The sequence below is a fragment of the Acidiphilium acidophilum genome (genome assembly GCF_033842475.1).
In the GTDB taxonomy this organism is placed as follows: Bacteria; Pseudomonadota; Alphaproteobacteria; order Acetobacterales; family Acetobacteraceae; genus Acidiphilium; species Acidiphilium acidophilum.
This window is the reverse complement of the sequence record NZ_JAWXYB010000018.1, coordinates 1,755,482-1,984,266: the sequence shown is the minus strand read 5'-3', so window position 1 is coordinate 1,984,266 and position 228,785 is coordinate 1,755,482. Positions and strand designations below refer to the sequence as shown.

The 228,785-nt window shown below is 64.1% G+C and carries 216 protein-coding genes and 3 tRNA genes (2 of these 219 running past the window's edge); 123 read left to right on the top strand and 96 right to left on the bottom strand.

The window, feature by feature from the left end; genetic code table 11:
- Positions 1-476: the 3' portion of a methyltransferase domain-containing protein gene (locus tag SIL87_RS12090; RefSeq protein ID WP_319614429.1), read on the top strand. It extends 292 nt beyond the left edge of the window; only the last 476 of its 768 coding nucleotides appear in the window; the start codon falls outside the window, past its left edge; the stop codon is at positions 474-476.
- Here the strand turns inward: SIL87_RS12090 and radC are convergent.
- The 8 genes from radC to hemW all read right to left on the bottom strand — a co-directional run bounded on the left by radC (position 471) and on the right by hemW (position 9,615).
- Complete coding sequence (gene radC, locus SIL87_RS12085; protein WP_405055232.1) at positions 471-1,229, bottom strand: RadC family protein; 759 nt, start codon at positions 1,227-1,229, stop codon at positions 471-473. The genes SIL87_RS12090 and radC overlap by 6 nt on opposite strands.
- 39 nt (positions 1,230-1,268) lie before the next feature.
- Positions 1,269-2,063: a type I methionyl aminopeptidase gene (map, locus tag SIL87_RS12080; protein ID WP_319614428.1), complete on the bottom strand. Its 795-nt coding sequence runs from the start codon at positions 2,061-2,063 to the stop codon at positions 1,269-1,271.
- Between the two features lie 37 nt (positions 2,064-2,100).
- The gene (locus SIL87_RS12075) at positions 2,101-3,825 is read right to left on the bottom strand and encodes an MFS transporter (RefSeq protein WP_319614427.1); all 1,725 of its coding nucleotides are present in this window, start codon (positions 3,823-3,825) and stop codon (positions 2,101-2,103) included.
- 291 nt (positions 3,826-4,116) lie between these two features.
- The gene (locus SIL87_RS12070; RefSeq protein WP_319614426.1) at positions 4,117-4,269 is read right to left on the bottom strand and encodes a hypothetical protein; all 153 of its coding nucleotides are present in this window, start codon (positions 4,267-4,269) and stop codon (positions 4,117-4,119) included.
- Between the two features lie 23 nt (positions 4,270-4,292).
- On the bottom strand, positions 4,293-5,363 hold the full coding sequence (locus SIL87_RS12065; RefSeq protein ID WP_319614425.1) for an acyltransferase family protein: 1,071 nt from the start codon (positions 5,361-5,363) through the stop codon (positions 4,293-4,295).
- A 21-nt stretch (positions 5,364-5,384) separates the two neighbouring features.
- Complete coding sequence (locus SIL87_RS12060; RefSeq protein WP_319614424.1) at positions 5,385-6,320, bottom strand: hypothetical protein; 936 nt, start codon at positions 6,318-6,320, stop codon at positions 5,385-5,387.
- Positions 6,321-6,435: 115 nt separating this feature from the next.
- Positions 6,436-8,151: a hypothetical protein gene (locus tag SIL87_RS12055; protein ID WP_319614423.1), complete on the bottom strand. Its 1,716-nt coding sequence runs from the start codon at positions 8,149-8,151 to the stop codon at positions 6,436-6,438.
- 294 nt (positions 8,152-8,445) lie between these two features.
- A complete protein-coding gene (gene hemW / locus SIL87_RS12050; RefSeq protein ID WP_319614422.1) occupies positions 8,446-9,615 on the bottom strand; it encodes a radical SAM family heme chaperone HemW in 1,170 nt (389 codons plus the stop codon).
- A 79-nt stretch (positions 9,616-9,694) separates the two neighbouring features.
- Here hemW and SIL87_RS12045 point away from each other — a divergent pair, with 79 nt between their 5' ends.
- The 6 genes from SIL87_RS12045 (at position 9,695) to ilvD (ending at position 17,887) form a co-directional block, all read left to right on the top strand.
- Positions 9,695-10,843, top strand: coding sequence for a DegT/DnrJ/EryC1/StrS family aminotransferase (locus tag SIL87_RS12045; protein ID WP_319614421.1), 1,149 nt, complete (start codon positions 9,695-9,697; stop codon positions 10,841-10,843).
- 1 nt (position 10,844) lies between these two features.
- The gene (gene pip / locus SIL87_RS12040; protein WP_319615973.1) at positions 10,845-11,795 is read left to right on the top strand and encodes a prolyl aminopeptidase; all 951 of its coding nucleotides are present in this window, start codon (positions 10,845-10,847) and stop codon (positions 11,793-11,795) included.
- A gap of 89 nt (positions 11,796-11,884) precedes the next feature.
- A complete protein-coding gene (locus tag SIL87_RS12035; protein WP_319614420.1) occupies positions 11,885-12,919 on the top strand; it encodes a TAXI family TRAP transporter solute-binding subunit in 1,035 nt (344 codons plus the stop codon).
- 61 nt (positions 12,920-12,980) lie between these two features.
- Positions 12,981-15,557, top strand: a complete 2,577-nt coding sequence (locus tag SIL87_RS12030) for an MMPL family transporter (RefSeq protein WP_319614419.1) — start codon at positions 12,981-12,983, stop codon at positions 15,555-15,557.
- Positions 15,554-15,766 carry a ribbon-helix-helix domain-containing protein gene (locus tag SIL87_RS12025; RefSeq protein ID WP_319614418.1) on the top strand — a complete coding sequence of 71 codons (213 nt, stop codon included), beginning with the start codon at positions 15,554-15,556 and terminating at the stop codon, positions 15,764-15,766. The genes SIL87_RS12030 and SIL87_RS12025 overlap by 4 nt, the downstream gene beginning before the upstream one ends.
- 264 nt (positions 15,767-16,030) lie before the next feature.
- Entirely contained in the window at positions 16,031-17,887 is a 1,857-nt protein-coding gene (gene ilvD, locus SIL87_RS12020; protein WP_319614417.1) for a dihydroxy-acid dehydratase, read from the top strand.
- Between the two features lie 146 nt (positions 17,888-18,033).
- Here the strand turns inward: ilvD and SIL87_RS12015 are convergent, their stop codons facing one another.
- From SIL87_RS12015 to galU, 3 genes are read right to left on the bottom strand one after another with little or no spacing between them, the layout of a single operon-like run.
- Entirely contained in the window at positions 18,034-18,987 is a 954-nt protein-coding gene (locus SIL87_RS12015; protein ID WP_319614416.1) for a glycosyltransferase family 2 protein, read from the bottom strand.
- Positions 18,988-18,990: 3 nt separating this feature from the next.
- Positions 18,991-20,409: a phosphoglucomutase/phosphomannomutase PgmG gene (gene pgmG / locus SIL87_RS12010; protein WP_319614415.1), complete on the bottom strand. Its 1,419-nt coding sequence runs from the start codon at positions 20,407-20,409 to the stop codon at positions 18,991-18,993.
- Entirely contained in the window at positions 20,402-21,280 is an 879-nt protein-coding gene (gene galU, locus SIL87_RS12005) for a UTP--glucose-1-phosphate uridylyltransferase GalU (protein ID WP_319614414.1), read from the bottom strand. Before galU ends, pgmG begins: the two co-directional genes overlap by 8 nt.
- A 170-nt stretch (positions 21,281-21,450) precedes the next feature.
- Between galU and SIL87_RS12000 the strand changes: the two genes are divergently transcribed.
- On the top strand, positions 21,451-21,876 hold the full coding sequence (locus SIL87_RS12000) for a MaoC family dehydratase (RefSeq protein WP_319614413.1): 426 nt from the start codon (positions 21,451-21,453) through the stop codon (positions 21,874-21,876).
- 4 nt (positions 21,877-21,880) lie between these two features.
- Here the strand turns inward: SIL87_RS12000 and SIL87_RS11995 are convergent, their stop codons facing one another.
- From SIL87_RS11995 to SIL87_RS11975, 5 genes are all read right to left on the bottom strand, one after another.
- Positions 21,881-22,777, bottom strand: coding sequence for an alpha/beta fold hydrolase (locus tag SIL87_RS11995; RefSeq protein WP_319614412.1), 897 nt, complete (start codon positions 22,775-22,777; stop codon positions 21,881-21,883).
- A 4-nt stretch (positions 22,778-22,781) separates the two neighbouring features.
- Positions 22,782-23,312 (bottom strand): transcription termination/antitermination protein NusG, encoded by a 531-nt coding sequence (gene nusG / locus SIL87_RS11990; protein ID WP_319614411.1) that lies wholly within the window; start codon positions 23,310-23,312, stop codon positions 22,782-22,784.
- A gap of 5 nt (positions 23,313-23,317) precedes the next feature.
- Positions 23,318-23,521, bottom strand: a complete 204-nt coding sequence (gene secE, locus SIL87_RS11985; protein WP_405055231.1) for a preprotein translocase subunit SecE — start codon at positions 23,519-23,521, stop codon at positions 23,318-23,320.
- 52 nt (positions 23,522-23,573) lie between these two features.
- A tRNA-Trp gene (locus SIL87_RS11980) sits at positions 23,574-23,650 on the bottom strand.
- 120 nt (positions 23,651-23,770) lie between these two features.
- Positions 23,771-23,844: transfer RNA gene (locus tag SIL87_RS11975), tRNA-Gly, on the bottom strand.
- A 184-nt stretch (positions 23,845-24,028) separates the two neighbouring features.
- Between SIL87_RS11975 and SIL87_RS11970 the strand changes: the two genes are divergently transcribed.
- A complete protein-coding gene (locus SIL87_RS11970; RefSeq protein WP_319615971.1) occupies positions 24,029-24,856 on the top strand; it encodes an inositol monophosphatase family protein in 828 nt (275 codons plus the stop codon).
- A gap of 37 nt (positions 24,857-24,893) precedes the next feature.
- On the opposite strand, the gene cobT is transcribed toward SIL87_RS11970, so the two are convergent.
- From cobT to SIL87_RS11950, 4 genes are all read right to left on the bottom strand, one after another.
- Positions 24,894-26,759 carry a cobaltochelatase subunit CobT gene (gene cobT, locus SIL87_RS11965; protein WP_319614410.1) on the bottom strand — a complete coding sequence of 622 codons (1,866 nt, stop codon included), beginning with the start codon at positions 26,757-26,759 and terminating at the stop codon, positions 24,894-24,896.
- Entirely contained in the window at positions 26,759-27,772 is a 1,014-nt protein-coding gene (cobS, locus tag SIL87_RS11960; RefSeq protein WP_319614409.1) for a cobaltochelatase subunit CobS, read from the bottom strand. The genes cobT and cobS overlap by 1 nt, the downstream gene beginning before the upstream one ends.
- Before the next feature lie 313 nt (positions 27,773-28,085).
- Positions 28,086-29,723 (bottom strand): stimulus-sensing domain-containing protein, encoded by a 1,638-nt coding sequence (locus SIL87_RS11955; protein WP_319614408.1) that lies wholly within the window; start codon positions 29,721-29,723, stop codon positions 28,086-28,088.
- Between the two features lie 193 nt (positions 29,724-29,916).
- A complete protein-coding gene (locus SIL87_RS11950) occupies positions 29,917-30,618 on the bottom strand; it encodes a response regulator transcription factor (RefSeq protein WP_319614407.1) in 702 nt (233 codons plus the stop codon).
- Positions 30,619-30,684: 66 nt separating this feature from the next.
- On the opposite strand from SIL87_RS11950, the gene SIL87_RS11945 reads away from it, so the two are divergent.
- The 3 genes from SIL87_RS11945 to SIL87_RS11935 all read left to right on the top strand — a co-directional run bounded on the left by SIL87_RS11945 (position 30,685) and on the right by SIL87_RS11935 (position 33,842).
- Positions 30,685-31,377, top strand: a complete 693-nt coding sequence (locus SIL87_RS11945) for a HugZ family pyridoxamine 5'-phosphate oxidase (RefSeq protein WP_319614406.1) — start codon at positions 30,685-30,687, stop codon at positions 31,375-31,377.
- A gap of 108 nt (positions 31,378-31,485) precedes the next feature.
- Positions 31,486-33,459 (top strand): phospholipase C, encoded by a 1,974-nt coding sequence (locus tag SIL87_RS11940; RefSeq protein WP_319614405.1) that lies wholly within the window; start codon positions 31,486-31,488, stop codon positions 33,457-33,459.
- 80 nt (positions 33,460-33,539) lie between these two features.
- Positions 33,540-33,842: a hypothetical protein gene (locus tag SIL87_RS11935; protein WP_319614404.1), complete on the top strand. Its 303-nt coding sequence runs from the start codon at positions 33,540-33,542 to the stop codon at positions 33,840-33,842.
- A gap of 76 nt (positions 33,843-33,918) precedes the next feature.
- Here SIL87_RS11935 and SIL87_RS11930 read toward each other — a convergent pair whose 3' ends face one another.
- A complete protein-coding gene (locus SIL87_RS11930) occupies positions 33,919-34,104 on the bottom strand; it encodes a hypothetical protein (protein ID WP_319614403.1) in 186 nt (61 codons plus the stop codon).
- Positions 34,105-34,189: 85 nt separating this feature from the next.
- Positions 34,190-34,390, bottom strand: a complete 201-nt coding sequence (locus SIL87_RS11925; protein ID WP_319614402.1) for a hypothetical protein — start codon at positions 34,388-34,390, stop codon at positions 34,190-34,192.
- A 161-nt stretch (positions 34,391-34,551) separates the two neighbouring features.
- On the opposite strand from SIL87_RS11925, the gene SIL87_RS11920 reads away from it, so the two are divergent.
- The 5 genes from SIL87_RS11920 (at position 34,552) to SIL87_RS11900 (ending at position 39,816) form a co-directional block, all read left to right on the top strand.
- A complete protein-coding gene (locus tag SIL87_RS11920; RefSeq protein WP_456304828.1) occupies positions 34,552-35,772 on the top strand; it encodes a M20 aminoacylase family protein in 1,221 nt (406 codons plus the stop codon).
- Positions 35,769-36,458, top strand: coding sequence for a MarC family protein (locus SIL87_RS11915; protein ID WP_405055230.1), 690 nt, complete (start codon positions 35,769-35,771; stop codon positions 36,456-36,458). The genes SIL87_RS11920 and SIL87_RS11915 overlap by 4 nt, the downstream gene beginning before the upstream one ends.
- Before the next feature lie 120 nt (positions 36,459-36,578).
- Positions 36,579-37,094 carry a MarR family winged helix-turn-helix transcriptional regulator gene (locus SIL87_RS11910; protein WP_319614401.1) on the top strand — a complete coding sequence of 172 codons (516 nt, stop codon included), beginning with the start codon at positions 36,579-36,581 and terminating at the stop codon, positions 37,092-37,094.
- Positions 37,094-38,224 (top strand): HlyD family secretion protein, encoded by a 1,131-nt coding sequence (locus tag SIL87_RS11905; RefSeq protein ID WP_319614400.1) that lies wholly within the window; start codon positions 37,094-37,096, stop codon positions 38,222-38,224. The genes SIL87_RS11910 and SIL87_RS11905 overlap by 1 nt, the downstream gene beginning before the upstream one ends.
- Before the next feature lie 14 nt (positions 38,225-38,238).
- Positions 38,239-39,816, top strand: coding sequence for a DHA2 family efflux MFS transporter permease subunit (locus SIL87_RS11900; RefSeq protein WP_319614399.1), 1,578 nt, complete (start codon positions 38,239-38,241; stop codon positions 39,814-39,816).
- A 22-nt stretch (positions 39,817-39,838) separates the two neighbouring features.
- Here the strand turns inward: SIL87_RS11900 and SIL87_RS11895 are convergent, their stop codons facing one another.
- Genes SIL87_RS11895 through SIL87_RS11875 form a run of 5 tightly spaced genes read right to left on the bottom strand, consistent with a single transcriptional unit; the run spans position 39,839 to position 46,561 of the window.
- Positions 39,839-40,534, bottom strand: coding sequence for a glutathione S-transferase N-terminal domain-containing protein (locus tag SIL87_RS11895; protein ID WP_319614398.1), 696 nt, complete (start codon positions 40,532-40,534; stop codon positions 39,839-39,841).
- Positions 40,535-40,548: 14 nt separating this feature from the next.
- Positions 40,549-41,832 carry an MFS transporter gene (locus SIL87_RS11890; protein ID WP_319614397.1) on the bottom strand — a complete coding sequence of 428 codons (1,284 nt, stop codon included), beginning with the start codon at positions 41,830-41,832 and terminating at the stop codon, positions 40,549-40,551.
- Positions 41,829-45,020 (bottom strand): AsmA family protein, encoded by a 3,192-nt coding sequence (locus tag SIL87_RS11885; RefSeq protein ID WP_319614396.1) that lies wholly within the window; start codon positions 45,018-45,020, stop codon positions 41,829-41,831. The genes SIL87_RS11890 and SIL87_RS11885 overlap by 4 nt, the downstream gene beginning before the upstream one ends.
- A gap of 12 nt (positions 45,021-45,032) precedes the next feature.
- Entirely contained in the window at positions 45,033-45,644 is a 612-nt protein-coding gene (gene pncA, locus SIL87_RS11880; RefSeq protein ID WP_319614395.1) for a bifunctional nicotinamidase/pyrazinamidase, read from the bottom strand.
- Positions 45,645-45,646: 2 nt separating this feature from the next.
- The gene (locus SIL87_RS11875) at positions 45,647-46,561 is read right to left on the bottom strand and encodes an SMP-30/gluconolactonase/LRE family protein (RefSeq protein ID WP_319614394.1); all 915 of its coding nucleotides are present in this window, start codon (positions 46,559-46,561) and stop codon (positions 45,647-45,649) included.
- Between the two features lie 118 nt (positions 46,562-46,679).
- Here SIL87_RS11875 and SIL87_RS11870 point away from each other — a divergent pair, with 118 nt between their 5' ends.
- Together SIL87_RS11870 and SIL87_RS11865 are read left to right on the top strand one after the other, a co-directional pair.
- On the top strand, positions 46,680-47,426 hold the full coding sequence (locus SIL87_RS11870) for an SDR family oxidoreductase (protein ID WP_319614393.1): 747 nt from the start codon (positions 46,680-46,682) through the stop codon (positions 47,424-47,426).
- A 10-nt stretch (positions 47,427-47,436) separates the two neighbouring features.
- On the top strand, positions 47,437-49,233 hold the full coding sequence (locus SIL87_RS11865; protein WP_319614392.1) for an IlvD/Edd family dehydratase: 1,797 nt from the start codon (positions 47,437-47,439) through the stop codon (positions 49,231-49,233).
- A 33-nt stretch (positions 49,234-49,266) separates the two neighbouring features.
- On the opposite strand, the gene SIL87_RS11860 is transcribed toward SIL87_RS11865, so the two are convergent.
- Both SIL87_RS11860 and SIL87_RS11855 read right to left on the bottom strand, forming a co-directional pair.
- Positions 49,267-50,685, bottom strand: a complete 1,419-nt coding sequence (locus SIL87_RS11860; protein WP_319614391.1) for a UdgX family uracil-DNA binding protein — start codon at positions 50,683-50,685, stop codon at positions 49,267-49,269.
- Complete coding sequence (locus SIL87_RS11855) at positions 50,682-51,896, bottom strand: putative DNA modification/repair radical SAM protein (protein WP_319614390.1); 1,215 nt, start codon at positions 51,894-51,896, stop codon at positions 50,682-50,684. The genes SIL87_RS11860 and SIL87_RS11855 overlap by 4 nt, the downstream gene beginning before the upstream one ends.
- Before the next feature lie 139 nt (positions 51,897-52,035).
- Between SIL87_RS11855 and SIL87_RS11850 the strand changes: the two genes are divergently transcribed.
- Entirely contained in the window at positions 52,036-54,219 is a 2,184-nt protein-coding gene (locus SIL87_RS11850; protein WP_319614389.1) for a malate synthase G, read from the top strand.
- An 85-nt stretch (positions 54,220-54,304) separates the two neighbouring features.
- Complete coding sequence (locus SIL87_RS11845; protein ID WP_319614388.1) at positions 54,305-55,207, top strand: retroviral-like aspartic protease family protein; 903 nt, start codon at positions 54,305-54,307, stop codon at positions 55,205-55,207.
- Between the two features lie 45 nt (positions 55,208-55,252).
- Here SIL87_RS11845 and SIL87_RS11840 read toward each other — a convergent pair whose 3' ends face one another.
- Positions 55,253-56,047, bottom strand: a complete 795-nt coding sequence (locus SIL87_RS11840) for a sulfite exporter TauE/SafE family protein (RefSeq protein ID WP_319614387.1) — start codon at positions 56,045-56,047, stop codon at positions 55,253-55,255.
- Between the two features lie 668 nt (positions 56,048-56,715).
- Between SIL87_RS11840 and SIL87_RS11835 the strand changes: the two genes are divergently transcribed.
- The 6 genes from SIL87_RS11835 to SIL87_RS11810 all read left to right on the top strand — a co-directional run bounded on the left by SIL87_RS11835 (position 56,716) and on the right by SIL87_RS11810 (position 62,497).
- Entirely contained in the window at positions 56,716-57,996 is a 1,281-nt protein-coding gene (locus tag SIL87_RS11835; protein ID WP_319614386.1) for an NAD(P)/FAD-dependent oxidoreductase, read from the top strand.
- Positions 57,986-58,900 (top strand): MBL fold metallo-hydrolase, encoded by a 915-nt coding sequence (locus SIL87_RS11830; protein ID WP_319614385.1) that lies wholly within the window; start codon positions 57,986-57,988, stop codon positions 58,898-58,900. Before SIL87_RS11835 ends, SIL87_RS11830 begins: the two co-directional genes overlap by 11 nt.
- Positions 58,901-59,036: 136 nt before the next feature.
- Complete coding sequence (locus tag SIL87_RS11825) at positions 59,037-59,702, top strand: c-type cytochrome (RefSeq protein WP_319614384.1); 666 nt, start codon at positions 59,037-59,039, stop codon at positions 59,700-59,702.
- Positions 59,702-60,580 (top strand): c-type cytochrome, encoded by an 879-nt coding sequence (locus SIL87_RS11820; protein ID WP_319615968.1) that lies wholly within the window; start codon positions 59,702-59,704, stop codon positions 60,578-60,580. The genes SIL87_RS11825 and SIL87_RS11820 overlap by 1 nt, the downstream gene beginning before the upstream one ends.
- A gap of 56 nt (positions 60,581-60,636) precedes the next feature.
- Positions 60,637-61,452 (top strand): thiosulfate dehydrogenase, encoded by an 816-nt coding sequence (tetH, locus tag SIL87_RS11815; protein WP_319614383.1) that lies wholly within the window; start codon positions 60,637-60,639, stop codon positions 61,450-61,452.
- A gap of 34 nt (positions 61,453-61,486) precedes the next feature.
- Complete coding sequence (locus tag SIL87_RS11810) at positions 61,487-62,497, top strand: substrate-binding domain-containing protein (protein WP_319614382.1); 1,011 nt, start codon at positions 61,487-61,489, stop codon at positions 62,495-62,497.
- Between the two features lie 94 nt (positions 62,498-62,591).
- Here the strand turns inward: SIL87_RS11810 and SIL87_RS11805 are convergent, their stop codons facing one another.
- Complete coding sequence (locus SIL87_RS11805) at positions 62,592-63,293, bottom strand: hypothetical protein (RefSeq protein ID WP_319614381.1); 702 nt, start codon at positions 63,291-63,293, stop codon at positions 62,592-62,594.
- 190 nt (positions 63,294-63,483) lie between these two features.
- The gene (locus SIL87_RS11800) at positions 63,484-63,894 is read right to left on the bottom strand and encodes a rhodanese-like domain-containing protein (RefSeq protein ID WP_319614380.1); all 411 of its coding nucleotides are present in this window, start codon (positions 63,892-63,894) and stop codon (positions 63,484-63,486) included.
- A 102-nt stretch (positions 63,895-63,996) separates the two neighbouring features.
- Between SIL87_RS11800 and SIL87_RS11795 the strand changes: the two genes are divergently transcribed.
- From SIL87_RS11795 to SIL87_RS11785, 3 genes are read left to right on the top strand one after another with little or no spacing between them, the layout of a single operon-like run.
- Complete coding sequence (locus tag SIL87_RS11795; RefSeq protein ID WP_319614379.1) at positions 63,997-65,019, top strand: cysteine synthase A; 1,023 nt, start codon at positions 63,997-63,999, stop codon at positions 65,017-65,019.
- Positions 65,020-65,075: 56 nt separating this feature from the next.
- Positions 65,076-65,540, top strand: coding sequence for a manganese-binding transcriptional regulator MntR (gene mntR / locus SIL87_RS11790; protein ID WP_319615967.1), 465 nt, complete (start codon positions 65,076-65,078; stop codon positions 65,538-65,540).
- 15 nt (positions 65,541-65,555) lie between these two features.
- A complete protein-coding gene (locus SIL87_RS11785) occupies positions 65,556-65,867 on the top strand; it encodes a hypothetical protein (protein ID WP_319614378.1) in 312 nt (103 codons plus the stop codon).
- 282 nt (positions 65,868-66,149) lie between these two features.
- On the opposite strand, the gene SIL87_RS11780 is transcribed toward SIL87_RS11785, so the two are convergent.
- The 4 genes from SIL87_RS11780 to SIL87_RS11765 are packed head-to-tail and all read right to left on the bottom strand — an operon-like array spanning position 66,150 to position 71,123.
- Complete coding sequence (locus SIL87_RS11780; RefSeq protein WP_405055270.1) at positions 66,150-67,076, bottom strand: CDP-alcohol phosphatidyltransferase family protein; 927 nt, start codon at positions 67,074-67,076, stop codon at positions 66,150-66,152.
- 41 nt (positions 67,077-67,117) lie between these two features.
- The gene (locus tag SIL87_RS11775) at positions 67,118-67,843 is read right to left on the bottom strand and encodes a phosphatidylserine decarboxylase (RefSeq protein WP_319614377.1); all 726 of its coding nucleotides are present in this window, start codon (positions 67,841-67,843) and stop codon (positions 67,118-67,120) included.
- 49 nt (positions 67,844-67,892) lie between these two features.
- Positions 67,893-68,618, bottom strand: a complete 726-nt coding sequence (locus tag SIL87_RS11770; RefSeq protein WP_319614376.1) for a 2OG-Fe dioxygenase family protein — start codon at positions 68,616-68,618, stop codon at positions 67,893-67,895.
- A 54-nt stretch (positions 68,619-68,672) separates the two neighbouring features.
- Complete coding sequence (locus SIL87_RS11765) at positions 68,673-71,123, bottom strand: mechanosensitive ion channel family protein (RefSeq protein ID WP_319614375.1); 2,451 nt, start codon at positions 71,121-71,123, stop codon at positions 68,673-68,675.
- Between the two features lie 84 nt (positions 71,124-71,207).
- Here SIL87_RS11765 and SIL87_RS11760 point away from each other — a divergent pair, with 84 nt between their 5' ends.
- Positions 71,208-71,396 carry a twin transmembrane helix small protein gene (locus SIL87_RS11760; protein WP_319614374.1) on the top strand — a complete coding sequence of 63 codons (189 nt, stop codon included), beginning with the start codon at positions 71,208-71,210 and terminating at the stop codon, positions 71,394-71,396.
- A 2-nt stretch (positions 71,397-71,398) separates the two neighbouring features.
- Positions 71,399-72,118, top strand: coding sequence for a haloacid dehalogenase type II (locus SIL87_RS11755; RefSeq protein WP_319614373.1), 720 nt, complete (start codon positions 71,399-71,401; stop codon positions 72,116-72,118).
- 173 nt (positions 72,119-72,291) lie between these two features.
- On the opposite strand, the gene SIL87_RS11750 is transcribed toward SIL87_RS11755, so the two are convergent.
- From SIL87_RS11750 to SIL87_RS11725, 6 genes are all read right to left on the bottom strand, one after another.
- Positions 72,292-72,855 carry a DUF6969 family protein gene (locus SIL87_RS11750; RefSeq protein WP_319614372.1) on the bottom strand — a complete coding sequence of 188 codons (564 nt, stop codon included), beginning with the start codon at positions 72,853-72,855 and terminating at the stop codon, positions 72,292-72,294.
- A 286-nt stretch (positions 72,856-73,141) separates the two neighbouring features.
- Positions 73,142-73,738: a YeeE/YedE thiosulfate transporter family protein gene (locus SIL87_RS11745; RefSeq protein ID WP_319614371.1), complete on the bottom strand. Its 597-nt coding sequence runs from the start codon at positions 73,736-73,738 to the stop codon at positions 73,142-73,144.
- A complete protein-coding gene (locus SIL87_RS11740) occupies positions 73,735-74,274 on the bottom strand; it encodes a YeeE/YedE thiosulfate transporter family protein (protein WP_319614370.1) in 540 nt (179 codons plus the stop codon). Before SIL87_RS11740 ends, SIL87_RS11745 begins: the two co-directional genes overlap by 4 nt.
- A gap of 40 nt (positions 74,275-74,314) precedes the next feature.
- Complete coding sequence (locus SIL87_RS11735) at positions 74,315-75,235, bottom strand: sulfurtransferase (protein ID WP_319614369.1); 921 nt, start codon at positions 75,233-75,235, stop codon at positions 74,315-74,317.
- Between the two features lie 273 nt (positions 75,236-75,508).
- Positions 75,509-76,486 (bottom strand): NAD(P)H-dependent glycerol-3-phosphate dehydrogenase, encoded by a 978-nt coding sequence (locus SIL87_RS11730; RefSeq protein WP_319614368.1) that lies wholly within the window; start codon positions 76,484-76,486, stop codon positions 75,509-75,511.
- The gene (locus SIL87_RS11725; protein ID WP_319614367.1) at positions 76,483-77,304 is read right to left on the bottom strand and encodes a 23S rRNA (adenine(2030)-N(6))-methyltransferase RlmJ; all 822 of its coding nucleotides are present in this window, start codon (positions 77,302-77,304) and stop codon (positions 76,483-76,485) included. The genes SIL87_RS11730 and SIL87_RS11725 overlap by 4 nt, the downstream gene beginning before the upstream one ends.
- Positions 77,305-77,413: 109 nt before the next feature.
- Here SIL87_RS11725 and SIL87_RS11720 point away from each other — a divergent pair, with 109 nt between their 5' ends.
- Genes SIL87_RS11720 through SIL87_RS11710 form a run of 3 tightly spaced genes read left to right on the top strand, consistent with a single transcriptional unit; the run spans position 77,414 to position 81,318 of the window.
- On the top strand, positions 77,414-79,249 hold the full coding sequence (locus SIL87_RS11720) for a M3 family oligoendopeptidase (RefSeq protein ID WP_319614366.1): 1,836 nt from the start codon (positions 77,414-77,416) through the stop codon (positions 79,247-79,249).
- Between the two features lie 6 nt (positions 79,250-79,255).
- Positions 79,256-80,614: an ABC1 kinase family protein gene (locus tag SIL87_RS11715; protein ID WP_319614365.1), complete on the top strand. Its 1,359-nt coding sequence runs from the start codon at positions 79,256-79,258 to the stop codon at positions 80,612-80,614.
- Between the two features lie 2 nt (positions 80,615-80,616).
- Complete coding sequence (locus SIL87_RS11710; protein WP_319614364.1) at positions 80,617-81,318, top strand: class I SAM-dependent methyltransferase; 702 nt, start codon at positions 80,617-80,619, stop codon at positions 81,316-81,318.
- On the opposite strand, the gene rfaE1 is transcribed toward SIL87_RS11710, so the two are convergent.
- Positions 81,315-82,775, bottom strand: coding sequence for a D-glycero-beta-D-manno-heptose-7-phosphate kinase (gene rfaE1, locus SIL87_RS11705; protein ID WP_319614363.1), 1,461 nt, complete (start codon positions 82,773-82,775; stop codon positions 81,315-81,317). The two genes, SIL87_RS11710 and rfaE1, sit on opposite strands and share 4 nt — an antisense overlap.
- Before the next feature lie 63 nt (positions 82,776-82,838).
- Here rfaE1 and hslO point away from each other — a divergent pair, with 63 nt between their 5' ends.
- Positions 82,839-83,849: an Hsp33 family molecular chaperone HslO gene (gene hslO / locus SIL87_RS11700; RefSeq protein ID WP_319614362.1), complete on the top strand. Its 1,011-nt coding sequence runs from the start codon at positions 82,839-82,841 to the stop codon at positions 83,847-83,849.
- Entirely contained in the window at positions 83,846-84,595 is a 750-nt protein-coding gene (locus tag SIL87_RS11695; protein ID WP_319614361.1) for a hypothetical protein, read from the top strand. The genes hslO and SIL87_RS11695 overlap by 4 nt, the downstream gene beginning before the upstream one ends.
- 3 nt (positions 84,596-84,598) lie before the next feature.
- On the opposite strand, the gene pheT is transcribed toward SIL87_RS11695, so the two are convergent.
- Together pheT and pheS are read right to left on the bottom strand one after the other, a co-directional pair.
- Complete coding sequence (gene pheT / locus SIL87_RS11690; RefSeq protein ID WP_319614360.1) at positions 84,599-87,079, bottom strand: phenylalanine--tRNA ligase subunit beta; 2,481 nt, start codon at positions 87,077-87,079, stop codon at positions 84,599-84,601.
- Entirely contained in the window at positions 87,076-88,149 is a 1,074-nt protein-coding gene (gene pheS, locus SIL87_RS11685; protein WP_319614359.1) for a phenylalanine--tRNA ligase subunit alpha, read from the bottom strand. The genes pheT and pheS overlap by 4 nt, the downstream gene beginning before the upstream one ends.
- Before the next feature lie 465 nt (positions 88,150-88,614).
- Here pheS and SIL87_RS11680 point away from each other — a divergent pair, with 465 nt between their 5' ends.
- The 6 genes from SIL87_RS11680 to SIL87_RS11655 all read left to right on the top strand — a co-directional run bounded on the left by SIL87_RS11680 (position 88,615) and on the right by SIL87_RS11655 (position 97,280).
- Positions 88,615-90,834, top strand: a complete 2,220-nt coding sequence (locus SIL87_RS11680) for a prolyl oligopeptidase family serine peptidase (protein WP_319614358.1) — start codon at positions 88,615-88,617, stop codon at positions 90,832-90,834.
- A gap of 497 nt (positions 90,835-91,331) precedes the next feature.
- On the top strand, positions 91,332-91,835 hold the full coding sequence (locus tag SIL87_RS11675; protein WP_319614357.1) for an OmpA family protein: 504 nt from the start codon (positions 91,332-91,334) through the stop codon (positions 91,833-91,835).
- A gap of 224 nt (positions 91,836-92,059) precedes the next feature.
- Positions 92,060-92,932 (top strand): tetratricopeptide repeat protein, encoded by an 873-nt coding sequence (locus SIL87_RS11670; protein WP_319614356.1) that lies wholly within the window; start codon positions 92,060-92,062, stop codon positions 92,930-92,932.
- On the top strand, positions 92,929-94,182 hold the full coding sequence (gene tilS / locus SIL87_RS11665) for a tRNA lysidine(34) synthetase TilS (protein ID WP_319614355.1): 1,254 nt from the start codon (positions 92,929-92,931) through the stop codon (positions 94,180-94,182). Before SIL87_RS11670 ends, tilS begins: the two co-directional genes overlap by 4 nt.
- A gap of 188 nt (positions 94,183-94,370) precedes the next feature.
- Positions 94,371-96,296, top strand: coding sequence for an ATP-dependent zinc metalloprotease FtsH (gene ftsH / locus SIL87_RS11660; RefSeq protein WP_319614354.1), 1,926 nt, complete (start codon positions 94,371-94,373; stop codon positions 96,294-96,296).
- 105 nt (positions 96,297-96,401) lie between these two features.
- Positions 96,402-97,280, top strand: coding sequence for an NAD(P)-dependent oxidoreductase (locus SIL87_RS11655; protein WP_319614353.1), 879 nt, complete (start codon positions 96,402-96,404; stop codon positions 97,278-97,280).
- A gap of 12 nt (positions 97,281-97,292) precedes the next feature.
- On the opposite strand, the gene SIL87_RS11650 is transcribed toward SIL87_RS11655, so the two are convergent.
- Together SIL87_RS11650 and SIL87_RS11645 are read right to left on the bottom strand one after the other, a co-directional pair.
- Entirely contained in the window at positions 97,293-98,243 is a 951-nt protein-coding gene (locus tag SIL87_RS11650; protein ID WP_319614352.1) for an NAD(P)H-binding protein, read from the bottom strand.
- A 19-nt stretch (positions 98,244-98,262) separates the two neighbouring features.
- A complete protein-coding gene (locus SIL87_RS11645) occupies positions 98,263-99,885 on the bottom strand; it encodes an ABC-F family ATP-binding cassette domain-containing protein (protein WP_319614351.1) in 1,623 nt (540 codons plus the stop codon).
- A 103-nt stretch (positions 99,886-99,988) separates the two neighbouring features.
- Here SIL87_RS11645 and SIL87_RS11640 point away from each other — a divergent pair, with 103 nt between their 5' ends.
- The gene (locus SIL87_RS11640; protein ID WP_319614350.1) at positions 99,989-100,933 is read left to right on the top strand and encodes an inorganic phosphate transporter; all 945 of its coding nucleotides are present in this window, start codon (positions 99,989-99,991) and stop codon (positions 100,931-100,933) included.
- Here the strand turns inward: SIL87_RS11640 and SIL87_RS20250 are convergent.
- The 16 genes from SIL87_RS20250 to SIL87_RS11565 all read right to left on the bottom strand — a co-directional run bounded on the left by SIL87_RS20250 (position 100,917) and on the right by SIL87_RS11565 (position 116,676).
- Positions 100,917-101,030: an MFS transporter small subunit gene (locus SIL87_RS20250; protein WP_456304827.1), complete on the bottom strand. Its 114-nt coding sequence runs from the start codon at positions 101,028-101,030 to the stop codon at positions 100,917-100,919. The two genes, SIL87_RS11640 and SIL87_RS20250, sit on opposite strands and share 17 nt — an antisense overlap.
- A 10-nt stretch (positions 101,031-101,040) precedes the next feature.
- The gene (locus SIL87_RS11635) at positions 101,041-102,399 is read right to left on the bottom strand and encodes an L-lactate MFS transporter (protein ID WP_319614349.1); all 1,359 of its coding nucleotides are present in this window, start codon (positions 102,397-102,399) and stop codon (positions 101,041-101,043) included.
- 94 nt (positions 102,400-102,493) lie between these two features.
- Positions 102,494-102,733 (bottom strand): formate dehydrogenase subunit delta, encoded by a 240-nt coding sequence (locus SIL87_RS11630; RefSeq protein WP_319614348.1) that lies wholly within the window; start codon positions 102,731-102,733, stop codon positions 102,494-102,496.
- A complete protein-coding gene (gene fdhD / locus SIL87_RS11625; protein ID WP_319614347.1) occupies positions 102,723-103,550 on the bottom strand; it encodes a formate dehydrogenase accessory sulfurtransferase FdhD in 828 nt (275 codons plus the stop codon). The genes SIL87_RS11630 and fdhD overlap by 11 nt, the downstream gene beginning before the upstream one ends.
- Entirely contained in the window at positions 103,547-106,387 is a 2,841-nt protein-coding gene (fdhF, locus tag SIL87_RS11620; RefSeq protein WP_319614346.1) for a formate dehydrogenase subunit alpha, read from the bottom strand. The genes fdhD and fdhF overlap by 4 nt, the downstream gene beginning before the upstream one ends.
- Before the next feature lie 12 nt (positions 106,388-106,399).
- Entirely contained in the window at positions 106,400-107,950 is a 1,551-nt protein-coding gene (locus SIL87_RS11615) for a formate dehydrogenase beta subunit (protein ID WP_319614345.1), read from the bottom strand.
- Positions 107,950-108,447 (bottom strand): formate dehydrogenase subunit gamma, encoded by a 498-nt coding sequence (locus tag SIL87_RS11610; RefSeq protein ID WP_319614344.1) that lies wholly within the window; start codon positions 108,445-108,447, stop codon positions 107,950-107,952. Before SIL87_RS11610 ends, SIL87_RS11615 begins: the two co-directional genes overlap by 1 nt.
- Before the next feature lie 120 nt (positions 108,448-108,567).
- The gene (locus SIL87_RS11605; protein WP_319614343.1) at positions 108,568-109,467 is read right to left on the bottom strand and encodes a LysR family transcriptional regulator; all 900 of its coding nucleotides are present in this window, start codon (positions 109,465-109,467) and stop codon (positions 108,568-108,570) included.
- Entirely contained in the window at positions 109,464-110,552 is a 1,089-nt protein-coding gene (locus SIL87_RS11600) for an alcohol dehydrogenase (RefSeq protein WP_319614342.1), read from the bottom strand. Before SIL87_RS11600 ends, SIL87_RS11605 begins: the two co-directional genes overlap by 4 nt.
- Before the next feature lie 51 nt (positions 110,553-110,603).
- Complete coding sequence (locus tag SIL87_RS11595) at positions 110,604-111,899, bottom strand: bifunctional folylpolyglutamate synthase/dihydrofolate synthase (RefSeq protein ID WP_319614341.1); 1,296 nt, start codon at positions 111,897-111,899, stop codon at positions 110,604-110,606.
- A gap of 8 nt (positions 111,900-111,907) precedes the next feature.
- The gene (gene accD, locus SIL87_RS11590; RefSeq protein WP_319614340.1) at positions 111,908-112,777 is read right to left on the bottom strand and encodes an acetyl-CoA carboxylase, carboxyltransferase subunit beta; all 870 of its coding nucleotides are present in this window, start codon (positions 112,775-112,777) and stop codon (positions 111,908-111,910) included.
- 11 nt (positions 112,778-112,788) lie between these two features.
- Positions 112,789-113,232: a hypothetical protein gene (locus tag SIL87_RS11585; protein WP_319614339.1), complete on the bottom strand. Its 444-nt coding sequence runs from the start codon at positions 113,230-113,232 to the stop codon at positions 112,789-112,791.
- Positions 113,233-113,300: 68 nt separating this feature from the next.
- Positions 113,301-114,044 carry a gamma-glutamyl-gamma-aminobutyrate hydrolase family protein gene (locus SIL87_RS11580; protein WP_319614338.1) on the bottom strand — a complete coding sequence of 248 codons (744 nt, stop codon included), beginning with the start codon at positions 114,042-114,044 and terminating at the stop codon, positions 113,301-113,303.
- Positions 114,045-114,068: 24 nt separating this feature from the next.
- Positions 114,069-115,289 (bottom strand): multidrug effflux MFS transporter, encoded by a 1,221-nt coding sequence (locus SIL87_RS11575; protein ID WP_319614337.1) that lies wholly within the window; start codon positions 115,287-115,289, stop codon positions 114,069-114,071.
- A gap of 84 nt (positions 115,290-115,373) precedes the next feature.
- Complete coding sequence (locus SIL87_RS11570; protein ID WP_319614336.1) at positions 115,374-115,769, bottom strand: YidH family protein; 396 nt, start codon at positions 115,767-115,769, stop codon at positions 115,374-115,376.
- Between the two features lie 7 nt (positions 115,770-115,776).
- Entirely contained in the window at positions 115,777-116,676 is a 900-nt protein-coding gene (locus tag SIL87_RS11565; RefSeq protein ID WP_319614335.1) for a branched-chain amino acid aminotransferase, read from the bottom strand.
- A gap of 189 nt (positions 116,677-116,865) precedes the next feature.
- On the opposite strand from SIL87_RS11565, the gene SIL87_RS11560 reads away from it, so the two are divergent.
- The 4 genes from SIL87_RS11560 to SIL87_RS11545 all read left to right on the top strand — a co-directional run bounded on the left by SIL87_RS11560 (position 116,866) and on the right by SIL87_RS11545 (position 120,081).
- Positions 116,866-117,384: a MarR family winged helix-turn-helix transcriptional regulator gene (locus SIL87_RS11560; protein WP_319614334.1), complete on the top strand. Its 519-nt coding sequence runs from the start codon at positions 116,866-116,868 to the stop codon at positions 117,382-117,384.
- Complete coding sequence (locus SIL87_RS11555) at positions 117,381-118,079, top strand: response regulator (protein ID WP_319614333.1); 699 nt, start codon at positions 117,381-117,383, stop codon at positions 118,077-118,079. Before SIL87_RS11560 ends, SIL87_RS11555 begins: the two co-directional genes overlap by 4 nt.
- Positions 118,080-118,252: 173 nt before the next feature.
- Positions 118,253-119,578, top strand: a complete 1,326-nt coding sequence (locus tag SIL87_RS11550; protein WP_319614332.1) for an ATP-binding protein — start codon at positions 118,253-118,255, stop codon at positions 119,576-119,578.
- A complete protein-coding gene (locus tag SIL87_RS11545) occupies positions 119,575-120,081 on the top strand; it encodes a GNAT family N-acetyltransferase (RefSeq protein WP_319614331.1) in 507 nt (168 codons plus the stop codon). The genes SIL87_RS11550 and SIL87_RS11545 overlap by 4 nt, the downstream gene beginning before the upstream one ends.
- A 4-nt stretch (positions 120,082-120,085) precedes the next feature.
- On the opposite strand, the gene lipB is transcribed toward SIL87_RS11545, so the two are convergent.
- Positions 120,086-120,763, bottom strand: a complete 678-nt coding sequence (lipB, locus tag SIL87_RS11540; RefSeq protein WP_319614330.1) for a lipoyl(octanoyl) transferase LipB — start codon at positions 120,761-120,763, stop codon at positions 120,086-120,088.
- 24 nt (positions 120,764-120,787) lie between these two features.
- Here lipB and SIL87_RS11535 point away from each other — a divergent pair.
- The 6 genes from SIL87_RS11535 to SIL87_RS11510 all read left to right on the top strand — a co-directional run bounded on the left by SIL87_RS11535 (position 120,788) and on the right by SIL87_RS11510 (position 127,142).
- Positions 120,788-120,870: transfer RNA gene (locus SIL87_RS11535), tRNA-Leu, on the top strand.
- A gap of 152 nt (positions 120,871-121,022) precedes the next feature.
- Positions 121,023-123,299 carry an NADP-dependent malic enzyme gene (locus SIL87_RS11530; protein ID WP_319614329.1) on the top strand — a complete coding sequence of 759 codons (2,277 nt, stop codon included), beginning with the start codon at positions 121,023-121,025 and terminating at the stop codon, positions 123,297-123,299.
- Positions 123,300-123,413: 114 nt separating this feature from the next.
- Positions 123,414-123,878, top strand: coding sequence for a J domain-containing protein (locus SIL87_RS11525; protein ID WP_319614328.1), 465 nt, complete (start codon positions 123,414-123,416; stop codon positions 123,876-123,878).
- Positions 123,879-123,949: 71 nt separating this feature from the next.
- Entirely contained in the window at positions 123,950-125,884 is a 1,935-nt protein-coding gene (acs, locus tag SIL87_RS11520; protein WP_319614327.1) for an acetate--CoA ligase, read from the top strand.
- Between the two features lie 26 nt (positions 125,885-125,910).
- Positions 125,911-126,279 carry a lysozyme inhibitor LprI family protein gene (locus tag SIL87_RS11515; RefSeq protein WP_319614326.1) on the top strand — a complete coding sequence of 123 codons (369 nt, stop codon included), beginning with the start codon at positions 125,911-125,913 and terminating at the stop codon, positions 126,277-126,279.
- Between the two features lie 8 nt (positions 126,280-126,287).
- Complete coding sequence (locus SIL87_RS11510) at positions 126,288-127,142, top strand: alpha/beta fold hydrolase (RefSeq protein WP_319614325.1); 855 nt, start codon at positions 126,288-126,290, stop codon at positions 127,140-127,142.
- A gap of 150 nt (positions 127,143-127,292) precedes the next feature.
- On the opposite strand, the gene SIL87_RS11505 is transcribed toward SIL87_RS11510, so the two are convergent.
- Positions 127,293-128,270, bottom strand: a complete 978-nt coding sequence (locus tag SIL87_RS11505; protein WP_319614324.1) for a M14 family metallopeptidase — start codon at positions 128,268-128,270, stop codon at positions 127,293-127,295.
- 124 nt (positions 128,271-128,394) lie between these two features.
- Between SIL87_RS11505 and SIL87_RS11500 the strand changes: the two genes are divergently transcribed.
- The 6 genes from SIL87_RS11500 (at position 128,395) to SIL87_RS11475 (ending at position 136,234) form a co-directional block, all read left to right on the top strand.
- Positions 128,395-129,591, top strand: coding sequence for a glycosyltransferase (locus tag SIL87_RS11500; protein ID WP_319614323.1), 1,197 nt, complete (start codon positions 128,395-128,397; stop codon positions 129,589-129,591).
- A gap of 31 nt (positions 129,592-129,622) precedes the next feature.
- Entirely contained in the window at positions 129,623-130,615 is a 993-nt protein-coding gene (locus SIL87_RS11495) for a mitochondrial fission ELM1 family protein (RefSeq protein ID WP_319614322.1), read from the top strand.
- A gap of 4 nt (positions 130,616-130,619) precedes the next feature.
- A complete protein-coding gene (locus tag SIL87_RS11490) occupies positions 130,620-132,509 on the top strand; it encodes a hypothetical protein (protein WP_319614321.1) in 1,890 nt (629 codons plus the stop codon).
- 63 nt (positions 132,510-132,572) lie between these two features.
- A complete protein-coding gene (locus tag SIL87_RS11485) occupies positions 132,573-135,260 on the top strand; it encodes an AsmA family protein (protein ID WP_319614320.1) in 2,688 nt (895 codons plus the stop codon).
- Between the two features lie 6 nt (positions 135,261-135,266).
- Positions 135,267-135,962 (top strand): ATP12 family chaperone protein, encoded by a 696-nt coding sequence (locus tag SIL87_RS11480; protein ID WP_319614319.1) that lies wholly within the window; start codon positions 135,267-135,269, stop codon positions 135,960-135,962.
- Positions 135,959-136,234 (top strand): acylphosphatase, encoded by a 276-nt coding sequence (locus tag SIL87_RS11475; RefSeq protein WP_319614318.1) that lies wholly within the window; start codon positions 135,959-135,961, stop codon positions 136,232-136,234. Before SIL87_RS11480 ends, SIL87_RS11475 begins: the two co-directional genes overlap by 4 nt.
- 25 nt (positions 136,235-136,259) lie before the next feature.
- Here SIL87_RS11475 and SIL87_RS11470 read toward each other — a convergent pair whose 3' ends face one another.
- Positions 136,260-137,609, bottom strand: a complete 1,350-nt coding sequence (locus tag SIL87_RS11470) for an ATP-binding protein (RefSeq protein WP_319614317.1) — start codon at positions 137,607-137,609, stop codon at positions 136,260-136,262.
- Positions 137,606-138,325: a response regulator gene (locus tag SIL87_RS11465; protein WP_319614316.1), complete on the bottom strand. Its 720-nt coding sequence runs from the start codon at positions 138,323-138,325 to the stop codon at positions 137,606-137,608. Before SIL87_RS11465 ends, SIL87_RS11470 begins: the two co-directional genes overlap by 4 nt.
- Between SIL87_RS11465 and SIL87_RS11460 the strand changes: the two genes are divergently transcribed.
- The 4 genes from SIL87_RS11460 (at position 138,315) to SIL87_RS11445 (ending at position 141,981) form a co-directional block, all read left to right on the top strand.
- Positions 138,315-138,494 (top strand): hypothetical protein, encoded by a 180-nt coding sequence (locus tag SIL87_RS11460; protein ID WP_319614315.1) that lies wholly within the window; start codon positions 138,315-138,317, stop codon positions 138,492-138,494. The two genes, SIL87_RS11465 and SIL87_RS11460, sit on opposite strands and share 11 nt — an antisense overlap.
- A 340-nt stretch (positions 138,495-138,834) precedes the next feature.
- A complete protein-coding gene (locus SIL87_RS11455) occupies positions 138,835-139,965 on the top strand; it encodes a type III PLP-dependent enzyme (protein WP_319614314.1) in 1,131 nt (376 codons plus the stop codon).
- A gap of 72 nt (positions 139,966-140,037) precedes the next feature.
- Positions 140,038-140,760: a dienelactone hydrolase family protein gene (locus SIL87_RS11450; RefSeq protein WP_319614313.1), complete on the top strand. Its 723-nt coding sequence runs from the start codon at positions 140,038-140,040 to the stop codon at positions 140,758-140,760.
- Positions 140,761-140,766: 6 nt separating this feature from the next.
- Positions 140,767-141,981 (top strand): hypothetical protein, encoded by a 1,215-nt coding sequence (locus SIL87_RS11445; RefSeq protein ID WP_319614312.1) that lies wholly within the window; start codon positions 140,767-140,769, stop codon positions 141,979-141,981.
- Positions 141,982-142,164: 183 nt separating this feature from the next.
- Here SIL87_RS11445 and SIL87_RS11440 read toward each other — a convergent pair whose 3' ends face one another.
- Positions 142,165-142,323 (bottom strand): hypothetical protein, encoded by a 159-nt coding sequence (locus SIL87_RS11440; RefSeq protein ID WP_319614311.1) that lies wholly within the window; start codon positions 142,321-142,323, stop codon positions 142,165-142,167.
- A gap of 484 nt (positions 142,324-142,807) precedes the next feature.
- Here SIL87_RS11440 and SIL87_RS11435 point away from each other — a divergent pair, with 484 nt between their 5' ends.
- The 9 genes from SIL87_RS11435 to hpf all read left to right on the top strand — a co-directional run bounded on the left by SIL87_RS11435 (position 142,808) and on the right by hpf (position 150,871).
- Positions 142,808-142,993, top strand: a complete 186-nt coding sequence (locus tag SIL87_RS11435; protein WP_319614310.1) for a Flp family type IVb pilin — start codon at positions 142,808-142,810, stop codon at positions 142,991-142,993.
- A 15-nt stretch (positions 142,994-143,008) separates the two neighbouring features.
- Positions 143,009-143,227, top strand: coding sequence for a Flp family type IVb pilin (locus SIL87_RS11430; RefSeq protein ID WP_319614309.1), 219 nt, complete (start codon positions 143,009-143,011; stop codon positions 143,225-143,227).
- Between the two features lie 39 nt (positions 143,228-143,266).
- A complete protein-coding gene (gene cpaB / locus SIL87_RS11425; protein ID WP_319614308.1) occupies positions 143,267-144,112 on the top strand; it encodes a Flp pilus assembly protein CpaB in 846 nt (281 codons plus the stop codon).
- A complete protein-coding gene (locus SIL87_RS11420; RefSeq protein ID WP_319614307.1) occupies positions 144,109-145,344 on the top strand; it encodes an AAA family ATPase in 1,236 nt (411 codons plus the stop codon). The genes cpaB and SIL87_RS11420 overlap by 4 nt, the downstream gene beginning before the upstream one ends.
- Positions 145,344-146,699, top strand: a complete 1,356-nt coding sequence (locus SIL87_RS11415; protein ID WP_319614306.1) for a CpaF family protein — start codon at positions 145,344-145,346, stop codon at positions 146,697-146,699. The genes SIL87_RS11420 and SIL87_RS11415 overlap by 1 nt, the downstream gene beginning before the upstream one ends.
- On the top strand, positions 146,696-147,649 hold the full coding sequence (locus tag SIL87_RS11410) for a type II secretion system F family protein (protein ID WP_319614305.1): 954 nt from the start codon (positions 146,696-146,698) through the stop codon (positions 147,647-147,649). Before SIL87_RS11415 ends, SIL87_RS11410 begins: the two co-directional genes overlap by 4 nt.
- Before the next feature lie 19 nt (positions 147,650-147,668).
- The gene (locus SIL87_RS11405; RefSeq protein ID WP_319614304.1) at positions 147,669-148,586 is read left to right on the top strand and encodes a type II secretion system F family protein; all 918 of its coding nucleotides are present in this window, start codon (positions 147,669-147,671) and stop codon (positions 148,584-148,586) included.
- Between the two features lie 113 nt (positions 148,587-148,699).
- Entirely contained in the window at positions 148,700-150,205 is a 1,506-nt protein-coding gene (gene rpoN, locus SIL87_RS11400; protein WP_319614303.1) for an RNA polymerase factor sigma-54, read from the top strand.
- Positions 150,206-150,256: 51 nt separating this feature from the next.
- Complete coding sequence (hpf, locus tag SIL87_RS11395) at positions 150,257-150,871, top strand: ribosome hibernation-promoting factor, HPF/YfiA family (protein ID WP_319614302.1); 615 nt, start codon at positions 150,257-150,259, stop codon at positions 150,869-150,871.
- A gap of 24 nt (positions 150,872-150,895) precedes the next feature.
- On the opposite strand, the gene SIL87_RS11390 is transcribed toward hpf, so the two are convergent.
- Positions 150,896-153,280, bottom strand: coding sequence for a transketolase (locus SIL87_RS11390; RefSeq protein ID WP_319614301.1), 2,385 nt, complete (start codon positions 153,278-153,280; stop codon positions 150,896-150,898).
- A 194-nt stretch (positions 153,281-153,474) separates the two neighbouring features.
- Positions 153,475-155,589 (bottom strand): glycogen debranching protein GlgX, encoded by a 2,115-nt coding sequence (gene glgX, locus SIL87_RS11385; protein WP_319614300.1) that lies wholly within the window; start codon positions 155,587-155,589, stop codon positions 153,475-153,477.
- Positions 155,590-155,806: 217 nt separating this feature from the next.
- Here glgX and SIL87_RS11380 point away from each other — a divergent pair, with 217 nt between their 5' ends.
- On the top strand, positions 155,807-156,619 hold the full coding sequence (locus SIL87_RS11380; RefSeq protein WP_319614299.1) for a L,D-transpeptidase: 813 nt from the start codon (positions 155,807-155,809) through the stop codon (positions 156,617-156,619).
- On the opposite strand, the gene SIL87_RS11375 is transcribed toward SIL87_RS11380, so the two are convergent.
- Positions 156,587-157,327, bottom strand: a complete 741-nt coding sequence (locus SIL87_RS11375; protein ID WP_319614298.1) for an ABC transporter permease subunit — start codon at positions 157,325-157,327, stop codon at positions 156,587-156,589. The two genes, SIL87_RS11380 and SIL87_RS11375, sit on opposite strands and share 33 nt — an antisense overlap.
- Positions 157,328-157,345: 18 nt before the next feature.
- On the bottom strand, positions 157,346-158,275 hold the full coding sequence (locus tag SIL87_RS11370) for an extracellular solute-binding protein (RefSeq protein ID WP_319614297.1): 930 nt from the start codon (positions 158,273-158,275) through the stop codon (positions 157,346-157,348).
- A 109-nt stretch (positions 158,276-158,384) separates the two neighbouring features.
- Between SIL87_RS11370 and SIL87_RS11365 the strand changes: the two genes are divergently transcribed.
- The 4 genes from SIL87_RS11365 (at position 158,385) to SIL87_RS11350 (ending at position 160,752) form a co-directional block, all read left to right on the top strand.
- Entirely contained in the window at positions 158,385-158,762 is a 378-nt protein-coding gene (locus SIL87_RS11365) for a winged helix-turn-helix domain-containing protein (RefSeq protein ID WP_319614296.1), read from the top strand.
- A gap of 146 nt (positions 158,763-158,908) precedes the next feature.
- Positions 158,909-159,373: a TspO/MBR family protein gene (locus SIL87_RS11360; RefSeq protein WP_319615964.1), complete on the top strand. Its 465-nt coding sequence runs from the start codon at positions 158,909-158,911 to the stop codon at positions 159,371-159,373.
- A gap of 38 nt (positions 159,374-159,411) precedes the next feature.
- On the top strand, positions 159,412-160,041 hold the full coding sequence (locus SIL87_RS11355; protein WP_319614295.1) for an ankyrin repeat domain-containing protein: 630 nt from the start codon (positions 159,412-159,414) through the stop codon (positions 160,039-160,041).
- Positions 160,042-160,206: 165 nt separating this feature from the next.
- Positions 160,207-160,752 (top strand): acetate uptake transporter, encoded by a 546-nt coding sequence (locus SIL87_RS11350; protein WP_319614294.1) that lies wholly within the window; start codon positions 160,207-160,209, stop codon positions 160,750-160,752.
- A 46-nt stretch (positions 160,753-160,798) separates the two neighbouring features.
- Here SIL87_RS11350 and SIL87_RS11345 read toward each other — a convergent pair whose 3' ends face one another.
- The gene (locus SIL87_RS11345) at positions 160,799-160,951 is read right to left on the bottom strand and encodes a DUF3309 domain-containing protein (protein WP_319614293.1); all 153 of its coding nucleotides are present in this window, start codon (positions 160,949-160,951) and stop codon (positions 160,799-160,801) included.
- A 303-nt stretch (positions 160,952-161,254) separates the two neighbouring features.
- Between SIL87_RS11345 and tatA (SIL87_RS11340) the strand changes: the two genes are divergently transcribed.
- From tatA (SIL87_RS11340) to SIL87_RS11270, 15 genes are all read left to right on the top strand, one after another.
- Positions 161,255-161,479 carry a twin-arginine translocase TatA/TatE family subunit gene (gene tatA / locus SIL87_RS11340; protein ID WP_319614292.1) on the top strand — a complete coding sequence of 75 codons (225 nt, stop codon included), beginning with the start codon at positions 161,255-161,257 and terminating at the stop codon, positions 161,477-161,479.
- A gap of 25 nt (positions 161,480-161,504) precedes the next feature.
- Positions 161,505-161,780 carry a twin-arginine translocase TatA/TatE family subunit gene (tatA, locus tag SIL87_RS11335; RefSeq protein ID WP_319614291.1) on the top strand — a complete coding sequence of 92 codons (276 nt, stop codon included), beginning with the start codon at positions 161,505-161,507 and terminating at the stop codon, positions 161,778-161,780.
- A gap of 135 nt (positions 161,781-161,915) precedes the next feature.
- Complete coding sequence (locus SIL87_RS11330; RefSeq protein WP_405055269.1) at positions 161,916-162,470, top strand: methylthioribulose 1-phosphate dehydratase; 555 nt, start codon at positions 161,916-161,918, stop codon at positions 162,468-162,470.
- Positions 162,467-163,006, top strand: coding sequence for a 1,2-dihydroxy-3-keto-5-methylthiopentene dioxygenase (locus SIL87_RS11325; protein ID WP_319614289.1), 540 nt, complete (start codon positions 162,467-162,469; stop codon positions 163,004-163,006). Before SIL87_RS11330 ends, SIL87_RS11325 begins: the two co-directional genes overlap by 4 nt.
- Before the next feature lie 28 nt (positions 163,007-163,034).
- On the top strand, positions 163,035-163,727 hold the full coding sequence (gene mtnC, locus SIL87_RS11320) for an acireductone synthase (RefSeq protein WP_319614288.1): 693 nt from the start codon (positions 163,035-163,037) through the stop codon (positions 163,725-163,727).
- A gap of 12 nt (positions 163,728-163,739) precedes the next feature.
- Positions 163,740-165,272 (top strand): apolipoprotein N-acyltransferase, encoded by a 1,533-nt coding sequence (gene lnt / locus SIL87_RS11315; RefSeq protein WP_319614287.1) that lies wholly within the window; start codon positions 163,740-163,742, stop codon positions 165,270-165,272.
- 320 nt (positions 165,273-165,592) lie between these two features.
- Entirely contained in the window at positions 165,593-166,072 is a 480-nt protein-coding gene (locus tag SIL87_RS11310) for a helix-turn-helix domain-containing protein (protein ID WP_319615963.1), read from the top strand.
- A gap of 182 nt (positions 166,073-166,254) precedes the next feature.
- On the top strand, positions 166,255-167,808 hold the full coding sequence (locus SIL87_RS11305) for a heparinase II/III family protein (protein ID WP_319615962.1): 1,554 nt from the start codon (positions 166,255-166,257) through the stop codon (positions 167,806-167,808).
- Positions 167,809-167,812: 4 nt separating this feature from the next.
- On the top strand, positions 167,813-168,832 hold the full coding sequence (galE, locus tag SIL87_RS11300) for a UDP-glucose 4-epimerase GalE (protein WP_319614286.1): 1,020 nt from the start codon (positions 167,813-167,815) through the stop codon (positions 168,830-168,832).
- On the top strand, positions 168,832-169,959 hold the full coding sequence (locus SIL87_RS11295) for a glycosyltransferase family 4 protein (protein WP_319614285.1): 1,128 nt from the start codon (positions 168,832-168,834) through the stop codon (positions 169,957-169,959). The genes galE and SIL87_RS11295 overlap by 1 nt, the downstream gene beginning before the upstream one ends.
- An 8-nt stretch (positions 169,960-169,967) precedes the next feature.
- The gene (locus SIL87_RS11290) at positions 169,968-170,438 is read left to right on the top strand and encodes a CreA family protein (RefSeq protein WP_319614284.1); all 471 of its coding nucleotides are present in this window, start codon (positions 169,968-169,970) and stop codon (positions 170,436-170,438) included.
- A 33-nt stretch (positions 170,439-170,471) separates the two neighbouring features.
- Entirely contained in the window at positions 170,472-172,064 is a 1,593-nt protein-coding gene (purH, locus tag SIL87_RS11285; protein ID WP_319614283.1) for a bifunctional phosphoribosylaminoimidazolecarboxamide formyltransferase/IMP cyclohydrolase, read from the top strand.
- Complete coding sequence (locus tag SIL87_RS11280) at positions 172,061-172,624, top strand: carboxymuconolactone decarboxylase family protein (RefSeq protein WP_319614282.1); 564 nt, start codon at positions 172,061-172,063, stop codon at positions 172,622-172,624. Before purH ends, SIL87_RS11280 begins: the two co-directional genes overlap by 4 nt.
- A gap of 170 nt (positions 172,625-172,794) precedes the next feature.
- Positions 172,795-173,463: a PEP-CTERM sorting domain-containing protein gene (locus SIL87_RS11275; protein ID WP_319614281.1), complete on the top strand. Its 669-nt coding sequence runs from the start codon at positions 172,795-172,797 to the stop codon at positions 173,461-173,463.
- Positions 173,464-173,681: 218 nt separating this feature from the next.
- Positions 173,682-174,407: a PEP-CTERM sorting domain-containing protein gene (locus tag SIL87_RS11270; RefSeq protein ID WP_319614280.1), complete on the top strand. Its 726-nt coding sequence runs from the start codon at positions 173,682-173,684 to the stop codon at positions 174,405-174,407.
- On the opposite strand, the gene SIL87_RS11265 is transcribed toward SIL87_RS11270, so the two are convergent.
- Positions 174,408-175,499 carry a GNAT family N-acetyltransferase gene (locus SIL87_RS11265; RefSeq protein ID WP_319614279.1) on the bottom strand — a complete coding sequence of 364 codons (1,092 nt, stop codon included), beginning with the start codon at positions 175,497-175,499 and terminating at the stop codon, positions 174,408-174,410. It lies immediately after the preceding gene.
- Positions 175,500-175,577: 78 nt separating this feature from the next.
- On the opposite strand from SIL87_RS11265, the gene SIL87_RS11260 reads away from it, so the two are divergent.
- From SIL87_RS11260 to SIL87_RS11230, 7 genes are all read left to right on the top strand, one after another.
- Positions 175,578-176,594: a polysaccharide deacetylase family protein gene (locus tag SIL87_RS11260; RefSeq protein ID WP_319614278.1), complete on the top strand. Its 1,017-nt coding sequence runs from the start codon at positions 175,578-175,580 to the stop codon at positions 176,592-176,594.
- Positions 176,591-177,850: a glycosyltransferase family 4 protein gene (locus SIL87_RS11255; protein ID WP_319614277.1), complete on the top strand. Its 1,260-nt coding sequence runs from the start codon at positions 176,591-176,593 to the stop codon at positions 177,848-177,850. The genes SIL87_RS11260 and SIL87_RS11255 overlap by 4 nt, the downstream gene beginning before the upstream one ends.
- Positions 177,840-178,880 (top strand): GNAT family N-acetyltransferase, encoded by a 1,041-nt coding sequence (locus SIL87_RS11250; protein WP_319614276.1) that lies wholly within the window; start codon positions 177,840-177,842, stop codon positions 178,878-178,880. Before SIL87_RS11255 ends, SIL87_RS11250 begins: the two co-directional genes overlap by 11 nt.
- A gap of 1 nt (position 178,881) precedes the next feature.
- Positions 178,882-179,994: a glycosyltransferase family 4 protein gene (locus SIL87_RS11245; RefSeq protein WP_319614275.1), complete on the top strand. Its 1,113-nt coding sequence runs from the start codon at positions 178,882-178,884 to the stop codon at positions 179,992-179,994.
- On the top strand, positions 179,991-181,106 hold the full coding sequence (locus SIL87_RS11240; protein WP_319614274.1) for a glycosyltransferase family 4 protein: 1,116 nt from the start codon (positions 179,991-179,993) through the stop codon (positions 181,104-181,106). The genes SIL87_RS11245 and SIL87_RS11240 overlap by 4 nt, the downstream gene beginning before the upstream one ends.
- A 554-nt stretch (positions 181,107-181,660) precedes the next feature.
- Positions 181,661-183,586: an asparagine synthase (glutamine-hydrolyzing) gene (gene asnB / locus SIL87_RS11235; RefSeq protein ID WP_319614273.1), complete on the top strand. Its 1,926-nt coding sequence runs from the start codon at positions 181,661-181,663 to the stop codon at positions 183,584-183,586.
- A gap of 4 nt (positions 183,587-183,590) precedes the next feature.
- Positions 183,591-185,111: an oligosaccharide flippase family protein gene (locus SIL87_RS11230; protein WP_319614272.1), complete on the top strand. Its 1,521-nt coding sequence runs from the start codon at positions 183,591-183,593 to the stop codon at positions 185,109-185,111.
- Positions 185,112-186,207: 1,096 nt separating this feature from the next.
- On the opposite strand, the gene SIL87_RS11225 is transcribed toward SIL87_RS11230, so the two are convergent.
- From SIL87_RS11225 to SIL87_RS11175, 11 genes are all read right to left on the bottom strand, one after another.
- Positions 186,208-186,870 carry a YoaK family protein gene (locus SIL87_RS11225; RefSeq protein ID WP_319614271.1) on the bottom strand — a complete coding sequence of 221 codons (663 nt, stop codon included), beginning with the start codon at positions 186,868-186,870 and terminating at the stop codon, positions 186,208-186,210.
- Between the two features lie 48 nt (positions 186,871-186,918).
- Positions 186,919-188,379 carry a sodium:solute symporter family protein gene (locus SIL87_RS11220; RefSeq protein WP_319614270.1) on the bottom strand — a complete coding sequence of 487 codons (1,461 nt, stop codon included), beginning with the start codon at positions 188,377-188,379 and terminating at the stop codon, positions 186,919-186,921.
- On the bottom strand, positions 188,376-188,573 hold the full coding sequence (locus SIL87_RS11215) for a DUF3311 domain-containing protein (protein WP_319614269.1): 198 nt from the start codon (positions 188,571-188,573) through the stop codon (positions 188,376-188,378). The genes SIL87_RS11220 and SIL87_RS11215 overlap by 4 nt, the downstream gene beginning before the upstream one ends.
- Before the next feature lie 304 nt (positions 188,574-188,877).
- Positions 188,878-189,966: a zinc-binding metallopeptidase family protein gene (locus tag SIL87_RS11210; protein ID WP_319614268.1), complete on the bottom strand. Its 1,089-nt coding sequence runs from the start codon at positions 189,964-189,966 to the stop codon at positions 188,878-188,880.
- 20 nt (positions 189,967-189,986) lie between these two features.
- Positions 189,987-190,154, bottom strand: a complete 168-nt coding sequence (rpmG, locus tag SIL87_RS11205; protein ID WP_235706103.1) for a 50S ribosomal protein L33 — start codon at positions 190,152-190,154, stop codon at positions 189,987-189,989.
- Between the two features lie 45 nt (positions 190,155-190,199).
- Positions 190,200-191,750 carry a S41 family peptidase gene (locus SIL87_RS11200; RefSeq protein ID WP_319614267.1) on the bottom strand — a complete coding sequence of 517 codons (1,551 nt, stop codon included), beginning with the start codon at positions 191,748-191,750 and terminating at the stop codon, positions 190,200-190,202.
- A 50-nt stretch (positions 191,751-191,800) separates the two neighbouring features.
- Positions 191,801-194,101 carry a ribonuclease R gene (rnr, locus tag SIL87_RS11195; RefSeq protein ID WP_319614266.1) on the bottom strand — a complete coding sequence of 767 codons (2,301 nt, stop codon included), beginning with the start codon at positions 194,099-194,101 and terminating at the stop codon, positions 191,801-191,803.
- Positions 194,102-194,316: 215 nt separating this feature from the next.
- On the bottom strand, positions 194,317-195,105 hold the full coding sequence (locus tag SIL87_RS11190) for a YihY/virulence factor BrkB family protein (protein ID WP_319614265.1): 789 nt from the start codon (positions 195,103-195,105) through the stop codon (positions 194,317-194,319).
- A gap of 176 nt (positions 195,106-195,281) precedes the next feature.
- Complete coding sequence (locus SIL87_RS11185; protein WP_319614264.1) at positions 195,282-196,127, bottom strand: alpha/beta fold hydrolase; 846 nt, start codon at positions 196,125-196,127, stop codon at positions 195,282-195,284.
- 9 nt (positions 196,128-196,136) lie between these two features.
- Positions 196,137-197,366 (bottom strand): CaiB/BaiF CoA transferase family protein, encoded by a 1,230-nt coding sequence (locus tag SIL87_RS11180; RefSeq protein WP_319614263.1) that lies wholly within the window; start codon positions 197,364-197,366, stop codon positions 196,137-196,139.
- Positions 197,367-197,759: 393 nt separating this feature from the next.
- On the bottom strand, positions 197,760-198,137 hold the full coding sequence (locus SIL87_RS11175) for an FYDLN acid domain-containing protein (RefSeq protein ID WP_405055229.1): 378 nt from the start codon (positions 198,135-198,137) through the stop codon (positions 197,760-197,762).
- A gap of 53 nt (positions 198,138-198,190) precedes the next feature.
- Between SIL87_RS11175 and aroA the strand changes: the two genes are divergently transcribed.
- From aroA to parE, 3 genes are read left to right on the top strand one after another with little or no spacing between them, the layout of a single operon-like run.
- Complete coding sequence (gene aroA / locus SIL87_RS11170) at positions 198,191-199,552, top strand: 3-phosphoshikimate 1-carboxyvinyltransferase (protein ID WP_319614262.1); 1,362 nt, start codon at positions 198,191-198,193, stop codon at positions 199,550-199,552.
- On the top strand, positions 199,549-200,184 hold the full coding sequence (gene cmk, locus SIL87_RS11165; protein ID WP_319614261.1) for a (d)CMP kinase: 636 nt from the start codon (positions 199,549-199,551) through the stop codon (positions 200,182-200,184). The genes aroA and cmk overlap by 4 nt, the downstream gene beginning before the upstream one ends.
- 60 nt (positions 200,185-200,244) lie before the next feature.
- The gene (gene parE, locus SIL87_RS11160; RefSeq protein ID WP_319614260.1) at positions 200,245-202,206 is read left to right on the top strand and encodes a DNA topoisomerase IV subunit B; all 1,962 of its coding nucleotides are present in this window, start codon (positions 200,245-200,247) and stop codon (positions 202,204-202,206) included.
- A gap of 3 nt (positions 202,207-202,209) precedes the next feature.
- On the opposite strand, the gene SIL87_RS11155 is transcribed toward parE, so the two are convergent.
- The 6 genes from SIL87_RS11155 to queE form a co-directional block, all read right to left on the bottom strand.
- Positions 202,210-202,602, bottom strand: coding sequence for a DUF72 domain-containing protein (locus SIL87_RS11155; RefSeq protein WP_319614259.1), 393 nt, complete (start codon positions 202,600-202,602; stop codon positions 202,210-202,212).
- Between the two features lie 101 nt (positions 202,603-202,703).
- Entirely contained in the window at positions 202,704-202,886 is a 183-nt protein-coding gene (locus tag SIL87_RS11150; RefSeq protein ID WP_319614258.1) for a DUF72 domain-containing protein, read from the bottom strand.
- A gap of 21 nt (positions 202,887-202,907) precedes the next feature.
- The gene (phbB, locus tag SIL87_RS11145; protein ID WP_319614257.1) at positions 202,908-203,630 is read right to left on the bottom strand and encodes an acetoacetyl-CoA reductase; all 723 of its coding nucleotides are present in this window, start codon (positions 203,628-203,630) and stop codon (positions 202,908-202,910) included.
- Positions 203,631-203,696: 66 nt separating this feature from the next.
- On the bottom strand, positions 203,697-204,311 hold the full coding sequence (locus SIL87_RS11140; protein WP_319614256.1) for a GNAT family N-acetyltransferase: 615 nt from the start codon (positions 204,309-204,311) through the stop codon (positions 203,697-203,699).
- Positions 204,312-204,500: 189 nt separating this feature from the next.
- Positions 204,501-204,857, bottom strand: a complete 357-nt coding sequence (locus tag SIL87_RS11135) for a 6-pyruvoyl trahydropterin synthase family protein (protein WP_319614255.1) — start codon at positions 204,855-204,857, stop codon at positions 204,501-204,503.
- Positions 204,857-205,492 carry a 7-carboxy-7-deazaguanine synthase gene (queE, locus tag SIL87_RS11130; RefSeq protein ID WP_319614254.1) on the bottom strand — a complete coding sequence of 212 codons (636 nt, stop codon included), beginning with the start codon at positions 205,490-205,492 and terminating at the stop codon, positions 204,857-204,859. Before queE ends, SIL87_RS11135 begins: the two co-directional genes overlap by 1 nt.
- Before the next feature lie 93 nt (positions 205,493-205,585).
- Between queE and SIL87_RS11125 the strand changes: the two genes are divergently transcribed.
- On the top strand, positions 205,586-206,602 hold the full coding sequence (locus SIL87_RS11125; RefSeq protein WP_319614253.1) for a sulfotransferase family protein: 1,017 nt from the start codon (positions 205,586-205,588) through the stop codon (positions 206,600-206,602).
- 38 nt (positions 206,603-206,640) lie between these two features.
- Here the strand turns inward: SIL87_RS11125 and SIL87_RS11120 are convergent, their stop codons facing one another.
- Positions 206,641-207,333: a glutathione S-transferase gene (locus SIL87_RS11120; protein ID WP_319614252.1), complete on the bottom strand. Its 693-nt coding sequence runs from the start codon at positions 207,331-207,333 to the stop codon at positions 206,641-206,643.
- 213 nt (positions 207,334-207,546) lie between these two features.
- Here SIL87_RS11120 and SIL87_RS11115 point away from each other — a divergent pair, with 213 nt between their 5' ends.
- The 7 genes from SIL87_RS11115 to SIL87_RS11085 all read left to right on the top strand — a co-directional run bounded on the left by SIL87_RS11115 (position 207,547) and on the right by SIL87_RS11085 (position 213,461).
- A complete protein-coding gene (locus SIL87_RS11115) occupies positions 207,547-208,782 on the top strand; it encodes a polyhydroxyalkanoate depolymerase (protein ID WP_319614251.1) in 1,236 nt (411 codons plus the stop codon).
- Between the two features lie 76 nt (positions 208,783-208,858).
- Positions 208,859-209,239: a rhodanese-like domain-containing protein gene (locus tag SIL87_RS11110; protein ID WP_319614250.1), complete on the top strand. Its 381-nt coding sequence runs from the start codon at positions 208,859-208,861 to the stop codon at positions 209,237-209,239.
- A gap of 159 nt (positions 209,240-209,398) precedes the next feature.
- The gene (locus tag SIL87_RS11105) at positions 209,399-210,148 is read left to right on the top strand and encodes a hypothetical protein (protein ID WP_319614249.1); all 750 of its coding nucleotides are present in this window, start codon (positions 209,399-209,401) and stop codon (positions 210,146-210,148) included.
- Between the two features lie 476 nt (positions 210,149-210,624).
- The gene (locus tag SIL87_RS11100) at positions 210,625-211,029 is read left to right on the top strand and encodes a DUF983 domain-containing protein (RefSeq protein WP_319615959.1); all 405 of its coding nucleotides are present in this window, start codon (positions 210,625-210,627) and stop codon (positions 211,027-211,029) included.
- On the top strand, positions 211,022-211,507 hold the full coding sequence (locus tag SIL87_RS11095; protein WP_319614248.1) for a UPF0262 family protein: 486 nt from the start codon (positions 211,022-211,024) through the stop codon (positions 211,505-211,507). The genes SIL87_RS11100 and SIL87_RS11095 overlap by 8 nt, the downstream gene beginning before the upstream one ends.
- Before the next feature lie 28 nt (positions 211,508-211,535).
- Complete coding sequence (gene mtnA / locus SIL87_RS11090; protein WP_319614247.1) at positions 211,536-212,639, top strand: S-methyl-5-thioribose-1-phosphate isomerase; 1,104 nt, start codon at positions 211,536-211,538, stop codon at positions 212,637-212,639.
- A 12-nt stretch (positions 212,640-212,651) separates the two neighbouring features.
- Positions 212,652-213,461: a DUF2272 domain-containing protein gene (locus SIL87_RS11085; RefSeq protein ID WP_319614246.1), complete on the top strand. Its 810-nt coding sequence runs from the start codon at positions 212,652-212,654 to the stop codon at positions 213,459-213,461.
- Positions 213,462-213,482: 21 nt separating this feature from the next.
- Here SIL87_RS11085 and metW read toward each other — a convergent pair whose 3' ends face one another.
- Complete coding sequence (gene metW, locus SIL87_RS11080) at positions 213,483-214,106, bottom strand: methionine biosynthesis protein MetW (protein WP_319615957.1); 624 nt, start codon at positions 214,104-214,106, stop codon at positions 213,483-213,485.
- 35 nt (positions 214,107-214,141) lie between these two features.
- Positions 214,142-215,287 carry a homoserine O-acetyltransferase MetX gene (gene metX, locus SIL87_RS11075; RefSeq protein WP_319614245.1) on the bottom strand — a complete coding sequence of 382 codons (1,146 nt, stop codon included), beginning with the start codon at positions 215,285-215,287 and terminating at the stop codon, positions 214,142-214,144.
- 111 nt (positions 215,288-215,398) lie between these two features.
- On the opposite strand from metX, the gene SIL87_RS11070 reads away from it, so the two are divergent.
- The 6 genes from SIL87_RS11070 (at position 215,399) to SIL87_RS11045 (ending at position 220,488) form a co-directional block, all read left to right on the top strand.
- On the top strand, positions 215,399-216,286 hold the full coding sequence (locus SIL87_RS11070; RefSeq protein ID WP_319614244.1) for a chorismate mutase: 888 nt from the start codon (positions 215,399-215,401) through the stop codon (positions 216,284-216,286).
- Positions 216,283-217,395: a histidinol-phosphate transaminase gene (gene hisC, locus SIL87_RS11065; protein ID WP_319614243.1), complete on the top strand. Its 1,113-nt coding sequence runs from the start codon at positions 216,283-216,285 to the stop codon at positions 217,393-217,395. Before SIL87_RS11070 ends, hisC begins: the two co-directional genes overlap by 4 nt.
- Entirely contained in the window at positions 217,388-218,275 is an 888-nt protein-coding gene (locus SIL87_RS11060) for a prephenate/arogenate dehydrogenase family protein (protein ID WP_319614242.1), read from the top strand. Before hisC ends, SIL87_RS11060 begins: the two co-directional genes overlap by 8 nt.
- A 72-nt stretch (positions 218,276-218,347) precedes the next feature.
- Complete coding sequence (gene truB, locus SIL87_RS11055) at positions 218,348-219,283, top strand: tRNA pseudouridine(55) synthase TruB (protein WP_319614241.1); 936 nt, start codon at positions 218,348-218,350, stop codon at positions 219,281-219,283.
- Positions 219,284-219,304: 21 nt separating this feature from the next.
- The gene (gene rpsO / locus SIL87_RS11050; RefSeq protein ID WP_319614240.1) at positions 219,305-219,574 is read left to right on the top strand and encodes a 30S ribosomal protein S15; all 270 of its coding nucleotides are present in this window, start codon (positions 219,305-219,307) and stop codon (positions 219,572-219,574) included.
- 143 nt (positions 219,575-219,717) lie between these two features.
- A complete protein-coding gene (locus SIL87_RS11045) occupies positions 219,718-220,488 on the top strand; it encodes a Bax inhibitor-1/YccA family protein (protein ID WP_319614239.1) in 771 nt (256 codons plus the stop codon).
- A gap of 63 nt (positions 220,489-220,551) precedes the next feature.
- Here the strand turns inward: SIL87_RS11045 and glmS are convergent, their stop codons facing one another.
- Positions 220,552-222,375 carry a glutamine--fructose-6-phosphate transaminase (isomerizing) gene (glmS, locus tag SIL87_RS11040; protein WP_319614238.1) on the bottom strand — a complete coding sequence of 608 codons (1,824 nt, stop codon included), beginning with the start codon at positions 222,373-222,375 and terminating at the stop codon, positions 220,552-220,554.
- Entirely contained in the window at positions 222,375-223,685 is a 1,311-nt protein-coding gene (gene glmU, locus SIL87_RS11035) for a bifunctional UDP-N-acetylglucosamine diphosphorylase/glucosamine-1-phosphate N-acetyltransferase GlmU (protein ID WP_319614237.1), read from the bottom strand. Before glmU ends, glmS begins: the two co-directional genes overlap by 1 nt.
- Before the next feature lie 83 nt (positions 223,686-223,768).
- Between glmU and SIL87_RS11030 the strand changes: the two genes are divergently transcribed.
- From SIL87_RS11030 to SIL87_RS11005, 6 genes are all read left to right on the top strand, one after another.
- Positions 223,769-224,413 (top strand): HAD family hydrolase, encoded by a 645-nt coding sequence (locus SIL87_RS11030; protein WP_319615956.1) that lies wholly within the window; start codon positions 223,769-223,771, stop codon positions 224,411-224,413.
- A gap of 84 nt (positions 224,414-224,497) precedes the next feature.
- Positions 224,498-224,968 (top strand): SUF system Fe-S cluster assembly regulator, encoded by a 471-nt coding sequence (locus tag SIL87_RS11025; RefSeq protein WP_319614236.1) that lies wholly within the window; start codon positions 224,498-224,500, stop codon positions 224,966-224,968.
- Between the two features lie 9 nt (positions 224,969-224,977).
- The gene (gene sufB / locus SIL87_RS11020; protein ID WP_319614235.1) at positions 224,978-226,429 is read left to right on the top strand and encodes a Fe-S cluster assembly protein SufB; all 1,452 of its coding nucleotides are present in this window, start codon (positions 224,978-224,980) and stop codon (positions 226,427-226,429) included.
- A gap of 10 nt (positions 226,430-226,439) precedes the next feature.
- Positions 226,440-227,183: a Fe-S cluster assembly ATPase SufC gene (gene sufC / locus SIL87_RS11015; RefSeq protein WP_319614234.1), complete on the top strand. Its 744-nt coding sequence runs from the start codon at positions 226,440-226,442 to the stop codon at positions 227,181-227,183.
- Positions 227,180-228,391, top strand: coding sequence for a Fe-S cluster assembly protein SufD (sufD, locus tag SIL87_RS11010; RefSeq protein WP_319614233.1), 1,212 nt, complete (start codon positions 227,180-227,182; stop codon positions 228,389-228,391). Before sufC ends, sufD begins: the two co-directional genes overlap by 4 nt.
- Positions 228,391-228,785: the start of an aminotransferase class V-fold PLP-dependent enzyme gene (locus SIL87_RS11005; protein WP_319614232.1), read on the top strand. The gene runs 853 nt beyond the window's last position; the window shows 395 of its 1,248 coding nt (coding positions 1-395); its start codon is at positions 228,391-228,393; its stop codon lies beyond the right edge, outside the window. The genes sufD and SIL87_RS11005 overlap by 1 nt, the downstream gene beginning before the upstream one ends.

Below are 228,785 nucleotides of genomic sequence, written 5' to 3'. Positions count from 1 at the left end.
CGCGATTCGATCTGATCGTGGCGCATCTGTCGCTGCATTGGGTCAACGATCTGCCGGGGGCGCTGATCCAGTTGCGCCGGGCGCTGACGCCGGAGGGGTTGTTCATCGCCAGCCTGCCGTTGCTGGGGACGCTGGGTAATCTGCGGGCAGCGCTGATCGAGGCGGAGGCGGCGCTGACCGGCGGTGCCGCGCCGCGGGTGTCGCCGTTTCCCGAATTATCCGATTGCGCGGGGCTGCTGCAACGGGCGGGATTCGCGCTGCCGGTCGCGGAACGGGAGATCGTGGAGTTCGAGTATGCCAACCCGATGGCCCTGCTGTGCGATCTGCGCGATGCCGGGGAGACCAATGCGACCATCGCGCGGTCGCGGACGATTCCGCCGCGCGAGATGGTGCCGATGGCGCTGGCTTCGATGATGAGCGGCGGGCGGCTGCTTGTGGCGCTGCATCTCGGTATCCTGACCGGCTGGGGTTCATAGCAGGCCGAGCCTTTTGAGGCTGACCCATTTGCCGTTGCCGATGATCACGTGGTCGTGCAGCACGATCGACAGGGTGCTGGCAGCCTGCTTGATTTCGCGGGTCATTGCGATGTCCTCCTGCGAGGGGGTGGGATCGCCGCTCGGGTGGTTATGGACCAGGATGATCGCGGTGGCGTGATGTTCGAGGGCGCGTTTGACCAGTTCGCGCGGATAGACCGGGGTGTGGTTCACGGTGCCGCTCGACTGGACCTCATCGGCGATCAGGCGGTTGCGATGGTCAAGGAAGAGCACCCGGGTCTGCTCGATCCGCTCGCGGGCGAGGACGGCGGTAAGGTATTCGATCAGCCGGTCCCAGTGATTGAGGACCGGGCGATAGATCACCTCGGCTTTGACCAGGCGGAGGGCGGCGGCCTGGACGATTTTCAGGGCGGCGGCACCGGATTCGCCGAGGCCCTCGACGGTCAGGAGTTCGGCGACCGGTGCGGCGATCGCCTGGGCGTAGGAGCCGAAGCGCGTCACCAGAGCGCGGGCGATCGGCTTGGTGTCGCGCCGGGGAAGGGCGAGGAAGAGCATCATTTCGAGCACTTCGTGATCGGCCAGAGACTCCGGCCCGGCTTTCAGCAGCCGGGTGCGCAGCCGGGCGCGATGTCCCTCCGCGCCGTGAACCTCCGGGGGGTGAGGTTCGATGGCGGGTTCGGGGCCCAGATCGAGCTGGATGTCTCCCGGTTTACGTGTTTTGTCTGCTTTTGCCACACGCCAAGATTGTCATATTCGGTGTGGTTTGGAAAGCGATCAGGTCGTGGGGATACGTTCACCGGCGGCGAGGGTGAAGACTTCGCAGCCGGTTTCGGTGATGCCGATCATGTGCTCGAACTGGGCCGAGAGGCTGCGGTCGCGGGTGACTGCGGTCCAGCCATCGTCGAGGATCTTGACCTCGGGGCGACCGGCGTTGACCATGGGTTCGATGGTGAAGAACATGCCGGGGCGCAGCAAAGGTCCGTCGCCCTTGCGGCCGAAATGCAGCACGTTGGGGGCGGCGTGGAAACGCTGGCCGATGCCGTGGCCGCAGAAATCGCGCACGACCGTGAAGCGCTGGGATTCCACATAGGTCTGGATCGCGTGGCCGATATCGCCGAAGCGGTTGCCCGGTTTGGCCGCCGCGATGCCGCGCAACAGGGATTCGTAGGTCACGTCGATCAGGCGCTTTGCCTTGGTCGAGGCCGTGCCGGCGACGTACATGCGGCTGGAATCGCCGTGCCAGCCGTTCAGGATCACGGTGATGTCGATGTTCAGAACATCGCCGTCCATCAATGCGCGGTCGCCGGGGATGCCGTGGCAGACCACGTGGTTGATCGAAATGCAGGTCGATTTCGGAAAGCCGCGATAATTCAGCGGTGCCGGGATCGCGTTGTGGGCGAGGATATATTCATGGCAGATCGTGTCGAGTTCGCCCGTGGTGATGCCGGGGCGGACGTGCGGGCCGATCATGTCGAGCACCTCGGCGGCAAGTGCGCCGGCTTCGCGCATCGGGGCGAAATCCGCCTTGGTATGAATTGTGATCTGCCGATCTTCGGCCGCGCCGTCCATCACCTGCTCTCCCGTCGTGCCACGTATGCCATGATGCTTAAATGATCCCCGGCGCGGCGGATGGCAAGTTTGCCAGGCGCCGGGCGAGCACCAGACCGATTGCCAGCAGGATCACGATCATGCCGACCACGCCGACCCAGCCGCCTGCGCTCCAGGCGAGGCCGCCGACCGAGCCGGTGACGCTCGACCCCATGTAATAGAGGAACAGATAGAGGGCCGCGGCCTGTGCCCTCGCACCTTTGGCCTGGGCACCGACCCATGAACTGGCGACCGAGTGGCTCGCGAAAAAGCCGAAGGTGACCAATGCTATGCCCAGCACGATGAGCGGGAGCGAGCCCGACAGCGTGACCACCGCGCCGGTCAGTTCGATCGCGATCCCGAGCGGCAGCATACGCGACCGGCCGAAGCGGCTGGCGAGGTGGCCCATCCATGCCGAGCTTGCGACGCCGACGAGATAGACCGCGAAAATCAGCCCCACGAGGGTCTGCGACAGGTTGAACGGCGGGGCGAGCAGGCGGAAGGTGATGTAGTTATAAACGGTGACGAACCCGCCCATGATGAGGAAGGCTTCCGCGAACAGAAGGCGCAGGGCGGGATCGGCCAGATGGGCGCGGTAGGCGCGGGCCAGGGAGCCGAGGGCGAAGCTGCGGCGGGTGAAATGACGCGAGGGCGGCAGGCTGCGCAGGAAGATCAGGCCCGAGACCAGCCCGACCACGCCGATCGTGGCGGTGGCCCGGCGCCAGCCGAAGCCATCCGCGAGAATTCCCGTGAGCAGCCGCCCGGTCATGCCGCCGAAGCCGCTGCCGCCGACATATAATCCCATGGCAAGGCCGATCGATTTCGGGTCGATTTCCTCCGCCAGATATCCCATCGCCACTGCCGGGAGGCCGGAGAGGGCCAGCCCGATCGCGGCGCGCATGACCAGGAACCACCCCCAGTGCGGGATTGCCGCCGAGATCATGGTGAGGACCGCCGCACCGAGGATCGAGGCGACCATCATCGGCTTGCGGCCCCAGACCTCGGAGAGCGCACTGGCGATCAGCAGCGCGCCGGCGAGGGTGAAGGTGGTGAGCGACAGGGCGAAACTTGAGACGAGCGGCGAGACGTGGAAATCGGTGGCGAAGACCGGCAGCAGCGGCTGGACGCAGTACATCAGGGCGAAGGTCGCGAATCCTGCCGCGAACATCGCAAGATTGGTGCGCCGGAACGCGGCGGTGCCGCGCGTGATGTGGGGTTCGCTCTCCATCGGCCACCAATGGCAGGTATGGTGCCATGATTTCCAGATGCTTCGGTGCAGGCCTGTGTCCTGCTGGCGGTCCGGGCGGGACTGGCCGGATATTGTTATGATATCGTAACTATATGGGCGTGCGTGTTCGCTGGCTTGTGTCGGGGAATTTTTCGGCGGAGGGCCGATTGGCGGCTGATGCCAGGGGGCGAATGATGGGGATGTGAGGCAGCGTGGCGGGATCGCGCTTGCGCCGGGCGCGGCGCAGGGACGATTCCGCCGTCGCACGGGTCGGATGGCGCGCGTCGGAGGTGATGCTGCGGTGCAGATCAGCGTCCGCACGGGCGCGATCGGCTCGGACGGGCGCGGGAAGGTGAGGTCGGCGAGTTGGGTGATGAAGGAATCGAGGTGCCGGCAGGCGAAGTTCAGCCCGGGATGCTTGTGCGCGAGGACGGCCAGAAGATCCTGAAGGATCTGGATAAGCTTGCCGATGACAGCGGCGGCATCAATGGGGTGAGGTGGCGCGGTGCTGGACACGCAGGCTAATAATCACATGGGGGGGGGGGTGAGAAAGCGGAGTGAAGGGAAGAAGGGCTACTTTTTTGAAAAAAGGTGCACAAAAACTTTCGCTCCTCTGGGGCACGGGCGTTTTCACCGGCACGGGCCTAGATTCAAGAGAGTTTTTTGGTTCGTTTTTGCAAAAAAGAACCGCTTCCCTGGCCTTCCTCAACCGATCACCCTCCGAATGACGTCACCAGCGCGGGGAATGCCGGTTGATTTCGATGAGGAGTTCATCGAAGGGCATGGTTGTGCCGGTCGTCACGAGGATCACAGGATGGTTCCGAGGGTGCCCCAGTATTCGGTTGCGAGATAGACGAAACGGAAATCCCCGCCGATGGACGCGAGCAGGCATTTGGTCTCAAAGGTGAATCCGCCGCCGGAGAGGATGACGAGGGCGGAGGGTTTCCGGGTGGGGGGCATGCGCACGTATGCCACGGCGCGGCTCACAGGGCGACCGGGCGTTGGAAACGTGCGAACAGGGTCTGGAAGCCATGACGCCAGATGTCTTTTCGACGCTCGGTGAAGTGCGCGATGATGAACACGAGCACCGGGACGCTGAGATAGACCATCGTACGGGTTTGCCATGTGTGGGAGGACCAGGGCGATTCGGCGGCGATGAACTGGGCGAGCGGCAGGTGGAAAAGATAGAGTGTCAGGGTTGCACCGGCGATCCAGCGGATCGGGCCGGCGAGGCGGAGCAGGAGCGGGCCCGGGATGTGGGAAATGGTTCGAAAGCCGATCAGGTGGATCGTGAACAGAGTTCCGATGATGTAATCCTGGATGATCGGCGGGCGACCGATCCAGTTCGGGCCGATCGGACGACCGGAATGCCGGACATAGACTTCATAGGCGATCCAGGCGGCGATGGCGCCGAGGCACAGGGTCGCGCCGAGCCGGACGGAAAATTCGATTCGTTTGCAGAGATGATAGGCTGCGACGCCCATCAGCCAGATCGGGAACATCGCCGCGACTTTGGGGCCCATGATCAGCAGGACCGACAGGACTGCCGGAATACGCCATGATTTCGCGGTGAACATCGCCACGCCGAATATCACGTAATACCAGACCTCGAAGCCGAGCGACCAGAACGGAAAATCCGATCCGGGCGGGAGATTGTTGAGCCAGATCTGGTTGGTGAAGGTGACGGCATGCAGGATCTGGGAAATTCTGCCGTGCCAGACATAGTGCCATGATTCGCTGTAGAGGCCAGGGCTTGTGATGCGTCCGATCGCATCGAGGATGAAGGTAACGATCAGGGCGGGAATCGCGACGGAGTAGATACGTGCGAAGCGGCTGACCGCGTAGTCGGTGAGGCTGTGTTCACGCGTATCGTAGACGTAGGCGATGACGAAGCCCGACAGAACGAAAAAGACGTCGACGGCTTCGGGACCGTAAGGCCCCATCTGCCAGAACAATCCGCCGGTGAGACGACTGCCGGATACGTGACCGAAGAACACGGTGACGGCTGCGGTGAAGCGGACGAGATCGAGATAGATCGAGGTCGGTTTGTTCATGCTGATCGGCTGGGCTGGGGTTCAGAGCTGATTGTAGCGGGAGATCAGGCGGTCGAAGGTGGTGATCATGAGTGGATCGGGGGATTGGCCCGGCAGGGTGCGGGCGACGGTGGTTTGCCAGAGTTTGAGGTCGAGGCGGGAGCTGGCGGCGAGGTGTTGGCCGCCGGGGCCGGCGAGTTGGTCGGCGAGCGGGGTTTGCAGCGGGCGGGCGAGTTTGCGGGCGGTGTTGAGTTTGGGTTCGGCATGGTCGGGGATGGCGGCGCGGAGGCGGGACCAGATCGAGATGCCGTAGGTGCGGCTCAGCCAGGCATCGAGGTTCGCCGCGAGATCGGGGTTTTCGACGACGCCGACATGGGCGAAGCCGGCGAGGGTTTGGTGGGCTGCGGCGAGGAGGGTTTCATCGTGCGCGGGGTCGATGAAACCGGCTTCGGGGATGAGGGGATGGGGCCAGAGGAGCATGCGCAGGATCAGATTGTCGGTCTGGCAGGCAATGGCGGGGGCGCTGAGGAATTCGGCGAGATCGAGGCGGGACAGGGCGATATGCTGACCCCAGGCTCCGAAGGCGCGCAGGCGTTCATCGTCGTAGCCGCGCCAGTAGAGCCAGTGCGAGAGCAGGCGGGCGGTGGGCAGGCGGAGGATGGTGACCGGCAGGGCTCCGGGGGAGCGAGCGCGAAGGGTCGAGGGCGCGATGTGGCCGGCGATGATGTCGGCAGTGGCGGGGGTTGCGGGCGTGCGGTCGATCACGCCGGCGGCCATGCCGGGGTCCATGCTCGAAAAATCGGTGAAGGCGCCGAATTGCGAACGGTCGAGCCAGTAGACGCTGGATTTGGGGCGCAGCGTGGCGTCGAGATGGGCGAGCATGCCGGTGCCGCCGGCTTTGGGGATGTGGATGAAGCCGAGTGGCCGGGCGAGACGGCGGCGGGTGATCTGGTGGCGGATGGCGCCGATCATGCCCATGATGAACGATCCCAACCCCGAGCCTGACAGGATGATGATCTGTCGTGATCGATGGATGACGGGAAGATCATGAAGCTGAATATTTATAAATGGAATTAAAATAAAATTTCATTGATCAATCTAATTTTTGCATCATGTATTCGAGGATCATAACTCTCTGATATTGCGCATGCTCTGTTATTTTGGAGATATCGAACATTGAGGACATGTTTGGACACGAGATGTTCATGACAGATTCAATGAAGGTTTTCGATAGCTCCTTTGGTCTTTCGTTCGATCTCGCGAATTTTTGTTTCAATGCCGCATTGTGTCGCCGGGTGGCGAGTGGTTGGGCGAACAGGCGAAGGTCGCCGAGACGGGCGCGCCACGGAGGATCGCGGTCGAACGGATAGCCGTGTGAGGACATGTGCCGCGCGATCGAGGGAGATAATGCCTTGATAAGACGGCCCTGAAAGATGCCGAATTGCTTCCACCCCAGCGGAATTTGGAGCGCGGCGCGGGCTATGGTGGGTTCGAGGTAGGGGGTTGCGCGGTCACCGAAGCGGAGATCGAGACTGGTATCGCGTCCGAACCAGGACCGGCAGCGCAGGTGGGGGTAGAGGCTTTGGACGTGCGCGCGATCGAGGACAGGCCGGGCGAGATCGAACAGGTCTGTGATTTTGCGGCTCAGATTGGCATCGTACGCCGCGCGAAGACCGGGGTGGCGGAGAATACCGGGATCGTAGCTGCTGAGGAAGGCGTGGATGAAGCGGCGAACGCTCATCGATTGGCCGCGGAACTTGAAGAAATTGCGGAAGACTTCGCCGCCACCGCCATTCATTATCACGCCGTCGCCGGAGCAACGGTCGATCCGGGCGTAGTTTTCGGAATCCGAGCAGAACATCCAGTATTGGGAGAAGGCATCGTTCATTTCGTAACTGGCGTTGAGCATTTCCGGAAAGAGATCGAGAGTGACCGGACGGATCAGCAATTTATCGATATGCTCGAACCGGGCGCCCTCGGAGCGGGCAAGGGCGGCGGCGTGCCGGACATCCGGCGATGCTGCGGAACCGTAGACGAACAGTTCGGGGTCGACACCGCAATCGCGGGCGAGGGCGAATAGCAGTCGGCTGTCGTAGCCGCCGGAGAAACTGATGCGGATCCGTTTGTCGAAGGCGGCAGCGTAAGCGGTCATGGTGGCACGCAGGCTGGCGAGGCTGCGTTCGATCAGTTCCTCGATCGGGGCGGGGCGTTCCGGCTCTACGAGGCGGGGGCGGACGATATGACGGCGGCTGGTATCGGCGAAGTCGATGGTTTCGCCGAGATCGAGACGGTCGATTTCGGCGAGGGGGGTGCCGGTGCCGAGGGTGACGCCGCCGACCACGTATTCGAGGCATTCGGCGGGGCGCAGGGTGCGGCGGGGCAGGCAGGCGGCCAGGGCGAGGAAGGCGGTGCTGAACAGGGTTCGGGTGTGGTCGAGGTAGCATTCGTAGGTGCCGTGGGCATCGGCTTGCAGGGTGATGCGGCGCTGCCGGTTGATCAGCAACAGGTATGCGCCGCGGCAATCGTCGGGCTTGGCGGCGGGGTCGGCGAGGTAGCGGCGCAGCGCTTCCGTGCTGTGATGGCCCTGGAAGAGAAATGTTCCGATCGCGATGGCAAAATCGCCATCTTCGAGATGAACGAGAGCCGGGGAGGGCCGACGATACTTTGGATAGGCTTCGATCAGGAGGGAGCCGGTGTCGAGCGTGACTGGGCCGGTAAGGCCTGCGCGGGCGAAATGGGGGCGGGCGGTTTCGGCGTGGCGTCGGCGCTGGACCGGATCGGGATGGGTGGTGATGAACAGGCCGCCCATGGGTCAGAGATATCCTGCGGATGCGATGTTCGGGCTGTCGATCATAAATGCGCCAATGCCTGCAATCATCAGCATACCTATTCAATCCGTCGCCTGAATGAGTGGATTTATGTTAATTATTAAGTTAATTTCCAGCTACAAATCAAGCAAGCGCGCGGAGGTTGTCCTTCGGCGTTCGATTTCCGATTAAATCGCGCAAAAATCTCAAGCGGCACGAACCTAGATCAAAAAAAGTTTTTTGCTTCTTTTTTACAAAAAAGAAGCGCTTTCTAGACTTGGTTGAGAGTGGTTTCGTTACTTGACCAGGGCGGCGAGGAGGGAGTCGAGGCGTTTGCGGCCTTCGGGTGTGGCGGTCAGGTGGCTGGGGGTGAGGGTGAGGTAGCCCGCCTGTTCGGCGCGGGTGAGGGTTTCGGGGTCGAGGAGGGTTTCGATCGGGGTTTGGGTGCGGGCGGCGAAGCTGGCGCGGTTGATGCCTTCGGTGAGGCGCAGGCCCATCAGGAGGGCTTCGAGGGCACGGTCGGGCGGAGGGATTTCGGTTTGTTCGACGGTGCCGTGGCCGTGGGTTTCGACGCGGCTGGCCCATTCCTCGGGGGCGCGGTGGCGGCGGGTGGCGAGGATTGTCTCGCCGAGGCTGATGCGTCCGTGCGCGCCGGGGCCGATGCCGGCGTAGTCCTGGTAGCGCCAGTAGGCGAGGTTGTGGCGGGATTGCTGGCCGGGTTTGGCGTAGTTCGAGATTTCGTAGGCGGCGAGGCCGAAGGTTGCCGCGATGTCGGCGGTGGTGTCGTAGAGGGCGGCGGCGGACTCGTCGTCGGGGAGGGTGAATTCGGCGCGGGCGTGGCGGGTGGCGAACTGGGTGCCGGGTTCGATGGTGAGCTGGTAGAGCGAGAGGTGGTCGAGGCCGACGGCAAGGGCGCGGCCGAGTTCGGATTGCCAGGCGGCGAGGGATTGGCCGGGGCGGGCGTAGATCAGGTCGAAGCTGGCGCGGGGGAAGATGGCGCGGCCGAGTTCGACCGCTGCGAGGGCTTCGGCGCCGGTGTGGTTGCGGCCGAGGAAGCGGAGGGCGGCGTCGTCGAGGCTTTGCACCCCGATCGAGACGCGGTTGACCCCGGCGGCGCGGTAGGCGCGGAAGCGGGTGGCCTCGATGCTGGTGGGGTTGGCTTCGATGGTGATTTCGAGGTCCGGCGCGGGGATGAAGAGGGTGGTGGCGTCGGCGATCAGGAGGGCGACGGTTTCGGGGTCCATCAGGCTCGGGGTGCCGCCGCCGAAGAAGATCGAGCCGAGGCGGCGGCGGGTGGGGGTGTTGAGGCGGGCGGCTTCGAAGGCGAGTTCGGCGCGGAGCGCGGTGCGGAAGCGGGATTGGGGGATGGTGTCGCGGACGTGGGAGTTGAAGTCGCAATAGGGGCATTTGGCGAGGCAGAACGGCCAGTGGATGTAGAGGGCGAGGGGTGGCGGGGCAGGGATCATGGCGCGGTTGTGTCGGAAAACCGGGGTGGGGGCAAAGGGGCGGCTTGCTTTGTCGGCGCGCGTTTCATAAGCCGGGGTCATGGATATCATGGACCCGCCCATTCCGTTCCTCGACCTGAAGGCGCAGCAGGCGCGGCTGGGGGCGGCGTTGCGGGCGCGGATCGATGCGGTGCTGGCGCATGGGCAGTTCATTCTGGGGCCGGAAGTGACGGAGCTGGAGGGCAGGCTCGCCGCATTTTGCGGTGCGGCGCATTGCGTGAGCGTGAGTTCCGGGACCGATGCGTTGCAGATCGCGATGATGGCGGAGGGGATCGGGCCGGGGGATGCGGTGTTTCTGCCGGCGTTCACCTATACCGCGACCGCCGAGGTGCCGTTGCTGCTGGGGGCGATGCCGGTGTTCGTGGATATCGATCCGGCGACGTTTCAGATCGATCCGGTTCATTTGCGGGTGCGGATCGGCGATGCGGTGACGCGGGGGCTGCGGCCGCGCGCGATTATCGGGGTGGATTTGTTCGGGCAGCCGGCGCCGTGGCCGGAGTTGCGGGCGATTGCGGCGGAAGAGGGGCTGTTCACGCTCGATGATTGCGCCCAGGCGTTCGGGGCGGCGCTGGAGGGGGCGCGGCTGGGACGTGAGGCGGATGCGACGGCGGTGAGTTTTTTTCCGTCCAAGCCGCTCGGGGCTTATGGCGATGGCGGGGCGTTGTTCACCGAGAGTGCCGAGCGGGCGGCCTTGTACCGGAGTTTGCGGACCCATGGCGAGGGGACGACGCGCTACGATGTTCAGCGGATCGGGATGAACGGGCGGCTCGATACCTTGCAGGCGGCGGTGCTGCTGGCGAAGCTGGAGGTGTTCGAGGCGGAGCTGGCGCGGCGCGAGGCGATTGCGTGCGCTTATGATGCCGGGCTGGCGGGGCGCGTGGGTGTGCCGGCGCGGGTGGCGGAGGCGGCGAGTGCCTGGGCGATTTATGCGGTATTGTGTGCGGACGGGGCGGCGCGGGATGCGGCGCAGGCGCGGTTGACGGCGCGGGGGGTGCCGAGTGCGATTTATTATCCCCGGCCCTTGCATCATCAGCCGGCGTATCGGGCGGCGCATGATGGGGTGGCGTTGCCGGTTTCCGAGGATGTCGCGACGCGGATCATGGCGTTGCCGCTGCATCCGGATTTGAGCGATGCGCAGGTGGCGCGGGTGATCGCGGCGTTTGGCGGATCGGATGAGACGGGGGGCTGAGATGCCGCGCGGGGATTTGTACCCGGAGATCGGGCCGTATCAGACCGGGTATCTGCCGGTGAGCGGCGGGCATGTGATTTATTGGGAGCAGGTCGGCAATCCGCGCGGCAAGCCGGTGCTGTTTCTGCATGGCGGGCCGGGCGCGGGGGCGGGTTCGGTGCATCGGCGGTTTTTCGATCCGGCGGTGTGGCGGGTGGTGATTTTCGATCAGCGCGGGGCGGGGCGTTCGACGCCGCTGGGCGGGCTGCATGCCAATACCACTGGCGATCTGGTCGCGGATATCGAGGTGTTGCGGCAGTTTCACGGGATCGAGCGGTTCGTGCTGTTCGGCGGGTCGTGGGGGTCGACGCTGGCGCTGGCCTATGGGCAGGCGCATCCGGAGCGGGTGGCGGCGATGGTGCTGCGGGGGATTTTTCTCGGGCGGCCGGGGGAGGTCGAGTGGTTTCTGCACGGGATAGCGCAGTTTTTTCCCGATGCCCATGCGGCGCTGGTGAATTTTCTGCCGCCGGGCGAGCGGGGCGATCTGCTCGGCAGTTATCTGCGGCGGCTGTGCGATGCGAACCCGGATGTTCACGGGCCGGCGGCGCGGGCGTGGTCGGTTTACGAGGGGTCGTGTTCGACGCTGCTGCCGAGTTTCGAGACGGTGGCGGCTTTCGCGCATGACCGGACCGCGATCGGGCTCGCGCGGATCGAGGCGTATTATTTCGCGCATGGGCTGTTCCTGCCCGAAGGCGGGTTGCTCGCGCATATGGACCGGTTGCGGCATGTGCCCGCCGAGATCGTGCAGGGGCGGTATGACATGATCTGTCCGCCGCAGACCGCGTTCGATCTTGCGGCGGCGTGGCCGGGAGCGCGGTTGACCATGGTGGCGGATGCCGGGCATTCGGCGTTGGAGCCCGGGGTGCGGGCGGCGCTGCTGGCGGCGATGGATCGAGCGCGGCGGCTGATTTAGCGGATCGTCATGGTTCTGCCCGAATTTCGGGTGACTCATTCGGGACGGGACACGGCAAGGTTTCGATCGGCTGAAGAGGAGGAACGGGAATGAATCAAGGGCGGCGGCGCGTGCTCGGTGCGGCGATGGGCGGTGTGATCGGCGCGGGACTCGGGCATGCCGGGATGGCGAGTGCCGAGGCGGCGCGTGTGGGGGCGACGCGAGCGGGGGCGGCGGGGATTTCGTTCGGCGGCGCGCTGACCATGGCGACCGGTGAGCCGGGGGGTGGATTTGCCGAATACGGGCCGGAATGGGGCCAGCGCGTGGCGCAGGCGGCGCATGTGACGCTGTCCTATCGTGTTTCGGGCGGCAGTGCGGCGAATATCCTGCTGGTCGAGCAGGGGGCGGCGCAGCTCGGGCTCACCACCATGGCGGTGGCGGCGCAGGCCTGGCAGGGCGATGCGACCTGGACCGGGCGGGTGAAGCTGCGCGGGTTCCGCGCGCTGTTTCCGATCTATCAGGCAAGCTGGCAGGTGATTGCGCCGCGCGGGGGACGGATCCGCCGGTTGGAGGATCTCGCGGGGGCGGTCGTGGGGGTCGGGCCGGCGGGCGGGGCGAGTGCGGTGCTGACCGGGCCGTTGCTGGGGGCGGTGGGGATTGCGCCGCGGCTGACGATCGCCGGGCTTTATGCCGAACAGATCGAACTGATGCGGCAAAGGCGGATCGGGGCGTGCGCGTTTATCGGGATCACGCCGCTGCCGGCGCTGGTGGCGGCGGCGCATCGCGGGGGGTTCAATCTGCTCGGGATCGATCGGCGCCAGCAGGATGCGATGCGCCGGAGGGTGGTGGGGACGGCGGCGACCGTGATTCCGCAGGCGAGCCTGCCGGGGCAGGGGATCGGGGTGGCGACGATCGGCTCGGGAGCCATTGCGATCGGGCGGGCGGATCTGCCGGATGCGCTGGTCGCGCGGTTGACGGCGGCGGCGCTCGATCACCGGATCGTGCTGCGCGGCGCGTTGCCGGATACCGACTGGATCAGCGACGACGATCCGGTGGCGATCCATCCCGGGGCGGTGGCGGGGCTGCGCCGGCATGGCTTCGCCGCGCCCGCGCGGTTGATCGGGCGGGAGCTGGTGCGCAGCTAGGGGCCGGTTACGCGATCCTCCGATCGGACCTATATAGCGGCGGCAATGTCGGGATGGTTCGATGCGTAAACTGATCATGACGCTCGTGGCACGCAGCCGCGCGCATGCGTTCGCGGTGATCGCGCTGTATCTGGTGGTTATCGGGCTGGGACTGGCCTATGCCCGGGGGCATCTCGGGATCGATACCAATACCGATCATCTGTTTGCCCGCAATCTGCCCTGGCGCAAGGAGCAGATCGTGTTCGACAAGGCGTTTCCCCAGTTCAACGATCTGATCGTGGCGGTGGTGCGCAATGAGACGCCGGAAGGGGCGGATGCGACGGCGAAGGCGCTGGCGGCGGGCGTTGCGGCGGACAAGACCAATTTCAAGGACGTATCGCGGCCGGGAACCGGACGGTTCTATCGCAATGACGGGCTGTTGCTGCTGCCGCAGGCGCAACTCGCGAGCCTGCTTAATTCGATCGTGACGGCGCAGCCGTTTCTCGGCCAGCTTTCGGCCGATCCTTCGGCGGCGGGGTTGTTCAAGGCGCTCGACCTGATGGCGGTGGGCGTGGGCGCGGGGCAGGCCGATCTCAAGCCATACGATGCGCAGTTGAAGAGTTTCAGGACCGCGCTCGATGAGGCGGCGGCGGGGCATCCGAAGCCGATTTCGTGGCAGAAGCTGCTGACGCCGAGCGTTTCGGCCCAGCAGGGCGATGTGCGTTTCGTGCTGATCCACCCCGTGCTCGATCACGGCACGCTCGAACCGGGCGGGGCGGCGACGGCGGCGTTGCGGCGGATTGCGGCGACACTGCCTTCGGTGAAGGCGGGGAGTGCGACGGTGAATTACACCGGGCAGATCCCGCTATCGGACGAGCAGTTCGCGAGCCTGACCCAAGGCATGGTGCTGGGGCTGGTGATCAGCCTGTCGCTGATCACGCTGTGGTTGATCCTGGCGGTGCGGTCATGGCGGATGATCGTGCCGATTTTGATCACGCTGGTGGCAGGGCTGGGGCTTACGCTGAGCTTCGCCGCCGTGGCGATCGGGACGCTCAACCTGATTTCGGTGGCGTTCGCGATCCTGTTCGTCGGGCTGGCGGTGGATTTCGCGATCCAGTTCTGTGTGCGGCTGCGCGATGTGCGGCGGCGGATCGATGATCCGGTGCTGGCGATGGTGGGGGCGGCGGACGAGGCGGGAACGCAGATCGCGCTGGCTTCGGTGGCCACCGCCTGCGGGTTTCTCGCCTTCGCGCCGACCAGCTTCATCGGGGTGGCCGAACTGGGCGAGATTGCCGGGATCGGCATGCTGATCGCGTTTTTTTGTACCATCACGCTGCTGCCCGCCCTGCTGGCATTGACGCGGCCGCGCGGCGAGGTGGAACGGATCGGGTTTCCGCTCGGCGATTGGGGCGATCATGTGCTCAAGCGCCACGGCAGGCCGGTGCTCGCCGTGTTTGGCATCCTCGCGATTGCGGGAATTGTTTCCGTGGCGACGGTGCGGTTCGACGCCAATCCGCTCGATACCCAGAATCCGAATACCGAGGCGATGCGGACGCTGAAGACGCTGCTCGGCAAGTCGGTGACCAATCCGTTCTATGTCGATGCGTTGGCGAAGGATCTGCCGCAGGCGCGGGTGCTGGCCGCGAAATTCGCCAAATTGCCCGAGGTCTCGCAGGTGATCTCGGGCGCGACCTTCATTCCGACCCACCAGACCGCGAAACTCGCGATGATCCAGCAGACCCAGGGGATTCTGGCCCCGTCCCTCGCCGCGGGCACACCCCCGGCGGTGACTCCCGCGCGGTTGCGGACGGCGGCGGCGAAGGCGGCGGCGGAGATTGCCACGGTCGCGGCGAAACTGCCGAAGACCTCGCCGTTGATCGGTATCGGTCAGGCGCTGGACCGGCTGAAGGCGATGCCGGATGCAAGGCTGATGGCGACGAATGCGGCGCTGGTGAAATATCTGCCGGGTGAACTGACGCGATTGAACGATGCGCTCTCGGCGCAGCCGATCACGGCTGCAAATCTGCCGCCGGCGCTCAAGGCCGACTGGTTTCTGCCCGATGGGCGGGTCCGGGTGCAGGTGATTCCGACCAAGGCGGCACAGTCCTCGGCGGGATTGTGGAAATTCGTCGCCGCGACGCAGAAAGTGGTGCCGGTGGTGGCCGGGCCGGCGGCGACCACGGTGGCGACCGCGAAGACCATTCTCGGTGCGTTCCGCGAGGCCGCAGCGCTCGGAGCGGTGGCGATCGCGGTTATTCTGATGATCTTTCTGCGCTCGGCGCGGGATTCGGCGCTGGTGGTGCTCACGCTGGCGCTCTCGGCCTTCCTGACCGCCCTGTTTGCGCGGCTGGCCGGGATGTCGCTCGATTATGCCAATATCATCGCCCTGCCGCTGCTGCTGGGCGTGGGTGTGTCGTTCAATGTGTATTTCGTGATGAACTGGCGGGCGGGAATGAAGAACCTGCTCGGCTCGGCGACCGCGCGGGCGGTGCTGTTCTCGGCGCTGACCACCGGCACCGCCTTCGGCTCGCTCGCGGCCTCGCATGACCGGGGGACCGCGAGCCTCGGCGAGTTGCTGCTGCTGAGCCTGCTCGCCGTGCTGATCGCAACCTTCGTGTTCCTGCCCGCGCTGCTCTATATTCTGACGCGCCGGGAATGAGCCTGATCAAGCGCAGCATCTCGCTTTCGGGACACCGGACCAGCATTGCCCTCGAACCGGCGTTCTGGGCGGCGCTGGAGGCGGCGGCGGCGCGGCGGGAGGTGACGCTGGCCGCGATGGTGCGCACGATCGACGAAGGGCGCGGCGCGGATGAGGCGCTGGCTTCGGCGTTGCGGGTGTTTGCGCTGGGAGAGGCGAAGGATGGATGAAGGGACGGCTTCTTTTTTGTAAAAAAGAAGCAAAAAACTTTTTTGATTTGGTTTTGTACCGGGTTTGGGGTGGACGGGTTGGGATCGACAGACGTGAGGCGGGTTTTTATTGGTCAAATATGGCAATTCTCTATCGCGTATGGGATCGCCGGGGTCGTCGATCGCTTGTGATCGGCTGCGGCGATCAGCCCTGCGTCGACCCCGGTAGCGGCACGACAGCAATCCGCCTATAATTTTCGAAACATTCGACCGGAAACCACGATCATGCCGCATTATCGTTCCCGTACCTCGACTCATGGCCGCAACATGGCCGGTGCCCGCGCGCTCTGGCGCGCGACCGGGATGGGCGATGGGGATTTCGGCAAGCCGATCATCGCGATCGCCAATTCCTTCACCCAGTTCGTCCCCGGCCATGTGCACCTCAAGGATATGGGGCAGCTGGTGGCGCGCGAGATCGAGGCGGCGGGCGGGGTCGCCAAGGAATTCAATACCATCGCGGTCGATGACGGGATCGCGATGGGGCATGGCGGGATGCTGTATTCGCTGCCCTCGCGCGAGTTGATCGCGGATTCGGTGGAGTACATGGTCAATGCCCATTGCGCCGATGCGCTGGTGTGCATTTCCAATTGCGACAAGATCACGCCCGGCATGCTGATGGCGGCGCTGCGGCTGAATATTCCGGCGATCTTCGTCTCGGGCGGGCCGATGGAGGCGGGCAAGTATGTCGCGGAAGGGACGACCAAGGCGGTCGATCTGATCACCGCGATGGTTGCCGCCGCCGATCCGACCCAGACCGACGAGCAGGCGGCGGTGATGGAACGCTCGGCGTGCCCGACCTGCGGTTCGTGCTCGGGGATGTTCACCGCCAATTCGATGAACTGCCTGACCGAGGCGCTCGGGCTGGCGCTGCCGGGCAACGGCTCGCTGCTGGCGACCCATTCCGACCGCAAACGCCTGTTCGTTGAGGCCGGGTGGCAGATCGTGGATCTGGCGCGGCGGTATTACGAGCAGGAGGATGGTTCGGTCCTGCCGCGCGCGATTGCGAATTTCGACGCTTTCGAGAACGCCATGTCGCTCGATATCGCCATGGGCGGATCGACCAATACCGTGCTGCATCTGCTGGCGGCGGCGCGCGAGGCGGAGCTTGAATTCACCATGGCGGACATCGATCGGCTGTCGCGCCGGGTGCCGAATTTGTGCAAGGTTTCGCCCTCGGTGCCGAATGTCCATATGGAGGATGTCCATCGGGCGGGCGGGATCATGGGGTTGCTCGGCGCGCTGGACCGGGCCGGGTTGCTGCACCGGGATTGCTCGACCGTGCATGAGAAGACTTTGGGCGCGGCGGTGGAACTGTGGGATGTGATGAACGGGCGCGAACAGGCGCGGACGCTGTTCAGCGCGGCACCGGGGGGCGTGCGGACGACGCAGGCGTTCAGCCAGTCCCGCCGCTACGAGGGGCTCGATACCGACCGGGTCAAGGGTGTGATCCGCGATGCGCCCCACGCGTTCAGCAAGGATGGCGGGCTGGCCGTGCTGTATGGTAATATCGCGCTCGACGGGGCGATCGTGAAGACCGCCGGGGTCGATGCCGCCAATCTGGTGTTCAAGGGGCCGGCGCGGATTTTTGCCAGCCAGGATGACGCGGTGGCGGCGATTCTCGGTGACAAAATCGTGGCCGGCGATGTGGTCGTGATCCGCTACGAGGGGCCGAAAGGCGGGCCGGGGATGCAGGAGATGCTGTATCCGACATCGTATCTGAAATCGAAAGGGTTGGGCAAAGCCTGCGCGCTGATCACCGACGGGCGGTTCTCCGGGGGTACGTCGGGGCTTTCGATCGGGCATATTTCGCCGGAAGCCGCCGAGGGCGGGGCGATCGGGCTGATCGAGGACGGCGATGTCATCGCGATCGATATTCCGAACCGGCGGATCGATGTCGTACTCGATCAGGCGCGCCTCGATGAGCGGCGGGTTGCGATGGAGGCGCGGGGCGCGGAGGCGTGGCAGCCGGTCGGGCGGGATCGCGTGGTTTCGGCGGCACTTCAGGCCTATGCGGCGTTGACCACCAGCGCCGCGAACGGTGCGGTGCGCGATGTCCGTCAGGTTCAACGCCGTCGGGGGTGAGCCCTTGTAACCTCAAACGAATGGATTCCAAAGGCTCCGCCTTTGGCGGGTCCAGGGCAGAGCCCTGGCCTGTTTCCGTCCTATGCCCAGCGATCACGGTTTCATCAGACTGGCACGGTCGTAGGCGAGGGCGCTGAGGGCAGGCTTCAAAACCGCGGCTCGCCGGGGACGGTGGGGGCGGGTTGGCCGAGATAGGCGAGGGCGCGGAGTTCGCGGCGGCCGCGGGTGACGGTGTCGAGGATGATGCCGGTGGTGAGGCTGAGCAGGCCGGCGAGGCCGATGCCGGTGGCGAGCACGGCGGTGGGCAGGCGCGGGACCAGGCCGGTGTGGAGGTAGGTGATCAGCAGCGGGATGCCGAGCAGGATCGCGACCAGGGCGCAGGCGAGGGCGATGCCGCCGAAGAAGGCGAGCGGGCGTTCGTGGCGGATGAGTTTGAGGATCATCATCAGGATGCGCCATCCGTCCTGCCAGGTGCGGAGCTTGCTTTCCGAGCCGGGGGGGCGGCCGCGATACTCGCCCTCAAGATGGGCGATCGGGACCGCGAGTTCGAGGGCATGGACCGCGAGTTCGGTTTCGATGTCGAACCCGGTGGACAGAGCGGGGAATGATTTGACGAAGCGGCGGGACATGACCTTGTAGCCGGATAGCATGTCCTGCACCCGGTCGCCGAAGATGGTGCGGACCGCGCCGGTGAGCAGGACGTTGCCGAGGCGGTGGCCGCCGCGATAGGCTTCGTCGCCGGTTGCGATGCGGACGCAGTTGACCAGATCGTGCGGGCCGCTGCGGGCGAGGGCGAGCAAAGCGGGGGCGAGGGATGCGTCATACGTGTCGTCGCCATCGGCCATGATGTAGACATCGGCATCGATGTCGCGGAACATGCGGCGGACGACGTGACCCTTGCCCTGCTGGGGTTCGCGGCGGACCACGGCACCGGCTTCGGATGCGACCGCGATGGTGACATCGGTCGAGTTGTTGTCGAACACGTAGATGATCGCGTCCGGCAGGGCGGCGCGGAAGTCGCGCACCACCTTGCCGATTGCGAGGGCTTCGTTGTGGCAGGGCAGCAGGACCGCGACGGTGACTGCCCGATCGATCGTCATCGATCAGTGGCCGGCATTGGCACCGGAGAAATCGGGTGCGAGGCCGGATGCGGCGAGTTGCGAGGCCAGCGTGGCCTTGAGGCGGGCGAGACCGGCGGGGGTTGCGGCTTCGGCGCGGGCGACCAGCACGGCCTGGGTGTTCGAGGCGCGCAGGAGCCACCAGCCATCCTCGGTGTTCACGCGCACGCCATCGGTTTGTGAAACCGTGGCGCCATCGGCGCGGAGGCGTTCGGCGACTTCGGCGACCACGGAGAATTTGCGGCTTTCCTCGCAGTCGAACCGGAGTTCCGGCGTGTTGAGGACCTGGGGCAGGGATTTGCGGAAGGCCGAGACCGATTTGCCGCTGTGGATGACGGCGTTGAGGACGCGGATGGCAGCGTAGAGGGCGTCGTCGAACCCGTACCATTTATCGGCGAAGAAGATGTGGCCCGACATTTCGCCCGCGAGCGGGGCACCGGTTTCGGCCATTTTCGACTTGATCAGGGAGTGGCCGGTTTTCCACATCAGGGGTTTGCCGCCGGCTTTTTCGATCTGGTCGAACAGGACCTGGCTCGCCTTGACGTCGGCGATGATGGTGGCGCCGGGGTGGGTTGCCAGCACGTCGCGCGCGAGGAGGATCAGGAACTGGTCGCCGAAGAGGATTTCGCCGGTATCGTCGACGATGCCGATGCGGTCGGCGTCGCCATCGAAGGCGATGCCGATATCGGCCCCCTGTTTGCGGACGGCGGTGACCAGTTGTTCGAGATTTTTCGGGACGGTGGGATCGGGGTGATGGGCGGGGAACCGGCCGTCGATTTCGGCGTTGAGCACGGTGTGCCTGCCGCGCAGGGCTTTGACGAGGCGTTGCAGCACGTCGCCCGCCGAGCCGTTGCCGGAATCCCAGACCACGTTGAGCGCACGGTCGCCGCCATCCCAATCCTGGAGCAGGCGGGCGAGGTAGGCGGCGCTGATGTCGCGGGTGACCACGCTGCCTTCGGCGGGGGCGACCACATCGCCTGCGGCGGCGAGGCGGCCGAGGGTCTGGATATCGTCGCCGAAGAAGGGCTTGCGGCCCATCATCATTTTGAAACCGTTGTAATTGGCCGGGTTGTGGCTGCCGGTGACCATGATCGCGCCATCGGTCGCTTCGGTGGTGGCGGCGAAATAGAGCATCGGGGTGGGGCCGACGCCGATATCGGTGACGTGCATGCCGCTGGCGATCAGCCCCTCGATCAGGGTTGCCGAAAATTCGGGCGAGGACAGCCGCCCGTCCCGCCCGACCGCGACGCGGCTGCCGCCCTTGCGGGCGACGATCGAGCCGAAGGTGCGGCCGATCGCGAAGGCGTCCGCCGTATGCAGGGTTTCGCCGACGATGCCGCGAATGTCGTATTCGCGCAGGGTGGTGGCGGGGAACAGATGCGCGAACGCGGTTTTGTCATGCATCGGCGTAAGCTTTCAGGAAGTGGCGGATGGCCGGGCTGAGGTCGGGGCGGGCGAGGCCGAAGGCGATCTGGGCTTCGAGATAGCCGACCTTGTCGCCGCAATCGAACCGGCGGCCTTCGAATTTGAGGCCGTGGAACGGAGCGTGGCCGATCATTTTGGCCATGGCGTCGGTCAGCTGGACCTCGTTGCCGGCGCCGCGCTCCATGCGCGCGAGGTGGGCGACGATTTCGGGGAGCAGGACGTAGCGCCCGATGATCGAGAGGTTGGAAGGGGCGAGGTCGCGGCGGGGCTTTTCGACCAGGCCGAGCACCTCGACCATGTTGCCCTCGGTTTCGCCGGTTTTCAGGACGCCGTAGCGGTGGACCTGCTCCATCGGCACTTCCTCGACCGCGACGACGTTGCCGCCGGTGGCGCGGTAGGCATCGGCGAGCTGGCCGAGGCAGGGGGTCTGGCTGAGCACGAGGTCGTCGGGCAGGATGATCGCGAAAGGATCGTCGCCGATGAAGGCGCGGGCGCACCAGATCGCGTGGCCGAGGCCGAGCGGGACCTGCTGGCGGACCGTGACGATCGAGCCCGGTTCCATCGCTTCGGAGCGGAGCATGCCCAGCGCATCGTCCTTGCCGCGCTCGGACAGGGTGGCTTCGAGCTCGAAGGCGATGTCGAAATGGTCGATCAGGGCGGTTTTGCCGCGGCCGGTGACCATGCAGAACTGCTCGATGCCGGCGGCGCGGGCTTCATCGATCGCGTACTGGATCAGCGGTTTGTCGACCACCGGGAGCATTTCCTTGGGGATCGCCTTGGTGGCGGGCAGAAAGCGGGTTCCGAGGCCGGCGACCGGCAGCACCGCTTTGCGTAATGGTTTGATCGACAATGAAGCCCCCGACTTATGATACGATATATTCAACAATACGCACTCGAGCGCACCGGCTTTCCGGCCCGCTGGCATTGGACGCGACATTGCCCGTGTGGCACCTTTTATCAAGGCTCACTGCCACGGCAGGCCGTGGGGGACAAGAACGCGTGACAAGGAAACCGCTGCGCATGAATGAGATGGTCAGGGTCGGCACCGAATTCGAGGCCGAACATGTGTTTGAAACCGAGGCGTCACAGGAATTCGCCCGCATGGTCGGGGACACCAACCCGATGCATCACGATGAGGCGGCGGCGGCGGCCTCGCGGTTCGGCGGGTTGATCGTGAGCGGGACCGAGACGACGGCGCGGATGATGGGGCTGACCGCGCGGCGGTTTTCCGAGCTCGGACCGACACTGGGGCTGGAATTCAGCTTCCGGTTCCGGCGCGGCGTGCCGATGGGGGCGCGGACGATCATTCGCTGGGTGGTCACCCATATCGAATACAAGGAGGGGCTGGGGCATATCGCGACCAGCACCGGGACGCTGACGCTGGCCGAATCCGGGGTGGTGGCGGTCGAAGCGACCAGCAAGGGCGTGCTGCTCGACAAGGCGTGAGGCTTCAGGTTGCGGTGGGGACCGGCCTTCCGGTGAGCCACGCCGCGATCATGGCGTTGACGGTTTCAGGGGCTTCCTGCTGGACCCAGTGCGACACGCCGGGCAGGTAGCGCAGGGTGAAATCATCGACCAGATCAGCGGTGCCGCAGGTGAGTTCGCGGCCTAAGGCGGCGTCCTGTTCGCCCCAGAGCATCAATGTGGGCACGCGCAGCGGTTTGGCGGGGGCGAGGGTGCGGAACGGGTTGCGGAAATTGGCGCGATACCAGTTGATCATCGCGGTCAGCGCGCCGGGGATCAGCGCGTTGGCGCGGTAGACCGCGAGAACCTCGTCGGGGAAGCGGGATTTATCGACCGCCATGCCGCGAAAGGCGCGGGCGATCCAGGCTGCGTTGTCGGCGGCGAGGATGCGTTCGGGCAGCCAGGGCAGCTGGAACCAGAAAATATACCAGGAGCGGCGCAATTGCCGCAGGGTGCGCAGGCCGCGTGCGAAGAGGTCGGGGTGGGGCAGGTTCATCACGATGAAACGGTCGACCGGGCGGATCGCGTTGAGTACAAAGAACCAGCCGAGCGCGCCGCCCCAGTCGTGACCGATCAGGACGATGTCACCGTCGATGCCTTGAGCGCGGGCGGCGTCGATCAGGCCGGCGATGTCGCGGAGGAGTTCGGAAATCCGGTAGGCGGCGATGCCGGTGGGGCGGGACGTTGTGCCGTAGCCGCGCAGGTCCGGTGCCCAGGCGGTGTAGCCGAGCGTGGCGAGCAGGGGCATTTGATGACGCCAGGAGAATTTGCACTCGGGGAAACCATGCAGGCACAGAGCGAGGTTGCGCCCGGTGCCGCAGGTATCGACCGCGAAGTTCAGGTTGTTCGCCGCGATCCGGATGGTCTCGATCGCGGCGGCCACGGGATCAGACTTTTTCGACCTGCGCGTATTCGAGTTCCACCGGGGTCGAGCGTCCGAAGATCGAGACCGATACCTTCACGCGGCCACGTTCCTCGTCGACATCCTCGACGGTGCCGTTGAAGCTGGTGAACGGACCGTCCGCGACGCGGACCTGTTCGCCGATTTCGAACACCACGGCGGGGCGGCGGGTTTCCGCACCTTCCTGAACCTGACGCATCATGCGCTCGGCCTCGGCATCGGAAATCGGGGTCGGGCGGATCTTAGTGCCGAGGAAGCCGGTCACTTTCGGAATGTCGCGCACCAGATGCCAGGCATCGTCGCTCATTTCCATTTTGATCAGGACGTAGCCGGGGAAGAATTTGCGTTCGGCGTTGACCTTCTGGGCGCGGCGGATTTCCACGACCTCCTCGGTCGGGACCAGCACCTGCTCGATCTCGTCGGACAGGCCCTTCTGGGCCGCGGTTTCGGTGATCTGGGTTGCGATCTTTTTCTCGAACCCGGAATAGACATGCAGAACATACCAGCGCTTCGCCACGATGCTTAACCCCCCACGCCGAACAATGTGCGCATTCCCAGGCCGATCACCTGGTCCACCACGAGAAAGAAAACGATCGTCAGCGCGACCATCGCGAGGACCACGCCGGTGGTGACGAGGGTTTCGCGCCGCCCGGGCCATGTGGTCTTGGAGGCTTCGATGCGCACGTCGCGCAAGAACTTCGCCGGGTTGAACGCCAATGCCGTCATGCTCCAGATTGCCTAAAAATATCGTGCTGCGTGCCGGCCCAGAAAGACCGGTTGGCAGGGGTGGAGGGTCTCGAACCCACAGCCTCCGGTTTTGGAGACCGGCGCTCTAGCCAATTGAGCTACACCCCTGCAGTGACAGGTCGCTTGCGGACAGCACGCGTCCGCTGGCTTGCACAACGTGCGGGCTTCGATGTCAAGGGCCGCCCCCTGAAACGCGATTTCGTCAGGAAGCGGATCGAGGCCGGACGCTGGAGCGGGTGACGGGAATCGAACCCGCACAACCAGCTTGGAAGGCTGGGACTCTACCGTTGAGCTACACCCGCGTCGCGACCTTCTATAATCGGGTCGCCGCCGGCCAGCAATGCTTGCCGGCGGGGTGATCCTTGCGGGATTGCCGTGCTCCCGTGCTTGCGGCGGGGTTGAACGGGGCGGGCGATCGGTGGCACACCTCGCCCGCCGACCGGGGCGAGGCTCAGGCGGGGTTCAATTTTTGGAGTGTGGCTGATGATGGCTCCCCGGCGTTCCGCGCATATGACGATCATGGTGGCTGCGGCGCAGAAGGCGGCGAAGCGGCTGATCCGCGATTTCAACGAGGTCGAGCATCTGCAGGTGTCGGTGAAGGGGCCATCGGATTTCGTCAGCCAGGCGGATCTGCGCTCGGAGCAGACGATCATCGAGGAGCTGGAGCGCGCGCGGCCCGGTTATGCGCTGCTCGGCGAGGAAGGTGGCGCACGGGGGTCGGATAACTGGGCGTGGCGCTGGGTGATCGATCCGCTCGATGGGACCACGAATTTTCTCCATGCGATTCCGAACTGGGCCATCTCGATCGCGCTGGAAAAGCGCCTGCCGGATGGCGGGGCGGAGGTGGTGGCGGGGCTGGTGTTCGCACCCGCGCTCGATGAGATGTTCTGGGCGGAAAAGGGCGCGGGCGCGTATCTGAACGACAAGCGGCTGCGGGTTTCGGCAAGGCGGGATTGGTCGGCTTCGCTGTTCGCGACCGGGATTCCGTTTGCCAAGACCGCGCCGCGCAACCGCCTCGCCTTCGCGCGGGTGCTCGGGCAGTTGATGCCGGAGACCGCCGGGGTGCGGCGGATGGGCTCGGCGGCACTCGATCTCGCCTGGACCGCGGCAGGGCGCTACGAGGCGTATTGGGAACTCGGGACGCAGGCGTGGGATGTGCTGGCCGGGGTGTTGCTTGTGCGCGAGGCCGGTGGGTATGCGACCGATCCGGCGGGGCACGATCATGTCACCGGCGATGTGGTGGCGGGCAACCCGCATATCCAGCCGCGGCTGCGGGATATGCTGGTCGAGGCGATGGAGGGGGTGAAAGCCTGACGCCCGACAACGTGAATGGCCGCGTGATGGCGCGCTGTTAGGCCACCAGCGGGGCGCGCAACGCGGCGGCGCGTGCCCATGATTCGGCGACGTCCTCATCGAACAGCTCGGCGAGTTTTTTCATCATGGTGCCGCCGAGTTCTTCGGCATCGACCAGGGTGACGGCGCGGCGGTAGTAGCGGGTGACGTCGTGGCCGATTCCGATGGCGGTGAGTTCGACGAGGTCGCGGCTTTCGATGTCGCGGATCACGTCGCGCAGGTGGCGTTCGAGGTAGTTGCCCTGGTTGACCGAGAGGGTGCTGTCATCGACCGGGGCGCCATCGGAAATCACCATCAGGATGCGGCGGTGTTCCGGGCGGGCGAGCAGGCGGCGATAGGCCCAGGCGAGGGCTTCGCCGTCGATGTTTTCCTTGAGCAGGCCTTCGCGCAGCATCAGGCCGAGATTGCGCCGGGCGCGGCGCCAGGGCTGGTCGGCGGCTTTGTAGATGATGTGGCGGAGGTCGTTGAGGCGACCGGGGTTGCGCGGCTTGCCTTCGCCGACCCATTTTTCGCGGCTTTGGCCGCCCTTCCAGGCGCGGGTGGTGAAGCCGAGGATTTCGACCTTCACGGCGCAGCGTTCGAGGGTGCGGGCCAGGATGTCGCCGCACATGGCGGCGACGGAAATGGGTCTGCCGCGCATCGAGCCGGAATTGTCGATCAGCAGGGTTACGACGGTGTCGCGGAACTCGGTGTCGCGTTCGCGTTTGAACGACAGGGGCAGCAACGGATCGACGACGACGCGGGCGAGACGGCCGACATCGAGCAAGCCATCCTCAAGGTCGAACTCCCACGCGCGTTGTTGTTGCGCGAGCAACCGGCGTTGCAGGCGGTTGGCGAGTTTGGAGACGACGCCGTGCAGATGCTGGAGTTGCTGGTCGAGTTGCTGGCGGAGCCGCGCGAGTTCCTCGATGTCGCATAATTCGTCGGCCGCGATTTCCTCGTCGAAGGCGCGGGTGAAGGCGCGGTAGGCGGTGTGGGGATCTTCGGGGATGGGCTTGCGGCGCTGCTGCGGGCCGGCGGGGGCTTCGTCGCTGGCGGTGGCGCTTTCGTCCTCGTTGTCCTCGTCGGCATCCGATTCGGCGGATTCGGATTCCATCGCCTCGGGGGCTTCGGACATCGGCTGGTCCTGATCCTGCTCGGACCGGGTTTCGCCCTCGCCGGAATTATCCTGCTGGAGGGATTGTTCGCCCTGATCGCCGGCATCCTCGCTGTCGTCGCCCTCCTCGGACGAGGTTTCGGCCTCGGCGAGGTCCATCGCGGCGAGCAGGCGGCGGGCGGCGCGGGCGAAACTGTCCTGATCGGCGCGCTCGGCGGCGAGATCGTCGAGGGCGGATTCGGCCTCCGCAGGCAATGTTCCGCGCCAGAGATCGAGGATGTTGCGGGCGGCACCCGGTACCGAATCGGGGTCCATCCGCTCGCGGACCAGCAGGGCGAGCGCCTGGGCGGTGGGAAGCTGATCGCGCCGGCTCATCCGGTCGAGACCCTCGGCCTCCGAATCGTCCTGCAATTTGCGGTGCAGATTGGCGGCGACCCCGGCCATGTGCGCGGCACCGACAATCTCGACCCGCGCCTGTTCCAGCGCGTCGTACGCATCGCGCGCCTCGCGGGCGACCGGGGCGCGGTTGGCGTGGACGGTATCGTCGTGATGGCGCAGACGCAGGGCCATCGAATCGGCGATGCCGCGCAGCCGCGCGACCTCCGCCGGCGGCAAGGCGCGGGTGGGCGAGGGCAGCCGGGCGCGCTTGCCGGCAAGACCGGCAGCACCCGGCTGATAGGCGACCTGCACCTCGTCGCTGCCGGCGATGGCACGGACCGCGCCGGCGGTGGCGCGCTTGAAATCCTCGCTGCGGGACTGCTCGGTCATCAGGTCTTGCGCGGATGCACGCCGGTTTCGATCTCGCCGTTGAAACAGCGCTGGTAGTATTCGGCGACCGTGCTGCGCTCCGCCTCGTCGCATTTGTTGAGGAAGGTCAGGCGGAAGGCGAACCCGATATCGTTGAAAATCCGCGCATTCTCCGCCCAGGTGATGACCGTGCGCGGCGACATCACGGTCGAGATGTCACCATTGATGAACCCGGCACGCGTGAGGTCGGCAAGGGCGACCATGCTCTCGATCTTTTTGCGCTCCGCCGTGTTCCCCGCAGAAACGCCGAGCTTGGCCATGACTATAGACACCTCCTGCGCGTGCGGCAGATAGTTCAGCGTGGCGACGATGTTCCAGCGGTCCATCTGACCCTGATTGATCTGCTGGGTGCCGTGATAAAGCCCGGTCGTATCGCCCAGCCCGACGGTGTTGGCGGTGGCGAACAGGCGGAACGCCGGATGCGGGCGGATCACGCGGTTCTGGTCGAGCAGGGTGAGCTTGCCCTCGACCTCAAGAACCCGCTGGATCACGAACATCACATCCGGCCGCCCGGCATCGTATTCGTCGAACACCAGAGCGCACGGGTGCTGCAACGCCCATGGCAGCAGACCCTCGCGGAACTCGGTGATCTGCTTGCCTTCCTTCAGCACGATCGCATCCTTGCCGATCAGATCGATCCGGCTGATGTGACTGTCGAGATTGACGCGAATGCACGGCCAGTTCAACCGCGCGGCAACCTGCTCGATATGCGTCGATTTGCCGGTGCCATGATAACCCTGGATCATCACCCGGCGGTTGAGCGCGAAACCGGCGAGAATCGCAATCGTGGTCTCACGGTCGAACTTGTACGTGTCGTCGATCTCGGGGACATGCTCGGTGCGCTCGGAAAACGCCGGCAGGTCGAACCCGCACTCGATGCCGAATACGTCGTGCGAAGATACCACACGATCCGGCAGATTGATCGCCGATGTCGGCACCCCACGAGTCTCCGGCAAAGCAGCTATGTTGGTCATCGATCAGACTTCCTAAAATCCCAGTCCCGTAAACTACTCGCCATCGCGCAGTCTGCAACCCCGCAGATATGATCGGAGCGCGGTACTGGCGGACAGGAAGGCCAAGGGGCTTTGCCCCCTGGACCCCCACTAAGGGCGCGGCCCTTAGAACCCTTTAGTTTTGGTCTTGGGAGGGCGATCCAGGCCACTGCCGTTCAGCGGCACGACGCATCGCCCTCCCAAGACCAAAACCAGTGGATTCCAAAGGCTCCGCCTTTGGCGGGGTCGAGGGGCAGAGCCCCTCGCCTTGCTTTCCGCCAGCGCCACACTCCCATCAGGCCTTCGGGATGCGGATGACGAAGCGGGCGCCGGTGATGGTGCCGGAGGTATTGCGGCGGTTTTCGGCCATGATGCGGCCGAGATGGGCTTCGACGATCTGGCGGGAGATGGAGAGGCCGAGGCCGGAGTGGCTGCCGAAGCTTTCCGACTGGGGGCGTTCGGAGTAGAATCGGTCGAAGACGTGGTTGAGTTTGGCGTCGGGGATACCGGGGCCTTCGTCTTCGACGGCGATTTCGATGGTGCTGCCGGTTTCGCGGCCGCGCAGCCAGATTTTGCCGGCTGGCGGGCTGAAGGAGGCGGCGTTGCCGATGAGGTTGCGCATGACCTGGACCAGCCGGCCTTCGGCGCCGCGGACGGTGAGGCCGGATTTGGGGGCGTCGAGTACGATGACCGGGTCGGTTTCCTTGCGGGTGGCGTCGTGGATTTCGGCGAGGGCCGCGAGGATGGGGGCGAGGTCGACCGGTTCTAGGGCGGTGCGCGACATTTCGGAATCGAGGCGGGAGCTGTCGCTGATATCGGAGATCAGCCGATCGAGGCGTTGGACGTCCTGGGCGATGATATCGAACAGGCGGGCGGCGCGGGCTTTGTCGTCCATGCGGCGGATGGTTTCGATGGCCGAGCGGATCGAGGAGAGCGGGTTTTTGATTTCGTGGGCGACGTCGGCGGCGAAGCGTTCGATGGCGTCCATCCGGGTCCAGAGGGCGTGGGCGGAATCTTCGAGGGCGCGGGCGAGCTGGCCGATTTCGTCCTGCCGGGCGGCGATGGCGGGAGGGACCGGTTCGGACATGGCGGCGCGGCCTTCGCGCAGGCGGCTGGCGGAATCGGCGAGGCGCAGCAGCGGGGTGGCGATGGTGCGGGCGAGGTAGGCCGAGAGCAGGACGGTGAGCGCGAGGGCGAGGGCGAAGAGGGCGAGGATCGAGACCCGGATGGCAAAGACCGCGCGGTCGACTTCGGTGGCTTCGCGGGTGAGCAGGACGACGCCCACGGAGTGTTTGGAGCGGATGATCGGTTCGGCGACGGTGATGAGCAGGCGGCCATCGGGGGCGCGGCGGATGAAGGGGGCGGCCTGATGGTTGGCGGGCGCGCTGGTGAGGCGCAGGGCTTCGCGCACGCTGGGCTGCCAGCCGAGGCCGGCGGCTTCGCCTTCGGTGCCGGTGGGGGTGAGGTCGGGGTTGGGCAGGAAGGCGAGGAACTGGTCGTAGAGCAGGCTGACGGCGCGGGCGAAATTGCCGCGCGGATGCACAGGCGGCAGTTTTTCGGTGATGATGGCGCCGCCCGGCCCCTGGCGGATGCGGGAATTGGCGATGACCTGGCCATCGCTGCCGTAGATGATCGCCTGCGCGTTCGGGGTCGGCTCGATCAGGCGGTAGAGCAGCGGGCGGGCGAGATCGGGGTTGATGACCGGCTGGTTGGCGGCGTTGTTCTGGACGGCGGATTCGGCGAGCGCACCGGCATAGATGCGGGCCTGTTCGCGCAGGGCGGTAACCTCGGCGGTGAGCAGCCCGTGCTGGTACTGATCGAGATAGAGCAGGGCGGCGACGATGAGGGCGAGCGGGAGGGCATTGACCAGCAGGATGCGGCGCAGCAACGGCGAGATGCGCCAGCGCCGGGACGGTGGGGAAGTGGCGGTCATGGGGTTGTGAGGAGTGGGGAAAGGAAGGCAGCACTTCTTTTTTTGGAAAAAAAGAAGCAAAAAAACTTTTTTTCACTGGGTCTGCGGCGCGGAAACCGCCCATGCCCTCGATCGCCGAAAGTTTTTTGCTTCTTTTTTACAAAAAAGAAGTCTTGCACTTCGCTTTTTCTCGCCCCGCGCAGACCCGACGCCATCATGCCTCTTTGTAGCGGTAACCGATGCCGTAGAGGGTTTCGATCTGGTCGAATTCCTCGTCCATCGCGCGGAATTTGCGGCGGAGGCGTTTGATGTGGCTGTCGATCGTGCGGTCGTCCACGTAGACGCTTTCGCCGTAGGCGGCGTCGATCAGCTGGTCGCGCGATTTGACCATTCCGGGGCGCGAGGCGAGGGCTTTGACCAGCAGGAATTCGGTGACGGTGAGCTGGATGTCGAGGCCTTTCCAGAGGCATTGGTGTTTGGTTTCATCGAGGGTGAGGTTGCCGCGCGCCATCAGCCCGGCGGGGGCTGCGCCGGAGCCTTCGGCGCGGCTGGCTTCGTTGCGGCGCAGCAGGGTGCGGATGCGTTCGAGCAGGAGGCGCTGGCTGAAGGGTTTGGTGATGTAGTCATCGGCGCCGAGGCGCAGGCCCATCAGTTCGTCGAGTTCGTCGTCCTTGCTGGTCAGGAAGATCACCGGCATGGCGGAGCGGGCGCGCAGGCGCTGGAGCAGTTCCATTCCGTCCATCCGGGGCATTTTGATGTCGAGCACCGCGAGGTCGACCGGGCGGGCCATCAGCCCCTGGAGGGCGGATTCGCCATCGGTATAGGTGCGAACGAGGAAGCCTTCCTGTTCCAGGGTCATCTGGACCGATTCGAGGATGTTGCGGTCGTCGTCGACCAGCGCGATGGTATGTTTCATGATTTCTGCTTTACCGGAGGGCGGGGCGGATTATTCTCGCTGTGACGTGACGGGAAAGAGGCGATAATGCAAGAGTTGAGGGAGAGCCAGAACGATATCCACCGCGAGGCGCGGCTGTTGCTGCGGGCGGCGCGGGTGGCGAGCCTTGCTGTGTTGGAGGAGGATTATCCCTCGATCGCGCTGGTGACGCCGGCGGTGACGCTGGATGGCGGGGTGGTGCTGCTGCTCTCGCAGCTTTCGGCGCATACCCGCGCGCTCGATCGCGATGGGCGGTGTGCGCTGATGGTGAGCGGGCCGGCGGAGGAGCGCAATCCGCAGACCAGCCCGCGTTTGTCGCTGGTGTGCGACGCGGTGCGGAGCGAGGACGCGGCGGATCGGGCGCGGTATCTGGCGGTGCATCCCTATGCCGGTTTTTATGCGGGGTTCGGTGATTTCGGGGTGTATCGGCTGAGCACGATCGCGGCGCGTTATGTCGGCGGGTTCGCGCGGGCGGCGTCGCTCGATGTGGAGCGGTTGGCGCCGGTGACCGTGGCGCTGCGCGACGAGGCGGCGGCGGCGGCGGCGATGGCGGCGGTGAACGCGGGGCAGGGCGGGCGGCTCGACCGGATCGCGCGGGAACAGGGCGGCGACGGGAGTGGCTGGCAGGTGATTGCGCTCGATCCTGACGGGTATGATCTCGCGCGCGAGGATGTGGTGCTGCGGGTGGCCTTCGCGCACGGGCTGCGGACCTATGCCGATTTCAGCAGCCAAATCGGGTGAGGGGTGGCCCCGTGCGCGGGGCGGAATTCATCGAAGTTTCATCGCGGGGCGCTTTTGCGGCGGGACGGGATCGGCGAGAGAACGGCCAGACATTGCGGGATGATTGCCATGACATTGACGCGCCGCCTGATTGCTTCGCTGCTCGGTTCGACCTTCCTGATGCCGGGGCTTGCCGCTGCCGCACCGCCGGGGGCGTCGCCGGTCGTTACCGCGCCAGTCGTTAGCGCGCCGGTGCCCAAGGCGGCGATGCCGTATGTGATCCGGGCGGGGCGCGGGCCGCAATTGACCACGGCGCAGATGGCGGCGCTGATCCGGCACCGGATCAGATATGTCTTCGTGCTGTATCAGGAAAACCGCTCGTTCGATTCGTATTTCGGCACGTTTCCGGGGGCTGACGGGCTCTATTCGCAGGCCGCCGCGCAGACGCCGGGGTTGACCCAGAAGATCATCGGCGTGTCCGGCAAGGTCGAGACCATTCAGCCTTTCACCATCGGGCCGAAGCAGTTTGCCGCCGATACCGACGATATCGATCATTCCCACCCGATCATGTTCGCGAAAATGCACATCGTGAACGGCCATGCCGAGATGAACCGGTTCGCGCTGGAGGAGGAGAAGAAATACTGGAAATCCGGTCCGCACCCCTCGCTCAAGGCCAAGCAGATGGGCGAACTCGCGATGGCGCACGAGGATTGCAACACCATTCCGATCCTGTGGCGCTATGCCGACCGCTTCGTGCTGATGGATCATATGTTCCAGGACATGGTCGGACCCTCGACGCCGGGGAATCTGTCGATCTTCGCGGCGCAGACCGGGTTGACCCAATGGGCGCTGCACCCGAACGAGGCGTGGAAACAGGTCAATCAGCCGGGCGAACCGGTCGATGCCGATATCGACCCGCTCTGGGGCTCGCGCGAGGACCCGTTCCAGCACAAGCTGGTTCCGTATAATCCGCGCGATTATGCGGAGGATGGGCCGGGGAAGGTGCAGATCAACCAGACCTACGCCACGGTGGCGCTGACCACCGCCGGCAATACGGTGAAACGCAAGACCAGCGCGGATCTCGACCCGAAACCCGACCTCGACGATGTGCGCAAGGATATCTCGTTCATCCAGCGGCTCGACCGGCACAAGGTCGCGTGGCGCTGGTTTCAGGAGGGGTTTTCGACCCGTCCTGTGCCGGATGATCTGGGACCGAAGGACGCCGAGGGGGTGCATGCCTCCTACATCACTCATCACAACGGGCCGCAATATTTCGGCTATATTGCGAACAACCCGAAAATGACGGCGGATATGGGCGGGCTGCGCGATTTTTTCACTGCGGTGAAGCAGGGTTCGCTGCCGGCGGAAGGCGGGGTGTTCTATGTGAAGGGCGGGTATCTCAACGGGTTCGGGATGCACCCGACCGATCCCGATCCGGCGGTGCAGAAGAAATTTCTCGGCGATGACGATCACCCCGGCTATTCCGACAGCCAGATCAGCGAGGCCATGCTGGCGCGGGCGGTGAATGCCATTGCGTCGAGCAAATACTGGGCCCATGCGGCGATCATTATCACCTGGGATGATTCCGAAGGCGATTACGACCATGTGCCGCCGCCGGAGCTTGCCACGGCGCCCAATGGCACCCTGCTGAGCGACGGGCCGCGCGTTCCGTTCATCGTGATTTCACCGTTCGCCCGCGCGCACGAGGTTTCCCACGCCATCGGCAATCAGGCTTCGGTGATCAAATTCGTCGATGCGGTGTTCAATCTGCCGCCGCTCGCGACGCTGCCGGATGAGCAGGAAGGGCGCCAACGCGGCGAGGCGGAGTTTCACCAGAAATATATGGGGCCGTTCGATGCCGAGACGCCGGATGTGACCGATCTGTTTTCCGCCTTCGATCCGCTACGGCTCGAAGGCAAGGCCGAGCCATTGCCGGCATCCTATGCCATGGTGCCGGAGGACTGGACCACGGAACTCCCGGCGCGGACCGGGGCCGATTGCAAAATGATCGGGATCGTGCCGACGAATGTGCAATTGCATCTGCCGAACCGGATTCCGAAGGATTTCAACCCGCGCCCGAAAACCGACCCGACGAAATCGTGAGGCGCTGACAACCTTGACGTGTATGATATTGTCGTTGCACTTTGGCGTGGTGGTTCATGCTCAGGGGTGCGGAGGGAGATATGGGACGCGTTGCGGCTGTGGTGATCGCTCTGGCGCTGGCAATGGCGGGCGCATCGGCGGATGACGGGGGACATCATGCGAAGCATGATTATCACGTCCATCCCGCGAAACTGACCGGCAGGACCTTCAAGAGTCTCGATGCGGCGAAGGCAGCCTGCGGCAAGAGCCCCGTGGTGTGGCTCAACCCGACCGGGGTGGTGTTTCACACTGCATCCTCGCGCTGGTTCGGTCATACCAGCACGGGGGTCTATACCTGTCGCGATGCCGCCGAGGCGGCGGGGTATTGGAAATCGAAATACTGAGGGGCCGTATCGTGGGGCGGCCCTGCCGTGGAACGGCGCTGTCCGTTACCGGACCTCGCCGTTGCGACGGCGGTTTTCAGTTTTGCGCGTTGTTGGCCTGGTTGGTGGCCTGGCCGGGCACTTTGAACTGGGTGCCGTAGGAGTGGTTGATCTCCTGCACGATTTTCGCGTGCGGGGTAAAGAACGGCGCGGCTTGTGCGGCAACCGGCGCAAAGGTGCCGATGGCGGTGAGAAGCGCGAGGCCGAGAGTGAGGTTTTTCATCGGATTTGTCCTGCTGGTCCGTCAGGGCGGCGCGTCTTCGATGGCGCGCCGCCGCTGTCGGGTAACGTGGTGGTCGAACGAACGATCAGTTGTTGCGGATCGCGTTCATCTGCTGGGCATGAACCGCACGACCGGTCGCGCCCGGGATGTTATGGTTGGTCTGGTCGTGAACCACGATCGGGCTCGGCGAATACATCGAGGTGCCGACATTCGCGGCGTTCGCGGCCAGCGGGGCAAAGGCACCGACGGCGGCGAGGACGGTCAGAAGACGAGTGAATTTACGCATGTGAGTCTCTCCTAGAAAAAATGTTCTGCAGGATCGTTCCTGCTTGATGCTGGAGATGGTTCATGCGGTGGCCCGGCATAACCCGGATGATTGGCCTAGGACTTATGCCGCCCGCGTATAGGTGGCTCGGCGGGCGGGAGTGCGGGCGGGATATTTAGCGGTTGGCTGCGGCGGTTCGCCCGCGCTATGCTGGCCGCATGAAAATCGATCCGCAACTGACGGCATGGGCTCCGGAATTCGCAAGTTGGCGTCAGGATTTCCACGCTCACCCCGAAATCGCCTATCAGGAACATCGGACGGCGGCGCTGGTTGCCGAGCGGTTGAAATCCTTCGGGATCGAGGTCACCACCGGGGTCGGCGGGACCGGCGTGGTCGGCACGCTGCGGCAGGGGCGGCTCGACCGGGCGGGCGGCAATCGCGCCATCGCGCTGCGGGCGGATATGGATGCGTTGCCGATGGATGAGGCCAACGAGCTTCCCTATCGCTCGCAAAATCCGGGGCGGATGCATGCGTGCGGGCATGACGGGCACACCACCATGCTACTCGCCGCCGCGCGATATCTGGCGGAGACCCGCAACTTCGCCGGCACGATCCATTTCATTTTCCAGCCCGCCGAGGAAGGTGGCGCGGGTGCGCTGCGGATGATCGAGGACGGGTTGCTGGAGCGGTTTCCCTTCGATGCGGTGTTCGGCGCGCATAACGACCCGACCTTGCCGGTGGGCGCTCTGTCGGCATCGCCGGGGTCGGTGATGGCGGCCACCGATGATGTCACGATCCGCCTGACCGGGCGGGGCGGCCATGCCGCGCGGCCGCATTACGCGATCGATCCGTTGCTGGCCGGGGCGCAGATCGTGCTGGGGCTGCAGACCATCGTTGCGCGCCGGGTCGATCCGCTGTGCTCGACCGTCGTGTCGATCTGTACCTTCCATGCCGGGAGTGCGACCAATGTGATCCCCGAGACCGCGACGTTGAGCGGGACGGTGCGTAATCTCGATCCGGCGACGCAGACGCGGCTTGCGGTCGAAATTCCCGACATGATCCGCCATCTGGCCCAAGCTGCCGGGGTCGAGGCTGAAATCGACTACGAGAGCGGTTATCCGCCGGTGGTCAACGACGCGGCGATGGTGGGTGTGGTGGCGCGGGCCGCGGGCACCGTGCTGGACGCCGATCAGATCCATACCGACCTGCCGCCGAGCCTCGGCGGGGAGGATTTCGCCTATTACGCCCTGCACCGGCCCGCGTGTTTTTACCGGATCGGCCAGAAAGACGGCACGAAGGGCGGCATGCCGCTGCATCATCCGCGCTATGATTTCAACGATGCGATCCTGCCGGTGGGGGCAGCGATCTTTGCGGCGATCGCGGCGGGAGATCTGCCGGGTTGAACCTGTTCGCGTCGGTCAGCGAAGCCTTTCTTCTTGGATTCCCGGCCCTGTTCTCGATCGTCAACCCGCTCGCGGGCGCGATCATTTTCAACGAGGTCACGGCGGGGCGGAACCACCGGGACCGGTTGATCCTGGCGCGTCGCGTCGCGGTGAACAGTGCTGCGGTGATCCTGATCTCGCTCTGGGCGGGCAGCTACATTCTGAGTTTTTTCGGGATTTCGCTCAATGCGCTGCGCCTCGCAGGCGGGCTGGTGGTGGCGGCGCGGGCCTACCAGATGCTGACCGCGCCGGAAGCGCATGAGGAGCGCAAACAGGCCCAGGCGGCGCAGGCGACCGCGGAGGCCGAGGTGATTCCCGAGGATATCTCCTCGATCGCGTTCTTTCCGCTGACCCTGCCCTTCACCACCGGTCCTGGCACCATCGCGGTGGCGGTGGCACTCGGCACCCAGCACCCGGCGTCGGGCGCGCCGCTCGCCGCGTTTTTTTCCGGCCTGTCGCTTGCGGCGCTCGCCATGGCCCTGCTGATCTGGATCGCCTACGCCACCGCCGACCGGCTCGGCGCGCTCCTCGGCGAAACCGGGCGGCGGGTGGTGGCGCGCCTCGCCGCGTTCATTCTGCTCGGCATCGGCGTGCAGATCATGCTTTCGGGGGCGATACCGGTGCTGCATCAGGCGCTCCACGGCTGAGCGCGCGAAGGTGAAACAAGCGCCGTTCTGCAAGGGCGCGATCACGCAGGGCGGGATGCAAAAAACGCAATAGTGGGACAGTAGCGCTTACTCGTAACAGTATCTACTATCACTCGTGCGATGGAACCCGATCTTTCCTGCGCACCGCCCGGTGCCGAGCCTGAACCCGAGCTGCTGTATCTGCTGCACGATGTCGCGCGCCTGTTGCGCCGCGAGATCGATCGGCGTGCCCGCATGCACGACATGAACCGCGCGCAATGGGTCATGCTGATCCGCCTCGCGCGCAATCCCGGCCTGTCGCAGAAGGATCTGGCGGAAATCATCGAGGTCGAGCCCATGACCGTGGCGCGGCTGACCGACCGGCTCGAAGCGCGCGGTCTGGTCGAACGCCGCGCCGACCCGCGCGATCGGCGGATCTGGCGGCTGCACCTCACCGATGAGGCCGATCCGATCCTGCAGGATATCGAGACGCATCGCGGCGCCGTGGCAGATTTCATTGCGGCGGATCTGACGCCCTCGATGATCGACGCCACGACCGAAGGGCTGATACGGATGAAAACGAGTTTACTGAAGGCCGACCGCGCGGCCGACGCCTATATGATCAGTGCCGCGAAGGCCGAACAGGAGATCGCTTGATGTCGCAGACAGGTTCCACCGCCGGCGTGGTCGCGCGTGATGGCGATGATCGCGATGCCAAGTCCCGCGACCATTCGAGCCGGGCGGATGGGCAGGCCAGGCATCGCTCGAAACTGCTGCGCCCGATCCTGATGATCGGCGGCGTGGCACTCATTCTGATCGCGGTTCTACTCTACTGGTTGTTCACCGGCGGGTCGGTGTCGATCACGGATACCTACGTCAAGGCGGCGCGGGTCAATCTCTCGACCGATGTTTCGGGCCTGGTCGATCAGGTCGCGGTGCATGATCATCAGGCCGTCACCAAGGGGCAGGTGCTGTTCCGGCTCGACCCGACACGGTTCGTCGTTGCGGTCGATCAGGCGAAGGCGAAACTCGCCGAGGTGGGTCAGGAGGTCGAGGGGGCGCGGCATGGCTATGAGGCGCAGCTCGCCAAGATCAAGGTGCAGCAGACCGTGGTTGCGAACGACCGGTTGAATTACCAGCGCTATGCCTCGCTTGTGCATGGCGGCGGGGTGACGCAATCGGATTACGACAATGCGAAATACAAATACGAGGGCGCGCAGGCCAATCTCGATGCCATGGAGGCGCAGGCCGGCGTCGATCTCGCGAAATTGTCGGGCAAGGCGGACATCAAGCTGGCCGATACCCCGCAATACAAGGCCGCGGCGGCGGGGCTTGCGGCAGCCGAGCTGAATTACCGCCATTCGATCGTTCGCGCGCCGTTCGCGGGCGTGGTCACCGAGACTGAGAAATTGCAGCCGGGGATGTATCTGCAGGCGGGCACTGCCGCGTTCGGCCTGGTTTCGACCACCAATGTCTGGATCCGCAGCCAGCCGAAGGAAACCAGCCTGACCTGGGTGAAGCCGGGCGACAAGGTGAAAATTCATGTCGATACCTATCCCGGCAAGCTATGGCACGGGGTGGTGGCGAGCATATCGCCGGCGAGCGGTTCGAGCTTCTCGATTTTGCCCGCGCAGAACTCCTCGGGCAACTGGGTGAAGGTGGTGCAGCGGATTCCGTTGCGGGTGAACATCACCAGCGGGCCGAAGCATCTGGTATTGCGCAATGGCATGACCGCCGAGGTGGACATCATCACCGGTCACAAGCGCAAACTCTCCGACCTGTTCTGACCGGCTGATCGATCGTGGCCGGACCGGAGGACTCGAAGGGCGAAGTCATGCAGGTCAGCGGGTTTCCCCGCATGATCGTGACGATCGGCTGCATGATCGGCACATTGATGCAGGCGCTCGATGCCACCATCGCCAATGTGTCGCTGCCGTATATGCAGGGCTCGCTCTCGGCCTCGTATGACGAGATCACCTGGGTTCTGACCTCCTACGTGGTTGCCGCCGCGATCATGACCGCACCGGTCGGGTGGCTGGCCTCGCGTTTCGGCCGCAAGAACGTGTTCATGGTCTCGATCATCGGGTTCACGATTTCCTCGATGATGTGCGGGGTTGCGACCTCGCTGGGTGAAATGGTCGCGGACCGGCTGCTGCAGGGCGTGTTCGGGGCGGCGCTGGTGCCCTTGAGCCAGTCGACCATGCTGGATATCTACCCGGTCGAAAAACGTGGTCAGGCCATGGCGATCTGGGGCATCGGAGTGATGATCGGGCCGATCCTGGGGCCGACGCTGGGCGGCTATCTGACCTATTTCTATGACTGGCGCTACGTGTTCTTCGTCAACCTGCCCTTCGGCATCGCGGCGACGCTGGCGCTCGGCTTTTTCATGCCCAAGCGGGGGGCGGGGGCGCGATCCTCGGGTCATTTCGACTGGATCGGGTTTGCCGTGCTGTCGCTGTTTCTGGCGGCGTTGCAGATCATGCTCGATCGTGGCGAGGAGAAGGACTGGTTCGGATCGACCGAGATCATCACCTATGCGGTGCTGGCGACGATCGGGCTTTATCTGTTCATCGTCCACATGTTCACCGCCGACAAACCCTTCATTCCGCGCGGCGTATTCAAGGACCGCAACCTCAACGCCTCGCTGATCGCGATGTTTGCGGTGGGATCGGTGCTGCTCTCGTCCTCGACGTTGATGCCGCCGTTTCTGGAAAAACTCGGCAACTACCCGGTGGAGCTCGCCGGTCTCGTGATGGCGCCGCGCGGCATCGGCACGATGGGGGCGATGATGATCGCGGGGCGGCTGACCAACCGGATCGACCCGCGCTACCTGATGTTCCTCGGGTTCCTGCTGCTGATCGCCTCGTTCTGGATGATGATGCAATGGCTGCCCTCCTCGCCGCAATCCTATCTGATCCAGAGCATCATCGTGCAGGGAGCCGGGCTCGGCTTCGTGTTCACGCCGCTTCAGGTGGTGGCGTTCTACACGCTCGATCCCGCGCTGCGGACTCAGGGGACCTCGCTGCTCAGCCTGATGCGCAATGTCGGCATGGCGGTGGGGATTTCGATCACCGAGGCGGTTCAGGTCCAGATGTCGCAGGTCGCGCATGCCTCGATCTCGCACGGGATCACCCCGTTCAACCGCGCCTTGCAGGTGGGTGGCGCGATCTCGCGCGATCTCGACCCGATGACCACTCACGGCGCGGCACTGCTCAACTCGCTGGTCGAGCAGCAGGCGCAGATCATTTCCTACCTCGATGCGTTCAAATTCATGCTGATCGTGAGCGTGCCCTCTATCTTTACCCTGTTGCTGATGCGCAAGCCGCCGCAACGCGAGGGGGTCGCCGCCGAGAAGCACGAGATGGCGGTGATGGAATAACCCACCGCCATCGCGCGGTGGATCAGACGACGTGTTTGGCGGTCTGGCCGAACAGGATCTTGCGGGACTCCTCGTTCACCGTGGCGGTCTGCGAAACCGCCTTGGCTTTTTCATAGGCGCGGATCGTCGCGGGGCGTTCCCTGATTTCGAAGAACCAGCGTTTCAGGTGGGGGAAATCATCGAGATTCTGACCCTGGCGTTCATACGGCACGATCCAGGGATAGCTTGCCATGTCGGCAATCGAATACGCGCCGGCCATGAAGGGGCGGTCGGCGAGGCGCTTGTTCAGCACGCCGTAGAGTCGATTGGTCTCGTTCTCATAGCGGGTGATCGCGTACTCCAGCTTTTCGGGCGCGTAGGTGCGGAAATGATGGTTCTGCCCGAGCATCGGGCCGAGGCCGCCCATCTGCCAGAACAGCCACTGCATGGTTTCCGCCCGCCCGCGCAGATCCGTGGGCAGAAACTGCCCGGTCTTTTCCGCGAGATATTGCAGGATCGCGCCGGATTCGAAAATCGCGATTGCCTCGCCGCCATCCGCCGGTGCGGTATCGCGGATCGCGGGGATGCGGTTGTTCGGCGCGATGCGCAGGAATTCGGGCTTGAACTGATCGCCGCTGCCGATGTTGACCGGGTGGATGGTGTAGTCGATCCCGGCCTCCTCCAGGAACATCGTGATCTTGTGGCCGTTCGGCGTGGTCCAGTAGTAAAGTTCGATCATGATTTCACTCCGTTTTATTTCGATAAAGGGCCGGATTGTTTCGATATGGGCGGTGGCGGGGCCGATTGAACCCGGGTCATGCCAGACCCGCGCAGCACCAGCGCGGCCGCGATGAGGCCGAGTGCTGCGATCCCGATCGTGGCGGCGGGCGGCAGGAACGCCATGGCCCCTGTCGCCAGCAAGGCCACGATCACCCAGACGAAGGTGGAGAGTTGCGATTGCAGCGCACTTGCGGCGGCGGTTTCGCCTTCGGCGAATTCGGTTTGCACGCCGTAGAACACCGCCCCGGCCACGACATTGCTCATCACATGAGCGGCGAAGACCAGCAGAAAGATCATGGGTAACGGGCGCGCGAGAAAAGCCAGCCCGTACAGGATGAAAAACCCGCCCATCGGCCAGAGTGCCGCGCCGCGCCGGGCGACCATGGCGCGCAGCAGAATCTCCGGCGCGGCGAGCCGCCCCGCCAGCATGCCGCAGCGCCGCCCGGCGAGCACGATGATCGGTGCCGCGACGACGCCGATCACCGGCACCACCCCCGCGCCGCGCCGCGCTTCATAGGCGGGCAGCCCGACCATCAGGGGCACGATCACCATGTTGAGCGAGGGTTGCAGCATCAGGCTTCGCCATTTGGTCTCGGCACGGCGCATCGCCGCGAGGGCGGCACTCCAGCGCGCCGGGGTTGCGGGCCCGGCATAGTCGCGCAGCACGCCGGGGAAGAACAGCGTGATGACATGCACCGCCCCGGCGAGCGCGAAGCAGGCGGATGCGAGCGGGAAGAACACCGCCAACCCCTCCCGCCCGAACCAGACCGTGCCGAAGCCGACGCCCGCGACCATGCCGACCGCCATGAACACCGCATCGAGCTTCAGCGCCAGCACAGCACCCTTCCCCGCACCGAACACATCGCGGATGAAGCGTGACAGCGCCGGCAGGATCGCGCTGAACACGATCCCCAGCAGCAGGCTCACGATCAGCAGGCAGAGCGGGATCCGGTACAGTCCGGTCGCGAACAGGATGACGAACCCGATCGTGGCGATGGCGTAGCCGAGGCCGATCACGGTCCGCACCCCGAAGCGCCGGTTGAGCTGATGCGCAAGCCAGCCGCCGAGCAGCATCGGCACGCTGACCATGACGAAATCGAGCGCGAAATAATATCCCGGCACGTGCTGGCGGGTGAAGTACCCGTAGGTCGCGACATCGAACAGGCCCATCGCGGTGTCGAAGAAAAAGAAGCCGCCATTGAGCAGCAGGTAGGCGGCGAGCTGCCACCGGCGGATCGCGGCAGGGCTGCGGCTCATGGTGCGGGCGGTGCGGGTTTGTGACTGGAAATCCAGGTGATTGCCGGGGCCATTTTCAGAACGCCGCGCGGATGGGCGGGCGATCCGTCGATGCCGATGGTCAGGACCGGCGGCTCCTTGTGCCCGGCGATCGCAGGGGTTGCCCGTGCGGTCAGGCGGGTCTGGCGATGAGCGAGGTCGATCGTGCCGGAGAGGTCGAGCTTGCCGGTGGTTCCGGCGAGATCGGCCTGGGTCAGGGTGATCACCGATCCCGCGATCCGGGCGGATACCGTGAAGCTGGCGAAAGTGGTCTTTCCGCTGGTCGCGGCCTTGGTCAGCGCCGTCGCGAGTTCGGGGAGGTCAGCGGGGGTGGCATCGAGCGCGCCTTTCGCGCCCGTGGGGCTGGAAATGGCATGGGCGAGAGCGCTGCCGGTGGCGGCGAGGTCGATGCCGGTGACGCCGAGATCCTGTCCGCTGCCGGTCAGGCTGCCGGTGAGGCTCTGCATCCAGAGATGCGGGGTTGTTCCTTTGGCGATGACATGTCCCGCGAGGTCGAGCGTACCCGCCGTGAGGGGCAAAGACACGCCGTTGGCACGGGCGATCGCCGCGAGCGTCGGGGCGTCCGCCCCGGTCAGATGTCCGGTGATGCTCAGCAGGGGGGTGGTGCCGGAAGCCGGGCCGGTCAGGGCCGCCGCGCCCTCGATGGTGCCGCCGAGCGCGCTGGCATGGGCGATCGTGAGGCCGAGGATACGGGCGGGGTCGCCGGCATGGAGATCGAGGGCGACGCGCAGATCACGCGCAACCGTGTGATCCCGCTGCACCAGACGATGCGCGGTAATGACCGGCAGGGCGAGATCGACCTTGCCGCCGAGGGCGGCATCCGCGATCGTGAGCAGCCGGTGATTGTCTGGAACGATGAGCGTGTCGGCGGCGATCGAGCCGACGATCTGCGGTCGCGGTCCCAGAGTCGCGGCCACCTGGCCGGAGGCGGTCGAGCCGGCGAAGGAGAGCATGAAATCGGGCAGGCCCACGGCGTGCCTCGTGGCGAATCCGCTGGCGCGCAGGCTGACCGATCCGGGGCCGGGCCATTCCGCACCGTTCGCCGGTTCCAGCCACGGCGTGGCGCCGATGGCGTGCAGTAGCGCGGTCGCCTGGGGGGCGTGGAGACTGATCGGGCCGGTCGCGGTGCCGCCGATCAGGTCGATCAGGGGCGTCGCCGCAGCCCGGATTGCGCCGAGATGCAGCGCAATTCCGGCATGGAGCCGTGCCGGTGTTCCGGCGGCGGCGATCGCGAGGGCAAAGCGATGATGCCAGATGCCGAGTTCCAACCACGGGGGGGCGAACGCGTGGGAATCGTGCGGCATCATCGCGGCACCGAGGGCCTGCAGCGTCGCCGTCGCGTCCGGCCCGCTCATCATCAGGCGGGCCGCACTGATCGCGCCATCCGCGAAGACCGTGCCATGGCCGATCGCGACCGCGTGGCCGAGCCGGATGCTGACGAGGCGCAGGGCGACCCCGCCGCCGGCGGCAGCCGGACGCAACGCCCCCTCGATCACGAGATGGGTGCCGGCGATCAGCGGTTTCACGGGGTGCGGGGTGGCCGGGCGCGGGGTTGCCGGATCGATGTCGATCTGGCCGGCGCTCAGCGCGAAGGGGCCGTTCAGGCCGGCGGCGGTGCCGCGCGCTGCGATCAGGGCGGTCAAAATCCGCGGCGTGAGGCGCAGGTGCTGAAATGCCAGTGCGGTCGCGACCCGCGCGCTGGTTCCGTTGCGCGCCGGGAACAGGTGGATCGACCCGGTGAAGGCGGAGGCGGGCGTTGCCGCCGGTCCTTTACCTCCGCCGAACTGACCGTGCAGATCGTCGAGCCGGATCGCGCTTCCGAACCGGAAATGCAGGGTGCCACCGAGGGTCAGCGGGCCCAGCGCGCTTGGCCAGCGCGGCAGATAGGGGATGGCCGGGCGGAGGGCCTCGATCGTGGCGGCCGGTGCGGGGGCGGTGAGGGCGAAGCTCGACCCGTGCGATGAGGAGCGCCCGATCAGCAGATGGGCCTTGCCGGGCAGTTCGGTATCCAGCGTCGCGAGCCGGACCCCCGCGCGATCGGCGAGGATGTCCGCATGAAGTGGGCCGAGCATGGTACCCTGCGTTCGGTGATGGAGGGTGAGGCTGGTGAAGTTCAGCGATGCCGCGGTCGGAATCGCCTTGCCCAGCGCGGCGAGCAGCGTCGTGCCGGGGTTCAGCGAGGCGCGGGTTCCCGCAAGGTCGAGCCGGAGCAGTGGTGCCGGGGCCAGAGCGATCACGGCGTGGCCCTGAAGCGTCGCTCCTTTTTGCGTCGCTGACGCCGTGCTGCCGGGGAGCACTGTGGCGGTTATGTCCGACACGTCGATCAACCGGTTTTCGGCGACCAGCCGGGCGCTGGCGGTAAACGGGGGAATCGGCGGTATCGGCGGCAGGGTGGCAGGTTTCTGCGGCGTACCCGTGGCGGTGGTTGTTGGCGGGATCGCGGCGCTGGCGGCGGTCACAGCGCCGCGCAGGATGCTGTCGCGGTCGAGCGTGCCCCTGAAACCGAGTTTGGTGCGATCATCGAGGGTGATGTCGGCGGTCACCGGGGCCGGTGCGCTGCTGCCGGTATCGTCGATATCGAGCGTGACATCCGCCCGCTGTCCCGCGATCTCGACACTGCCGGACGCCGCGAGCACGGCGTTGGGGCCGCCGGTAAAGATCGAGAGGTCGGCATGGGTGAAGGTGATCGAGCCAAGGTGCAACGTGCCGTCCTCGATCGTGGCATGGAGCGATGCCAGCCAGAGCGGCGGGGCCACCGCCTGCGCACCGCCGGGCAGTGGCCAGGGCAGGTCGATCTGCGGTTTGCGCAGGGTCAGGCGGCGCGCCCGCAGCCGGCCGAGCAGCAGCGGCCAGGGGGCGAGATCGAGTTTGAGCGTCTGTGCCGTCACCACTGCCCCGCGCGGCCCGCCGATCGTGACGGTCTCGGCGCGCAATTGCGGATCGGGGACGAGGGCGAGTTCGATCAGGCCGGTGATCCGAACGCGCCGCCCGATCGCGCTGCTGGCGAGGCGTTCGATCGCGGCGCGGTGGTAATTGCCGGAGGCGAGGCGCGGGCCGTAGATCACGCCGAGGGCGATGACGCCGAACAACGCCAGCGTCGCGATGGCGCGCCGCCGGTACATCGCTCGTCGCTGCGCCGTGCCGCTCATCGGGCGCTGGTATCAGACCGCGCCGATCTGCGCGACTCCGGCGGCGGACATGGCCTGCCACGCGGCGGCGAGCGAACCGCCGGAATCGATCGCCCGGCACGCCGGCGCGATGACCCGGGCGGCGAGGCCGAACCGGCGCGCATCCTGCGCCGACCAGGCGACGCAGAAATCGGTGGCCAGCCCGCAAAGATCGACCGCGGTGATCCCGCGCGCCGCGAGGTAGCCGTCGAGGCCGGTCGGGGTGGTCCGATCGGCTTCGAGGAAGGCTGAATAGGAATCAATGCCGATGTTGAGGCCCTTGCGCAGGATCAGATTGGCGTGGGGGATGTCGAGACCGGGGTGGAGCGCGGCACCGGCGCTGCCCATCACGCAATGATCCGGCCATAGCACCTGTTCGCCATAGTCGAGGGCGATGGTCTCGAACGGGGCGCGCCCGTCATGCGTGCTGGCGAAGGAAATGTGGTGGGGCGGATGCCAGTCCTGGGTGAGCACCACCGTGCTGTAATGCCGCGCCAGCGCGTTGATCACCGGCACCACCGCGTCGCCATCCGGCACTGCGAGCGCGCCGCCCGCGCAGAAATCGCGCTGCACGTCGATCACCAGGAGGCAGGTGGTGCGGTTCATTCCTACAGAATAGGGTGCCCGCGCACGCCGAGGAAGAGCGAATAGACCGATGTGGTCGCGGTGATGAACAGGCGGTTGCGTTTGGGCCCGCCGAAACAGAGATTGCTGACCATTTCGGGGATATCGATGCGGCCTAGCGGGGTGCCGTCGGGCGCATAGGCCGCGACCGCATTGCCCGAACCGCAGCTGGTCCAGAGATTGCCATGCTCGTCCAGCCGGAACCCGTCGGCGAAACCGGGTTCGATCACCGCGAACACCCGGCCCGGCCCCAGCCGGACGCCGTCGATCACGTCATGCACCCTGATGTGGTGCGGGCCGCCTTCGCGATGGGTGAAGCCGGTATCGGCAATATACATCACCCGCTCGTCCGGGCTGAAGGCGATGCCGTTCGGGCGTTCGTAATCCTCCGCGACCGCGGTGATCGACCCATCCGCCGGATCGAACCGGTAGACCCGGCAGACTCCCTGTTCGCTTTCGGCCCGGTGGCCCTCGTAGTCGGACATGATGCCGTAATCGGGGTCGGTGAACCAGATCGAGCCGTCGGATTTGACCACGATGTCGTTGGGCGAGTTCAGCCGTCTGCCTTCGAACCGGTCGACCAGAACGGTCACGCTGCCGTCGTATTCGGTCCGGCTGATGCAGCGCCCGCCATGCTCGCAGCTGACCAGCCGGCCCTGCCGGTCGCGGGTATGGCCGTTGGTGAAGCGGGCAGGGCTGCGATAGACATCCATCTCCCCGGTCGGCCACCAGCGCATGATCCGGTCGTTGGGAATGTCGCTCCAGAGCAGGCAATTGGCATCGCCGAACCAGACCGGGCCTTCGGCCCAGCGGAACCCGGTGGCGATGCGCTCGATCGCCGCATTCATCAGCAGCATCGGGCGCATGCGCGGGTCGTATATGTGATAGCCCTCGGTCACGAACGATCTCCCCCTGATACTTGCCGCATCTGTCGGTTATTGGTAATCACCATGTATCAACCGCTCCAGTGTCGGTCCAGTGGCCGGCCCTGACAAGCGATAAATCGAGGGAACCGGAATGTCACAATCAGGACGCGTCGCCGGCAAAACCGCCTTCATCACGGCGGCCGGGCAGGGAATTGGCCGGGCGATTGCCGAGGCATTGATGCGTGAAGGGGCGCGGGTGATCGCGACCGACCGCGATGCTGGGTTGCTCGCCGGGATCGAGGGCGCGATGGCGCTCGACGTGACCGACGATGCCGCCATCGCGGCGATGGCGAAATCGGTCGGCAATGTCGATATCCTGGTCAACGCCGCCGGCTATGTCGCCCATGGATCGGTGCTCGATTGCGCCGAAAAGGACTGGCACTTCTCGTTCGATCTCAACGTGACCGCGATGTTTCACACCATCCGCGCGTTCCTGCCCGGCATGCTGGACGCGGGGGGCGGGTCGATCATCAACATCGCCTCCACCGTCGGGTCGATCAAGGGCACGGTCAACCGCTTCGCCTATGGCGCCTCGAAGGCGGCCGTGGTCGGCCTGACCAAATCGGTCGCGGCCGATTACATCACCAAAGGCGTGCGCTGCAACGCGATCTGCCCCGGCACGGTCGAAAGCCCGTCGCTGCGCGGAAGAATTGCGGCTCTCGCGCAGGCCCGCAACACCGATACCGCGACGATCGAGGCCGAGTTCGTCGGCCGTCAGCCGATGGGACGGCTCGGCACGCCCGACGAGATCGCGATGCTCGCACTGTATCTGGCCTCCGATGAATCCCGCTTCACCACCGGCGTCGCTCACGTGATCGACGGCGGCTGGTCGAACTGAAAGCAGCACCATGAACAACGACCCGACGAAACCCGGCCCCGCCCCCCTGAGAAGCGCTCAATGGTTCGACAACCCCGGCAATCCGGGCATGACCGCGCTGTATCTGGAGCGCTACCTCAATTACGGGCTGACCCGCGAGGAACTGCAATCGGGCAAGCCGATCATCGGCATCGCCCAGACCGGCAGCGACCTCTCGCCGTGCAACCGCCATCACATCGAACTCGCCAAACGCGTGGCTGACGGGATTCGCGCCAATGGCGGCGTGCCGATCGAGTTTCCGGTCCATCCGATCCAGGAAACCGGCAAGCGCCCGACCGCGGCGCTCGACCGCAACCTGAGCTATCTCGGTCTGGTCGAGGTGCTGTTCGGTTACCCGCTCGATGGCGTGGTGCTCACCACCGGCTGCGACAAGACCACCCCGGCCATGATCATGGGGGCGGCCACGGTCGATATCCCGGCCATCGTGCTGTCCGGCGGACCGATGCTCGATGGCTGGTTCGAGGGCGAGCTGGTCGGCTCCGGCACCGTCGTGTGGGAGGCGCGCCGCCGCCTCGCCGCCGGGGAGATCGCCTATGACAAATTCATCGACATGGTGGCCGGATCGGCCCCCAGCGTCGGCCATTGCAACACCATGGGCACCGCCAGCTCGATGAACGCGATGGCCGAGGCGCTGGGCATGTCGCTGCCCGGCTGTGCCGCGATTCCCGGCCCGTATCGCGAACGCGCGCAGATCGCCTATGAAACCGGCAAGCGGATCGTCGACATGGTGCGCGAGGATCTGCGCCCGTCGCACATCCTGACGCGCGAGGCCTTCGAAAACGCCATCGTCTGCGCCTCGGCGATCGGCGCTTCGACCAACTGCCCGCCGCATGTGATCGCGATTGCGCGGCATATCGGCGTCGAGCTCGACATCGCGGATTGGGACACGATCGGCTACGATATTCCGCTGCTGGTCAACATGATGCCGGCGGGCAAATATCTCGGCGAGCGGTTCCACCGTGCGGGCGGCCTGCCCGCCGTGATCGGCGAACTCATGCGCCACGGCAAGATCCGCGAGTCCGCGCTGACGGTTTCCGGCCGCACCATGGGCGAGGAAAACCGCGGCAAGCGCAGCATCGATCCCGAAATGATCACCGATTACGAAACGCCCCTGCATGAACATGCGGGGTTTGCCGTGCTCACCGGCAATCTGTTCCACAGCGCGATCATGAAAACCTCGGTGATCTCCCCCGAATTCCGCGACCGCTTCATGCGCAAGCCCGGCGATCACGATGCGTTCGAGGGCCGCGCCATCGTGTTCGAGGGGCCGGAGGATTACCACCACCGGATCAACGATGCCGACCTGAAGATCGATGCCGACTGCATTCTGGTGATCCGCAATTGCGGGCCGATCGGCTATCCCGGCTCGGCGGAGGTGGTGAACATGCTCCCGCCGGATGCGTTGGTGAAACAAGGGATCAACCAGCTCCCCTGCATCGGCGACGGGCGGCAATCCGGCACCTCCGGCAGCCCTTCGATCCTCAATGCCAGCCCGGAATCCGCGGTCGGCGGCGGGCTGCTGCTGCTGCGGACCGGTGACCGGATCAGGGTCGATCTGAAAACCCGCACCGCGAACATCCTGATCGACGAGGCCGAACTGACCCGCCGCCGCGAGGCGATGGAACTGCCGGAACTGCTGAACCAGACGCCGTGGCAGGAAATCCATCGCCGCTTCACCGGCCAGCTCGAAACCGGCGCGGTGATGGAACACGCGGTGGGCTACCAGAGGATCGCCGAACGGTTCGGCGTGCCTCGGGATAATCACTGATCGGCCAGCCCTCGATGGCGCAGGCCGATCGGCTCAGGGCGGCGGGTTCGAACTGGCCCGGTCTTTGATCTGCCTCAGATCGGCAACGAACGCCTGATAAGCCGCCTGCCGCGACGCCTCGTCGGGCAGGCGCAGCAGATAGGAGGGGTGAACCGTCACGAAGCCAGCCCGGCCATCGAGCTCCAGCGGCCCCCGGTTGCGCAACAGCGGCAGCGCCGTTCCGCTCAGGGCGTGCAGGGCGGTGGCGCCAAGCGCGACCACGAGTTTCGGGTTCACGAACCCGATTTCCTGCATCAGCCACCAGCGATAGTGCTTGACTTCGCCGGCGCTCGGCGTGGCATGCATCCGCCGCTTGCCGCGTTGTTCGTATTTGAAATGCTTGACCGCGTTGGTGACATAGAGGCCCGCACGATCGAGACCGGCCTCGGCCAGAGCGCGGTCGAGCATCTGGCCGGCGGGGCCGACGAAGGGGCGGCCGGAGAGATCTTCGGCGTCGCCCGGCTGTTCGCCGACCAGCGCGATCGCGGCACCGGCCGGGCCTTCGCCGAGCACGGCCCTTATGCCGCCGGTGACCATGGGCTGGGCATCGGCGATGATCCGGTTCAACGCGGCGAGATCGGCGGGGTTCTGCCGCTCCATGGCGGCGACCGCGCGTGCGGGGTCACGATGGCGGGGGGCTTCGGCGGTGTGATCGACCATGGTTCGAACTCGCTCCGGTGCGTCGCGGATCAGATGGGGGATCAATGCCGCTTCGGGGAGGTTGCGCCAGTATTTCATCGCCATTTCGCTGCGCATCATGGTCGGGTTGAGCCGCGCGGGGTTGAAGATGCTGGCATAATAGCTGCACCAGCCGGCTTCGAATTCATCGTCCGCCGGGAGCTCGGCCTTGTCGCCCGGGCCGCCGACCACGAGGCATCCGGTGTCCCAGAACAGCGAGCCGACCGGGGTCAGGATCGCCCAGATCATGCTGCGAAACCGCTCGATGAAAAAGCCGGCAGTGGCTTCGACGATGTAATGATCCGGCTCGAACCAGGCGATGTAGCGGGCGATGCCGTCGGGTGCGACGGTTTCGCGGAACCGCACGAACGCATGCATCTTGTGCAGATCGCGTCCGATCGCCTTGCGCATCGCCTCCAGCCGGTGAACCAGCCGGTCCGCCGGATTGGCGAGCAGCCCGGCCTCGCCGTGGCGGATGCGCCAGATCAAGCGATAGAGCAGGGCGTAGCGTTCGGGATCGCGATGACAGACCACGGTGCCTGCCAGATCGGTGACCGCGCGCGGCAGCATGACCGGCGGGGCATCGCCCGCGGCTTCGGTGCCGAACAGATCGAGGCCGCCGGAAGTATTCCAGATCACGTCGTCCGGCGGGGTCTCCGCAGCGAGCAGGCGGCGGACGGCGCGGCGGAACCCGTCCCGATCCGCCCCTGCGGCGAGGGTGACGCGCGTGGTCAATCGAACAGGCTCAACTGCACCGGGGCCGGGGTCAGGCTGCGCCGCAGGTCGAGCCGGTCGATCAGCCGGGTGGGGCGATGATCGAGCGCGATCAGGAATGGCAGGACGCGCTTCAACCCGCTGGTCAGCCGTGCCAGATCATCGATGCGCAGGCGCATGTGCCGCCGTGCCCGGATGATCTTTTCGACGGCGCGGGTGCCGAGCCCGGGCACACGCAGCAGCATTTCGCGCGGGGCGGTGTTCACATCGACCGGAAACAGGCCGCGATGTTTCAACGCCCACGCCAGTTTCGGGTCGATTTCGAGGTCGAGCATGCCCGCCTCGCCGCCCTCGGTGATTTCGGGCACGGTGAACCCGTAATAGCGCAGCAGCCAATCCGCCTGATACAGCCGGTGCTCCCGCTGCAGCGGCGGCGATTTCGCGGGCAGGAAGCGGCTGGCTTCGGGGATCGGGCTGAACGCGGAATAATAGACCCGCTTCAGCGCGTAATTGCGGTAGAGCGAATCGCTCGCGGTCAATACGTTATCATCGGTCGCGGCATCGGCGCCGATGATCAACTGGGTGCTCTGCCCGGCAGGGGCGAAATGCCGCCGCTCCTCCCTGGCCTCGATGATGCGGGACTGCATCTGGCCCATCGCCTGCTTGATCGTCGCCGTATTCTTCTCCGGCGCGAGATCTTCAAGACTTTTCTGCAACGGCAGTTCGAGATTGATCGACATGCGATCCGCGAACAATCCAGCCTGCTCGATCAGCCAGGGATTGGCCTCGGGGATGGTTTTCAGATGAATGTAGCCGGCAAACCCATGATCGGTGCGCAGCGATTTCGCAACCAGCATCATCTGCTCCATCGTGTAGTCGGGTGAGCGGATGATGCCCGACGACAGGAACAGGCCTTCGATATAATTGCGCTTGTAAAAGCCGATTGTCAGGGCGACCACTTCCGCCACGCTGAACCTTGCGCGCCGGGTGTTCGAGGAGCGGCGGTTGATGCAGTAAGCGCAGTCGAACAGGCAGTAATTGGTCAGCAGGATTTTCAGCAGCGAAATGCAGCGGCCATCCGGCGTGTAGGAATGGCAGATCCCCGCACCCGTGGTCGAGCCGATCCCGGCTTTGCCCGCCGCGCGCTTTTTGCCGCCGGAGGACGCGCAGGACGCGTCATATTTCGCGGCATCGGCCAGAATCCGCAGTTTGGCGTCGATTTTTTCGTCCATCGGAAATCCCGTCAATCACTTGTTCACTATATGTTCGTAAAATGGGATGTGCAACAGGCAGGAGGCAGGGAGACGGATGACCCTCTCGACAACGGGGGAACCAATGCCCAAAACCATCGTCATGGAGAGAGATCGAAACATGACCGAAACCAGAGTCGATGATTCTTATGTCGATATCGGAGGGCTTCGCGTCGCTGCGGTCCTGCACCGGTTCATCGATGGTGAAGCGCTGCCCGGCACTGGCCTCGATCCCACCCGGTTCTGGCAGGGATTTGCGGCACTGGTGGCGAAACATGCGCCGCGCAATGCGGTGCTGATGGCGGAACGCGACCGGTTGCAGGCCGAAATCGACCAATGGTACCGGACCCATAAAGCCCATCCGGTCGATCAGGAGGCCTACCAGCTTTTTCTGCGCGAGATCGGCTATCTGCAGCCCGAGCCAGATGCTGTCGCGGTGACGACCGAAAATGTCGACCCCGAAATCGCGGTGATCGCCGGGCCGCAGCTCGTCGTGCCGGTGATGAATGCGCGCTACGCCCTCAACGCCGCCAATGCGCGCTGGGGCAGCCTGTACGATGCGCTCTACGGCACCGATGCGATCGCCGAAACCGAGGGGCTGGAACGCGGCTCATCGTACAATCCGGCCCGGGGAGCTGCCGTGGTCGCGAAGGTGCGCGCGTTTCTCGACGCCGGCTTCCCCCTCGCGATGGGCAGCCACCGGGAGGTGCGGGGCTACCGGGTCCATAACGGACATCTCGCGGTCATTCTGGATCGCGGCGAAACCGGCATGAAGCACGATGGCCAGTTCGTCGGCTATCGCGGCGATCCGGCGGCACCGGAGGCGATCCTGCTGCGCCGGCACAATCTGCATGTCGAAATCCTGATCGATCCCGCCCACCCCATCGGCCGGACCGATCCGGCGGGTATCGCCGATCTGGTGATCGAATCCGCGATCAGCTCGATCATGGACGCCGAAGACAGCGTCGCGGCGGTCGATGCCGAGGACAAGGTGCTGGTCTATCGCAACTGGCTCGGGCTGATGAAGGGCGATCTGGCGGAAACCGTCGAGAAGGGGGGGCGCAGCTTCACCCGCCGCCTCAACCCCGACCGCAACTATATCGCCCCGGATGGCCACGGCTTCACCCTGCCGGGACGGGTGCTGATGGTGATCCGCAATGTCGGGCACCACATCTATACCGACGCGGTGCTGGATGCCGCCGGCAAGCCGATCCCCGAAACCCTGCTCGACCTGGTGGTGACCAGCCTGTGCGGCATCCATGACATCCGCCGCACCGAAGGGGTGCGCAATTCGCGCGCCGGGTCGATCTATATCGTCAAGCCCAAGCTTCATGGACCAGACGAGGTCGGCTACGCCTGCGCCATGTTCGCCGGGGTCGAGGCGATCCTTCATCTGCCCGACAACACGATCAAAATGGGCATCATGGACGAGGAACGCCGGACCTCTGCCAATCTCGCCGCCTGCATCGAAGCCGCGAAAGACCGGGTCTTTTTCATCAATACCGGCTTCCTCGACCGCACCGGCGATGAGATCCATACCTCGATCGAGGCCGGTCCGATGATCCGCAAAAACGAGATCAAGAGCACACCGTGGATCGCGGCCTATGAAGACCGCAACGTCGAGATCGGGATCGCCTGCGGCCTGCCCGGCCATGCCCAGATCGGCAAGGGCATGTGGGCCGCGCCCGATTCGATGGCAGGGATGCTCGAACAGAAAATCGCCCACCCGAATGCAGGGGCGAATACCGCCTGGGTGCCGTCCCCCACTGCGGCGACGCTCCATGCGCTGCATTACCACAAGGTCGATGTCGCTGCTCGCCAGGCGGAAATCGCGGGCCGGCCGGTCAGTTCCCTGGCCGCGCTGCTCACCATCCCGCTCGCCGACCGGCCGAACTGGCGTCCTGAGGACATCCAGCAGGAACTCGACAACAATGCCCAGGGTATTCTCGGTTATGTCGTCCGCTGGATCGATCAGGGAATCGGGTGTTCCAAGGTGCCGGACATTCACAACGTCGCCCTGATGGAAGATCGGGCCACGCTGCGGATTTCGGCGCAGCACATCGCCAACTGGCTGCATCACGGCATCGTTGACGAGGCGCAGGTGATGGCGACGATGAAGCGCATGGCCGAGGTGGTCGATCGCCAGAACGCGAACGATCCGCTCTATCGGCCGATGGCCCCCGATTTCGAAGGCATCGCCTTCAAGGCGGCGTGCGATCTGGTGTTCAAGGGCCGCGCGCAGCCGAACGGCTATACCGAATTCATCCTGCACGACCGGCGGCGCGAAGCCAAAGCCGCCGCCTGATCCCTTGCGCCCGCCAACACGATGATGTGATTGGACCGAAATCGGTCCTGCCTGCTTCGTTGCGTCAGCACAACAGGGGACGCCGATGAAGCTGGGACTGACCGCCTTCGTCACCGCGACGATGCTTTCCCTGGCCGGATGCGCCGGAGGTTCGTGCAAGCCCCAGCCGGTCGCCCTGCTGAATACCGCTTTCCACCACAGCGAAATGCCGATCGTCCACACCACGATGAACGGGGTCAGGATCGATACCCTGATCGACACCGGAGGCCAGTATTCCACCGTCTCGCCCCGCGTCGCCAGCCGGCTCAACCTGCCGGTCGCTGCCGATAAATCCGTGACGTTCGGCGGTGTCGGCGGCACCATGTTCACGTCGGTCGCCACTGTGCATCGCTACCAGCTCGGCGCGTCGCAAGGCCGCAAGATCCTGCTGCCGGTCCTCGGCCTGTCCACCCAGAAACTGCCCGACGGTCATGAACTCGGCGGCATCATCGGCAACGACATCCTGCGCTATTACGATATCGACATGGATCTCCCGGCGCAGCAGGTGTTCCTGATCAACACCATGGGGTGCCGGTCGGTCGTGCCATGGGGTGGGCCGCTCCATCCGGTCTCGTTCGGCATGGCGGACGATGGCGCGCCGGTCGTGCCGCTGACCCTCGATGGAAAGACGCTGACCGCGATCGTCGATACCGGCGCCGGGCTCAGCACCATGTCGAGCTATCTGTTCCGCGCGTCAGGCTTTGCGGGCGAGGATCTTCCCGTCATCGGCCACGCCCATCTCGTCGGGATCGGCGATGAACCTGTCACCGCCCCAGTGTATCGCTTCAACAGCCTGACGATCGGCGGGGTTATCTGGCACCATCCGGTCATCGCGGTCGGAGGCGCCTACTCCGGCAATATCGCCGCACACATGATTCTCGGCGATAATTTTACATCCCGCCACGAACTCTACATCTCGAACGCGACGCATCAATTGTTCGTGCGGTAGGCAGCCACCCGCAGCGGGAGCGGACACTCGCGCTGCGGGCACCGATCAGAGATGGATGCCGAACGAGGCCGCGTTTTTGTAGAGCATGTAGATCGCGACGACGAAGACCAGACCGGCAAAAATCCGATTGAGCGCCGCCCGCTTCGAGGCGAGGCCGACCGCGAGCAGGGTGCCCAGGACACCGCCCGCAACGCCGCCGAGGATGAATTCAACCGCCACACCCCAATCCACCAGTCCCGACGTGGCATAGTTTACGGCGGTGGTCAGGCCGAACGTGCCGACCGACAGCAGCGAGGAGCCGATCGCGAAGATCATCGGCATCCCGGTCGAGAACAGCAGGCCCGGCACGATCAGGAAGCCGCCGCCGATCCCGAAAAATCCTGACAGCGCGCCGACGATGAGGGCCGCGATGCAGACCTTGATCGCAGTGGCGACATCGAGCGTTTCGGTTTGAGCCCCGCCCGCGACGCCCTGTGGTGGCGGCTTGCGGCGCAGCATCAGGACGCCGACGATGATCATCAGGATCGCGAAGAGGAACAGGAGTTTCTTGCCGTCGAACGCCTTGCCGAGCGTGGAACCGCCGATCGCCCCGAGAATGCCGAGAATCGCGAAGATGATCGCGGACTTCCAGCGGACGTTACCCTTCCGGGCATGGCCGGCGAAATTGACGAAGGCATTGGCCGAGACCGCAAGGGCACCGGTGCCGATCGCCTCGTGCGGCTTGAGGCCGACGACATAGAGCATCAGTGGTGTCGCCAGGATCGAGCCGCCGCCGCCGATCAGGCCGAGGGTGAACCCCACGGCCCCACCGGAAATAACCGCGAGAATAATTTGCAACATGAGTTGGATTCCACTTCGGACGGACAGATTGAATTCAGTAAAAGTAAGCGAATTGTAAGCGCTATCGAAGCCTCGGCATGAGTTTACCGCGCGTTTTAGTGAGGCTCGCCCATATGAGCTTTCACCTCCCTGCGGAAGCCTGCTCAGATCACGATTTTGTCAAAAGATAGTGAAATTCTCACTATCGCTCCAAAGGGGAATGTTGCTCTGTGAGGCATCGTGACGAACTCCCTGACGATGGCGATCAATTCAGAGAAAATCACACCCTGTTGAACGCCGATTTGAAACGGTTTGTGGCGGATCGAAATATATTTATCAAGAGGAATATATCACATATTCGTGACGCTGTCCTGGATTTCAGGCCTCATCCCGGCTGCGGGGCCGTCTGACGAAGGCGTGGTCCGATGGATCGTTTCGCTCCCCTTGCAAGTTTGTAGCCGAGCCGTCGAGCCGCGTGGATGGCTCGCATATCGGTCGGGCGGTGATATTGCACATAAGTTACATATTTAAGCTAGACATAGATATGATTTTTTGCAACGCTGTGGTCCACCTGCTTGTGCAATGCCGGTTGCAATGACCATATCGGTCGCAACCGGGCGTGACAGAGGGTAAATCAGTTCGGCACCCGGTCAGCGGGTACCAGTAATTTTCTATGAGGGAATTCCACCATGCTTGATCACACGCAATCCGTTTCACCCGCGCCCACCCTGACAGTCGGGCGACAACTGGATACCCTGATCATCGGTGGTGGCGCGGCGGGCATCACTGTCGCCGCGATGTTGCGCAGCAAGGTCAAAGGCTCGATCGCGATCGTCGATCCGGCCGATACCCACGCCTACCAGCCCGGCTGGACCCTGGTGGGCGCGGGGGTGTTCTCGCTCGAACAGACAGTCAAGCCCGAAGCCTCGCTCATTCCCAATGGCGTGGAATGGATCAAGAAGGCGGCGTCGGCGTTTCATCCCGAGCAGAATATCGTCGAACTCGCCGACGGCACGACGCTCGGCTACCGCTATCTCATCGTCTGCCCCGGGCTGCAGCTCGATTGGGGCAAGATCGAGGGGCTGAAGGAAACCATCGGCAAGAACGGCGTGTGCAGCAACTATCGCGGTGATCTCGCGGCCTATACCTGGGAGTGCATCCAGTCGTTCCAAGGCGGCAAAATGATCTTCACCCAGCCGCCAATGCCGATCAAATGCCCGGGTGCGCCGCAGAAAATCGCCTATCTCGCCGCCGATCATCTGCGCCGTACCGGCAAGCGCGGCGCGGCGGATATCGCTTTCTGTACGGCGCTGCCGAGCCTGTTCGGGGTGGCACCTTTCGTGCCATCGCTGAAGGCGGCGATGAAGCGGCACAATATCGAGGTGAACCTCAGGACCACGCTGAAATCGATCGACGGGCCGGCGAAGAAAGCCACGTTCATCGTCACCAATGCCGATGACAGCACGACCGAAGTGGTGCGCGATTTCGACATGATCCACGTGACGCCGCCCCAGAGCGCGCCTGATTTCCTCAAAGGCAGCCCGATCTCGAACGCGGCGGGATTCGTCGATGTCGATCAGCACACGATGCAGCATGTCAAATACAGGAATATCTTCTCGCTCGGGGATGCTGCCAGTTCGCCCAACAGCAAGACGGTCGCGGCATTGCGGATGCAGGCGCCGGTGGTGGTGAAAAACCTGGTTGCGGCAATGAATTCGAATACCGGCACCGCCTCCTACGATGGCTACGGGTCCTGCCCGCTCACCACCGATTACGGCAAGATCGTGCTGGCGGAATTCACCTATGGTGGCAAGGTGACGCCGAGCTTCCCGCTCGATCCCCGGGTGCCGCGTTATTCCTCTTGGTTGTTGAAGACCAAGTTCCTACCTTTTCTCTACTGGAGCGTGATGCTCAAGGGGATCGACCTCGATATCGGACATAAGGAAAAGCAGTTCGCTGATGCCGCCTGACACGATGATGACCTCACCATCCGCGACCACGCGCCCCGTGGTTGCGGGTTTTTTCGAGAAACGGACGTTCAGCGTTCAGTATGTCGTCAGCGATCCGGTGACGAAGCGCTGCGCGATCATCGACCCGGTCCATGATTTCGACGAAAAATCGGGCGCGACCTCGACCGAGTCGGCTGATGAGCTTCTGGCCTATATCGAGCACGAAGGCCTGACCCTCGAATGGATTCTCGATACCCATCCCCATGCCGATCATTTCTCGGCGGCAGGATATCTCAACGCGAAAACCGGGGTACCGACCGCGATCGGGGCCGGTGTGGTCAAGGTGCAGCGTCTATGGAAGGCGCTGTACAATCTGCCGGATGATTTCCCGACCGATGGTTCGCAGTGGGATCATCTGTTCGAGGCGGGCGAGACCTTCAAGATCGGGTCGCTTGATGCCTCGGTGATGTTCTCCCCGGGCCACACTTTATGCTCTATCACCTACGTGATCGGCGATGCCGCTTTTGTGCACGACACGCTTTTCCATCCCGATATCGGCACCGCGAGGGCCGATTTTCCGGGTGGCGATGCGCGTGCCTTGTGGCACAGCATCGAGGCGATCATGGCGCTGCCGGACGCGACCCGGATTTTTGTCGGGCATGACTATCCGCCCGAAACCCGTGGTCCGGCCTGGGAAAGCACGGTTGCGGAGCAGCGTGCCGACAATGAGCACCTCCATCCGTTCGAGGAGGCGGCGTTCGTTGCCAAGCGCGAGGAGCGCGATGCGACATTGCCGATGCCGAAGCTGATCCTGCATTCGCTCCAGGTGAACATCCGGGGCGGCCACCTGCCGCCGCCCGAATCGAATGGCAAACGCTATCTCAAGATCCCGCTGGATGCGCTCGATCCTGCGCCGTGGGATTGACGGCGGCGACGGTCACATTCATTCGTTAGAATTGATCCACCCGGCAGATTGGTTTGATCGCTGCATGCTGGATGATCAAATCGGGTAGATCGGTCATAACCGCGCCGTGGTCGCGCGAGGTGGGGGAAATTCTGACATGAGTCGAGCGCTGATCAGAGTAGTCGCGGCGGGTGCCGTTGTTTCGATGACCGCAATTTCGGCGGGATCGGCAGCGGTACCCCCGCAGATCGCTTCGTGTGCCGCATGCCATGGCGCGGCGGGGCTGGGGGATGTGGGGGCGCAATATCCGGCGCTCGCGGGGCTCAGTGCGGCCTATATCGAGCAGCAGCTTTACAGCTTCAAGCACGGGACAAGGGTCAACGCCATCATGAAGAGCATGGCGATTCCGCTGGATGCCGCGCAACGCAAGGCGATCGGGGCGTATTACGCGGGTTTGAAGGTGCCGGCGAAGCCTGAACCGCAGCCGCTGCCGACCGGGTTGGGGGCGGATATCGCGATGAACGGGGATTGGGGCAACAAGACCACCGGCCTGCCCTCGTGCGATTCGTGCCATGGGCCGTATGGGATCGGCGTGGGGGCGGAATTTCCGCGTCTGGCCGGGCAGCCCAAGGCCTACCTCGCGGATCAGTTGATCGCCTGGCAGAAAGGGACCCGCAAGAACGATCCGCTGCATCTGATGTCGAATGTCGCGAGCAAGTTGAGTGCGGCGCAGGTTCAGGCCGTGGCCGGGTACTACGCCAGCCTGTCGGCCAATCCGACGCATCTGCCCAAGCCCGGTGACGCGAAGGGAGGTAAAAAGTGATGCGGACCTCAATGATCGTCACGGCCATCGCCGTGATTGCCGGTGGATCGGCTTCGGCTCTGGCGGCCACACCGGCTGCGAAGCCTCTGGCGTTCAACCCGCCCGCTCTGACATCGATTCCCAAAGGCAAGTTCGGGGCCGAGGTGAAGCTTGGCGAGAATATCTTTCGCCATACCACGGTCTATGCCCACGGGATTATCGGCGATGCGCTCAATTGCAGCAATTGCCACCTCAACGCCGGTGCGCTGGCGGATTCGGCGCCGATGTGGGCGGCTTACACCGCCTATCCGACCTATCGGGCGAAGAACAAGAAGGTGAATAATTTCGGGATGCGGTTGCAGGGCTGCTTCCGGTTCAGCGAGAACGGCAAGGTGCCGAAGCTCGACAGCCAGACCATCGTGGCGCTTGAAGCCTATTCGTATTTCCTGGCGACGGGGGCGCCGACCGGGGCGAAGCTTGCCGGGCGGGGCTATCCGAAGCTGGCGGCACCACCCAAGCCGGCGACCTATGCGGCGGGCGAGGCGGTCTATAAGCAGAATTGCTCGTTGTGCCACGAGGCCGATGGGTCTGGGCAGTATGTCCGGGGACAGACGGTGTTTCCGGCGCTGTGGGGCAGCAAGTCGTTCAACTGGGGCGCGGGGATGGGCAGCATCAAGAATGCCGCCGAGTTCATTCATGCGAATATGCCCTATGGCGTGGCGGGGACGCTGAGCGTGCAGCAGGCATGGGATGTCGCGACGTATATCGACAGCCAGAACCGGCCGCAGGACCCGCGCTTTGTGAAGAGCGTCGCGGAGACGCGGAAGAAGTTCCACGACAATAAATTCTCGATGTACGGCAAGACCGTCAATGGCCACGTGCTCGGGGCACAGAAGTAGATTTTACGACCGCAGGCCGGCATGGGGCTGGCTGCGCCATTACAGGGGGGACCACCATGACTGAACAGAACGACGACCAACGCGGTTTCAGCCGTCGTTCCACGCTGGCGATGCCGGCGGCGGGGCTGGGGATCGCGGCGCTCGGGGCGGCGTTATCGCCGATCGGAGTCGCGGAGGCGGCGACGATGGGGGATGAGTTCATTCCGCCGCATGCGACCAAGCTGAAGGCGCTCACGGCGGCGCTGGCCAAGGCACCGCGCCGGCGGGATTTCAAATCGGTGCCGATGATCCTGACCAGTGCCGATCAGTATGACAGCGAGGCGCTGCATCTGTTGTTCGCCTATTCGGGCGGACCCAAGCAGGTGTGGGACAATACCGCGCTGGACAGCCCCTGGCTCAACCTGATGCGCAACTCGATGAACGCGCAGATCTGGTCGTGGAAGCATCCGGATTTCATCGCAGTTTCGGCGACTCATGGTACTGCTCATCTCGCGCTTTACGACAAGTATATCTGGGACAAGTATCTGACCAAGTTTACCGGCGGCAAGGTCAAGTCCAACACCTGGATGGATGTGCCGGCGGCGTCGAAGGCGAGTGCCGCAGATTATAATAATCCGAAGGGCGTGTTCTCGCCGCTCGATAACTCGATCGTCGTGCTGCAGAAGCGCGGGGCAGTGTTCTGCGCCTGTCATAACGAGGTGTGGGAACTCACGATGGGGATTTTGAAAAAGGGGATCAATCCCGACAAGCTTTCGCATCCGGCGATGGCGGCGGAATTCACCAACCATCTGATCCCCGGCGCGGTGCTGACACCGGGCGTGGTGGGGACGATTCCGCAGTTTCAACTCGCGGGTTATCAATACGCGAAATAATAGTCGCGATCCGGAACTGAACAGGGAGATGACTATGAAGACGCGAATGAAGCTGCGGTTGGCGGCGGTGGTATCGGCGGCATGCCTCGCGGTGGCGGGGCTGGCCATCGCCCATGCGGCGGATACCGGGTGGAACGGCAAGGTCGAGGCACCGAAATACAAGGGCGACATGTTTCCGCCCTGGCAGGGCGGGGCGAACAACGACACGGTGAACAAGGGATTTTTGTTCACCGTGCCGGAAGTGGACGACATGGCCGATTTTCATGGCGATATCGATCACCCGAAACTGATCCTCTATATCGGCGGCAATTACTATTTTGCGGTGGCGCCGCTGGTTAAGACGTTCGAGGCCGAGCATCCCCAATACAAGGGTGGGGTGTTCGTGGTGACGATTCCGCCGGGTCTCGAAATCAAGGCGATGAAGGCGGGCGGGATTTTCACCGTCGGTAATATGAGCTTCACCGCCAAGCCGGATGCGTTTCTGGCCGGGTTGAAAAAGGTGAAGTCGCTGATTTCGGACGGGATGCTGGTGGGGCCGCCGGTCGCTTATGCGACCAACAACCTCACGATCATGATTCCGAAGGGCAATCCGGGGCATATCACCGGGCTCAAGGATTTCGGTAAACCCGGCGTGAAGCTGGTGATGCCGAACCCGGCCTTCGAGGGAATTGCCCGGCAGATCGAGGCCAGCCTCGTGAAGGCGGGGGGCAAGGCGCTGGAGCAGAAGGTCTATGAGACCGGGGTGAAGGATGGTTCGACGATCCTGACCCATATCCATCATCGCCAGACGCCGCTGTTCCTGATGCAGGGGTTGGCGGATGCCGGGGTGACCTGGAAATCGGAGGCGATTTTTCAGGAGCAGATCGGCCATCCGATCAGCAACATCGATCTGCCGGCGAAATACAACACCACCGCGATCTATGGCGGGGCGATGGTGAAGGATGCGGCGCATCCGGCTGCCGCGAAAGCCTGGTTGTCCTTTGTGCAGACGCCTGCGGCGTTGAAGATTTTCGAGCATTACGGGTTCAAACCCTACAAGAAGTGATCCTCGACCCCCGGTCCGTTATGCGGGCCGGGGTTTTTCCACATCTAAGTCGTTATGATATCGTAACGATTTAGATGTGAGAAAGTGTTGGGGGTCAGCGGGATTTTTTCGGTTTTCGGATGGTGTCGTAGCGGAGTGGGGAGCCGGGGGGATAGACCGGGATGAAGTTGCGCGGGTTGGCTGGGTTGGGGATGAAATAGCAGATGCTGCGATCGTCGAGGTCGGGCGGCGCGGGTTCCGGGATGGGTTTGGGCGCGGGTTTGGGGCGCGGTCGGCGCGGGCGTTTCGGCAAAGTGAGGATGGCGGGGGGTTTGATGCCGCAGAGGTGGCAGAGCGGGCGGAGGATGCGGGGGATGGCCGGGTTTCGGGCGATCGCGTCCTGCATGTCCGGCGTGGTGAGGAGGTGTTCGATCTGGGCGATGAAGCCGTTGACCGTGTAATGGGCGAAGGTGCGGCGGAGGATGCCGAAGCGGCGCGGCAAGGGTGGCGGCGGGCCGAGGCTGGTTGTGTGCCAGTTGCGGAGCCATGCCGGGGCGCGGGATTCGCGCGGGGAGTCGGATTGGGACTGCTCGGAATGGGGGCGCGGGGATCGCGGGCGGTGCGGGCCGGGTGTGGCGGCGATGGCGTCGAGCAGGCGGTTGATGAGGCTGCTGAAGCGGGCGTCGAGCAGGCAGAGCAGCGGGAGGGCGATGCCGAGGAGTTTGTGCCGGGTGGCCATGGTCTCGCGCAGTTTGCGCGCGGTGAAGGTGAGTTTTTCCTTCAGGGTGAGAGGGGTGTAGGTGGGGGTCCAGGGCATTGCGATTGTATACGCCCGGGGGTGGGGAGGTGAGAAAGTAGAGATAGGGGAAGGAAGGCTACTTTTTTGAAAAAAAGTAGCAAAAAACTTTCGCTCCTATGGGGCCCGGGCGTTGTCACCGGCACGGACCCAGATTCAAAAAAGTTTTTTGGTTCTTTTTTTCAAAAAAGAACCCTTCTTCCCTACCCCCTTACTTCTGCGCCCAAGGCAGCCCGTCATGCTTCCATCCCGCGACATGGCCGCGATGGCCGCGTTGGTCCTGGGGGCCTTCGAAGCCGTCCTTGATGTTGTAGACGTGTTTGAATCCGGCGGCCTGGGCGGCTTTGGCGGCGGCCATGCTGCGGCCTCCGGTGCGGCAGAGGAAATAGACGTGATGGTCGGGGCCGATTCCGGCTTCCTGCAACTGATCGAGGAATTGCGGGTTGGGCTGCATGGTGGGGAAAACCTGCCATTGGACCGGGACGACGTGTTTGCCTGCCTGCGACAGGTCCGGCATGCCGACGAAATTCCATTCCGCAACGGTCCGCACGTCGCACATCACGGCGTCCGGGTTGCTCATCAGGGTTTCCCAGACCTGCTTGGGGGCGACATCGTCAATCATGGTTTCCTCCATTAGGATAGTGGCTGCTTTGTCCGGTTTGGGCCGGATGCTCGATATATTCAAGATAAACGATCCATATAACCGATCCGTGGGGACAGCGCGATGACGATAGCACCGAAGACCAATTTCGCAGAAGGGGTGAGCGGGGATGGGCTTCCCGGTGCGATCGGGCATACGCCGTTGATCCGGCTGCGGCGGGCCTCCGACGTGACGGGGTGCACGATACTGGGCAAGGCCGAGTTCATGAATCCGGGCGGTTCGGTCAAGGATCGCGCGGCTTTGGCGATGATCGAGGCGGCGGAGGCGGCGGGGACGCTCAAGCCGGGCGGCACGATTGTGGAGGGCACGGCGGGCAATACCGGGATCGGGCTGACGCTGGTGGCCAATGCGCGGGGGTATCGGTGCATCATTGTGATGCCGGAAACACAAAGCCGTGAGAAGATCGATTTTCTGCGGATGATCGGGGCGGATTTGCGGCTGGTGCCGGCGAAACCGTATCGCGATCCCGGCAATTACGTTCACGTATCGCGCCGGATCGCCGAGGAAACCGGGGCGTTCTGGGCCAATCAGTTCGACAATACCGAGAATCGCGAGGGGCACCGGCGGACCACGGGGGCGGAAATCTGGGCGCAGACCGGCGGGCGGATCGATGCGTTCACCTGCGCCTGCGGCACCGGGGGGACGCTCGCGGGCGTTGGCATGGCGCTCAAGGCGCATAATCCCGCGGTGCGGATTATTCTGGCCGACCCGGATGGCAGCGCGCTCTATGATTGGGTGACGACCGGGGAGCTGAAATCGGCCGGATCGTCGATCACCGAAGGGATCGGGCAGGGGCGGGTGACCGGCAACCTCGAAGGAGCACCGATCGATGGGGCGGTGCGGATCGGAGATGCCGCGATGCTGGAACAGGTGTTCGACCTGATGATCCATGAAGGGCTCTCGATCGGCGGCTCGGCGGGGATCAACGTGGCTGCCGCCATCGCGGTCGCGCGGGAAATGGGGCCGGGCCATACCATCGCGACCATTTTGTGCGACGGGGCGGCGCGGTATCAGTCGAAATTGTTCAACCCGGAATTTCTGGCGAGCAAGAACCTGCCGGCACCGCCCTGGATGCTGGCGGGCTGACCCGCCTGGGATAATGCCGGGTGGACCCGGCGGGACCGGGGGGCTATGCACTCGGCATGACCGCGGCCCCGTTGCGCGAACCCCACGACGCCCTGCCCGCCGAGCCGACCCAGGCCGAACGGTTCTGCCGCGCCCGGACCGCGCAATCATCGGCACTGCTCGAAGATTACGTCGAACTGATCGCGGACCTGCTCGCGATCAACGGCGAAGCGCGGCCGATCGATATCGCGCGGCGACTCGGCGTGTCCCACCCGACCGCGGCGAAAAGCATCAACCGGCTCAAACGCGAAGGGCTGGCAACCTCGAAACCCTATCGCGGCGTGTTCCTGACCGACGCAGGCCTCGCACTGGCCGAACGGGTGCGGACACGGCACCGGCTCGTGGTGCAGTTGCTCGAAGCGATCGGCGTGCCGCCGGAAACCGCAGAGGCCGACGCCGAAGGAATCGAACACTACGTGTCCGACGTGTCGCTCCGCGCGTTCAGCCGGTTTTTAAAAGCACGAGGACAGACGGCAACCTGAACCGAAAGATCCAATATGGACCACGCTATCGCCGTCATTACCTCGATCATCTACGCCCTCGCCGGACTCGTGATGCAGCTCATCGCCTTCATCGACGGACTCCTGATCGGATTCATGAACGACCTGCACGTGCCGCCCCATATCCAGACCATCCTGCTCGTGGTGGTGGCCATCGCCCTGATCATCATGGCAATCAGACTGCTCGGCGGGGTGTTCGCCACCCTCATCGTGATCCTGCTGCTCCTGCTGGTGCTGCACCGGGTCGATCCGGGATTGGGTATGACACATGGCGGCAGCACTGCGTCGGGAACGTCTTCCAAGATTTGAATGGTGCGTGGTGTAGGCAAAGCAAAGGCAAGGCAAGGCAAGGCAAGGCAAGATAGGGCTTCTTTTTTGTAAAAAAGAAGCAAAAAACTTTTTTGATCTGGGACTGCGCTGTTTGACGGGGCGGAGGCCCAGATCAAAAATTTAGTTTCAAGCTGTGCTTGCGCGCGAGTTTGTTCGATGAATCGCCTGCAATGGTATTTCGGGAAACAGCAGGAAGTCCATGCTGGTTTCGTGCCATTGAAACGGCACGGACCAGACGAATAAAAGTTTTTTGCTTCTTTTTTACAAAAAAGAAGCGCTTGAGCTTCCTTCGCCTTTATCTTCACCTTTGTCGCCGAGGTCCAGTTCAGGTTCCGGTTGCAGGCGGGATTCGGCTTCGGCCTGGAGGCGTTTGAAGCTGCGGCGGCTGAAGGGGAGCATTGTGAGGTAGGCGGCGGCGATGAGGGCGAGGCCGAGCCAGGGGTCGGCGAGGAGGATGGCGGCGAAGACGACGACGCCGAGGAGGAGGACGAGGGCGTATTGGGGGGGGACTTTGAAGTTTTTGAAGCTCCAGACCGGGAGGGTGGAGACGCAGAGCAGGGCGGTGGCGACGAGGACGGCGGCGCTGAGGGCGGGGGCGCGGGCGAGGTCGGCGAGCCAGACGATGTTGTGTTCGGCGGCTTCGAGGCCGAGGTAGATGGGCAGGAGCGAGAGGGCGGCGCCGGCGGGGGCGGGGACTCCGGTGAAGAAGTTGTTGGCGAAGCGGAAGGCGGGGAGGTGGCCGTCATCGGTGTGGGGGAGTTCATCGATGGCGGCGTTGAAGCGGGCGAGGCGGAGGGCCATGCTGGCGGTGAACATGAGTTCGGGGAGGTAGCCGAACGCGCCCCAATCATCGAGTGCCCAGAGGTAGAGGACGAGGCTGGGGGCGACGCCGAAGCAGAGGAAGTCGGACAGGCTGTCGAATTCCGCGCCGAAGCGGGAGGTGGCTTTGAGGAGGCGGGCGAGGCGGCCGTCGAGACCGTCGATCGCGCCGGAGACGGCGATGGCGATGACGGCGGCGCCGAAGCGGCCATCGAGGGCGAAGCGGATGGCGCTGAAGCCGACGCAGAGGCCGACCAGGGTGAGCAGGTTGGGCAGCATGCGGTTGAAGCTGAGGCCGCGCAGCCGGGGGCGGCGGGCGCGGCGGCGGCGCGGCAGGGCGAAGCGCGCGGGTTTTCCGGCGTCGTTCACCGGCTGGTCGTTCACAGGCCGGTCGTGCACAGGCGGATCGTTCACAGGCCGGGCGGGGGGGTGGTGGGGATGTCGGCGGCGGGCGGGATGCCGAAGGGGGTGGCGGCGATATTGGCGAGGACGGTTTCGCCGCCGATGGCGCGTTGGCCGATGGTAACGAGGGGGAGTGTGCCGGGCGGCAGGTAGACATCGGTGCGGCTGCCGAAGCGGATGATGCCGAAGCGGGCGCCGGTGGCGACGTGGTCGCCTTCGTGGACGTCGCACAGGATGCGGCGCGCGATCAGGCCCGCGATTTGCACGATGGCGATTTCGGCACCGTTGTCGAGGCGCAGGGCGAGGGCGTTGCGTTCGTTGTTGTCGGAGTCTTTGTCGGCCGCGTTGACGAAGGTGCCGTGGCGGTAGGCGATGCGGGTGATGGTGCCGGCCATGGGGATGCGGTTGACGTGGACATCGAGCACCGAGAGGAAGATGGCGATGCGGGGGAGCGGGGTGGCGGGCAGGCCGAGTTCGGGCGGGGGGATGGCGAGGTCGACCCGGGTGATCAGACCATCGGCGGGGGCGACCAGGGCATCGGCGCGGGGGGGTGGGACGCGATCGGGGTCGCGGAAGAAATAGAGGCAGAACAAAGTGAGGATCACGCCGATCCAGGCGAGCCAGCCGGCGAAGATGAGGCCGAGGACGATGAGGACGAGGCCGCCGGCGATGAACGGCAGGCCGGCCCGGTGCGGCGGCGCCAGGACCGAGCGGATCGAGTGAAAAATATCCATGCCCCGATTATGCCTGCAACCGGGGATTTGTGGCAAGCAAGCGGGCGGTTCAGGTTTTGCGGTAGGTGAGGACCAGTACGTCGCGGAAGGCGGGTTCGGTGGGTTGGAGCGGGACGACCGGGGTGACGCCGTGGAAGACGCGGCGGTCGTTGACGAAGGCGGCGTCGCGCGGGTGGGTGAGGGTGAAGCTGCCGAGGAGGTTGCCGTTGAGAGTGTGGATGGTGGTGGTGCCCTGGTGGATGTTGGCGCGGCGGACCATCAGGACCAGGACGTAATCGACTCCGTCTCGGTGCATACCTTCGGGGGTTGGGAGGCCCGTGCCGTCGGGTCCGGTTTCGATGCGGAACTGGTGGGCTTCGATGTGCCAGGGGTGGATGCCGGCCTGTTGTTCGAACAGGGAGCGGGTGAAGCCGAGCAGGGCCTGGAAGGTGAGGCCGTCCGCCACTTCGGGGTCGATCGGGTCGAACCAGCGTTCGATGCCGCCGTTGAGGCTGTTGTAGTCGCGGGCCTGGTAGTGGGGCTGGTGGGCGCTGCGGTGGATGGTTTCGCCGGGGGTGGCTGAGAAGACGGCGAAGCGGCGGCGGCGGTAGCGCCCGCCATCGGCCATGTAGGTATCGACCGGCATGCCTTCCCAACTGGCGGCGAAGCGGTTCCAGCTTGCCGGGGTGAGGGCGTCTTCCGGGAGCATGGAATCGAGGATCGGGCCTTCGAGGAAGGCGTAGCCGTCGGTGGTCAGGCGGTTGGCGAGGGCGCGGCGCTGATCGATCGCGTTCATGCGCGCAGTTCGTATCATCATGGGACGGACCTGAGGAGGTCGGGGTGAGGGGAGTCAGCCATTCGTTTCCGGGGCGGTGGTGGGAGCGGTTGTTTTGGGGGCGTCGGTTTTTGGGGGGCCGAAGGCTTGGCGGAATTCGGCGGGGTCGATGGTGATGCGCTGGTAGTTGTAGGGGAGTTCGATGCCGTCCGCGTCGAAGCGGATCTTGACGCGGCGGTTGAATTCGCGGCGGACGCCGTATTGTTTGCCGGCGGGGGTTTTGATGCGGCCGACGATGTTGACCGAGGAGGCGCCGAACTGGTCGAGCCCCCAGAGTTCGAGGTCGTTGCTGATCTGGGCGGCCCAGGTGGGTTCGGCGCGCATGGTTTCGAAGATTTCATGGATGACGGCTTGGACCTTGTCGATGTCTTCGTTGTAGCCGACACCGATGTTGATCGGGGCATAGCCGAAATCGCGCGAGCTGTTGGTGACCGTGGTCACCGAACTGAACGGAATGATGTTCAGCGAGCCGTCGCCGCCGCGCAGGCGGATGGTGCGGATCGAGAGTTTTTCGACGACGCCGGACATGCCGCCGAGGGTGACGGAATCGCCGACCTGCATCGCGTCTTCCAGCAGCAGGAACAGGCCGGTGATGATGTCCTGCACCAGTTTTTGCGAGCCGAAGCCGACGGCGAGGCCGAAGATGGAGAGGCCGCCGAGCAGGAGGGTGACGTTGACGCCGATGGCGCTCAGCACGACGAGGGCGACGATGACGAGGATGATCACCAGCAGGGTGGAGCGCATCATCGGCAGGAGGGTGCGGTAGCGGGCGGCGCGGCCGGCGCGGCCTTGCGCGATGAGGTGTTCCGCGTGGTTTTCGAGGGCAGCGTTGATGATTTCCCAGACGATCAGGCCGATGATGGTGGCGAGCGCGATGGTGATAACGGCGCCGACAATGCGGCGGCCGATGGCGGTGACCGCGAACCAGCTGAGGATGCCGAGGCCCCAGAGTTGCAGGATTACGAGGACGGCGATGACCGCGATGATCGCGCCGATCGCGAGCTTGAGGATCGGCAGGTACATGCGGCCGCGGGCGTGGAGGATGGGGTATTGCTCGTGCCAGGCGGCGTCCGGGTCGAAGGCGGATTCGAGGCCGTGGTCGATCCAGGTGGTCATGCTGCGGGCGATCGAGATGATCACGGCGAAGATCAGGACGATTTTCAGCATGATGACGAAGGCGTGGGGGACGCCGATCGCCCAGGCGATCCAGAGGGCGACGATGTAGAACAAAGCGAGGACGTACCAGGAGCGGGCGAGGCCGGCGCGCATGGCGGCGACGAGGCCGGTGCGCGGCGGGCGGCCCGGGCGGTCGCCCCGGATGATCGCGGCGACCGGGCGGCGGGCCTGGAGGACCATGATCGCGAGCATGACGTGGACGATCAGCGAGACCAGCTTGACGAGGACCTGACTTGCTGCGTGGTAGAGGCCGAACAGGGTGCCGGTGGCGATGGCGGCGTAGCCGAAGGCGATCACCGCGATGATCCGGCGCAGCCAGGTGACGAGCCAGGTGGCGCGGCGGTCGGTCGTGCGGATCAGGCGGATTTCGCGGTGGCGGGGGGCGAGCAGGAAGCGGGCGATTTCGAGGGTGACGCGGCAGGCGAGGTAGGCGTTGAGAACCGCGATGATGACGAGGCGGGCGACGCGTTCGTTCGCGATGCTGCCGGAGAGCCAGATGAAGCCGACGGCGGCGAAGATCACGATCGGGACGAGGGCGAGCAGGAAATGGCCGATCGCGTAGGGTAGGCGGCGGAACCAGCGGCGGAGGGAGCGGCGGCGCGGGCGGGGCTCGGTCTCGCCAGCTTCGGCGGCGGCGAGGCCGGCGGCTTCGCTTTCGGGGTCTTCGGCGTCAAGGGCGATGAGGGAATCGCGCCAGCGCGCGGCGCGGGCGATGATGGCGGCGCGCGGGCGGCGGAGCAGGAAGATCGCGGCGGCTTCGGCGATCAGGGCGGTGGCGAGGACGGCGGCGAGGCGGATTGCGGCGTGGATGACCGTTTGACGGAGCCATGCGTCGGTCGCGACGAAGACCAGCCAGTGCCAGATCAGGCGGATATCGGTCGCTTCGCGCAGGGCGGTGATGATTTCGCCGAGGACGAGGCGGGTTTTCATCTCGGCGATCTGGACGAAGCCGATGCCCATGGCGGGGGCGGCGGTGGTTATGGTGGTGGTGGTTGGGGTGCCGGGTTTCGCCGGGGTGGCGGCGGGGGCCTTCATGGCCTGGAGGGTTGCGATCAGGGCGTTGCGCTGGGCGGGGTTGTTGAGTGTCGCGATCGCCGCGTTGATCTGGGCGGAGTCGAGCGTGGTGCCGGGCGTGGTGTGGGGCGTGGTGCCGGGCGTGGTTGGGGCGGGTTTGGGGGTCGCGGCGGGTTTGGCCATGAGGGCGGCCAGGGGGTTTTCCGCAGCGTGGCTCGGGGTGATGCCGGCGAGGCAGACGATCAGGGCGATCGCGAGGGAGCGGATCAGGCGCATGGGCTTCTCTGAAAGCGCGCGGCGGCGTGATGTCAACCGCGCGACCCTCTACCCGTCGATACGTTTTGTGACTATATCTCTCCAATGCGTGATTTTCTGATCGTTCTTCTCGGGCTTGACATGATCGCCGTGGTCGCCGTGCTGCTGACCGGGGCGGTCGGCATGACGACCGGTGCCGATCCGCGACGGCAGAACCGGCTGATGCGCTGGCGCGTCGGGTTGCAGGCGGTGGCAGTCGTGCTGGTCGTGGTGCTGCTGCTCTACGGGCGCTAGGCGTGGCACGGCTACGGGACGCACCGAAGGCGGTGCTGTTCGACGTGTTCGGCACGCTGGTGGATTGGCGTGGCAGCGTGATCGCGGGGCTTTCCGCGTTCGGGGCGGCGCGCGGGATTTCCGCCGACTGGGCCGAGATCGCGGATAGCTGGCGGCGTGCCTATCGGCCCTCGATGGACCGGGTGCGGCGCGGGCTGGTGCCGTGGACCATATTGGACGATCTGCATCGCGATGCCCTGATGAACATTGCCCGCCGCCATGAAATCGGGCCGCTCGACGATGCCGATTGCGAACATCTGGTGCGGCTCTGGCACCGGCTCGCGCCGTGGCCCGACGTGGCGGAGGGGCTGGGGCGTCTCAAGAGCGTCGCGATCATCGGGCCGCTTTCCAACGGTCATCTGGCGCTGCAGGTCTCGCTTGCCAAACGCAACCTGTTTCCCTGGGATGTCACGTTCGGCGCGGATCTGTTCCGTCATTACAAGCCGGACGCCGAGGTTTATCTCGGGGCGTGCGATCTGCTCGGCCTCGCGCCCGATCAGGTGATGCTCGCCGCCGCCCATAACGACGATCTCGCCGCCGCCGCGAGTTTCGGCCTTGCCACCGCCTTCATCAGCCGCCCCGCCGAACACGGGCCGGGGACCGGCGACCGGGCGAAACCGGCGGAGGCATGGGATATCGTGACCGACCGGGTGGGCGGGATTGCCGAGGCGTTCGGGGTTTAGGTCAGGTCAGGGACGGGCTTCCTTTTTGTAAAAAAGAAGCGAAAAATTTTCCTGATCGGAGTCGCGGGCGGTTCGGAGGCTCGATCAGAGACGATCCGGCTGCAATGGGTCCACGCCCTGAACGGTCGCATTGCCTGCAGCGACTTGGAGATTCCGGTTCCTTCGAGTTGTCGTTACTCGATTCTGATCCTTCGCTGACTCGGTATCCGCAGGCGGCGGTCCTCAAGAGATTTATGCCGAAGGATGCCGCCGGTACTGAGGCGCTCATCGCGGGCCTTCAGGAGCGCTTCTATGGTTGATCCGAACATGACAATCAGATGATTGAGCCATTCCGCAACATCGCGCGGCTCGGCATGATGCAGTGAAGGTGACTTCAGATGCCGGATCATCGCATCGGCGGTTTGCCAGACCTCGTCCGTCACCCAGCGGTTGGTGGTAAACAGGCGTAATGGCAGCCCTTTGGAATCGACGGAGACGGCGATGAGATGGGAATTCGCGGGAGGAGGCTCGGACCTGACGTTGGCCGACGCAGGGACGAAGATGTGAAAATGTCCGTGCTCGTTGTGCAGGCGCTCCGACCGGGGATGCGCGTGGTAATAGAAGCGCCACAAACTGTCCGGATCGACCGCATCGGGTTGCGGGTAGCGGGCCCACTCGGTGAAGCGCTCCGTGCCCGCGAGCACGCGGGCCGGAGCGCTTTGTCCCAGTGAAGCCCAGGTGATGATTTGCCCGGTCACTGCTTCGCGGGCGCGGACCGCCCGGGACGGGGACGTCAGGGGGCGCAGGGATTTGCCGGCTTCTTTTTTGTTTTTTTCATGGCTTTGGCTGGAGTCTGTGACTGAGCCTTGGCGGTCGATGCTGACGGGGCGCAGGGATTTTGCGGCGTTGCGGCATCGCTGATCCCGATCGGGTTGAAAGTCCCGACGGCAGCCGGCAAGGCCGGTGTCAAGCCGATCGCGACTGCGAGCAGTGAAACTGTACGGCGGGATGATTTCGTTCGGCTATTTGCCATCGCGTGTGATCCTAGTGTTTCGGTTGAGACGTGCCTGCCGGCGCGAACGGGGCGACGGTGGCGGGGATTGAGGTTGATCTGGTTCGATCGACCAGCCAGCTGATCGTGACCAATATAGCCATGAGAGCGCCAAGAACGCCCCAGGGAGACACGTGCAGCAACTGGGGCACGGTGATTGATGCGGGTCCGGTCTGAGCATAAATCCAGGGCTTGATTGAAGGATAGACCTGATTGAACGCGAGCGTACCGCCGCCGATGCCGACCAGGAACAGCAGGCCATCGAGCCGTCCGGAGGCCATCGCCACGGCCGAGGTGCCCGGGCAATAACCGCCGACCGCCATGCCGATGCCGACACCGACCCCGCCAAGCAGCGTTCCCCAGAAATACACCGAGGGAACAAAGATATCCGACAGATGGATCAACCCGAATGCCCGTGACGCATACAGCATAATGCTGCTGACCACGATGGCGGTGAACATGACCTTGAACACCGCCCAGTTGCTGAACCGCAGTTGCGCGGTCAGGCAGCCGGGATCTCCAAAACCTGCGCCTTCAAGGATCAGGCCGAATAAAACGCCGAGGACCAGCCCGGACCAGGGGATCATCATGAGAATGACTTTCTTTGCCAGAGAGGTTTGAACACAGTGCCGAACGCGACACCCGCGGCGAAAAATCCGATCAGGAACAGAAACCCGGCAACGGCGAGAGGTGCGGAGCCCGAGAGGCCCATACCGCTGGTGCACCCCATCGCCATTCGGGCGCCGAAACCCGACACTGCCCCCCCGAGTATGGCCAGACCAAGCCGACCGAACGACCGGAGCCGCGGTGGACCATCGATCTGCGCGTTGAACCTGCGGCCGATCAGGCTGCCGGCAAGCGCGCCGATGACGACGCCGAGGACCTCCCAGACGATCCAGGAGTTCAACCCTGCACGGGCATAGGCAGCCAGATAATCCTGCGGCCCGATGGCATGTGGGGCCACCGCCGCAACGGTGACAGCCGTCATCGAGGTCGTTGCCCCGGTCACGCCGAGGCCGTGCCCTGAGACGAAGAACGTTGCGAACAGGACAACACCGAGGGCTATACCCGATAGATAGGGGTTCCATCGTGGTCTGGGCTGTGGTCTTGGATTTGCTTGGCTCATGCTATTTCACTCGGGGCGAAAGTGACGGGAGGATGATGGTTCAAAATGCGGATTTGCCATCGACGACCGGCAAGGACGCATCGCGGGTCCATTCCGACATCGATCCACTATAGAGTTTCACATCCGGCACATGGGCGATCTCGCGCAGCGCAAACCAATCGAGCGAGGCGAGATGACCTGTATTGCAGAACGTATAGGTCGGCTTGTCGGTTGCGATACCCGCCTTTTTCATGGCGCCCTCAACGCCGGCCCGGTCCATGATCCCTTCATGATCGGCAGTCAGCACCACGGAGAACGGCAGATTGAGCGCGCCCGGAATTGTTCCGGCTTTCTTGTCCACGCCGGGCTTCACCTTGCCGTCATACTGTTTTGCCGGTCGCGCATCGACGAGCTGGAACTTGTGGGTATTCAGATCGGCCTGAACCATGCTGCGGGTTGCGAGGAGGCCAGCATCGTAATGCGGCGTGAACTTCCCGACAGCGGGGGTGAGATCGCCGGTGGCAACCACATCCTTGGGGTTCGCGAGCCAGGCATGATCGCCGCCGTTCATGATCGAAACGTTGTTCATCCCTTCCATTCGCAGCGTCCAGTAGATCCGGGTCGTGGCCGGGAAATCGCCTTTGACCGCGCCGCCGGGCACCAGAATGACACGGCTGTTGTTGCTGATACCGACGCCTTCGATAACCTTGGCTATCGTCGCCTCGGGGGGCAACACAAAGGGCAGGCCGTTCATCGGAATACGCCAATGGTCACTCAGGAAGCCGGTGAAGACCGCGCCGGGGATGTGCTCTTTCGCGTAGGCGGGCTTTTGTTTGTCGAAATCATAGACCTCGACGATCACCATACCCGGTGTATGCAAATGGGCGGCGACCCATGCGGGGGTCACCAGCGGAGGGGCCACCGGTCCGGCAGCCTCCGCGGCACACATGCCCGACAGCGTAAGCGCCAGCACCGCCGACATGGTGGTGGCGAGATTGATCTTGATACCGGATTTGGCGTGGTTAGGCTGCATGATTGTGGTCGCTCCCTGAGAATATGACCGCAAGTTTACGGTCTTTTAATATGGACGTTGCGCTCACGGTTACGTGTTTTCACGAAAACATGCAAGAACTATTATATGGTTTTTCTGCTGGGTGCCGCCACGGCTGGTAGCCGCGTCGGTAAAGGTCAGGTCAGCGCCGCCGGGTGTAAATTCCTCCGGGTCAGGCGAAAAACGAAAGACTTCGTTGCTGCTTCACTGACCCTCGTCCCGCAGCCCCCGTCGCATCAATCGCTCGATCGCGTCGTTCAGGCCGATGGTTCCGGCCAGCAATTCGACGACGGTGGCGGTGACCGGCATGTCGCATCCGGCGGCGTGGGCGCGGGCGAGCAGGGCCGGGGCGGTGTCGAGGCCTTCGATGATGCCGGTGGCGGGGTCGGGGCGTTGGCCGTGGCCGAGGGCGAGGCCGGCGCGGAAATTGCGGCTGCTTTGGCCGGTGGCGGTGAGGATCAGGTCGCCTAATCCGGCGAGGCCGGCGATGGTTTCGGCTGATCCGCCCAGGGCGACGGCGAGGCGGGCGATTTCCGCGAGGCCGCGGGTGACCAGGGCGGCGCGGGCATTTTCGCCGAGGCCGGCACCGATCACGGCACCGGCGGCGATAGCGATGACATTTTTGGCGGCACCGCCGAGGGCGGCACCGATCAGGTCGGGGCTGCCGTAGAGGCGGAAGCGCGGGGTGGCGAGCTGGGCGATCAAGGCGTGGCGGGCGTCGGGGTCTGCCATCGCCAGCACGGCGGCGGCGGGGTGGCCGGCTGCGATTTCATGGGCGAAATTGGGGCCGGTGAGCAGGGCGATTTGAGTGGCGGCATGGGCGGCGGGATGGGCGGCGGCGGCGATTTCCGGGCCGAAGCGGAGCGTGGCGCGATCGACCCCCTTGCAGCAGAGCACGAGGGTGGCGTTGCCGGGCGGGATGCGGGCGAGGGTGGTGCCGAGGTGCTGGAAGGGCGGGCAGAGCAGGAGGATCGGCGCGGGCGGGACTTCGGCGGTCACGCGCAGGGCGGCCGGCAGGGCGATGTCGGGGAGATGCGGGTTGTCGCGGGTTCGGGCGAGATGGTCGGCCTGTGCGGCGGTGCGGGCGACGAGGGTGACGTGATACCCGGCGCGGGCATAGGTGATTGCAAGGGCGGTGCCCCAGGCGCCGGTGCCGATGACGGCGAGGGTTGGGGGGGTCATTTCGGGGTTTCTTCGGTGAGGACCGAGATGCCGGCTGAGCCTTCGGGTTCGGCGAGGCGGTCGCGCAGGGCGTTCAGGATCGGGGGTGCTGCGGTGGTGAAGCCGTAGGGCGCATTGACGATCAGGACGCCGCAGCCGTTCAGCCGGGCGGGGTCGAGTGGCGGGCGGAACATGACTTCGCAGGTGATGACATCCGGGATCGCGCTGGTGACGATCGCATCGAAAAGGTCGCGGACCGGGGCGCGGTGCTTGACCGGGTACCAGATGGCGAACACGCCGGTGCGGAATTTGCGCCACGCCACGCCGAGCCCAGCGGTGATGGCGGCGAATTCATCGGTGCGTTCGAAGGGTGGGTCGATCAGGATCAGCCCGCGCCGTTCGGGCGGGGGGAGCAGGGCGGTGAGGGCTTCGTAGCCGTCGCGCTGGTGGATCTGGATTTGCGGATCGCCGTGAAAGCGGCGGCGGAGGGTGGCGGCGTCCTCCTTGTGGAGTTCGCAGAGGGCGAGGCGGTCGCCGGGGCGCAGCAGGGCGCGGATCAGGGCGGGGGAGCCGTTGTAGCGATCCGCCGTGCCGCTCAGGGCGACGAAATCCTCGAGCGCTTCGGGGGGGCTGTGGCGCAGCTTGGCGATGCCGTTGTGGAATTCGCCGGTGCGGGTGGCTTCGGCGGCGGTGAGGTCGTAGCTGCCGATTCCGGCATGGGTGTCGAGCACGAAGAGCGGTTTGGGTTTGGCGAGCATGGCGCGTGCGAGGGAGACCAGCAGGGCGTGCTTGACGCAGTCGGCGGCGTTGCCGGCATGGAAGGCATGACGATAATTCATCGTGGCAACGCTGATACCGGGGTGCTGTGCGGTGCGCCAGCCCGGGGGCGGGGTGGTTTGAGCCGATCGTCATTTGACGCCCGGGCGTTCGCGCCTATTTGTGAAGTCCATGAACCAACCGATCACGCGCAACCTCCCGGCCAGCGCCCCTGACGATCTCGGTGGCGGCGGCGATCTCGCGCCCCTGCCGGAATGGCGGCTCGGCGATCTGTATGGCGGCACCGAAGATCCCGCGATCGAGGCGGATTTCGCGGCGATTGCCGCCGATTGCGGGGCGTTCGGGGCCGATTTTCGCGGGCGGGTGAGCGAACTCGATGCGGCGGGGCTGGCCGGAGCGATCCGGCGCTATGAGGCGCTCGAACAGCGGTTGGCGCGGCTGCATGCCTATGCGCAGCTCGTGTTCAGCGCCGATGCGAGCAGTGCCGTTTCGGGGCGGTTTTATCAGTCGGTGACTGAGCGGATCACCGCGATCGGCACCGGGCTGTTGTTTTTCACCCTTGAGATCAACCGGATCGAGGATGCGCCCTTCGCGGCGCTGGCCGATGAGGGGGGGCTTGCCGTTTATGCGCCGTGGCTGCGCGATTTGCGGGAGGGACGGCCGCATCAGTTATCCGACGATCTGGAGCGCCTGCTGCACGAAAAGGATGTGACCGGCCATGCCGCGTGGTCGCGCCTGTTCGATGAGACGATCGCGGCGCTGCGGGTGCCGGTCGGGGGGGAGGACTTGACCCTGAGCGCGGCGCTCAACCGCCTGTCCGACCCCGACCGGGGGGTGCGGGAAGCGGCGGGTCGGGCGATCGGGGTGGTGTTGCAGCGCAATGCCCGGCTGTTCACCCTGATCACCAACACGCTCGCCAAGGACAAGGCGATCGAGGATGGCTGGCGGCACTATCCCACGCCGATCTCGGCGCGGAACCGGAGCAACCGGGTCGAGGATGAGGTGGTGGCGGCGCTGGTGGCGGCGGTGACCTCGGCCTATCCGCGCCTTGCGCACCGGTATTACACGTTGAAGGCGGGTTGGCTCGGGCTCGACCGGCTGGAGCATTGGGATCGCAACGCGCCATTGCCGGACGATGCCGACCGGCCCGTGGCGTGGCCGGAGGCGCAGGCGCATGTGCTGGCGGCCTATCGCGGGTTCAGCCCGGAACTCGCGGCTATCGGCGAGCGGTTTTTCACCAATGCCTGGATCGATGCGGTGCCGCGCCCGGGCAAGTCCGGCGGGGCGTTCGCGCACCCGACCGTGCCGGATGTCCACCCCTATATTCTGCTGAACTATCATGGCCGCTCGCGCGACGTGATGACGCTGGCGCATGAACTCGGCCATGGGATTCACCAGAGTCTTGCGGCGGAGCAGGGCTATCTGCTGGCGCGGACGCCGCTGACCCTGGCCGAGACCGCGAGCGTGTTCGGCGAGATGCTGACGTTTCGCAGCCTGCTCGATGGCGAGACCGATCCCGCCCGGCGCCGCCTGATGCTGGCGCGCAAGGTCGAGGACATGTTGAACACCGTGGTGCGCCAGATCGCGTTTTTCACCTTCGAGCAGCGGTTGCACGAGCGGCGGCGGGACAGCGAATTGCTGGGTGAGGAGATCGGGGACATCTGGCTCGGGGTGCAGCGCGAAAGCCTCGGCCCGGCCTTCACCTTCAGCGACGAATACCGGATGTTCTGGGCCTATGTGCCGCATTTCATCCACTCGCCGTTCTATGTGTATGCCTATGCGTTCGGTGATTGTCTGGTGAATGCGCTTTACGGGATTTATCAGGACGAGGTCGCTTCGGGGCGCGGTGCGGCGTTTGCGGCGCGCTACCTCGATTTGCTGCGCGCGGGCGGGAGCAGACGCCATGGCGAGTTGCTCGCCCCGTTCGGCATCGACGCGGCGGACTCGGCTTTCTGGCAGCGGGGGCTCGATGTGATTGCCGGATTTATCGATGAACTGGAAAACTGAGGTCATATGGTCAACGAAGTGGATTCGGGCAGCACCCTGTTCGGCGAGTTCAAGCGGTTCGCCCGCACCTCGGGCGCGGTGTCGGGCATTGCGGCCCGGGTGGCGGGCAACCGGGTGTTCGGGATCAAGACCGACCGGGCGCGCCATGCCGAGGATTTGAAGACGATTCTGGGCGGGCTGAAAGGGCCGATGATGAAGGTCGCCCAGATCCTGACCACGATTCCCGATGCGCTGCCCGAGGAATACGCCAAGGAACTGGCGCAGCTGCAGGCCAATGCGCCGGCGATGGGCTGGGTGTTCGTGCGCAGGCGGATGGCGGCGGAACTCGGGCCGGACTGGGAGGCGAAGTTCCGCAGTTTCGGCCATGAGGCGGCGGCGGCGGCGAGTCTGGGGCAGGTGCATCGCGCGATGCTGCCGGATGGGCGGGATGTGGCGTGCAAGCTGCAATATCCCGACATGGCCAGCACGGTCGAGGCCGATCTGCGCCAGCTCAAGCTCGCGATGGCGGTGTACAAGCGGATGGATAACGCGATCCATCAGGAGGATATCTATGTCGAACTCGCGACGCGGTTGCGCGAGGAACTCGATTACCAGCGCGAGGCGGCACAGGCGCGGCTTTATACGCTGATGCTGGAGGGGCAGCCGGATATCGTGATCCCGACGCCGGTGCCGGAATTCTCGACCAAGCGGCTGCTGACCATGACCTGGCTGACCGGGACGGGAATGCAGACCTGGCTGGATACCGATCCGCCGCTAGAGGCGCGCAACCGGATTGCCCGTGCGCTGTTCCGGGCGTGGTACGTGCCGTTTTACCGCTACGGGGTGATCCATGGCGACCCGCATCTTGGCAATTATCAGGTCAATCCGGAGGGCGGGATTAATCTGCTCGATTTCGGGGCGATCCGGGTGTTCGGCTCGAATTTCGTGGCCGGGGTGATCGAGTTGTTCAACGCGATTCGCGACAATGACGACGAGCACGCTCATCACGCCTACAAAATCTGGGGGTTCACCGACATCACCAAGGAAAAGCTCGATGTCTTGAACGACTGGGCGCGCTTCCTGTATGAGCCGCTGATGCAGGACCGTGTGCGGCCGATCCAGGAAACCAACGACGTGACCTACGGGCGGAGCGTGGCCGAGCGGGTGCATGAGGGGTTGAAGCGCACCGGGGGGATCAGGCCGCCGCGCGAGTTCGTGCTGATGGATCGCTCGGCGATCGGGCTGGGCAGCGTGTTCCTGCGGCTGCGGGCGGAACTCAACTGGCAGCAATTGTTCCACGAGACCGTGGCCGATTTCGACGAATCGGCGCTCGAAGCGCGCCAGACCGCCGCCCTCGCCGAGGCCGGCGTGCCGAAACCGCTCTAGGCATGGCGATCCTGCAACGGGGGTTGCGCGGCGGGCTGATGGCGCGCGCGTACCGGAAGGTGCTGCATTCGTGGTATCTGAACGATATCGCGTTCGATGTGCGGCTCCACGCCAAGCGTGAGGCGGTGGCCTATATTGTTGAGCACATGCAGGCGGCGATGATGCTGCGCGACCGGTTCGCGCTGCTGCGCTTTGCGCTGGCGCGGGCACCCCAGAGCGGGCTGGTGCTGGAATTCGGGGTCGAGAAGGGGCTTTCGATCACCTGCCTCGCCAATGCGACGACGCGTATCGTGCACGGGTTCGATTCGTTTCAGGGCCTGCCGGATGACTGGTCCGGCACGGCGGCGGCGCGGGGGACGTTCGACCGGCAGGGGACGCCGCCGAAAGTGCCGGCCAATGCCCGGCTGCATGTCGGGTGGTTCGATGCGACGCTGCCGCGGTTTCTGGCGGAGGCGAGCGAGCCGGTCGCGCTGCTCCATGTCGATTGCGATATCTATTCATCGACCCGGACGATCTTCGATCTGCTAGGCCCGCGCCTGGTGGCGGGGAGCGTGATCGTGTTCGACGAGTATTTCAACTATCCCGGCTGGCGGCAGCATGAATACAAGGCGTTTCAGGAATTCTGCGCGGCGGGCGGGCGGCGGTATCGGTATCTTGGCTATGCCGGTGAGAAGGGGCATGTCGCGGTGGTGATGGAGGATTAGCCCCGCAGGCGCTGCACCGTCGCGGTGGTTGAGTGGCCGTCGAGCAGATCGGCGAGCATGACGCGGCCACCCCAGGATTCGACCTCGCGCGCGCCGACCACGGTTTCGCGGGTGTAGTCGGCACCTTTCACCAGCACGTCCGGGCGGATGATCTCGAGCATTTCGAGGGGGGTGTCTTCCTCGAAGATGACGACGAGATCGACGCTGGCGAGCGAGGCGAGGACGGCGGCGCGGGCGGCTTCGGGCTGGACCGGGCGGGTGGCGCCTTTGAGGCGGCGCACCGAACTGTCGGCATTGATGCCGACGATCAGCCGGTCGCACGCGGCGCGGCATTGTTCGAGCAGATGGATATGGCCGGGGTGGAGCAGGTCGAAGCAGCCATTGGTGAAGCCGACGCGCCAGCCGCGCTGGCGCCAGCGTTCGGCGGCCTCGGCGGCGACCTGGCTGGTGACGACCTTGCGGAGTGCGCCGGAGGCGGGCTTGACCGCATCGATCAGGTCGTTCGGGCGGGCGACGGCGGTGCCGACCTTGCCGACCACGAGGCCGCCCGCGATGTTGGCGAGGCGGGCGGCGATTTCGAGCGGCAGGGCGGCGGCGAGGCCGGCGGCGAGGACGGCGACCACCGTGTCCCCCGCGCCGGAGACATCGTAGACTTCGGCGGCTTCGGCGGGGTAGTGGCGTTCGGTGCTCGCGGTGATCAGGCTCATGCCGTCTTCGGCGCGGGTGCAGAGCACGGCGCCGAAGCCGAATTGGGCGATCAGCTCGCGCGCGGCGGCGACGATGGCGGCTTCGTCATCGAGGTTGCGCCCGGTTACGGCGGCGAGTTCGCGGCGGTTGGGGGTGATGACGTCGGCCCCGGCGTAATGCGACCAGTCGGTGCCCTTGGGATCGACCACGACGGGGCGGCCGATCGATTTGGCGTTGGCGATCAGGGCGCAAGCGAGGTTGGGGGCGAGGACGCCTTTGCGGTAGTCCGACAGGACCGTGACCGAGGTGGCGGCCATGGCATCGGACGCGATTTTCAGCAGGCGGTCGCGGAGTTTTTCCGGCAAGGGCGCGATCAGTTCGCGGTCGGCGCGGATGAGGTGCTGGCCGGCGGCGATGTAGCGGGTTTTGATCGTGGTGGCGCGGCCGTTTTCGACCAGGAGCCAGGGTTCGACATTGGGCTGGCCGCCGATCAGGGCGGTGAGGTCGGAGCCTTCCTGATCGTCGCCCACCACCGAGACGAAGGCGGTCGCGGCTTCGAGGGCGGTGAGGTTGCGCACCACGTTGCCGGCGCCGCCGGGCATCGAGATTTCGCGGGTGACCGAGAGGATCGGGACGGGGGCTTCGGGGCTGACGCGCTCGACCCGGCCATAGACGTAGCGGTCGAGCATCAGATCGCCGACGACCAGTACGCTGGCGTGCGAGAGGGCGTGGATTGCCGCGATCAGGTCGCCGTCATCATGCTCCGTCATGGCGCATCGCTACCGTGCGGCGTGACGCGGGGCAAGCGGTTTGATGGGTTGCGGCGCGCGGCAATGGCAAAATCCGCCGCCTGCCTCTATCTAGGGGGGATGAGCACGCTGCCGCCGTTTCTGGACCGTTCCCGCCCCGATGTGCCCGACCTTGCGGTGCCGCGCGGGGTGACGCCGTTTTTCCTGCCGAAACAACCGGTTCGGGGCCGGCTGGTGCGGCTGGGACCGCTGGCCGATGCGTTGCTGACCCGGCATGATCATCCGGTGGCGCTGCGGACCATGCTGGGGGAGGCATTGGCGCTGGTGGCGGGGCTTGCGACCGCGCTGAAGTTCAGCGGCACGTTTTCGCTTCAGGCCAAGGGCGATGGGCCGGTGCCGATGCTGCTGGCCGATTGCACCGATGCGGGGGCGCTGCGCGGCTATGCGCGGCTGGCCGAGGATGCGGCGCTTCCCGAAGCACCGGGCGCGCGGGCGCTGATGGGCGACGGGTATCTGGCGTTCACCGTGGATCAGGGGCCGGATACCGAGCGGCATCAGGGGATCGTCAGCCTTGAGGGCGAGACGCTGGCGGAGATGGCGCTGCATTATTTCGCGACCTCCGAGCAATTGCCCTGTGCGATTCATCTGGCGTGTGCCGAGACACCTTCCGGGTGGCGGGCTTCGGCGCTGATCATCGAGCGGATCGCCGGGGCGGGCGGGATCGACCCGGAATTGTCCGAGGAGGCGCAGGAGGAAGCGTGGCGGACCGCGAAGATCCTCGCGGCCACGATCACCGAGGCGGAACTGCTCGACGATGCGCTGCCGCCGGACCGGCTGCTGTACCGGCTGTTTCATGGCGAGGGTGTCGCGGTGGATCGGCCACGCCCGCTGGCCTATGGCTGCCGGTGCTCGCGGGCGCGGCTTTCCGACGTGCTGCACGGGTTTTCCGAGGACGATCTCGATCATATGACGATCGAGGGCGATATCACGATGACGTGCGAGTTCTGCAACGTCGATTTCCGGTTTCCGCGTGCCGATATCACTCCCGCCGAACCGGGCGAACGCAACCTTGAACGCAACGAGGATCATTCATGAAAGCCGCACGCCTCATCGCCGTCCTTGCGCTGGCCGCCCCGCTCGGCCTCGCCGCGTGTTCGAGCGAGCCGCCGGTGCAGACCAGTTTTCCGGAGCTCCAATATACCTATCTGCCGCAGATCACGCTGAAGGTCGCGAATGTCGAGGTGCGCGACGACTATCTGCCGGGGCCGAACGCCGCACAAATGATCGCGCTGGCGCCCGAAGCCCCGGCGGCGGTGCTGGAGCGGATGGCGCATGAACGGTTGATCGGCGATGGCAGTCCGGGTTCGGCGGTGTTTACCATCAAGCGCGCGTCGCTCGATCAGGTCGGCGATACGCTGCAGGGCACCATGACGGTGGAACTCAGCGTCGATACCAGCAATGGCGAGCGGGTGGGGTATGCCGATGCCACGGTGTCGCGCAGCGAGACCGCGCCTTCGAACGAGTCGCCGGACCGGATGCGCGCGGCGCTCTATGCGCTGACCAAGCGGATGATGGCGGATATGAACGTGGAATTGCAGTACCAGATCCAGAAGAGCCTGCCGGAATGGCTCGCCTATGGGCCGGGTGCAAGCATGGCACCGGCGGCATCGACCCTGCCGCCGGCTTATAACGGCAATAGCGGCATCGTCGCCCAGCCGCTCGATGGCGCGCCGGGCGCAGCAGCACCGATGACCGGCGGCAGCCCGGTGCTGACCGGGCCGGCTGCGGTGCCGGGCCAGTCGCTCGGAACCATGCCGCTGCCCAGTCCGCAGGTGCAGTAAGCCTCAGCCGCGCAGGGTGGCGCCGGTCGCCTTGGTCACCGCCGCGACGATTTTGGCCGATACCGCCTCGATCTCGGTATCGGTCAGGCTTTTCTCCTTCGGCTGGAGGTGCACCGCGATGGCGAGCGAGACCTTGCCGGCGGGGAGTTTGTCACCGGCATAGCGATCGAACAGTTCGACCTGGGTGATCAGGGTGCGCTCGGCTCCTTTGGCCGCGCGGAGCACGGCATCGGCGGCGATATCGGCATCGGCGATGAAGGCGAAATCGCGCCGGAGCGGTTGCAGGGGCGAGAAGACCGGTGCCGTTTTGCGGCGGCGTTTCGGATCGGCCAGCGCGCCGAGGTCGATCTCGAAGCCGACGCTGCCGCCGGGCAGGTCGAGCGCCGTGCACAGAGCGGGGTGCAGCGCGCCGAAATGGCCGATCGTGAGTTTCGGGCCCTGTTTGATCGTGCCGGCGCGGCCGGGGTGGTAATGGGCCGGGGCGGAGGGCGTGATCTGCAGCGCTTCGAGCGGCACGCCGAGTTCGGCGAGCAGAGCGAATGCATCGGCCTTGGCATCGAACGCATCGACCGCGCGGGCCGGGGTGACCCACGAGAGCGGGGTGAGGCCGGTGCGCAGGCCGGCGGCGATCTGGTCCTGACCCTCGGGCGAGACGTCGCGGTAGCCGGGGCCGATTTCGAACAAAGCAAGGTCGGCAAAGCCGCGCGCGGCGTTGGCGGCGGCGGCCTTGGCCAGGGTGGCCAGAGGGGTCGGGCGCATCTGGTCGAGATCGGCGGCGATCGGGTTGGCGAGGGCGAGGTTTTCCGGTGCTGCGCCGAAGCGTGCGGCGGTGGTGCGATCGAGGAAGCTGAAGGTGACGCATTCGGCCATGCCGCGCGCGGCGAGCACGCGCCGGGCGCGGACGCTGCGGGCCTGCCGGGGCGTGAGGGTGGCGGTGGGCACCGCGCCGAGGACCGGGAGCGAGACCGGTACGATGCGGTCGAGACCTTCGATGCGCAGGATTTCCTCGATCAGATCGACCTCGGGTTCCAGCGCCAGCGCACCCTCCCGCGCGGCGGCGGCGTGATCGGGGGGGAGATCGGGCGCCTGATCGAGCGCGCTGCCGCCGGAGAGGCCCATCGCCGCGATGTCGTTGCGCCAGGAGGGGACATCGACGGTGACCATTGCCGCATCCCGTGCTGCGACGGCAAAGCCGAGGGCGGTGAGGATTTCGACCGCGCGATCGGCGGTGACGTCGGCACGGGCGAAGCTCGCCAGGCGTTCGAACCGCAGGCTCGCCTGCCGCTGCCACGCCGGTTGGGTGCCTGCCTCGGTGATTGCCGAGGCGGTGCCGCCGCAGATGGCGATGACCATGGCGGTCGCGGCATCGAGGGCTGCGGGCAGCAGGGCGGGGTCGATCCCGCGCTCGAAGCGCTGCCGTGCGTCGGAAAATATCCCGGTGCGCTGGCCGGTGAGCGCGATTGCGACGCGGTCGAACAGGGCGCATTCGATGAAGACATCGGTGGTTGATTCATCGCAGCCGGTTGCCTCGCCGCCGACGATTCCGGCGAGCGACTGGACCCCTGCATCGTCCGCGATCACGCAATCATCGGCGGTGACGGTGACATCCTTGCCGTGCAGCCCGCGAAATGCCTCGCCCGCGCCGCGCCGGAGGGTGAGGGTGGGGCCGGTGATCCTGTTCGCGTCGAACACATGGAGAGGGCGACCGAGATCGGTGGTGAAGAAATTGGTGATGTCGGCGAGGGCGTTGATCGGTCGCAGCCCGACCGATTCGAGGCGCTGTTTCAGCCAGTCCGGGCTTGCGCCGTTGCGCACGCCGCGCACGGTGCGGCCGAGCACCCAGGGGCAGGCTTCGGTGAACTCGTCGCGCCACTGGATCATGCTGGGTCCGCTGCCGTCGATCGGCGGGGGTGACCACGGTTTGAGCGTGCCGAGTCCTGCCGCCGCGAGATCGCGCGCAATGCCGCGCACCGCCAGCGCATCGCCGCGATTGGGGGTGACGGAAATCTCGATCACCGGATCGTCGAGCCCGGCCCATGCAGCGTAACCGGTGCCGGCCGGCGGGTCGTCAGCTAGGTCCATGATGCCGTCGTGATCCTCGCCCAACCCCATTTCGCGGGCGGAGAGCAACATGCCGGCGGAGGCGACGCCGCGGATGTCGCCGATCTTGAGGGTGATGTTGCTGCCCGGAATATAGGCGCCGGGCGGTGCGAACACGGTCGTCATGCCGCTGCGCGCATTGGGGGCACCGCAGACCACCGAGACCTCGCCCGAACCGGTATCGACCCGGCAGACCCGCAGGCGGTCGGCATTGGGGTGGGGGGTCGCTTCGATCACCCGCGCGATCACGAACGGGGCGAGGGCGGCGGCGCGATCCTCGACGGCTTCGACTTCGAGGCCGATATTGTTGAGCGCCTCGGTGATGCGGCTCAGCGGCGCCTCGGTGGCGAGATGGGTCTTGAGCCAGGAAAGCGAGAATTTCATGGCGCGCTCCCCTCGTGCAGCGTGACCGGGGCGAGTGGCGAAGCGCTGTAATGCGCGAGCCAGCGCACGTCGCTTTCGTAAAAGCTGCGAAGATCGGGGATGCCGTGCTTGAGCATGGTGATGCGCTCGACGCCCATGCCGAAGGCAAAGCCCTGATATTCGCGCGGGTCGATACCGCAATTGGCCAGCACGTTGGGATGGACCATGCCGGAGCCGAGAATTTCCAGCCAGTCCGATCCGGCGCCGATCGTGCCGGTCTTGCGGTCCCAGGCGATGTCGATTTCCATCGAGGGTTCGGTGAAGGGGAAGTAGCTTGCCCGGAACCGCGCCTTCAGGTCCGGGATTTCGAAATAGGCGCGCAGGAAATCGACCAGGCAGCCCTTGAGATGGGCGAAGGTGATGCCGCGATCGATCACCAGCCCTTCGCATTGATGGAACATCGGGCTGTGGGTGGCGTCGTGATCGGAGCGATAGGTCCGGCCCGGCACGATGACGCGGATCGGCGGTGTCTGGCTCAGCATCGTGCGGATCTGGAGTGGCGAGGTCTGGGTGCGCAGCACCATCGGGCGGTTGCGACCGGTGGCCTTGAGATAGAACGTGTCCATCATCGCCCGCGCCGGATGATGGGCGGGGATGTTGAGCGCGCCGAAATTATACCAATCATCCTCGATATCGGGCCCGTCCTTCACGGTGAAGCCCATGGCGCCGAACAGGGCGGTGAGTTCCTCGATGGTGCGCGAGATCGGGTGGATCGAGCCTGTCCGGGTGGAATGGGCGGGGAGGGTGATGTCGATTCGTTCGGCTTTGAGCTGTGCCTCCATCGCCGCCGATTCGAGCAGGGCGCGGCGCTGTTCGAGCGCGGCGGCGAGACCGGTCTTGAGTGCGTTGACTGCGGCCCCGAAGCTTTTGCGGGCCTCGCCATCCATGCTGCCGAGGGTTTTCAGCAGGGCGGTGACCCGGCCGGATTTGCCGAGGAAGGCGATCCGCACCGCATCGAGCGCGGCGGGGTCGGCGGCGGCGGCGATGGCGGCGTACGCTTCGGTTTCGATGGTGGCGATCGGGTCTGACATGGTCGGGCAGGGAGCGTGCCGGGGCGTAAATGTCAAGCGGCGGCAGCGCAACGAATAAACCCCCGGAACGGGGTTCCTGGGGTCTGATCGGTCTTAAAAGATATGATCGCCGTAACGCCAAATAGCCAAGTTGAAATCCCACCCCGCGCAATTCTGATCGTAAAACCAAAAGTGTCTAAAAAATAAAATAGAAGCGGGTCGTCTAATGATTTGAGACTTAGTATATTGCTCAGGTTGAATCTACAAATTAGAGGTAGCAAGCCTAAAAAACGTTGAAAAAATCAACATCTTTAACTAACAGTAATAAACGATCCGTAATGATCGCGCAAATCGGGATCGATTAACCGCAGATGACCTTCGGTTGCAGATGATCGTACGGCGAAGCGAAAGCGAGGGTTTTCATTATGATTGGCCGTGGCGGATTTTTCCGGTAGCGGTGAAGTTCAACTGTTCCAGAGGTCTTCGATGTTGCGACACCATGGTGGCTGGTTCGCCGTTCTCCCTGCTCTCGCCTTCGCGGGTCCGGCGCTGGCGAGCCCTGCCGCCCCGGCGTCGATCCCCAAACCACCGCCCGCACCGATCGTTGCACATGTCAGCCATGATTTCGGAACGCCGGTGACCGATGATTATCGCTGGATGGAAAAGCCCGGCAGCAAGCGCTTCGCGGCATTCATGAAGACGCAGAATGCCTATACGAGGAAGGTGCTGGCCGCGATTCCCGGCAAGCAGGCGCTCTATGAGGAGATCAAGCGGGACGCCAATGTCGGCACCTCGGTCTTCTGGGTGACGCGGGCGGATGGCCGGATTTTCTACATGGGCGTCGCACCGGGGCAGAACACGGCGCATCTGTTCGTGCTCGACCGGATCGGCGGCACGCCGCGTCTGCTGATCGACCCGATGCGGTTCAGCACCAACCATGTTCCGCAGGCGCTGAATTATTATTTTGTTTCACCCAACGGGAAATACATTGCGTTCGGCGTATCGGGCGGGGGGTCGGAGCAGGCGAAGCTGCGGGTGCTCGATGTCGCGACCGGCAAGCTGCTGCCGATCGGGATTACCCGGATCGACGGCGACAATACCGATTTTCCGCCGATCGCATGGCTGCCCGATTCGAAGGGCTTTATTTACTACCGGCTGCACAAATTCGGCCCGCACGCGCCGGTGACGGATTTTTATCAGAAGAGCCGCGATTACCTGCATATGCTCGATGCCAGCGATGCGGATGGCGCGACCGACAAGCCGGTGTTCGGCTGGAAAATTGCGTCCGGCGTGCCGATGACTCTGTCGCAGGATGCGCTGGTGGCGAGTTCGCCCAACTCCCCTTACGTCCTCGGCCTGTTCACCGAGAACGAGGAACTCCAGACGATCGACGATGTGTATGCGACGAAGCTGACCGATCTGGAAGCCGGCAAGCCGGTATGGCGGAAGATTGCGGGACGCGGCGTGCAGATGGCGGGATTTGCGCTGCATGGCGACCGACTCGACGTGATCACCCCGAACGGCGCGCCGCGCTTCAAGGTGGTGAGTTACGATCTGTCCGGCACGTCCGCACCGAAAACCGTGGTGCCGCCGGGGCGGGATGTGATCATCAGCCTCGCCGCCGGGCAGCATGCGCTTTATGTCGGCGCGATGCGCGACGGCATGGGGCGGGTCAAGCGCGTGGCCTACGGGAACGATGCGACGACCGAGGCCGCGATGCCGTTTCAGGGCGGGCTGGGGCAGATTCTCGCGGACCCGAACGGATCGGGGGTGTGGTTCCGCCTCGCCGGTTGGACCACGCCTTCGGCCTGGTACAATTATGCGCCGCAGAGCGGAGCGGTGACCAATACCGGATTGGAGCCGCCGCCGAAGGTGAGTTTTGCCGGTATCGAATCGAAGGAGGTCAAGGCGGTCTCGTGGGACGGCACGATGATTCCGGTTTCGATCATCATGAAAAAGGGTACAAGGCTCGATGGCCGGAACCCGACCTTGCTGATCGGCTATGGCAGCTACGGCATCACCTTGACGCCGTTTTTCGCGCCGACCTTCCTGCCCTGGCTCGATCATGGCGGGATCATCGCGGTTGCCCATGTGCGCGGCGGCGGCTGGTATGGCGATGCCTGGCACAAGGCCGGGATGAAGGCGACCAAGATCAACACCGTGTTCGATTTCATCGCGGCGGCGCAATATCTGGTCGATCAACATTACACGTCGCCGGCGCATCTGGCCGGGGAGGGCGGTTCGGCGGGCGGCATCACGATCGGCGGGGCCGTGGCGTGGCGGCCCGATCTGTTTGCTGCGGCGATCGACAGCCATGGCGATACCAATGCGTTGCGCATGCAGTTCAGTCCGAACGGGCCGCCCAACGAGATTGAGTTCGGCAATGTGCTGAAAAGGAAGGATTTTCACTGGATCTATGCGATGGACGCGATGGCGCATATCCGCAACGGGGTGAAATATCCGGCGATTCTCGCGATCACTGGCGCCAATGATCCCCGGGTCGAGCCGTGGGAAGTGGGTAAATTCGCGGCGCGGTTGCAGGCGGCGAGCGTTTCGGGACGGCCGGTGCTGCTGCGGGTGAGTTATCAGTCCGGCCACGGCATCGGCTCGACCAAGGATCAGGAGGTGCGGTCTCTCGCGGATCAGGATGCGTTCCTGTTCTGGCAACTGGGTGTGAAGGGCTTTCAGCCGGACGGGTCGAAATAGGCGGAAAGAGGGGAGTGTGACCGGATTGGCCGGCCACACTCCAAGGTTCCGGCGGCTTTGCCGCCAGGGATAGGGAGGAAACGGAGACCGAAGGCCTCGTGATCCTGAATCGCACATAAAAGTTAACGGATGGTTATCAGGCGGGTGTGAATCCGCGAATAATGCCCGCCACGGGGAAAAATATCGTGATAACCGTGTTAAAAAAGTCGCGTGCCGGCAAAATTGGTAAAATCATCGGTCGCCGCCGGTTGAAGTGGGGCTCATCCCGCTTGAACCGGCCCCGCAACGGGAATAGATGCAGAGTCAAGCGAAATGGACGATGCGCAACATCGCACCGACCATTCACGCGGAATTTCGGCGTGTTTGTCGTGGGTGCGGCTGGGCTCTCTCAGTCAATCCGGGGCAGGCGGGTCGGGATGGCTTGATCTGAACGACGATACACGCCGATCACCTTCGGCGGTAATTCAACTTTGGCACCCAACACCGGGACGGTACACATGAAAATCAAAGCTCTGGGCGCACTTGCTGCTGTTGCCCTGCTGGCCGCTTGCTCCAATACTCCCAAAACCGAAAGCGCCTCGACTGGCTCCGGCGCGATGGCGACCTCGACTGGCCCGGCCGCGGGCAGCGAGCAGCAGCTCGTCGCCGATGTCGGCGACCGCGTGTTCTTCGGCTTCAACAAATCGGGCCTGACCGGTGCCGATCAGGCGACTCTGGAGCGCCAGAGCCAATGGCTTGCCAAGTATCCGAATGTCGACGTGCTGATCGCCGGTAACGCCGATCCGCGCGGCACCGAGACCTACAACCTTGCGCTCGGCCATCGCCGTGCGAATTCCGCGCGGGACTTCCTGGTTGCCAAGGGCGTCAGCCCGTCGCGCATCCAGACCGTGTCCTATGGCAAGTCCTGCCTCGTCTCGCCGGGCAACACCCCGCAGGATTATGCGCAGGACCGCGTGGCGATCACTTCGGTGCAGGGCTTCAATCCGCAGAACTGCCACTGAGTTTCGCTACCCTGTCGTCCCGTCTCGACGCGGGCACCCTTTCCGGATCGTGAGACTCCGAAAGCGGTGCCCGCGAGGTGACATCGAATGGCGGTCCGCCTCGCGGGCCGCCGTTTTGCGTTGAATGGGGCGGCCGGGCTTCAATGCCGTGCCCGAGTGGGCTACATAAGGTCGCCAGCACGAAGCGGGTGCGATCGACGCGCCCGCCACCCCGAGGAAGTTCCATGCGCCGCACCCTGCTCGCCGCTCTGCCGATCGCTGCCCTTGCGTTCGGATTTCTGCCCGTAACCGCCCGGGCGCAGATGATTTCGAGCCGGGAAGGCATCGCGCTCGAGAACCAGATTCTCGAACTCAAGCAGCAGATCCAGCAGATGCAGCAGAGCGGGGGCAACGGGAATTCCGCGCTCGCCGCACCCGCCGAGCCGGTGGCACCGGGTGGCGCGAGCAGTGCGTTGCTGCCGAACATGCTTCAGCAGATCCAGACCCTGAACGATCAGGTGCAGGATCTGCGGGGCCGGGTTGATACGCTCGAACACGAGGTTGCCACGCAACACGATGAATTGAAACAGGAAATCGGCAATCTGAAATTCCAGATGAGCCAGGCGGGCGGCGCTGGCGCCGGGGCGGCGGCGATGCCGACCGCCCCGGCACCGCAAGCTGCGCCGCAAGCTGCACCGCAAGTCGCGCCGCCGCGTGCCGCCGCGCGGGCTCCGCGGGTCGAAGCCTCGCTCACGGCGGCACGGCGCGCCCTGGCGGCTGGGGATTACCAGACGGCCCAGGCCGATGCCCGGGCGGTGATCGCACGGCAGGGCAAGGGGGCGGGCAATGGCGGTGCCGAGCTGGTGCTCGCCCAGTCACTCGCCCATCAGGGCCAGAACCAGTCCGCCGCAATCGCTTACGATGATGCCTATAATGCCAGCCGGACCGGGCCGAATGCGCCGGATGCGTTGCTCGGTCTCGCCGGTTCGCTCACCGCGATCCATCAGAATCAGGAAGCCTGCGATACGCTCGATTCGCTGGCGAGCCAGTTTTCTTCGCCTTCGGCGAGTCTCGCAACGCGTATCCATCTCGCGCGGGTGCGCGCCCACTGCGGATGACGACCGGCATCGCCGCGCGGTTCGCCGCGGCGATGGATGATCTGCTCGGGGCCGCAGTGCCGGCACCACGGTTGGCGGTTGCGCTTTCGGGAGGGGCGGATAGTAGCTGCCTCGCGGTTTTGTCGCATGAATGGGCGGTGGCGCGGGGCGGCAGCGTGGTCGCCCTGATCGCGGATCATGGGTTACGCGCCGGGTCGGCGGCGGAGGCGGCGCTGACGGCGCGGCGGATGGCAGGGCTTGGGATCGCCGCGGAGATCGTGACGCTGGACATTCCATCGGGCGCGGCACTTCAGGAACGTGCCAGGGACGCCCGACATAAGGCGCTGGCCGATCGGGCTGCCGGGCAGGGGGCGATCTGGCTGCTGTTCGGTCATCATGCCGGGGATCAGGCCGAATTGCGGGCGATGCGCGCGCGCCGGGGGCCGGGCGGGGCTGTCGGGATGGCGCGATTCGCCGGGCGGCATGGCGTGGTTCTGGTGCGCCCGCTGCTCGGGGAAGATCCTGCCACGCTGCGCGACGAGTTGCGCCGGCGAGGGATCGGCTGGGTCGAGGACCCCTCCAACGCCGATCCGCGGTTCGAGCGCGCGCGCATCCGGGCTGCGGGAATTGAAATTACGGGTGCGGGGGATCGTCCGACCGGTGCGGCCGGGGTCTGGCAGGACGAGGAGGATGGCGCGGCGGGGTTTCTGGCGCGTCATGCGCGGCTTCATCCCGCCGGCTACGCCACGCTGACTGCCGGGGCCGTGCCGCGCGCGGTTCTGGCGGCGTTGATCCGGGTGATCGGCGGGGCGGTCTATAACGCGCATTCGGATTCGGTCGCGCGGCTGGCGCGCGACCTGCGCCCGGCAACGCTCGGCGGTGTCCGGATCATGCGGTGGGCGCGGCGCGAGTGCTGGTTGTTGTGCCGTGAGCCGGCGTCATGCGCGCCGCCGGTCGCGGCGGTCGCGGGGGCGGTGTGGGATCGCCGGTTTCGGATTCGCGCGGTTCCTGCCGGGGCGCGCACGATCGGGGCGCTGGGCGAGGCGGCGGTGGCGTTTCGTAGCCGGACCGGCCTGCCGGGTGCGGTGTTGCGGGGCCTGCCGGCGTTTTTCGATGGAGGCCGGGTGGTCGCGGTGCCGTATTGCGATCGCGGACCCAGCGCGTTCCTCATGTTCCATCCGCCGGGGCCGGCGGCGCCGTTGCGGTGGCATGATGCCGACGGTGAGGTGGGCAGCGGCGCACGCGGGGTTGCGGGCGGGGCGAGGGGATAGGAAATTTCGCAGTCATGCCTATTTCTCGTTCAACGCCCGCAAAGTTTGGGTGGCGGACCGCGACGCGCCGTGCCATGATATTTCCCTTATGGTTCGGTATTTCGGACTGGCAGGACTTGTAACGCTCGGCCGGCGCTCCGGCCGCCCCGGTCGCGCGATCGGGTGACAACAGGACTGGATTAGGGTTGATGAACAATCTCGGGCGTAATCTGCTGGTATGGGTGATCATCGCACTGTTTTTCGTGCTGTTGTTCAACATGTTCCAGCCGGCCACCACCAGCACCGATCATGGTACGCAGGTCGCGTATTCGACCTTCATGTCCGAGGTCGGCGCCAACAAGGTCGATCACGTGACCATTCGCGGGCACGACATTACCGGGGCGCTGAAATCGGGCTCGACTTTCGAGACCTATGCGCCGAACGATCCGGCCTTGGTCAACACGCTGATCAAAAACAAGGTCCGCGTGGTTGCCAAGCCGTTGAATCCGCCGGAAAATCCGCTGATCCATTATTTGATCTCGTACGCGCCGATGATCCTGTTGCTGGGGGTTTGGATTTACTTCATGCGCCAGATGCAGGGGGGTGGCGGACGGGCGATGGGCTTCGGCAAGTCGCGCGCCCGGCTGCTCACCGAGAAGCAGGGGCGGGTCACGTTCGAGGACGTCGCCGGGATCGAGGAAGCCAAGGGCGAGTTGCAGGAAATCGTCGACTTCCTGCGCGACCCGCAGAAATTCCAGCGCCTCGGCGGCAAGATCCCCAAGGGCGTGCTGCTGATCGGGCCGCCCGGCACCGGCAAGACGCTGCTGGCGCGGGCGATCGCGGGCGAGGCGAATGTGCCGTTCTTCACGATCTCGGGCTCGGATTTCGTCGAGATGTTCGTCGGCGTCGGTGCGTCGCGCGTTCGTGACATGTTCGAGCAGGGCAAGAAAAATGCCCCCTGCATCATCTTCATCGACGAGATCGACGCGGTCGGACGGCATCGCGGCGCCGGGCTCGGCGGTGGCAATGATGAACGCGAACAGACGTTGAACCAGATGCTCGTCGAGATGGACGGGTTCGAATCGAATGAAGGCGTCATTCTGATCGCCGCGACCAACCGGCCGGACGTGCTCGACCCCGCGCTGTTGCGCCCGGGCCGGTTCGACCGTCAGGTGGTGGTGCCGAACCCGGATGTGAACGGGCGCGAGCGGATCCTCAAGGTCCATATGCGCAAGGTGCCGCTGGCTGCCGATGTCGATCCCAAGGTGATCGCGCGCGGCACGCCTGGGTTTTCGGGTGCGGACCTCGCCAATCTGGTCAACGAGGCGGCGCTGCTCGCCGCGCGAATCGGCAAGCGGGTGGTCGCCATGGCGGAGTTCGAGTTCGCCAAGGACAAGGTGATGATGGGCGCCGAACGCCGGTCGCTGGTGATGAGCGACGACGAGAAGAAAATGACCGCCTATCACGAAGGCGGCCATGCGATCTGCTCCATCGCGCAGCCGCATTGCGATCCGGTCCATAAGGCCACGATCATTCCGCGGGGCCGGGCGCTCGGCATGGTGATGAGCCTGCCGGAAGGCGACCGGTATTCGATGAGCAAGGCCAAGCTGCTGGCCGAACTGGTCAAGGCGATGGGCGGCCGTGCCGCGGAGGAGATCATTTTCGGGCCGGAAAACGTCTCGAACGGTGCTTCGGGCGATATCAAGCAGGCGACCGACATCACCCGCCGGATGATCACCGAATGGGGCATGAGCGACAAGCTCGGCATGATCGCCTATGGCGGCAACGATCAGGAAGTGTTCCTTGGCCATTCGGTGACGCAGCACAAGAACGTCTCGGAATCGACGGCACAGGAGATCGACAACGAGATCCGTGCGGTGATCGACCATGCCTATAGCGAGGCGCGGCGGATTCTGACCGAGCGGATCGACGAGTTGCATCGGCTTGCGAACGGGTTGCTCGAATACGAGACCCTGTCCGGCGAGGAGATCAACACCGTGCTGCGCGGCGACAAGGTGATCCGCAAGGTGGTCGATGAGCCCGCGCCGGATAATCGCCGTGCCTCGGTGCCGACTGCGCAGAAGCCGGATATGCCGAAATCCGGCGGTTTGGGGCCGGTGCCCGCGCCGGGCTGATCTGATCTATTCGCAACATCAACAAAGCCGGGGGCAACAGCCTCCGGCTTTTTTCATGGCGGCGCACAACCATATGTTGATCCTGACAAAAAACAGGAGTGAGCGATGGCATTGCGTGTCGGCGTGGTTGGGTTGGGGCGGATGGGAACGGCGATGGCCGAACGGCTGATCGAGCGGGGTCATCAGGTGAGCGGCTGGAACCGGACCGCGTCGCGTGCTGCGTCGATCGGCGGTCTTGTGGCGAAATCCTCCCCCGCCGAGGTGGTTGATGCGTCGGATATCGTCATCGTGATGCTGCTCGATGAGGAGGCGGCGCGCCCGGTCTATCATGGGGAGGCCGGGCTGCTCGCGGGCGATCTCAAATCGTGCCTGATCATCGACATGAGCACGCTCAAACCTGGTGACATGCTGGCCAATGCAGAGGCGGTGCGCGCCTCCGGCGGCGAATTCGTCGCCTGCCCGGTGGGTGGCACGATCGGGCCGGCCCGATCCGGCAAGCTGCTGGGGCTGGCCGGGGGCGAGACCGCCGCGATCGAGCGGGCGATGCCGGTGCTTTCAGACCTATGCGACCGGATCGAACGCTTCGACTCGCCCGAGGCGGCGGCGGCGATGAAGCTCGCGATCAATCTGCCGCTGCTCGCGGCGTTCCAGGCGCTCGGCGAATCGGCGCTGATGGCGCGGGGCTATGGCATAGCGGCGGAGCGCGTGGTCGGGATCATCGGCAAGAGCCCCGGTGGCGCGCCCGCGATCGGGCTGCGCAGTGCCGCGATTCTGTCCGAGATCGGCGGTGACCGTGCCGAAACGGTCGGGTTTTCGCTCGATGCGGCGGAGAAGGATTTGCGGCTGATCGACGAGGTCGGGCGCGAGGCCGGGTTCGACATGCCGCTGACCGAGACGGTGCGCGGGCAGGCGCATGATGCGGTGCGCGAAGGCTGGGGCGAGCGCGACCTTGCGGCGCTGGCCGCGTTCAGCCTGCGTGCGTGAAGACGTCCGGTTTCAGAATACGGCGTGATCGCCCCGTTCGACCGCTGCCGTGCCCGCGATGACCGCGCGGTAGTGATCGAGCAGGGTGTCGCGCCCGGTCGAGGGCGTGGCGGCCTCGTTGTACTGTCCGGTTGCGGGGTCGAGCACCAGCATGGATTGGGTGGCGTAATAGCGCCCGATCAGCGCGAGTTCGGCCTTGGCCGCGAGCGAGGTTTTGAACCGTCCCGCCAGGGTGAGTGCGGCGATGATGGCGTCGAGCAGGCCGACCGGGACGGAGCGGAACCGCGCCCTCTGGTTGAGCAGGTCGAAGAGCATCTGGCCCTGCGCGCGCGGGGTGATGGCCGGACCCGGCCCGCCGATCGGCAATATCCGGTTCCAGCGTGAGGGATCATCGAGGCAATCGGCCAGATACCGTGCCAGATCGCGGTCGCTGATCGGTTTGCAGGCGGTCAAGGTGCCATCGCCGAAGATCAGGAAGGGTTTGCCGGCACGGACCCGGGCGATCTGGCCGGACAGGGATTTGAAGAAGGCGGTGGGCCGGACGATCGAAAACTTCATTCCCGAGCCGATCAGCGCGGCCTCGAAGGCGAGCTTGGCGTGCTGGAACGCGAGCAGCGGCTTCTGCACGCACAAAGCGGAGAGCAGGACGAACTGGCCCACACCGGATTTACGGGCCATTTCGAGCACGGCGAGATGGGCGCGGTAATCGATTGCCCAGGCATCCTCCGGCACGCCGGTGCGCGAGGCCATGCAGGAGACCACGGCATCGAAGGACTCGCCCCGGAACCCGTCGCGCGCCAAGGCGGCGGCGTCGGTCACATCGACCATGCGGAATGTGGCGTTATCGAGCCCGGTGGCGGGAGCCTGGCGGACCAGACAGACCAGTTCGTGTCCGCACGCGGCGAGTTCGTGCCGGACGGCGCGGCCGATCGTGCCGGTTGCGCCGAGCAGGCAGATCCTCATGGGCGCGGATCGCCCGCCATCAGGCGTGGAGTCCCGGCGCTTCGTGGCCGGTGCGGGCGACGTACTCGGTGTAGCCGCCGCCATAGTGGTGAATGCCCTCCGGGGTGAGTTCGAGCACCCGGTTCGACAGGGCGGCGAGGAAGTGCCGGTCGTGCGAGACGAACAGCATGGTGCCCTCATACTGGGTGAGGGCGGTGATCAGCATGTCCTTGGTCGCCATGTCGAGGTGATTGGTCGGCTCGTCGAGGACCAGGAAATTCGGCGGGTCGAACAGCATCAGCGCCATGACGAGACGAGCTTTTTCACCGCCGGAGAGGACGCGGCAGGGTTTGTCCACCTCATCGCCGGAAAAGCCGAACGCGCCTGCGAGGCTGCGCAGCGCCCCCTGATTGGCGCGGGGAAACGCATCGTCGAGGGTTTCGAACACGCTGCGGGCGCCATCGAGCAGGTCCATCGCGTGCTGGGCGAAATAGCCGAGCTTGACGCTGCCGCCGAGGGTGACGCTGCCTTCATCCGGCGTGGTCGTGCCGGTGACCAGCTTGAGCAGGGTCGATTTGCCCGCGCCGTTGACGCCGAGGATGCAGCAGCGTTCGCGACGGCGGACCAGCAGATCGAGCCCGGCATAGATCACGCGGTTGCCGTAGCTCTTATGCACACCGCGCAGATTGGCGACGTCGTCCCCCGAACGCGGGGCGGGGGCGAAATCGAAGGCCACGGTCTGGCGCCGCTTGGGCGGCTCGACCCGGTCGATCTTTTCCAGTTTCTTGACCCGGCTCTGCACCTGGGCAGCGTGCGAGGCGCGGGCCTTGAACCGGTCGATGAAGGCGATCTCCTTGGCCAGCATCGCTTTCTGGCGGTCGAACTGCGCCTGTTGCTGCTTTTCGTTCATCGCGCGCTGCTGCTCGTAGAATTCGTAATCACCACTGAATTCGGTAAGGTTGCCGCCGTCGATCTCGATGATCTTGTTGACCACGCGGTTCATGAATTCGCGGTCGTGGGAGGTCATCAGCAGGGCGCCATCGTAGCCGGCGAGGAATTGTTCGAGCCAGATCAGGCTTTCGAGATCGAGATGGTTGCTGGGTTCGTCGAGCAGCATGACATCGGGGCGCATCAGCAGGATGCGGGCGAGGGCGACGCGCATTTTCCAGCCGCCGGAGAGGGCGCCGACATCGCCGTCCATCATGTCCTGGCTGAAGCCGAGCCCGTCGAGCACCTCACGGGCGCGGCCTTCGAGCGCATAGCCGCCGAGCTCCTCGAACCGGGCCTGCACATCGCCGAAGCGTTCGATGATGGTGTCGAGCTGGTCGGCCTGGTCGGGGTCGGCCATGGCGGCTTCGAGGGTTGCGAGTTCGGCCCCGATTTCGCTGACCGCGCCCGCTCCGCCCATTACCTCGGCGACCGCGCTGCGGCCCGCCATCTCGCCGACATCCTGGCTGAACAGACCGATGCTGACACCGCGATCGACCAGGATATTGCCTTCGTCCGCCTCCTCCGCGCCGGTGATCAGGCGGAACAGCGTGGTTTTGCCGGCACCGTTCGGGCCGACCAGCCCGATCTTCTCGCCGCGCTGAAGGGCAGCCGAGGCCTCGATGAAGACGAGGCGCTGGCCGTTCTGCTTGCTGATATTATCCAGTCGTATCATCGGTCCCCAAGGCGTCTGCGTGAGGGTTGCGATTAGACCAGATCGACCGTCACGTGAACCGGGGAACATTCCCGCGCCCGGCGCTTTGCCTTACACCGATGGTATGGTGATCGACACCGTTCTGATCCTGACCGCGCTGGCCTTCGCCTGGAGCATGGGGGCGCACTATACCGGCGCCTGCATGGGCATGCCCTATGCGACCGGAAGCATCCGCCTGCGCCCGGCCCTGATTTCAATGGCGGTCCTGACCCTGATCGGCGCGGTGGTGCTCAGCCGCCGGGTGCTCGTTCATGTCGGGCACGGCATCGTCACCGGACGGGTGACGGCGGGGGCGGCGATCATTGTCATCGGCGTCGCCTTCCTGTTGACGACGCTGTTCACCCGGTTGCGGATTCCGACCTCGACCATCCAGATCCTGATCTTCGCGCTTATCGGCACCGCGACGGCGTCCGGACTCGGGGTAGCGTGGCGGGCGGTCGTTGATCTCGCTGTGCTTTGGGTGCTGGCCCCCTTCGTCGCTGCCGCAGCGGGATACGGGCTGACCTCGATATTCGATCGCTTCGCTTTGTTCCGCCGGGCGGATCGGGCGGCGCGGATCGGGCAGGTGCTCGTGATGGCGGGGGGGATTGCGTCGTTGAGCATGGGGGCCAACGATGTATCGAACGCGACCGCGGTTCTGCTCAGCATTCACCTCACCGGGCCAGTGCTCGCGGGTGCGATCGGCGGGGTCGGGCTCGCCGCCGGGGTGCTGACCTGGGGCAGACCGCTCTTGCAGCGTGTCGCGTTCGATATCGTGCGGATGGACCGGACCATGGCGACCGCGGCGCAACTGGTGCAGGCGGTGGTCGTGCTGGTCGCGGTTTCCTTCGGCTATTTCACATCGATGAATCAGGCGCTGATCGGCGCGATGACCGGTGCCGGGCTCGCGCGCGGTCAGCGGACGATCGACACCGGCGTGCTGTTCGGCATTGTCCGGGGCTGGGTCATCGGCCCCGGGGCTGCCTTTATCCTCGCCTACGGCGCGGCATGGTTCAGCCGAACAGTTTGAATGCCGCGATCAGGGTGTGATAGACGCCCCACGCCAGCGGCAGGCCGACCACGGCCCAGTAGAAGATCAGTTGCGGGGTCTGGTTTTGAGTGTCCATGGGGTTCATCCTATTCTGCGGGGCTGGCGATAGCTTCGTGATGCCGCGCATCGACCGGGGAGATCATGGCGTTGCACACGCCGCCGATCAGCAGCAACCCGGCCATGACATAGAGGGTGACGGTATAGGCATCGGCCTTCGGCACGCCGTGGTTGAGTTGATATTGGCGGATGTAATCGACCAGGACCGGCCCCATCACTCCGGCAGCCGACCAGGCGGTGAGGGTGCGGCCATGGATGGCGCCGACATGGCGAAGCCCGAAAATATCCCGCAGATAGGCCGGCAGGGTCGCGAAGCCGCCGCCATACATCGAGAGGATCACCCCGAAGCAGAGCGCGGTGATGCTGACGCTGCCGAGCAGGGCGGTATGCGGGACCAGAATGTAGAGGATGATGCCGAGGCCGAAGAACACGAAATAGGTCGGTTTGCGGCCCAGCCGGTCGGAGAGCGAGGCCCAGAAGAACCGGCCACCCATGTTGAACAGGGACAGGAAGCCGACGAACCCGGCTGCGGTCACAGCGGTCACGTGGCCCTGGAACATTTCCTGGATCATCGGACTGGCCTGGCTGATCACGCCGATTCCAGCGGTGACATTGAGGAACAGGACGAACCAGATCAGAAAAAACTGCGGCGTGTTCATGGCCTGCGCGGCGGTGACGCTCTGCGAGGTCACGAGTTTCTGCGAACTCGTGGAAGCCACGTAACCCGCCGGTGCCCATCCCGCCGCCGGGACCCGCACGATCAGCGCGCCGAACAGCATGAAGACCGTGTAAATGACCCCGAGCGTCACGAAGGTCGGCACGATGCCGAGGCTCGTGGCGGTCGCATAATGATGCATCAGCAGGACCGACAGAGGGGCCGCGATCATCGCGCCACCGCCGAATCCCATGATCGCGAGCCCGGTCGCCATGCCCGGCCGGTCGGGAAACCAGGTCATCAGCGTGCGCACCGGCGAGATGTAGCCGATGCCGAGCCCGATGCCGCCGAGCACCCCGTAGCCGAGGAACACGATGAGCAGGCTGTGCATCGAGACCCCGAGCGCCGCCACCATGAAGCCGCCGCCGAAGCAGAGCGCGGCGAGGGTCATTGCCTTGCGCGGGCCGACGCGGTCGAGCCACGCGCCGCCGAAGGCCGCCGAAAGCCCCAGAAACACGATGGCCACGGAAAAGATCCAGCCGATATCGGTCAGCGACCAGTCGGACGCGGCGGGTTTGCCTAAGCCGATCAGCCGGGTCAGCGGCAGGTTGAACACGCTGAAGGCATAGGCCTCGCCGATGCTGAGATGGATACAGAGTGCGGCGGGGGGCACCAGCCAGCGATTATAGCCAGCGGGTGCGACAGTTCGTTCACGATCGAGAAAACTGGTCATGGGCGTTCCCTGGTGTGATGAGGCGTGCCGATTGCTTTTAAGACATGCTCGCGTGATGGAGCACAATTCCGTTATCGCGATAAAATTTACGCGATCAGATCGACATCTGCAACGTCTGGTTCAGCCGCAGGACCGCCTTGCGCACGCGCGGCGACAGGCCGCTATCCTCCCGATCGAGCAGGGAGGCGATCTGCCGCCGCATCCTCGGGTCCCAGAATTTGCGGATATGGCCTTCGATTTCAGCGATGGCTTCCTCTTCGGGCCGTGAGGCGAAGAACGTACCGATCTGGTTCGCCATATAGACGAGCCGGCTCAACTGGGCGTCATGCGACATCCGACTGCGCTCCGAATTCAATCCGCCGATGATGGGTGAACACCTCAAACCCGTCGTCGCGCGCGATCGCGGCGAGGGTGATGCCGGCCTGATCGGCGAGCCGGACCGCGCGCGCGGTCGGCACCGAGACCGCGACGATGACCGGCGCTCCCATGATCGCGGCCTTCTGGATCAGTTCGATCGAAACCCGGCTGGTCATCAGCACCGCGCCGCGCGCCGCCGATGCCCCAATGCGGGCAAGTGCGCCGCCCACTTTGTCGAGCGCGTTATGCCGCCCGACATCCTCGCGGAGCAGCAGGGACCGTGCGGCGGGATCGAAGAAGGCGGCTGCGTGGACGCCGTGGGTGCGCTGGTTCAGACTCTGGGCGATCGCCATGTCGCGCATCGCGCGCATGATCTGCGTGGCGCTCAGGGTGATGGCGGAGTCGACTGGGGGGATCGCGCGGTTGGCTTCGGCCAGGCTTTCGAGACCACACAGGCCGCAGCCGAGCGCGCCCGCCAGATGACGCCGCCGCCGGGCGAGGCGCGCGGACATGTCGCCCGCCAGACGCATCCGGCATTCGATGCCGCCCGCCACCGCGATGATCTCGCAATCGAGGATATCGTCCGCGCGATCGACAATCCCTTCGGACAGGCTGAAGCCGGTCGCGAAATCGACGAGGTCGCACGGCGTCGTCATCATCACCGCGTAGCCGACCCGGTCGTAGCTGAGGGCGACGGCGGTTTCCTCGGGCACGGTGCGCGCGGTCGCCGCAACCGCGCCGCTGCGAAACGCGATCGATGCGATCTGTGCGGCGGGGTCGGGCACCCGGGTCATTCGGCGGCGACCGCCTCGATCCGGCGGGTGCGGTGGCCGAGTTCGGCGTAGTCACGCTGTGCCTCGGTCGGGCCGTTCGACGGCGAGATCTGCACCGCGGTCACCTTGTATTCCGGGCAGTTGGTCGCCCAGTCGGAATACTCGGTGGTGACCACATTGGCCATTGTCATCGGGTGATGGAAGGTGGTGTAGACCACGCCGGGGGCGACCCGCTCGGTGATTTTGGCGCGCAGGCTGGTTTCACCGGCGCGGCTCGCGAGCTTGACCCATGAGCCATCGGTCACGCCGCGCTGCTCGGCGTCGTGCGGGTGGATTTCGAGCAGATCCTCCTCGTGCCACGCCGAATTCTGGGTGCGCCGGGTCTGGGCACCGACATTGTATTGGCTGAGAATGCGCCCGGTGGTGAGCAGGAGCGGGAAGCGCGGGCCGACTTTCTCATCGGTCGGGACGTATTCGGTAACGAAGAACCGCCCCTGACCGCGCACGAAATGATCGATATGCATGGTCGGCGTGCCTTCGGGTGCCTCCTCGTTGCAGGGCCATTGCACCGAACCGACGCGGTCGAGCAGGTCGAACGACACATTGGCGAAGGTCGGGGTGAGCCGGGCGATCTCGTCCATGATTTCGGACGGGTGATGGTAGTTCATGTCATAGCCCAGCGCCCGGGCCAGAAGCTGGGTGATCTCCCAGTCCTCATAGCCGTTTTTCGGGGTCATGACTTTGCGGACCCGCTGGATGCGGCGTTCGGCATTGGTGAAGGTGCCGTTCTTTTCGAGGAAGGTCGAGCCGGGCAGGAAGACATGGGCGAATTGCGCAGTCTCGTTGAGGAAGAGATCCTGCACGACGACGCATTCCATCGCCGAAAGCCCGGCGGTGATGTGGCGGATATCGGGGTCGGATTGCGCGATATCCTCGCCCTGGATGTAAAGACCCTTGAATGTGCCGTCGATCGCGGCATCCAGCATATTGGGAATGCGCAGGCCCGGTTCGGGATCGATCGTGACGCCCCATTCCCGTTCGAACAGGGCGCGGACATCCGGCGTCGAGACATGGCGGTAGCCGGTGAATTCGTGCGGGAAACTGCCCATGTCGCAGCTTCCCTGCACGTTGTTCTGACCGCGCAGCGGGTTCACCCCGGCACCGACATGGCCGATATTGCCGGTCGCCATCGCGAGGTTGGCGAGCGCCATGACCGCTGTGGTGCCCTGGCTGTGTTCGGTGACGCCGAGGCCGTAATAGATCGCGGCATTGCCACCGGTCGCGTAGAGCCGTGCGGCGGCGCGGACGTCTTCGGGGTCGGCACCGGTGATCGCGGCGGTCGCCTCCGGGCTGTTGCTCTCGCGGGCGACGAACTCGGCCCAGTCGGCGAAGGCATCGGTCTCGCAGCGCTCGCGCACGTAATCGGCGTCGATCAGGTTTTCGGTCACGATGACATGGGCGAGGGCCGACAGGATCGCGACATTGGTGCCGGGGCGGATCGCGAGGTGGATCGCCGCCTCGACGTGCGGGGTGCGGACCAGATCGATCCGGCGGGGATCGATCACGATGAGTTTTGCCCCTTCGCGCAGGCGCTTTTTCATCCGCGAGGCGAAGACCGGATGGCCGTCGGTCGGGTTGGCGCCGATCAGGAGCATGACATCGGCGTGCTCGACACTGTCGAAATCCTGGGTGCCGGCCGAAGTGCCGAAGGTCTGGCTGAGCCCGTAACCGGTGGGCGAGTGGCAGACCCGGGCGCAGGTGTCGGTATTGTTGTTGCCGAACACCGCGCGGACCAGCTTCTGGACGAGGTAGGTTTCCTCGTTGGTGCAGCGCGAGGAGGTGATTGCGCCGACGGCATCCTTGCCGTGCGTGGCCTGGATGCGCCTGAATTCCGAGGCGGTATGGGCGATCGCCTCATCCCACGAGACCTCGCGCCACGGATCGGTGATGCGGGCGCGGATCATCGGCTTCGTGATGCGGTCGCGATGGGTGGCATAGCCGAAGGCGAACCGCCCCTTGACGCAGGAATGGCCGTGATTGGCCTTGCCGTCCTTGTACGGCACCATCCGCACCACCTGCTCGCCGCGCATTTCGACCTTGAACGAGCAGCCGACGCCGCAATAGGCGCAGGTGGTGACTTTCGAGTGTTCCGGCTGGCCGATCTCGATGACCGATTTTTCCATCAGCGTCGCGGTCGGGCAGGCCTGCACGCAGGCGCCGCACGAGACGCATTCGGAGTCGAAGAAACTCTCTTCCATGCCGGGTGAAACTTTCGACTCGAACCCGCGCCCGGCGATGGTCAGGGCGAAGGTGCCCTGAACCTCCTCGCAGGCACGCACGCAGCGCGAGCAGACGATGCATTTCGCGGGGTCGAACTGGAAATACGGGTTGGAGCCATCCTTGACCGAGGCGAGGTGATTTTCACCGGCATAGCCGTAGCGGACATCGCGCAGCCCCACCGCGCCCGCCATGTCCTGCAACTCGCAATTGCCGTTGGCCGAGCAGGTCAGGCAGTCGAGCGGATGATCGGAGATATAGAGCTCCATCACGCCGCGGCGGATTTTGCCGAGCCGCTCGTTCTGGGTGTGGACAACCATACCCTCGGCGACCGGGGTGGTGCAGGAGGCCGGGGTGCCGGCGCGACCTTCGATTTCGACGAGGCAGAGGCGGCAGGAGCCGAAACTGTCGAGCATGTCGGTGGCGCAGAGCTTGGGGATCTGCGTGCCGATCTCCATCGCCGCCCGCATCACCGAGGTGCCTTCGGGCACGCTGACGGTGACGCCATCGATGGTGAGGGCCACCAGTTTTTCGGCCTGGACCGGCTTGGTGCCGTAGTCGATTTCGTGAACGAGACCCATGGGTTGGTTCCTTTATTCGGCCGCCAGAGGCAGCGGCTTCGCCGCGAAATCCTCGGGGAAATGGTTCATCGCGCTCAGGACCGGGTAGGGGGTAAAACCGCCCATCGCGCAGAGCGAGCCAAGCTTCATGGTTTCGCAAAGGTCGCGCACCAGAGCGAGGTTTTGCTCGGGCTCGATACCGGCGGCGATTTTATCGAAGGTTTCCACGCCGCGCACCGCGCCGATCCGGCACGGGGTGCATTTGCCGCAGGATTCATGGGCGCAGAATTCCATGGCGAACCGCGCCATTTTCGCCATGTCGGCGGTCTCGTCGAACACCACGAGGCCACCATGGCCGATCAGCCCGTCCCGTTTGGCGAAGGCTTCGTAATCATAGGGGGTGTCAAACAGGGCAGGGGGGAAATAGGCACCCAGCGGTCCCCCGGCCTGCACCGCGCGGACCGGGCGGCCCGATGCGGTGCCGCCGCCGACATCCTCGATCAGCTCCCCGAGGGTGATGCCGAAGGCACATTCGAACAGGCCGCCATGACGGATGTTGCCGGCGAGTTGCACCGGCATGGTGCCGCGCGAGCGGCCATAGCCGATCTCCGCGTAACGCTGCGCGCCCTCGGCGAGAATGAAGGGGACGCTGGCGAGGGAGATGGTGTTGTTGATGACGGTCGGCTGGCCGAACAAACCCTTGATCGCGGGCAGCGGCGGCTTGGCGCGCACCTGGCCCCGTTTGCCTTCCAGGCTTTCGAGCAGGGCGGTTTCCTCGCCGCAGACATACGCACCCGCGCCCACCCGCACCTCCAGATCGAAATCGAACCGGCTGCCGGCAATGCCGCGCCCCAGCCAGCCCGCCCGCGTCGCGATGGCGATGGCTTCGTTCATGATCCGAATCGCGAACGGATATTCCGACCGCAGATAGATGTATCCCTGCGTCGCCCCGACCGCGATACCCGCGATGGTCATGCCCTCGATCAGCATGAACGGATCGGCTTCCATGATCAGCCGGTCGGCGAAGGTGCCGGAATCGCCTTCATCCGCGTTGCAGACGATGTATTTGCGCGGCGCTGACGCACGCGCGACGGTTTCCCATTTGATCCCGGTCGGGAAACCGGCGCCGCCGCGACCGCGCAGGCCGCTTTCCTTGACCGCAGCCACGATCGCCGCCGGGCCGAGCGAGAGCGCGGTTTCGAGCCCGCGATAGCCGCCGTGGCGGCGATAATCGTCGAGCGAGACGGGATCGATCACCCCCGCGCGCGCGAAGGTGAACCGGGTCTGGCGCGCGAGATAAGGCAGGCGCTCGACCACCCCGATGCAGCGGTCATGCGGGCCGCCTTCGAAGAACCGGCTTTCGAATAATGAAGGGACATCCGCGACGCTGAGGTTCGCATAGCCGATCCGGCCTGCGGCGGTCGCGACCTCGATCAGCGGTTCGAGCCAGAACAGGCCGCGCGAGCCGTTGCGGATGATGGTGAGCGGGATGTTGCGCGCCTGCGCTTCCGCCGCGATCGCGGTTGCGAGATGATCGGCCCCGACCGCGACGGCGGCCATGTCGCGCGGGATGAAAATTTTCATTACGCCGCCTCCCGCACCAGGGTTTCGAGCCGTGCGGCATCGGCCCGGCCCACCGGCATATCGTCGAACAGGGCGGCGGGGGCGTTGGCACAGAGGCCGAGGCAATAAACCGGCTCGATGGTGAGGCGGCCATCCGGCGTCGTTCCGCCCCAGTCGAGCCCGATCGTGGCGAGCAGGCGGGCGGCATTCGCCTCGCCGCCCATCGACTGACAGGCCTCGGCCCGGCAGAGTTTCAGAACATGGCGACCGGCCGGCTTGCGGCGGAAATCGTGATAGAAGGTGACGACGCCGTGGATTTCGGCGCGGCTGAGATTGAGCGCGTTTGCGATCAGCGGTTCGGCCTCAGGCGGCACGCAGCCGAAAGCGGCCTGGATCGCATGCAGGATCGGCAGCAACGGCCCCTCGCGATGCCGATGGGACGCGATGATCGCAGCCGCCTCGGCCTCGTTCCAGGCCGGTGTGGCAGCGGTCGCCACCATCGTTTTCAAACCTGACATGCTCATCCCCATCCGATCTCGTGCGGGTTTAACCCAACGACCTTTAGATCAGGTTAATCGTATTCCCGTTTCAGGCGGTCAAACAAGCTCAATCTCGGAATGTTCGATAGAAAGTATCTATCAAGGAGCGTCGGCAAGGGCCTCCGCATGACGGGTCGCGATCTGGACCAGGGCCGACACCAGGGGCGACATCGGGTCGCGGTTGGGCAAGATAACGCCGACGCTGTGGACCTCCTCGGGTGCGACGATCGGGATCGCCCGAAGTTTCGGGGTCAGGCCGAAAATCTGGGCCAGTTTTTCCGGCAGCACGCAGGCCCAGCGCCCGGTCTGGACGTGGCTGACCAGCACCACGATCGAATTGCTCTCCAGCGTGGGCGCGAGGTCGATCCCCGCATTATGCAGCAACCGGTCGAGAATCCGGCGATTCTGCATGTCGGGCGTGAGCAGGCAGAGCGGAATTGCTGCCAGTTCCGCCCAGGCGATCTGCTCGCGATGTCCCAGCGGCGCGTCCGCGGCGGTGAGCAGCCGGTAGCGTTCCTGATACAGCGGCACCACGCGGTTGCGGCCGATCGGTTCGTTGTCGAGATAGGTCACCCCGGCATCGACCTCGAAATTCTCCAGCCGCCGCAGCACCTCGTTCGAGGTGCAGGACTGGATCGAGAAGCGCACGCCGGGGTGGCGCGCGCGGTAGGGCGTGGTCAGTTCCGCGATGGTCGCGAGCGCGGTCGGGATGGCGGCGATCCGCAACAATCCGGTGAGCCCGGTCTTGAGCGCGCCGATATCCGCGCGCATCGCGCGGACGTCGCCCACGATCTGGCGTGCCCAGTCGAGCACGCGCTCGCCTTCCGGAGTGAAGCCCTGGAACCGCGAATCGCGCTCGACCAGCGGCATCCCCAGCGTCGCTTCGAGCACGCGGATACCGGCGGAGAATGTGGGTTGGGTGACGCCGCAGGCTTCCGCCGCCCGGCCGAAATGCTTTTCCCGCGCCAGAGCCAGCAGATATTCGAGCTTGTCGATCATGCCTCGTCGGCGACCAGCACCAGCCGCCCGGTCACCTCGCCGTTCTTCAGCCGGGCGAGGGCGGTATTGGTCCGGGTGCGGGGCAGGGTTTCGACCGGCAGCGCCGGCAGGCCGCCGCCCTGTGCAAGATCGACCAGATCCTGAAGGTCGCGCGGCGAGCCGACATAGCTGCCCTGAATGGTCAGCGCGCGGATCGGCATGAAGGGCAGGGGCAGGGTGAGTTCGCCGCCGAACAGGCCGACCATGACCAGCTTGCCGCCCTTGGCGAGGGCGGCATGGGCGGCGCGGGCGGTGCCCGAGCCGTTGACCAGATCGATGATGGCACCGGGCTGGCCGCCGCAGGCGGCGATGATCGCGCGGTCGAGCCGGTCTTCGGTGCCGTCGACCACGGCGGTCGCACCCGCCGCGCTGGCCGCGGCGCGCTTGGCCGCACTGGTATCGACGCTCACGATCGATCGATGGCCGAGCGCCCGCAGCACCGCGATGGCGGACAGGCCAAGCCCGCCCGCGCCGATCAGCACCACCGGCTCATCGGGTGCGATCGGCATGATCTTGCGGATCGCGGCGAACACGGTGATGCCGGAACAGGCGTAGGTCGCGGCCAAGGCGGGATCGAGCGTGCCGGGATCGATCAGGTGGCGCGGGTGGGCGGCGATCACATGGGTCGCGAAGCCGCCATGCTGATAGATGCCGAGCGAGCGTTGCCGGGTGCACAGATTATCCTCGCCCGCCGCGCATCGCGCGCAGGTGCCGCAGCCGACCCAGGGATAGACGACGCGGACATCGCCGATCGCCACACCCTGCGCATCCGGCCCCAGAGCGGCCACCCGGCCGACGATTTCATGGCCAAGGGCGAGCGGCAGGGTGATGCCGCGCTGCATGATGTCGAACCGGCCGGCGCTGCCGAGATCGTAATACCCGTCCCATATGTGCAGGTCGGAGTGGCAGACGCCGCAATGGGTGACCTCGATCAGCACCTCGGTTCCTTGCGGTTCGGGGCGGGGCAGATCGATTTCGGACAAGGGCTGGCCCGATTCGGTCACGGCCCATGCGCGCATCGTGCGGGTTGTCGCGGTCTCCGGCATCGTTCGGTTCTCCCCTTGTTCGTTCGCACCGGCCGATCCGGCATCGTGCCGTCAAGCTGGTTCTACCTCTCGCTCGGCTTGGCGGGCCAGGATCAACCCGGCGAGATAGAGCGAGCCGCAAATGAGCACCCGGCGTGGAATTCCGGCCCGCGCCAGGGTTTCGAGCGCCTCGGCAACGGTCGGCCCGGGCAGGGCGATGCCGCCCGAGGCGTCGATGATCGCCTCGACCGGCAATGCCAGATGTTGGCCCGGTTCCGCGACCGCATGGATACTGGCGGCATGGGGGATCACGATGCGGAGAAATTCGGCGCAATCCTTGGCCTGCTTCATCCCCACGATCAGATCGGTCGGCCCGTCCCACGCGGCGAGCATCGCGGCGATCGCCTCGGCCCCGCCCGGATTATGCGCGCCGTCGAGCCAGAGTTCGGAGCCGCGCGGCAGGATATCGGCCAGTGCGCCGGTCAGGCGCTGCATCCGCGCCGGCCATGTGGCGGTGCGCATGCCGGTGGCATAGGCAGATTGCGGGATCGGCAGGGACGTAGCGCGGAGCGCGGCGATCGCGATGCCGGCATTGTCGAGCTGATGTGCACCGCCGAGGGCAGGCGGCGGCAGGTCGAGCGTGCCGGCGCCATTGTGGAAGGTGAAGCCGGTGGCGGTGGTGTTCACATCCCAATCCCGTCCGCGCGCGGCGAGGGGAACCGCGCTGGCGGCGGCGGTGCCGGCGATCACGTCGAGGATCTCGCCCGGCTGCGCGCCGGTGACCGCAATCGTGCCCGGCTTGATGATGCCGGATTTCTCGCGGGCGATGATGGTTGTGGAGTCGCCAAGGAACTCGCGGTGATCGAGCGAGATCGAGGTGATCGCGCAGGCGAGCGGCGGGGGGATCACGTTGGTGGCATCGAACGCCCCGCCCAGTCCAACCTCGATGATCGCGAGATCGGCGGGATGGCTGGCGAACAGCACGAAGGCGGCGGCGGTGATTGCCTCGAACACCGTGATCGGTGCGGCGTCGTTCACCCGTTCGACCTCGTCCAGCGCTGCGTCCAGCGCGTCATCCGAAACCAGCGTGCCGGCAAGGCGGATGCGCTCGTTGAACCGGACCAGATGCGGCGAGGTATACACATGCACGCGCAGCCCCGCGGCCTCGGCGATCGCGCGCACGAAGGCGCAGACGCTGCCTTTGCCGTTGGTCCCCGCGACATGGATGCACGGCGGCAGCCTGCGTTCGGGATGGCCCAGCGCCGCGAGCAGGCGTTCGAGCCGTTCGAGCCGCAGATCGATCAGGCGGGGATAGAGATGATGGAGGCGTTCGATCCGCGCATCGATCCGCGAGAGGGGTGGGCTCATCGCCGCCCTCACGCCGCCTGTTGTTCGATCGGCGCCACCTTGAGCAGGCCGAGCAGACGGCCGAGCATCGCGGTGAGCTCGCCGCGCGGGGTCACCATGTCGATCATGCCGTGTTCGAGCAGATATTCCGCGCGCTGGAAGCCTTCGGGGAGTTTCTCGCGGATGGTCTCCTCGATCACCCGGGCCCCGGCGAAGCCGATCAGCGCATTGGGCTCGGCGATCTGGACATCGCCCAGCATCGCGAAGGAGGCGGTGACGCCGCCGTAGGTAGGGTCGGTGAGGATGACGATGTAGGGCAGGCCGGCTTCGCGGACCATCTGCACCGCGATGGTGGTGCGCGGCATCTGCATCAGGCTGATCGGGCCCTCCTGCATCCGCGCCCCGCCCGAGGCGGTGTAGACGATCAGGGCGGCGCTCTGCAGCACGGCAAGCCGGGCGGCGGCGACCAGTGCTTCGCCCATCGCCGCCCCCATCGAGCCGCCCATGAAGCGGAAATCCGTCGCCGCCACCACCGCCTTGTGGCCGCCGACGCTGCCATGCGCGACCAGCACGTCATCGTCCATTCCGGTCTTTTTCCGCGATTCTGTCAGCCGGTCGGAATAGCGCTTGCGGTCCTGGAACTTGAGCGGATCGACCGGCACTTTGGGCAGATCGATCCGGGTGAATTCCCCCTTGTCGAAGGTCCAGCCCAGGCGTTCGGCGGCGGTCGCCCGCATGTGATGGCCGCAATGGGGGCAGACTTTTTTGGCCGATTCCAGCTCACGGTGGAAGATCATCTGCTGGCAGGAGGGGCACTGATGCCACAGATTATCCGGCGCCTCCTTGCGCCCGAGCAGGGTGCGGACGCGGGGGCGGACGAATTCGGTGAGCCAGTTCATCGGGCGGCCGGTCAGAAAATATCGTTGATGATACTGTCGCCAATCCCGAATCCGGCACCCATGGTGATGGCGCGACCGAAGCCGGAATTGAGGAAGCCGCCGAGAATGCCGCCCTGCTGCTGCGGGGGATAGCCCTGCTGCGGGTAGCCCTGGGGCGGATAGCCCTGCTGTTGCGGCTGGCCCCAGGGTTGCTGGCTTTGGGGCACCGAGCCCATCTGCTGCGGCTGGTTGGCCATGAACCCGTGCAGCGCCTGCAACAGATTGGCGACCTGATTCTGCTCGGCCTGAATGGCCAGCGCGATCGACTTCAGGTCGAGCAGCCATTCCCGCGCATCCTGATTACCGGACTGCGCAGAGGTCTGCAGCTTGGTCGCCAGGGCCTTGAGTTCCTCGACGGTTCCCTGCGCCTGGGTCTGCAACTGGGAATACTGGCTGTCGATGGTCTGGATGTCCATGATGTCGCTCCTTGAGCAATGATGCCGCGCGCGGCAGGCCCTTCATATAAGCGATCCGGCGGAAAAAGTCAGGCCGCCTGCGCGGTGCGGTTCCGGTAGGCGGCACAGGCCGCGCCGAAGGCGGCGAACAGGCGCTGGCGGTCCGGCGCGCCCAGCACGTCCCATTCCGGATGCCATTGCACCGCGAGCGCGAAATTACGTGCCGCGACCACCCGCACCGCCTCGATCGTGCCATCCGGCGCAGTCGCCTCGACCACCAGCCCCGGTGCCAGACGGTCGATCGCCTGACCATGCAGCGAGTTCACCATGATGGTACGGGCACCGCATATCTCCGCGAGCGTCCCGGTCAGGTGAACCTCATGGCGCACGGCGTACTGCTCCGCCCGCGTTCCCACGCCGCCGCGATGATCCGCCCGCCCCGCAATATTATGGACCTGCTGATGCAGCGTGCCGCCGAGGGCGACATTGATTTCCTGCAACCCCCGGCAGATCCCGAACACCGGCATGCCGCGCGCAATCGCCGCCTCGATCATCGCGAGCGTCGTCGCATCGCGGTCGGGGTCGTGCGCGTCGGGGGTTTCATCCTGGGTCACCCCGTACCGATCCGGCATGACATTGCTCGGGCTGCCGTTGAACAGAAGCCCGTCCAGCCGGTCGAGCACCGCGAGCATCCGCTCGCCCTCGGGCGGGATCAGCACCGGCACCGCATCGGCGGCGCGGATCAGCGCCTCGCCGTAACGCGCCGGGGTCGCGTGCTGATGATGGTTGGCGATGAGTTTGGTGCAGGCGGGGATGCCGATGATGCTGGTCATGGACCGTTCCTCTATCACGTTCGATCAATCCCGCGCGAGGGTGGCGCGTGGCCGGAACAGGCTTGCCAGCACCGCAAGGGCCGCGCATCCCAGCATGGTGATCGCCATCGGTCGCGCCGTCCCGTCGGCAAAGCCGCCGACGATCGCCCCGGCAATCGCGCCGCCGAGATACTGCCACGTCCCCATCAGCGCGGAGGCCGAGCCGGCATGGGCCTGATGGCGTGAGAGCGATGCGACCATCGTGCTCGGCAGGGCGAACCCATAGCTCGCCTGGCACACCAGCAATGAGGCGACGATCGCGGCCGCTCCGGTGCCGAGCAATGCCGCCACGGTGAGCCCGACCGTGCCCGCCAGCAGCAGCAGCACCGAGGCCGAAATCACCGGCCGCAGCCCGACCCGCGCGACCAGATGCGGATTCCACTGGTTGAACCCGATATACACCGTCGCATTGAGCCCGAACAAAGCGGCATATTCCAGCGGCTTCCAGTGAAACTCGCCGATGAACACGCCCGGCGTGCCGGTCAGGTAGGCGAACAGCGCGCCGATCGCGAAGGTGCCGGTGAGGGCATTCGCCAGAAAATGCCGCTCCGCGCTGATCTGGCCATACCGCGCCACGATCGAGCGGAACCCGACCATGCTGCGCCGTGCGGGCGGCAGAGTATCGGGCAGTTTGAACCACACGAGGGCCAGCGCCGCCACGCCATAGACGGCGGCGATCACGAAAATCCAGCGCCACGAGCCGACCGAAACCACCGCACTGCCAAGGATCGGCGCGATGATCGGTGCCACTCCCATCACCAGCATCAGCCGCGAGAACAGCATCGCCGCCGCCGGCCCGTCCGCCACGTCGCGCACCATCGCGCGCGGCACCACCACCGAGGCGGAGCCTCCGAACGCGGCGAGCAGCCGGAACGCCGAAAGCGAATCGGTGCTCCACGCCGCCGCGCAGCCGAGCGAGGCGAGGGTGTAGATGCTGAGCCCGATCAGGATCGGCCAGCGCCGTCCGGTCCGGTCGGAAAACGGGCCCTGGGTCATCTGCCCGATCGCCAGCCCGGCGAAATAGGCCGCCAGCGTCAGCCCGGGGGCGGCGGCGTCATGAAAATCCCGCGCAATCGTCGGAAACGCCGGCAGATACATATCGACCGAGACCGGCCCGATCGCGATCAGGAAGCCGAGCAGCAGCGGCAACCGCCCGACGGCTGGCGCGACGGCAGCGGTTGACAGGGTTTGCGAGGAACTCGGCATCGGGATCGTTTACCCGCGCAGCGCGGCGCAGGACATGAGCAAACCCTGCAATGCAGCCGGGCGTTGTCCCTCGGCCCGGCCCCGTCAGCCCGATTTCGCCCCGTGCAGCATCGTGATCGCGAGATAGATCGCAAGCCCGATCCCCAGCACCACAATGAATCCGGCCAGCACGAGGTCGAGCTTGTCACCCTCCGCCTCATGGGTGGTCTCATCGGCAATCGCGCTGCGGATACGGGTGAACCGGATCATCGCGGTCAGCACCATCGCCGCCCCGGCGATGATCAGCGCCAGCCCGACCAGGCTGCCGGTGACCTGCCCGGACACGGTGATATGCTTGCCGAGCGACTTGCTCGCGATCTTGAGAAAGATATCGAACCGCTCGACCAGAAACCCGAACGCCATCACCGCGATCGCGGTGCGGACCCAGGCGAGAAAGGTCCGCTCGTTGGCCGCGTGATCCGAAAAATGCGGGATCGTCACCGCGCGGTCAGGCCGCCCGTTTCGCGACCTCGGCGGGCGACATCCGCACCAGAGCGTCGTAATCGTCGATCAGCATCCGTGTCATCGCCCCCGGCGTGAAGGTGAGGTCGCCGATCTGTCGCACCGGCGTCACCTCGGCGGCGGTTCCGGCAAGGAACACCTCGCTCGCAGTCGCCATTTCGGCGGGGTCGATCCGGCGTTCATGAACGGTGATCTGGCGGGACCGGGCCAGCGCCATCACCGTGCGGCGGGTGATGCCGTCGAGAAAACTCTCAGGGATCGGGGTGTGCAGCGCGCCGTCGATCGCGAAAAATATGTTCGCCCCGGTCGCCTCGGCGACATGCCCGTCGCAGGTCAGCATCAGCGCATCGTTGAAGCCTTCGGCCTCGGCGGCGTGTTTCGACAGCGTGCCGATCATGTAAAGCCCCGCTGCTTTCGAGGCGGTGGGCGCGGTGCGCGGGTCGGGCCGGCGCCATTGCGCCATGCCGAGGGTGATCCCCTTCATCCGGTCCGCGCCGAACAGATTGGGCCAAGGCCATGCCGCGATCGCAAGATGAATCCGGGTCGCCTGCGCCGAGACCGATAATTGCTCGGCCCCGCGCCATGCGAGCGGGCGGATATATCCGTCGGTCAGATTGTTCGCGGCCAGCACCTCCTTGCAGGCGGCATCGATCTGCTCGGCGCTATAGGGGATCTCGAACCCGAGAATGCGCCCGGAGGCGATCAGCCGTTCGGTATGGTCGCGCAGCTTGAAGATGTTGCCATTATACGACCGCTCACCCTCGAACACGGCGGACGCATAATGCAGCCCGTGCGACAGAACGTGCAGATTGGCCTCGCGCCACGGGCGCAGCGCGCCATCCCACCAGATCATGCCGTCGCGATCGTCGAAGGGTATCAGGCTCATGGTGTCGCGTTCCTCTTTCTTCCGCAGCGGCGCGGACGCTTGCAAACGATGGGTCTTCCTTAGAATGTCGCGGTATCGAGGCCAAGAGCCGCGCCGGACAAGCTACCGCATTGCCATAATCGCGTTTTACAAACCGGTATAAACCCTGTCTTATCACATATCACCCATACCAGTATTGATGAGCGTGTCATGCATGAAAAATCCGCTCAATCCGGCCCGATGGCCGGGCTTCTGTTCCTCCGCGAAGACGAAGTCCGCCTCGCGCAGGACATGATCTTCTTCGCCAACCGCGACCTCGTGGAATCGGCCGATGCCTTGCTGGCCGATATGGGGTTCGGCCGCGCGCATCACCGAACGCTGCACTTCATCGGCCGCAATCCCGGCCTGCCGGTCGGTGAATTGCTCAGCATCCTCGGCATCGCCAAACAAAGCCTCGCCCGCGTGCTCGGCCCGCTGATCCGGCAGGGCTACGTCCAGCAAACCCCGGGCCGGACCGACCGGCGGCAGCGCCTGCTCTCGCTCACCCCCGCCGGCGTCGAACTCGAACGCCGCCTGTTCGACCTTCAATACGAGCGCCTGAGCATGGCCTTCCGCGAGGCCGGCGGCCCGGCGGTCGAGGGCTTCCGCAAAGTGCTGCGCGGCATGATGAAACCTTCGGCCCGCATCTGGCTCGACCGCGCCGAGGCCTCCCGCGCCGCCCGAAAATGACCGGTGCCGCCGCCCATATCCTGCTCGTCGACGACGATGCCCGCCTGCGCACCCTGATGTCGCGCTACCTGATCGAAAACGGGTTTCGCGTCACCACCGCCGAAAGCGCCGCCGCCGCGCGCGAAACCCTCCGCGTCGTCGATCCCGACATGCTGGTGCTCGACGTCATGATGCCCGATGAATCCGGCCTCGCCTTCACCGAACACCTCCGCGCCGATCGCGCCCCCTCGCTGCCGATTCTGCTGCTCACCGCCCGCGGTGCGCCGGAAGACCGCATCGCCGGGTTCGAAGCCGGGGCCGATGATTATCTCGGCAAGCCGTTCGACCCGCGCGAACTCCTCCTTCGCATCCGCGCCATGCTCCGCCGCACCGCAACCCCGGCGGTGAGCAGCGGCGGCCCGGTGCAACTCGGAACCGCGAGTTTCGATGCCGCACGCGGCGAACTGCTCACCGAACGCGGCCCGATCCGCCTGACCGGCGGCGAAACCGCCCTGCTCGGCGTGCTCGCAACCCGCGCCAACGAAGTGCTCTCCCGCGAAGCCCTGGCACAGATCCTCGGCATGGACGAAGCCGGCGAACGCGCGATCGACGTTCAGGTCACCCGCTTGCGCCGCAAAATCGAAGCCGACCCGCGCGAACCGCGCTACCTGCAAACCGTGCGCGGCCGGGGATATATTCTCAAGCCGGGGCCATGACGCGGGAGTATGACGCAGGGACAGCAAGGAAGCACTTCTTTTTTTGTAAAAAAAGAAGCAAAAAAACTTTTATTCGCTGGGTTTCCGCCTTTGAAAACGCCTGTGACCCAGATTAACAAAAGTTTTTTGCTTCTTTTTTTCAAAAAAGAAGCCTTTTCCCTTGCTCGCCACCCATGCGCCTAGCCCCGCGCGGCCTCGAACCCGACCGTGCCTTGCGCAAGATCCTCCCGCGCAGCCTGTTCGGGCGCACGTTGCTGATCGTCGTGGTGCCGTTGATACTGCTCGAAGGTGTGGCGCTCCAGATTTTCTATGGCAGCCATCTCGATACGCTCTCCCGCCGCCTCGCCGGCAGTGTCGCGGGTGAAATCGCCTTCGTGCTCGATCAGGCGGATGAATACCCCGATGCGCGGCAGCAGATTTTCGCTAATGCCGCCTACCGGTTCGAATTCGCGTTCCATTTCCATCCGGGGCGGGTGCTGAAGCCACGGCGTTTGCCCCATGCGTTCGGGCCGGTCGATACCGATCTTGCCCATGCCCTCTCCACCGGTCTCGGGCGTCCGTTCGCGCTGGTCTGGCACGGGCCGCCCGGCATGGTGCGGGTCGATATCCAGGTGACCGACGGGGTGCTGACCATCGATGTGCCACGCAAGCGGCTTTATATCGGTGCGCTCTATATATTCTTCGCCTGGCTTGGCGGCACCACCTTGATATTGCTCACCATCGCCATCCTGTTCCTGCGCAATCAGGTGCGCGGCATCCGCCGTCTCGCGCTCGCGGCCGAGGCGTTCGGCATGGGGCGCGACACCGGCCCGATCCGCCCCGAAGGCGCAACCGAGGTCCGCCGCGCCGGCACTGCCTTCAACCGCATGCAGGACCGGGTACGCCGCTTCCTCGCGCAGCGGACGGCGATGCTCGCGGGCGTATCGCACGATCTCCGCACGCCGTTGACCCGCCTGCGCCTCGCGATCGCGATGCTGCCCGAGGATGCCGCCGATATCGACGGCATGACCAGCGATATCGCGGAGATGGAACGGCTGATCAGCCTCTATCTCGCCTTTGCGCGGGGTGAGGGGGGTGAGCAGCCGCAGCCGACCGACCTTGCCCTGCTGATCGAGGAAGTCGCCGCCCGCACCGCGCGCGGCGGCGCCACCATCGCGCTCGCTCTGGCCAGCATGCCGCCGGTGGTCCTGCGCGCGGAGGCGATGCGCCGGGTGCTGACCAACCTGCTGGACAACGCCGCCCGCCATGCCGGGCGGATCGATATTTCCGCCGCACCGGAAGGCGGCAGCAATGTGCGGATCTGCATCGACGATGACGGGCCGGGGATTCCGCCCGAGCGGCGCGAGCAGATGTTCCGCCCGTTCGAGAGCGGCAGCGCGGCGGGAATCGGTCTCGGCCTCGCCATTGCGCGGGACATCATCGCGGCCCATGGCGGGGATATCAGGCTCGATGATTCCCCGCTCGGCGGCTTGCGGGTCGCGATGGTGCTGCCGCTATGATCCTGCGTCCCGTCGCCGAATCCGACGCCGAAACCCTGATCGCCGCCAATTGCGCCAACCGGTCCTACCATGCGCCCTGGGTCGCGCCGCCGTGCGACCGCGCTGCGTTCGATCAGTGGTTCGCCGGTCTCGCCACCGGCCGCGCCATTTCCATGATCGGTCTGACCGCCGAAGGGCAGGTGATCGGCGTGTTCAATTTCAGCGAGATCGTGCAGGCGAATTTCCGCTCCTGCTATCTCGGCTATTACGGCATGGCGGAAACCGCAGGCCGGGGCCTGATGAGCCTGTGCCTGCGCGCCGGGCTGATTCACATGCGCGAGGCGGCGGGGCTGCACCGGGTCGAGGCGAATATCCAGCCGGCCAATCAGCGGTCGATCCGGCTGGTCCGCCGGCTCGGCTTCCAGCTGGAGGGATTTTCCCCGAAATATTTGTTCATCGACGGAGACTGGCGCGATCACGAGCGCTGGGCGATCCTGCTGGAGGACGTCAGCGCCACGATCTGACCGCTCACTCGAAAATCGCCGCGAACCCCGCCCGCAACGCGCGATCGACCTCGGCCATCGTCACCTCGACGCCCTGATCCGCGAGCGAGGTCACGCCGTGCTCGCTGATCCCGCACGGCACGATGCCGCCATAGGCCGCAAGATCGGGCGCCACATTCAGCGCGATGCCATGATAGCTCACCCAGCGCGACACCCGCACTCCGATCGCCGCGATCTTCGCCTCACGCCCCTTTAGGCCGCCATTCGGGTGCGCCACCCAGATGCCGACCCTGCCGTCCCGGATTTCGCCCTGCACCCCAAAGGTCGCGAGCGCCGCGATGATCCACGCCTCCAGCCCGGCGACGAACCGGCGGACATCGCGCGGCGGGACCGTGCCGTGGTGGCGCGCCAGATCGAGCATGACATAGGCGATCCGCTGCCCCGGCCCATGATAGGTCCATTGCCCGCCGCGCCCGGTGCGGTGGGTCGGGGTCGCACCCGGTGCGATCAGGTCGGACTCGCGGGCAGAGGTGCCGGCGGTATAGATCGGCGGATGTTCGACCAGCCAGATCCGCTCGGCTGCGGTCCCGGCGCGGATCGCGGCGGCGCGGGCCTGCATTTCGGCCAGCGCATGGTCGTAATCGAGCAGCCCGGGCTCGGTCACCCATTCGATCGCGCGGGTTGTTGATACCGGCTGATCCATCGGCTATAGCGCTCCCGCGACGGTGCGGCCGTGGCGAAATGGTAGACGCGCAAGCTTGAGGTGCTTGTGGGGGAAACCCTGTGGAAGTTCGAATCTTCTCGGCCGCATGATCCTTCGGAACCCGTGTTTTTCGCTTCTGTTTTTCTGCAAAAACGAAGCACTCCCTTGTGTCCCTCCCGTGCCACGCAGCCATGCCCTGAGGCGATTGCCCCCAAGCGGTGCATCGCGCATTGTCTGTGCTTCAGGGGGATGAGGAATCATGGACGAAACGCTCCGCAAGGCCGCACTCGATTATCACCGCCACCCTCGGCCGGGCAAACTCACCATCACGCCGACCAAGCGGATGGAAACCTCGCGTGATCTTTCGCTGGCCTATTCTCCCGGCGTCGCCGCCGCCTGCCTCGCGATCAAGGACGATCCGGACACCGCCTACGATTACACCATCAAGGGCAATCTGGTCGCGGTGATCACCAACGGCACGGCAGTGCTCGGCCTCGGCAATATCGGCGCGCTCGCCTCCAAGCCGGTGATGGAGGGCAAGGCGGTCCTGTTCAAGAAATTCGCCGGAATCGACACGTTCGATATCGAGGTCAACGAACCCGATCCCGACAGGTTCATCGAGGTGGTCGCCGCCCTCGAACCCAGTTTCGGCGGCATCAACCTCGAAGACATCAAGGCCCCGGAGTGCTTCCGGATTGAACAGACGCTGCGCGCCCGGATGAACATCCCGGTCTTTCACGACGATCAGCACGGCACCGCGATCATCGTGGGTGCGGCGGTGCTGAACGCGCTGAAAGTGCAGGGCAAGTCGATCGAGACGGTGAAAATCGTCACCTCCGGGGCGGGAGCGGCGGCACTGTCATGTGTGAACATCCTGATCGCGCTGGGTGCCGCGCGCGACAACATCACCATGACCGATATCGAAGGTGTCATCTACAAGGGCCGGCCAAACCTCGATGCGACACTGGAGCCGGTGGCGCGCGAAACCGGCGCACGGCACCTCTCCGAAGTGCTCGACGGCGCGGATGTCTTTCTCGGCCTCTCCGCACCCGGCGTGCTGAAAGCGGAATGGCTCGATAAATTCGCCCCCAATCCGCTGATCCTCGCCCTCGCCAACCCCGAGCCCGAAATCCGCCCCGATCTGGTCGCGGAACACCGCCCGGATGCGATCATCTGCACCGGGCGCAGCGATTTTCCCAATCAGGTCAACAATGTCCTGTGCTTCCCCTTCATTTTTCGCGGCGCTCTCGATGTCGGTGCCACCGCGATCACCGAAGGCATGAAACTCGCGGCGGTCCAGGCGATCGCCGAACTCACCCGCATCGAAGCGTCGGACACCGTGGCGGCGGCCTATGGCGGCAACGCCCCGGTCTTCGGGCGCGATTACATCATCCCCAAACCGTTCGACACCCGCCTGATCCTCCACATCGCCCCCGCCGTGGCCCGCGCCGCCATGGCCGAAGGCGTCGCCCGCCGGCCGATCGCGGATTTCGATGTCTACGTGCGCGAGCTGGAGCGGTTCGTGTTCCGCTCCGGCCTGCTGCTCCGCCCGGTCATCGAGGTTGCGCGTTCGGCCCATACCCGCATCGTCTACGGCGAAGGCGAGGACGAACGTGTCCTCCGCGCCGCCCAGAGCGTGGTCGACGATCATCTCGGCACGCCGCTGCTGCTCGGGGATACCGATACCATCATCAAGCGCATCGGCTCCCTCGGCCTGCGGATGAAACCCGAACAGGATGTCCGCATCATCGACCTCCGTCGCGACACCGCCCTGTCATCGCGCCTGCTGACCGATTACCAGCGTCTGGTTGGGCGGCGCGGCGTCCCGCCCGATGCCGCCGCCCGTCAGCTCTCCCGCCGCCCCACCGTGAGCGCGGCGATGCTGCTCTCGGTGGGAGAAGCCGATGCCGCGATCTGCGGCGGCCTCGGTGACTGGTCGCGCCAGTTCCGCTACGCCCTGCCGATCATCCCGCGCCGGCGGGGGATCAACCGGGTCTCGGCGGTCACCGCGCTCATCCTCCAATCGGGCAATCTGTTCTTCTGCGACACCCATGTGAACGAGAACCCGAGCGCCGAAGAAATCGCGGAAATGACCCATCTGGCCAGCGCCATGGTCGCCCGCTTCGGCATCGCCCCGAAAGTCGCCCTGCTCTCCCATTCCAATTTCGGTGCCGCCCAGTCGGAGTCCGCCCGCAAGATGCGCAAGGCGCTCGCGATCATCCGGGCCGAAGACCCCGAGCTCGAAGTCGATGGCGAAATGCACGCCGACGATGCGCTGGTCGAGCCGATCCGCAACCGTTCGATCTGCGATTCGCGCCTCACTGGTTCGGCCAACCTGCTGGTGATGCCGAATATCGACGCCGCCAATATCAGTTTCAACCTGCTGAAAGCGGCGGGCGAGGGGGTCACCGTGGGACCGCTCCTGCTCGGGCTGGCCATGCCGCTGCACATCGCGGTGCCGAGCGTCACCGCGCGCGGCCTCGTCAATATGAGCGCGGTCGCGGCGATGGAAGCGGCCCTTGCAGCGCACGCCTAGCCGGTTTTTTGGATGAAATCCCGGTTTGCCGCATTTTCCCGCTTGTTCGCCGCGCGTTTTGATGGCTTCGATGGTGCCGGATGACAACCTACCCTCGCAGCGCGGCGCCAAGCGGTGACTTCTGACCTCGACCGGCTGATCATCGCCGGTGTGCTGGCGCTTGCCGCGCTCGCCGTCCTGTTCTGGCCCCAGGCCGATGGCCGGCGGGACTGGCATCACGGGTTGCGCCACCCCGCTCTGTGGGTGCTGCTCTCGCTGGCAGTTAGTTTCGCCGCCACCGCCATCCTCCGCCACGGTGTGGTGGTGCTCGGCATCCTGCCGTTCATCGGCGCGCTATGGCCGGGCAGCACGGCGCCCGCGAAATCGGAACCGCCGCCCCAACCCCGTGCCGCCGCACCGCCCAAAGTCATGTCGCGCTCCGAGGCGCTGGAGGTGTTCGGCCTGACCCCGAGCACCACGCGCGAGGAAGTGCTGGAAGCCTACCGTCACATGCTATGGTTCGCCAATCCCGAACATGGCGGGTCGGACTGGCTGATCGACAAGCTGAACGAGGCGCGCGACGTTCTGCTGAAGCACTGAACGCGCTTCCCGGCCCTTCCGATCCGGGCCGATTCTTGCCATACTGGCAGCAACCAAGCCGGAGGAAGCCAATGTCCCATCCCGAACGCGTCAAGGTCATGCCGGAAATCGCGGCTCACGCCCTGGTCAACCGCGCCCAGTACGACGATATGGCGGCCCGCGCCGCCGCCGACCCCGATGCATTCTGGGCCGCCGAGAAGGACCGGATCGACTGGATCACCAGCCCGACCAAAATCAAGAACACCAGCTTCACCGGCGATGTCTCGATCAAATGGTTCGAGGACGGCGTGCTGAACGCCTCGGTCAACTGCCTCGACCGCCACCTCGCCACGAGGGGCGATCAGGTCGCGATCATCTGGGAGGGCGACGACCCGAACGAGAGCAGACACGTCACCTACCGCGAACTCCACGCCGACGTTTGCCGCATGGCCAACGTGCTGGTCGCGCTGGGCGCAAAAAAAGGCGACCGCATCACGATCTATATGCCGATGATCGTGGAAGCCGCCGTCGCCCTGCTCGCCTGCGCGCGGATCGGCGCGATCCACTCCGTCGTGTTCGGCGGCTTCTCGCCGGACAGCCTCGCCAACCGCATCCAGGATTGCAATTCCAACATCTTGATCACCGCCGATGAAGGCCGCCGTGGCGGCCGCAAGGTTCCGCTCAAGACCAATGTCGATGCCGCCTTGAAATCCTGCCCGATGCTCAAATCCGTCCTCGTGGTCAAAGCAACCGGCACCAGCATCGCCATGACCGCGGGCCGCGACGTCTGGTACCACGAAGCCGCCGCCGCCGTCCCCGCCGAGTGCCCGCCCGAGCCGATGAAAGCGGAAGACCCGCTGTTCATCCTCTACACCTCCGGCTCGACCGGCAAACCCAAGGGCGTGCTGCACACCACCGGCGGCTACATGGTCTGGGCGAGCTTCACCCACCAATACGTGTTCGACTATCACGAGGGCGAGATCTTCTGGTGCACCGCCGATGTCGGCTGGGTCACCGGCCACACCTACATCGTCTACGGCCCGCTCGCGAACGGGGCCACCACCCTGATGTTCGAAGGCGTGCCGAACTACCCCGATACCTCGCGGGTCTGGCAGGTCGTCGACAAGCACAATGTCAACATCTTCTACACCGCCCCCACCGCGATCCGCGCCCTGATGCGCGACGGTGATGCCCCGGTGAAGCGCACCTCGCGTGCCTCGCTCCGCATCCTCGGCTCGGTCGGCGAGCCGATCAATCCGGAAGCCTGGTACTGGTACAGCCACGTCGTCGGCGACGATCGCTGCCCGGTGGTCGATACCTGGTGGCAGACTGAAACCGGCGGCACCCTGATCACCGGCCTGCCCGGCGCGATCGACCAGAAACCCGGCTCGGCCGGCCTGCCGCTACCCGGCGTGAAACCGCTGATCGTCGATGCCGAGGGCAGGGAGTTGCACGGCGCCACCGAAGGCAATCTCTGCCTCGCCGATAGCTGGCCCGGCCAGATGCGCACCGTCTACGGCGACCACGATCGCTTCATCCAGACCTATTTCTCGACCTTCCCCGGCTATTACTTCTCGGGTGACGGCGCGCGCCGCGACGCGGACGGATATTACTGGATCACCGGCCGGGTCGATGACGTCATCAATGTCTCCGGCCACCGCATGGGCACCGCCGAGGTCGAATCCGCCCTCGTCGCCCACCCCAAAGTCGCCGAAGCCGCCGTCGTCGGCTTCCCGCACGAGGTCAAGGGCCAGGGCATCTACGCCTACGTCACCCTGATCAGCGGCGAAGACCCCACCGACGATCTCCGCCGCGAACTCATCATCTGGGTCCGCAAGGAAATCGGCCCGATCGCCGCGCCCGATGAAATCCACTGGGCCCCCGGCCTGCCGAAAACCCGCTCGGGCAAGATCATGCGCCGCATCCTCCGCAAGATCGCCGCCAATGAAACCGAAAGCCTCGGCGACATCTCGACCCTCGCCGACCCCAGCGTGGTGGAGGACCTCGTGGCCAACCGCGCTGCATGAGCCACCCCCCAAGGCGGAGCCTGAGATTGGGCTTAAAGCTTGGCTGCGCCGCCCTCGTCGCGCTCGCAGCCCTGCCGGTTACGGCGCGGGCCCAGACTCAACTCGAAATGAACCAGCAGGCGCAAGCCGATTACACCCTTGCGGATGCCCGCCTCAACGCGGTCTACACCCGGGTCATGCACGATCTCGCCCCATCCCGCCGCCCCCTGCTCATCGTGGCCGAACGCGACTGGATCACCTACCGCGACGCCGAATGCGCCTATCGAACCTCGGGCTCGATCGGCGGATCGATCCATCCGCTTGAAGTTCTCACCTGCCGCACCGAACTCACCCGGGCCCGCGCCCGAACGCTCGCGCGGTCCGACTGCAGACAAGGCGATCCCGCCTGCCAATAGGAGACGATATGAAACACATGATCGACCACGAGGCCGGCAAGGTCCATCGCGTGCTCGGCTCCGGCGGCGTCGGCCTCCACGTCCGCGAATGGGGGCCCGAAGGCGCCCAGCCGATCCTGTTCATCCACGGCTGGTCGGCGGCCTACCTCTCCTGGCACAACCAGTTCGACTCGCCGCTCCGCGAGGCCTACCGCATCGTCTGCATGGACCTGCGCGGCCACGGCTTCTCCGACAAACCGCTCGACCCCGAAATGTACCAAACGGGCGCGCACTGGGCCGACGATATCGCCGCCGTCATGATCGCCCTGAGCCTGAAAAAGCCGGTCCTGGTCGGCTGGAGCTATGGCGGCTTCGTGATCGGCGACTACCTCGCCCGCCACGGCACCAAAAACGTCGGTGCGGTCAATTTCGTCGGCGCCGCCGTCATCTCGTCCAACCCGCCCCGCCACATCGGTGAAAGCTTCATCGACGGTGCCCTGATGGCCGCCAGCGAAGACCCCGCCGTGATGATCGAAGGCGTCCGCCACGTCGTCCACGCCACCACCTACAAACCCCTGCCGACCGCCGATATCGAACGCGCCATGGTCGTGCTCGGCCTCACCCCGCCCGCGATCCGCGCCTTCCTGCTGATGCGCACCCTCGACTTCACCGAGGCTCTGGAAAACCTCGACCGCCCGTGCCTGATCTCCCAGGGCGACGAAGACGGCATCGTCCTGCCCTCGATGGCCGAACACATCGCAAACCACGTGCCGGATGCCAAACTCTCCCGCTACGCCGCCTGCGGCCACGCCCCCCATCAGGAACACCCGGCCCAGTTCAATGAGGAACTGGCGATGTTGGCGGCGCGGGTGGGGCGGGATTAGAAGGTGAAGAAAGAGTTTCTTTTTTGGAAAAAAGAAACAAAAAACTTCTGTTAATCGGGACTGGGGCGGTTTCAACAACTGCGGCCCGGCGGAGCGAAAGTTTTTTGCTTCTTTTTTACAAAAAAGAAGCCTTCTTCTCCTTACCGTCCCTCAACTAAACCGCGCCAACCGCACCGCCGTATGCCCCCGCCCCGTCCGGTGGCTCGGCATCACCATCAGGCAGTCGTCATAGGGTGTGCGGATTTCCGCCGATCCGTCATGGGCGAGCAGGGTTCCTCGTGCCGGGATCACCTCGCCGCCCCGGAACGGTCGCACGAAGGCGAAGCGTCCGGTGGTGGCCGTGATCACCCGGGTCACCTCGGCGAAACGCGGCGGCGGGGGCGTCGTTTTGGTGTCCGGTCCGGCATCGAGCATCCCGGCATGGTGCAGCAGCGCGGTCACGCTCGCCTGCATCTGCGCCACCGTGGGCGTCCGCCAGTGCTGCCCGGCCTCGACCAGCACGGAGGCGGCATCGCCGGTTGCGGCGGTGAAGCGCGGATAATCGATCAGCCGCCGCCCGCCGGCATGGCCGCCATCGGCCACCACCAGCCCCGGCGTCCCGATCGCGAGCGCCAGCGCCTTGCTCCGCGCCCCTTCGCCGCACAGCAGCAGCGGATCGGAGGGCCACAGCATCGAATGCAGGTCGAGCACCCAGTCCACGGTATCGATGATCGGGCGGATTTCCCGCGCCCGATCAAGTTCGCGTGAGCGGCGCGGCCCGTCGAGCGTGGCCTGATCCCACACCCGGTTCATATCCTCGTCGATGAAGCGCGACGCGATCGGATTTTCGGCGTCGAACCGCGCGAAGGCATCGAGATTGGCAAATCCCAGCGTCAGCCGCCCGCGCGTCGGCCGCAGTTTCGACCGCAGCATCGCATCGAGCACGATCGCACCGCCCAGTTCGTTGCCGTGGATCAGCGCAAGGATCAGCACATGCGGCCCGGAGCGCGGCGCGGCGAAACTGGTGAATCCCCGCACCCCGGTATTGCCCGCGAGCCAGGGCGAGAGGTCCGGCGGCGCGAGTTCCACGGTGAAGCGCGGCAATTCCGGTGCCGCCGAGCCTTGCACGAGGCTGGCGATTGCGTCCATCACGCCTTCCGCACCCGACACATTGATCCCCCAGAACGATAACCCGAAGCACAACCCCAGACATACGCCATGAATGCACTCTACCCCGAGATGAAATTGCTGCAACCGTCGGCGCGACATTCCGATGGCTGAAGGTATCGGCCCGGCGCACGCCTTGTGGCGCGCCATCCCGCCCGGCCCGCGCCGCGGGGCACTTCACGCCGCCTGCCGCCTCGCAGCACCGCGCGCGGACGCCCATTCCCCCGCCACCAGCACCGGCATCGTCACCATGGGCGAAATGACGCGCAATTCGGGCCTCGGCGAAGCCGCGCGCCTGCTCCATGCCGGCATCGCGCGCTGCGGGCTGGATCGCGGCGCGATCGATCTCGGCGTGCTGCGCCGTCCGATCCCGGCCCGCGCGGCACCCGATGCCGCATTGCTCCTTCACGTCAACGCGCCCTCGATCCCGCTGATGCTCGCCCGCGCGCCGCGCGATTTCCTGCGCGGGCGCCGGGTGATCGGCTTCTGGAACTGGGAACTTGCCACGCTGCCAACCGCATGGGGCAGGGCAGGGGGCTACATCCACGAAATCTGGGCACCCTCGGCTTTCACTCAGGCGGCAATCGAAACGCGCTATCCGGGCCGGGTCCGGCTGGTGCCCTATCCGCTCGCCGCGATCGACCTGCCACCGGCCAGCCCCGACCGCGCCCGGTTCGGCGTGCCGGATGGTGCCGTGATGACGCTGGTGATCGCCAATCTCGGCGCGAGCTTCGCCCGAAAGAACCCGCTCGCCGCCATCGCCGCCCACCGCGCCGCTTTCGGCGACCGCACCGACCGCATCCTGATCGTCAAACTCGCGGGCGGTGCGGCCTTTCCCGCCGACATGAAAACCCTCGCCGCCGCCATCGCGGGCGCGCCCAATATCCGCCTGATCGACGACTCCTGGCCCGCCGAACGGCTCCGCACCCTGCTCGCCAGCGCCGACATCCTGCTCTCGCTCCACCGCGCCGAAGGCTTCGGCCTGGTTCCCGCCGAAGCCATGCTGCGCGGCATCCCGGTCGTCGCCACCGGCTGGTCCGGCACGCTGCAATTCATGAACCACGACAGCGCCTCTCTGGTCGCCCACCGCCTCGTCCCGGTGGCGGATGCGCGCGGCACCTATGCCGACGCCGCCGCCCTCTGGGCCGAACCCGACATCGGCGATGCCGCAAACCGCCTCCGCGCCCTGGCCGATGACAAGGCCGCCCGCCACGCTCTCGCCGCACGGGGCAGGGCAGGGGTCACCGCCGCTCTGGGCCTCGCGCCACTCGCCGCCGCCCTCGCCGCGAGCGGGATCAGTTGACGAAACCGGGAGCCGGACCCAAAACGCCGCCATGGCCGCATCGATCCTGACAAGTGCCGACCGCGCTACGCTCACCGCGCCAAACCTGCCCACCCTGACCGCGCGGATTCTGTGCACCGACCTTGCCGGGCTGCGCTCGCAGGCGCTCGGCCTCGCCGAAGCCGCCGGCTTCGCGACCGACTGCCGCACCATCGTGCCGAAAACCCCGTGGAACTACCTCTCGCCGATGCTCTGGCCGGATGCCCGCTGCGCCGTCGCCCCCGCCGCCCTCGCCCCGCCGGACGGCAACCTGCTGATCGGCGCGGGCGGTGCCGCCGCACGGCTGATCGCCGCCCTGCGCAGGCCGGACCTGCCCGGCGTGATCATCCAGCACCCGCGCATGGACCTCGACCGGTTCGATGTCGTGCTCGCCGCGAAGCATGACGACATCACCGGCCCCAACGTCATCGTCACCCGCACCGCGCTGCACCGGGTGAACGAGGCGGTGCTGGCCGAGGCCCGCGCCCGCTGGGCGCCGGTATTCGCCGCTCTGCCGCGCCCGCTGGTCGCCGTGCTGATCGGCGGGTCGAATGGCCGCTACCGGCTCGATACCGCCGCCGCGCGCGCCCTCGGCGGCGGGCTCGCCGCGATGATGGATGCCGACCGGGTCGGCCTGATGCTCACCCCCTCGCGCCGCACCGATGCCGCCGCCCGCGCCGCCCTGCACGAGGCTCTGGCCCCGCGCGGTGCCTATCTGTGGGACATGACCGGCGAGAACCCCTATTTCGGCATGCTCGCTTTGGCCGACGCCATCGTGGTGACCGCCGATTCGGTCTCGATGGTCTCCGAGGCGGTCGCCACCGCCGCCCCGGTGATGCTGGCGCGGCTGCCGGGCAAATCGACCCGGATCGGCGCGTTCATGAACGACATGATCGCCTGTGGCCGCGCCCGCGACTTCGCGGGACGGCTGGCGATTTGGCCCACAGCCCCGCTGAACGACACGCCGATGGCGGCCCAGTCCCTGCGCCGCCTGCTGGGGATCTGACCCGATGCTTGAGATCGACACGTTCGACAATCTGCGCGGCGGCAATGCCGTCTACAAGGCGCTCGCCCACCCGCTCGCCGCCGCCCGGCTCGCGGAACTGGTCGCCGAACTCAACGCCACCGGCCCGGTCGCAATCTACGACCCCGAACAGATTTTCGCGCCGTTGCGCGCCCTTGCCCCGGAATTCGCGGTCGAAGGCGTCTACGTTCACGACACGCTGGCGATCGGGGCACCACGCGGCGGCATCGCCGCCCGCCCGCTCACCGAGATTGCCACCACCAAAGCCCGCACGGTCCTGATCGCCGCCTTCGATGCCCACCGTCTCGCCGAGCGCCTCAAGCCACTGCTGCCGCACGGCACCCCGATCCACACGCTCGATGCCGTCCGCCTGCCCGAGACCATGCTGACCAACAGGCGGCGCTACCTTGACCCGCTCAATTTCGCGACGAATTTCGCCTTCTTCCGCGATGACGACCATATGGCGACCCGCCTGGTCACCGCGAATTACTGGACCGGCTATGGTGGCAGAAACATCCGGCTCTGGTGCCGCCTGTTCGATGCCGACGGCACGGTGCTGGCCGATTTCGAACGCCCGATCCCCGATCACGCGGGCACGATCGAGCTTGCGAGCGGCGATGTCCGCCGCGCCCATAATCTCGGCCCGTTCACCGGCCAGTTGTTCATCCACGCCATCGGCGTCGCCGGGCACGATGTGGTGAAATACGCGCTCGACACCTACGCCACCGATGGCTCGGACAGCCTGTCCTGCACCCATGATGCCAATGCCTGGCCCTCCGAGCGCTTCGCCGGACTGCCCGCCCCGCGCGATGACGAGCGTGTGGTGCTGTGGCTCCAGAACAGCCACGCCGTGCCGATCGCCCCCGGTGCGGTCAGCCTCGACCGGATGGGGGCGGAAACCCCGGTGCCGCTCACCGCGCCGATCCCCGCCTTCGCCACGCGCGCGATCGACGTCGCCGATCTTCTGCCCGATCTCCGCTGGCCCGCCCAGATCGAACTCCGCGCCGGTCGCCACGTCGTGCGCCCGCGCTACGAGGTCACCCGCATGGGCCGCACGAGAATCGCCCATGTCAACGTCGAACGCGCCGACCTGAAACCCGATCCCACGCTGCGCACTCTGTCGCCTTTGCTCGGGCGCGGTTTCCTGCTGCCGTTCCCGGTTCTGCCCCGCCGCGACTTCACCTCGATCGCCCTGCCGACCCCGATGGCCCATACCCAATCCACCCTGCCGATCCGCCTCGAAATCTTCGCCCCCGACGGCACCCAGATCGCCGAACGAAGCTACGGCGCGCTGCCGCGCGACCACGCCTTCGCGATCGACCTCGACGACATCCTCACCCCCGACGCCCTGCCCGAAGGCGGCCACGCCGAGCTGATGTACGATTTCTCGCAGGGCGGCGAGGCCGATGGCTGGCTCCACGGCCTGTTCCGCTACGAGCGGCGCGACGGCACCCACGCCGCCGAAACCAGTTTCGGCGCGCATATGTTCAACACGCTGATGACCTGGAAGGGCGAGCCGCAATCCTATGCCGGCCCGCCGCCCGGCCTCTCGACCCGGCTGTTCCTCGATCTCGGCAGGCCCGACCGCCAGAGCTTCTGCGTCCTCGCCTACCCGTCATCCGCCCCGTGGCACCGGCACTCGGCCACCACCCTGATCCTGCACGACGCCACCGGCATCCCGGTTGCCGAACGCGCGCTGGAAATCGCCTGTTCCGGATCTGCAACGGTCGAGCCCTGGTCGATCTTCACCGAGGCCGAACTCGGCCGCGCCACCGGCGGCTACGTCATCATCCGTGACGCCACCTGCCGCCTGTTCGGCTATCACGGCAAGCGGAGCGGCACGCGGATCTCTTTCGATCACATGTTCGGCTTCTGAATTAATCGCAATACAACCCTGCGCCGCTCGCCGCGTCGCGGGAAAGCCCCTATGCGGAATCCCATGCAAAGACCCAGCCGCGCCTCGACCCCGCCCCGCCGCTCGACCGGCCGCATCGTCCTGATCGCGATCGGGCTGGTCATCGTGGTGCCGGTCGCAGCACTGCTCATCTTCGTCGCCACCTTCAACCCCAATCGCTACAAGCCCGAAATCATCGCCGCGGTCGAACGCGCGACCGGGCGGCAGGCAAGCATCACCGGCAATCTGCGGATGCGCCTCTCGATGGTCCCGACCATCTCGGCAACCGGCATCACCCTCGCCAACCCGCCCGGCTTCGCCGATGCGAACATGGCAACGCTCCGCCGCGTCCAGGCGCAGGTCGCGCTACTGCCCCTGCTCAGCCACCAGATCGACATCGTCAAACTCGACCTGATCGACCCCGCGATCACGTTGGAATACGGACCCACCGGCACACCGAACTGGCTGTTCGCCCCGGATCAGCCGACCTCGACCGCATCATCCGAGGCTGCCGCGCCCTCCCACGCCAACCGCATCGCCCTGCAATCGGTCTCGATCGAAAACGGCACCATCACCTACAAGCCCGCCGCTGCGCCAATGGGCACCGGCACCCTCGCGCCCTTGGCCGCGCCATCCGCCCCGCGCGTGCTGACGATCACCCATTTCACCGGCAGCGCCGCCGCCCTCGGCGCGCCGCTCCACCTCGATATGCAGGCGCAATACGATGGCGCGCCCTTCACCCTCACCGGCACCACCGGCCCGGTCTCGCGCCTCACCGGCGGCGGCACCGGGGCGTGGCCGATCGATCTCACCCTCGGCGCGCAGAACGCGACGCTCGCGCTCAAAGGCAGCATCGCGCACCCGCGTCACGCCGAGGGCTACGTCCTCGCGGTCCACGCCGTGATCCCGGACCTCGCCACGCTCGACACCTATGCCGGCGGCTACCGGCTCCCGCCGCTCAAATCGGTCGATTTCAAAGCCCAGATCGCGCAAGCCGACGCACCGGCCGGCGGCCACCCCGCCGAACTGCCCAATGTCACCAACGCCAGCCTCACCGCCGGCGCGTCCGACCTCGCGAGCTGGCGCAAGGGCCTCGCGATCACCTCGCTCAACGCCACGATGGCCTCGTTCGACCAGCCGCTGAACCTCGCCCTCGCCGGATCATATCAGAACAAGCCGGTCGGGCTCGAAGGCACCGCCGGCCCCCTCGGCCCGATCCTCGCGGCCGCCCTGGGCAAACCGCCCGAAAAACCCGCCGCAACCACCACCCCGGCCCCCACGACCCCGGCCGACGACCGCTTCGCCGTCAACCTCGCCGCCAAGGTCGGCAACGCCACCTTCGGCGTCGCCGGCGGCATCGCCACCCCGGCGAAGCTCGCGGGCGTCGCACTCAAACTCACCGCGCGCATCCCCAACCTCGCCCATCTGTCCGATCTCGCCGGCGAAGCCCTCCCGGCCTGGACGAATATCGGCCTCTCCGGCCTGCTGACCGATCCCGGCGGCCAGGGCCTCAACCGCGCGATCGGCCTCGACAGCCTCGCCGTCACCGCCGATCAGGGCCAGTTCGGCGGCGCATTCAGCCTGATCCGCGGCAAAATCCCCGACCTTCAGGCCGTGATCAACGCGCCCCGCATCGACCTCACCGCCCTGCTCCAGGCGATGCCGAAACCCCATTCCACCACCACCACCACGACCACCACCACCATCCCCCCCGCCGCCAGCCGCGCGAACAACGTCATCCCCGCCACCCCGCTCCCGTTCAACCTGCTCCGCCAGGGCGACGGCAACGTCGAACTCACCATCGGGCAACTGATGTATGACGGTGCGACCTACGACGCGATCACCGCCCACGGCCTCCTGCATCAGGGCGTGCTGACCATCCGCCCGATCACCGCCGAACTCCCCGGCGGCGCGGTCACCGGCACGCTGAATGTCGATGCCACGGCTAACCCGCCGAAAATCCACCTCACCTCATCCGCCCCCGCGTTCCGCCTTGCCCCGCTGCTCACCGTGATGGGCCTGCCCAACGCCGCCGGGGCGACCATGGCGCTCTATGCCGATCTCGGCGGCGAGGGCAATTCGCTGCGCGGCATCGCCGCCACGCTCGATGGCTCGCTCGGCGTCTCCACCGTCAACGGCGAGATCGACGGTGCCCTGCTCGCCCGCCTGTTCGGCTCCTCCCTCAGCGCGGTCGGCCTGCCCGCCTCGCTGGTCGGCGCCCAGGGCCCGGTCATGGTGCGCTGCTTCGCCGGGCGGCTCGATGCGACCAACGGCCTCGCCAGCGTCCGCGCCCTCACCCTCGATTCCAGCCGGATGTATCTCACCGGCACCGGCACGCTCGATCTCGGGGCCGAACGCCTCAACCTGATCCTGCGCCCGCAGGTCCGGGTCGATAACGGGCAGGCACCGATCCCCGTCGCCCTGCGCGGCACCTTCGCCAACCCCCACGCCGGCATCGCCCCCGCCGGCGATTACGACGCGACGGTCGCCTCCCTCGCACAGCAACTCGGCCGCAACCACCAGACCGTGCTGGGCCGCCTCGCCCAGAATCTCGGCATCACCCCGCCGCCCGCCAGCCCGCAGAGCTGCACCGGCGCGCTCGCCCTGGCCCGCATGGGTCATCCCGGCCCGATGCCGAGCGGCCCCGGCTACGATGCCGCCGCCCCCGCGCCGACCACCGGTGCCGCCCCCGCCAGCGGTCCGCAGAACCTTCTGCAATCCCTGTTCCGCTGACCCGCGATGCGCCGGTTCTGGACCGAAGTGACCATCGTGCCGGAATCCGGCGGCTTCGCCCTGCGGCTCGACGGCAAACCGATGCGCCTGCCCGCGAGCGGTGCGCTCACCATCCCGCACCGCCCGCTCGCGGACGCCATGGCCGCCGAATGGCGTGATGCCCCGCCGGTGATCGGCCCCGCCGACCTGCCGCTCACCCGCCTCGCCACCGCCGCCACCAGCCAGATTGCACCCGACCCCGCACCGCTCAGCGCCAATCTCCTCGCCTATGGCCGCACCGACCTGCTCTGCTACCGCGCCGACGCCCCCGACAGCCTGATCGCCCTGCAACACGCCCAATGGCAGCCCTGGCTCGACTGGGCCGCCGAACGCTTCGCCGCCCGCCTCGAAACCACGCACGGCATCGTCGCGATCACCCAGCCCGAGGAAGCGATCCGCGCCCTCGCCCGGGTGCTCGCCACGCAGGATCACTGGGCGCTCGCTGGCCTCGGCGTCGCGGTCCCCGCCCTCGGCAGTCTGATCCTCGGCCTCGCCGCCATCACCGGCGCGCTCTCCGCTTCCGCAGCCCACGACCTCGCCCGCCTCGATGAAGACTGGCAGGAACGCCAATGGGGCACCGATGCCGAATCCACCGCCCGCCGCGCCCTGGTCGCGCGCGATATTGCATCCGCGGTCAGTTTCGTTAATCTCACCCGGGCATGATCGCGAAAACCCTGGTGGTGAGCGGCCGCGTGCAGGGCGTGGGCTTCCGCGACTGGATCACCACCCGCGCCCGCCGCCTCGGCCTCGCCGGCTGGGTCCGCAACCGGCGGGACGGCACGCTCGAAGCCCTGATCGCCGGGGATGACGCCGCGGTCGAGGAACTCCTCCGCGCCTGCCGCAAAGGCCCGCCGGGCGCGGATGTCACCGCCATCACCGAGGATTTCGCCGAACCGCCAACCGAACCCGGCTTCTTCAAGCGCCCGACCGCCTGACCCGCTCACCGCCTGACCGCCTCACCTAGGTCGGCAGATACACCGTCGCTATCAGCCCCTTGCCACCCGACCGGTTCGCCAGCGTGATATCCCCGCCATGCGCCCGAATCGCATTCCGCGCGATCGCCAGCCCCAGCCCGCTGCCCCCGGTCTCGCGGTTGCGACTGGTCTCCACCCGCCGGAACGGCTCGAACACCCGCTCCAGCTCGCCCGGCGGAATCCCCGCCCCGTCATCCTCGATATCGATCCGCAACGTATGATGCCCGGCCTCGTGCAGCGTCACCCGCGCCGCATCGCCATACTTCACCGCATTGCCGATCAAATTCGCAAACGCCCGTTTCAGCGCGAGCGGCCGCCCCCGCAGCGTGCAATGATCCGGCCCGGCATAGCGCATCGCCGCCGCGCAATCGGGCGCGATATCCGAGGTCTCGTCGATCACCGTGCGCAGCAGCGTCGCCAGATCGATCGGCACCGAAGCCTCGGTCTGCGCGACATCCCGCCCGAACGCGATGGTCGAGGCCAGCATCGCCTCCAACTCGTCCAGATCCCCCAGAAACTTCTCCCGCTGCGCCTCGTCCTCCAGAAATTCGGTCCGCAGCTTCAACCGCGTGATCGGCGTGCGCAGATCATGCCCGATCGCGGTGAGCAGAAACGTCCGGTCCTCGACGAACCGCCGGATTCGCGCCGCCATCGTATTGAACGCCACCGCCGCCGTCGCAATCTCGGTCGGCCCGCTTTCCGGCAGCGCCGGGGCGTGCTGAATGTCGCGCCCCAACTGCTCCGCCGCCTCCGCCAGCGTCCGCACCGGCGCGGTCAGCCGGAACACCGCCCAGAAAATCAGCACCGCCCCCAGCCCGAACATCACCAGAAACGCAGTCGCAAACCCCGGCGTCGCCCAGGGCGGCGTCGGGCGGAACGGACTTTGGATCGTCAGCCACCCCTGATCCGGCAATTCGAAACTCATGATCAGCAGCGGCGGTTCCACCGCGCCGCGCATCAGCACCCGCCGGGGCCGCATCCCCGGCGGGGTCGGAAACGCGAGCAACGCGCCCCGCAAAATCTGGCGCACCGGCAGCGGCAGGTCGAAACTCCCCGAAAACGGCGGAATCGGATCGAGGCTGATCACATCCCCCTTCACCCCCTGCGCCGTCGCCACGATCGCCGCCCGCCGGTCCTGCGGCTCCAGCACCACCCGCCGGTACAAAATCGCATCCCGCGTCGCAATCTCCCGCTCGGTGATGATATGATTGAGCGCCATCTGGTTGACGGTATGAATCCCGAGCCCGATCGCCTGCATGATCGCAAACCCCACCAGCAGCGTGATCGCGGTGCGCCAGGCCAGACTGGCCGGCCACAGCCGCAGCCGTCCGATCATGTCCGCTCGACCGTCGCGGCCAGCACATACCCCCCGCCGCGCACGGTCTTGATCAGTTGCGCGTTCCGCCCGTCATCCTCCAGCTTGCGCCGCAGCCGCGAAATCGCGACATCGATCGCCCGGTCGAACGGCCCCGCCTGCCGCCCGCGCAGCAAATCCAGCAGCATGTCGCGCGTCAGCACCCGGTTGGGCCGATCCAGCAGCGCCAGCAACAAATCATACTCGCCCCCGGTCAACGCGACGTCCACGCCCTGCGGATCGACCAGCCGCCGCCGCGCCGTCTCCAGCGACCATCCGGCAAATTCATAAAGCCGGGCAGGGGCCTCGCGCCCACGCTCCTCGCCTTCGCCCACCCGCCGCAGCACCGCCCGTATCCGCGCGACCAGCTCACGCGGATTGAACGGCTTGGTCACATAATCATCCGCCCCGAGTTCGAGCCCGATGATCCGGTCCGGCTCCTCGCCCATCGCGGTCAGCATGATGATCGGCACCTGGGTCTCGGCCCGCAGCCACCGCGCGACATCCAGCCCCGATTCGCCGGGCAGCATCAAATCCAGCACCACGAGCTGATAATGCCCGTTGAGAAACGCCCGCCGCGCCTCCCGCCCATCCCGCGCCGCCGTCACCCGAAACCGCTGGCGTTCGAGAAACCGCGCAAGCAGATCGCGGATCTCCCGGTCATCATCGACCACCAGAATATGCGGCATGGTTTCCATGGATGTTACAATAGCGCGCCGAGACGCGGCAGGGCAGGGCACCAAACATTTCATAGTGTTGCTGGAACAACCGCCGACTGCCGCTCCTATTGAACAGGCGATCGGGGGAAGCGAGCCAAGCGAGAAAGCGCTTCTTTTTTGGAAAAAAGAAGCAAAAAACTTTTTTTGATCTGGTTCCCGGTCGTTTCATCGGCACGGACCCGAGGAATCAAAGTTTTTTTGCTTCTTTTTTTACAAAAAAAGAAGACTGCCTGCTTCCCCTCGGCCTATCCTGTCCCTTCGCCCCGACCAATTTGTCACTTGCAATACCCGCATGATGGGTTTATCGGCCCCGTCACGCAGCAACTCCATGTGCTGCGCACGCAGCAACGCACGTGCCTCTGCCCTCTCGGGGGTTACGCAACGACGTCAAGCGTTCTGGCATCCGTCTGGTCGCTGGTTCGTTCGACCGTTTCGCAACCTGCTTTGCGCCTGATCGCAAAGCTCTGACCTGGGAAGGGAGTGGGTTCATGACCCCTAAACTCGCCCGTTTTATCGACTCCGGTGTGCTGGCCACCCCGGCAATCGTGATCGACCTCGACCGCATCGCCGCCAATTTCGGCGCGCTGCGCGAGGCCCTGCCCGATGCCGCGATCTATTACGCGGTCAAGGCCAACCCCGCCGCCCCGGTGCTCGACCGCCTGCTCGGCCTCGGCTCGCGATTCGACGCCGCCAGCATCGAGGAAATCCGCGCCTGCCTCGCCGTGGGCGCCGCACCCTCCGCGATCAGCTTCGGCAACACCGTCAAAAAATCCAGCGCCATCGCCGAAGCCTTCGCCAGCGGTGTCGATCTCTTCGCCTTCGATTCGGACGAGGAACTGGCCAAAATCGCCGCCGCCGCGCCGGGCGCCAAAGTCTATTGCCGCCTCGCCGTCAGCCAGGACGGCGCGGACTGGCCGCTCTCGCGCAAATTCGGCACCACCGGCGCCCATGCGCGCGACCTGCTGATCACCGCGCGCGATCTCGGCCTGATCCCCCACGGCGTGTCCTTCCATGTCGGCAGCCAGCAAACCGGCGTCGGCGCCTACCAGACCGCGATCGGTCAGGCCGCGATGGTCTTCTCCGACCTCCGCGCCCGGGGCATCGACCTGCGCCTGCTCAACCTCGGCGGCGGCTTTCCCACCCGCTACCGCGACGACATCCCCGCGATCGGCACCTTCGGCGACGCCATCATGACCTCGGTCCGCGCCCATTTTGGCAACGACCTGCCCGATCTCCTGATCGAGCCGGGCCGCGCCGTGGTGGCCGATGCCGGCGTCGCGGTCACCGAAGTCGTCCTCGCCTGCACCCGCCGCGAAGATTCCGATCGCCGCTGGGTCTATCTCGATATCGGCCGCTTCGGCGGCCTCGCCGAAACCGAAGGCGAGGCCATCAAATATGCCATCACCGCCCCCGGCCTCACCGGCCCCGACGCGCCCGCCATCCTCGCCGGCCCGTCCTGCGACGGGGTCGATGTCATGTACCGCGACACCCCGTATCACCTGCCCGCCAGCCTCAAATCCGGCGACCGCATCCTGATCCACGACACCGGGGCCTACGTCACGAGTTACGCGAGCCAGGGTTTCAACGGTTTCCTTCCGCCGCAGGAACACTATCTCTGATCGAGGCGCGCGGCCCCCAGTGCCGCGTATACAGTGCCACGTATCCATTCAACCTGCGCTGAGGAAACCCTTATGACCGATAAAATCACCACGACCACCGGCAGCATCGAGCTCAAAGCCGCCGATGGGTCCGGCAGTTTCAAAGCCTACACCGTCACTCCCTCGACCCACCCGACCGGCGCGGTCGTCGTCATCCAGGAAATCTTCGGCGTGAACGACGCCTTGCGCGCCACCTGCCACGAAATCGCGGAAATGGGCTTCATCGCGGTCGCCCCCGACCTGTTCTGGCGTCAGGAACCCGGCGTCGACATCACCGACAAATCCGAAGCCGAATGGAAAAAAGCCTTCGCCCTGATGAACGGCTTCGATCAGGACAAAGGCATCGAAGACCTCAAAACCACAATCGCCGCCGCCCGCAAACTCCCCGGCAGCACCGGAAAAGTCGCCACCGTCGGCTTCTGCCTCGGTGGCCGCCTCGCGGTCATGATGGCCACGCGGTCGGACGCCGATCTCAACATCTCCTATTACGGCGTCGCCCTCGACAAGCTGGTCCCCGAATTCGGCAACATCAAGCACAAGCTCATCGTCCACATGGCCGAGCAGGACGAGTTCGCCAACGCCGAAATCCGCGCAGCCGTCCTGGCCGGTGCCAAGGGCAAGCCCGAAATCGAAACCCATGTCTATCCCGGCGTCCAGCACGCCTTCGCCCGGGTCAACGGCGTGCATTACGACCGCCGCGCCGCCACCATCGCCAACGGTCGCACCGCCGAAGCCCTGGTCGCCGCGCTGAGCTGAGCTGAAATGATCCCCCGCCGCACGATCCTCGCGGGGCTGCTTGCCACCCCCGCGATCGGCCGTGCGGCAACCCTCCCGCCGCCCGCCGCCGCCCCGCCCACCGATCTGCCCACAACCCTGATCAACACGATCCGTGCGCAGCTCGACGCCATCCCCCCCGGCCCCGCGCTGCTCGCCAGCTACCCCGACCGCACCGCAAACGCCCGCTATCCCAAATTCGCCCCCGCCAATAATCCCGCCGCCTACACTTACGACAACGCCCTCGCCGGCCTCGCACTCATCGCCGGCGGCCACGCCCTCCACGCCGCCCGCATCGCGGACGCCTTCGAACTCGCCCAGGCCCACGACCCCAATTATTCCGATGGCCGCCTCCGCAACGCCTACCGCGCCGGCCCCGTCGCCATCCCGGTCGCCCTGCCCGGATGGTGGGACGCCGAGGCCAATATCTGGGCCGAAGACCCCTATCAGGTCGGCAGCGAAACCGGCCCGATCGCCTGGGCCATCCTGCTCTGGACCGCCCTGCGCGACGCCGGCGTCAACAGCGACCGCTACGAAGCCGCCGCCGCCCGCGCCGGCGACTGGATCGTCACCAACTGCGCCAACGCCCACGGCTACACCGGCGGCGTCTTCGGCTTCCCGCCGGACCAGCAGAAACTCCGCTGGGTCAGCACCGAACAGAACACCGATTGCGCCATCGCCTTCGCCCGGCTCTACCGCCCGAACCGCGCCGCCCACGCCGCCCGCTTCGTCCGGTCCATGAAAAACCCCGCAACCCACCTCTTCAACGCCGGTCTCACCCCCAACGGCGCAAACAACCCCCTCCTCGCCGCCGACGCCAATATCTGGCCCACCCTCGCGGGCCTCACCGACGCCGCCTCCCTCGCCCCCGCCATCGCCCGCCTCGGCTGGCCCCGCACCGATCCAGCCGGAATCGGCTTCAGCACCGCCAGCCAGGGCGTCTGGATCGAAGGCACCGCCTTCGCTGCCCTCGCCCTCCACCGCGTTGGCCAACCCGCCCCCGCCAACCGCTTCCTCGCCACGATCGCGAGCCAGATCAGCCCCTCCGGCCTGCTGTTCACCACCAGCGTCCCCCGCCTCGCCACCGGCCTCACGGTAGGCCCCGGCGCCGATTCGGAACGCTTCGACTACTACCGGGTTCCCGCCCTCGCCCCGACCGCATGGGCGGCGCTGGCTATGCTTGCGGCTGATCCGCTGGGGTAGGGAAGGGGAGGGAAGGCAGGGTTCTTTTTTGAAAAAAAGAACCAAAAAACTTTTTTGAATCTGGGTCCGTGCCGGTGACAACGCCCGTGCCCCAGAGGAGCGAAAGTTTTTGTGCACCTTTTTTTCAAAAAAGTAGCCCTTCTTCCCTTCACTGACTTTCTCACCCCCCGTCCCATGTGATTATTAGCCTGCGTGTCCAGCACCGCACCACCTCACCCCATTGATGCCGCCGCTGTCATCGGCAAGCTTATCCAGATCCTTCAGGATCTTCTGGCCGTCCTCGCGCACAAGCATCCCGGGCTGAACTTCGCCTGCCGACACCTCGATTCGTTCATCACCCAACTCGCTGACCTCACCTTCCCGCGCCCGTCAGGCGCACCGGCGCACCCGTTCGAATCGAACGCGCCTGCCAGCACGTTGCGCTGCACCGCCGTATCACCCCCGCCGTGCCCCGCACCGGCCAAACGCGCCCCGCATGTCCCCACACCAGCAATCCCGGCATCGCCACCGCACGATCACCCGCGCGCCCGGCCACTGCCGCCCCCGATCTCCCGATGTCGCAAAAAATCGCCCCACCAAGCGAAGACTTCGCACGCCTATTTTGTTACGATATAGCAACAAAATAGGCGAAAAGCGCGCATAAATCCCCTTCCGCCCCCATTTTTCCCCGCACCGATTAACCGTTTGGCAAGTTTTCCCTGTCTATATCGCCCCATGAATACCCAAGCCGTCGACCTTCCCCAAGGCACGGCCCGCCGGAAAAACCCCGGTCCCAGAATTCAACCAGCCGCCCCGGACCCCCCGCGCGGCCGAAGGAGACCTGACCATGCTCGACTACACCAAAACCTGGCTCGCCGTCCGCGGCATCCCCCTCTTCAACGACAAACGCGGCGTCACGGCGCTGGAATATGGAATGATTGCGGCGTTGATTGCGGCCGTTATTATCGGGATCATTAGTACGATCGGTGGTCAACTGAACACTATGTTCACAAGCGTAAGTCAAAACCTCTAGATTCGTTTTCCGAAGATGTCAGTTAAAGCTCTTACTTTAGGTGCCGTATTTAGGAATCATACAAGTCAGAGTATAAAAATGATGACTGAAGTATGTAAAGCGGACCAGCGAGGCGTAACTGCACTTGAATATGCCATGATTGCCGGATTGATAGCTGCGGTCATAGCGGGAGGCGTAACGACGCTCGGAACTCATCTGAACACCGCTTACAATAGCACCCGCGCGGCCTTCTGACGGAATCCGCGTCTTCGCCACGATCAAGGATTTTGACAAATGCTCCTCCGCCTATCCTTGTTCGTCGTCCTCGCTCTCGGCCTCGCCGGTTTCGGCACTGTGGCCTGGCTGGAACTTCATCCCGCCAGGCCACACATCGCCGCAGCCCCGAAAATCCTCATCCTCGCCACCGCCCATCCACTGCGCGCCGGCAGCCTGATCCAGCCCGCCGACTTCTCCACCATCACCGAATCCACCGCCACCCCGCCGCCCGGCACCGTGCTCGATACCCCGGCCAACCGCTCCGCCTATACCGGCGCGATGGTCCGCCAGCCGCTCGATGCCGGTGCGCCGCTCCTGATCTCCCAGGTCATCCGCCCCGGCGATCATGGCTTTCTCGCGGCCGTGCTCAAGCCGGGCATGAGGGCCGTCTCGGTCGGGGTCGACGCCATCACCGGCACCGCCGGCCTGATCTGGCCGGGAGACCACGTCGATCTCATTCTCACCCAGAGCCTCTCCGCCCCCAATCTCCCCCCGTCGAAAAGCGTCGCCGCCGAAACCATCCTGTCGGACGTCCGGGTCATCGCGATCGACCAGCGCCTGGTCCAGGGGGCCAACACCCACGGCAAGGAAGAAGCCCCCGCCCGCACCGTCACCCTCGAAGTCACCCCCGATCAGGCCGAACGGGTCGATGTCGCCGCCCATCTCGGCCCGCTCTCGCTGATCGTCCGTCCCACCGATCTCGCACCCGGTCCCATCCACCTCCCGCCGCCCCCGGTCTATAGCGGCCAGGTCTCCCCCGCCCTCGCCGCGGTCAGCGCCCCGATGTCTGGCGAAAGCATGACCATCTTCCAGGGGCCCGCCCAGCAAACCCAGTTCACCCCGCCGGGATCGACCGCCCAATGACCCCCGGAACCAGCCTGCTGTTCGATCCGGCAAGCGTGGAACCCCTCAGCCGCGACCGGCCCCTGTTCATGGGCTTCGTCCGGGATGCCGAAACCGCGCACATCCTGCGCGCCGCCCTCGCACCCGCCTTTCCCGCCGGACTGATCCTGCACACCGTGCCCTTCGCCGGATCGCTCGAACGCCTTGGCCAGATCGAAACCCCGCGCACCATCCTCATCGACATCAGCGGCGAAGACCAGCCGCTTTCCGCCATCCTGCAACTCGAAGCCGTGGTGGACCCCGGAACCCGGGTCCTCGTCATAGGCGACAATCGCAGCGTGAGCTTCTATCGCAGCCTCACCCGCAATCTCGGCGTCAAGGAATACCTCCCCAAGCCGCTCGACATCGCCATGGTCACGCGTGAACTTCTGCCCTGGGCGATCGGTGCCGAACCCATCGCGGAACTCACCCGTGGCGGCGCCATGGTCGCCCTCTGCGGGGCCGGCGGCGGGGTCGGCGTCACCACGATCGCGACCAACCTCGCCTGGCTGATCGGTGGTGAAACCCGTCGCCACACCATCCTCCTCGATACCGATCTCTATCGTGGCGGCGCCGCCCTCGCGGCCAACGTCCCCCCCAGTACCGGATTACGCAGCGCCCTCGAAGCGCCGGACCGCATCGACCCGCTGCTGATCGAGCGCGCCGCCCACCCCGCCACCGAGCGCCTTCACGTCCTCGCCGCCGAGGAAGCACTGAACGAGGTCTGGTCGCTCCGCCCCGGCGGCGGTCGCGCCTTGTCCAACGCCCTCCGCCAACGCTACAATTTCGTGATCGCCGACATCCCCGCCCGCCCGCTGGGTTTCGCTGCCGAAATCCTCGCCCTCGCGCAACAGCGCATCCTGATCCTCGAAGCCTCGTCCCAAAGCCTGCGCCACGCGAAACGCTGGATCGATCTCCCCGCCGGCGCGATGCAGACCCGTCGCCCGATCGTCATCCTCAACCGCTACCATCGCAAGCAACCGCTCTCGCCGAAGCTCATCGCCGCCGAACTCGGCAGCGAAATCGCCGTCATCGTACCTGATCTCGGCGCCAAAGCGGTCCGTGCGTCTGATCTTGGCGAAACCCTGGTCAGCCAGAAAGGCAGCTTCCGCGACGCGATCGTCAAGCTCGCCCGGCTGATCGGTGCCGCCCCCGGCCCACCGCCGGCCAAAGCCGCCGAAGCCGTGGCTAGCATTTCGATCGGGGCGCCGTGATGGACGGTGTACCGGTCTTCGGCCGCCGCCCCAGCGAACCCGCCCCGGTCACCGTCCCAGGCGTATCCGAGCCCACGCCCGGGCTGCGCAAGGAGGACGTCGACCTGATCCGCAGCCTCTGTCTCGCCAAGATCGATGCGTCGGTGATCGCAACCCTCACCCCGCCGCGCCTGCTCAATGCGGTCGAGATCATGCTCGCCGAGCTTGCGACCGAGCATCGCATCCAGCTCAACAGCCGCGAACAACATCAGATCGCGACCGAACTGGTCGACGACATGCTGGGCCTCGGCCCGCTCGAACCCCTGCTCGAAGACGAATCGATCACCGACATCATGGTCAACGGTCCGGAACGGGTTTTCGCCGAACGAAAGGGCAGGCTCGAACAATTGCCGGTCCGCTTCCGCGATTCCGCCCATCTCGCCAATATCTGCCAGCGCATCGCGGCCTCGGTCGGTCGGCGTGTCGATGAATCGAGCCCGATGGTCGATGCCAGACTGAAGGACGGCTCCCGCGTCAACATCGTTCTCCCGCCGCTCGCGATCGACGGTCCCTGCCTCTCGATCCGCAAATTCGCGAAAAAGCCGATCAGTTTCACCAAACTGATCGAATACGGCTCTTTGACGCCAGCGATCGCGCGCATCCTCGAAATCGCCGCCCGCTGCCGCCTGAACGTCGTGATTTCCGGCGGCACCGGTTCGGGCAAAACCACGATGATGAACGCGATGAGCAGTTTCATCGATCCTTCCGAGCGGATCGTGACCGTCGAGGATGCCGCCGAACTCCAGTTGCAGCAGCCCCACATCGTCCGGCTCGAAACCCGCCCGCTCAACCTGGAAGGCAAGGGCGAGATCAACCAGCGCGATCTCCTCCGCAACGCCCTGCGCATGCGACCGGACCGGATCATCATCGGCGAGGTGCGCGGACCCGAAGCGTTCGACATGCTTCAGGCCATGAACACCGGTCATGACGGTTCGATGTCGACCATCCATGCCAACAACACCCGCGATGCGCTGGCCCGGATCGAGAACATGGTCCAGATGGCGAGCATGGGCCTGTCGCCGCGCGCGATCCGGATGCAGGTCGTCTCCGCGATCAACCTGATCGTCCAGGTCGAACGCCAGCGTGATGGCGGTCGCCGGGTGATCCAGTTGACCGAAATCGCCGGCATCGAGGGTGAAACCCCGCTTCTTAACGACATCTTCAAATACGAAATGCAGGGTGAAGACGCGACCGGGCGACTGCTTGGCCGCTATATCGTCTCGCGCACCCGCTCCAGCTTCCATGACCGGCTGACCTATTTCGGCCTGGCGCGGCCCTGGGCGACGGCCCTGGAAGAAGCGAGCCTGATCCGATGAACCTACCGCTTCTGCTCATGTTCAGCATCGTCATGACCGCCGCCTTGCTGTTGCTTGCGGTCAACATGTTTCAGGGCGACCGCCTCCAGCGGCGCCTCGCCGGCCGCCTCGATCGGGTGACCAACGGCCTTGTCGTCTTCGAGACCGACCAGAAACCCAAAGCCGTCAGCCCTCTCGCGCGCTTCCAGGCCCCCTTGTCGTCCGCTCTGACAATCCTCGGCATCGATCTGCTGCGCGCCCGGGATTACCCGGCACCGTGGTGGCTCGTGTTCCTCGGCTGCATCGTCGTTGCCCGGTTGATCGTCATGCTGATCGCCATGGTGTTCGGCGGCCTCGGTCTGCTGCTCTGGCCGCCGATGATCATCCTGATTGCCCGAACCGTCTTCGGAACGCTACATGCGCGCCGGTCGACCGCGCTGCTCAACCAGTTTCCCGATACGCTGGCGACGATCGTGCGGTGCGTAAGAGTCGGCATCCCGGTGCAGGAAGCGTTGCGGATCGTCGGGCGCGATCTCAGCAAGCCCACCAGCGAGGAGTTCACCCGAATCGCCGATCAGGTCGCGATCGGCACACCGCTCGATCAGGCCCTGCGCGGCCTCGCCGAGCGCTCCCGCCTGCCCGAATACGGGTTTTTCGCGACCGCTCTCAGCCTGCAGGCGCGGGCGGGTGGCGGATTGGCGCAAACCCTCGAAACCCTGTCCGAAGTGATCCGCAAGCGTGTCGCAATGAAAGCGCGCGGCTATGCCATGGCGGCGGAGGCTCGTACGAGCGCATTGATTCTCGGTTGTATTCCCATTGTCGCGGGGTTGGGGATCGAACTGATCCAGCCCGCTTACCTCAACATTCTGTTCACCACCCGCAAAGGTCATGTCATTTTCGGTCTGGCCGTCGGCATGCTCGTGATGGGCAGCATGACCATGCGCTCGATCATCCGGCGGAGCCTGAGCTGAACCGCATGGCATCCGTGGCATGAACATCCTCTATTTCGGCGTTCCGGCATTTTTCCTGTTCATCTCCGGTTTTGCGATGCTGATGCTGAAACTGGTGATCGACGAGGAAAAAATCGCGCGCCGCGTCGCCCGTGCCGCCGGCGTCTCACTCGTCGCGGCTGACGGGACCGAACAGCAGAAACTCCATGTCCGGATCGTGATCGGTCTGGGGTTCGCTGTCGCCCGGAGCGGTCTGCTGAGCGCAAAAACCCTGGCCGACCTGAGGCATACGTTGCGCATGGCCGGAATCCGCGATCAGGGTGCATTGGGTCTGTTCGTCGGGGCGAAAGTGCTGATGCTGTTTGGCCTGCCGGTTCTGGCCTATGTGCTGGTTCATATGGTGAGCCTGCCGGAAATGCCGCGGATCGGCCTGATCGGTGCCGCCGCGATCGTGGGGTTGCTGCTTCCGGATATGGTGATCACCCGGCGGCGGAAGCGGTTCGTCAAACGTGTCGAAGCCGGGCTCGCGGATGCGCTCGACCTGATGGTGATCTGTGCTGATGCCGGACTGAGCCTCGAACCCGGGCTGGTCCGCGTCGCGAGCGAAATTCGTGAAACCCACGATGCCGTTGCCCAGGAACTCACCATCACGGCCCAGGAGATGAGGATCGGCAATAATGTGCGTGATGCGCTAACTGCGCTTGGAGCCCGGACCGGTCTCGACAGTCTCAAACGGCTGGGATCGACCCTGATCCAGACCATCCAGTACGGTACCCCGCTGACCCAGGCATTGCGGACCTTGTCTGCCGAGCTTCGCCAGGAACAACTGACGAAATTCGAGGAACGCGCAGCTCGCCTGCCGGTGCTGCTCACGCTCCCCATGATCGTTTTTATCCTGCCATGCGTGTTTCTCGTGGTCGGGGGACCCGCCATCATCAAAGTGATGGCGGCGTTCTGATGGTGAGTCTCTCGCGTCCCAAAAAATGTATGCCAAATTTACGCTATGCAAAAATCACACCATTTTCATCGCCCTATATTCCAATGACTTAGGGAAGTTGGTATGATCCATGCATGTCCATCGGACCCCGCCTCGACCTAAGGCATACCCAGTCACTGGTCATGACGCCGCAACTGCGGCAGGCGATCCAACTGCTCCAATACACCAATACCGAAGTCAATCAGTTCATCGAGGATGAACTGCTCAAGAACCCGTTGATCGAGCGGCTCGATGGGGGGCCGGAACTGCCGGACCATGCTGCGCCCGACTTGCCGGAGAGCGCGCCGGTGCAGCCCGCAGGGTTTGCCGATCCTGGTGCCGTCGGAGGGTCGAACGGCGATGCATCGGTTCAGCCGGGACATCTGGATGGCACGACACCGCCGCTCGATGCCGATTTCTCGAACGTATACGATGCCGGCACGGGTTCGGACGGCGCCCGCGAACGCGGCGGCGATTTCGCGGACGATGACTGGATGGGGCAGATCGCCGACCGGCCCCCCGATCTGCGCGAACATCTTGAGCAACAGATCCGCCTCGCATTTCCCGACCTCGCGCGCCGGCGGATCGCTGCGGCTCTGCTGATGTCGCTCGATGCCGCGGGACGGCTGGCGGAACCCCCGGCATTCATTGCCAATTCGCTCGGCGTCCCGATCGAAATGCTCGAGGCGGTGCGACAGGTCATGCTGCGGTTCGATCCGACCGGTGTGTTTGCCTGCGATCTCGCCGAGTGCCTGAGCGTTCAGCTCGCCGAGCGCAACCGCCTCGACCCTGCGATGATGGCACTTCTGGCCAATCTCGACCTTCTCGCCCGCCGCGATCACCGGACCCTGATGGAGCGCTGCGGGGTCGACGCGGAAGATTTGCGCGACATGATCGGCGAAGTTCGGCGCCTCGATCCTAAACCCGGCGCGGGATACGATGCCGGACCGATCACCCCGATGGTGCCCGACGTGCTGATGCGGCCGGGGCCGGATGGCGATTATCTGCTCGAACTGAATCCGGAAACCATGCCGCGCGTGCTGATCCGGCGCGGTTATCATGCGCGGATGGCGGCGCGCGCCTCGCGCGACACGAAGCAATTTCTGGCCGACCGCATCCAGAGTGCAAACTGGCTGATCCGTGCCCTGGAGTCCCGGGCCGATACGATCCTGCGCGTTGCCGGCGAGATCGTGCAGCATCAGGACGGATTTTTTCGTTTCGGGATCGGGTTTCTCAAGCCGCTGACCTTGCGCGAGGTCGCGGCGGCGCTCGAAATCCATGAAAGCACGGTCAGCCGGGTCACTTCCAACAAAGTGATCGCGACGCCGCGTGGAATTTTCGAGATGAAGTTTTTTTTCACGACTGCGCTGGCCGGTGCGAATGGCGAGAGTCACAGCGCGGAGGCGGTTCGTCACCGGATCGCCGCGTTGATCGAAGGGGAAGCGCCGGGTGGCGTGCTGTCCGACGAGGCTCTGGCCAAATTGTTACAAAAGGAAGGCATAGACATCGCGCGGCGAACTGTGGCCAAATACCGGGAGGCGATGCGTATTCCCGGCTCGGCGCAGCGCAAGCGGGAACAGGGGCTCTCGGGCGAGTCCTGACCCGGCAGGAATGCGAGCCGGCAACATTCGCTGACAACAAGGATCCTGGCGATGCAAATCACGGTCTCCGGCAAACAAGTCGATCTTTCCGATGCGCTGCGCGTTCATGTCGCCAACCACCTGGACGTGATTTCCACCAAGTATTTCGACCGCGCCCTCGAAGCCAATGTCACGTTCAGCCGCGCCCGCAGCTTTTTCACCTGCGATATCAACGTGCACGCGGCCCGCGGGCTGACCTTGCGGGGCGAGGGCGAGGCGGCGGATGCTCATGCGGCGTTCGACGATGCTGCCGAACATATCGCCAAACGACTGCGCCGCTATCGCCGCCGGGTCAACGAACATGCCCGCGAAATCGCCGGGCGGGACCGGCCGGAGGCCGCGCGGCAATATGTGTTGCAGGAGGTCTATGAGCGGGAGGATGCGCCGCCTGCGGTGAATGGGCATATCGTCGCGGAGGGGATGCCCGATATCGGCCCCCATGCCACGGTGATCGCCGAAACCCAGACCGAGATCGACATGCTGTCGGTCAGCGAGGCGGTGATGCGGATGGACCTCGCGGATCAGCCGGTGCTGATGTTCCGCAATTCGGCCAACCGGGCGCTCAACGTGGTCTACCGCCGGAGCGACGGCAATATCGGCTGGATCGACAGCAGCACGGCGGGCTGACCCCGTCGCTTCGGGAGGGCGCGATCAGCCCAGCAGCGCGGCGGCGCAGGCGTTCAGGATCGCGTCCTCATCGATGCCGTAGATACGATACAGATCCGGGATATCGCCCGACTGGCCGAAGTGATCGGGGCCCAGCGTATGGATGCGCTGGCCGCGCACCCCGCCGAGCCAGGCGTGGGTCGAGGGGTGGCCGTCCAGCACCGTGACCAGCGCCGCATCGCGGGCGAGGGGGGCGAGCAGGGTTTCGATATGCGAGCGGTGTGCCGGGGTTCCGGTGCGCTGTGTTGCCTGGGCGGCGCGCCAGTCAGCGAACAGGCGGTCGGGGCTGGTGATCGCGAGCAGACCGGCGCCCGGTTCGTCTTCGCGCAGGGCGGCGAAGGCGGCTTCGGCTTCGGGTGCGACGGCGCCCTGATAAAGAATTGCGATGTTCGCTCCTGGTGCGGGTGGGGTGATCCAGTGCGCGCCGGCGATGACGGCAGCGGCATCGAGCGCACGCTCCGGCTGTTCGATCTGCCGGGTCGAGAGGCGGAACCAGACCGATGAACCCTCCGGGCGTTGCATCCAGTCGAATCCGTGACGGAACAGGACGGCGAATTCATCGGCATAGGCGGGTTCGTAGGCGGCGATCCGGTCCTGCACCATGCCGAGCAGCGGGGTGTTGGTGGATTGGTGCTGCCCGCCCTCGGGTGCCAGGGTGATGCCGGACGGGGTGGCGACAAGCATGAACCTTGCATCCTGATAGCAGCCGTACACCAGGGCATCGTGACCCCGATTGACGAAGGGGTCGTAGACCGTGCCGATCGGCAGCAGGCGGGCACCTTGCATCGGGGCGGCGAGGCCGGCGGCGGCGAGCAGGAGAAACAGGTTCTGTTCGGCGATCCCGAGTTCGATATGCTGGCCTTCCGGGCTCATGCCCCAGCGTTGCGCGGAGGCGAGTTTGGCATCGCGGAACACGTCGTTGCGGGTGTGGCGGTCGAACACGCCGCGCCGGTTGACCCAGGGACCGAGGTTGGTCGAGACCGTCACATCCGGGCTCATCGTCACGATATGCCGGGCGAGATCGGCGCATTCGCCTTCGCCGCGCCCGATCTCGGCGAGGAGTTCGCCGAAAGCGCCCTGGGTGGACATGCGCCGTCCCGCGAATTTTCCGTGGGGCAGGGTGGCCGGCACCGGGATCGTGGCGGCGGCGAGATTGCGCCCCTGGGTGGTCAGTTTGGTGGCGAACGGAACCGAGTTGATGAAATGACGGAGGTGCGCGGGATCGGCGATCCCTTCGAATTTGTCCCATTCATGCCCTTCGCGAATTCCCATCGCGGCGCGGAACGCGTTCATCTGTTCGTCGTTCATCAGGCCGGAATGATTGTCCTTGTGTCCGGCGAAGGGCAGGCCCGAACCTTTGGTGGTGTAGGCGAGGAAGCAGGTCGGCTGATCGGTTCGTGCCGCTTCGGTGAAGGCCTCGATCAGCGTGGGCAGGTCGTGGCCGGCGAGGTTGGTCATCAGCACGGCGAGCGCTTCATCCGACATCGGGTCGATGATCGCGCGTGCGCCCCGCGAGCGGCCAAGATCGGCGAGCAGGGCCTGACGCCACGCGGCACCGCCCTGAAAGGTGAGGGCGGAATAGAGCGAGTTGGGGCAATCGTCGATCCAGGCGCGCAGGGCCGATCCGCCGGGTTTGCGGAATGCGGCTTCGAGCGCCTTGCCGTATTTCAGGCTCATCACGTTCCAGCCCATGTCGCGGAACAAGCCTTCGAAGCGGCCGAACAGGCGGTCGGGCATTACCGAATCGAGGCTCTGGCGGTTGTAGTCGACCACCCACCAGACATCGCGGACGTCGTGTTTCCAGCCTTCGAGCAGGGCTTCGTAGATATTGCCCTCGTCGAGCTCGGCATCGCCCGCGATCGCGATATGGCGGGAGGGCGGGCGTTCGGCGGGGACCATGCCATGGGCGCGGAGATAATCCTGGATCAGTCCGGCGAAGGAGGTGATCGCGACACCGAGGCCGACCGAACCGGTCGAGAAATCGATCTCGGCCCCGTCCTTGACCCGCGAGGGATAGGCCTGGGCACCGCCGACCTGGCGCAACCCGGCCATCATGTCGATGCTCTGCCGATCGAACAGATAGTTGATCGCGTGGAGCACCGGGCCGGCATGCGGCTTGACCGCGACGCGGTCCTGCGGGCGGAGGATGTGGAAATAGAGCGCCGTCATGATCGAGACCACCGAGGCGCAGGAGGCCTGATGGCCGCCGACCTTGAGTCCGTCGCGATTGGGTCGGATGTGGTTGGCGTTATGGATCATCCACGACGACAGCCAGAGCAGTTTGCGTTCGATCTGATGCAGGGAGGTGTAATCCGCCGACGGCAGCGTCGTGCCTCCTTCGATCAGATGTTCGGCCACGATCTTGTCCATTACGACCCCCTCACCAACCCGATCCGCGATTGCATCGGGCAGGCCCGTCTATAGCGCAATTCACCCGACGCGACATCGCGACGATCGAGGAAATCCAGATCCCGTGGGCGCAACGAACGCGCCTTGATGAACGGTGCCCGTGCAGGGATGACAACGGCAGTCAGGGGACGACACACGGGCACCGCATCGCATGATCAGCCGCGGCTGAACACCACCACGCTGCGGCCCGTCACGGTGAAGACGGCACCGATTTCGAGAGCGACCGTGGTTTCGGGTTCCGGGTCGTTGGTGTCGATCACCCGTGTCCAGACCTCGCCGTCCTTGCATTCGGGGAGGGTGAACTCCACGGCGTCGTAATGGGCGTTGAACACCAGCAGGAAAGTGGAATCGTCCTGACGGAACGCTGATTCCGCGGTGGCCGCGCGACCGTCGATCATCATGCCGAAGCATTTCATGTTGGTGTCGCCCCACTGGGCGTCTTCGATGACGGTACCGTTGGCGTTCATCCAGGTGACGTCGCGCACGCCATCGACCTCGCGGCCGGTGAGGAAGCGGGTGTTGCGCAGGGCGGGGTGGTCGAGCCGCAGCTTGGTCAGGGTGCGGACGAAGCGGATCAGACCCTGGCCCTTTTCCCCGATGTTCCAGTCGAGCCAGCTGATCTCGCTGTCCTGGCAGTAGGCGTTGTTGTTGCCTTGCTGGGTGCGGGCGAACTCGTCGCCGGCGAGCAGCATCGGCACGCCCTGGGACAGGAGCAGGGTGGTGAGGACGTTGCGGATCTGGCGTTCGCGAAGTTCGTTGATCGCCGGGTCATCGGTCGGACCTTCGACGCCGCAGTTCCAGGAGCGGTTGTCGCTGCTGCCGTCCTGATTGTTCTCGTTGTTGGCCTCGTTATGTTTGTCGTTGTAGGTCACCATGTCGTTCAGGGTGAAGCCGTCATGCGCGGTGACGAAATTGATCGAGGCCCAGGGGCGGCGACCTTGATGGGCGAACTCGGTCGCGGAAGCGGTGATGCGCGGGGCGAGTTCGGACGCGGGGGCTTCGCCACGCCAGAAATCCCTCACGGTGTCGCGGAACTTGTCGTTCCATTCCGACCAGCCGGGCGGGAAGCCGCCGACCTGATAGCCGCCCGGGCCACAATCCCACGGCTCCGCGATGAGCTTTACCGAGCCGAGAACCGGGTCCTGGCTGCAGGCTTTGAGGAAGCCGCTCTGGTTGTCAAATCCGTTGGGCTCGCGGGCGAGAATGGTGCCGAGATCGAAGCGGAACCCGTCGACATGCATTTCCTCGACCCAGTAGCGCAGACTGTCGGTCACCATCTGGAGGACGCGGGGATGGGACAGATTGACCGTGTTTCCGGTCCCGGTGTCGTTGATGTAGTAGCGCGGATTGTCCGGCATCAGCCGGTAGTAGCTCGCGTTGTCGATGCCCTTGAAGCTGAGCGTCGCACCTTTTTCATTGCCCTCGGCGGTGTGGTTGTAGACCACGTCGAGAATCACCTCGAGCCCGGCTTCGTGGAAGCGATAGACCATTTCCTTGAACTCGCGCAGGGAATTCGCGACGTCGAAGGCATAGCGCGGATCGGGGGCGAAAAAGCCGATGCTGTTATAGCCCCAGTAATTGGTCAGGCCGTTGTCGAGCAGGTGGCTGTCGTTGATGAAGGTGTGGATCGGCAGCAGCTCGACCGAGGTGACGCCGAGGGATTTGATGTAGTCGACCACTTTTTTGTCGCCCATCCCGGCATAGGTGCCGCGCAGGGTTTCGGGCACGTCCGGATGGCGCATGGTGAAGCCGCGGACATGGGCCTCGTAGAGCACGGTGCGGTTCCAGCCGATCGGGTTGCGCCCGGGATGGCCGCGCCAGTCGAAGCCGGGATCGACCACGACGCATTTCGGCATGAAGGGCGCTGAATCGCGCTCATCGAAGGTCAGGTCGTCGCCGGTTTCCATCTGGTAGCCGAAGCAGGCCGGGTTCCATTCGAGCTCGCCGGCATGGGCGCGGGCGTAGGGATCGAGCAGCAGCTTGTTCGGGTTGAACCGGTGCCCGGCTTCGGGTTCGTAGGCGCCGTGGACGCGATAGCCGTAATAGGTGCCCGGCCCTAGATCGGGGATGTAGCCATGAAAAATCTGGTCGGTGTATTCGGGAAGTTCGAACCGGTCGGTCTCGGTCTTGCCGCTGTGGTCGAAGACGCAGACCTCGACTTTTTCCGCGTGGGCCGAAAAGAGGGAGAAATTGACCCCTTTGCCGTCCCAGGTCGCACCGCGCGGATATGGGAGCCCCGGTTTGATCCGGCCGCGCTGAAGTTGAGCCATGAAAATTCGCCTTCCTGATGTCGTTGCTGCCGGGTCCCATAACCGGTGCGGCTGAAATGGGGCGTGAGGCGGGTCCGAAAAAGGCCGGAGGGCCGATTTGCCACGCGTTCGCCGCCGGTTTCCGGAAAAGTCACGTTTGCGCAACATGGCGATCAACTCTCCGCGCCGGGGCGGCCTCGCTGTTGCGTTAGCGTGAAAGCATCACCATCCCCGTGTCATGCTCACGAACAGCCAGTTCCAGCATCTGCTGGCGCATGATTTTTCGCTGCACGCTCAGGCCGAGCGTTTGTATGCGCTCGGCTATCTGCCGTGCCGTCCGGGATTTGGCCTCGACAGTCAGGGCTATCTGCGGATCGATTGCGCCTTCAGCGGCAGGATACCGCCCGGCCTGTCGCGTGTGCCGGCGGCGGCCCTGATCCGGGGGGCGTATGTCGCGTGGAAGCATGACACCGTGCTGGGAATTGCCGCCAAGGGCGGGCAAGCGCCGTTTCGCTTTACCTGGGTCGCGGTCAGCAAGGACAACCCGGCCGAGACCGTGACGATCTGGCAGCGCGACCGGCGGCGCGACCTCTGGCATGTCGCTCTGCACAGCCTGGTCAATACCGGGATCGATCATGCGACGCCGGATGGATCGTGGCCGATCTTCTGGCGGCTGAAATCGGCGCGGATGAAGGGAGTGACACCGACCGGCTTTCATTACGACGTGCGCGCGGTGCCGTGGGTGAATTATTTCCACGGCAACGATGCACTGCACGGCTATACCCGCGCCTCCTACGGGTTTCCCCAGAGTGCCGGGTGCGTGGAACTGCCGGTGCCGCGTGCGAAGCAGGCGTTCAAGCTGCTGCATGACGGGGCGGTGGTGACGATCACGGGCCATTGGCATCCCGGCGAGGGGTGTGCGCCATCGTCATCCGGCGCGCTCCTGGCCGCCAGTCGTTCGGAACCGTCGCGGCCCTGGCTTGCCCGGACCCAGACCGCGTGGCGGGTGGCGCCGGCATCAATGCTTCGCGCCGCGCCGCAGCAGCCATAAGGGCAGGGGCAGGGCGGCGAGCAGGAATATCCACAGCAACGGAAACGTCGCATCCAGTCCGCTGTCTTCCAGATTGACCCAGAGGCGGATCGGCATGCCTTGTGGGAAATAGGCGAAGATCAGCACGATGCCGAGTTCCCCGACCCCGCGCACCCAGGCGAGGGCGAGGGCGGCGGCGAGGCCGTCCCGCGCCATCGGCAGGGTGATGAACCAGAAAATCTGCCGGCGGTTGACCCCGAGGGTGAGGGCGGATTCAGCGAGATCAGGCGAAATCTCGGCGAAGGCGGTGCGGGCCGCGACCACGTAGGTGGGGAGCCCGGCATAGATGCCGGCGATCAGCAGGGCCGGCGGATCGTTGGTAATGATCACGCCGAACCGCGAGAGCAGGGCACCGAGCGGTCCGATCGGGCCATAGAAGGCGGCAAGTAGGATGCCGAGGGCGAGCGGCGGGGTCAGTAAGGGCAACAGCAGAAAAAACTGCGCGGCGTTACGGAGCCTGCCCTTTGCGGTGGCCAGCCACAGAGCGAGCGGTGTGCCGATGGCTGCGATCACCGCGAGCGCGCCCAGACCGAAAGCGACCGAAACCCCGACGGCCTGGATATCCGCCTTCGCCAGATCGAAATGCGCCCAGTCCGTGAGCATGACGAGCCCCGCGAACGGGGCGGCGAGCAGAAGCAGGGCGAAAGCGCTGGCCGCGCGGCTGATCACGCGGCAAGCGCCAAAGGGTCAGATCGCGCTGCCGTGCGGGGCGTTGTATCCATAGTGTTTGAACAACTCCTGGCCCGCGGGGCTCTGCATCAACTTGATGAAGTCGTGCCCTGCCTTGGGGTTGGGCGCGTCATGCGGGACACACGCATAGAAGACCAGGGGTTCGGTATGCAAGACTTGGCTTTTACCCTTCACGTCGAGCGTGATCGCGGCCTTGGAGTACCACGGCTTGATCATCGCCGGGTCGCTCAGGTTGATCTGCCGGGGCAGCGGAATGAACGGCAGCTTCAGCGATTTGACCGCGCTTTCGTAGCCTGACGTCGCATCCAGCTCGCCGGAATCGAGGCGGGCCAGCAGCGAGGGTTCGGTGAAGATCTGGGCGGGGTTGATCGGCGCGCCGAGCACCCGCTTGCTGAGGCCGGGCTGATGGTAGAATTTTTCCGCGAGGTCGAAGGTGAACAGGATGTTGCGCCCTTGCGGGTCGGTGCGCGGATCGGTGCGGCCGAAACGCAGTCCCTTGGTTTCCAGCACCTTGTACCAAGGTTTGTGGCCCTCGGCAGCGGCTTTGAGTTCCGGCGCGAATTTCGATTTCGGCGAATAGGCGATTACCATGGCCGTGCTCGCGACCGGGACCGCCTTGCCAACCATGCCGGCTTTTTCGAGAACCTTGATCGGGCCGGGTGTGATGGAGACGAACACGTCCGCCATCATGGTTTTCGCCGCGATCAGATGAGCGAGGGCGAAGGCGCCCTGGCCGATGCCGTGGAAGGTCTCGCCGCTCTGCTTTTCGAACGCCGGGCCGAGTCCCTTGTTCATCAGCACGCCCATCGAGCCGGCAAACGCAACCGTGATGGTGCCGCCCGCCGCCTGTGCCCGGCTGCTGGCCAGAAAGGGCAGGCCGGCCGCTGCCCCCAGACCCAAGCCCAAATCCCGTCGTGAAATCGTCATGGCGCGCTCCCGTTGATGGTCGATATAGTCGATTGAATCGTTCGCTGGGGTCTCGATATGGCGGTTCCGACATATCGTCAATCGCGCATATCCGTGATTTGATGGAGTCATGGTCAAACTGCGCCACCCTGAGACGTTGGGCCTGCGGGTCCGGATCGTTATGGGCGACGGCCTGATCCTTGGGCCGGGCCGGGTCGACCTGCTTGACGGGATTCGCGAGACCGGTTCGATCGCCGCGGCCGGGCGACGGATGGGCATGAGCTACAAACGGGCGTGGCAACTGGCCGAATCGCTGAACACGACGTTCCGTGCGCCGGTCATTTCCGCAACGAAAGGTGGCGTGTCGGGCGGTGGGGCGCGGTTGACCGAACTGGGCAATCAGGTGCTCGATACCTACCGCGCTCTCGCGCACAAGGCGCGCGTGACCAATGAAGCGGAGCTTGCCTTTCTGGCCGATGCGCTGAGCCCGGCGGAACACGAGGAATGAGCGGGGCGGGTGCCGCGATTATTCTGCCGTGTTCGCGCCGGGGCATCTTTTCAGCGGGGGCGACGCGTCCTAATACATAAGGCAAAGGAGCCTGTGTCTTCCGCCATCCCGAACGCCCCGAGCAGAACCGGACTCAGGGTGCCCAGATCTGGGCGCTGGCGGGATTTCTTGGCCTGACGCTGCTGGTCGGCACGGTCGAGGGGATTGCGACGATCCCGAATATCAAGAGCTGGTACGATCTTCTGCCGCATCCGCCGTTGACGCCGCCGAACGGTGTGTTCGGGCCGGTGTGGACGATTTTGTATATCGGTATGGCGGTTGCGGCGTGGCGGATCTGGCGATGCGGCGATGTGCTCGGCGATCACCGCCGCGCCTTGACGCTGTGGGGGTGGCAACTGGCGGTGAATGCCCTGTGGGCTCCATTGTTTTTCGGACTTCATCGGCCCGCGATCGCGATTGGTGTCATTCTCGTGCTCGATGGGCTGGTGGCGGCGACGATTCTGGCGTTCCGCCGGATCGACCGGATCGCGGGGCTTTTGCTCATGCCGTATCTGGCATGGAGCCTGTTTGCCTCGTATCTCACGGTTGGGTTCTGGTGGCTCAACCGTTAATCGGGTAGGATGCGCGCCGTCGTTCCAGGATGAGCATCATGCACGCCAGATATATTCTTTCAATTGCTGCGCTGGTCGCCGTCGCGGCGGCGTCATTCCCGATTGCCGAGGCGCAGATGGCAGGGCCCGGAGCCGGCAGCCCGATGGGCGCGGGCGGACCGATGGGCGGGCAGGGGCTGCATCCGCCGCAGGAGAAGCAGGAAGTCGCACCGCCGGCGCTGCCGGGTGCTTCCGGCGTTGGCAATATTTCGGCGGGTCCCGTGACGACGTTGAATGAGGACCCGACCAAGCTGTTGTTTTCTGCGATCAATCATGGCGATTACAATCAGGCGCGGGCCGCAGTCAGCCGTGGTGCCAATCTCGATGCGCGCAACGCGCTGGACGAGACCCCGATCGAACTCGCCGTCGAACTCAATCGTAACAACATCACGTTCATGTTGCTTTCGGTTCGTGCCGAAGAGGGGCCGGGTCAGCGCGCCGCTCCGCAATCGGTTACGGCATCGGCGGTTGGCCACACCCGGTCTGCTGCTCACGCGCCGATCGTGTTCAGCAGCCGGGAGACTCAGCTTCGTCAGTCGCCGGCTCGGGCGGTAGCGGCGCCGATCGCGGGAAGTCCGGGAGTTCCGGACCCCTCGGCCGGATTTTTGGGGTTTGGCGGCCACTCCTGATCGCGGCGTGATTGCCGGCATCCCGTGGCCGAAATCGTGCCCGGACTCGGCCCTTTGCCCGGCGTTCGAAATAAGTTAAAAACTATTTAAGCGAACCGAAAGTCGGGGCGATTGTGCTGCGGCGTCCGGATTGCGATCGGGCATCAAATAAATTTCGGAGGAAACATGAAACTCGCCAATCCCGCCCCGCTCGGGCTGTTCGGTTTTGCCCTGACGACATGGCTGCTTTCGATGATCAATGCGGGATTGCTGCCCGCCGCAGGCATGGGCATGGTGCTCGCGATGGCGTTCGCCTATGGCGGCACCGCGCAATTTATTGCCGGTTTGATGGAGATGGCGACCGGCAATACGTTCGGTTTCGTCGCGTTCTGCTCCTATGGCGCGTTCTGGTGGAGTTTTGCCTTGTTCGTCGAGTTTTTCGCCAAGGGCGTGCCGGCGGCGATGGTGGGCTGGTACCTGCTGATGTGGGGATTTTTTACCTTCGCCATGTTCATCGGCACGTTCGCGCTAAACCGGGCGCTGCAACTTATTTTCGCGGCCTTGACCATCACCTTCGTGCTGCTGGCGCTCGGCGCGTTGCTCGCGACGCCCTCGCTTTCGGTGTTCGGCGGATATTTCGGGCTTCTGACCGCGGCGCTCGCATTCTATCTGGGGGCGGCGGATGTGATCAATGCCACCCATGGCCGGGTCGTCCTGCCGATCGGGGCTTGATATTATCGCGGACGGGCCGGGGAGATCTCCCCGGCCCGATCGGCTGCTACAGGATCAGCAGAACCAGCACCACTACAATGACGATGCCGAGGCCGCCGCCGTAATAGAGGCCGTGCGGCCCGATGAACATGCCGCCGTGCAGGCCGAAGCCGCCGCCGAGCACGAGAAGTATCAGAATGATGATCAGCAGCAGGCGCATCTTGGATTCCCATCACGATTTGTCGACCGGATATGATCGCTCGCATACCGGTTTCCAATAGCGGCGGTGCTAGGGTGGTTCGATCCGAGGATTGGCAGGCGGGGAGCGGCCCTATTGATTCTGATCATGCGGTCGGACCTTGGCGGAGCCGTATACTGGCCCCATGGCGTCTGTCGGCTGCGGCCATTGGCGTCCGGGTGGGTTTGGGCTAATAAGGTGTATTGCGCGAGCGTCTATTGCGGGTTGTCGGCGTGATCCCGATGTTCCAATAGAGCGGCTCCATTCAGAGGAAGGATCGGGATCATGGGTGGTTTGAGCATTTGGCATTGGCTGATCGTTTTGGCGGTCGTGCTGATCCTGTTCGGCTCGGGCCGGATCGGGAATCTGATGGGCGAACTCGGCAAGGGTATGAAATCGTTCAAGAACAATATCGCGGACGAGCATCCTAAAGATGCCTCGATGCTGGAGCAGCACGTCGCCCCGCCACCGGTGCATGCAACATCGACCTCCGACCGCAGCAAGGTCTGAGATCAGAACGATCTGAGGTAGCATCATGGGTTTCGATTCACCAATTCACTGGATCATCGTCATCGGCGTGATCGCGCTCCTGTTCGGCGGTTCGCGCGTCGGCAATCTGATGGGCGAACTCGGCAAGGGGATCAAGGCGTTCAAGCAGAACGTCTCGGATCATGATCAGACCAAGGTCGCACCGGCCCCGGTGGCACCGCCGCCGCAGGTGCAGACCCGGGTGGCCGAGGGTGTTCCGCCGGCCGATGCGGTCGTTCGGCAGCCGGAACCGGTGCACGTAGCCGATTCCAACCGCCTCTGACCGCCTAGGGGACTGACGATGGTCGCGACCAGCGCGTCGGTTCCCATAGGTGGCCCCTCGTATCGCGCCCAAGCGGGGCGCGTTCAAGCGGATATTGCGACGGTGGCGTGCGAGCTCGTCGCCATCGGCGGGCGGATGGATGCGAATCGGTGGGTGCCAGCGTCATCCGGTAACCTTTCGGCGCGGATCGACCGGTCAACCATTGGGATCACCCGGAGCGGTGTCCACAAAGGGCGACTGGAGCCAGCGGATATCATTGCTGTCGGGCTCGATGGACTCGCGGTTGATCCCACCGCAAAGCCGAGTGCGGAAACTCTGTTGCATTGTCAGCTCTATCGCATGGACCCCGCGATCGGCGCGGTGTTGCACGGGCATTCGGTCGAGGCGACCGCACTTTCGCTCGTTACCGATGCCGAGGAGCTGGTTCTGCGCGACTACGAAATCCTCAAGGCTTTTCCGGGGATCGGGACGCACGAGGTGGTCGCCCGTGTTCCGATTTTCGACAATGATCAGGATATCGCGCGTCTCTCGATGCGGATCGCCCCTTCGCTGACGCCCTTGCCGATCGGGTATATTCTTCGTGGCCACGGGGTTTATGCCTGGGGTCCGGATGTCGAGCGCTGCTTCTGGCGGCTTGAGGCGTTGGAATTCCTGATATCCTGCGAATGCGAACGGAGGCGGATGCTATGAGCGAACTGCGGATTTTCGATGAGAACGCCCCCGGAGCGCCTTATTTCGACACGCGGGATGCCGCGGAAATCGCGTCGCACCTTGCCAGCATCGGTGTGCGCTTCGAGCGGTGGGATAGTCCGGTTGCCTATGACCCCGCTGCCGAGCCGGAGGCGATTCTGGCCGCCTATCGCCCGTATCTCGACCGGTTGATGGGTGAGACCGGGGCCGGCTCCGCCGATGTGATCAAGATGACCCCCGATCATCCGCAGGCCGGGGCGCTGCGGGAGAAGTTCCGCAATGAGCATATTCACACCGAGGATGAGATACGTTTCTTTGTTCATGGGGGCGGGCATTTCGTGATGCACAAGGCGGATCGGATCTATGATGCGCTCTGCACGAAGGGCGATCTGATTTCGGTGCCTGCGAACGTCAAGCACTGGTTCGATGCGGGGGAGCACCCGGATTTCGTGGCGCTGCGGGTCTTTACCGATCAATCGGGCTGGGTCGCGCATTTCACCGGCGATGCGATCAGCTCGCGGGTTCCACTTGCCTGACGCGCAGCGCGCTACCGCTGAGCCGATCGTGCCGCCCAGGCTGGTTCTGCTCGATATCGAGGGCACGATCGCGCCGATCCGTTTCGTGCATGATGTGCTGTTCCCGTTCGCCCGCACCCGGTTGAGCGGATTTCTGGCGCGCCACGCAGACGATCCGGAGGTTGCGGCGTCGCTGGCCGATCTGGGCCGGATCGCGCCGGGGGCGCCGCCGCTCGAAACCCTTCATGCCCTGATGGACCGGGATGCCAAGGTCGCGCCGCTGAAATTCATCCAGGGGCGGATCTGGGCGGAGGGGTTCGCCGAGGGCGCGTTGCAGAGCCAGTTCTACCCCGAGGTCTTGCCGATGCTTGCGGCGTGGCAGCGTGCCGGAACCCGCCTTGCGATTTATTCTTCCGGCTCGCGTCAGGCCCAGCGATTGCTGTTCGCGCACAGCGCCGAGGGAGACCGGACCGGTCTGATCGCGGCATTTTTCGATACGGCTGTGGGCGGAAAACGGGAGACCGCAAGTTATGTCCGGATCGCCGCACAACTTGCGCAGCCGGTTGGTGAGATCCTGTTTCTTTCCGATGTCGGGGCCGAACTCGATGCGGCTGCGGGTGCCGGGATGATGGCCTGCCAGCTCGTGCGTGCTGAAGATGGGACGCTTCCCGCGGCCGGGCATCCTCATGACGAGGATTTGACCGGCGTCGCGCGCCGATATGGCCTATCTGAGCCGCAATAACGGAGTCTCCCGATGTCGATGACCACTGACCGCCGCCCGGTGGCGACGCTGAAAGCGCGCCTGAGCACTGACCCCTGGCGCGCGTTCGGCCTCGGGCTGCTCGCGGCCCTCGCATTGCCGCCGTTCTATCTGTTGCCGCTGCTGTGGTTCGTCGTGCCCGCGTTGCTGCGGAGCCTTGCCCGCGCCGGGGGTTGGCGTCGCGCGATCTGGATCGGCTGGTGCTTCGGGTTTGGTTTCAACCTGCTCGGCCTGTTTTGGGTGACCGAGCCGATTCTGATCATGGCCCGTCAGTTCTGGTGGGCGATTCCCTTTGCGGCACCGGGTCTTGCTGCCGCGACCGCGTGTTATCTGATGCTGCCCGCGCTTGCGGTGTATTGGATACGGCCGGTGCGGCTGACCGCTGCCGCTGCGATGGTGGTGATGTTCGCCGGCGTGATGGTGATGGCCAATCTCGCCCAGCAATTTCTGTTTACCGGGTTTCCGTGGAATTTCTGGGGGGCGGATTGGGCGATTCCGGGACGGCTCGGGGTGATCATGATGCAGCCGGCGGCTTACGGCGGCATTTTCGTGCTGACCTGGCTTACGATAATTGCCGCCGGGCTGCCCTTGCTCGGGCGGCGGGGCTGGATCGGCAGTGCCGTGGTCATGTTGCTGTGGGCGGGGTTCGGCCTTGCGCGGACTGCTGGCGGGCGGGCTGCCGATACCGATCTGACGGTGGCGATGATCCAGCCGGATTTCGCGGTGCCGGGCAGTTTCACCCAGCCCGCCTTGCAGGCGCGCTGGCAGCGGGATCTTGCCATGACCCGTGAGGCACTGGCGGCCGCGGGGGCCGGGCCGAAAGTGGTGGTGTGGCCGGAAACCGCGAGCCCGGCCTTGCTGCAGACCGACGCAGCGGCGCGTGCCGCGATTGCCGGCATTGCTGGGACTACGCCGGTTCTTGCCGGTTCGTTCCGGTTCGGCGCGACCGGCAAAGTTTATAATTCGCTCATTGCCGTCGATGGTCCGGGTCCGGCGGTCGCCTGGTACGACAAATGGAAGCTGGTGCCGTTTGGCGAGTACACCCCGAAATGGATCCCGTTCAAGATTACGCCGGGTTCGGGGTTCTCGCCCGGTCCGGGGCCGCGCACCCTGCACGTGCCGGGCATTCCGCCGGTCGGGCCGCTGATCTGCTACGAATCGATTTTTTCCGGCGAAATCGTCGACAAGAAGGACCGGCCCGCCTGGATGCTCAATATCAGCGATAATGCGTGGTTCGGCGATTCGACGGGACCGCATCAGGATTTCGCAACGACGCGACTTCGCGCGGTCGAGGAAGGGCTGCCGCTTGCCGTCGATACCAATTCAGGCATTTCGGCGATGATCGGACCCTACGGGACCGTCCGGGCCAGTCTCGGTCTCGACCGGCGAGGCATTCTGGTTCACAGACTTCCGGTTGCATTACCCGCCACGACTTATGCCAAGTTCGGCCTGACGACTGCTGGCATTCTGTCGTTCTATTCGGTCGCGGTTGCAGTCATACTCCTCATCGTTTCCATAACGCTTTAGCAAGAGGCGCGGGATCACGACCGTCTTAAAAATTGTTCTTGCTTGCGGAAAATTGGCGCCAATGCTATTGCAGATAGTGCGATTGGTGAAATCGTGATGATCTGCGGTAGAAACAGGGCCCAAACTTCGATTTTCTTATATTATAGATGTTCATCCGATTTGGATCGTAAGAGGCTGGACGCTGGAGTGGTCTTCGGGACTGACGATGGCTCCAGCTATGGCGATCGAGACCGATCCGCATCGTGACGGTGCGAGGAGTTGCGGCGATTTAACGGTGCGGGATCGTTCGACGATCCATTGCCTTGGAGATGGTGATGAGTATGGCGGCAAATGGAATGAGCGATCGCACTGAACGGGACGGTCGTCCGAGCCCGATCGATGTCCATGTCGGCTCGCGGATCCGTCTGCGGCGGACCTTGCTGGGCATGTCGCAGGAAAAGCTCGGCGATGCGCTGGGGCTCACCTTTCAGCAGGTTCAGAAATACGAGCGCGGTGTCAACCGGGTCGGGGCCTCCCGCCTGTTCGACATTTCCCGCGTGCTGGATGTGCCGATCAGCTTTTTTTTCGACGATATGCCCGAAGGCATGGACGCGACCCCGATGTCCGGACCGCGGGGACGGAGCCACGGGTTTGCGGAGGCACAGGAACCATTCGGGGTTGGTCTCGACGATCATATGACCAAGCGCGAGACCCTCGAACTGGTGCGGGCTTATTACCGGATTGCGGAACCGACCGTGCGCAAACGCATGTTCGACCTGATCAAGTCGCTGGCGCCGTCCGATGCGTTTCCATCGGAATAAGCGGGCGTCTCCAAATTAAACCATGAACCGCGCTTGTGAAGGCGCGACACACTTCGCTACAAGTGCGGGATGAGGGAAAACCCCGCACCGTCACTTGCCATCGCAATCTGTATGCCCGCCGCCGGTTTCGGGTCACTTTCGTGAGCGATCGCCGACCGAGTTTGCGTGGGGCGCGGCTGTGGATGGCAAAGCTCGCGACGATCCGCAGTGGTGGCGTGCCCGACGCGCCGGCGCTGCCGGTGCGCGATCCATGGCCGGGGGAACCCGGGCGCGGTGCGCGTATTCTCAAGGGAGAAATCGAATATCGCGGCGCGATCCGGCCGTTGCGCCCGGGGGGATTCAACGCCAGCGATGCATCGCCCTTGATGCTCGCCTATATCCATGGCTTTTCCTGGCTGCGCGATCTGCGGGCCTTGGGCACCGATGCGGCCCGCTCGCGCGCCCGTGCGCTGATCACGGATTGGGTCAATGGGGATCAATACCCTGCGGTCGCCACCGCGCCGGCGACGTCCGGTGCGAGGCTGGCAGCATGGCTCGGTCATTACGATTTTTTCGCGGCCTCGGCCGATGATGATTTTCGCCAAATGCTGATGGCGCGGCTGGTGCATGACGCGCGTCACCTCTCGGCATCGTTGCCGATCGATGCGCGTGATGGCCGCGCCTTCACCGCTCTGAAGGGATTGATCGCGGCTTCGGTCGCGCTGCCGGAGCATGCCGGTTTCCTGCCGCGTGCGCTGCGTTTCCTAATCCCGGAAATCGAACGCCAGATCCTCCCGGACGGCGCCCATTGTGAACGCAGCCCTGCGGCGCACCTGGCGGCGTTGCAGGATTTGACCGAAATCCGTGCCTTGCTTCAGGTGGGCCGCGCCGAAGCGCCGGCCCAGCTGCCGGGCACGATCGAGCGCATGGCGATTGCCTTGCGCGCGCTGCGTCATGCCGATGGCGGGTTGGCCTTGTTCAACGGCACGTCGGAAGACTGGCCCAATCTGATCGATCTCGTGCTCAGCCAGGCGGGCCGGACCGGGCGGAGCAATGTCTCGCTTGCGCAATCCGGGTTTCATCGGCTTACCGCTGGTAAAACCACCATTATCGTCGATGCCGGCGTGCCTCCGGCGCCCGGTATGGATCGGTTTGCCCATGCCGGTACGCTGGCATTCGAATTTTCGGTCGGGCGGGAACGGTTGATCGTGAATTGCGGCGCGGCACCTGCCTCCGCGACCGACTGGCGAGACGCGCTGCGGGCCACCGCCGCCCATTCAACGCTGGTGATCGCGGATGTATCGTCATCGGAAATCAAGGCCGAGGGACTGGGCCGCCGACCCACCGTGGTCGAACTCACGCGCCAGGAGGCCAACGGCGCTCACTGGCTTGAGGCCAGCCACGATGGCTGGAAAAAACTGTTCGGCGCGGTTCATCGCCGTCGACTGTATCTTGCGGAGAGCGGGGAAGACCTGCGCGGCGAGGACAGCGTGGAGGCGGACGAGCCGCAGCCGTTTACGCTGCGGTTTCATCTCCATCCGAACGTGACCGCCAGCATCCAGCAGGATAACGAGGCGGCATTGCTGCGCCTGCCCTCCGGCCAGGGATGGCGGCTGCGCGCGGGGGGCGCGACCCTCAGCGTCGAGGAATCCATCTATTTCGGCGGGGCCGAGCCGCGCCGGGCCGAACAGATCGTGTTGACCAGTACCCCGGATGGCCCGCAGCAGGTCAAATGGGCGCTTACCAAAATGGGTTGAGCCGATGGCGCGGATTCTTCTGACCGGCGGGGCCGGTTTCATCGGCTCGCATACCGCCGTGGTTTTGCTCGAACGCGGCTACGATGTCGTGCTGCTCGATGATTTTTCCAACGCCGCGCGCGATGTGCCGGCCCGGCTGCAGCGGATTACCGGCGTCGGGGTGCCGTTGATCGAGGCGGATATCCGCGATGAGGCGGCCATGGCGGCGGCGCTGGCCGCATTTCCGGTCGATGCGGTGATCCATTTTGCCGCGAAGAAGGCGGTGGCCGAAAGCGAGGCCGATCCGCTTTTGTATTATGACAGCAACATCGTCGGTACCGTGCGGTTGCTGGCGGCGATGCGTCGCGCCGGGGTCGGCCGTATTGTGTTTTCCTCGTCCGCGACGGTTTATGGCGAACCGGACGAATGCCCGATCGACGAGCAGGCGGCACTGCGCGTCACCAATGTCTATGGCCGGACCAAGCTGGTGATGGAGGGGATGATCACCGATCTGGTCCGCACCCGCACGTTGAAGGCGGCGGCGGTGCTGCGCTATTTCAACCCGGTCGGCGCGCATCCTTCGGGTCTGATCGGGGAGGACCCGACCGGCGTTCCGGCCAATCTGATGCCTTATCTTTGTCAGGTCGCCGAAGGCAAACGCCCGTATCTCAACGTTTTCGGCGATGATTACCCCACGCATGACGGGTCCGGTGTGCGCGATTTCATTCATGTCATGGACCTTGCCGAAGCCCATGAGGCGGCGCTGCGCCGGGTGCTTGGGACCGATGGCGATTTTACCGTCAATCTCGGGACCGGCACCGGGTATTCGGTGCTGGACATGATCGGCGCCTTTGAGGGCGCCACAGGCGTCAAGGTTCCCTACAAGATCGCTCCCCGCCGGCCCGGTGATGTCGCCGCCTGCTATGCCGACCCGGCGCGGGCGGCAACGTTGCTTGGCTGGCGCGCGACACGCGGCATCGAGGATATGTGCCGCGATGCGTGGCGCTGGCAGAGCAAGATCGCCCTGACCAATCACGGGCCGTAATGGCCGCCCGGCATCTGGTCTATCTGATTGGCGAGGATTGGTTCTTCGCTTCGCATTTCCGGGCCCGCGCCCGTGCTGCCCGTGCCGCCGGGTGGCGGGTTTCGGTGGTTACTCGCACCGGGTCTGCCGCCGCCGAACTGCGCGATGAAGGTTTTGAGGTCCACGGCGTCGATTTCCGGCGTGCCCGGCTCAATCCGCTTGCCGAGGGGAGGTTGGCCCTGCATATCACGGCGCTTTACCGGAAACTCGCCCCCGATCTGGTGCATCACGTGGCGCTGAAGCCGATCCTGCTCGGCAGCGTCGCGGCGCGGCTTGCAGGTGTGCGGGCCATTGTGAATGCGCCGGTCGGGCAGGGCTTCGTCTTTGCCTCGGAGACCGCGAAAGCAAGAGTGTTGCGACCGCTGGTTGGTGCCGCGATGCGTGCCACGATCGGTGTGCGCGGTGCCATCGCGATTTTCGAGAACGCGGAAGATCGCACCGCCATGATCGCATCCGGTGCGATCCGGGCGGACGATGCCGTGCTGATCCGGGGTGCCGGGGTCGATCTTGCGCAATTCCGGCCCGTGATTCCACCGCCTGGTCCGGTCCGCATTATTCTCGGAGCACGCATGTTGCGGGACAAGGGGATCGGTGAATTCATCGCGGCTGCCGGGCGTCTGAAAGGGCAGGGGGGAGATTTTGTTCTTGCCGGCACGCCCGATCCCGGTAATCCCGCCTCGCTGACCGAGGGCGATCTTCGTGCCGCCCCCAATGTGAGGTGGATCGGTCATTGTGATGACATGGCCTCCCTGTTTGCTTCGTGCCATATCGCCTGCCTGCCGTCCTATCGCGAGGGTTTGCCGAAATTTCTGCTCGAAGCGATGGCCGCCGGCCTGCCGTGTGTTGCGACCAACGTGACCGGCTGCCGCGATGCGGTGGTTGCCGGTGAGACCGGATTGCTGATTCCGCCGCGCGATCCCGCAGCCCTTGGCGCAGCACTGGCCGGGCTGATTGACGATCCGGCACGACGTGCCCGTTTCGGTGCCGCGGGGCGGAGTCGTGCCGAGCGATTTTATGCCGAGCCGATTATTTGCGCGGAGACGCTGGCGGTCTATGAACGCGCCATCACAAGGGACTCAGAGCGATGAAACACATCTTGACCAGATTGATCGCAGCAGCATGTCTGGCCGGAATTGCGGGCTTTGCCGGGGCGGTGCCGAGTGCGCATGCTGAAACCCGCATCGGCGCGGTTGCCACCAATTTTCGGTTGCTCGGCGCGGACGATAAGGTGGTCGTCGAACGGTTGGATGACCCTAAAATCCCCAATGTCGCGTGCTATGCCAGCTTTGCGCGCACCGGCGGGGTGAAGGGCAGCCTCGGCGTTGCGACCGATCCTTCGCGGTTCGCCTTGTCCTGCATCGCTACCGGCCCGGTCACCCTGCCACCGGGCCTGCCGGCGAAAAAGCAGATTGCGGCGATTTCGGCCTCGTTCCTGGTCAAGCATTTCAACCTGTATCGGCTGGTCGACCCCGATCATAAGGCGGTGGTCTACATGCTGATCAGCACCAAGCTCATTCACGGCTCGCCGGCCAATGCGGTTTCGGCGGTGCCGGTGACCGGTGGCTGAGCCGGACTACAATTTTCACCACAGGATATGCTCATGAGCGATAAAACTCCGATTCGGCGGGCCCTTGTGTCGGTGTCCGACAAGACCGGGCTGGTCGATCTTGGCCGGGTTCTCGCGGCGCACGGCATCGAGATACTCTCGACCGGCGGATCGGCCAGGACTTTGCGGGACGCCGGTGTCCCCGTTGTCGAGGTTGCCGATTATACCGGCGTGCCTGAGATGCTGGATGGGAGGGTGAAGACCCTGGTGCCGAAAATTCACGGCGGCCTGCTGGGCCGGCGCGATCTGCCGGATCACCTCGCCCAGATGGCGGCCCAGAATATCCCGCCGATCGATCTGCTGGTGTGCAACCTTTATCCGTTTGAGCAGACGGTGGCGAAGGGGGCCGAATTCGCCGAATGTGTCGAGAATATCGATATCGGCGGGCCCGCCATGATCCGTTCGGGGGCCAAGAATCACGACGCGGTCGCCGTGATCACCGATCCGGCGCAATACGGGGATCTGATTGCTGCAATAGAGGATGGTGGCACGACGTTGAAGCAGCGCCGTCACTATGCCGCTGCGGCGTACACGCGCACCGCGACCTACGATGCCGCGATTGCGACCTGGTTCACCGCGACCAATGGCGACGCCGATCCCGATCTGCGGGTGACCGAAACCGTTCCGCCGCAGACCGGGGAGATGTTTCCTGCGCGCCTCGCCATTGCCGGGCTCAAGCATCAGGCGCTTCGCTACGGCGAGAATCCGCATCAGGTCGCCGCGTTCTACACGACCGGTGAGCGACCGGGCGTTGCCAGTGCACGGCAGCTTCAGGGCAAGGAGCTTTCCTATATCAATATTCTCGATGCGGATGCGGCTTATGAATGCGTCGCCGAATTCGATCGCCCGGCCGTGGTCATCGTCAAGCATGCCACCCCTTGCGGGGTTGCTGTCGGTGATGATCTTGCGTCTGCTTGGGATGCCGCCTTCGCTGCCGATCCGGTCAGCCCGTTTGGCGGGATCATTGCTGTGAACCGCGTGCTCGATGCCGAGGCCGCGGAGAAAATCTCGAGCATTTTTATCGAAGTCATCATCGCGCCTGCGGCCGAACCCGACGCCATCGCTCTGCTCGCGCGCAAGAAAAACCTGCGCTTGCTGATCGCGGGCGGTCTGCCCGATACCGCTGCCGGCGGGCTCGGGTTTCGCAGTGTTGCCGGAGGCTACCTTGTGCAGACCCGCGATAACGGAATGGTCGCGCGCGATGACCTGAAGATCGTGACCAGGCGTGCGCCGACCGAGGCGGAACTGGCCGATCTGCTGTTCGCATTTCGCGTCTGCAAACATGTGAAATCGAATGCGATCGTCTATGCGAAGGACGGTGTCACGACCGGTATCGGCGGCGGCCAGACAAGTCGGGTGGATAGTTCGCGGATCGCGGTGCTCAAGGGCGGTGATCGGATTGCCGGGTCGGTCCTTGCCTCCGACGCTTTTTTTCCGTTTGCCGATGGGGTTCAGGCCGCGATCGAGGCCGGGGCCACCGCCATCATTCAGCCCGGCGGTTCGATGCGCGATGCAGAGGTGATCGCGGCGGCGGATGAAGCCGGGCTTGCGATGGTCTTCACCGGTATGCGGCACTTCCGGCATTGAGCACGCCGACGGTGCCGGGGTTCGGTGATGAGCCTGTCACGCCGCGGCTCGGTTTGCCCGACCCCGCCCACATGAGTGCGGCGCAGCGTGCGGCGTATGATGCTATTGCCGCCGGGCCACGTGGCAAGGTCGAGGGGCCGCTTGCGGTGTGGCTGCACAGTGCCGAACTCGCCCACCGCGCCCAGGCACTCGGTGAATACTGCCGTTTTGGCTCGTCGCTGCCGCCACGCTTGTCCGAACTCGCAATTCTGGTGATGGGGGCCTATTGGCAGGCGGGATTCGAATGGCGGATTCACGCCCCGATTGCTGAAGCCGCCGGGATCGCGCCGGACATCATCGCCGCGATCAAGCGCCGTGAGCGACCTGTGTTCGTCGAGGCGGATGCACAGGCGGTGCATGATCTCTCCCGCGAATTATTGGAGACGAGAGACGTGGCTCAATCGACATACGTGCTTGCACGCGCGGCCCTGGGGGATCGTGGTCTCGTCGATCTGGTTGGTGTCCTTGGCTATTACGGCATGATATCGATGACGATCAAGTTGTTTCACGTCAATATTTAGATAAATTAAAATTTTTACGATACAGAATGTTTTACTATACTTTAATGTCTATTTATCTTACACCGAAATGTATCCGGAATAAATAAGCGCTTCAAAAATAACAATAAAAAATTTGGCACTGAAATTGCTTAGTGAAGATCAGGCTTAACCTTCTCATTAAGGATTTCACGATGAAACGGCTACTTCTTGCTTCTGCGTTTAGTTTGGTTTCTCTCGTCGGGATGGCGGCTGTTGCATATGCAGGTCCGATGGATCCGACGCTCTCACTGGGTTATTCAATTGGCAATGGCACGGTCCAGACCTACGCAACCGGGACGGGAATTGTATCGACCGAAACTATCAACTCCAATGGCGTTCGCGGGACCGTTACTGGCCAGACGAGCCTCGGTCAGTTTGTAAATTTCGATTTGGATATTACCGGTGGCGCGACCCTGACCTCGCCCGTCTCCATCTATTTGACGGAAAGCGATCTGACGGGCGCTCAAGTTCAGTCTATTGAAGGGCAGCTGACAAATAATACTTTGACGTTGCCAGTCGCATCGTCAATCGTATACTCACTCTATGGTTCCTCTAGCAACGCACTTTACAGTGGCACGCTCCTTGGCACCGATACTCTTTCCGGCACCAAATCGGGTAGCATCTACTATGGCGCGTTCGATACTGGCAGCAGTCTTTACTCATTGACCCAGGTGGTCACGATTAACCCTTCATCGTCCGGCATAACGAACGTTAGCCTCGATGGTGCCGTGAACGTTCCGGAACCCGGCTCGCTTGCCTTGCTCGGTACAGGACTTGTTGGACTGGGCTTGATCCTGCGTCGTCGTCAGAAGAGTAGCTAAGTCTGTTTCGATAACCGATAGGGCCCCCGGCTTGCCGGGGGCGTTTTCATTTCGGCCCCCCGGGCCATCGGCATGGCCGAATCCTAATTGTCTTGATTTCTTTACACTCCAAAAATTACAGGGACTCAAGATGCTGATTTGATGGAACAATATTCTTGGCATGGACATTGCTTACCTAGAATTGTAAGAATTAACCAATATCCATCGGAGATTGAATCATGAGAAAAATCAAGTCGTTCCTGCTCTCGAGCGTCTTCCTTGTTGGGTTCACGGGGGTGGCTCATGCCGGCTTTGCCGATGGGAACAACTATCAATTTCAGGTCTGGACCGGCAGCTACAGCGCCTTGGGCCTGTCGGGCACGCCAGCAAACGCGTCCATGGCAACGCTCAGCGGGCTTCCGCAGGTAAGCCCGTCGGCGAGTTTCAATTATACGGGGCCGATCGACTTTTCGGTTGGGGCTTCGGAGACCAATTCCGTCAGTAATTTCTTCGGGACCAATGTTGGCGGCATTTCCAACTACTCGAGCTCGAGTGGGCTCACCGAGTCTGACTTTCTCGATTCGACGCTGAGCAGCCCGTATCAAAACGTCGGTGGCTCGCTTAACTCGAGCGCGTTCGTCACATTCATGGAAATCACCGGCAACTATTCGGCCCCGGCGGGAACCGTGGTGACCATTTCGCATGACGATGGGGCGTCGCTCTACAGCGGGGTGAGCAATACGCCGTTGATCCTCAGTGGCGGTCCCACGACCGAGATCCCCAGTTCGATCGCTCTTGCTGCGGCAAGCGCGACGCCGTTTACGCTGGTCTATGTCGAGGCGAACGGTGCGCCCTCGGTTCTCCAGATCTCGGAAACCCTGCCTGTTCCGGAGCCGGGTTCGCTCGCGGTTCTCGGTACCGGCCTGATCGGTCTGGTGCTTATCCGCCGCCGACGCCGGGCTTGATCATCGAGGGCGCCATTGCTTCAAGCGGTCGCGTCCGAGCAGGATCGCACCCGCCAGAGTGAAACGCGGTGCCGCCCGCGCCCAGTGCAGGGCGGTGCTTTCGCCGGCAAGGCTGGTTTTGTACCGGTCGTCTCCGGCGAGGAAATCGTAATTGTTCAGACCACGCGCCTGGTAATGCCGCATCGCCGCCACATGACATACGAGACCGGGCTTTTCATGCGGATGCTCGGTCTCGTAGACGAAGCCGCTTTGATAGGCACTCGCGGTGCCGCGCCAGATCAGGGTGTACAGATAGCCGATCAGCCGCGATCCTGCCGAGATTCGCAACAAATCGGTCGTGCCCGATTCTATGCCGCGCCGAAGCAGATCGTCGTGGAAGTCACGGAATTCATGGCGGGCGAATGCACCTTGTCGCCCCCTCCCTTGCCAGGTGGTTTGATGCAGGGCGGTGAGGCCGGTCATGAATTCATGGGCCTGATCCCGGCTTGTCGCAGGTTCAACCTGGATGGGGCCGCTTGCGGCATACCGGCGCCACGCACGATTGATCTGCTGGCGGGTGTTGGCGGAGACCGGGTCGAGGCAATCCATGCCGTCCCGTCGCAATGCGGCGAGGTCGCGCCGCGGCGCCACTCGCGTGATCGATACGGTGACGACGCCGTGGCGCCGGGCCGCCGCCAGATCGATCGTGCCGATCCCGGACAGTACGATCATGCGCCCCGGACCGAGCGGTGCGTGCATCAGTGCGGCGAACCACGCATCCCGCGCTTGCGGGCAATTCTGTACCACCAGCGGCCCGTTATGCTCGATGAACACCGAATCGGCTGCGGAATCGCCGGTTTCACCGAGGTGCCAGCTCGGACCGGTCCATCGCCGCTCGCGGTTCAGCACGCCGATGGCGACGCAGCGGCTTCCATTCATGATCTGCAGCGCCAGAGGATCGTGGAACCGTGCGTCAAAGCGGCAACCCAGCCAAGTCCAGCTTTGGAATACCGAGCCACCGGCTTGCGCTTCGACCTGCCGCCAGTCATTACCGAAACATTCGGGATCCGTGATCGGGCTGAGCCGGGCGGTCAGCCCGGGTACGATATCCACAAGATGGTCCGTCTGTCGCTTGTGAGGTCGGGCCATCCATGTCATCGTGTTATCGTATTTGAATTGCCGAAAGCTGCAATGTTCCCGGACCTGCTGCCCAACCCCCGCCCGGTCGCGTTGCGTGAGTTCCGCCGGATCGCCACTGTCCTGATCGACACCGAAGAGGATTTCGACTGGACCGATCCCACCGAAGGGACCGATTACGCGACTGCGTATCTGTCGCGCATTGCCGAACTTCAGCCGATTTTTGCCGCGCATGGCGTCGTACCGACCTATCTGGTCACTTATCCGGTGCTGCTAAATCCGGATATCGTCGGCCTGCTGATCCATTACCGTGATCGCGGCGAGGCGGCTCTCGGGATTCAGTTGCATCCCTGGGTTACGCCGCCATTCGAGGGGCGCGGGTCGACGGCGCAGTCGTTCGGCGGCAACCTTGCGCCGGAAATCGAGGCACGCAAGCTCGAATCGCTCTGCTCGCGCTTTATCGAGGTCTTCGCATCGTCTCCCTTGGTGTTCCGCGCCGGGCGCTACGGTCTCGGCCGGCAAACCGCCGCGCTGATCGAAGCGGCGGGAATTCTGGTCGACACCAGCATAGCGCCCCGGACATCGATGCGCGACGAAGCGGGGCCGGATTATAGCCGGATCGATTTCGCGCCGTTCTGGTTCGGCGCGCAACGGTCTTTGCTCGAACTGCCGCTGGGCCGCGCCATCGTCGGCTGGGGAGGGGCGTTCGGTGACCGCCTGTACCGGGCTTTGATCGGGACGAACGGTGCCTGGGCACCTCTTGCCGGCCTGCTCGCGCGGATCGAATGCGCCGAGCGGATCACCCTTTCGCCGGAAGGCAATGATCCCCGTGCCGTGCGGCGGTTGGTCCAGGGGCTGGGCCGACGCGATCAGATGATCCTGCCATTGAGCTTTCACAGCTCGTCGATCGCGCCGGGTCGTAATCCCTATGTTCGTTCGCGCGCCGATCTGCATCGGTTCTACGATGATCTGTCGGCGATCCTGTGCGATCTGACCGACGAATTTTCCTGTCGTTTCGCTGCCGCAGAGACCATTCCCGCTTTGCTGTGTCCGGCACCAGCGATCCGATGACGGCACCGGCTGAAATCCTGCTGGTCGCGAATAATTTTCCACCGGTGCAGGGCGGGTCGGCGGTGGTGTATGGGGCGCTTGCCCGGCTTGCAGCGCCGCGGGTGCAGGTGCTGGCGCCGCGCACGAGCTATGTGGACGGCCTACCCCTGATCGGCTGGCGCGAGCACGATCGCAGGGCGGCGGCAGCGGGCGATGGGCGTGCCGGGTATCGGGTCGAGCGCCTCGACCTGCTTCGGACCCCGATCGGGGGCCCAGCCGCCGGGCGATGGGGGCGCGCTGGATTTTTGCTGCATGATCTGCGGATCCGGGCAGATATCCTGCGTGCGGTTCTTCGCAGCCTCCGTACCGGACGGATCGCCGCTCTGTGCATCGGCGAACTGGTGTCGTCCGGTTGGCTGTTCAGTGTAATCCGCCGGATGGGGCCGGCCCATTTGCGATTCGTCGTTTATATTCACGGCGAGGAGATTACCACGCGCGACGATTATGACGCGGACTGGTCCCGCCGCCGCCGCACCCTCGCTGCCGCCGATGCGATCATCGTGGTCAGCCGGTTCACCGCGACGACCGTGCGCGATCTGCTGGCAGGACAAGCCGCACCGCCGATTCATCTGATCGAGAACGGGGTTGATTTCGCGCGATTTTCGGCGGCGAGCCATCGGCCCGACCTGATTGCGCAGTATGGGCTCGCGGGACGGTTCGTGTTCGTCTCGGTCTGCCGGTTGCTGGAGAAAAAAGGGATCGACCACGCCATTCGTGCGTTTGCCCGCCTGGCACGTGCTGACGCGGACGTTAGGTTTCTTGTGGTCGGCAGTGGGCCTTACGCCGAAACGCTCCATGCCATTGCGGCCGTCGAAGGCGTGGCCGATCGCGTGGTGTTCACGGGATCGGTCGCTGAGGCGGATCTGGCCGATCATTATTCGTTGGGCGACGTGTTCGTCATGCCGAATCGGGCGCTGGCCTCGGGCGATACCGAGGGGTTTGGCCTCGTATTTCTGGAAGCCAATGCGGCCGGTCTGCCGGTGATTGCGGGCAGGGACGGCGGTAGCGTCGATGCCGTGAAGGACGGCGTGAACGGCCTGATTGTCGATGGCGGCTCGATCGACGCGATCGAGGCGGCGATGCGCCGGCTGTGCGATGATCCGTCGCTTCGTGCCGAGATCGCTGCCGTTGGGATTGCTTGTGCCGCTGCCGCGGATTGGGAGGTCAAGGCACAGCAATTCGTCGTCGCCTGTCTCGGTCGCTCCGATGGTGATTGAGGATGATACGCGCGTGCTGCCCTGGTCCGCGCTCGACGAGCCCAGCATCGCCCGTTTTGCGGACCCCGCACGGGATCTGTTTGCCAGTCATTTGTGGTTCGACACGCTGGCCCGTGCGGCGACCCCGCACGGTGTTGCTGCGGGGTGCGTCGTCATCGGTGATCACACCGCGCTGGTGCCGGTCTGGTGCGTTGGATCAGGCGGTGGGTTGGTCGTCCAGGCGGGACAATCCAGCCCCTATTCGCTTGAGTTTGCGCCGATCATCGCCGGAGATCCGTTCCGCGCTGGTCGCTGTTTTGCTGGACTGGCACGCCGCCGGGGTGTGGTCCGGCTCGATGCCTTGGATGAGCGCAACCCGGCGATCGCGCCATTTCTGGCCGGATGCCGGACTGGTGGCCTGCGGGTGCAGCGTTTCGCGCATTTTGGCGATTGGTCAGCACCAGTCGAAACCGATGATTTCGACCGCTGGTTGGCCACGCGCCCCGGTTCGTTGCGCAGCACCATCACACGCAAGCTCAAGCGCGCCCGCTCGACCGCCCGTTTCCATTTGTTCGGCGCTGACGATCTTGAAGTCGGACTCGCGGCGTTCGAGCAGGTTTATGCGAAATCATGGAAGCAGCCGGAACCGTTTCCGCTGTTCAATATCACCTGCATGCGGGCGCTGGCCGGTGCGGGACTGCTCCGCCTCGCGGTTCTGACTGGTCCCAGCGGGCCGATCGCCGCGCAGTACTGGGCGGTATCCGGGGGTCGTGCGATGCTGCTGAAACTTGCCCACGATGAGGCGCATGCCGCACTCTCGCCCGGCACCGTGCTGACCGCGCAGATGCTCGATGCCATTCTTGCGCGGGATCGCCCTTCGCTGCTCAACTTCGGTCGGGGCGATGATGCCTATAAGCGCTTATGGGTCGACCAACGTCATGAGCGGTATGGCGTCATGCTGATCAATCCCCGTCATCCGCGCGGCCTTGCCGCCATGGCGACCGCTGCTGCCGGTGCGGTCCGCCGACGATTGCGACAAGGACGACGTTGATATGCGTATTCTCTACAGCCACCGGATCCAGTCGCGTGACGGCCAGTCGGTTCATGTCGAAGATCTGGTCGCCGCGTTTCGTGCTGCGGGGCACGAGGTCATGGTGGTGGGTCCCTCGTTCTACGATAAGACCGGCTTTGGTGCGGAAACCACCTGGGTCGCCCGTCTCCGCGCCATCCTGCCGGGTGCGGTGGGTGAACTCGCCGAACTCGCCTACAATATTCCAGCGTGGTGGCGACTGCGTCAGGCTGCCGTCGCATTCCGGCCGGATGTCATCTACGAGCGGTATAATCTGTATTATCTCGCCGGTATGTGGGTGGCGCGCGAACGCCGCATTCCGTTTCTGGTCGAAGTCAATGCGCCGCTTGCCGAAGAGCGCATCGCGCATGGCGGACTGAGGCTCGGCGCGTTGGCGCGCTGGGCGGAGCGGGCGGTCTGGCGCGCGGCGGATCGGATATTCGCGGTGACCCATGTGCTTGGTGCCCGGATCACTGCGGTCGGTGTGGCACCGGACCGGCTGATCATTACGCCGAATGGCATCGATCTTGCGCGTTTTCACCAACGTACTGCGTCGCGGCGGCCGCGTGCGGTGCTGGGGTTCATCGGGTTCGTCAGGCCGTGGCACGGGCTCGAACCGGTGATCGATGAATTGGGCCGCAGCGCCGAGAAATTCGATTTCGTCATCGCAGGCGAAGGCCCGGCTAGGTCGACGCTTGAAGCCATGGTGGCCCGCTACGGGATGCAATCACACGTGCATTTCGCTGGTCTGGTTCCGCGTGACGCGGTGCCGGGCTTCCTCGCAGGCATCGATATAGCGCTTCAGCCTCGCGCGGTGGATTACGCCTCTCCGCTCAAACTGTTCGAATACATGGCCGCCGGGTGTGCGATTGTGGCACCAGACCAGCCCAATCTGCGGGAAATCCTGGTTGATGACGAGACCGCTCTGCTGTTCGAGCCGGAAAATTGGGGTGCGCTCTGGTCGTGCATCGCACGGCTTGCGGCCGATCCTGCGCTTCGTGCCCGGCTCGGAGCGGCGGCACGTGCGGAGATCATCCGTCGTGACCTTACCTGGGCGGGAAATGCGCGTCGTATTGTCGGGTCCGTGAATCGATGACGAACCCGATCCGGATCGTTCATGTGTTTCCAAGTTTTGCTGCTGGCGGGGCCCAGATGCGGATGTGCGCGCTCGCCAACCATTTCGGCGACCGGTTTTCCCATGAGATCGTTGCGCTCGATAACGACACGACGTGCCGGGATCGACTTGAGTCCCGCCTCGATATCGGTTTCCCGAGCCCGCCTCCAACGAGCACGGGCTTGCCCCAGCGGTTGAGGGCCATCGGGCGAACCCTGCGCGCATTGCGCCCCGACCTGCTCGTGACAAGCAACTGGGGTAGTATCGAATGGGCAATTGCCAATCGGTTAGGTGGTCGGGTCCGCCACATTCATACCGAAGACGGTTTCGGTCCCGACGAGCGCGACCGCCAGATCCGCCGCAGGGTGATCACGAGGCGATTGATCCTGCGGTCGAGTACCACGATCGTTCCGTCCCGTACGCTGCTTGATGTTGCGGCTTGTGTCTGGCAGTTGCCGCGCCACAGCCTGCATTATATTCCGAATGGCATCGACCTTGCGCGGTTCAGCCCTGCGGTCGCTTTGCCCGATACGCCGGTTATCGGTTGCGTTGCTGCTCTGCGGCCTGAGAAAAATCTCGCGCGCCTGATCCGGGCGGCGGCAATCGCCCGGCGGGAGGTCAAGTTTGAGTTGCGAATCCTCGGAGATGGGCCGGATCGCGCCGCACTCGAACACCTCGCCGCCGAGTCGGGGATGCCGGTGATGTTTCTTGGCGCGCGGTCCGACGCGGCATCGTTTTATCGCGAAATCAGTCTGTTCGCTCTCAGTTCGGACACTGAACAGATGCCGCTTTCGGTCATGGAAGCGATGGCTTCGGGGCTGCCTGTCATCACCACCGATGTCGGTGACATTTCCCGGATGGTCGCCGCTGAAAATCGCCCTTTCATCGTGCGGCGCGATGATGCGGCTTTGGCTGCGGCCCTGAGTGGATTGATCATTAACCCGGAACGAGCGCACATGATCGGGCGGGCGAACCGTGCTCGGGCGATTGAAGAGTTCGATTTCGCGGCGATGGCCCGAAAATGGAGCGATGTTCTGATGCCCGTGCGCCGAGCCGGCGCCGCATCTACATCCAACGCAGTGCGACGAGGATGATGACGGTCCAGCATATCAAGGCCAGACCGAGAACGAGAGGGATCGCGACAGCGAGGGGGAGTCGGCCACTTTGGCTCCGTTCATCTCGCTGAGGGGGCGTGTAAGCGGCGTCGATGCCTTTTGACCGGCCAGCCGGTCGCAACACGACCACGGGCGTCTTGGTGCTATCGATTGCCGCATTGTGTCGGCGACCGCCTGATACTGAGAGCGCTCCCAGCAAACCTTTGCCCAGGCCACTGAGAGAAGCGCTGGAAGATCTCCGATGGTGTGAGCCAAGGCCCTTCATCTGATTCCCAAAAAACTAATGTCTGTCGTAGTAATTGAGAATTTCATCCGAATACACTAGTTAAATAAAAGTTAAGAAGTTATTAACGCTTGAAAAAAATCTGAAATTCTCTCGGAATGCCGCCTTTCGCGAAAAATTTGCCCTGATCGCAATATCGGGAGGACGCCAACCATGATATCAGCCATCCTTTATTAGGTTTCACGTATTAGGCTGTGCGTAGTTGTGTTATCATTATCAGCGGCGGATAAATGCCGGGAGATTTCAGCGCATGTGTGGTTTCACCGGGTTGTTTCCACTGCGAACGGCACGAGCGGGGGCTGTTGCGATCGATCCCGGGTTGCTCCGGCGCATGACAGACGCGATCGCTCATCGGGGGCCAGACGATGAAGGGTTTCACGTTGAACCCGCGATCGGTATGGGATTTCGTCGCCTGTCTTTCCTCGATCTTGCTGCAGGTCATCAGCCGATGGGCAATGAGGACGACACCGTGTTCGTTACGTTTAACGGTGAGATCTATAATTTCGCGGTCCTGCGCGGGGAACTCATCGCTCAAGGTCATATTTTCGCAACGCGCTCGGATTCCGAGGTGCTGGTGCACGGCTGGGAGAGTTGGGGGGTCGGTTTGCTCGACCGGATCAATGGCATGTTTGCCTTCGCTCTATGGGACCGAACCCAGCGCAGCCTGCTGCTGGCGCGTGACCGGATCGGTAAGAAGCCGCTGTATTACGGTGTCGCGCCCGACGGAACTCTAGCCTATGGCTCTGAACTTGCGGCGCTCGTACCGGTGCCCGGGCTGGCCGCGGTGCTCGATCCCGCGGCGATCGAGGATTTTCTGGCGTTCGGCTACATCCCTGACCCTGCTTCAATCTATCGCGACATCCGCAAGCTGCCGCCCGCCCATTTCATGCTGATCGGTGAGGGAGAGCCATTGCCGTCGCCGCGCCGCTACTGGTCGCTTCCCGCTCCCGGTCCGGTGCCGGCAAGTATGGCGGAGGCTGCGGCAGATCTGCGGAGCCGTCTCGAAACATCGGTTGCGGCGCGCATGGTGGCCGATGTGCCGATCGGAGCGTTCCTTTCGGGAGGGATCGACTCCGGCGCGATTGCCGCACTTGCGTCCCGTCATTGCGCGGCACCGTTGCAATGCTTCACCATTGGATTTCCCGGCCCGACCGATGAGCGCGAGGTCGCCGCGATGATGGCGGATCGGTGCGGCGCCACCCATGTCACCCAAACCGTCGCTCCGGACGATGTCATCGATGCTGCGCGGTTTCAGGCGGAAGTCTTCGGGGAACCTTTCGGCGATCATTCCTCGGTACCCAGCCTTGCCGTGGCCCGGCTGGCTCGCACCGGGGTCAAGGGCGTGGTCTCTGGTGATGGTGGCGACGAAGTGTTCGGTGGTTATCGACGCTATCGCTGGCATGCTATTGCCGATCGGGCGCGGCGGCTGCTGCCGGACCGCGCGCGCCGTGCTTTGTTGGCGCCGATCGCCCGTGCTTACCCCAAGCTCGATCACGCGCCCGCATGGCTTCGGGCGAAAACGACGCTCACCGAAATCAGCCTCGATTCGGCGCACGGATATTATCGCACGCTCTGCAAACTGCAGGATGCCGAGCGACGCGGCTTGATGACCCCAAGGTTGATTTCGCTGCTCGATGGCCATGATCCCTCTGCCGGCATCGTTGCAGCGCTCGACACCGGCGCGGATGCACTGCGCGCGGCGCAGTTGGTGGATCTTGCAACCTATCTGCCCGGCGACATTCTGGTGAAGGTCGATCGTACCAGCATGCGCAGTGGTCTCGAAGTGCGCTCGCCTTTGCTCGACCATGATCTCCTCGCCTGGGGGATGGCATTGCCATCCACACTGAAATTGCAGAATGGCGTCGGCAAGTCGGTGCTGCGTGCAGCGGTCGGGCCGCTGGTTCCGCGCGCGGTGCTTGATCGGCCGAAGCAAGGTTTCGTCGCGCCACTCGCAGCCGAACTACGACGGGCAGCCCCGCGCCTGCGCAGTGCGTTGCTCGGACCGGCGATGCTGGATACCGGCTGGTTCGATGCCGAGGCGATCGGCAGGATGATCGATCAGCACGAGGCGGGGCGGGCCGATCACGCCTGGAAACTCTGGCATCTTCTGGTGCTCGAAGGGTTCCTTGCCCGGCATGCCGGTGCAGCGCGCGCCACCGCCGCGCTAGTGGCCTGAACCGATGGCTGATCCGACGACCGATGCCGGGCTGCGCAGTCTCGCCCGTGAAGGCTCGGTGCTTGCGCGCACCGCCCGCGGGGCGGGTTGGATCGTCGGTTGGCGTTTCATCAACCGGGCTCTGGGGCTTGTCAGCACGCTGATCCTGGTGCGGCTGCTGGTTCCCTCGGCGTTCGGCATCGTCGCTCTGTCGATGAATTTGATGCAGAGTATTGCCCAGCTTTCGGAAGCGGGCATCGAAGGGGCGATCATTCGCGACGAAAATCCCGACCGGGAACTTTACGACACCGGCTTCACCATCAACGCCATTCGCGGGTTGCTGACCGGCATCGTGGTTGCCGCTCTGGCCATCCCGATCAGCCGGTTCTTTGACAATCCGGCGATGGTCGATGTGCTCTACGTGGTCGCGGCCGGCAGTGCGATCAGCGCGCTCGAAAATATCGGCGTGGTCGATTTTCGCCGGTTCATCGCCTTCGACAAGGAATTCCAGCTCAAGCTGTTTCCGCGGCTGCTTTCGGTGGTGTCGGGGATTGGTTTGGCCTTCTGGCTGCGCAGCTACTGGGCCCTCGTCGATGCCATCCTGATCAACCAGATCGCGACCGTGATTATCAGCTACCTGATCCACCCTTACCGGCCCCGTCTGACCCTGATCGGATGGCGACGTATTTCGGGCTATTCGGTGATGATCTGGCTCATCACGCTGGTTGGGGTCGCGCAGGGTGCTGCGAGCAACGTGGTGATCGGGCGCGTATCTGGAACCGGTGATGTCGGGATCTACGGCGTCGGTGCCGAAATCGCCGGGTTGCCGAGCTCGGAATTGATCGGCCCGCTCTGCCGCGCCGCATTTTCTGGGTTTTCCGAAGCCAAGCAGGGGGGGGACAATGGGGCCACCATGATGCTGCGCATGCTTGGTCTGATGGCGCTCATTACCGTGCCCGCTGGCTTCGGCCTATCGTTGATCGCCTATCCCATCGTCAAACTGGGGTTCGGCAAGGAATGGCTTGGCGCCGTGCCGCTGCTTGAAATCTTCGGGATCGCGACGACGGTAACGATCTTTGGCTCGATTGCCTCGACGCTGTTTGCGGTGCAGGCTTGGCTCAAGGCCAGTCTGAAGCTCAATGTCGCGCTGATGGTGCTGCGCATGGCGTTGCTGGTCGCGCTGGTGCCACGCTACGGGCTGATCGGTGCGGCGATCGCGGTTTCGATTGTCGATGTTGTCAGCCAGATCGTCTATTTCCTGGTCATGACGCGGCGTCTGCAGGTGAGCGTTGCAGCAATCTTTGCGCGGATCTGGCGTACCCTGATCGGTGCCGGCGCGATGACGGCGGTTCTGATGTTGAGCGATCTCGGTTGGGGGCATTGGGCTGGTCGAGACCCGGTATTGGCGTGGCACATGGTCGGCGCTATCGCGCTGGGCGCTGGCAGCTACGTTGTGACCGTCTTGTTCCTATGGCTCGCGAGTGGCCGTCCCGACGGCGCAGAGGCCGATCTGATCCTTACTGTTGAGCGATTTCGCCGGCGTTGAAGCTGGAATCAGGCGGCGGGGACTGCGAAAAACCGCGCCATCACGAATGCGCTCAGGACGGCGATACATTCGGGTAATGCCATGAAGTGTTGGCGGCGGTGAGAATCCGCGCATAAACGGCGCGTAGCTGCCGAGTCCATTTAAATGGACGGCACTGACCGGCCTTTACGGCAACCTGGACCCGGCGCCTAAATCACACGAGAACCAGATCGGCCGGGTACGAGGTCCGTCAGGAAACGCAGAACGTTCGAGGATTTGAATCAGCTGGGGAAGTGAGCAGTTGTTGGACCAGATGACCAAAGACAGTGTGAATTGCGTCAGCAGGTCATGCTCGGCCGCAGGCGTTGATGGAATAATCTGCAGAATGTTCGTTTGCAGTCGCTGTCTGTGCCAAGTGCTTGTCTGCCCACAGTGCGACCGAGGTCAGATCTACTGCATGCGAACTTGCGCCCGGGAAGCTCGTCGTGAACGGCAAAGAGAAGCTCGCCGACGTTATCAGGCAACCCCGCGAGGACGTGTCATGCATGCGGCGAGAAATCGCCATTACCGCGCTCGGGCGGTCCGCGTGACGGATCATGGTCCTGCTAAGCAACCGGAAACCGCGCTTTCGCGTGGATTGGCAATCGCCGGGGCTTCGCGAAAGCCCTGGACCAGCAGTACTCCCCCAGGACATCACCTCTGTCATCGTTGCGGTCGCTCCGTTTCACCTTTCGTGCGCTTGACAGGTCTCCGGCCTCAACGTCGCCCGAGCCGGATTGCCAGGATTGATCAAAACGACACCGGCGCGCGACGCCCACCCTGAAAGCGCCAGCGCCACTGATACAACACCAATCCTGTAGTTCGATCAGCACGGCCATCCTGTCGTCCCGACCTGCGAATTCCGACGCTGTCGCGCGCAGCGGCGGTCAAGGATGGCCGAAGGCCACCGCGCTCTTGCGCGGCGCGAAGCGTCCTTGACGGCTGCGAGCACGGCAGCAGCCTCAGAGCAGAGGGACAGCTACCCACTGCCACTGCCTCCTCCGCCAACTCTCCCACACCGTGTCAAACTGCCCCGCACTCATTAAGTCAATTCACTATGGTAACTATCCCGCGCCGTTTATGCGCGGATTCTCACCGCCGCCAACACCATGAAGTCGGGATGGATCATTGAAAGCCCGCCCGATACGATCGCGCCCGCGAGATAACAGCTCATCACGGTGATCTGCCGCCAGGTGATCGGCTTGACCGCTGGCGACACGCCCTTGTGGCTTACCGCGCGGGTCAGTCCCATTGTGATCATTGTCAGTGTCGTGGTGAACACCACTGTCGTGATCCCCGGCAGATCTATCACCCGGGCGGCAACGCTCTGCATCCCCATTGCGGCCGACGCCACGACGATCAACACGAATAGTTGCATGCCGTAGACCGGATGCGCGATCAGCGGCCAGAGCACGGCGACGAGGGCAAGACAGAGTGCCTCGACGCCGATCACCCGGCGCAGCCGGGACCGCACCGGTGCTGTGGCCGAAGCATCGTGGATCACAGTGCCCAGCACGCTACCCGCCGCGAAGCCGAGCAGGGCGGCGAGTGATCGGGTTGCTTCCAGGATATGTCCCTGCCCGAGCGCCATTCCGAGCAGAGCGGTATTGCCGGTCATCGCCGAGGTGAACACGTCGTGGAACTTGAGAAATGCAAATACGTCCGCGCTGCCGGAGGCGATGGCGAGTGCGCCGGTTATCCCATCGGCAGCTGTCACCGACGAGGCGTTGGCGAGAGGCATCGGGGCGGGCGTTACCGGCTTCGCCCGTGCGACACCACCCTCCCTCCCTTATTCCGCGATGGCGACGACACGCCGCTTGGTGACCGCACTCACCGCCACCAGCATCACGATATTTACGATCAGGGCGATGATCCCGACGTTGAAATCCTGGATCGGCTGCGGCAGGAACGGTAGCAACGAGCCGACCGTCGCGTGGCTGAAGGTGAGCCAAGCCGCAACCACAACGCCGGCGACGATGCCCGCCATCGCGCCTTGTTTCGTGGCCCCTGAGCCAGGAAACAGGCTCAGGACCAGCGCCGGGAACATCTGGGTCACGAAACTGTAGCCCACCAGGAGCAGGGTAACGATCGTGGAACTGCCGGTGAGGGTGAAAAACACTGCGATCGCCATGACGACCGGAACCAGGCATTTCGCGATGAATACGATCTGATCGTTGCTGGCCTGTGGGTTGAGAGCGCCGTAGAGATTGCGCGACATCAGCGTGGCTGCCGTCATTGCGATCATCGAACCCGGAACGAGCGCAGTCAGTACGCCTGCGGCGCCGACGATGCCGACGACCCAGGGCGGAAGGGTTGCGACGACCAGCTTGAACAATGCGAGGTTGCTCGCCGCCCCTTTCAGCCCCGGCACTTTAAGCACGGCTGCGAATCCGACGAAATAAACGAACAGGAGGATCAATTGATAGATCGGCAGCACGATTGCGTTCTTGCGAAAGACGTTCGCATTGCGTGCGGTGTAGCAACTGGCGAGGGAATGGGGCCACATGAAAAAACCGAGTGCGGTGAGCAGCACGGTGGAGACGAACCACCAGACCGATTGTCCCTTAGCTGGAAATGTCAGGAAGCCGGGTTTCGCTTTCGCGATTTCCTCGAACATCGCGCCGATTCCACCATACAGATGGATCGGCAGATAGATTCCGAGAAACAGCACCACGCCCAGGATCATGATGTCCTTGGCCACCGAGGTCCATGCCGACCCGCGCACGCCCGAGACGACCACATAGATTGTCACCACCACCGCGCCGATCAGCACCGCGACCGTGTTTGAAATCCCGCCATAGCCAGCCGCCGTCACGATGATGCCGAGGCCGGTGAGCTGAAGCACAAGGTAGGGGATGAGGGCGATGATATCGACGATCGAGACGATCACGCCCAGCGCCTTGCTGTCGTATTTATGGGCGAGGAAATCGGGCTGCGAGACCAGATGGTGCTGCTTGGCATAGGCCCATACTTTCGGCAGCATGAAATAGCCGATCACATAGGCGATCGTGCCGTAGGCCAAAATGTAATAGGCCGGTGCGCCCTGGCCGTAGGCGAAGCCCGAGGCACCGAGGAAGGTGAACGTGGTGTAGATCTCGCCGGCCAGGAGCAGGAAGACAAGCACGAAGCCGAAGCCGCGATTTCCGACGGTCCATTCCTCCAGCCCCATCGCGTGACCGGATCGCGCGCCAACCCCGAGCAGCAGCGCGAACAGGGCGGTCAAGCCGAGCAGAATCAGGGGGATCGTCATCGATCGCCCCCTTTGTTCGCGGGATCGATCGCATAGACCACCGCCATCGTCGCGGCCGTCAGCACGATCCACACCGTCACCCAGCCGAGCGGGAAGGGCATATCGAGAATGAACGGGTGCAGCTTGTTGTGCACCAATGGACCGATCAGCATGAGCGCGCACGGCACGATCGCAAGGAATTGAAATGGTTTCATGAGGCCTCCGTTATGTGCGACCGACGTTTATTTACGCCATTGTGTGCGGAGTTTCGGTCGCTGGCAAGCGGGGGCCGAGGCTAAGCCAACGGTGAGGTTCGGCCGACACGATGAGGCTCGACGGCGTGACGATGATTCGCCGCGGCATCCTCGTCGCGCTTGACAACCTTTTCGTGACGTTCGGTGATGGTGCCGTGATTTGAAATGTGCATTTGCTTACGGCGGGTTTGGACCTGCCGCAGCACAAAAATAATCGACGATCCCACGAACGCTGTTGAGTTCCGATGAAACCGCAAAGTTACGATCAGCGCCGATGGATGAGCTCGTTGATGAAGCCGAGCTTTTCGACGACTGGCGGCGAGATGATGAACGGGTAGAGGTCGTTCTGACCCATGCTTCGGGCGAGGCTGTTCATCGCAAAGCTCAGCGGCAACCAGATCGCGATGAGGTCTTCGATTGGGTGTGATCCATAAGGGTCGAAATCAGCGGAGAGTGGCATGGTTCCGCCGCTTTCGCCGGGCGGATCCACCCGCAGCCCATAGGCGTTGGCGGTCTCGATGGTGTCCACGATATGCAGATATTGCGCCCAGGTTTCCGCGAAATCCTCCCATGGATGAGCGGTTGCGTAGGCGCTGATATAGTTCTCCTGCCAATCTGGCGGCGCACCCTCGGCGTAATGGTGCTTCAGCGCCGCACTGTAATCGGCCCGGTCGTCGCCGAACAACTCCCGGCAGCGATTGATCCGGTCGGTGTCGCGCACCAGAACGTCCCAATAGAAATGGCCGATCTCGTGACGGAAATGACCGAGCAGGGTGCGATAGGGCTCGCCCATCACGGTGCGGTTGCGTTCGCGGATTGCGTCCTCCGCTTCCTCCGCGTTCAGCACGATCACCCCTTCATCGTGACCGGTAAGAGGCGGCGGCGCCCCACGAACCGGAGTCAGGAATTTGAAGGCGAGGCCATGGCCCGGATCTTCCATCCGATCCGGCAACGGCAGCTTCAGATGTTTGATCGTGTAGATCAGCCAATGCTTGGCCGTCTCGATCCGGCGCCAGCGTGCCAGGTTGCGGGCATCGTCGAGATTGGGCACGATCCGGTTAAATCGGCAGGCATCGCATAATGGTTCCGACCCCGGATCGCAATTATCCGCTGGCAGCAGCCAGTTGCATGCGTCATAGAGCGCATTGGTACAAAACCGAAGGCGCAGATCGGGCAGCCCGACTGCCCGCCAATAGCCGTTCGGATCGCCACCACCCTCTTCCCGTTTGTCTCGGACCAATGCAACAATCCTGTCCACGTCCGGCAAATAGCCGAGCCGATGGTTACAGGATTGGCAGACGTGGTTCTCGAAATATAGCCGCGCGCCGCACGATTGACAGATGAATAGCTGCATCGTGCGGGCAAACCAGGCGGTTACTTGATTTTGGCTTCCTTGAACGCGACGTGCTTGCGCGCCACCGGGTCGTATTTCCGGAACTCGAGCTTACCGGTCTGCGCCTTCGCGTTCTTGCGCGTGACGTAGAAAAAGCCGGTGTCGGCGGTGGAAATCAGTTTGATCTGGACTGTGCTGGATTTGGCCATGAGTGTTCTCCGATCGGCGGAATATGAGCGAGAGGCTTGCTGCGGTCAAGTCCCATGCGACGCAGAACTGCCTGTTCCCGCGTCTGCCGCGAGCAACGGGCGGATCAATGCGGCATGGTAGGCGACCGGATCGTCGATCAGGGCGGTCGCGGCGGCAAAATAGCCGTTGGCTCCGACCGTGGCGGGGCAGGCATCGCGAATCGCGAGGATCTCGGCCAGAGGCATCGGTGCGCGTGCCGCGCGGGTTTCGGCCAACGATTTCGCCAGCATGTCGTGACCCGATTTCAGCGCCGTGATCTGCTGGGCCAGCACGTTGGTGCCGAGACTGACACACACTTGAGGAAACACGCCCAGCCCCTGCAATGGCCAGCCGCGTGGCGCAATCATCCGGCTCCAGGTCACGTAGAGTTCGCCGCCACCGGGCAGGGTCGTCAAGCTCTGCACCAGTCCCTTGCCCAGGGTTGCACTGCCGACCACCACCGCCCTGTCGTTGTCGGACAAGGCGGCCGAAAATACCTCGGCCGCACTTGCGGTTGCGCCATCGACCAGAATGATCACGGGCAGTCCGCCTGCAAGATCCGCACCTTCGGCATGAAACACGTGGTCCGAGGCAGGATCCCGACCGATCGTGCGGATGATGGTGCCGTGACTGAGCAATGTGTCGACGCTGAGGACCGACTGCCGCAGGACGCCGCCGCGATTGCCGCGCAGGTCGATCACGACGCCCGTGGGGTGGGGTGTGCCCTGCATCAAGGTTGCCAGCGTACTGGCAAACTGCTCGCCGGTATCGCGGTCGAACCCCGTCACCCGGATGACAGCGATGGTCTTGTCCATTGCACCGAAGACACTCTGCGTTGGTACCAGCCCCCGCGTCAGATCGATGGTCTGTGGCAGGCTTTTTGCTGGCCGGACCGTCAGGGTGATGTGGGTGCCGGCCATGCCGTGCAGGCTTTCCTGCAGGGCAGCCAGATGGCCGTTGGCGGTGGATTGGCCGTTGATTGCCAGCACGGCCATACCCTCCGTCATTCCGGCCTGATCGGCGGGACCGGAGGGCGCCACGCGCGCGATCAGGATCGCCCGGCCCTCGCGCCCGAGGGTGAGACCGAGCCCGGCGTGGCCGAGGCGGACGGCGCGATCTTCATCGGCTTCGCGCGGAGCTTCATATCGAGAATACGGGTCGAAATGATTGAATAGCTCATCGAAAAAGCTGCGGATCACGCCTTCCGTGCCCGCGCGGCGAAGCGCTGGTGACACGGTGAACGCGTGCGCCGCAACGGCCGCGCACGCGACGCCCCAGGCTCCCGCATCGGTCGGGGCTGGGGTCGTGGTCGCGAAGATCACCCGGTTCGGGCCATAGAGCAGCAACTTTCCCGACTGATCCTGAACGGTCAGATCCGGATCGAGCGCGGTGATACCCGACAGGCCCCATACCGCCATCCGGGGAATTCCGAGCGGTTCGAGTGTGCGCGGCGCGATGAAGGCGAGGGCGGCGCCCCAGACCGCACCAGCCTGAGCGGCATTGAACCCAAGCGCGGTCGTCCCAGGTGCGGCGGCATAGGCACTGCACAACGGCAGGATGAGGCAGAGAAGCGCCAAGCTGCGCCTGACCCTGAGATGACGCCATATTCCAGTTCGGCGATGGAATTTCATCGGTGCGGGCGCTTTGCCGATTTCGGGGTGCGGCCGGGCCGTTTGCCCTTGGATTTCCTGCCGGGGTGCCGTCCCGGTGAATCATTGCTGACGTGCATGGGTGGGTGGCCGCGTGATTGCCCCCCCTCGATCAGCGAAAACAGCAATCCGCCGGTGACTGGCTTGGCTTCGCGCAGCCGCACTGTCACCTGGTCGGCCAGATGGAACACGATACGGCTACGCTTGCCTGACAGGGTGCTGGTGGCTTCGTCATGATGCCAGAAATCGTCAGGCAGCAGCGCCATCGGAATGAAACCCGAAGCGCCGGTTTCGCTCAGGCTGACGAACAGGCCGAAGCGGGTGACGCCGGCGATGCGCGCTGCGAACTCCTCTCCGACGCGCTCGGCGAGATAGGCAGCCAGATAACGGTCGGTCGATTGCCGCTCGGCATCGGTCGCACGGCGCTCGGTGATGGTAATGGCTTGCGCGATGACAGGGAATTCGCCAGCCGTCTCGGGGCTCAGCCCATCGGTTCCCAGTTTCAGCCCGGCGATCAGGGCGCGATGAACCAGAAGATCGGCATAACGGCGGATTGGCGAGGTGAAATGCGCGTAGGATTTCAGGGCCAACCCGAAATGGCCGATGTTTTCGGGGGCATACTCTGCCTGGGACTGGCTGCGCAGCACGGTTTCGTTGACCAGCGGCGCCGCGTCCGTCCCTGCGACCAGTTTCAGGATGTGATCGAGGTCGCGCGGGATCAACTGGTCGCTCTGCTTGAGCGAAATGTCGAAAGTGGCCAGCAGCGAGCGCAGGGCGTCGAGCTTTTCCGGGGAGGGCGGTGCATGGATTCGGTACATGCAGGGTTGACGCAGCCGCTCCAGCTCCTCGGCCGCCGAGACATTGGCGAGGATCATGAACTCCTCGATCAACCGGTGACTGTCGAGCCGGGCGCGCGGCACGACGCTGGCCACTTTGCCGTCCTCGGTGAGGGTGATCTGGCGTTCCGGCAGGTCGAGATCGAGCGTGCCGCGCGCCTGGCGGGCGGCAATCAGGGCGTGATAGGCGGCATACAGATGATCGAGCGTGCCGGCAGGGAGGTCGGCGGCCGAATCCGTATCGTGCGCGCTTTGTACCTCCTCGTAGGTCATGCGGGCGAAGCTGCGCATCAGGCCGCGACCGAATTTGTGGCTCTGTTTGCGGCCTTCACGGTCGATGATCATTTCGACAAAAAGGCACCCGCGATCCTCGTTCGGTCGCAGGCTGCACCAGCCGTTCGACAATGCTTCGGGCAGCATCGGTACGACACGATCAGGGAAATAGACCGAATTGCCGCGGTGCTGCGCTTCGCGGTCGAGCGCCTTGCCGGGTCGGACATAATGCGCGACATCCGCGATCGCGACAACCAGTCGGTAGCCTGTGCCGGCGGGCTCGGCGAATACCGCATCGTCGAAGTCGCGGGCATCCGCACCATCGATGGTGATGAGCGGTAGCCCGCGCAGATCGGTACGCTTGCCGAGCCGGGTTGCCTTTGCCGCCTCCGCCTCGTCGATCGCCGCTTGCGGAAAATCGACGGGGATACCGAGGGCGGCGATCGCGATCAGGCTGATCGAGCGCGCATCGCCCATCTTGCCGAGATGTTCGACAATCCGGGCCGGTTTCGCGCCATGCCCGAATGCTGGGAGCGGGGCGGCGCGCACCACGTCGCCACTTGCCGCACCGTTGGTCTCGCCGACCGGAACCGCCCATTCCGCCCGGCTCTTGCGATCGACCGGCTCGATCCAGCCGCCGTGCGCCTCGCCCGGTCTCGCCGACCTGAACACGCCGATAATGGTCGCTGGTTCGTCGTCGAGCCGCTTCAGTGTTCGCCCTTCGTATCGATCACCGTCGATCCTGCGCAGCCGTGCCAGGACGCGCGCGCCGGGGGCGAGGGCGGTCTGGCCGCGTTGCTCGGGCTTCATGAAAATGATTGGCGGACGCCCGGGCTGATCCCAGCCGACCGGTCGGGCCAGGGGGTCGCCATCCCGATCGGTGCCGGTGATCTCGACAACGCAACGTTCGGGTAGCACTGCCGCCTCGCGAACATGCCTGCCACCGGCACGGGTCAATGCGCCGTCGCGTTCGAGTTCGCGCAACAGGGCGCGCAGGGCCGGTCTTTGGTCAGGCGTCAGATTGAAAGCGCGTGCGATGTCGTTTTTACCCATGCGGGTGCCGGCCTCGCTGAGGAACTTCCGGAGCGCGGCCGTGCTGGGCAGCGTTGATGACGATGCCGCGGGAAACTCCTGATCGGTCGGTTTCACTCTGGCCGGTTTACGGGTCATGCCGCCGGGACGTCCTCGTCTGACGTCCGCGGGGCGATCCACATGGTTCCATCATCGACCGAATTCGATTGAGTCCGGTTCAGGTACCAAGTCTCGCCCCACGTATCAGCTGCTCTGTTCAATCCTCGTGCCATACCTCCAATGTGGCGTCGCGACAACGCTGATGCAGCATTGTAAACCGGTTTTGACGGCCGCGTTCAGCGCAAGTTTCGCTGCTATGGCCTTCTTGCCACAATCGGCTGTTTGCTCGCCTGATCGATCGCCGCGTTGAACAGCGCACCGAGTAGAAGGGTGTAGGCGGTGAGGTAGAACCACATCATCAGGCCGATGATGGTGGCGAGCGGACCATAAGTCCGGCTGTAGGCGGCGAACTGCCCGACATAGACCGCGAATCCATAGGACACGATCAGCCAGACCAGAATCGCAACGGTTACACCCGGGATTACGGTGTGTCCGAGATCCCGGCGGAAAGAGGGACCGTAGCGATAGAACAGACCGAGAGCGACGCCCATGAACCCAACCATCAGGATGAAGCCGATTACGATGGCGATCACCGCGGATGCTTTGCCGAAGCCGAAGAAGGTGAACATCAGCGGCAGACCAACCAGCACGCCGATTGCAATGATCGCGCCGATGACCGCCACCAGCGTCATGCCGAGAGTGACCAGTTGAAACCGGATGATCCCACGGGTTTCTTCACGTTTGTGGATCACGTTGAGGGCATAGATGAGGGATTTGGTCCCTGATGCGGTGGAATAGAGCGTGAACACCAATGACAAAGCGAGTCCGATTCCCAGACTGGTCTTGCCGCCTGAAACCAGTTGCTGGATTCGCCCGGCGATCAGCTGGAACGCCGCTGGCGGCATCAAATGGCGCAGATAGATAAGTTGCGGCTCGACCGTGATCGGGTTGAAGGCAAGACCGTAAAGCGAGATCAGCGTGGTGATCGCCGGGAATAGCGCGAGGGTTGCATAGAAGGCGCAACCGGCGGCCACCAGCGACATCTCGCCGCTGAGAAGCGCCCACAGCGAGGTCTTGAGGCTGCTCCACCATAGGCGAGATGATTCTCGCCAGGTCCGGCGGCGTTTTGGGCTCGCAGATATGGTCGTGGACTGTGCCGTTGTCGGCGGGGGAGGCGGCAGCGGATTTTTCACAACGGCGTCCGTCGTCTGGCGATCGGTCATTGGCGGCCGCTCTCCAGAAAATCGCGGATGACGCCGATGGTCGGTGCGTCCATCAGCGCCGGGGCGTGGCCCGTATCGGCGATCGTCAGTCCGGTTGCACCATCTGCTTCCATGGCGGCGAACGTCTCCTCGGTGAGGAGATCGCTCGATTCGCCACGGATCGCCAGCACGGGCACGCGGATCTGTTGCCAGATCGGCGACAGATCGGCGGTCATTGGCGTCGAAGCTATGATCGGTGTGGCGATGGCGGGATCGTAATGTAGTGCCAGGCCACCGCCGTCGAGCCGTCGCGCGGAATAATATGCGAGATGTGCCCATTGAGCATCGGTCAGAGGGCCGAACGGGGCATGAACCCTGCGAAGATAGCGCTCGACATCAGCATGCTTGGCGAAATATTCAGGCGTGGTCGTCATATAATCGCGGATGCGACTGAGCGCGGACGCAGGGATCGACGGCCCGATATCGTTGAGGACAAGTCTTGTGATCGGAGCGCCGGGTGTCGCCGCCATCATCATTCCACAAATCCCGCCGAGCGACGTGCCGATCCAGACGACCGGCTTGTTGAGCCATGCGAGAAGATGGCCGAGGGCGATGACGTAGGAGCCGGGCTGATAGAGCGCTGAATCAGGGAGCCAGTCCGACTGTCCGCGCCCAGGCAGATCCGGGCAGATGACATGAAATCGATCGGCAAGACTTTCTGCCAGCGGGTCGAAATCACGGCCATTTCGGGTCAGACCGTGGATGCAGAGCACCGCCGCCGCTGCCGGGTTGCCGAATTCCACGAAGGCGAGGCGGTGAAACGCACTGCCGAGGAGGTAAGGCACGAAGCCTTGCCGCGCCATGCAGCCAGGTCAGACGATTTTGTCGCGGCGCAGGGCCGCTATTTCGGTTGCACTCAGTCCCAGCATGTCGGTCAGCACCTCATCGGTATGTTCACCTAAGATGGGAGGTGGGAGGCGATAATCCACCGGTGTGGCGGATAAACGTACCGGATTCGCGACCAGAGTTATCGGATTGCCGCTTTGATCGGTGAGGTCGACCAGATTATTGCGTGCGATCACGTGCGGATCGGTGAACACCTGATCGAGCGTATTGATCGGACCGCAGCCGATTTTGATGGCTTCCAGCGCTTCCAGCCACCACGCGGAGGAGTGCCGGCTGAGCACGGCGGCGAGCGTTTCGGTGACGAGGGTACGGTTTGCGACCCTCGCGGCGTTAGTCGCAAAGTTCGAATTCTCAATGAGGTGGTCGAGGCCGAAGCGGTTGCAGAAACGGGCGAAGCTCGCGTCGTTGCCGATCGAGAGCACGATATGGCCATCCGCCGTGGCGAAAACCTGATAAGGAACAATGTTGGGATGCTGGTTGCCGAGGCGGGGCGGGTTGGTGCCGGTGGCCAGATAGTTCATCCCCTGATTGGCGAGCCAGGCGACATGGGTATCGAGCATGCCGATATCGACCTGCTGGCCTTCGCCGGTGGCTTCGCGATGGCGGAGAGCGGCGAGAACACCGATAGCGCCGTAAAGGCCGGCGAACAGATCCGCGACCGGAACGCCCACTTTCATTGGCTCGCCATCGGGCGCGCCGGTGAGCGACATGATACCGCCCATGGCCTGGATCAGGCTGTCATAGCCCGGCCGCGCCGCGTAGGGGCCGGTCTGCCCGAAGCCGGTGATCGAGCAGTAGATCAGCGAAGGATGGATCGGGGCAAGTTGTTCATACCCAAGCCCGTAGCGGGAAAGCGTCCCGACCTTGAAGTTTTCGACCAGAATATCGCATCGACCGATCAGGTCGTGGGCGATCCGCTGACCTTCGGATGTGGCGATGTCGAGCGTCAGCGAGCGCTTGTTGCGGTTGGCTCCTGCGAAATACGCACTTTGCCCGGTTCCGGGCATTTCGGGGGGGACGAAGCTGCGGGTATCGTCGCCGCTGCCGGGCTTTTCGATCTTGATCACGTTGGCGCCAAGATCGGCCAGCATCTGGACGCAGGTGGGGCCAGCCAGGACCCTTGTAAGGTCAAAGACGGTAAGTCCTGCAAGCGGCCCCGACGGCTGGGGCATCGCTTCGGCAGTGGAATTCGACATGAACGACCTCCGGTTCTGTGATCCCCGGAATAGCGGACCGTCTCGTTTCAGGTCAAAGCCGGGACATTGATGAGATCAACCGTGGTGCCGAATTTTGGGTGGCGGTTTACAAGCCCGAAGGGCGAGCCTGACGAGCCGGTTTGCCATGACAGGCAGACCGGCTCGTTCAGCATCCTGAGCGAGTGAGATCAACCGGTCGGTCAGGATCAGGGGGCTGACGATCGGCTCATGATGGTCGGCAGTTTTCGCCGTTGCATAATCAGACATCGCGGGATTTTCCTTTGACAGTTCAGCCGTTTTGGCTGACCCCAGATGACCATGCGCGAATTACCGTTCGGTTAATGGATTGCGCTGAGGTGCAAAATAAATTTTTGTTTCGCTGACGGGAAAATTTCAGCGTTCGTTCTCGTCGGTATCGCGCTCGACTTCGATATCTGCCTCGATCGCGTCGGCATCGTCCTCGAGATCGTCGGCATCCTCCAGAATATCCTCGTCGGTGCCGTCGTCGACCGCATCGACCTCGACATCGTCACCCGGCGCGATGGCTGCCTTGGGCGATTTTTTCACATCATCGGGGATCGGGGCGTTGCGCTTGAGCTTGGGCTGCTCGATCGGCTGTTCGGTGCCGCATTTCGGGCAGACCGCAGGCACCTTGCCCAGATCGAAGAACCGTGCGCCACAGGAGACGCAGGTATGTTTGTCGCCAAGTTCCGGCTTCGGCATGAGGGCCTCGTAAAGAGTGGGAAACGGTCGCTTCAGGGCGCGCGCCATGCCACCCATCGCCCCCTATGTCAAACCGTACGGGCCATGCTAAGCGCCGCGCCATGAACCCCTCATCCCCTGTCGCCCATGTTTCGTGCCGTGACGGCTCGCCGCTCAACGGTACGATCCGCGTGCCGGGCGACAAGTCGATTTCCCATCGCGCCCTGATGTTCGCGGGGCTTGCGATCGGCACCACGCGCATCGCCGGATTACTCGAAGGCGAGGATGTGCTGAGAACTGCTGCCGCGATGCGGGCTCTCGGGGCGGATGTCACGCGTGAAGGTTCCGGTATGTGGCGGGTGAGCGGTGCCGGAATTGGCGGGTTACACAGCCCTGAGGATGTGCTCGACATGGGCAATTCGGGCACAGCGGCGCGGCTGTTGTGCGGCATTCTCGCGAGTCATGATATTTTTGCGGTGATGACCGGTGATGCCTCGTTGCGACGGCGACCGATGCGCCGGGTGATCGATCCGCTCGCCGCGTGCGGTGCTGTGTTTGCGGCACGGGATGGCGGGCGGCTGCCTCTGGCTGTGAGTGGAGCGGCCGATGCTCTGCCCTTGAGTTATCGGCTGCCGGTTGCGTCCGCGCAGGTGAAGTCGGCGCTCCTACTCGCGGGGCTGAATGCGCGTGGGGTGACGGAGATCGAGGAGCCGGAACCGACCCGCGACCATTCGGAAAATATGCTTCGTCATTTCGGAGCGGCGGTCGAGGTGATCGGGCAGGGGAGAGGCAAATTGATCCGCTTGCGGGGACAGCCGGAGTTGATGGCTTCGGATGTCATGGTGCCGGGCGATCCGTCTTCGGCGGCGTTTCCGATCGTGGCGGCGTTGCTCGTTCCGGGCTCCAGCGTGACTATCGAAGGGGTCGGCCTCAATCCGTTGCGGACCGGCCTTGTGACAACGCTGTGCGAAATGGGCGCAGACATCGTCATTCTCAATCAGCGGGCGGAGGGGGGGGAGCCGGTTGGCGACCTCGTGGTCCGGGCGACGACGCTGAGGGGGGTGGATGTGCCGCCGGAGCGGGCCCCTGCCATGATCGATGAGTACCCGATCCTCGCGGTCGCCTGTGCACTCGCGATGGGGCAGTCGCGCTTGCGCGGGTTGGGAGAGTTGCGGGTCAAGGAGAGCGACCGGCTGGCCGCCACGCTCGCGATGCTGCGGGTCAATGGCGCACAGGTCGAAGTGGATGGCGATGACATGATCATCATGGGCGGGGCAAACCGGCTTGGCGGCGGGACGGTGATGACGCATATGGATCACCGGCTTGGGATGAGCGCGCTGGTGCTGGGGCTCGTCGCCGACGATCCGGTTACAATCGATGATGCCGCCTTCATCGATACCAGCTTTCCAGGCTTCGTTGATCTGATGCGGGGGCTGGGGGCGGTGATCGGGCCAGCGGGCGGGCCGGTGGAGGGATTGGCATGAAGCATATCGTGATTGCGATCGACGGACCAGCGGCTTCGGGCAAGGGGACGCTGGCGCGGCGACTGGCCGAAGCGTTCAATCTGCCATATCTGGACACCGGGCTGCTGTACCGGGTGGTCGGACGACGGGTCCTGGACCACGGCGGCGATCCGTCAGATGTCGCGCTTGCGAGTGAGCAGGCGCGGGGCCTTGGGCGGCTCGATCTGGAACGGGGAGACCTCCGAACCCCGGAGGTCGATCGTGCCGCAAGTGCCGTGGCCTCGATCCCCGCTGTGCGGGCCGCATTGCTCGATTTTCAGCGCTCGTTCGCGTTGCATGCCGGGGCGGTGCTCGACGGGCGGGATATCGGGACGATCGTGTTTCCCGAGGCGGATGTGAAGTTGTATATCACAGCCTCGCTCACCGTGCGGGCGGCGCGGCGGTTTGCCGAGCGGCGGGCGCTCGGTGCCGAAGTCACGCTCGAGGCGGTTCAGGCGGATCTCGCGGCGCGGGACGAAGCCGACCGGACTCGGGCGGCGGCACCGCTGCGACCGGCTGAAGACGCTCATCGGATCGACACCAGCGCGCTCGATGCCAATCACGCGTTTGCTGCCGCAGCAGACTGGGTCAACCGGGCGCTGGCGAAGCCATAATCCGCTTTTCGGATTTATGTGGCAGGGTGGCATAATAATCTAACGAATCGAGGCCCGGACGTGAGTGATCTCTTCGACCAATCCGCTGCTTCGGCGGCGTATACCGCCAAGGATATCGAGGTTCTGGAAGGGCTTGAGCCGGTTCGTCGCCGACCGGGTATGTATATTGGCGGGACCGATGAGGGCGCGTTGCATCACCTGGCCGCCGAATTGCTGGACAATGCGATGGACGAGGCCGTTGCAGGTCATGCCTCGACGATCGAGATGACGCTGGCTGCGGGCAACTGGTTGACGGTACGTGATAACGGGCGGGGCTATCCGGTCGATCCGCATCCCAAATTCAAGGACAAATCGGCGCTCGAAGTCATCCTGACCACGCTGCATTCCGGAGCCAAGTTCTCCGGCAAGGCCTATGCAACCTCGGGCGGGCTGCACGGGGTGGGGAGTTCGGTGGTCAACGCGCTCGCGGTGCGCCTGGAGGTCGAGGTCGCGCGGGACCGGGTGCTGTGGAAGCAGGACTATGCGCGGGGCAAACCGCTCACCAAACTGGTCAATGCCGGGCCAGCGCCGAACCGGCGCGGCACGTTGATCAGGTTCACGCCGGACCCCGAGATTTTCGGGCCACTCAAATTGAGCGCGGTGCGGCTGTACCGGATGTGCCGATCGAAGGCATATCTGTTTCGTGGCGTGCGTATCCGCTGGTCATGCGATGCTGCGCTGATCCCTGCGGGGTCGGACGTACCGGCGCAGGCGGAACTCCATTTTCCCGGCGGGCTAGCCGATTCGTTGGCCGAGGAACTTGGCACCGTACCGAAGCTGGTGGCTCCGGTTTGGGCCGGCCTCGCCGAGCTGCCGGATGGGGCAGGGCGGATCGAGTGGGCTTGTGCGTGGGTCGATGGTGGTGAGTCGTCAATATCGACTTATTGCAATACAATTCCGACATCTCAGGGAGGGACGCATGAGGCGGGATTTCGCGCCGCGTTGCTGAAGGGGTTGCGCGGGTTCGGCGAGCAGCGTGGCAACAAGCGTGTTGCCGTAGTGACCGGTGAGGACGTGACGGGCACGCTGGCGGCCAAGATGTCCCTGTTCATCCGCGATCCGCAATTCCAGGGACAGACCAAGGAAAAGCTGACCTCGCCCGAGGCGCAGCGAGTGACCGAGGCGGCGCTGCGGGACCGGTTCGAGCATTTCCTGGCCGGTGATCCGGCCAGTGCCGATCAACTGCTGGCCTATGTCATCGAGCGCGCGGAAGACCGGATCCGGCGGCGCGAGGCCAAGGATACGCCGCGCAAGTCAGCAACACGGCGGCTGCGGCTGCCGGGCAAGCTGACGGATTGCGCGCGTGAATCGCGTGAGGATACGGAGATTTTCCTGGTCGAGGGCGACTCGGCGGGAGGGTCGGCAAAGCAGGCGCGCAACAGGGAGACCCAGGCAGTTCTGCCATTGCGGGGCAAGATCCTTAACGTCGCCTCCGCTTCCACTGAAAAGCTGCGGCAGAATCAGGAGTTGAAAGATCTGATCGAGGCGCTCGGGTGCGGGGTGGGCGACCGGTTCCGGCTGGAACACCTGCGGTATGGCCGGATCATTATCATGACAGATGCGGATGTCGACGGCGCGCATATCGCCTCGCTGCTGATGACGTTTTTTTACCGGGAACTGCCGGAACTGATCCGTGCCGGGCATGTGTTTCTGGCACAGCCGCCGCTGTTCCGGCTGACCCAGGGCAGCAAGTCGGTTTATGCGATGGACGATGCCGAGCGTGACCGGCTGATCAAGACCGCCTTCAAAGGGAGCGCGAAGGTTGAAATCAGCAGGTTCAAAGGGTTGGGCGAGATGCCGCCGGCGATGTTGAAGGAAACCACGATGGACCCGAAAAAACGGGTCCTGCTTCGGGTGATGACCCTGCCGGAAGCGCGGGCGGAGACGGCGGAGATGGTGGAGAGCCTGATGGGGCGAAAGCCGGAGCTACGATTCCGGTTCATTCAGGACCGCGCAGCAGGCGCAGGAGAGCTTGACGTTTGATGGCTATGACCGGTGATGGGCGGCTGGTCCTGGCGCGGAGTGACGGACCTGATTGATTAAATTTCGAGCCGCCGTTGGGTTGAGGATCTTGTGGCCGTTGATGACGTAGAGGTAGACGTCATGAGGAACATCGTCGGCTTTCGAGGGCGAAATGGCGTTCAGATCGTGCGGAACTTTGCCGTGAGCCCAATCCCGCGCACGCTGCGCCCAGTTTGCGACTACGGTTTCGCGATATCCGAGCGGTTCTGCTTCCTTGGTGCCCATGATACGGACATAGACGAAATCTGCGGTAAGATCGGCAATCTGCGGAGATTGGCTATCGCCGGCGGTCACCACCGCAACCCCATGATCGAACAGCATGGCGATGAACGCCGGGTGACGGAAGCTTTCGTCCATCGCACCGCCTCCGAATCGGTGCCGGACAAGGAATCACATACGATTCGAGCCGGGCAATACCCCAACCTCAAATCTCTCAGAAATGTGGGTAATCGAAAGCCTCACCGGATGGGTACTTGCAGTCGGTAATACGTACTGTTGATCTCGATGCTGGATAATTGACGTGCGGCATAGCTGAGTTCGCATCGGTGGGGCAGGTCGTGCGGGTAGAAAACGCCGCGCCACGGGGCGTAAGTCCAACCGCCCACGCCGACTCGAAACGTGCCAGAGGTTCGTCGGGTCATTCCAACGATCGATTGTCTTGCTCAGTACATGTGTTGGCCGCCGTTGATCGAGAGCGTTGAGCCGGTGATGAAATCAGCGTCGTCGGCGGTGAGAAAAACGACGCCGCGGGCGATGTCTTCGGCGTGGCCGAGGCGTCCCACCGGGATTTTGGCGATGATTTTATCCAGAACATCGGGCGGCACGGCTCGGACCATGTCGGTATCGACGTAGCCGGGCGCGATCGCGTTGACGGTGATATTAAAGCGCGCGCCTTCCTGGGCGAGGGCTTTGGTGAAGCCGTGGATGCCGGATTTGGCGGCGGCGTAGTTGACCTGGCCATACTGACCGGCCTGCCCGTTGATCGAGCCGATATTGACGACGCGGCCGAACTTTTTGGCTTTCATGCCGTCGAATGTGGCTTTGCAGAGGTTGAAACAGGAGCCGAGATTGGTGTCGATCACGGCGTCCCACATGTCGCGGGTCATGCGCGACATGGTGCCATCCTTGGTGATGCCTGCATTGTTGACCAGGATTTCGATCGGACCGAGACGGCTGGTGATCGTGGCGACGGAGGTTGCGCAGGCATCGAAGTCGCAGGCATCGAATTTCATTGCTTCGATGCCGTGGACCTCGGTGAAGTTTTCGGCGGCGGTCTGGTTGCCGGCGTAGCTTGCGATCACGGTGCGGCCAGCGGCTTTCAGCGCCACGCTGATGGCAGCACCGATGCCTCTGGTGCCACCGGTGACAAGTGCGATTCGCGACATTTCGTTTCCCCACGGTGAGATTGGCTCAATGTGAACCCGTTCGGGGGTGGCTGTAAATGATTGGTTTCAGGGCTTGTCGGATGCTGCGTCGCGACATGCAGCGAGAGAGCGACGCTGAACTCCTGCCGCAGTGAAATTCGCGGGATCGAGCCAGGCGAGGAAGCCAGCTTTGACCCTTGGCCATTCTGAATCGAGGATGGAATGCCAAGCGGTATCACGGTTCCGGCCCTGGGTGACATGGGTCTGGCGAAAGATGCCTTCAAGCTGGAAACCAAGCCGAAGTGCGGCTTGTCGTGAGGGTAGATTAAGGCTGTTGCACTGCCATTCGTACCGGCGATAGCCGAGTTCATCGAAGGCGCGGCTCATCATCAGGAACATGGCTTCAGTGCCGGCGCGAGCGCGATGAAGGGCACGGGTATAATTGACGGCACCGACTTCGATCGAGCCATGTTCAGGGTCGATTCCCATGTAGGCAGCGTAGCCCACGGCGCGGTCCGAAGCGTCGATGATGGCGAAGGCCATGAAGTCGGGGTTGTCAGCAAAGTGGGCGAGTTCAGCGTGGAAGGCTGCGGGGTTAGGAGGACGGGGCGTGCGCCACCATGTCCAGTCACGATCATCCGGTGCGGCGAGAAAGAGGGTGACGAGGTCGTCCGCGTGACGGGTGCAGTCGAGCGATTCCATGTGGCACCAGCTACCGTACATCGGGCTGGTGGAGGGGGCAGCACGCGGGGTCCAACGGGGCACTTCGGGACCGACGATTTGCCCATAACGGTTTCTGGGCAGAGTCATTCGTTTGATCCCGGACCCAGAGCACCCCAAGCTTGGTCTGCCCAGCTCTGTCGGTTTCCGCCTGAGATAAGTAGAGTCGCTTCAACCTGCATAGGTGCAAGACTCCCCTTCGCTGTCTCGAAAAACAGTCACCCGGGCGACGTTTGGGCATGAGGAGCGGAGGTTGCGCCAGATGAAAGCCGCGAGATTTTCAAGGGTGGCGGGCCCGAGTTGTTCGACGTCATCGAGGAAGCGGTGGTCGAGCTGACCACGAACAACGGCAATGTGGGTGGCGAGACTGCCGAAATCCATGATCATGCCGGAGGCATCCGGGGTGCCGCGCAGTGTGACGCTGGCCCGGTAGGAATGGCCGTGGATTCGCCGGCTAGGTTCGGCATCGATCGTGCGGTTCAGCGTATGGGCCGCTTCGAAGCGGAAATCCTTGGTGAGTTCGAACATCAGGGAATGCCCAGATATTTGTGGGTCTGCATCGAGAGACGCCATTGGGGGTGGGACTGGCAATAGGCGATTGCGGCTCGCGTGTTGGCGAGGCGATCGGGCCCGTCCATCGGTTGAAGCAGAAAGTTTTTGAAATTCAGTGAGGTGAAGCGATCGGGCATCGCTTCGGGCTGGGGATAGACGAGTTTGAGTTCGTCGCCTTGGTCAAGCGCAAGCGGTGCGCGTGATTTGGGGCTGACGCACAGCCAGTCGATGCCCGGCGGTGGGATGATGGTTCCGTTGGTTTCGACCGCGATGGTGAAGCCTTCGGCGTGGATCGCCGCGATCAGCGCGGTGTCGAGCTGCAGGAGAGGTTCGCCACCAGTGATCACCACGAGCGCGTGGGTGGTGACCGGTGCTGCCCAGGCGGCGCGGATGGCTGCGGCAAGGCTGGCGGCATCGGCGAATTTACCGCCGCCTGTGCCATCGGTGCCGATAAAGTTTGTGTCGCAAAATTGGCAGATCGCGGTGGCGCGATCGGCTTCACGACCGCTCCACAGATTGCAGCCGGCGAAGCGGCAGAACACGGCGGCGCGACCTGCATTGCTGCCTTCGCCCTGCAAGGTGAGGAAGATTTCCTTGACGCTGTATGTCATGCCCGAGCCTTCATGGCTGCGAACTATCGCAAACAGCGCATTTTGGCGACCGGTTTGGTGCAACGCCGCTATCGCGCTTGATCGGGGCGGTGGATGCGGCATGATCAACGGATGAACCCACATGCTCAACGACGCCAGGCGATCCTTGTCCTTGGAATGCATCGCAGCGGGACATCGGCGCTGACGCGGGTGATTGCGCTGTGCGGCGCAGGCTTGCCGCGTCATCTGATGCCGGCTTCGGAAAACGTCAACGCGACCGGCTTTTGGGAATCACAAGCGCTGGTCGACTTCCACGACGAGGTGCTGGCGGCTACCGGTTCGACCTGGAGCGATGTGCGCCATTTGCCTCCCGCGTGGTTTGCTGGTGAGGCAGCACTGAAGTTCCATCACCGGCTTGGTGCGTTGCTCGACATCGAATACGGCGACATGCCGTTGATCGTGGTCAAGGATCCGCGGCTGTGCCGACTCCTGCCGCTCTGGTTGCCGGTGCTGCGGGAACGGAATATTACGCCGAGGGTGGTGATCCCGGTGCGCCATCCGCACGAGGTCGCCGCATCGCTGGAGCGTCGCGAGGGATTCGATCAGGCGCGAGCGATCGCTCTTTGGCAGACCCACATGCTGGATGCCGAACGCGACAGCCGGGGGTTGGTCCGCGGATTTGTCGCGTACAACGCCTTGCTGGCCGACTGGGAGACTGAAATCGCCCGGTTGGGCGATGCCATTGGCATCGATTTAGTAGCGACCGTCGATCGAGATGCTGTTTCGCGATTCCTGTCCGCTGGCCTGCGGCATCATGTCGTTGGTCCCGGCGATGCGGCACTGCCCGAGTGGGTGGCTGGCGTATATCGCTGGATGATGGCGGCGGTTTCGGGACAGGAGCCGCCGTGTGGAGACCTCGATGGGATCGCTGCCGCCATGGCCCAGGCCAACGCCTATTACGGACCGGTGGTTGCGGCGTTGGAAACCGAACTCGCCACCCGAATGACGGAGCGGCAGCACTGGATCGATACCGCGGTCGATCGGTACGCCATCATTGAGGATCTGCGTCGTGAGATCGAGCGCTTGTCAGCCTTCCAACCAGACGCAGCAGGTGTGGGGTCCAATTCCTGATCGAGCGTTTGTCGGATATCCTGCGACATGGGGCGGCATCAGAATTCGAGGTCGAGTTCGGTGATCGTATCGCGCTCGACCTCGGCATCAGCGATCCATTCGGCCATATCCGGCCAAGCAAAAATAGTTTCGACATAGGCGGTGCAGACGGCGTCGAGGGGGACGTCGTAGGTTTTGAAGCGGCTGGCGACCGGGGCGAACATGGCATCTGCGATGCAGGGGGTCGCTCCGAACAAATACGTGCCAGGCGACCCGGCAAAGCAATCGCGCCAGATCGTGGTGATGCGGTCGATATCGGCCTGTGCGCCGGACCAGACGGTGAAGCCGGGCCGGTGGGCACGAATATTCATGGGCAGCGAGGCACGCAGCGCGGCGAATCCTGCGTGCATTTCGCCGCTGATCGAGCGGCAGCGGGCGCGGGAAACCGGATCGGCTGGGAGCATTCCCGCTGCCGGGTAGGTTTCGTTGAGATATTCGGCGATCGCGATGCTGTCCCATACGGTGACGTCGCCATCGATCAGGCATGGCAACAGGATTGATGAGGTCCGCATCAATAACTCGGCGCGTGCCTGCGGATCATCGGCAGCGGCGGGCTCCACAATGAAATCGATGCCGGACAGGCGGGCGAGCAAAAAACCTCTGAGACACCACGATGAGTAGTTTCGGCTCGATATCGCAAGACGTGCCGGAACTTTTCTTCGGCGAGCAGGTGAGGGGGGGGACGGAGACATGCCGCGCTTTCCTTTTCAATAAGTTTACGTCATGTTCGAAAGATGTTGCACTGCGTCGCAGATTGCCGCAACCGTGGCGGATCAAAGCGGAAAAGCCCGCCGATGCAAAGCAGAAATGTTCAGACGGCATCCTGCGACATAGATGCCGCAACCCAAATGCCTACAGGGGATCGCACGATCTCTGTCGGACACGGATGATCGGAAGGACATGTTATGTCGAGGAGCTACGAACTCTACCAGACCCAGGAAGATCTGGTGGGCCCGTTGCGGGTCGCGGCGAAGACGTGGGCCCCGATGGTCGATGCCATGGCCCTTCCGCGCGGATTCGGCGTCATTGCCCGACAGATGAGAGCCGGCCTCGAGATTTTCGGCAATGGCGGCATCCTTCACACCCGCCCGGCCTTTGGAATCACCACGGTTAGACTGGGTAATCGGGATGTCGCGGTCACCGAGAATGTGATCCAGGCAACACCATTCGGCAAACTGCTTCATTTCCGCAAGGACACCGATCGTGCTCAGCCCCGGGTGCTGATTGCGGCCCCGCTATCCGGCCATTTTGCGACGCTGTTGCGTAACACCGTCGAGGTGCTGCTGCAGGATCATGACGTGTTCATCACCGACTGGAACAATGCCCGTGACATCCCGCTATCCGGAGGTACGTTCGGGTTTGACGACTATGTCGAGCATGTCATGTCGTTCATGCGGGAAATCGGGCCAGGTGCTCATGTGGTTGCGGTTTGTCAGCCAGCGGTCGCGGTTCTCGCGGCTACCGCCTTGATGGCCGAAGCCGACGACACGGCGACACCGCGAAGCATGACGCTCATGGGTGGCCCCATCGACACGCGACGTAACCCATCGAAGGTGAATGCGCTGGCTAAGACGCGTGACATCGCGTGGTTTCGAAAGAATCTCATTTCGATGGTTCCCGCCCGATATGCAGGTGCTGGACGGGCCGTGTATCCCGGGTTCATGCAGCTTGCCTCATTTGTGTCGATGAATCTGGATCGGCATATTGCCGCCCATCTGCGCCAGTTCCGCGCGATCGTGACCGAAGATGGAGCAAGCGAGGCTGCGCATCGTAAGTTTTATGACGAATATCAATCGGTGATGGATTTGACCGCCGAGTTCTATCTTGAAACCGTGGAGCGCGTGTTCCAGCGGCATGACCTGCCGATGGGCACCTTGAAGTGGCGCGGCCATCTCGTCGATCCGGGTGCGGTGCGTCGGACGTTCCTGTTTACCGTCGAGGGAGAGCGCGATGATATCTGCCCACCGGGACAGTCCGTCGCGGCACTCGACCTTTGTTCCGGCCTGAAACCGTCGCGAAAACGCAACCATCTACAGTTGGGCGTTGGCCATTATGGCGTGTTCAGCGGCTCACGTTGGGCGCATGAAATCTATCCCCAACTGCGCGAGATCATCGCGCTGAACGAAAGATCACAGCAATGAGGGCGGACTTGTTTGGGCTGCGCAGCATGACGATGTATCAATAATGCTCGACCGTATCATCAGGAGATTCCGCTCAATGCTCGATTCCAAACAACTCGTGACCAACGCTTCTGCCGTTACCACGAAGCTGTCGCCGTCTGCGGCGGTAGCTAAATTGTCCGATCCCGACACGTTGTTCGTCGATGTTCGCGAGCGGTCCGAACTCGATAAAACGGGCACGATAAAAGGTGCTGTGCACGTGCCGCGCGGCTTCATTGAATTCAAGGCTGATCCGGCGAGTCCGAATCATGAGAAGGCGCTTGACCCTGAAAAACACCTTGTTCTGTTCTGCGCTTCTGGCATGCGCGCATCACTGGCGGCGAAGACCTTGGCGGACATGGGTTACAAGCATGTCGCTCACGTCAGCGGAGGCGGGTTCGATGCATTGAAGCAGGCTGGTGCGCCGATGGCTCGATAGAGCCCGCACCTACGTTCATTGGGAATTACACAGACAAAAATCGCGCGCTGAACATCGTTCGGCGCGCGATTTCGTTAAAGCTCTAACGCTGATCAGTCCGATGTATCAGGGCTCGCCGGTGTCGCCGGCTTTTGGCCGGTTTTGCGAGCCACCGGGCCCTTGCGGGCGGCGCTGGTCGCCTTGCCGTTAACGGTTTTACGAGTAGTCGGCGCAGACCGCTTTGCCGGGAGCTTTGCTTGTCCCGATTTGGGTGCTGCCTTGGTTGCGGCTTTTGGCATTGCCGCTTTGGCTGCGGGCTTGGCCGGCATTTTTTTTGCAGCCGTCGCGGCAACCGGCTTTGATTGCGATTTAGATGTTGCTGGCTTCGATACCGGTGCTTTGGTGGCAGCTGGCTTCGTGGCCGCCGCCTTTGTGGCTGATGTTTTTGGCGAGGTGGACTTGCCCATTGCAGCCTTTGGCGGTGTGGCTTTTGGTGCCGACACCTTGGTTGACGGCTTGGATGTCTCGGTCTTGATTGTTGGATTTTTGGTCGTCGCCGTTGCAGGTTTTTCAACAGTCTTTGCCGGCTTGGTCTTGGCTTTGGTCGGAGATTCGGCTGCCTCGGCCTTTTTGCCTGTAGCCTTCGGTGTGGTTTTGACTTCGACTGTCCTGGCTGGTGGGGTGCTTGATTTCGACTTGGTCGTTGATTTTTTTGGCGTTGTCGTCTTCGTTGTCGTGCGCATGGCGAGTGCTTGCACGCGTATGGCGGTTTCAGTGGTCACAAGAATTCTCCTTCGCTCGGGGGATATGGTGGAAGACGGTCTAAGACCGGCAGACAAGAGACATCATGCTGAACATGAATCCGGGCCGTATTGTGACGATTGTCCACCATCAATATGCGCCGGTGCATATCGAGATAATGATCGGTAGATGTGGTGTCGTCATCCGCTGCAGCATGTGCGGTCAATGGCCGTTGTTCCCTTCCGCGTGCGATACTCGATTTAGACAGACTGCTCTTGACAAATTGCGACGCGAATCGCGCGACGCACGCAGGAATCGCTATTCACTGTCTGTGGAGTCGATGTCAACAAAAAGCAGCGATTTTCGACAATATCCGTACGGTTTTTCATCTGGAGTATTTTCGGACTCCGCCTGTGAAACAGCGGTTCCCGCGACGGCGGCGTTGGTGATCTCGGAAAATCGTTAATGTTGAATGATGTTTCGGAATTTTCCCCATTGCGGTTCGTCCCGGCATCCTGTCGTTGTCCGTACACTTGCAACAGGACCGGTTCGAGTCGCATATGATCTCACCGCTTGAACATTTCGAATGAAAGAAATCGATTGTGTCCGATCCTGCTTCGACCGCCTGGCGATCCGACCGCAGCCGCCCGGTCAATCCGGTGGCGATGCCGGGGTGGGGGCCAGCACTCCGCCGCGGCCTGATGATGCGCTGCCCATCCTGCGGCACCACGTCAGCGTTCGAAGGCTATCTCAAGGTTCGCCCGGAATGCCCTCATTGCGCCGCGCCGTTGGGACGGGTTCCCTGCGATGACGCACCGCCATACATCACTCTGGTCATCGCCTTGCATTTCATCATCGTGTGCATGCTTCTGGCCGACTTCGACGGCGGTATGAACTGGATCGTTTCAATGGCGATTTTCGTTCCGTTGACCCTTGTTGTGCTGCTCGGCATGTTGCGTCCGGTAAAGGGTATCACGCTTGCAATCATGTTGAAGAACAATATGTTGCGGCCTGTCACGGCGACAACTAACGTAAAGTCAGCTGATCGGTCGTCTGGTCGTAATGGATGAGGCAAAGAGGGCAGGGGGCGGGCGGTTGCTACGCGTCGTGCTCAATGAAGATGCGTCCGGCCTCAGTCCCATGCAGGAAGCCGATCGCAGCCAGGCGATCGAGGATCTCGCGGCGGATAATCGCTTCGCGTTGGTCAGCCATCCCAACCAAGCAACCATTCTGTATCTCTCGATTCAGGACGGCCGCCTGGTGTTCGACATCCGCACGGAGGCGGACGAGACGTTGCAAACCTTGATCCTTGCACCCGGCCCGTTTCGTTCGATGGTTCGCGATTACCAGATGCTGCTGGACAGCTATGCCGATGCGATCGCCGAAGGCCGCGAGGCCCGTATTCAGGCAATCGACATGGGGCGGCGGGGCCTCCACAACGAGGGGGCTGAACTCGTGATGGCGCGACTGAACAATAAGGTGCTGCTTGATTTTGATACCGCGCGTCGGATCTTCACCTTGGTCTGCGCCCTGCACCGGCGTATGTAGGGGCGCAACTTCAGCGCGGATCATCAGCATGAAAATCGACGGCACGGCCTTTCGTTCACTCTGGCTCGACGAAACCGATCGATGGTCTTTGCGGATCATTGATCAGACGAAGCTGCCCTGGGCCGTGGAGATGCCACGCCTGACCACACTTGATCAGGTTGCGCATGCGATCAGCGCGATGTTGGTCCGTGGGGCGCCGTTGATCGGGGCAACGGCGGCCTATGGCGTTGCTATTGCGATGCGTGCCGATCCTTCGGATGCTGCCTTGCAACAGGCTATCACGACGTTGTCCGCCACCCGCCCCACTGCAATCAATCTCCGCTGGGCGCTCAATCGTATGGAGAGTCTGCTGCGAGACCATCCAAAGGTCGAACGCGCCGAGGCCGCATATGCCGAGGCGGCAGCGATCTGCGATGAAGACGTCGCAACGAACCACGCGATCGGTCGGCACGGGCTTGGCCTGATCAGATCCCGGGCTTCTGCGGGGCGCCGCGTCAATATCCTCACCCATTGTAATGCAGGCTGGATCGCGACGGTCGATTGGGGCACGGCGCTCGCACCGATCTACCTGGCGCATGACGAGGGTATCGACGTCCATGTGTTCGTCGATGAAACCCGCCCGCGTAATCAGGGTGCTTCGCTGACCGCATGGGAACTTGGAAAGCATGGGGTCAAGCATACCGTCATCGTAGATAATGCCGGCGGGCATCTGATGCAGCGAGGCGAGATCGACATGGTGATCGTCGGCACCGATCGCGTTACCAATGCAGGTGATGTCTGCAACAAGATCGGCACCTATCTCAAGGCGCTGGCCGCGCGCGATAACGGGATCCCGTTCTACGTGGCGCTCCCGTCTTCGACGATCGACTGGACGATTTCCGATGGGCTCACCGACATACCGATCGAGGAGCGCGCGACCACTGAGGTGACCACCATGACCGGTCGTGCGCTTGATGGCAGCATCGCCACAATCCGTATCGTACCCAAGGATAGTCTGGTGGTGAATCCGGCGTTCGATGTGACGCCGGCGCGTCTGGTATCCGGACTGATAACCGAACGCGGTGTCTGTGCGGCGAGTGCCGCGGCGCTGTCTCAGATGTTTCCGGAATACGGTCGGCAGAACGCGGTGTAGACGGTTGTTTTCTTGAAAGAGACGATCAGGAAGTATCTAGCGGGCACCGGCGTACTCCTCGCTCTGTCGGGCTGTGCGGTGCGACCCGACGCCCATGCTCCACCCTTTGCCAACCGGCCCTACGAGGCATTTTCGCGAATCGCCGCCATCCAGATCGCGCGGGGGGAATGGCGTTACTGGGGCAGCCGCGTGGTCGATACACCTCCTTCGGCCTACCATCCGGTCGACGCGCAGGCGAAGCAGGAGCGTGATAACGGCGACTGGCAGGAGGTCGGGCTCTACTGGTGGATCGGCATGAATGCAGGGCATTACTACGATCGCTGGACCGGCAAGCACGGCGCCGCGGGTCGAAAATTCTCGCCGCGGGATGACGGGCATTTTGCCTGGTCGGCCGCTTTCATTTCTTACGTCATGCGCATGGCCGGTGCTGGCCCCGATTTTCCCTACTCACCCAATCACGCGAAATATATCGACTACGCCTGGAACGCCGCCCACGGTAAAATCTCCGACCCTCTCCTCCTCGCCGAGAACCCCGTAACCTATGCCCCGGTCCCCGGTGATCTGATCTGTGCGGGGCGGGGCAGTGCCGATTCCATGACCTATGCCAATCTCCCGAGCCGTGGATTTTTTCCGTCCCATTGCGCCATCGTCGTCAGACAACGCCGGTCGATGCTGTCGGTGATCGGAGGGAATGTCGATGACACAGTCGCCCTGACGCATGTTCCCACCACAACTCGAGATACGCTGGAGCACCGCGATGGAACTATCGTTGACCCAAGGTACGACTGGTTCGTCGCGCTGAAGGTTTTGTATCGACGATAAACATCGACAGCTCCGGATCAATCAACGCGTTTCGACCGAAGGGCCTACGGCTTTCCTCAACACGAAGAGCCCTTGCTCGCCGAACAGATTGGCCAGCAAGCGCGCGCGTCGCCACGGCGCACGACGACCGGCCTCATCGGCGGCCAACCACTGGTCGACCACATAACCCTCGGCATCGCAAAGATCGAAAAAGTCACGGATGGTGCAAGGATGGATATTGGGCGTTTCATACCACATCCGGCTCCAAGTCTGCGTCATCGGCATACGACCGGTGGACAACAATTGCCACCGCAAGCTCCAATGACCAAAATTCGGAAAGCTGACGATTCCGCGTGTCCCGATGCGCAGCATCTGGCGCAGAACTTCCAGAGGTTGCTCGACCGCCTGCAACGTTCGAGACAGAACCACATAATCGAAGGCGTTGTCAGGATAGTGGACGAGATCGTTATCGGCATCGCCCTGCATGACGGGCAGGCCGTGTGCGACCGCCCGAGTCACTTCTGCCATGTCGATTTCGATGCCTCGCGCGTCGCATCCGCGGGTTCTGAACAAGTAGTCGATCAAGGCGCCGTCGCCACATCCGATGTCCAGAACACGGGTATTCGGCTCGATCATGCCGGCAATCAGTTCGAGATCGACGCGCATATTCTTGGCGACGAAGCGCACGGGTGCAAGCTCGGTCATTTCAATCCTGCCGCTTCTGCCGCACCGCCTAGAAAACCTGCGACCGTGCGATGGAAATCGGGCTCATCCAGCAGAAAGGCATCATGTCCCTTATCGCTGATGATTTCAACGAAACTGACATTGGCCGCAACCTGATTGAGGGCGCGGGCCAGGATCCGGCTCTCGGTGGTGGGAAACAGCCAGTCCGAACTGAACGAAACGAGAAGAAATCGGGTCCGGGAGCCTCGAAATGCCGAGGCAAGCGAGCCCCCATGATCGGCAGCGAGATCGAAAAAATCCATCGCGCGCGTGATACAAAGGTAGGAGTTGGCATCGAAGCGACGCACGAAGCTCGATCCCTGGTGCTCAAGATAGCTCTCGACGGCAAATCGTTCGCCGAACAGGACAGGACTCAGTGCGTTGTTGCCTTGCAGGCGACGCCCGAATTTTCGGGTGAGGGCCGCTTCTGATAGGTAAGTGATATGCGCGGTCATCCTGGCGACGGCGAGACCACGCGATGGCACCACGCCGTGTTCCCAGTACCGTCCCCCGAAAAAATCAGGATCGGCGAAGATTGCCTGGCGCCCGACTTCGTGAAAGGCAATGTTCTGCGCGGAATGATAGGGCGCAGTCGCCACCGGCACCGCTGCAAAGACGGCTTCCGGGAAAAGCGACGCCCAGGCCAAGACCTGCATTCCTCCCATCGAACCGCCCACCACGGCGAAAAGCCGGGTGATCTGCAAACGGTTCACGAGCATCTTTTGGGCGCGAACCATGTCCTGAATTGTAATCGGCGGTAGATCGATGCCCCATAAGTCTTCGGACCCAGTACTGCGCGGGCTGCGCGGGCCGGTCGAACCCATGCACCCACCAAGTACGTTAGCACAGATAACGAAATAACGATTTGTGTCCACCGGCTTGGCGGGTCCGACGAGATTGCCCCACCACGCAGGTTTACCGGTCAACGGTTGTTGTTCGGCGACGTATTGATCACCGGTGAGCGCGTGACAGATCAGGATCGCGTTGCTGCGGTCGGCATTCAGCGTGCCATAGGTCCGGTATGCGATTTGCAACGGCGCGAGAACGGTGCCGCAATCCAGCAGAAGACCTTCCGTAAACGTTTCGTGCTGGTGGTTGATCTGCGGGAGAGGCGTCTGGTCCATGACGGGCGGGGTATGCCTGCAACGGGGAAGGGGAGCAAGCAGATCCGAAGGTCTTGCCGTCAGCCGTGCCTCCTGTATCAAAGGACACCAAGTTCATTTTACCAGGTTCGCATGTCCGACATATCGTCTTATTCACCGACCCAAGATGCGGTTCCGGAAACGCTTGCGCGGTTGCGTGCCGAAATCGATCAACTCGATGATCGTTTGCACGATATGCTCATGGAGCGGGCGGAGATCATCGAGCGGGTTGCACGGGAAGCCGGTAAACGTGGAGTTCCGATCAGGCCCGGTCGCGAAGCGGCGATGCTTCGCCGGCTTCTGGCGCGTCACAAAGGGGCTTTGCCGCCGCAGACGATTGTCCGGATATGGCGGGAATTATTTTCCGGTGCTCTGATGATCGAAGGCGGTCTCGTCATCGCGGTGGCCGATGGAGCGCAGATCGAACTACCCGCCGTTGCCCGCGAACATTTCGGCCCCCTGACCAGTCTGCGCCGTCACCGGACCACATCGCAGGCACTGGCCGATCTCACCAACGGGGCGGCTCACGCGGCGGTACTGCCAATGCCGTCTGATGAGGACGACGAGCAGGCGGCCTGGTGGGTCGGCCTGATGCATGGTGGAATTCCACGCCTGGCAATCGTTGCGAAACTTCCGTTCTGGACGCGGCGCAACGAGGGCGTTCCCCATGCCGGCGCCTATGTCGTCTCGTCACTCACCCCGGACCCGAGCGGAGCTGACCGTAGTCTGATCGGTATCGAAATTGCGCCCGACACGAGTACGGCCCGGATTGCGGGTATCCTGAAGGAAGCCGGATTCGACGTGGGATCCATCCTGCCGCGCCGGGCGGCGAAACGGGAGGTCGGGTATGCGTTAGCCGACGTCGAGGGCCTGATCGCCCGAGATGATCCGCGTTTGGCCACCATCACCGGATTTCTCGCAGTTCCCGTCATTCTCGGTGCCTATGCGGTGCCGCCTGAACCGACGGCGGGGGCCCGATGACCGAAGACTCCGTGGCAACGCAACCAGCGGCCCGGCCCGCCGTATTTTCCGTACCGCCCTATGTCGGCGGCGAATCGAAGTTGACCGGTGTGAACCGTGTGATCAAGCTATCCTCCAATGAGGGGGCTTTCGGGGTCCCTCCGGGTGCCGTGGACGCTATACGGGGGGCGGCGGAAAGCGGGCATCGTTATCCCGACGGCGGCGCCACCGCGCTGCGTCAGGCGATCGGAAGGTGTTTCGATCTTGATCCCGAACGGATCGTATGTGGGAACGGCTCGGACGATCTGATCAACCTGCTGATCCAATCCTATGGCGGGCCGGGCACCGATCTGGTGATGAGCGCGCATGGGTTCCTCATCTACGAAATTGCGGCGAAACTGGCTGGAATGGAGGTACGCAAGGCTGCGGAGCGCCACGATCTGACCGCCGACGTCGATGCGATTCTTGCGCTGGTCGGGCCCGCGACGCGGTTGGTGTTTCTGGCCAATCCGAACAATCCAACCGGCACGCTGGTGCCTGCGGCTGAGATGACGCGGCTCCGCACCTCGCTGCCGCCGGAGGTTCTGCTCGTGCTCGATGCAGCCTACGCCGAATATGTTGACCGTCCCGACTACGATCCCGGCATCGGGCTGGTTGATGCAGGCGAAGGGACGGTGATGGTACGCACCTTCTCCAAGATTTTCGGCCTTGGAGGCTTGCGCCTCGGCTGGGCTTACGGCCCGTTGTCCGTTATCGATGTGCTCAACCGCGTAAGGATGCCGTTCAACGTGAGTGGTCCTGCGGCAGCGGCCGGTATTGCAGCGCTCGCCGAGCCGGACTGGATCGAACGGTCCCGGGAGCACAACCGGCAGGCACGGGCACAAATGACAAATCGTTTGTCGGCCGGGGGGCTGACTGTCTATCCGAGCGAAGCGAATTTCGTATTGGTCGACCTGTCGACCCCGGAGCGAGCCGGCGCTGCGGACCGCTATCTGCGTTCGCGCGGCATCATCGTTCGCAATGTGGCTGCATACGGGCTTGCTCAATGTCTGCGTGTGACGATCGGGACAGATCAGGAGTGCGCGGCAGTGACCGACGCTTTGACCGAGTTTGCCGCACAAAATGGCTGATCCGGTTTTTGAACGGCTTGCCCTGATCGGCGTTGGATTGATCGGATCATCCGTCGCACGGATTGCCCGCTCTCGGGGGGATATTGCCCGAGTCGTGGTGGCGAACGCCCGGACCGAGGCGACATTGAACCGCGTCGCAGACCTCGGGATTGCGGATCTCACCGAAATCGACCCTGCTCGAGCGGTCGAGGATGCTGATTGCGTGATGCTCTGTGCACCTGTGGGAGCCTACGCCGCGCTCGCTCAGCAGATCGCACCGCATCTTATGCCTGGGGCCATCGTGACCGATGTCGGATCGACGAAACAGTCGGTGATCCGTGATATCGGCCCGTTTCTACCTCAGGGGACCCATTTCGTACCGGCCCATCCGATGGCAGGCACCGAGTTTTCCGGACCCGATGCCGGGTTCATTGAGTTATTTCAGGGGCGCTGGTGTCTGCTGACTCCCCCGACCGGAACCGACGATCGCGCGGTCTCAAAAATCCGGACATTGTGGGAGCGGTGTGGTGCGACTGTCAGCATCATGGATGCCGCACACCATGATCGGGTGGTGGCGATCGTGAGCCACCTCCCGCATCTGATCGCCTTCACGATCTGCGGAACAGCGGATGATCTGGCGGACGAAACCCGCCAGGAAGTGCTGCGGTTCGCTGCGTCCGGATTCCGCGATTTCACCAGGATCGCTGCATCCGATCCGGTCATGTGGCGGGATATTTTCCTCAATAACCGCGACGCGTTACTCGAAATGCTGGCACGCTTTACCGAAGATGCTCAGGCGATGGCCCGGGCGGTTCGCTGGGGCGACACGACGTATATCGAGGATAAGGTCCTTCGCGGTCGCAAGATCCGTCAGGCTCTTATCGATCTCAATCAGGCCTGATACCGGCGATCGGCGACGATCGGTGCCGGGCGCCGATATCAGTGCGTATCCATAGCATATAAGGGAATTGTGATGGCCAAGGGCCAAAAGCCGCAGAGGCGGGGGCGGAAAATCGACGGATGGATCATTCTCGACAAACCGCCGGGCATTACAAGCGCTCATGCGGTCGGTAAGATCAAACGCGGGTTGGATGCGGCCAAGGTCGGGCACGGCGGAACGCTTGATCCGCTGGCGACGGGGGTTCTGCCCATTGCTCTCGGTGGCGCGACTAAAATGGTTCCTTACGTCATGGATGGAATCAAATTATATCAGTTCACGCTCAAATTCGGCGAGGCGCGTGATACCGATGACGCCGAAGGCGCGGTGATCGAGACCAGCGATAACCGGCCGGATGACGCCACGATTCAGGTTGCCCTCTCCGCATTCCAAGGCTCGATCATGCAGGTGCCTCCGGCTTTCTCTGCCATCAAGGTGGCTGGAGAGCGCGCCTACGACCTCGCTCGCGCAGGCGCACCCCCGGATCTGGCGCCCCGCCCGGCCCAGATAGACCGGTTTGATCTGATCGATCGGCCGGATGCTGATCATGCTGTTTTCGAAGTGGCGTCGGGTAAGGGCGTCTATATGCGTTCGCTCGCACGTGATCTGGCTCGCGCAGTCGGCACGGTTGGGCACATCGCGGTGCTGCGCCGACTTGCCGTAGGTCCATTCCGTATCGAAGATGCGGTAACACTGGACAAATGCATAAATTACGACCATAGCGCCGACTGTGAACCGGACCTCGTGAAGCCGGTTGAGACCGCGCTGGCCGACATCCCGGCGCTGGCCTTGACCGACCCCGAAGTCGCCGCACTCCGAAACGGGATGGCGTTGAGCCTGATCGATTTTCTTGGGCGGATTCCTGCAACGTCCAGCCCGGGAAATGGGCTGGTTCGCGGCATGGCGGGCCACCGTTTCGTGGTTCTCGGCAGGCTCAGCGAGGGGCTTCTGCGACCGGAACGTGTCATTTAACCATTTGCAGGAGTATATGCGATGTCGATTACCGCAGAGCGGCGTCAGAGCCTCATCGGCGAATACGCCAATACAGCTACCGATACGGGAAGCCCTGAAGTGCAGGTTGCACTTCTTTCCGAACGGATCACCAACCTGACGGAACACCTCAAGACCCACGCGAAGGATTTTCATTCGCGCCGTGGTCTCTTGATGCTGGTCGGTCGTCGTCGCCGGTTGCTCGATTATGTCAAGCGTCAGGATCATAAGCGCTACGAGACCCTGATTGGGCGCCTTAATCTGCGTCGCTAGCCGCTGATCCCCGCGGACTCCGCTATTCGTTACACCGATCTCATCTGGGGACCGCCGATTATTCTTGATTGGTGCCCCGATATGATCGAAAATAGGCATCGGTAAGCGGCGATTCCGCCGCCCTTTTGGAGTTACGAGCAATCATGGCTATTGGTCCTGACATGCGATCCTATCGCGGTGCCAGCACTGCGATCGGCGCGGGCGTTTTGGACGAAGGTCTGCGCGCCTATATGTTGCGGGTTTACAACTGGATGGCGTCAGGCCTGTTTCTGACGGCCATTGTGTCGTTGGCGATCTCTCACACGGGTCTGATCGACGCATTTTATCCGTTGGTGACAACGGCAAGCGGTGCCGTGGTGCGCCAGCCTGGGATTCTTGCGTATATCAGCATTTTTGCGCCCCTCGGGTTCGTGCTGATTATGAGTTTCGGGGTCAACAAGCTGTCTACGACTCAAGCCCAAGCTCTGTTCTGGGCGTTCTGCGCCGTGATGGGAGCGAGCCTAACGAATATATTCCTGATCTACACCGGGCGGTCGATCCTCGCGACGTTTTTTGTGACGGCAGGCACGTTCGCGGCGATGAGCGTTTACGGCTACACGACGAAGGCCAATCTGGCGAAGTTCGGAAGCTTCCTGATCATGGGAGTCATCGGCCTCCTCATTGCCATGGTGGTCAACATATTTCTGCATTCATCCGCCCTGCAGTTTGCCATCAGTGCGATTGGCGTCCTGATCTTTACCGGGCTGGCAGCCTATGACACGCAGCGGATCAAGGCCGATTATGTGCAATATGGGTACCGGTTCGGAGCGGACGTCGCGGCGAAGCGCAGTGTGTATGACGCATTGCAGCTCTACTTGACGTTCATAAATCTGTTTATGTTCCTGTTGCAGTTCATGGGCAATCGCCGTTCCTGATAGGTAGTCGGTCCACAAAACAGGCCTCCAACTTATGAGTTGGAGGCTTTTTTGTTGCTTTCTCTATTCAACCGTCACTGACTTAGCGAGATTGCGGGGCTGATCAACATCGGTTCCCTTGAGGATGGCAACCTGGTAAGCAAGCATCTGCACCGGGATTGCATATAGGATCGGCGCCACGAACGGATCACAATCGGGAAGAATCACGACTTCCGAAGCGATGCCGGCAAGCTTTTTAGCTCCTTCGGAATCGCTCAGAACAATGATCCGGCCTCCGCGTGCCGCGGCTTCCTGAAGATTGGAGGCAGTTTTTTCAAAAAGCGGTCCCGATGGAACAACCGCGATGACTGGTACACTTGCGTCGATCAGTGCGATCGGGCCATGCTTCATCTCGCCCGCAGGATAGCCCTCGGCATGGATATAGCTGAGTTCCTTCAGTTTCAGAGCGCCTTCCAGCGCGATCGGCATCATCGATCCGCGGCCGAAAAACAAGACGTCCCTCGCATCCTGGATTTGCGTGGCAAGTCGGCGAATTTCATCCTCCTCGTTAAGGATCTGCGCTGCCTTGGCGGGCAGTTCCATGAGGGCGGCGACCAGGGCTTCAATGCGGTCACGGGATAATGTCCCTCGCGCATGAGCTAAAGCCAAAGCAAACCCCGCAAGCACCGTGAGCTGGGCGGTGAAGGCTTTGGTGCTGGCCACACTGATCTCGGGACCTGCTATCGTCTCGAGGATGAGGTCGCTTTCGCGCGCCATCGTACTCTCCGGCACGTTGACCACAGACATGACCTTGCAGCCCTGAGTCCTGATATAGCGAAGCGCCGCCATTGTATCGGCGGTTTCACCTGATTGACTGACGACGATGCCTAGTTCATCCGAGTGAAGTGGTGGTTCCCGATAGCGAAATTCACTGGCCACGTCAGCATCCACCGCGATCCGGGCATACTCCTCGATCCAATAACGTGCGGTGAGACCAGCATAAAAGGCTGACCCGCATGCTGAAATGCAAATTCTGGATATGGTGTTCAAATCTAGGTCCAGCGCTGGCAGCACGGGCAAGCGCGTGGCCGGATCGATCATCCGATGAAGCGTATCGCCGATGACGATGGGGTGCTCGTGGAGCTCCTTCTCCATGAAATGCCGAAAATTGCCCTTTCCGATCGCAGCACCCGTCAGCTTGGTCAGTTTGATCTCGCGTTCCACCGCCTGGTTCATAGCATTATGGAATGTCGCTCCGGTGCGCGAGACGATCACCCAGTCACCGTCGTTGAGGTAGGCGATGCGACGCGTGAGAGGCGCCAGCGCAAGTGCATCAGAGCCCAGATACATCTCATCTTCGCCATAACCGATGGCGAGGGGCGCGCCGCGCTGGGCACCGATAATCAGATCCGGATGCCCGGCAAAGATCAACGCCAGCGCATACGCGCCTTCGAGTCGTTGAAATGCCGATGCGGCGGCCTCAACCGGCGACATCCCGCGCGCGAGATAAAGGTCGAGCAGCTGAGCCACAGTTTCAGTGTCGGTTTCGGTTGAAAACACCTGGCCCTGAGATTCAAGCTCCTCGCGCAAGGCTGCGTGATTTTCAATGATCCCGTTATGGACGACCGCCACACGGCTGGTTCCGTGGGGATGAGCATTGCTCTCAGTGGGGGCCCCATGGGTAGCCCAGCGGGTATGGCTGATACCCGTCGTCCCATCGAGAGGGAACGAGGCCAGCGTGGTTGCAAGATTATGCAGTTTGCCCTCGGCTCGCCGGCGCTCGATTTGCCCATCAACAAGCGTAGCGATCCCGGCGCTGTCATAACCCCGATAAGCGAGTCTTGATAAACCGTCCAGCAAAAGCGGGGCCGCCGGCCCCTTGCCAACGACACCAACAATTCCGCACATCAGACCGAATCCTTGAGTGGTCGCGGTTTCATTCCCCGCCCTTGTTTGACAACCTGGCGGCTTCTTGCAATCGCCATCGAGTCTGCATCGATGTTCTCGGTGATGACGCTGCCGGCCGCGACGATCACGCGGTCGCCCACACTCACTGGCGCAACCAAAGCAACATCCGACCCGATGAAGACATTCGAGCCTATCGTGGTGCGATGTTTCGCCACTCCATCGTAATTGCAGGTTATCGTGCCAGCGCCGATGTTGGTATGTGCACCTATCTCGGAATCCCCGAGATAGGTGAGATGGTTGGCCTTTGCGCCATTGCCCAGCGCAGTCGCTTTCAACTCGACGAAATTGCCGACATGGGCATCCTCGCCAATGTGACTGCCCGGCCTGATCCGTGCATAAGGTCCGATGACGGCACCGCGACTGACGACACAACCTTCCAGGTAGGAGAAAGCCCGAATACGGGTTCCGGCCGCGATCGTGACTCCCGGACCGATGACGACGTTCGGTTCTATGACCACATCGGTCTCAATTTTCGTGTCCCAGGCAAGAAACACAGTGTCAGGCGCGGTCATTGTTACGCCCGAGTCCAGCAGGGCCTCTCGGAGTCTGCTTTGCAGCACCCTCTCGGCACGCGCGAGTTCGCTCCTCGAATTGATGCCAAGGCATTCCGTCCACTCGGCTTCGACAATGCCGACATTCGCACCCTCATCGCGGGCGATTGAGACGATATCGGTCAGATAAAACTCCGACTTCGAATTCCGATTGTCGATGAGGCTCAACCAGCGCGCCATATCGGTGGCTGCTCCGGTAAAGCCGCCGACATTGCAAAGGGTGATTTTCCTTTCCTCGGGGGTCGCATCCACAAACTCGACAATCCGCTCGGCCAGTCCATGTTCACCGACGACGCGTCCGAACATTCCGGGATCGGGCGGCCGGGTTGCCAGTATGCCGAGCCTGCATCGCTGATCGCCGAGGGCGGCGGCAAGATGACCGAACGTCCTGGAGGAGATCAGTGGATTGTCGCCGTAAATGATTGTGACCAGGCCGGTTCCGAAATAGGGCAGGGCTGCCTTGGCCGCCGACGCGGTCCCGGTGCGCTCTGCCTGAACGACTATTTGGTGTGGCGCTGCTGCCGCCGCTACCGCCGGATCGCCGCTCGACACAACCACAACTCTGGTAAACATCGAGGCACAAGTGTCGATCAGATGGGTCAGCATCGGGCGTCCGGCCAAAGGATGAAGGACTTTGGGCAGATTCGATTTCATCCTCGTCCCAAGACCGGCGGCGAGGATCACAGCAACTTTATCCATGTAAGAGCGGTAGCCTCGGTGAACGGTTTATGTCAAAGGGGCGTCCGTAACATCGCGTGTCGGAGTATTTCGTTCGAATGGAGATGAACTTGGCCAAGGCTGTGGTATTCGATCTGGACGGCACGCTGATCGATAGTCTGCCGGATTTGGCGGGAGCGTTGAACCGTTCTCTGGCGCGCCATGGTCAAGGACCGATCGTGCAATCCGACGTCGCACCGATGGTGGGTGACGGCGCGAAAGTACTGCTGCAGAAAGGTTACGCAGCATGCGGGCTGTCGCCGACCGATGAGGACGAGGCGATTTTCCTGGCGGACTATGAGGCTCACGTCACCGATCTGACCGAACCTTTTCCCGGGATTCCCGCGGCGCTGACTGCGTTGCGAGACAGCGGCTATCGACTCGCCGTCTGCACGAACAAACCGGAGGTCTCAGCGCGGAAAGTTTTGGCAGCGCTTGATCTTGAGGCGTTTTTCGACGTTGTGATCGGTGGGGACGCGACACCTTACCGCAAGCCCGACCCCCGTCATCTTCAAGCTGTATTGAACGCCCTCGATGTGACAACGACCGACGCGGTGATGGTCGGAGATCACATCAACGATATGAAGACTGCCGCCGGATTGCGGGTGGAGGCGATATTCGTGACCTGGGGCTACGGCCGAACCGATGCCATGACGCGCGTGGATCAAGCGGCTCAACTGCCGGCTCTGGTCGATCGACTCCTTGGCTGAAACGTCAGAGCCGAGACCTTGACGGCTGGCGGCTAATGGCCCATTTCTGATACAGGACTGCTTTGGTCCGAAATCGAGTGGGTCATGTTGAGATTATCTCGCCTTACAGATTATGCGGTTGTCGTGCTGGTGCGGTTGTCACGATCGGACAAGGTCGAAACCGCGCCGGGTATTGCGGCTTCCACCGGAATTCCTGAGCCTACAGTCGCTAAGGTGCTCAAGGGCTTGGCACAATTCGGTCTGGTAGCGTCCCAGCGCGGTGCCCATGGCGGCTACAGGTTGCGCAAATCTCTCGATGCCATTCCCGTAGCCGACGTGATCCTCGCGATTGATGGTCCCATTGCTTTGACGGCATGCGTCGAAGGTGCCGTGGGCAATTGTGAGAGCCAATCGCTCTGCCCGATGGCCGGTCGTTGGGGCGTCGTCAACGATGCGATCAGCGAGGCGTTAAACGCTATCACACTGGCCGACATGCAGCGTGAGGCCATACCGAAAGGGTTACGGTTCGATCATTTGCCCACTCCTGAATCGTATATCCCCACCACCGTCGAATAGAGGATCCCTATGGCCGCAGTTACTGAAACGCTTGAAACGATCGATCGTCTATCCACCGGCGGATATAAGTTCGGTTTCGAGACGAATATCGAGATGGAGTTCGCACCGAAGGGTCTTAACGAGGATATCGTCCGTCTCATTTCGGCCAAAAAGCAGGAACCTGTCTGGTTGCTTGAATGGCGGTTGAAATCGTATCGGGCGTGGCTGGAGATGGAGGAGCCGAATTGGGCTCGGATCCGGCATCCGCGGATTGAATACCAGGACCTGCATTATTACGCGGCGCCTAAGCGTGAGGCACCGAAGTCGCTTGCAGATGTCGATCCCGAATTGATCTCGATGTACGATAAACTCGGCATTCCGCTGAATGAGCGTGCGGCTCTTGCGGGCGTTGCGGTCGACGCTGTGTTCGACAGCGTCTCGGTCGCAACGACGTTCCGGGAAAGCCTGTCCAAGGTCGGAGTTATTTTCGGATCGATCAGTGAGGCCGTTCGCGAACATCCGGAGCTGGTAAGAAAATACCTCGGCAGCGTCGTGCCGGCAGGCGACAATTATTTCGCCGCATTGAACAGTGCGGTTTTTTCGGACGGCAGTTTCGTCTTCATTCCGCGTGGTGTGCGGTGTCCGATGGAGCTTTCGACCTATTTTCGAATTAATGCTCGGAATACCGGCCAGTTTGAGCGCACGTTGATCATTGCCGAGGAGGGGGCAAGCGTCTCCTACCTCGAAGGCTGCACGGCACCGATGCGCGATGAAAATCAGCTTCATGCGGCGGTTGTCGAGCTGGTGGCATTGGACGAAGCCTCGATAAAATACTCCACCGTGCAAAATTGGTATCCCGGCGACGCGCAGGGACGCGGCGGCATTTATAATTTTGTTACCAAGCGTGGCGCGTGCCGGGGGCGTAAATCCAAGATCTCTTGGACGCAGGTCGAAACCGGATCGGCAATTACCTGGAAATATCCTTCGTGCATTCTTCAGGGCGAAGGTTCATCGGGCGAGTTTTACTCTGTCGCGCTGACGAATAATTATCAACAGGCAGATACCGGCACCAAGATGATACATCTGGCGCCGAATACAACGAGCACAATTATCTCCAAGGGCATTTCGGCGGGGCACTCCAACAATACCTATCGTGGCCTCGTGCGCATTATGCCCAAAGCACACGGTGCGCGTAATTTCACACAATGTGACTCGCTTTTGATCGGCGATCAATGCGGCGCACATACGGTGCCATATATCGAAAGCCGCAATCAGAGCGCGAAAGTCGAGCACGAAGCGACAACCTCGAAGATCGCCGATGATCAGTTGTTCTACTGCCGTTCTCGCGGCTTGACGGAAGAGGATGCCGTGGGCCTGCTTGTCAACGGATTTTGCCGCGATGTACTGAAGGAACTGCCAATGGAATTCGCCGTCGAAGCGCAAAAGCTTCTCGCAGTCTCTCTTGAAGGCTCAGTTGGTTAAGGATTGAATTATGCTTGAAATCAAAGGGCTCACGGCGGAAATCGAGGGCAAGGAAATTCTGCGGGGAATCGACCTTGCCGTTCCAAACGGCGAGATCCACGCGATTATGGGGCCAAACGGAGCCGGAAAATCCACTTTGTCTTACGTTCTGTCGGGGCGCGACGGCTATCAGGTGACTGGCGGAAGTGTAACGTTCGATGGCCATGACCTGCTGGCGATGGAACCGGAAGCACGTGCAGCGTCGGGTGTATTTCTTGCGTTCCAATATCCGGTGGAACTTCCGGGCGTTGGTAATGCCAATTTCATCCGGACAGCCTTGAACGCAGTGCGGCGAGCGCGCGGAGAACCCGAACTCGATGCCGTCGCATTTCTGAAAGAGGCGCGCATCGCGATCAAGGCGCTCAAAATGCCGGATGATATGCTCAAGCGAAATGTAAATGTCGGCTTTTCGGGTGGCGAAAAGAAACGCAATGAAATTCTTCAGATGGCCTTGTTGAAGCCGTCGCTGGCGTTATTGGATGAAACCGATTCCGGCCTCGATATCGATGCATTGAAAATTGTGTCGGACGGCGTTAACGCGCTTCGCGGGCCGAATTTTTCGGCCTTGGTGATCACCCATTATCAGCGGCTGCTCGATCACATCGTACCCGATCGCGTCCATGTGCTGGCGGGAGGGAAAATCGTTCGCAGCGGCGGTGCCGATCTCGCGCTTGAGCTCGAAGCTCATGGGTATGCGGGGCTGGAGGCGGCATGACCGTCGATACTTTTTTCGATCGTTCGGACGTTGCATCTCTGGTCGGTGGCTCGGTCCATCGGGAGGCGGCGGCATCGTTGATTCGATCTCAAGGGTGGCCGACGCGGCGAAACGAGGCGTGGCACTTCACGGATCTCAACGCCCGGCTTCGGACACTCGACCTGGCGCTGCCGGCACCGCCTCCGGATGCTGCATCTCTTGTTCCAGAGACTACAGGGCCTCGGCTTGTCTTTGTCAACGGTCGGTATGTCGAAGGGCTGTCGCATTCTTTGCCGTTCGTGACGCTACGGGCGTTTGAACCTGGTCCGTGTGGCAGCGCAATACTGCCGATGGTGGCTCTCAACTCTGCAATTGCGACTGAGGGGGCGGCGTTCGAAATTGCCGAAGGAAGCGACGCCGGCGTCGTCTGTCTGGTCTCGGTGGCCGATGCGACTTACGACAGCGTGATTTCACCGCGGCATCGCATTGTTCTGCAAGCCGATGCCAAGCTGACCATCGTGGAAATCGCCCAGGGACGTGGCGTTTATCTGCACAATCCGGTCATCGAAATCGAGCTGGCGGCAGGAGCGGTGCTGAAACACTATCGACTGCAGAATGAATCGATCGACGCGGTACACGTGACCACGATTCTCGTCGATATTGGAACTCGGGCGCAATATGAAGCATTTACGCTCACCTGCGGCGCTAAACTCGGCCGTAACGAGATTCACGCAAGCCTTAGGGGGCCAAACGCCGATGTTCATCTTAACGCTGCGCAATTGCTTTCGGGCGTGCAGCATGGTGATATTACTACTGTTGTTGCCCACCACGCCCCGAACTGCTCATCTCGTCAGACAGTGAAATCCGTTTTGGCCGGTGCGGCGCGCGGTGTCTTTCAGGGACGAATTGAAGTCGATCGTGTCGCCCAGAAGACAGACGGATATCAGATGAATCAGGCGTTGCTGCTTTCGCCAGACGCAGAAATCGACTGTAAGCCGGAACTTGAAATTTTTGCCGATGACGTGAAGTGCAGCCATGGGGCGACCATCGGCGCGCTTGATCCCGAGCAATTGTTCTATCTCCGAAGCCGAGGAATTCCTGAAGCAGAGGCGCGCGCGATATTGATACGTGCCTTTCTGGACGAAGCCCTTGAACCGGTGACAGATCATGCGGCTCGCGAGGTGTTTGAGACGGCTATTACGGAATGGTGGCATCGGAACAAATTGTAATGAGCACCGCTGTACTTCGCGAGATGAGCTTCGATGTGGACCGGATCAGGGCTGATTTTCCGATCCTTGCCCAGAAGGTTTACGGTCGGGATCTGGTGTTTTTGGATAGTGCCGCTTCGGCGCAGAAGCCGAAGGTAGTGATCGATGCGATGGTAAGCACGATGGAATCACGTTACGCCAACGTCCATCGCGGTCTGCACTGGATGAGCGAACGATGCTCCGATGATTTCGAGGCAGCGCGCGACAAGGTGGCACACTTCCTGAATGCGGACCGCAACGAGATCGTTTTCGTCCGTAATGCGACGGAAGGTATCAACCTTGTTGCACAGACCTTTGGCCGAAAGACACTCGGGCCTGGCAGTGCTGTTGTTGTCAGCGAAATGGAGCACCATGC

Bases quoted from the DNA above. Each gene is read 5' to 3' on its own strand.
- SIL87_RS11935 (WP_319614404.1), top strand. From the start codon at position 33,540: ATGGGACGCGTTGCGGCTGTGGTGATCGCTCTGGCGCTGGCAATGGCG.
- galE (WP_319614286.1), top strand. From the start codon at position 167,813: ATGGCGCGGATTCTTCTGACCGGCGGGGCCGGTTTCATCGGCTCGCAT.
- fdhD (WP_319614347.1), bottom strand. From the start codon at position 103,550: ATGACCCGGGTGCCCGACCCCGCCGCACAGATCGCATCGATCGCGTTT.
- SIL87_RS11555 (WP_319614333.1), top strand. From the start codon at position 117,381: ATGACCGGTGCCGCCGCCCATATCCTGCTCGTCGACGACGATGCCCGC.
- SIL87_RS11480 (WP_319614319.1), top strand. From the start codon at position 135,267: ATGCGCCGGTTCTGGACCGAAGTGACCATCGTGCCGGAATCCGGCGGC.
- SIL87_RS11650 (WP_319614352.1), bottom strand. From the start codon at position 98,243: ATGAGGATCTGCCTGCTCGGCGCAACCGGCACGATCGGCCGCGCCGTC.
- SIL87_RS11455 (WP_319614314.1), top strand. From the start codon at position 138,835: ATGACCCCTAAACTCGCCCGTTTTATCGACTCCGGTGTGCTGGCCACC.
- SIL87_RS11305 (WP_319615962.1), top strand. From the start codon at position 166,255: ATGGCAAAGCTCGCGACGATCCGCAGTGGTGGCGTGCCCGACGCGCCG.
- SIL87_RS11630 (WP_319614348.1), bottom strand. From the start codon at position 102,733: ATGTCGCATGACGCCCAGTTGAGCCGGCTCGTCTATATGGCGAACCAG.
- SIL87_RS11415 (WP_319614306.1), top strand. From the start codon at position 145,344: ATGGACGGTGTACCGGTCTTCGGCCGCCGCCCCAGCGAACCCGCCCCG.
- SIL87_RS11435 (WP_319614310.1), top strand. From the start codon at position 142,808: ATGCTCGACTACACCAAAACCTGGCTCGCCGTCCGCGGCATCCCCCTC.
- mntR (WP_319615967.1), top strand. From the start codon at position 65,076: ATGACCGCGGCCCCGTTGCGCGAACCCCACGACGCCCTGCCCGCCGAG.
- SIL87_RS11845 (WP_319614388.1), top strand. From the start codon at position 54,305: ATGAAGCTGGGACTGACCGCCTTCGTCACCGCGACGATGCTTTCCCTG.
- lipB (WP_319614330.1), bottom strand. From the start codon at position 120,763: ATGGATCAGCCGGTATCAACAACCCGCGCGATCGAATGGGTGACCGAG.
- fdhF (WP_319614346.1), bottom strand. From the start codon at position 106,387: ATGGGTCTCGTTCACGAAATCGACTACGGCACCAAGCCGGTCCAGGCC.
- rpoN (WP_319614303.1), top strand. From the start codon at position 148,700: ATGTCCATCGGACCCCGCCTCGACCTAAGGCATACCCAGTCACTGGTC.
- SIL87_RS11310 (WP_319615963.1), top strand. From the start codon at position 165,593: ATGGCGGCAAATGGAATGAGCGATCGCACTGAACGGGACGGTCGTCCG.
- SIL87_RS12030 (WP_319614419.1), top strand. From the start codon at position 12,981: ATGCGTAAACTGATCATGACGCTCGTGGCACGCAGCCGCGCGCATGCG.
- SIL87_RS11955 (WP_319614408.1), bottom strand. From the start codon at position 29,723: ATGACCGCCACTTCCCCACCGTCCCGGCGCTGGCGCATCTCGCCGTTG.
- phbB (WP_319614257.1), bottom strand. From the start codon at position 203,630: ATGTCGCGAATCGCACTTGTCACCGGTGGCACCAGAGGCATCGGTGCT.
- SIL87_RS11825 (WP_319614384.1), top strand. From the start codon at position 59,037: ATGAGTCGAGCGCTGATCAGAGTAGTCGCGGCGGGTGCCGTTGTTTCG.
- SIL87_RS11605 (WP_319614343.1), bottom strand. From the start codon at position 109,467: ATGATCGACAAGCTCGAATATCTGCTGGCTCTGGCGCGGGAAAAGCAT.
- SIL87_RS11210 (WP_319614268.1), bottom strand. From the start codon at position 189,966: ATGCAGCTATTCATCTGTCAATCGTGCGGCGCGCGGCTATATTTCGAG.
- sufD (WP_319614233.1), top strand. From the start codon at position 227,180: ATGACCGTCGATACTTTTTTCGATCGTTCGGACGTTGCATCTCTGGTC.
- SIL87_RS11215 (WP_319614269.1), bottom strand. From the start codon at position 188,573: ATGAAACCATTTCAATTCCTTGCGATCGTGCCGTGCGCGCTCATGCTG.
- SIL87_RS11420 (WP_319614307.1), top strand. From the start codon at position 144,109: ATGACCCCCGGAACCAGCCTGCTGTTCGATCCGGCAAGCGTGGAACCC.
- SIL87_RS11840 (WP_319614387.1), bottom strand. From the start codon at position 56,047: ATGTTGCAAATTATTCTCGCGGTTATTTCCGGTGGGGCCGTGGGGTTC.
- rpmG (WP_235706103.1), bottom strand. From the start codon at position 190,154: ATGGCCAAATCCAGCACAGTCCAGATCAAACTGATTTCCACCGCCGAC.
- SIL87_RS11140 (WP_319614256.1), bottom strand. From the start codon at position 204,311: ATGGAATCGCTCGACTGCACCCGTCACGCGGACGACCTCGTCACCCTC.
- secE (WP_405055231.1), bottom strand. From the start codon at position 23,521: ATGACGGCATTGGCGTTCAACCCGGCGAAGTTCTTGCGCGACGTGCGC.
- SIL87_RS11245 (WP_319614275.1), top strand. From the start codon at position 178,882: ATGCGTATTCTCTACAGCCACCGGATCCAGTCGCGTGACGGCCAGTCG.
- rpsO (WP_319614240.1), top strand. From the start codon at position 219,305: ATGTCGATTACCGCAGAGCGGCGTCAGAGCCTCATCGGCGAATACGCC.
- SIL87_RS11405 (WP_319614304.1), top strand. From the start codon at position 147,669: ATGAACATCCTCTATTTCGGCGTTCCGGCATTTTTCCTGTTCATCTCC.
- SIL87_RS11120 (WP_319614252.1), bottom strand. From the start codon at position 207,333: ATGTCTCCGTCCCCCCCCTCACCTGCTCGCCGAAGAAAAGTTCCGGCA.
- metX (WP_319614245.1), bottom strand. From the start codon at position 215,287: ATGGACCAGACGCCTCTCCCGCAGATCAACCACCAGCACGAAACGTTT.
- SIL87_RS11855 (WP_319614390.1), bottom strand. From the start codon at position 51,896: ATGGACGAAAAAATCGACGCCAAACTGCGGATTCTGGCCGATGCCGCG.
- SIL87_RS11125 (WP_319614253.1), top strand. From the start codon at position 205,586: ATGCGGCATGATCAACGGATGAACCCACATGCTCAACGACGCCAGGCG.
- cobT (WP_319614410.1), bottom strand. From the start codon at position 26,759: ATGACCGAGCAGTCCCGCAGCGAGGATTTCAAGCGCGCCACCGCCGGC.
- SIL87_RS11355 (WP_319614295.1), top strand. From the start codon at position 159,412: ATGCACGCCAGATATATTCTTTCAATTGCTGCGCTGGTCGCCGTCGCG.
- SIL87_RS11610 (WP_319614344.1), bottom strand. From the start codon at position 108,447: ATGTCAGGTTTGAAAACGATGGTGGCGACCGCTGCCACACCGGCCTGG.
- pncA (WP_319614395.1), bottom strand. From the start codon at position 45,644: ATGAACCGCACCACCTGCCTCCTGGTGATCGACGTGCAGCGCGATTTC.
- accD (WP_319614340.1), bottom strand. From the start codon at position 112,777: ATGAACTGGCTCACCGAATTCGTCCGCCCCCGCGTCCGCACCCTGCTC.
- hslO (WP_319614362.1), top strand. From the start codon at position 82,839: ATGGCAAAATCCGCCGCCTGCCTCTATCTAGGGGGGATGAGCACGCTG.
- truB (WP_319614241.1), top strand. From the start codon at position 218,348: ATGGCCAAGGGCCAAAAGCCGCAGAGGCGGGGGCGGAAAATCGACGGA.
- SIL87_RS11380 (WP_319614299.1), top strand. From the start codon at position 155,807: ATGCTCACGAACAGCCAGTTCCAGCATCTGCTGGCGCATGATTTTTCG.
- SIL87_RS11830 (WP_319614385.1), top strand. From the start codon at position 57,986: ATGCCGCCTGACACGATGATGACCTCACCATCCGCGACCACGCGCCCC.
- SIL87_RS11930 (WP_319614403.1), bottom strand. From the start codon at position 34,104: ATGAAAAACCTCACTCTCGGCCTCGCGCTTCTCACCGCCATCGGCACC.
- tatA (WP_319614291.1), top strand. From the start codon at position 161,505: ATGGGTTTCGATTCACCAATTCACTGGATCATCGTCATCGGCGTGATC.
- SIL87_RS11135 (WP_319614255.1), bottom strand. From the start codon at position 204,857: ATGTTCGAACTCACCAAGGATTTCCGCTTCGAAGCGGCCCATACGCTG.
- SIL87_RS11545 (WP_319614331.1), top strand. From the start codon at position 119,575: ATGATCCTGCGTCCCGTCGCCGAATCCGACGCCGAAACCCTGATCGCC.
- SIL87_RS11430 (WP_319614309.1), top strand. From the start codon at position 143,009: ATGTCAGTTAAAGCTCTTACTTTAGGTGCCGTATTTAGGAATCATACA.
- SIL87_RS11060 (WP_319614242.1), top strand. From the start codon at position 217,388: ATGGCTGATCCGGTTTTTGAACGGCTTGCCCTGATCGGCGTTGGATTG.
- SIL87_RS11695 (WP_319614361.1), top strand. From the start codon at position 83,846: ATGAAAGCCGCACGCCTCATCGCCGTCCTTGCGCTGGCCGCCCCGCTC.
- SIL87_RS11550 (WP_319614332.1), top strand. From the start codon at position 118,253: ATGCGCCTAGCCCCGCGCGGCCTCGAACCCGACCGTGCCTTGCGCAAG.
- SIL87_RS11490 (WP_319614321.1), top strand. From the start codon at position 130,620: ATGCTTGAGATCGACACGTTCGACAATCTGCGCGGCGGCAATGCCGTC.
- SIL87_RS11580 (WP_319614338.1), bottom strand. From the start codon at position 114,044: ATGACCAGCATCATCGGCATCCCCGCCTGCACCAAACTCATCGCCAAC.
- SIL87_RS11115 (WP_319614251.1), top strand. From the start codon at position 207,547: ATGTCGAGGAGCTACGAACTCTACCAGACCCAGGAAGATCTGGTGGGC.
- SIL87_RS11470 (WP_319614317.1), bottom strand. From the start codon at position 137,609: ATGATCGGACGGCTGCGGCTGTGGCCGGCCAGTCTGGCCTGGCGCACC.
- SIL87_RS11925 (WP_319614402.1), bottom strand. From the start codon at position 34,390: ATGCGTAAATTCACTCGTCTTCTGACCGTCCTCGCCGCCGTCGGTGCC.
- mtnA (WP_319614247.1), top strand. From the start codon at position 211,536: ATGAAAATCGACGGCACGGCCTTTCGTTCACTCTGGCTCGACGAAACC.
- cobS (WP_319614409.1), bottom strand. From the start codon at position 27,772: ATGACCAACATAGCTGCTTTGCCGGAGACTCGTGGGGTGCCGACATCG.
- SIL87_RS11530 (WP_319614329.1), top strand. From the start codon at position 121,023: ATGGACGAAACGCTCCGCAAGGCCGCACTCGATTATCACCGCCACCCT.
- SIL87_RS11225 (WP_319614271.1), bottom strand. From the start codon at position 186,870: ATGCCTCTCGCCAACGCCTCGTCGGTGACAGCTGCCGATGGGATAACC.
- tatA (WP_319614292.1), top strand. From the start codon at position 161,255: ATGGGTGGTTTGAGCATTTGGCATTGGCTGATCGTTTTGGCGGTCGTG.
- SIL87_RS11260 (WP_319614278.1), top strand. From the start codon at position 175,578: ATGTTCCCGGACCTGCTGCCCAACCCCCGCCCGGTCGCGTTGCGTGAG.
- SIL87_RS11330 (WP_405055269.1), top strand. From the start codon at position 161,916: ATGGATGCGAATCGGTGGGTGCCAGCGTCATCCGGTAACCTTTCGGCG.
- SIL87_RS11645 (WP_319614351.1), bottom strand. From the start codon at position 99,885: ATGATACGACTGGATAATATCAGCAAGCAGAACGGCCAGCGCCTCGTC.
- acs (WP_319614327.1), top strand. From the start codon at position 123,950: ATGTCCCATCCCGAACGCGTCAAGGTCATGCCGGAAATCGCGGCTCAC.
- SIL87_RS11505 (WP_319614324.1), bottom strand. From the start codon at position 128,270: ATGGACGCAATCGCCAGCCTCGTGCAAGGCTCGGCGGCACCGGAATTG.
- SIL87_RS12025 (WP_319614418.1), top strand. From the start codon at position 15,554: ATGAGCCTGATCAAGCGCAGCATCTCGCTTTCGGGACACCGGACCAGC.
- SIL87_RS11785 (WP_319614378.1), top strand. From the start codon at position 65,556: ATGGACCACGCTATCGCCGTCATTACCTCGATCATCTACGCCCTCGCC.
- SIL87_RS11150 (WP_319614258.1), bottom strand. From the start codon at position 202,886: ATGACCCGACGAACCTCTGGCACGTTTCGAGTCGGCGTGGGCGGTTGG.
- SIL87_RS11795 (WP_319614379.1), top strand. From the start codon at position 63,997: ATGACGATAGCACCGAAGACCAATTTCGCAGAAGGGGTGAGCGGGGAT.
- SIL87_RS11770 (WP_319614376.1), bottom strand. From the start codon at position 68,618: ATGAACGCGATCGATCAGCGCCGCGCCCTCGCCAACCGCCTGACCACC.
- SIL87_RS11475 (WP_319614318.1), top strand. From the start codon at position 135,959: ATGATCGCGAAAACCCTGGTGGTGAGCGGCCGCGTGCAGGGCGTGGGC.
- aroA (WP_319614262.1), top strand. From the start codon at position 198,191: ATGAACCCCTCATCCCCTGTCGCCCATGTTTCGTGCCGTGACGGCTCG.
- queE (WP_319614254.1), bottom strand. From the start codon at position 205,492: ATGACATACAGCGTCAAGGAAATCTTCCTCACCTTGCAGGGCGAAGGC.
- pheS (WP_319614359.1), bottom strand. From the start codon at position 88,149: ATGTCAGACCCGATCGCCACCATCGAAACCGAAGCGTACGCCGCCATC.
- SIL87_RS11765 (WP_319614375.1), bottom strand. From the start codon at position 71,123: ATGCGCCTGATCCGCTCCCTCGCGATCGCCCTGATCGTCTGCCTCGCC.
- SIL87_RS11885 (WP_319614396.1), bottom strand. From the start codon at position 45,020: ATGAGCGGCACGGCGCAGCGACGAGCGATGTACCGGCGGCGCGCCATC.
- SIL87_RS11155 (WP_319614259.1), bottom strand. From the start codon at position 202,602: ATGGACGAAAGCTTCCGTCACCCGGCGTTCATCGCCATGCTGTTCGAT.
- SIL87_RS11940 (WP_319614405.1), top strand. From the start codon at position 31,486: ATGACATTGACGCGCCGCCTGATTGCTTCGCTGCTCGGTTCGACCTTC.
- SIL87_RS11720 (WP_319614366.1), top strand. From the start codon at position 77,414: ATGAACCAACCGATCACGCGCAACCTCCCGGCCAGCGCCCCTGACGAT.
- map (WP_319614428.1), bottom strand. From the start codon at position 2,063: ATGGACGGCGCGGCCGAAGATCGGCAGATCACAATTCATACCAAGGCG.
- SIL87_RS11365 (WP_319614296.1), top strand. From the start codon at position 158,385: ATGGTCAAACTGCGCCACCCTGAGACGTTGGGCCTGCGGGTCCGGATC.
- SIL87_RS11640 (WP_319614350.1), top strand. From the start codon at position 99,989: ATGGTGATCGACACCGTTCTGATCCTGACCGCGCTGGCCTTCGCCTGG.
- SIL87_RS11370 (WP_319614297.1), bottom strand. From the start codon at position 158,275: ATGACGATTTCACGACGGGATTTGGGCTTGGGTCTGGGGGCAGCGGCC.
- SIL87_RS11390 (WP_319614301.1), bottom strand. From the start codon at position 153,280: ATGGACAAGATCGTGGCCGAACATCTGATCGAAGGAGGCACGACGCTG.
- SIL87_RS11760 (WP_319614374.1), top strand. From the start codon at position 71,208: ATGCGTGATTTTCTGATCGTTCTTCTCGGGCTTGACATGATCGCCGTG.
- SIL87_RS20250 (WP_456304827.1), bottom strand. From the start codon at position 101,030: ATGGACACTCAAAACCAGACCCCGCAACTGATCTTCTACTGGGCCGTG.
- SIL87_RS12070 (WP_319614426.1), bottom strand. From the start codon at position 4,269: ATGCCCCCCACCCGGAAACCCTCCGCCCTCGTCATCCTCTCCGGCGGC.
- SIL87_RS11585 (WP_319614339.1), bottom strand. From the start codon at position 113,232: ATGGACATCCAGACCATCGACAGCCAGTATTCCCAGTTGCAGACCCAG.
- SIL87_RS11275 (WP_319614281.1), top strand. From the start codon at position 172,795: ATGAAACGGCTACTTCTTGCTTCTGCGTTTAGTTTGGTTTCTCTCGTC.
- lnt (WP_319614287.1), top strand. From the start codon at position 163,740: ATGTCGATGACCACTGACCGCCGCCCGGTGGCGACGCTGAAAGCGCGC.
- SIL87_RS11095 (WP_319614248.1), top strand. From the start codon at position 211,022: ATGGATGAGGCAAAGAGGGCAGGGGGCGGGCGGTTGCTACGCGTCGTG.
- SIL87_RS11500 (WP_319614323.1), top strand. From the start codon at position 128,395: ATGGCTGAAGGTATCGGCCCGGCGCACGCCTTGTGGCGCGCCATCCCG.
- pheT (WP_319614360.1), bottom strand. From the start codon at position 87,079: ATGAAATTCTCGCTTTCCTGGCTCAAGACCCATCTCGCCACCGAGGCG.
- SIL87_RS11805 (WP_319614381.1), bottom strand. From the start codon at position 63,293: ATGCCCTGGACCCCCACCTACACCCCTCTCACCCTGAAGGAAAAACTC.
- SIL87_RS11175 (WP_405055229.1), bottom strand. From the start codon at position 198,137: ATGGCGCGCGCCCTGAAGCGACCGTTTCCCACTCTTTACGAGGCCCTC.
- SIL87_RS11230 (WP_319614272.1), top strand. From the start codon at position 183,591: ATGGCTGATCCGACGACCGATGCCGGGCTGCGCAGTCTCGCCCGTGAA.
- SIL87_RS11045 (WP_319614239.1), top strand. From the start codon at position 219,718: ATGGCTATTGGTCCTGACATGCGATCCTATCGCGGTGCCAGCACTGCG.
- asnB (WP_319614273.1), top strand. From the start codon at position 181,661: ATGTGTGGTTTCACCGGGTTGTTTCCACTGCGAACGGCACGAGCGGGG.
- tetH (WP_319614383.1), top strand. From the start codon at position 60,637: ATGACTGAACAGAACGACGACCAACGCGGTTTCAGCCGTCGTTCCACG.
- SIL87_RS11025 (WP_319614236.1), top strand. From the start codon at position 224,498: ATGTTGAGATTATCTCGCCTTACAGATTATGCGGTTGTCGTGCTGGTG.
- SIL87_RS11100 (WP_319615959.1), top strand. From the start codon at position 210,625: ATGCCGGGGTGGGGGCCAGCACTCCGCCGCGGCCTGATGATGCGCTGC.
- sufC (WP_319614234.1), top strand. From the start codon at position 226,440: ATGCTTGAAATCAAAGGGCTCACGGCGGAAATCGAGGGCAAGGAAATT.
- SIL87_RS11730 (WP_319614368.1), bottom strand. From the start codon at position 76,486: ATGACCCCCCCAACCCTCGCCGTCATCGGCACCGGCGCCTGGGGCACC.
- tilS (WP_319614355.1), top strand. From the start codon at position 92,929: ATGACGACCGGCATCGCCGCGCGGTTCGCCGCGGCGATGGATGATCTG.
- SIL87_RS11670 (WP_319614356.1), top strand. From the start codon at position 92,060: ATGCGCCGCACCCTGCTCGCCGCTCTGCCGATCGCTGCCCTTGCGTTC.
- SIL87_RS11835 (WP_319614386.1), top strand. From the start codon at position 56,716: ATGCTTGATCACACGCAATCCGTTTCACCCGCGCCCACCCTGACAGTC.
- SIL87_RS11615 (WP_319614345.1), bottom strand. From the start codon at position 107,950: ATGAAAATTTTCATCCCGCGCGACATGGCCGCCGTCGCGGTCGGGGCC.
- glmS (WP_319614238.1), bottom strand. From the start codon at position 222,375: ATGTGCGGAATTGTTGGTGTCGTTGGCAAGGGGCCGGCGGCCCCGCTT.
- SIL87_RS11635 (WP_319614349.1), bottom strand. From the start codon at position 102,399: ATGACCAGTTTTCTCGATCGTGAACGAACTGTCGCACCCGCTGGCTAT.
- SIL87_RS11255 (WP_319614277.1), top strand. From the start codon at position 176,591: ATGACGGCACCGGCTGAAATCCTGCTGGTCGCGAATAATTTTCCACCG.
- SIL87_RS11565 (WP_319614335.1), bottom strand. From the start codon at position 116,676: ATGAGCCTGATACCCTTCGACGATCGCGACGGCATGATCTGGTGGGAT.
- SIL87_RS12015 (WP_319614416.1), bottom strand. From the start codon at position 18,987: ATGACGATCGATCGGGCAGTCACCGTCGCGGTCCTGCTGCCCTGCCAC.
- purH (WP_319614283.1), top strand. From the start codon at position 170,472: ATGAGCGATAAAACTCCGATTCGGCGGGCCCTTGTGTCGGTGTCCGAC.
- SIL87_RS11735 (WP_319614369.1), bottom strand. From the start codon at position 75,235: ATGTCGGCGGTGCTGGCGCTTACGCTGTCGGGCATGTGTGCCGCGGAG.
- SIL87_RS11345 (WP_319614293.1), bottom strand. From the start codon at position 160,951: ATGCGCCTGCTGCTGATCATCATTCTGATACTTCTCGTGCTCGGCGGC.
- SIL87_RS11510 (WP_319614325.1), top strand. From the start codon at position 126,288: ATGAAACACATGATCGACCACGAGGCCGGCAAGGTCCATCGCGTGCTC.
- SIL87_RS11910 (WP_319614401.1), top strand. From the start codon at position 36,579: ATGGAACCCGATCTTTCCTGCGCACCGCCCGGTGCCGAGCCTGAACCC.
- SIL87_RS11890 (WP_319614397.1), bottom strand. From the start codon at position 41,832: ATGAGCCGCAGCCCTGCCGCGATCCGCCGGTGGCAGCTCGCCGCCTAC.
- SIL87_RS11325 (WP_319614289.1), top strand. From the start codon at position 162,467: ATGAGCGAACTGCGGATTTTCGATGAGAACGCCCCCGGAGCGCCTTAT.
- SIL87_RS12045 (WP_319614421.1), top strand. From the start codon at position 9,695: ATGGATATCATGGACCCGCCCATTCCGTTCCTCGACCTGAAGGCGCAG.
- SIL87_RS12000 (WP_319614413.1), top strand. From the start codon at position 21,451: ATGAATGAGATGGTCAGGGTCGGCACCGAATTCGAGGCCGAACATGTG.
- SIL87_RS12035 (WP_319614420.1), top strand. From the start codon at position 11,885: ATGAATCAAGGGCGGCGGCGCGTGCTCGGTGCGGCGATGGGCGGTGTG.
- SIL87_RS11250 (WP_319614276.1), top strand. From the start codon at position 177,840: ATGGTGATTGAGGATGATACGCGCGTGCTGCCCTGGTCCGCGCTCGAC.
- SIL87_RS11445 (WP_319614312.1), top strand. From the start codon at position 140,767: ATGATCCCCCGCCGCACGATCCTCGCGGGGCTGCTTGCCACCCCCGCG.
- pgmG (WP_319614415.1), bottom strand. From the start codon at position 20,409: ATGCATGACAAAACCGCGTTCGCGCATCTGTTCCCCGCCACCACCCTG.
- cmk (WP_319614261.1), top strand. From the start codon at position 199,549: ATGAAGCATATCGTGATTGCGATCGACGGACCAGCGGCTTCGGGCAAG.
- SIL87_RS11850 (WP_319614389.1), top strand. From the start codon at position 52,036: ATGACCGAAACCAGAGTCGATGATTCTTATGTCGATATCGGAGGGCTT.
- SIL87_RS11240 (WP_319614274.1), top strand. From the start codon at position 179,991: ATGACGAACCCGATCCGGATCGTTCATGTGTTTCCAAGTTTTGCTGCT.
- SIL87_RS11295 (WP_319614285.1), top strand. From the start codon at position 168,832: ATGGCCGCCCGGCATCTGGTCTATCTGATTGGCGAGGATTGGTTCTTC.
- SIL87_RS12065 (WP_319614425.1), bottom strand. From the start codon at position 5,363: ATGAACAAACCGACCTCGATCTATCTCGATCTCGTCCGCTTCACCGCA.
- hemW (WP_319614422.1), bottom strand. From the start codon at position 9,615: ATGATCCCTGCCCCGCCACCCCTCGCCCTCTACATCCACTGGCCGTTC.
- SIL87_RS11675 (WP_319614357.1), top strand. From the start codon at position 91,332: ATGAAAATCAAAGCTCTGGGCGCACTTGCTGCTGTTGCCCTGCTGGCC.
- glgX (WP_319614300.1), bottom strand. From the start codon at position 155,589: ATGGCTCAACTTCAGCGCGGCCGGATCAAACCGGGGCTCCCATATCCG.
- SIL87_RS11350 (WP_319614294.1), top strand. From the start codon at position 160,207: ATGAAACTCGCCAATCCCGCCCCGCTCGGGCTGTTCGGTTTTGCCCTG.
- SIL87_RS11030 (WP_319615956.1), top strand. From the start codon at position 223,769: ATGAACTTGGCCAAGGCTGTGGTATTCGATCTGGACGGCACGCTGATC.
- SIL87_RS11070 (WP_319614244.1), top strand. From the start codon at position 215,399: ATGTCCGACATATCGTCTTATTCACCGACCCAAGATGCGGTTCCGGAA.
- SIL87_RS11655 (WP_319614353.1), top strand. From the start codon at position 96,402: ATGGCATTGCGTGTCGGCGTGGTTGGGTTGGGGCGGATGGGAACGGCG.
- SIL87_RS11800 (WP_319614380.1), bottom strand. From the start codon at position 63,894: ATGATTGACGATGTCGCCCCCAAGCAGGTCTGGGAAACCCTGATGAGC.
- pip (WP_319615973.1), top strand. From the start codon at position 10,845: ATGCCGCGCGGGGATTTGTACCCGGAGATCGGGCCGTATCAGACCGGG.
- SIL87_RS11945 (WP_319614406.1), top strand. From the start codon at position 30,685: ATGCAAGAGTTGAGGGAGAGCCAGAACGATATCCACCGCGAGGCGCGG.
- SIL87_RS11600 (WP_319614342.1), bottom strand. From the start codon at position 110,552: ATGCCGGAGACCGCGACAACCCGCACGATGCGCGCATGGGCCGTGACC.
- SIL87_RS11190 (WP_319614265.1), bottom strand. From the start codon at position 195,105: ATGTCGCTGGTGGCCGCCGGTTGCGCCTTCTATGCAACCCTCGCGCTA.
- SIL87_RS11970 (WP_319615971.1), top strand. From the start codon at position 24,029: ATGGCTCCCCGGCGTTCCGCGCATATGACGATCATGGTGGCTGCGGCG.
- SIL87_RS11950 (WP_319614407.1), bottom strand. From the start codon at position 30,618: ATGAAACATACCATCGCGCTGGTCGACGACGACCGCAACATCCTCGAA.
- rfaE1 (WP_319614363.1), bottom strand. From the start codon at position 82,775: ATGACGGAGCATGATGACGGCGACCTGATCGCGGCAATCCACGCCCTC.
- SIL87_RS11595 (WP_319614341.1), bottom strand. From the start codon at position 111,899: ATGAGCCCACCCCTCTCGCGGATCGATGCGCGGATCGAACGCCTCCAT.
- SIL87_RS11710 (WP_319614364.1), top strand. From the start codon at position 80,617: ATGGCGATCCTGCAACGGGGGTTGCGCGGCGGGCTGATGGCGCGCGCG.
- hpf (WP_319614302.1), top strand. From the start codon at position 150,257: ATGCAAATCACGGTCTCCGGCAAACAAGTCGATCTTTCCGATGCGCTG.
- ilvD (WP_319614417.1), top strand. From the start codon at position 16,031: ATGCCGCATTATCGTTCCCGTACCTCGACTCATGGCCGCAACATGGCC.
- SIL87_RS11270 (WP_319614280.1), top strand. From the start codon at position 173,682: ATGAGAAAAATCAAGTCGTTCCTGCTCTCGAGCGTCTTCCTTGTTGGG.
- SIL87_RS11575 (WP_319614337.1), bottom strand. From the start codon at position 115,289: ATGCCGAGTTCCTCGCAAACCCTGTCAACCGCTGCCGTCGCGCCAGCC.
- SIL87_RS12055 (WP_319614423.1), bottom strand. From the start codon at position 8,151: ATGGGCGGCCTGTTCATCACCACCCATCCCGATCCGGTCCAGCGCCGA.
- sufB (WP_319614235.1), top strand. From the start codon at position 224,978: ATGGCCGCAGTTACTGAAACGCTTGAAACGATCGATCGTCTATCCACC.
- SIL87_RS11865 (WP_319614392.1), top strand. From the start codon at position 47,437: ATGAACAACGACCCGACGAAACCCGGCCCCGCCCCCCTGAGAAGCGCT.
- SIL87_RS12060 (WP_319614424.1), bottom strand. From the start codon at position 6,320: ATGGGCATGATCGGCGCCATCCGCCACCAGATCACCCGCCGCCGTCTC.
- SIL87_RS11220 (WP_319614270.1), bottom strand. From the start codon at position 188,379: ATGACGATCCCCCTGATTCTGCTCGGCTTGACCGCCCTGTTCGCGCTG.
- SIL87_RS11740 (WP_319614370.1), bottom strand. From the start codon at position 74,274: ATGAGCCAAGCAAATCCAAGACCACAGCCCAGACCACGATGGAACCCC.
- SIL87_RS11180 (WP_319614263.1), bottom strand. From the start codon at position 197,366: ATGTCGAATTCCACTGCCGAAGCGATGCCCCAGCCGTCGGGGCCGCTT.
- SIL87_RS11775 (WP_319614377.1), bottom strand. From the start codon at position 67,843: ATGGATATTTTTCACTCGATCCGCTCGGTCCTGGCGCCGCCGCACCGG.
- SIL87_RS11410 (WP_319614305.1), top strand. From the start codon at position 146,696: ATGAACCTACCGCTTCTGCTCATGTTCAGCATCGTCATGACCGCCGCC.
- SIL87_RS11185 (WP_319614264.1), bottom strand. From the start codon at position 196,127: ATGGCGCGGCAAGGCTTCGTGCCTTACCTCCTCGGCAGTGCGTTTCAC.
- rnr (WP_319614266.1), bottom strand. From the start codon at position 194,101: ATGACCCGTAAACCGGCCAGAGTGAAACCGACCGATCAGGAGTTTCCC.
- SIL87_RS11895 (WP_319614398.1), bottom strand. From the start codon at position 40,534: ATGATCGAACTTTACTACTGGACCACGCCGAACGGCCACAAGATCACG.
- SIL87_RS11810 (WP_319614382.1), top strand. From the start codon at position 61,487: ATGAAGACGCGAATGAAGCTGCGGTTGGCGGCGGTGGTATCGGCGGCA.
- hisC (WP_319614243.1), top strand. From the start codon at position 216,283: ATGACCGAAGACTCCGTGGCAACGCAACCAGCGGCCCGGCCCGCCGTA.
- SIL87_RS11725 (WP_319614367.1), bottom strand. From the start codon at position 77,304: ATGAATTATCGTCATGCCTTCCATGCCGGCAACGCCGCCGACTGCGTC.
- SIL87_RS11560 (WP_319614334.1), top strand. From the start codon at position 116,866: ATGCATGAAAAATCCGCTCAATCCGGCCCGATGGCCGGGCTTCTGTTC.
- ftsH (WP_319614354.1), top strand. From the start codon at position 94,371: ATGAACAATCTCGGGCGTAATCTGCTGGTATGGGTGATCATCGCACTG.
- SIL87_RS11745 (WP_319614371.1), bottom strand. From the start codon at position 73,738: ATGATGATCCCCTGGTCCGGGCTGGTCCTCGGCGTTTTATTCGGCCTG.
- SIL87_RS11495 (WP_319614322.1), top strand. From the start codon at position 129,623: ATGGCCGCATCGATCCTGACAAGTGCCGACCGCGCTACGCTCACCGCG.
- SIL87_RS11110 (WP_319614250.1), top strand. From the start codon at position 208,859: ATGCTCGATTCCAAACAACTCGTGACCAACGCTTCTGCCGTTACCACG.
- SIL87_RS11870 (WP_319614393.1), top strand. From the start codon at position 46,680: ATGTCACAATCAGGACGCGTCGCCGGCAAAACCGCCTTCATCACGGCG.
- metW (WP_319615957.1), bottom strand. From the start codon at position 214,106: ATGCGCGTCGATCTCGAACTGATTGCCGGCATGATCGAGCCGAATACC.
- glmU (WP_319614237.1), bottom strand. From the start codon at position 223,685: ATGGATAAAGTTGCTGTGATCCTCGCCGCCGGTCTTGGGACGAGGATG.
- SIL87_RS11450 (WP_319614313.1), top strand. From the start codon at position 140,038: ATGACCGATAAAATCACCACGACCACCGGCAGCATCGAGCTCAAAGCC.
- SIL87_RS11820 (WP_319615968.1), top strand. From the start codon at position 59,702: ATGCGGACCTCAATGATCGTCACGGCCATCGCCGTGATTGCCGGTGGA.
- SIL87_RS11485 (WP_319614320.1), top strand. From the start codon at position 132,573: ATGCAAAGACCCAGCCGCGCCTCGACCCCGCCCCGCCGCTCGACCGGC.
- SIL87_RS11680 (WP_319614358.1), top strand. From the start codon at position 88,615: ATGTTGCGACACCATGGTGGCTGGTTCGCCGTTCTCCCTGCTCTCGCC.
- SIL87_RS11905 (WP_319614400.1), top strand. From the start codon at position 37,094: ATGTCGCAGACAGGTTCCACCGCCGGCGTGGTCGCGCGTGATGGCGAT.
- cpaB (WP_319614308.1), top strand. From the start codon at position 143,267: ATGCTCCTCCGCCTATCCTTGTTCGTCGTCCTCGCTCTCGGCCTCGCC.
- SIL87_RS11715 (WP_319614365.1), top strand. From the start codon at position 79,256: ATGGTCAACGAAGTGGATTCGGGCAGCACCCTGTTCGGCGAGTTCAAG.
- SIL87_RS11465 (WP_319614316.1), bottom strand. From the start codon at position 138,325: ATGGAAACCATGCCGCATATTCTGGTGGTCGATGATGACCGGGAGATC.
- SIL87_RS11460 (WP_319614315.1), top strand. From the start codon at position 138,315: ATGGTTTCCATGGATGTTACAATAGCGCGCCGAGACGCGGCAGGGCAG.